The sequence below is a fragment of the Streptomyces coeruleorubidus genome (genome assembly GCF_008705135.1).
In the GTDB taxonomy this organism is placed as follows: Bacteria; Actinomycetota; Actinomycetes; order Streptomycetales; family Streptomycetaceae; genus Streptomyces; species Streptomyces coeruleofuscus.
The window spans coordinates 113,361-338,033 of record NZ_CP023694.1 but is presented as its reverse complement, the minus strand read 5'-3'; the positions used below and the strand labels follow the sequence as shown (position 1 = coordinate 338,033).

At 71.1% G+C, this 224,673-nt stretch carries 208 protein-coding genes and 12 pseudogenes (2 of these 220 running past the window's edge); 116 read left to right on the top strand and 104 right to left on the bottom strand.

Features of this window, described 5'->3' with window-relative positions; translation table 11 throughout:
• The 4 genes from CP976_RS01660 to CP976_RS01645 all read right to left on the bottom strand — a co-directional run.
• Nucleotides 1-955, bottom strand: the 5' portion of a protein-coding gene (locus CP976_RS01660) for a LacI family DNA-binding transcriptional regulator (RefSeq protein WP_150478662.1). It extends 113 nt beyond the left edge of the window; 955 of the gene's 1,068 nt are visible here — the first part of the coding sequence; the start codon lies at nucleotides 953-955; the stop codon falls past the left edge of the window.
• A gap of 87 nt (nucleotides 956-1,042) precedes the next feature.
• Nucleotides 1,043-3,427, bottom strand: a complete 2,385-nt coding sequence (locus CP976_RS01655) for a beta-galactosidase (protein WP_150478661.1) — start codon at nucleotides 3,425-3,427, stop codon at nucleotides 1,043-1,045.
• Complete coding sequence (locus CP976_RS01650; protein ID WP_150478660.1) at nucleotides 3,421-5,187, bottom strand: beta-galactosidase; 1,767 nt, start codon at nucleotides 5,185-5,187, stop codon at nucleotides 3,421-3,423. Before CP976_RS01650 ends, CP976_RS01655 begins: the two co-directional genes overlap by 7 nt.
• Nucleotides 5,188-5,241: 54 nt before the next feature.
• Nucleotides 5,242-6,435 carry an MFS transporter gene (locus CP976_RS01645; RefSeq protein WP_190146953.1) on the bottom strand — a complete coding sequence of 398 codons (1,194 nt, stop codon included), beginning with the start codon at nucleotides 6,433-6,435 and terminating at the stop codon, nucleotides 5,242-5,244.
• Nucleotides 6,436-6,606: 171 nt separating this feature from the next.
• Between CP976_RS01645 and CP976_RS01640 the strand changes: the two genes are divergently transcribed.
• From CP976_RS01640 to CP976_RS01625, 4 genes are all read left to right on the top strand, one after another.
• The gene (locus tag CP976_RS01640) at nucleotides 6,607-7,560 is read left to right on the top strand and encodes an aminoglycoside phosphotransferase family protein (RefSeq protein WP_229875903.1); all 954 of its coding nucleotides are present in this window, start codon (nucleotides 6,607-6,609) and stop codon (nucleotides 7,558-7,560) included.
• 18 nt (nucleotides 7,561-7,578) lie between these two features.
• Nucleotides 7,579-8,238, top strand: a complete 660-nt coding sequence (locus tag CP976_RS01635; RefSeq protein WP_150478659.1) for a maltokinase N-terminal cap-like domain-containing protein — start codon at nucleotides 7,579-7,581, stop codon at nucleotides 8,236-8,238.
• A gap of 12 nt (nucleotides 8,239-8,250) precedes the next feature.
• A complete protein-coding gene (locus CP976_RS01630; RefSeq protein WP_150478658.1) occupies nucleotides 8,251-9,012 on the top strand; it encodes a Type 1 glutamine amidotransferase-like domain-containing protein in 762 nt (253 codons plus the stop codon).
• Nucleotides 9,013-9,136: 124 nt separating this feature from the next.
• Nucleotides 9,137-9,538 (top strand): SseB family protein, encoded by a 402-nt coding sequence (locus CP976_RS01625; protein WP_150478657.1) that lies wholly within the window; start codon nucleotides 9,137-9,139, stop codon nucleotides 9,536-9,538.
• Nucleotides 9,539-9,571: 33 nt separating this feature from the next.
• On the opposite strand, the gene CP976_RS01620 is transcribed toward CP976_RS01625, so the two are convergent.
• The 5 genes from CP976_RS01620 to CP976_RS01600 all read right to left on the bottom strand — a co-directional run bounded on the left by CP976_RS01620 (nucleotide 9,572) and on the right by CP976_RS01600 (nucleotide 14,231).
• On the bottom strand, nucleotides 9,572-9,961 hold the full coding sequence (locus CP976_RS01620; RefSeq protein ID WP_150478656.1) for a MarR family winged helix-turn-helix transcriptional regulator: 390 nt from the start codon (nucleotides 9,959-9,961) through the stop codon (nucleotides 9,572-9,574).
• Between the two features lie 94 nt (nucleotides 9,962-10,055).
• Complete coding sequence (locus tag CP976_RS01615; protein ID WP_150478655.1) at nucleotides 10,056-11,087, bottom strand: LacI family DNA-binding transcriptional regulator; 1,032 nt, start codon at nucleotides 11,085-11,087, stop codon at nucleotides 10,056-10,058.
• Complete coding sequence (locus CP976_RS01610) at nucleotides 11,084-11,992, bottom strand: carbohydrate ABC transporter permease (RefSeq protein WP_150478654.1); 909 nt, start codon at nucleotides 11,990-11,992, stop codon at nucleotides 11,084-11,086. The genes CP976_RS01615 and CP976_RS01610 overlap by 4 nt, the downstream gene beginning before the upstream one ends.
• Nucleotides 11,989-12,915 (bottom strand): carbohydrate ABC transporter permease, encoded by a 927-nt coding sequence (locus CP976_RS01605; RefSeq protein ID WP_150478653.1) that lies wholly within the window; start codon nucleotides 12,913-12,915, stop codon nucleotides 11,989-11,991. The genes CP976_RS01610 and CP976_RS01605 overlap by 4 nt, the downstream gene beginning before the upstream one ends.
• On the bottom strand, nucleotides 12,912-14,231 hold the full coding sequence (locus tag CP976_RS01600; RefSeq protein ID WP_150478652.1) for an ABC transporter substrate-binding protein: 1,320 nt from the start codon (nucleotides 14,229-14,231) through the stop codon (nucleotides 12,912-12,914). Before CP976_RS01600 ends, CP976_RS01605 begins: the two co-directional genes overlap by 4 nt.
• 184 nt (nucleotides 14,232-14,415) lie before the next feature.
• Between CP976_RS01600 and CP976_RS01595 the strand changes: the two genes are divergently transcribed.
• The 15 genes from CP976_RS01595 to CP976_RS44440 all read left to right on the top strand — a co-directional run bounded on the left by CP976_RS01595 (nucleotide 14,416) and on the right by CP976_RS44440 (nucleotide 30,549).
• A complete protein-coding gene (locus CP976_RS01595) occupies nucleotides 14,416-16,437 on the top strand; it encodes a beta-galactosidase (protein WP_150478651.1) in 2,022 nt (673 codons plus the stop codon).
• A 115-nt stretch (nucleotides 16,438-16,552) separates the two neighbouring features.
• Nucleotides 16,553-18,112 (top strand): glycoside hydrolase family 53 protein, encoded by a 1,560-nt coding sequence (locus tag CP976_RS01590; protein WP_150478650.1) that lies wholly within the window; start codon nucleotides 16,553-16,555, stop codon nucleotides 18,110-18,112.
• Nucleotides 18,113-18,296: 184 nt separating this feature from the next.
• On the top strand, nucleotides 18,297-18,554 hold the full coding sequence (locus tag CP976_RS01585) for an ArsR/SmtB family transcription factor (RefSeq protein WP_150478649.1): 258 nt from the start codon (nucleotides 18,297-18,299) through the stop codon (nucleotides 18,552-18,554).
• A 60-nt stretch (nucleotides 18,555-18,614) separates the two neighbouring features.
• Complete coding sequence (locus tag CP976_RS01580) at nucleotides 18,615-19,574, top strand: SMP-30/gluconolactonase/LRE family protein (RefSeq protein WP_150478648.1); 960 nt, start codon at nucleotides 18,615-18,617, stop codon at nucleotides 19,572-19,574.
• Between the two features lie 168 nt (nucleotides 19,575-19,742).
• Nucleotides 19,743-20,204, top strand: coding sequence for a fluoride efflux transporter CrcB (gene crcB, locus CP976_RS01575; protein ID WP_150478647.1), 462 nt, complete (start codon nucleotides 19,743-19,745; stop codon nucleotides 20,202-20,204).
• The gene (locus CP976_RS01570; protein ID WP_150478646.1) at nucleotides 20,201-20,581 is read left to right on the top strand and encodes a DUF190 domain-containing protein; all 381 of its coding nucleotides are present in this window, start codon (nucleotides 20,201-20,203) and stop codon (nucleotides 20,579-20,581) included. Before crcB (CP976_RS01575) ends, CP976_RS01570 begins: the two co-directional genes overlap by 4 nt.
• Nucleotides 20,578-20,925 (top strand): fluoride efflux transporter CrcB, encoded by a 348-nt coding sequence (gene crcB / locus CP976_RS01565; protein ID WP_150478645.1) that lies wholly within the window; start codon nucleotides 20,578-20,580, stop codon nucleotides 20,923-20,925. The genes CP976_RS01570 and crcB (CP976_RS01565) overlap by 4 nt, the downstream gene beginning before the upstream one ends.
• A gap of 72 nt (nucleotides 20,926-20,997) precedes the next feature.
• The gene (locus tag CP976_RS01560; RefSeq protein ID WP_150478644.1) at nucleotides 20,998-21,834 is read left to right on the top strand and encodes an undecaprenyl-diphosphate phosphatase; all 837 of its coding nucleotides are present in this window, start codon (nucleotides 20,998-21,000) and stop codon (nucleotides 21,832-21,834) included.
• A 162-nt stretch (nucleotides 21,835-21,996) separates the two neighbouring features.
• Nucleotides 21,997-22,674 carry a FadR/GntR family transcriptional regulator gene (locus CP976_RS01555; protein ID WP_086847753.1) on the top strand — a complete coding sequence of 226 codons (678 nt, stop codon included), beginning with the start codon at nucleotides 21,997-21,999 and terminating at the stop codon, nucleotides 22,672-22,674.
• Nucleotides 22,671-24,113 carry an amino acid permease gene (locus tag CP976_RS01550; RefSeq protein WP_150478643.1) on the top strand — a complete coding sequence of 481 codons (1,443 nt, stop codon included), beginning with the start codon at nucleotides 22,671-22,673 and terminating at the stop codon, nucleotides 24,111-24,113. The genes CP976_RS01555 and CP976_RS01550 overlap by 4 nt, the downstream gene beginning before the upstream one ends.
• A gap of 32 nt (nucleotides 24,114-24,145) precedes the next feature.
• Nucleotides 24,146-25,162: an asparaginase gene (locus tag CP976_RS01545; protein WP_150485165.1), complete on the top strand. Its 1,017-nt coding sequence runs from the start codon at nucleotides 24,146-24,148 to the stop codon at nucleotides 25,160-25,162.
• A 118-nt stretch (nucleotides 25,163-25,280) separates the two neighbouring features.
• A complete protein-coding gene (gene aspA, locus CP976_RS01540; RefSeq protein WP_150478642.1) occupies nucleotides 25,281-26,693 on the top strand; it encodes an aspartate ammonia-lyase in 1,413 nt (470 codons plus the stop codon).
• A 45-nt stretch (nucleotides 26,694-26,738) separates the two neighbouring features.
• Nucleotides 26,739-27,662 carry a glutaminase gene (locus CP976_RS01535; protein ID WP_150478641.1) on the top strand — a complete coding sequence of 308 codons (924 nt, stop codon included), beginning with the start codon at nucleotides 26,739-26,741 and terminating at the stop codon, nucleotides 27,660-27,662.
• Between the two features lie 110 nt (nucleotides 27,663-27,772).
• Nucleotides 27,773-29,167, top strand: coding sequence for a polyprenol phosphomannose-dependent alpha 1,6 mannosyltransferase MptB (gene mptB / locus CP976_RS01530; RefSeq protein ID WP_150478640.1), 1,395 nt, complete (start codon nucleotides 27,773-27,775; stop codon nucleotides 29,165-29,167).
• Nucleotides 29,164-30,549, top strand: coding sequence for a glycosyltransferase 87 family protein (locus CP976_RS44440; RefSeq protein ID WP_150478639.1), 1,386 nt, complete (start codon nucleotides 29,164-29,166; stop codon nucleotides 30,547-30,549). The genes mptB and CP976_RS44440 overlap by 4 nt, the downstream gene beginning before the upstream one ends.
• Before the next feature lie 59 nt (nucleotides 30,550-30,608).
• Here CP976_RS44440 and CP976_RS01520 read toward each other — a convergent pair.
• The 4 genes and pseudogenes from CP976_RS01520 to CP976_RS01505 all read right to left on the bottom strand — a co-directional run.
• A pseudogene (locus CP976_RS01520) lies at nucleotides 30,609-31,373 on the bottom strand (D-alanyl-D-alanine carboxypeptidase family protein); the annotation flags it as partial.
• Nucleotides 31,374-31,621: 248 nt separating this feature from the next.
• The gene (gene rho, locus CP976_RS01515; protein WP_150478637.1) at nucleotides 31,622-32,764 is read right to left on the bottom strand and encodes a transcription termination factor Rho; all 1,143 of its coding nucleotides are present in this window, start codon (nucleotides 32,762-32,764) and stop codon (nucleotides 31,622-31,624) included.
• 248 nt (nucleotides 32,765-33,012) lie between these two features.
• Entirely contained in the window at nucleotides 33,013-33,840 is an 828-nt protein-coding gene (locus CP976_RS01510; RefSeq protein ID WP_150478636.1) for a class I SAM-dependent methyltransferase, read from the bottom strand.
• Nucleotides 33,841-33,910: 70 nt separating this feature from the next.
• On the bottom strand, nucleotides 33,911-34,309 hold the full coding sequence (locus tag CP976_RS01505; protein WP_150478635.1) for a nuclear transport factor 2 family protein: 399 nt from the start codon (nucleotides 34,307-34,309) through the stop codon (nucleotides 33,911-33,913).
• A 69-nt stretch (nucleotides 34,310-34,378) separates the two neighbouring features.
• Here CP976_RS01505 and CP976_RS01500 point away from each other — a divergent pair, with 69 nt between their 5' ends.
• Both CP976_RS01500 and CP976_RS01495 read left to right on the top strand, forming a co-directional pair.
• Nucleotides 34,379-34,942 (top strand): PadR family transcriptional regulator, encoded by a 564-nt coding sequence (locus tag CP976_RS01500; RefSeq protein WP_150478634.1) that lies wholly within the window; start codon nucleotides 34,379-34,381, stop codon nucleotides 34,940-34,942.
• Nucleotides 34,943-34,946: 4 nt separating this feature from the next.
• Complete coding sequence (locus CP976_RS01495; protein WP_150478633.1) at nucleotides 34,947-35,672, top strand: class I SAM-dependent methyltransferase; 726 nt, start codon at nucleotides 34,947-34,949, stop codon at nucleotides 35,670-35,672.
• A 21-nt stretch (nucleotides 35,673-35,693) separates the two neighbouring features.
• Here the strand turns inward: CP976_RS01495 and CP976_RS01490 are convergent, their stop codons facing one another.
• From CP976_RS01490 to CP976_RS01455, 8 genes are all read right to left on the bottom strand, one after another.
• Nucleotides 35,694-36,515, bottom strand: a complete 822-nt coding sequence (locus tag CP976_RS01490) for an alpha/beta fold hydrolase (RefSeq protein WP_150478632.1) — start codon at nucleotides 36,513-36,515, stop codon at nucleotides 35,694-35,696.
• Nucleotides 36,516-36,721: 206 nt separating this feature from the next.
• Nucleotides 36,722-37,483, bottom strand: coding sequence for a GntR family transcriptional regulator (locus tag CP976_RS01485; RefSeq protein WP_150478631.1), 762 nt, complete (start codon nucleotides 37,481-37,483; stop codon nucleotides 36,722-36,724).
• Nucleotides 37,484-37,613: 130 nt separating this feature from the next.
• A complete protein-coding gene (locus CP976_RS01480) occupies nucleotides 37,614-38,777 on the bottom strand; it encodes a serine hydrolase domain-containing protein (protein WP_150478630.1) in 1,164 nt (387 codons plus the stop codon).
• Between the two features lie 132 nt (nucleotides 38,778-38,909).
• Nucleotides 38,910-39,878 carry an acetylxylan esterase gene (locus CP976_RS01475; RefSeq protein ID WP_150478629.1) on the bottom strand — a complete coding sequence of 323 codons (969 nt, stop codon included), beginning with the start codon at nucleotides 39,876-39,878 and terminating at the stop codon, nucleotides 38,910-38,912.
• A gap of 122 nt (nucleotides 39,879-40,000) precedes the next feature.
• A complete protein-coding gene (locus tag CP976_RS01470) occupies nucleotides 40,001-40,585 on the bottom strand; it encodes an Rv1733c family protein (protein ID WP_150478628.1) in 585 nt (194 codons plus the stop codon).
• Between the two features lie 298 nt (nucleotides 40,586-40,883).
• Entirely contained in the window at nucleotides 40,884-41,639 is a 756-nt protein-coding gene (locus CP976_RS01465; protein WP_150478627.1) for a ferredoxin reductase, read from the bottom strand.
• Entirely contained in the window at nucleotides 41,632-42,237 is a 606-nt protein-coding gene (locus CP976_RS01460) for a sulfite oxidase-like oxidoreductase (RefSeq protein ID WP_150478626.1), read from the bottom strand. The genes CP976_RS01465 and CP976_RS01460 overlap by 8 nt, the downstream gene beginning before the upstream one ends.
• Nucleotides 42,238-42,335: 98 nt before the next feature.
• Complete coding sequence (locus tag CP976_RS01455) at nucleotides 42,336-42,788, bottom strand: MarR family winged helix-turn-helix transcriptional regulator (protein WP_150478625.1); 453 nt, start codon at nucleotides 42,786-42,788, stop codon at nucleotides 42,336-42,338.
• A gap of 274 nt (nucleotides 42,789-43,062) precedes the next feature.
• Between CP976_RS01455 and CP976_RS01450 the strand changes: the two genes are divergently transcribed.
• On the top strand, nucleotides 43,063-43,857 hold the full coding sequence (locus CP976_RS01450; RefSeq protein WP_150478624.1) for a putative protein N(5)-glutamine methyltransferase: 795 nt from the start codon (nucleotides 43,063-43,065) through the stop codon (nucleotides 43,855-43,857).
• Between the two features lie 36 nt (nucleotides 43,858-43,893).
• Here CP976_RS01450 and CP976_RS01445 read toward each other — a convergent pair whose 3' ends face one another.
• Nucleotides 43,894-45,972, bottom strand: a complete 2,079-nt coding sequence (locus CP976_RS01445; protein ID WP_150478623.1) for a SpoIIE family protein phosphatase — start codon at nucleotides 45,970-45,972, stop codon at nucleotides 43,894-43,896.
• Nucleotides 45,973-46,207: 235 nt separating this feature from the next.
• On the opposite strand from CP976_RS01445, the gene CP976_RS01440 reads away from it, so the two are divergent.
• Complete coding sequence (locus CP976_RS01440) at nucleotides 46,208-46,576, top strand: RNA polymerase II subunit A C-terminal domain phosphatase SSU72 (protein ID WP_150478622.1); 369 nt, start codon at nucleotides 46,208-46,210, stop codon at nucleotides 46,574-46,576.
• 49 nt (nucleotides 46,577-46,625) lie between these two features.
• On the opposite strand, the gene CP976_RS01435 is transcribed toward CP976_RS01440, so the two are convergent.
• The gene (locus tag CP976_RS01435; RefSeq protein WP_150478621.1) at nucleotides 46,626-47,795 is read right to left on the bottom strand and encodes a M20 family metallopeptidase; all 1,170 of its coding nucleotides are present in this window, start codon (nucleotides 47,793-47,795) and stop codon (nucleotides 46,626-46,628) included.
• Between the two features lie 97 nt (nucleotides 47,796-47,892).
• Between CP976_RS01435 and CP976_RS01430 the strand changes: the two genes are divergently transcribed.
• Nucleotides 47,893-49,908: an FAD-dependent oxidoreductase gene (locus CP976_RS01430; RefSeq protein WP_150478620.1), complete on the top strand. Its 2,016-nt coding sequence runs from the start codon at nucleotides 47,893-47,895 to the stop codon at nucleotides 49,906-49,908.
• Between the two features lie 28 nt (nucleotides 49,909-49,936).
• Entirely contained in the window at nucleotides 49,937-50,497 is a 561-nt protein-coding gene (locus tag CP976_RS01425; protein WP_150478619.1) for a PadR family transcriptional regulator, read from the top strand.
• A 66-nt stretch (nucleotides 50,498-50,563) separates the two neighbouring features.
• On the opposite strand, the gene CP976_RS01420 is transcribed toward CP976_RS01425, so the two are convergent.
• Together CP976_RS01420 and CP976_RS01415 are read right to left on the bottom strand one after the other, a co-directional pair.
• Entirely contained in the window at nucleotides 50,564-51,106 is a 543-nt protein-coding gene (locus CP976_RS01420; protein WP_150478618.1) for a hypothetical protein, read from the bottom strand.
• Between the two features lie 170 nt (nucleotides 51,107-51,276).
• Nucleotides 51,277-52,263: a fibronectin type III domain-containing protein gene (locus CP976_RS01415; protein WP_150478617.1), complete on the bottom strand. Its 987-nt coding sequence runs from the start codon at nucleotides 52,261-52,263 to the stop codon at nucleotides 51,277-51,279.
• A gap of 419 nt (nucleotides 52,264-52,682) precedes the next feature.
• On the opposite strand from CP976_RS01415, the gene CP976_RS01410 reads away from it, so the two are divergent.
• Nucleotides 52,683-53,366 (top strand): glycoside hydrolase family 75 protein, encoded by a 684-nt coding sequence (locus CP976_RS01410; RefSeq protein WP_150478616.1) that lies wholly within the window; start codon nucleotides 52,683-52,685, stop codon nucleotides 53,364-53,366.
• Nucleotides 53,367-53,453: 87 nt separating this feature from the next.
• Here the strand turns inward: CP976_RS01410 and CP976_RS01405 are convergent, their stop codons facing one another.
• From CP976_RS01405 to CP976_RS43475, 4 genes are all read right to left on the bottom strand, one after another.
• Nucleotides 53,454-53,864 (bottom strand): PTS-dependent dihydroxyacetone kinase phosphotransferase subunit DhaM, encoded by a 411-nt coding sequence (locus tag CP976_RS01405; protein WP_150478615.1) that lies wholly within the window; start codon nucleotides 53,862-53,864, stop codon nucleotides 53,454-53,456.
• The gene (gene dhaL / locus CP976_RS01400) at nucleotides 53,857-54,456 is read right to left on the bottom strand and encodes a dihydroxyacetone kinase subunit DhaL (RefSeq protein WP_150478614.1); all 600 of its coding nucleotides are present in this window, start codon (nucleotides 54,454-54,456) and stop codon (nucleotides 53,857-53,859) included. The genes CP976_RS01405 and dhaL overlap by 8 nt, the downstream gene beginning before the upstream one ends.
• Before the next feature lie 49 nt (nucleotides 54,457-54,505).
• A complete protein-coding gene (gene dhaK, locus CP976_RS01395) occupies nucleotides 54,506-55,498 on the bottom strand; it encodes a dihydroxyacetone kinase subunit DhaK (RefSeq protein ID WP_086844816.1) in 993 nt (330 codons plus the stop codon).
• Between the two features lie 312 nt (nucleotides 55,499-55,810).
• Nucleotides 55,811-56,254 carry a hypothetical protein gene (locus tag CP976_RS43475; RefSeq protein ID WP_229875907.1) on the bottom strand — a complete coding sequence of 148 codons (444 nt, stop codon included), beginning with the start codon at nucleotides 56,252-56,254 and terminating at the stop codon, nucleotides 55,811-55,813.
• Nucleotides 56,255-56,373: 119 nt separating this feature from the next.
• On the opposite strand from CP976_RS43475, the gene CP976_RS01385 reads away from it, so the two are divergent.
• Nucleotides 56,374-56,805, top strand: coding sequence for an NfeD family protein (locus tag CP976_RS01385; protein WP_150478613.1), 432 nt, complete (start codon nucleotides 56,374-56,376; stop codon nucleotides 56,803-56,805).
• A 5-nt stretch (nucleotides 56,806-56,810) separates the two neighbouring features.
• Complete coding sequence (locus tag CP976_RS01380) at nucleotides 56,811-57,848, top strand: SPFH domain-containing protein (protein WP_167537525.1); 1,038 nt, start codon at nucleotides 56,811-56,813, stop codon at nucleotides 57,846-57,848.
• Between the two features lie 74 nt (nucleotides 57,849-57,922).
• Here CP976_RS01380 and CP976_RS01375 read toward each other — a convergent pair whose 3' ends face one another.
• Nucleotides 57,923-59,017, bottom strand: a complete 1,095-nt coding sequence (locus CP976_RS01375) for a glutamate--cysteine ligase (RefSeq protein ID WP_150478611.1) — start codon at nucleotides 59,015-59,017, stop codon at nucleotides 57,923-57,925.
• Nucleotides 59,018-59,236: 219 nt separating this feature from the next.
• On the opposite strand from CP976_RS01375, the gene CP976_RS01370 reads away from it, so the two are divergent.
• Nucleotides 59,237-60,226, top strand: coding sequence for an SDR family oxidoreductase (locus CP976_RS01370; RefSeq protein ID WP_150478610.1), 990 nt, complete (start codon nucleotides 59,237-59,239; stop codon nucleotides 60,224-60,226).
• Between the two features lie 210 nt (nucleotides 60,227-60,436).
• Here the strand turns inward: CP976_RS01370 and CP976_RS01365 are convergent, their stop codons facing one another.
• Both CP976_RS01365 and CP976_RS01360 read right to left on the bottom strand, forming a co-directional pair.
• A complete protein-coding gene (locus CP976_RS01365; protein ID WP_150478609.1) occupies nucleotides 60,437-60,745 on the bottom strand; it encodes a hypothetical protein in 309 nt (102 codons plus the stop codon).
• A 16-nt stretch (nucleotides 60,746-60,761) separates the two neighbouring features.
• Nucleotides 60,762-61,175 carry an SRPBCC family protein gene (locus tag CP976_RS01360; RefSeq protein ID WP_150478608.1) on the bottom strand — a complete coding sequence of 138 codons (414 nt, stop codon included), beginning with the start codon at nucleotides 61,173-61,175 and terminating at the stop codon, nucleotides 60,762-60,764.
• Nucleotides 61,176-61,285: 110 nt separating this feature from the next.
• On the opposite strand from CP976_RS01360, the gene CP976_RS01355 reads away from it, so the two are divergent.
• The 4 genes from CP976_RS01355 to CP976_RS01340 all read left to right on the top strand — a co-directional run bounded on the left by CP976_RS01355 (nucleotide 61,286) and on the right by CP976_RS01340 (nucleotide 65,304).
• Nucleotides 61,286-62,266: a Rieske (2Fe-2S) protein gene (locus CP976_RS01355; protein ID WP_190146954.1), complete on the top strand. Its 981-nt coding sequence runs from the start codon at nucleotides 61,286-61,288 to the stop codon at nucleotides 62,264-62,266.
• 76 nt (nucleotides 62,267-62,342) lie between these two features.
• Entirely contained in the window at nucleotides 62,343-62,792 is a 450-nt protein-coding gene (locus CP976_RS01350; RefSeq protein WP_373304888.1) for a DUF1360 domain-containing protein, read from the top strand.
• A 47-nt stretch (nucleotides 62,793-62,839) separates the two neighbouring features.
• Nucleotides 62,840-63,544 carry a TetR/AcrR family transcriptional regulator gene (locus CP976_RS01345; protein WP_150478606.1) on the top strand — a complete coding sequence of 235 codons (705 nt, stop codon included), beginning with the start codon at nucleotides 62,840-62,842 and terminating at the stop codon, nucleotides 63,542-63,544.
• A 179-nt stretch (nucleotides 63,545-63,723) separates the two neighbouring features.
• Entirely contained in the window at nucleotides 63,724-65,304 is a 1,581-nt protein-coding gene (locus CP976_RS01340; protein ID WP_190146956.1) for an MDR family MFS transporter, read from the top strand.
• 68 nt (nucleotides 65,305-65,372) lie between these two features.
• Here CP976_RS01340 and CP976_RS01335 read toward each other — a convergent pair.
• Nucleotides 65,373-66,260, bottom strand: a pseudogene (locus CP976_RS01335) (TauD/TfdA dioxygenase family protein); the annotation flags it as partial.
• Between the two features lie 652 nt (nucleotides 66,261-66,912).
• On the opposite strand from CP976_RS01335, the pseudogene CP976_RS01330 reads away from it, so the two are divergent.
• Nucleotides 66,913-67,933: pseudogene (locus CP976_RS01330) on the top strand (winged helix DNA-binding domain-containing protein).
• A 76-nt stretch (nucleotides 67,934-68,009) separates the two neighbouring features.
• Nucleotides 68,010-68,591 (top strand): Rv1733c family protein, encoded by a 582-nt coding sequence (locus tag CP976_RS01325; RefSeq protein ID WP_167537253.1) that lies wholly within the window; start codon nucleotides 68,010-68,012, stop codon nucleotides 68,589-68,591.
• A gap of 364 nt (nucleotides 68,592-68,955) precedes the next feature.
• Here CP976_RS01325 and CP976_RS01320 read toward each other — a convergent pair whose 3' ends face one another.
• The 10 genes from CP976_RS01320 to CP976_RS01275 form a co-directional block, all read right to left on the bottom strand.
• Nucleotides 68,956-70,209: a cation:proton antiporter gene (locus CP976_RS01320; protein WP_150478604.1), complete on the bottom strand. Its 1,254-nt coding sequence runs from the start codon at nucleotides 70,207-70,209 to the stop codon at nucleotides 68,956-68,958.
• Between the two features lie 6 nt (nucleotides 70,210-70,215).
• Complete coding sequence (locus CP976_RS01315) at nucleotides 70,216-70,701, bottom strand: cation:proton antiporter regulatory subunit (protein WP_150478603.1); 486 nt, start codon at nucleotides 70,699-70,701, stop codon at nucleotides 70,216-70,218.
• 130 nt (nucleotides 70,702-70,831) lie between these two features.
• Nucleotides 70,832-71,290, bottom strand: a complete 459-nt coding sequence (locus tag CP976_RS01310) for a hypothetical protein (protein WP_150478602.1) — start codon at nucleotides 71,288-71,290, stop codon at nucleotides 70,832-70,834.
• Nucleotides 71,291-71,430: 140 nt separating this feature from the next.
• Complete coding sequence (locus tag CP976_RS01305; protein WP_150478601.1) at nucleotides 71,431-72,711, bottom strand: glycosyltransferase family 39 protein; 1,281 nt, start codon at nucleotides 72,709-72,711, stop codon at nucleotides 71,431-71,433.
• Nucleotides 72,708-73,997 carry a bifunctional glycosyltransferase family 2/GtrA family protein gene (locus tag CP976_RS01300; RefSeq protein WP_150478600.1) on the bottom strand — a complete coding sequence of 430 codons (1,290 nt, stop codon included), beginning with the start codon at nucleotides 73,995-73,997 and terminating at the stop codon, nucleotides 72,708-72,710. The genes CP976_RS01305 and CP976_RS01300 overlap by 4 nt, the downstream gene beginning before the upstream one ends.
• 201 nt (nucleotides 73,998-74,198) lie before the next feature.
• Complete coding sequence (locus CP976_RS01295) at nucleotides 74,199-74,717, bottom strand: RodZ family helix-turn-helix domain-containing protein (protein ID WP_150478599.1); 519 nt, start codon at nucleotides 74,715-74,717, stop codon at nucleotides 74,199-74,201.
• An 11-nt stretch (nucleotides 74,718-74,728) separates the two neighbouring features.
• Nucleotides 74,729-75,235, bottom strand: a complete 507-nt coding sequence (locus tag CP976_RS01290) for a SigE family RNA polymerase sigma factor (RefSeq protein WP_150478598.1) — start codon at nucleotides 75,233-75,235, stop codon at nucleotides 74,729-74,731.
• Between the two features lie 206 nt (nucleotides 75,236-75,441).
• The gene (locus tag CP976_RS01285) at nucleotides 75,442-75,792 is read right to left on the bottom strand and encodes a DUF8129 domain-containing protein (RefSeq protein WP_010044117.1); all 351 of its coding nucleotides are present in this window, start codon (nucleotides 75,790-75,792) and stop codon (nucleotides 75,442-75,444) included.
• Between the two features lie 96 nt (nucleotides 75,793-75,888).
• Nucleotides 75,889-76,248: a DUF6479 family protein gene (locus CP976_RS01280; RefSeq protein WP_150478597.1), complete on the bottom strand. Its 360-nt coding sequence runs from the start codon at nucleotides 76,246-76,248 to the stop codon at nucleotides 75,889-75,891.
• Between the two features lie 37 nt (nucleotides 76,249-76,285).
• Complete coding sequence (locus CP976_RS01275) at nucleotides 76,286-76,690, bottom strand: ChaB family protein (RefSeq protein ID WP_150478596.1); 405 nt, start codon at nucleotides 76,688-76,690, stop codon at nucleotides 76,286-76,288.
• Between the two features lie 125 nt (nucleotides 76,691-76,815).
• Between CP976_RS01275 and CP976_RS01270 the strand changes: the two genes are divergently transcribed.
• Together CP976_RS01270 and CP976_RS01265 are read left to right on the top strand one after the other, a co-directional pair.
• Nucleotides 76,816-77,184: a four-helix bundle copper-binding protein gene (locus CP976_RS01270; protein WP_059423021.1), complete on the top strand. Its 369-nt coding sequence runs from the start codon at nucleotides 76,816-76,818 to the stop codon at nucleotides 77,182-77,184.
• Nucleotides 77,185-77,295: 111 nt separating this feature from the next.
• Nucleotides 77,296-78,474 (top strand): acyl-CoA dehydrogenase family protein, encoded by a 1,179-nt coding sequence (locus tag CP976_RS01265; protein WP_150478595.1) that lies wholly within the window; start codon nucleotides 77,296-77,298, stop codon nucleotides 78,472-78,474.
• Nucleotides 78,475-78,484: 10 nt separating this feature from the next.
• Here the strand turns inward: CP976_RS01265 and CP976_RS01260 are convergent, their stop codons facing one another.
• Together CP976_RS01260 and CP976_RS01255 are read right to left on the bottom strand one after the other, a co-directional pair.
• Nucleotides 78,485-78,856 (bottom strand): antibiotic biosynthesis monooxygenase family protein, encoded by a 372-nt coding sequence (locus tag CP976_RS01260; protein ID WP_150478594.1) that lies wholly within the window; start codon nucleotides 78,854-78,856, stop codon nucleotides 78,485-78,487.
• 16 nt (nucleotides 78,857-78,872) lie between these two features.
• On the bottom strand, nucleotides 78,873-79,667 hold the full coding sequence (locus CP976_RS01255; RefSeq protein WP_150478593.1) for an alpha/beta fold hydrolase: 795 nt from the start codon (nucleotides 79,665-79,667) through the stop codon (nucleotides 78,873-78,875).
• A 141-nt stretch (nucleotides 79,668-79,808) separates the two neighbouring features.
• On the opposite strand from CP976_RS01255, the gene CP976_RS01250 reads away from it, so the two are divergent.
• From CP976_RS01250 to CP976_RS01220, 6 genes are all read left to right on the top strand, one after another.
• Complete coding sequence (locus CP976_RS01250) at nucleotides 79,809-80,408, top strand: TetR/AcrR family transcriptional regulator (protein ID WP_150478592.1); 600 nt, start codon at nucleotides 79,809-79,811, stop codon at nucleotides 80,406-80,408.
• A 325-nt stretch (nucleotides 80,409-80,733) separates the two neighbouring features.
• The gene (locus CP976_RS01245) at nucleotides 80,734-81,885 is read left to right on the top strand and encodes an amidohydrolase family protein (RefSeq protein WP_167537252.1); all 1,152 of its coding nucleotides are present in this window, start codon (nucleotides 80,734-80,736) and stop codon (nucleotides 81,883-81,885) included.
• A gap of 215 nt (nucleotides 81,886-82,100) precedes the next feature.
• On the top strand, nucleotides 82,101-82,406 hold the full coding sequence (locus CP976_RS43220) for a hypothetical protein (protein WP_190147071.1): 306 nt from the start codon (nucleotides 82,101-82,103) through the stop codon (nucleotides 82,404-82,406).
• Nucleotides 82,403-83,107, top strand: a complete 705-nt coding sequence (locus CP976_RS01230; RefSeq protein WP_150478590.1) for a response regulator transcription factor — start codon at nucleotides 82,403-82,405, stop codon at nucleotides 83,105-83,107. Before CP976_RS43220 ends, CP976_RS01230 begins: the two co-directional genes overlap by 4 nt.
• A 22-nt stretch (nucleotides 83,108-83,129) precedes the next feature.
• The gene (locus tag CP976_RS01225) at nucleotides 83,130-84,266 is read left to right on the top strand and encodes a sensor histidine kinase (RefSeq protein WP_229876663.1); all 1,137 of its coding nucleotides are present in this window, start codon (nucleotides 83,130-83,132) and stop codon (nucleotides 84,264-84,266) included.
• A 116-nt stretch (nucleotides 84,267-84,382) separates the two neighbouring features.
• Nucleotides 84,383-85,447: a quinone oxidoreductase family protein gene (locus tag CP976_RS01220; RefSeq protein WP_150478589.1), complete on the top strand. Its 1,065-nt coding sequence runs from the start codon at nucleotides 84,383-84,385 to the stop codon at nucleotides 85,445-85,447.
• 71 nt (nucleotides 85,448-85,518) lie between these two features.
• Here CP976_RS01220 and aztA read toward each other — a convergent pair whose 3' ends face one another.
• Nucleotides 85,519-86,259: a zinc ABC transporter ATP-binding protein AztA gene (gene aztA, locus CP976_RS01215; RefSeq protein WP_150478588.1), complete on the bottom strand. Its 741-nt coding sequence runs from the start codon at nucleotides 86,257-86,259 to the stop codon at nucleotides 85,519-85,521.
• Between the two features lie 15 nt (nucleotides 86,260-86,274).
• Here aztA and aztB point away from each other — a divergent pair, with 15 nt between their 5' ends.
• The 4 genes from aztB to aztD all read left to right on the top strand — a co-directional run bounded on the left by aztB (nucleotide 86,275) and on the right by aztD (nucleotide 90,633).
• A complete protein-coding gene (aztB, locus tag CP976_RS01210; protein WP_150478587.1) occupies nucleotides 86,275-87,132 on the top strand; it encodes a zinc ABC transporter permease AztB in 858 nt (285 codons plus the stop codon).
• 21 nt (nucleotides 87,133-87,153) lie between these two features.
• Entirely contained in the window at nucleotides 87,154-88,383 is a 1,230-nt protein-coding gene (locus CP976_RS01205) for a PQQ-binding-like beta-propeller repeat protein (RefSeq protein WP_150478586.1), read from the top strand.
• A complete protein-coding gene (gene aztC, locus CP976_RS01200; RefSeq protein ID WP_150478585.1) occupies nucleotides 88,380-89,339 on the top strand; it encodes a zinc ABC transporter substrate-binding protein AztC in 960 nt (319 codons plus the stop codon). The genes CP976_RS01205 and aztC overlap by 4 nt, the downstream gene beginning before the upstream one ends.
• 94 nt (nucleotides 89,340-89,433) lie before the next feature.
• Nucleotides 89,434-90,633, top strand: coding sequence for a zinc metallochaperone AztD (gene aztD, locus CP976_RS01195; RefSeq protein ID WP_150478584.1), 1,200 nt, complete (start codon nucleotides 89,434-89,436; stop codon nucleotides 90,631-90,633).
• A gap of 9 nt (nucleotides 90,634-90,642) precedes the next feature.
• Here aztD and CP976_RS01190 read toward each other — a convergent pair whose 3' ends face one another.
• From CP976_RS01190 to CP976_RS01175, 4 genes are all read right to left on the bottom strand, one after another.
• Nucleotides 90,643-93,417, bottom strand: coding sequence for a SpoIIE family protein phosphatase (locus CP976_RS01190; protein WP_150478583.1), 2,775 nt, complete (start codon nucleotides 93,415-93,417; stop codon nucleotides 90,643-90,645).
• Between the two features lie 40 nt (nucleotides 93,418-93,457).
• Nucleotides 93,458-94,546, bottom strand: coding sequence for an ABC transporter substrate-binding protein (locus CP976_RS01185; protein WP_150478582.1), 1,089 nt, complete (start codon nucleotides 94,544-94,546; stop codon nucleotides 93,458-93,460).
• A 155-nt stretch (nucleotides 94,547-94,701) separates the two neighbouring features.
• Nucleotides 94,702-94,884: a hypothetical protein gene (locus CP976_RS43470; protein WP_229876661.1), complete on the bottom strand. Its 183-nt coding sequence runs from the start codon at nucleotides 94,882-94,884 to the stop codon at nucleotides 94,702-94,704.
• A 142-nt stretch (nucleotides 94,885-95,026) separates the two neighbouring features.
• A complete protein-coding gene (locus CP976_RS01175) occupies nucleotides 95,027-96,646 on the bottom strand; it encodes a PucR family transcriptional regulator (protein ID WP_208838920.1) in 1,620 nt (539 codons plus the stop codon).
• Between the two features lie 281 nt (nucleotides 96,647-96,927).
• Here CP976_RS01175 and solA point away from each other — a divergent pair, with 281 nt between their 5' ends.
• The 9 genes from solA (at nucleotide 96,928) to CP976_RS01130 (ending at nucleotide 107,095) form a co-directional block, all read left to right on the top strand.
• Entirely contained in the window at nucleotides 96,928-98,067 is a 1,140-nt protein-coding gene (gene solA / locus CP976_RS01170) for an N-methyl-L-tryptophan oxidase (RefSeq protein ID WP_150478581.1), read from the top strand.
• A gap of 113 nt (nucleotides 98,068-98,180) precedes the next feature.
• Nucleotides 98,181-98,861: a haloacid dehalogenase type II gene (locus CP976_RS01165; RefSeq protein WP_150478580.1), complete on the top strand. Its 681-nt coding sequence runs from the start codon at nucleotides 98,181-98,183 to the stop codon at nucleotides 98,859-98,861.
• 320 nt (nucleotides 98,862-99,181) lie between these two features.
• Nucleotides 99,182-100,291, top strand: a complete 1,110-nt coding sequence (locus CP976_RS01160) for an ABC transporter substrate-binding protein (protein ID WP_150478579.1) — start codon at nucleotides 99,182-99,184, stop codon at nucleotides 100,289-100,291.
• The gene (locus CP976_RS01155) at nucleotides 100,284-101,423 is read left to right on the top strand and encodes an ABC transporter ATP-binding protein (RefSeq protein WP_150478578.1); all 1,140 of its coding nucleotides are present in this window, start codon (nucleotides 100,284-100,286) and stop codon (nucleotides 101,421-101,423) included. Before CP976_RS01160 ends, CP976_RS01155 begins: the two co-directional genes overlap by 8 nt.
• 3 nt (nucleotides 101,424-101,426) lie before the next feature.
• Complete coding sequence (locus CP976_RS01150) at nucleotides 101,427-102,320, top strand: ABC transporter permease (protein WP_150478577.1); 894 nt, start codon at nucleotides 101,427-101,429, stop codon at nucleotides 102,318-102,320.
• On the top strand, nucleotides 102,317-103,183 hold the full coding sequence (locus tag CP976_RS01145; RefSeq protein ID WP_150478576.1) for an ABC transporter permease: 867 nt from the start codon (nucleotides 102,317-102,319) through the stop codon (nucleotides 103,181-103,183). The genes CP976_RS01150 and CP976_RS01145 overlap by 4 nt, the downstream gene beginning before the upstream one ends.
• A gap of 152 nt (nucleotides 103,184-103,335) precedes the next feature.
• Nucleotides 103,336-104,616, top strand: a complete 1,281-nt coding sequence (locus CP976_RS01140) for an NAD(P)/FAD-dependent oxidoreductase (RefSeq protein ID WP_150478575.1) — start codon at nucleotides 103,336-103,338, stop codon at nucleotides 104,614-104,616.
• A gap of 42 nt (nucleotides 104,617-104,658) precedes the next feature.
• Nucleotides 104,659-106,110 (top strand): NAD-dependent succinate-semialdehyde dehydrogenase, encoded by a 1,452-nt coding sequence (locus CP976_RS01135; RefSeq protein ID WP_150478574.1) that lies wholly within the window; start codon nucleotides 104,659-104,661, stop codon nucleotides 106,108-106,110.
• Nucleotide 106,111: 1 nt separating this feature from the next.
• Nucleotides 106,112-107,095, top strand: coding sequence for a D-2-hydroxyacid dehydrogenase (locus CP976_RS01130; RefSeq protein ID WP_150478573.1), 984 nt, complete (start codon nucleotides 106,112-106,114; stop codon nucleotides 107,093-107,095).
• Nucleotides 107,096-107,147: 52 nt separating this feature from the next.
• On the opposite strand, the gene CP976_RS01125 is transcribed toward CP976_RS01130, so the two are convergent.
• Together CP976_RS01125 and CP976_RS01120 are read right to left on the bottom strand one after the other, a co-directional pair.
• Complete coding sequence (locus CP976_RS01125) at nucleotides 107,148-108,902, bottom strand: ABC transporter permease subunit (protein WP_150478572.1); 1,755 nt, start codon at nucleotides 108,900-108,902, stop codon at nucleotides 107,148-107,150.
• Nucleotides 108,903-108,905: 3 nt separating this feature from the next.
• A complete protein-coding gene (locus CP976_RS01120) occupies nucleotides 108,906-110,429 on the bottom strand; it encodes an ABC transporter substrate-binding protein (RefSeq protein ID WP_150478571.1) in 1,524 nt (507 codons plus the stop codon).
• 225 nt (nucleotides 110,430-110,654) lie between these two features.
• On the opposite strand from CP976_RS01120, the gene CP976_RS01115 reads away from it, so the two are divergent.
• The 4 genes from CP976_RS01115 to CP976_RS01100 all read left to right on the top strand — a co-directional run bounded on the left by CP976_RS01115 (nucleotide 110,655) and on the right by CP976_RS01100 (nucleotide 115,747).
• Nucleotides 110,655-111,503: an oxygenase MpaB family protein gene (locus CP976_RS01115; RefSeq protein WP_150478570.1), complete on the top strand. Its 849-nt coding sequence runs from the start codon at nucleotides 110,655-110,657 to the stop codon at nucleotides 111,501-111,503.
• A gap of 65 nt (nucleotides 111,504-111,568) precedes the next feature.
• The gene (locus CP976_RS01110; RefSeq protein ID WP_150478569.1) at nucleotides 111,569-113,797 is read left to right on the top strand and encodes a serine/threonine-protein kinase; all 2,229 of its coding nucleotides are present in this window, start codon (nucleotides 111,569-111,571) and stop codon (nucleotides 113,795-113,797) included.
• 84 nt (nucleotides 113,798-113,881) lie between these two features.
• Nucleotides 113,882-115,459, top strand: coding sequence for a phytoene desaturase family protein (locus CP976_RS01105; protein ID WP_190147069.1), 1,578 nt, complete (start codon nucleotides 113,882-113,884; stop codon nucleotides 115,457-115,459).
• Nucleotides 115,460-115,555: 96 nt separating this feature from the next.
• A complete protein-coding gene (locus CP976_RS01100) occupies nucleotides 115,556-115,747 on the top strand; it encodes a DUF2795 domain-containing protein (protein ID WP_150478567.1) in 192 nt (63 codons plus the stop codon).
• A 10-nt stretch (nucleotides 115,748-115,757) separates the two neighbouring features.
• On the opposite strand, the gene CP976_RS01095 is transcribed toward CP976_RS01100, so the two are convergent.
• Nucleotides 115,758-117,527 carry a serine hydrolase domain-containing protein gene (locus CP976_RS01095; RefSeq protein ID WP_167537251.1) on the bottom strand — a complete coding sequence of 590 codons (1,770 nt, stop codon included), beginning with the start codon at nucleotides 117,525-117,527 and terminating at the stop codon, nucleotides 115,758-115,760.
• Between the two features lie 125 nt (nucleotides 117,528-117,652).
• Between CP976_RS01095 and CP976_RS01090 the strand changes: the two genes are divergently transcribed.
• From CP976_RS01090 to CP976_RS01080, 3 genes are all read left to right on the top strand, one after another.
• Nucleotides 117,653-118,762, top strand: a complete 1,110-nt coding sequence (locus tag CP976_RS01090; protein WP_150478565.1) for an NAD(P)H-dependent flavin oxidoreductase — start codon at nucleotides 117,653-117,655, stop codon at nucleotides 118,760-118,762.
• On the top strand, nucleotides 118,759-120,312 hold the full coding sequence (locus CP976_RS01085) for an acyl-CoA synthetase (protein WP_150478564.1): 1,554 nt from the start codon (nucleotides 118,759-118,761) through the stop codon (nucleotides 120,310-120,312). The genes CP976_RS01090 and CP976_RS01085 overlap by 4 nt, the downstream gene beginning before the upstream one ends.
• Nucleotides 120,313-120,424: 112 nt before the next feature.
• Nucleotides 120,425-121,690, top strand: coding sequence for a DUF418 domain-containing protein (locus CP976_RS01080; protein ID WP_150478563.1), 1,266 nt, complete (start codon nucleotides 120,425-120,427; stop codon nucleotides 121,688-121,690).
• 49 nt (nucleotides 121,691-121,739) lie between these two features.
• Here the strand turns inward: CP976_RS01080 and CP976_RS01075 are convergent, their stop codons facing one another.
• Nucleotides 121,740-124,178 carry a penicillin acylase family protein gene (locus CP976_RS01075; RefSeq protein ID WP_150478562.1) on the bottom strand — a complete coding sequence of 813 codons (2,439 nt, stop codon included), beginning with the start codon at nucleotides 124,176-124,178 and terminating at the stop codon, nucleotides 121,740-121,742.
• A gap of 155 nt (nucleotides 124,179-124,333) precedes the next feature.
• Between CP976_RS01075 and CP976_RS01070 the strand changes: the two genes are divergently transcribed.
• From CP976_RS01070 to CP976_RS01060, 3 genes are all read left to right on the top strand, one after another.
• Nucleotides 124,334-125,860: an acyl-CoA synthetase gene (locus tag CP976_RS01070; RefSeq protein WP_150478561.1), complete on the top strand. Its 1,527-nt coding sequence runs from the start codon at nucleotides 124,334-124,336 to the stop codon at nucleotides 125,858-125,860.
• Nucleotides 125,861-125,927: 67 nt separating this feature from the next.
• Nucleotides 125,928-126,770 carry an alpha/beta fold hydrolase gene (locus CP976_RS01065; protein WP_150478560.1) on the top strand — a complete coding sequence of 281 codons (843 nt, stop codon included), beginning with the start codon at nucleotides 125,928-125,930 and terminating at the stop codon, nucleotides 126,768-126,770.
• 62 nt (nucleotides 126,771-126,832) lie between these two features.
• A complete protein-coding gene (locus CP976_RS01060; RefSeq protein ID WP_150478559.1) occupies nucleotides 126,833-127,546 on the top strand; it encodes an alpha/beta fold hydrolase in 714 nt (237 codons plus the stop codon).
• Here CP976_RS01060 and CP976_RS01055 read toward each other — a convergent pair.
• The gene (locus CP976_RS01055) at nucleotides 127,518-129,449 is read right to left on the bottom strand and encodes a sulfatase (RefSeq protein ID WP_373304945.1); all 1,932 of its coding nucleotides are present in this window, start codon (nucleotides 129,447-129,449) and stop codon (nucleotides 127,518-127,520) included. The genes CP976_RS01060 and CP976_RS01055 overlap by 29 nt on opposite strands.
• Before the next feature lie 642 nt (nucleotides 129,450-130,091).
• Nucleotides 130,092-131,711: an acyl-CoA synthetase gene (locus CP976_RS01050; protein WP_150478558.1), complete on the bottom strand. Its 1,620-nt coding sequence runs from the start codon at nucleotides 131,709-131,711 to the stop codon at nucleotides 130,092-130,094.
• A gap of 176 nt (nucleotides 131,712-131,887) precedes the next feature.
• Here CP976_RS01050 and CP976_RS01045 point away from each other — a divergent pair, with 176 nt between their 5' ends.
• The 8 genes from CP976_RS01045 (at nucleotide 131,888) to CP976_RS01010 (ending at nucleotide 138,479) form a co-directional block, all read left to right on the top strand.
• A complete protein-coding gene (locus tag CP976_RS01045; RefSeq protein WP_150478557.1) occupies nucleotides 131,888-132,688 on the top strand; it encodes a crotonase/enoyl-CoA hydratase family protein in 801 nt (266 codons plus the stop codon).
• 18 nt (nucleotides 132,689-132,706) lie between these two features.
• Nucleotides 132,707-133,648 carry a Zn-ribbon domain-containing OB-fold protein gene (locus CP976_RS01040; protein ID WP_150478556.1) on the top strand — a complete coding sequence of 314 codons (942 nt, stop codon included), beginning with the start codon at nucleotides 132,707-132,709 and terminating at the stop codon, nucleotides 133,646-133,648.
• Nucleotides 133,645-134,709: a thiolase domain-containing protein gene (locus CP976_RS01035; protein WP_150478555.1), complete on the top strand. Its 1,065-nt coding sequence runs from the start codon at nucleotides 133,645-133,647 to the stop codon at nucleotides 134,707-134,709. Before CP976_RS01040 ends, CP976_RS01035 begins: the two co-directional genes overlap by 4 nt.
• Complete coding sequence (locus tag CP976_RS01030) at nucleotides 134,706-135,872, top strand: thiolase domain-containing protein (protein WP_150478554.1); 1,167 nt, start codon at nucleotides 134,706-134,708, stop codon at nucleotides 135,870-135,872. Before CP976_RS01035 ends, CP976_RS01030 begins: the two co-directional genes overlap by 4 nt.
• Before the next feature lie 82 nt (nucleotides 135,873-135,954).
• Nucleotides 135,955-136,197 carry a DUF397 domain-containing protein gene (locus CP976_RS01025; protein WP_010033039.1) on the top strand — a complete coding sequence of 81 codons (243 nt, stop codon included), beginning with the start codon at nucleotides 135,955-135,957 and terminating at the stop codon, nucleotides 136,195-136,197.
• Nucleotides 136,198-136,380: 183 nt separating this feature from the next.
• Nucleotides 136,381-137,283: a universal stress protein gene (locus tag CP976_RS01020; RefSeq protein ID WP_150478553.1), complete on the top strand. Its 903-nt coding sequence runs from the start codon at nucleotides 136,381-136,383 to the stop codon at nucleotides 137,281-137,283.
• A 40-nt stretch (nucleotides 137,284-137,323) separates the two neighbouring features.
• A complete protein-coding gene (locus CP976_RS01015; protein ID WP_150478552.1) occupies nucleotides 137,324-137,923 on the top strand; it encodes a CGNR zinc finger domain-containing protein in 600 nt (199 codons plus the stop codon).
• Between the two features lie 58 nt (nucleotides 137,924-137,981).
• The gene (locus tag CP976_RS01010) at nucleotides 137,982-138,479 is read left to right on the top strand and encodes a glycosyltransferase family protein (protein ID WP_150478551.1); all 498 of its coding nucleotides are present in this window, start codon (nucleotides 137,982-137,984) and stop codon (nucleotides 138,477-138,479) included.
• Between the two features lie 72 nt (nucleotides 138,480-138,551).
• On the opposite strand, the gene CP976_RS01005 is transcribed toward CP976_RS01010, so the two are convergent.
• Nucleotides 138,552-139,691: an aminoglycoside phosphotransferase family protein gene (locus CP976_RS01005; RefSeq protein WP_150478550.1), complete on the bottom strand. Its 1,140-nt coding sequence runs from the start codon at nucleotides 139,689-139,691 to the stop codon at nucleotides 138,552-138,554.
• Between the two features lie 233 nt (nucleotides 139,692-139,924).
• Between CP976_RS01005 and CP976_RS01000 the strand changes: the two genes are divergently transcribed.
• The gene (locus CP976_RS01000; protein WP_150478549.1) at nucleotides 139,925-141,418 is read left to right on the top strand and encodes a DNA-binding protein NsdB; all 1,494 of its coding nucleotides are present in this window, start codon (nucleotides 139,925-139,927) and stop codon (nucleotides 141,416-141,418) included.
• A gap of 5 nt (nucleotides 141,419-141,423) precedes the next feature.
• On the opposite strand, the gene CP976_RS00995 is transcribed toward CP976_RS01000, so the two are convergent.
• Both CP976_RS00995 and CP976_RS00990 read right to left on the bottom strand, forming a co-directional pair.
• Entirely contained in the window at nucleotides 141,424-142,830 is a 1,407-nt protein-coding gene (locus tag CP976_RS00995; protein WP_150478548.1) for a PP2C family protein-serine/threonine phosphatase, read from the bottom strand.
• Nucleotides 142,831-143,101: 271 nt separating this feature from the next.
• A complete protein-coding gene (locus CP976_RS00990) occupies nucleotides 143,102-144,196 on the bottom strand; it encodes a baeRF3 domain-containing protein (protein ID WP_150478547.1) in 1,095 nt (364 codons plus the stop codon).
• Between the two features lie 301 nt (nucleotides 144,197-144,497).
• On the opposite strand from CP976_RS00990, the pseudogene CP976_RS00985 reads away from it, so the two are divergent.
• Nucleotides 144,498-144,774, top strand: a pseudogene (locus CP976_RS00985) (asparagine synthase (glutamine-hydrolyzing)); the annotation flags it as partial.
• Nucleotides 144,775-144,799: 25 nt separating this feature from the next.
• Here CP976_RS00985 and CP976_RS00980 read toward each other — a convergent pair.
• A complete protein-coding gene (locus tag CP976_RS00980; RefSeq protein ID WP_150478546.1) occupies nucleotides 144,800-146,371 on the bottom strand; it encodes an alpha/beta hydrolase in 1,572 nt (523 codons plus the stop codon).
• Between the two features lie 275 nt (nucleotides 146,372-146,646).
• Between CP976_RS00980 and CP976_RS00975 the strand changes: the two genes are divergently transcribed.
• A complete protein-coding gene (locus CP976_RS00975) occupies nucleotides 146,647-147,309 on the top strand; it encodes a chaplin (RefSeq protein WP_150478545.1) in 663 nt (220 codons plus the stop codon).
• A gap of 491 nt (nucleotides 147,310-147,800) precedes the next feature.
• A pseudogene (locus CP976_RS43465) lies at nucleotides 147,801-148,142 on the top strand (ABC transporter ATP-binding protein); the annotation flags it as partial.
• 36 nt (nucleotides 148,143-148,178) lie between these two features.
• Here CP976_RS43465 and CP976_RS00965 read toward each other — a convergent pair.
• From CP976_RS00965 to CP976_RS00955, 3 genes are all read right to left on the bottom strand, one after another.
• The gene (locus tag CP976_RS00965; RefSeq protein ID WP_150478544.1) at nucleotides 148,179-148,913 is read right to left on the bottom strand and encodes a class I SAM-dependent methyltransferase; all 735 of its coding nucleotides are present in this window, start codon (nucleotides 148,911-148,913) and stop codon (nucleotides 148,179-148,181) included.
• A 6-nt stretch (nucleotides 148,914-148,919) separates the two neighbouring features.
• Entirely contained in the window at nucleotides 148,920-149,354 is a 435-nt protein-coding gene (locus CP976_RS43215; RefSeq protein WP_190147070.1) for a hypothetical protein, read from the bottom strand.
• A gap of 178 nt (nucleotides 149,355-149,532) precedes the next feature.
• Complete coding sequence (locus CP976_RS00955; protein WP_150478543.1) at nucleotides 149,533-150,018, bottom strand: nucleoside deaminase; 486 nt, start codon at nucleotides 150,016-150,018, stop codon at nucleotides 149,533-149,535.
• A 125-nt stretch (nucleotides 150,019-150,143) separates the two neighbouring features.
• Between CP976_RS00955 and CP976_RS00950 the strand changes: the two genes are divergently transcribed.
• Nucleotides 150,144-150,920: a GNAT family N-acetyltransferase gene (locus CP976_RS00950; protein ID WP_150485159.1), complete on the top strand. Its 777-nt coding sequence runs from the start codon at nucleotides 150,144-150,146 to the stop codon at nucleotides 150,918-150,920.
• A gap of 60 nt (nucleotides 150,921-150,980) precedes the next feature.
• A complete protein-coding gene (locus tag CP976_RS00945) occupies nucleotides 150,981-151,904 on the top strand; it encodes an NAD-dependent epimerase/dehydratase family protein (RefSeq protein WP_150478542.1) in 924 nt (307 codons plus the stop codon).
• Nucleotides 151,905-152,032: 128 nt separating this feature from the next.
• Here CP976_RS00945 and CP976_RS00940 read toward each other — a convergent pair whose 3' ends face one another.
• Nucleotides 152,033-152,296: a GlsB/YeaQ/YmgE family stress response membrane protein gene (locus CP976_RS00940; RefSeq protein WP_086848919.1), complete on the bottom strand. Its 264-nt coding sequence runs from the start codon at nucleotides 152,294-152,296 to the stop codon at nucleotides 152,033-152,035.
• Between the two features lie 126 nt (nucleotides 152,297-152,422).
• The gene (locus CP976_RS00935) at nucleotides 152,423-152,863 is read right to left on the bottom strand and encodes an SPW repeat protein (RefSeq protein ID WP_150478541.1); all 441 of its coding nucleotides are present in this window, start codon (nucleotides 152,861-152,863) and stop codon (nucleotides 152,423-152,425) included.
• Between the two features lie 226 nt (nucleotides 152,864-153,089).
• Between CP976_RS00935 and CP976_RS42735 the strand changes: the two genes are divergently transcribed.
• The 5 genes from CP976_RS42735 (at nucleotide 153,090) to CP976_RS00920 (ending at nucleotide 155,766) form a co-directional block, all read left to right on the top strand.
• Entirely contained in the window at nucleotides 153,090-153,266 is a 177-nt protein-coding gene (locus CP976_RS42735; RefSeq protein ID WP_167537249.1) for a hypothetical protein, read from the top strand.
• Between the two features lie 105 nt (nucleotides 153,267-153,371).
• Nucleotides 153,372-153,455, top strand: a complete 84-nt coding sequence (locus CP976_RS44600; protein WP_356032329.1) for a putative leader peptide — start codon at nucleotides 153,372-153,374, stop codon at nucleotides 153,453-153,455.
• 190 nt (nucleotides 153,456-153,645) lie between these two features.
• On the top strand, nucleotides 153,646-154,200 hold the full coding sequence (gene ssuE / locus CP976_RS00930; protein ID WP_150478540.1) for an NADPH-dependent FMN reductase: 555 nt from the start codon (nucleotides 153,646-153,648) through the stop codon (nucleotides 154,198-154,200).
• 51 nt (nucleotides 154,201-154,251) lie between these two features.
• Nucleotides 154,252-155,415, top strand: a complete 1,164-nt coding sequence (locus CP976_RS00925) for an LLM class flavin-dependent oxidoreductase (RefSeq protein WP_150478539.1) — start codon at nucleotides 154,252-154,254, stop codon at nucleotides 155,413-155,415.
• Nucleotides 155,416-155,457: 42 nt separating this feature from the next.
• Nucleotides 155,458-155,766, top strand: coding sequence for a hypothetical protein (locus CP976_RS00920; RefSeq protein ID WP_483025172.1), 309 nt, complete (start codon nucleotides 155,458-155,460; stop codon nucleotides 155,764-155,766).
• Between the two features lie 100 nt (nucleotides 155,767-155,866).
• Here CP976_RS00920 and CP976_RS00915 read toward each other — a convergent pair whose 3' ends face one another.
• Nucleotides 155,867-156,931: an acyl-CoA dehydrogenase family protein gene (locus CP976_RS00915; RefSeq protein WP_150478538.1), complete on the bottom strand. Its 1,065-nt coding sequence runs from the start codon at nucleotides 156,929-156,931 to the stop codon at nucleotides 155,867-155,869.
• Between the two features lie 719 nt (nucleotides 156,932-157,650).
• On the opposite strand from CP976_RS00915, the pseudogene CP976_RS00905 reads away from it, so the two are divergent.
• Nucleotides 157,651-158,540, top strand: a pseudogene (locus CP976_RS00905) (glycoside hydrolase family 19 protein).
• Between the two features lie 27 nt (nucleotides 158,541-158,567).
• Nucleotides 158,568-159,476: an oxidoreductase gene (locus tag CP976_RS00900; RefSeq protein WP_167537248.1), complete on the top strand. Its 909-nt coding sequence runs from the start codon at nucleotides 158,568-158,570 to the stop codon at nucleotides 159,474-159,476.
• 4 nt (nucleotides 159,477-159,480) lie between these two features.
• On the opposite strand, the gene CP976_RS00895 is transcribed toward CP976_RS00900, so the two are convergent.
• Nucleotides 159,481-159,939 carry a pyridoxamine 5'-phosphate oxidase family protein gene (locus CP976_RS00895; protein WP_150478536.1) on the bottom strand — a complete coding sequence of 153 codons (459 nt, stop codon included), beginning with the start codon at nucleotides 159,937-159,939 and terminating at the stop codon, nucleotides 159,481-159,483.
• 61 nt (nucleotides 159,940-160,000) lie between these two features.
• Nucleotides 160,001-160,150 carry a tautomerase family protein gene (locus CP976_RS00890; RefSeq protein WP_208838919.1) on the bottom strand — a complete coding sequence of 50 codons (150 nt, stop codon included), beginning with the start codon at nucleotides 160,148-160,150 and terminating at the stop codon, nucleotides 160,001-160,003.
• 50 nt (nucleotides 160,151-160,200) lie between these two features.
• On the opposite strand from CP976_RS00890, the gene CP976_RS00885 reads away from it, so the two are divergent.
• Together CP976_RS00885 and CP976_RS00880 are read left to right on the top strand one after the other, a co-directional pair.
• Complete coding sequence (locus CP976_RS00885) at nucleotides 160,201-160,596, top strand: VOC family protein (RefSeq protein WP_150478535.1); 396 nt, start codon at nucleotides 160,201-160,203, stop codon at nucleotides 160,594-160,596.
• Between the two features lie 43 nt (nucleotides 160,597-160,639).
• The gene (locus CP976_RS00880) at nucleotides 160,640-161,719 is read left to right on the top strand and encodes an adenosine deaminase (RefSeq protein ID WP_150478534.1); all 1,080 of its coding nucleotides are present in this window, start codon (nucleotides 160,640-160,642) and stop codon (nucleotides 161,717-161,719) included.
• Here CP976_RS00880 and CP976_RS00875 read toward each other — a convergent pair.
• Together CP976_RS00875 and CP976_RS00870 are read right to left on the bottom strand one after the other, a co-directional pair.
• Nucleotides 161,701-162,216 (bottom strand): mycothiol transferase, encoded by a 516-nt coding sequence (locus CP976_RS00875; RefSeq protein WP_059415566.1) that lies wholly within the window; start codon nucleotides 162,214-162,216, stop codon nucleotides 161,701-161,703. The two genes, CP976_RS00880 and CP976_RS00875, sit on opposite strands and share 19 nt — an antisense overlap.
• A 41-nt stretch (nucleotides 162,217-162,257) precedes the next feature.
• Nucleotides 162,258-163,250 (bottom strand): LysR family transcriptional regulator, encoded by a 993-nt coding sequence (locus CP976_RS00870; RefSeq protein ID WP_229876657.1) that lies wholly within the window; start codon nucleotides 163,248-163,250, stop codon nucleotides 162,258-162,260.
• A 117-nt stretch (nucleotides 163,251-163,367) separates the two neighbouring features.
• Here CP976_RS00870 and mgrA point away from each other — a divergent pair, with 117 nt between their 5' ends.
• Nucleotides 163,368-164,360, top strand: coding sequence for an L-glyceraldehyde 3-phosphate reductase (mgrA, locus tag CP976_RS00865; protein ID WP_150478533.1), 993 nt, complete (start codon nucleotides 163,368-163,370; stop codon nucleotides 164,358-164,360).
• A 45-nt stretch (nucleotides 164,361-164,405) separates the two neighbouring features.
• On the opposite strand, the gene CP976_RS00860 is transcribed toward mgrA, so the two are convergent.
• A complete protein-coding gene (locus CP976_RS00860) occupies nucleotides 164,406-164,693 on the bottom strand; it encodes a DUF1905 domain-containing protein (protein ID WP_150478532.1) in 288 nt (95 codons plus the stop codon).
• 69 nt (nucleotides 164,694-164,762) lie between these two features.
• Nucleotides 164,763-165,148: pseudogene (locus CP976_RS00855) on the bottom strand (nuclear transport factor 2 family protein).
• Nucleotides 165,149-165,479: 331 nt separating this feature from the next.
• On the opposite strand from CP976_RS00855, the gene CP976_RS00850 reads away from it, so the two are divergent.
• Both CP976_RS00850 and CP976_RS00845 read left to right on the top strand, forming a co-directional pair.
• Nucleotides 165,480-165,890, top strand: coding sequence for a hypothetical protein (locus CP976_RS00850; protein WP_150478530.1), 411 nt, complete (start codon nucleotides 165,480-165,482; stop codon nucleotides 165,888-165,890).
• Nucleotides 165,891-165,905: 15 nt separating this feature from the next.
• Nucleotides 165,906-166,349, top strand: a pseudogene (locus CP976_RS00845) (FHA domain-containing protein); the annotation flags it as partial.
• A 50-nt stretch (nucleotides 166,350-166,399) separates the two neighbouring features.
• Here the strand turns inward: CP976_RS00845 and CP976_RS00840 are convergent.
• The 4 genes from CP976_RS00840 to CP976_RS42730 form a co-directional block, all read right to left on the bottom strand.
• Nucleotides 166,400-167,698, bottom strand: coding sequence for a streptophobe family protein (locus CP976_RS00840; protein ID WP_150478529.1), 1,299 nt, complete (start codon nucleotides 167,696-167,698; stop codon nucleotides 166,400-166,402).
• Between the two features lie 330 nt (nucleotides 167,699-168,028).
• On the bottom strand, nucleotides 168,029-168,445 hold the full coding sequence (locus CP976_RS00835; protein WP_150478528.1) for a PRC-barrel domain-containing protein: 417 nt from the start codon (nucleotides 168,443-168,445) through the stop codon (nucleotides 168,029-168,031).
• The gene (locus CP976_RS00830; protein ID WP_086854998.1) at nucleotides 168,442-169,026 is read right to left on the bottom strand and encodes a PRC-barrel domain-containing protein; all 585 of its coding nucleotides are present in this window, start codon (nucleotides 169,024-169,026) and stop codon (nucleotides 168,442-168,444) included. Before CP976_RS00830 ends, CP976_RS00835 begins: the two co-directional genes overlap by 4 nt.
• The gene (locus tag CP976_RS42730) at nucleotides 169,023-169,163 is read right to left on the bottom strand and encodes a hypothetical protein (RefSeq protein WP_167537247.1); all 141 of its coding nucleotides are present in this window, start codon (nucleotides 169,161-169,163) and stop codon (nucleotides 169,023-169,025) included. The genes CP976_RS00830 and CP976_RS42730 overlap by 4 nt, the downstream gene beginning before the upstream one ends.
• Nucleotides 169,164-169,349: 186 nt before the next feature.
• On the opposite strand from CP976_RS42730, the gene CP976_RS00825 reads away from it, so the two are divergent.
• Entirely contained in the window at nucleotides 169,350-169,814 is a 465-nt protein-coding gene (locus CP976_RS00825; RefSeq protein WP_150478527.1) for an ATP-binding protein, read from the top strand.
• 118 nt (nucleotides 169,815-169,932) lie between these two features.
• On the opposite strand, the gene CP976_RS00820 is transcribed toward CP976_RS00825, so the two are convergent.
• A complete protein-coding gene (locus CP976_RS00820) occupies nucleotides 169,933-170,820 on the bottom strand; it encodes an RNA polymerase sigma factor SigF (RefSeq protein ID WP_150478526.1) in 888 nt (295 codons plus the stop codon).
• Nucleotides 170,821-171,081: 261 nt separating this feature from the next.
• On the opposite strand from CP976_RS00820, the gene CP976_RS00815 reads away from it, so the two are divergent.
• Nucleotides 171,082-171,513, top strand: coding sequence for a helix-turn-helix domain-containing protein (locus CP976_RS00815; RefSeq protein WP_150478525.1), 432 nt, complete (start codon nucleotides 171,082-171,084; stop codon nucleotides 171,511-171,513).
• A gap of 21 nt (nucleotides 171,514-171,534) precedes the next feature.
• Here the strand turns inward: CP976_RS00815 and CP976_RS00810 are convergent, their stop codons facing one another.
• Nucleotides 171,535-172,137 carry a ClpP family protease gene (locus CP976_RS00810; RefSeq protein ID WP_150478524.1) on the bottom strand — a complete coding sequence of 201 codons (603 nt, stop codon included), beginning with the start codon at nucleotides 172,135-172,137 and terminating at the stop codon, nucleotides 171,535-171,537.
• Complete coding sequence (locus tag CP976_RS00805; protein WP_150478523.1) at nucleotides 172,137-172,778, bottom strand: ATP-dependent Clp protease proteolytic subunit; 642 nt, start codon at nucleotides 172,776-172,778, stop codon at nucleotides 172,137-172,139. Before CP976_RS00805 ends, CP976_RS00810 begins: the two co-directional genes overlap by 1 nt.
• 341 nt (nucleotides 172,779-173,119) lie before the next feature.
• Here CP976_RS00805 and CP976_RS00800 point away from each other — a divergent pair, with 341 nt between their 5' ends.
• Nucleotides 173,120-173,602 (top strand): VOC family protein, encoded by a 483-nt coding sequence (locus CP976_RS00800; protein ID WP_150478522.1) that lies wholly within the window; start codon nucleotides 173,120-173,122, stop codon nucleotides 173,600-173,602.
• A gap of 34 nt (nucleotides 173,603-173,636) precedes the next feature.
• On the opposite strand, the gene CP976_RS00795 is transcribed toward CP976_RS00800, so the two are convergent.
• From CP976_RS00795 to CP976_RS43455, 3 genes are all read right to left on the bottom strand, one after another.
• Nucleotides 173,637-174,512, bottom strand: a complete 876-nt coding sequence (locus CP976_RS00795) for an aminoglycoside phosphotransferase family protein (RefSeq protein WP_229876655.1) — start codon at nucleotides 174,510-174,512, stop codon at nucleotides 173,637-173,639.
• 31 nt (nucleotides 174,513-174,543) lie between these two features.
• On the bottom strand, nucleotides 174,544-175,449 hold the full coding sequence (locus CP976_RS00790; RefSeq protein ID WP_150478520.1) for an SGNH/GDSL hydrolase family protein: 906 nt from the start codon (nucleotides 175,447-175,449) through the stop codon (nucleotides 174,544-174,546).
• A gap of 188 nt (nucleotides 175,450-175,637) precedes the next feature.
• Nucleotides 175,638-176,000: a hypothetical protein gene (locus tag CP976_RS43455; RefSeq protein WP_229876653.1), complete on the bottom strand. Its 363-nt coding sequence runs from the start codon at nucleotides 175,998-176,000 to the stop codon at nucleotides 175,638-175,640.
• Nucleotides 176,001-176,324: 324 nt separating this feature from the next.
• Between CP976_RS43455 and CP976_RS00780 the strand changes: the two genes are divergently transcribed.
• Both CP976_RS00780 and CP976_RS00775 read left to right on the top strand, forming a co-directional pair.
• On the top strand, nucleotides 176,325-177,122 hold the full coding sequence (locus CP976_RS00780) for a VOC family protein (protein ID WP_150478519.1): 798 nt from the start codon (nucleotides 176,325-176,327) through the stop codon (nucleotides 177,120-177,122).
• Nucleotides 177,123-177,157: 35 nt separating this feature from the next.
• Nucleotides 177,158-177,859: a ribonuclease H family protein gene (locus CP976_RS00775; RefSeq protein ID WP_150478518.1), complete on the top strand. Its 702-nt coding sequence runs from the start codon at nucleotides 177,158-177,160 to the stop codon at nucleotides 177,857-177,859.
• 58 nt (nucleotides 177,860-177,917) lie between these two features.
• Here CP976_RS00775 and CP976_RS00770 read toward each other — a convergent pair whose 3' ends face one another.
• The gene (locus CP976_RS00770) at nucleotides 177,918-178,721 is read right to left on the bottom strand and encodes an MBL fold metallo-hydrolase (protein WP_150478517.1); all 804 of its coding nucleotides are present in this window, start codon (nucleotides 178,719-178,721) and stop codon (nucleotides 177,918-177,920) included.
• 103 nt (nucleotides 178,722-178,824) lie between these two features.
• Nucleotides 178,825-179,421, bottom strand: coding sequence for a TetR/AcrR family transcriptional regulator (locus CP976_RS00765; protein WP_150478516.1), 597 nt, complete (start codon nucleotides 179,419-179,421; stop codon nucleotides 178,825-178,827).
• Between the two features lie 82 nt (nucleotides 179,422-179,503).
• Here CP976_RS00765 and CP976_RS00760 point away from each other — a divergent pair, with 82 nt between their 5' ends.
• The 6 genes from CP976_RS00760 to CP976_RS00730 all read left to right on the top strand — a co-directional run bounded on the left by CP976_RS00760 (nucleotide 179,504) and on the right by CP976_RS00730 (nucleotide 185,599).
• Nucleotides 179,504-179,953: a DUF1707 SHOCT-like domain-containing protein gene (locus tag CP976_RS00760; protein WP_229876651.1), complete on the top strand. Its 450-nt coding sequence runs from the start codon at nucleotides 179,504-179,506 to the stop codon at nucleotides 179,951-179,953.
• Nucleotides 179,954-180,341: 388 nt separating this feature from the next.
• Nucleotides 180,342-180,581, top strand: a complete 240-nt coding sequence (locus CP976_RS00750) for a DUF4287 domain-containing protein (protein ID WP_150478515.1) — start codon at nucleotides 180,342-180,344, stop codon at nucleotides 180,579-180,581.
• Nucleotides 180,578-181,243: a maleylpyruvate isomerase family mycothiol-dependent enzyme gene (locus CP976_RS00745; protein WP_150478514.1), complete on the top strand. Its 666-nt coding sequence runs from the start codon at nucleotides 180,578-180,580 to the stop codon at nucleotides 181,241-181,243. Before CP976_RS00750 ends, CP976_RS00745 begins: the two co-directional genes overlap by 4 nt.
• Before the next feature lie 250 nt (nucleotides 181,244-181,493).
• Nucleotides 181,494-184,100 carry a rifamycin-inactivating phosphotransferase gene (rph, locus tag CP976_RS00740; protein WP_150478513.1) on the top strand — a complete coding sequence of 869 codons (2,607 nt, stop codon included), beginning with the start codon at nucleotides 181,494-181,496 and terminating at the stop codon, nucleotides 184,098-184,100.
• Nucleotides 184,101-184,181: 81 nt separating this feature from the next.
• Nucleotides 184,182-184,688: a WapI family immunity protein gene (locus CP976_RS00735; RefSeq protein ID WP_150478512.1), complete on the top strand. Its 507-nt coding sequence runs from the start codon at nucleotides 184,182-184,184 to the stop codon at nucleotides 184,686-184,688.
• 140 nt (nucleotides 184,689-184,828) lie between these two features.
• A complete protein-coding gene (locus CP976_RS00730) occupies nucleotides 184,829-185,599 on the top strand; it encodes a transposase (protein ID WP_150478511.1) in 771 nt (256 codons plus the stop codon).
• A 57-nt stretch (nucleotides 185,600-185,656) separates the two neighbouring features.
• Here the strand turns inward: CP976_RS00730 and CP976_RS00725 are convergent, their stop codons facing one another.
• The 4 genes from CP976_RS00725 to CP976_RS00710 all read right to left on the bottom strand — a co-directional run bounded on the left by CP976_RS00725 (nucleotide 185,657) and on the right by CP976_RS00710 (nucleotide 193,445).
• A complete protein-coding gene (locus CP976_RS00725) occupies nucleotides 185,657-188,095 on the bottom strand; it encodes a SpoIIE family protein phosphatase (RefSeq protein ID WP_150478510.1) in 2,439 nt (812 codons plus the stop codon).
• Between the two features lie 393 nt (nucleotides 188,096-188,488).
• Nucleotides 188,489-189,454, bottom strand: coding sequence for a glycoside hydrolase family 6 protein (locus CP976_RS00720; protein ID WP_150478509.1), 966 nt, complete (start codon nucleotides 189,452-189,454; stop codon nucleotides 188,489-188,491).
• 225 nt (nucleotides 189,455-189,679) lie between these two features.
• On the bottom strand, nucleotides 189,680-191,749 hold the full coding sequence (locus tag CP976_RS00715) for a glycoside hydrolase (RefSeq protein ID WP_150478508.1): 2,070 nt from the start codon (nucleotides 191,747-191,749) through the stop codon (nucleotides 189,680-189,682).
• A 46-nt stretch (nucleotides 191,750-191,795) separates the two neighbouring features.
• The gene (locus CP976_RS00710) at nucleotides 191,796-193,445 is read right to left on the bottom strand and encodes a glycoside hydrolase family 43 protein (RefSeq protein WP_190147047.1); all 1,650 of its coding nucleotides are present in this window, start codon (nucleotides 193,443-193,445) and stop codon (nucleotides 191,796-191,798) included.
• 360 nt (nucleotides 193,446-193,805) lie between these two features.
• Here CP976_RS00710 and CP976_RS00705 point away from each other — a divergent pair, with 360 nt between their 5' ends.
• On the top strand, nucleotides 193,806-195,452 hold the full coding sequence (locus CP976_RS00705; RefSeq protein WP_150478506.1) for a glycoside hydrolase family 27 protein: 1,647 nt from the start codon (nucleotides 193,806-193,808) through the stop codon (nucleotides 195,450-195,452).
• A gap of 500 nt (nucleotides 195,453-195,952) precedes the next feature.
• On the opposite strand, the gene CP976_RS00700 is transcribed toward CP976_RS00705, so the two are convergent.
• The 6 genes and pseudogenes from CP976_RS00700 to CP976_RS00675 form a co-directional block, all read right to left on the bottom strand.
• Nucleotides 195,953-197,725, bottom strand: coding sequence for a cellulase family glycosylhydrolase (locus tag CP976_RS00700; protein ID WP_150478505.1), 1,773 nt, complete (start codon nucleotides 197,723-197,725; stop codon nucleotides 195,953-195,955).
• 48 nt (nucleotides 197,726-197,773) lie between these two features.
• Nucleotides 197,774-199,288 carry a glycoside hydrolase family 43 protein gene (locus tag CP976_RS00695; RefSeq protein ID WP_150478504.1) on the bottom strand — a complete coding sequence of 505 codons (1,515 nt, stop codon included), beginning with the start codon at nucleotides 199,286-199,288 and terminating at the stop codon, nucleotides 197,774-197,776.
• A gap of 43 nt (nucleotides 199,289-199,331) precedes the next feature.
• Nucleotides 199,332-201,467, bottom strand: coding sequence for an alpha-galactosidase (locus CP976_RS00690; protein WP_150478503.1), 2,136 nt, complete (start codon nucleotides 201,465-201,467; stop codon nucleotides 199,332-199,334).
• Between the two features lie 245 nt (nucleotides 201,468-201,712).
• A pseudogene (locus CP976_RS00685) lies at nucleotides 201,713-202,245 on the bottom strand (GDSL-type esterase/lipase family protein); the annotation flags it as partial.
• A gap of 107 nt (nucleotides 202,246-202,352) precedes the next feature.
• A complete protein-coding gene (locus CP976_RS00680) occupies nucleotides 202,353-202,520 on the bottom strand; it encodes a hypothetical protein (RefSeq protein WP_229876507.1) in 168 nt (55 codons plus the stop codon).
• Nucleotides 202,521-202,569: 49 nt separating this feature from the next.
• Nucleotides 202,570-204,801 (bottom strand): alpha-L-fucosidase, encoded by a 2,232-nt coding sequence (locus CP976_RS00675; RefSeq protein WP_150478502.1) that lies wholly within the window; start codon nucleotides 204,799-204,801, stop codon nucleotides 202,570-202,572.
• 246 nt (nucleotides 204,802-205,047) lie between these two features.
• Here CP976_RS00675 and CP976_RS43450 point away from each other — a divergent pair.
• Nucleotides 205,048-205,227: pseudogene (locus tag CP976_RS43450) on the top strand (aldo/keto reductase); the annotation flags it as partial.
• Nucleotides 205,218-205,940 (top strand): FadR/GntR family transcriptional regulator, encoded by a 723-nt coding sequence (locus CP976_RS00665; protein WP_150478501.1) that lies wholly within the window; start codon nucleotides 205,218-205,220, stop codon nucleotides 205,938-205,940. The pseudogene CP976_RS43450 and the gene CP976_RS00665, both read left to right, overlap by 10 nt.
• A gap of 218 nt (nucleotides 205,941-206,158) precedes the next feature.
• Here the strand turns inward: CP976_RS00665 and CP976_RS43445 are convergent, their stop codons facing one another.
• Nucleotides 206,159-206,320, bottom strand: a complete 162-nt coding sequence (locus CP976_RS43445) for a hypothetical protein (RefSeq protein WP_229876499.1) — start codon at nucleotides 206,318-206,320, stop codon at nucleotides 206,159-206,161.
• Nucleotides 206,321-206,337: 17 nt separating this feature from the next.
• A pseudogene (locus CP976_RS44595) lies at nucleotides 206,338-206,583 on the bottom strand (beta-L-arabinofuranosidase domain-containing protein); the annotation flags it as partial.
• Between the two features lie 266 nt (nucleotides 206,584-206,849).
• On the opposite strand from CP976_RS44595, the gene CP976_RS00655 reads away from it, so the two are divergent.
• Nucleotides 206,850-207,059 carry a DUF2180 family protein gene (locus tag CP976_RS00655; protein ID WP_063888921.1) on the top strand — a complete coding sequence of 70 codons (210 nt, stop codon included), beginning with the start codon at nucleotides 206,850-206,852 and terminating at the stop codon, nucleotides 207,057-207,059.
• A 346-nt stretch (nucleotides 207,060-207,405) separates the two neighbouring features.
• Here the strand turns inward: CP976_RS00655 and CP976_RS00650 are convergent, their stop codons facing one another.
• From CP976_RS00650 to CP976_RS00640, 3 genes are all read right to left on the bottom strand, one after another.
• A complete protein-coding gene (locus CP976_RS00650) occupies nucleotides 207,406-207,969 on the bottom strand; it encodes a dihydrofolate reductase family protein (RefSeq protein WP_150478500.1) in 564 nt (187 codons plus the stop codon).
• 101 nt (nucleotides 207,970-208,070) lie between these two features.
• Nucleotides 208,071-209,402 carry a poly(ethylene terephthalate) hydrolase family protein gene (locus CP976_RS44435; RefSeq protein WP_308430097.1) on the bottom strand — a complete coding sequence of 444 codons (1,332 nt, stop codon included), beginning with the start codon at nucleotides 209,400-209,402 and terminating at the stop codon, nucleotides 208,071-208,073.
• Nucleotides 209,403-209,503: 101 nt separating this feature from the next.
• Nucleotides 209,504-210,898: a prolyl oligopeptidase family serine peptidase gene (locus tag CP976_RS00640; RefSeq protein ID WP_150478499.1), complete on the bottom strand. Its 1,395-nt coding sequence runs from the start codon at nucleotides 210,896-210,898 to the stop codon at nucleotides 209,504-209,506.
• 425 nt (nucleotides 210,899-211,323) lie between these two features.
• On the opposite strand from CP976_RS00640, the gene CP976_RS00635 reads away from it, so the two are divergent.
• Together CP976_RS00635 and gap are read left to right on the top strand one after the other, a co-directional pair.
• Nucleotides 211,324-212,280: a GlxA family transcriptional regulator gene (locus CP976_RS00635; RefSeq protein WP_150478498.1), complete on the top strand. Its 957-nt coding sequence runs from the start codon at nucleotides 211,324-211,326 to the stop codon at nucleotides 212,278-212,280.
• A gap of 108 nt (nucleotides 212,281-212,388) precedes the next feature.
• Nucleotides 212,389-213,387 carry a type I glyceraldehyde-3-phosphate dehydrogenase gene (gene gap, locus CP976_RS00630; RefSeq protein ID WP_150478497.1) on the top strand — a complete coding sequence of 333 codons (999 nt, stop codon included), beginning with the start codon at nucleotides 212,389-212,391 and terminating at the stop codon, nucleotides 213,385-213,387.
• A 208-nt stretch (nucleotides 213,388-213,595) separates the two neighbouring features.
• Here the strand turns inward: gap and CP976_RS00625 are convergent, their stop codons facing one another.
• Nucleotides 213,596-215,911 (bottom strand): hypothetical protein, encoded by a 2,316-nt coding sequence (locus tag CP976_RS00625; RefSeq protein ID WP_150478496.1) that lies wholly within the window; start codon nucleotides 215,909-215,911, stop codon nucleotides 213,596-213,598.
• A 242-nt stretch (nucleotides 215,912-216,153) separates the two neighbouring features.
• Here CP976_RS00625 and CP976_RS00620 point away from each other — a divergent pair, with 242 nt between their 5' ends.
• A complete protein-coding gene (locus tag CP976_RS00620) occupies nucleotides 216,154-216,456 on the top strand; it encodes a hypothetical protein (RefSeq protein WP_150478495.1) in 303 nt (100 codons plus the stop codon).
• Nucleotides 216,457-216,590: 134 nt separating this feature from the next.
• On the opposite strand, the pseudogene CP976_RS00615 reads toward CP976_RS00620, so the two are convergent.
• From CP976_RS00615 to CP976_RS00600, 4 genes and pseudogenes are all read right to left on the bottom strand, one after another.
• Nucleotides 216,591-216,828: pseudogene (locus tag CP976_RS00615) on the bottom strand (LysR family transcriptional regulator); the annotation flags it as partial.
• A 316-nt stretch (nucleotides 216,829-217,144) separates the two neighbouring features.
• Nucleotides 217,145-218,128: an ADP-ribosylglycohydrolase family protein gene (locus CP976_RS00610; RefSeq protein ID WP_150478494.1), complete on the bottom strand. Its 984-nt coding sequence runs from the start codon at nucleotides 218,126-218,128 to the stop codon at nucleotides 217,145-217,147.
• A 264-nt stretch (nucleotides 218,129-218,392) separates the two neighbouring features.
• Nucleotides 218,393-218,944 (bottom strand): aldehyde dehydrogenase family protein, encoded by a 552-nt coding sequence (locus CP976_RS00605; RefSeq protein WP_167537246.1) that lies wholly within the window; start codon nucleotides 218,942-218,944, stop codon nucleotides 218,393-218,395.
• A 204-nt stretch (nucleotides 218,945-219,148) separates the two neighbouring features.
• Entirely contained in the window at nucleotides 219,149-219,937 is a 789-nt protein-coding gene (locus CP976_RS00600; RefSeq protein WP_150478493.1) for an SDR family NAD(P)-dependent oxidoreductase, read from the bottom strand.
• A gap of 73 nt (nucleotides 219,938-220,010) precedes the next feature.
• On the opposite strand from CP976_RS00600, the gene CP976_RS00595 reads away from it, so the two are divergent.
• The 6 genes from CP976_RS00595 to CP976_RS00570 all read left to right on the top strand — a co-directional run.
• Entirely contained in the window at nucleotides 220,011-220,625 is a 615-nt protein-coding gene (locus CP976_RS00595; RefSeq protein ID WP_167537245.1) for a TetR/AcrR family transcriptional regulator, read from the top strand.
• The gene (locus CP976_RS00590) at nucleotides 220,622-221,425 is read left to right on the top strand and encodes a maleylpyruvate isomerase N-terminal domain-containing protein (RefSeq protein WP_208838916.1); all 804 of its coding nucleotides are present in this window, start codon (nucleotides 220,622-220,624) and stop codon (nucleotides 221,423-221,425) included. The genes CP976_RS00595 and CP976_RS00590 overlap by 4 nt, the downstream gene beginning before the upstream one ends.
• A 57-nt stretch (nucleotides 221,426-221,482) precedes the next feature.
• Nucleotides 221,483-221,785: an ArsR/SmtB family transcription factor gene (locus CP976_RS00585; RefSeq protein ID WP_150478491.1), complete on the top strand. Its 303-nt coding sequence runs from the start codon at nucleotides 221,483-221,485 to the stop codon at nucleotides 221,783-221,785.
• The gene (locus tag CP976_RS00580) at nucleotides 221,782-222,174 is read left to right on the top strand and encodes a VOC family protein (RefSeq protein ID WP_086854146.1); all 393 of its coding nucleotides are present in this window, start codon (nucleotides 221,782-221,784) and stop codon (nucleotides 222,172-222,174) included. The genes CP976_RS00585 and CP976_RS00580 overlap by 4 nt, the downstream gene beginning before the upstream one ends.
• Nucleotides 222,175-222,333: 159 nt before the next feature.
• Nucleotides 222,334-223,014, top strand: coding sequence for a class I SAM-dependent methyltransferase (locus tag CP976_RS00575; protein ID WP_150478490.1), 681 nt, complete (start codon nucleotides 222,334-222,336; stop codon nucleotides 223,012-223,014).
• Nucleotides 223,015-223,334: 320 nt separating this feature from the next.
• Nucleotides 223,335-224,673, top strand: partial view of an MFS transporter gene (locus CP976_RS00570; protein WP_150485155.1) — the 5' portion only. Its footprint extends 59 nt past the window's final position; 1,339 of the gene's 1,398 nt are visible here — the first part of the coding sequence; the start codon lies at nucleotides 223,335-223,337; its stop codon lies beyond the right edge, outside the window.

Genomic DNA, 224,673 nt, shown 5'->3' with positions numbered 1-224,673 from the left:
GGGAACGGGTGCCGATCTCGGCGAAGTCGGTGCGGACGGTGGTCAGCGGCGGCAGGAGATGCGCGGCCTCGGGGATGTCGTCGTAGCCGACGACACTGACGTCCCCGGGGACGGACCGCCCGGACTCGTGCAGGGCGTGCAGCAGGCCCAGGGCCATCTGGTCGTTCGAGGCGAACACCGCCGTCACGTCCGGGCGCCGGGCCAGCCGACGGCCGAGGTCGTACCCGGAGTCGGCGCTCCAGTCCCCGGCGAGCGGGGCCGGGATGTCGGCGCCGGCCGCCTGGAGCGTCGACTGCCAGCTCGCCAGGCGGTGGTCGGCGGAGGTCCAGCCCGCGGGGCCCGCGATGTGCCAGACCGTGGCGTGCCCGAGGCCGAGGAGGTGCTCGGTTGCCTTGCGGGCCCCGGTGCGGGAGTCGCCGGTGACCAGGGGTGTGCTGTCGTCGAGGGCGCTCTCCAGCACCACCAGGGGAGTCCCGAGGTCGGTCTCCGCCAGGGCCCGGCCCACCCACTGCTGCGGGGCGATCGCGATGACGCCGTCCGCGCCCTCGGCCGACAGCCGGTTCACGGCCTCCACGACGGTGTCGCGGTCGGCCGTGTCGAGCGCGATCGAGCTCACCAGGTAACCGGCCTCCTGGGCCGCGGTGTTGATGGCCGTCAGGATGGAGGCGGGCCCGTACCGGGCGGCGTCGAAGGAGATGACCCCCAGCATCCGGGTCCGGCCGCTGGCCAGCGACCGCGCGCTGCGGCTGGGCCGGTAGCCGAGCGTGCGCATGGCGTCCAGGACCGCCTCCCGCGTCTCCGGGCGGACGGCCGGATGGTCGTTGAGCACCCGGGAGACGGTCTGCTTGGAGACGCCGGCCAGCCGGGCCACGTCGGCCATCACCGGCCGCGCCCCCGCGAAGTTGCGCCTGCTGCGGCCCTTGGGCACAGGGCTGTCGGTGGCGCTCGGTGTCATGACGGGTGATTCCTCGGCGTCGGTTACGGCGGTCCTGACCCCGCCCGGCAGGAGCACAGCATAGGCCGGGCGGGGCCCGCGGAGTTCTCAGCCGGCCCGCACCGTCCACGAGCGCGTGACCACCCACTCGGCGTGCCGCACCCCGGCCGCCCGCCAGTCGTCACCCGCCTGCCCCGGCACATGCACCGGAGCGTCCGCGGCCAGCGGCAGCACTCTCAGCCGCAGGCCCCGCGCCCGTACCTCGTCCACCGGCAGCCGGTCCAGGCCGATGTCCCAGACCCGGCCCGAGTAGAACTGGTCGGCGACCAGGACGTCCCCCACGTAGGCCCGGGCCAGGTCGCCCGTCCAGCGCAGCCGCAGCAGGACACCGGCAGGTGCCCGAAGCAGGTCCTCCGGTACGTCGATGTGGTACTCGGCGGCCACCGTCTCCACGTACTTGTCCGCCGGCACGCTCGCCCTCCCCTGCACGCCGGTCACCGGCTCGGGCGCCGGACCGGCAGGCCTGACCCGGGTGACGGGCACCGCGGTGTCCGCGAGGGACGCGGCATCGATCGTGTAGCGGGTGAACACGCCGTCGGCTGCCGATCGCACCCGTGCCCCGGCTACCACGGGGACGGCGTCCGGCGCGGGCAGCACCGCGAACGACGGCTCGGCGGCCGGGCTGTGCAGCCGTACCTCGTCACCGTCGAAGACGACCCCGTCCCCGCACAGCACCAGCCGCTCGGATCCCCAGGCGTCACCCCGGTAGACGGTACGGGCCGTCGCCGCGTCCAGGACCAGCAACCCGACGCGTGAACCGTCGGCGGCGTCCACCTCGACCAGGGCGTCGGTGCCGGGCCGCACTCCGCTGACCAGGATCCGGCCGGCGACCGGCGTGACCACCCCGGACGGTGTCGCGACGGACGCCACGGTGTCCGCGTCCAGGACGAGTTCGGGCGCGATGCCGTCGGTCGCGGCCAATACAAGGACCGTACGCCCGCCCGCCTCGACGGTGCACACCGGCTGAGCGGTCGCCCACTCCAGCCGCAGCCCGGCCACGTCCAGCCGCAGCGGCCAGCAGAAGCAGGCGCCGGAGGGCACGGTGACGGGAGCGCTCGGCAGCGTCAGCGGCGGTGCGTCCGGGAAGCCGACCGTGAAGGCCGTGTCCGGGTGGTCGGGCAGCGGCTCGTGCGGCTGGTGGTTGGTCACGAACAGGAACCCCGAGGTGCCGTCGGTGCGGACGGCCCAGCGCAGCGTCTCCCGGTCGTGCTGCCCGGCCGGCAGCCGCTCGGGCAGGACGGAGTCCATGGGCGCGATCCGGTGCCCGAAGTCGGCCAGCAGCAGGTGCTGGAGCCGCAGTTCGTGGTACGAGGGCCGCACCTGGCCGTACTCGCCGAGCGGGGCCTGGAAGTCGTAGGACAGGACGGGCAGGTCGTTGGGGTAGCCGGTGGCGTGCGACTCCTGAAGGGACGTCAGCTCACCGGGCGGGTTCGTGCCGCCGTGGAACATGTAGTAGCCCTGCCACACCGAACCGCAGCCGATCTTGGTGAGCCCCAGGGCACCCACGTCGGCGGCCTCGACCCGGGGCCGCCGGTGGTAGGCCACCGCCATGCCGCCGCCCAACTCGCAGGTGGCCCATGGGAAGCGGTCCGCCGGAACCGGTTCGGCGCCGCGCACGGTCGTGGGCCGCAGGTCGGCGCCGATGCCCTCGTCGTCGCGCTCATGGGTGAAGAAGAAGTGCTTGCGGCAGGTGTCGGGCCAGCCGCCGTCCGCCTCCGTCCAGAACGCCTCCGGATAGCCGCCGAACAGCGGAAGCAGTTCCTCACCCGGGAGCTGGACCCCGCCCCAGGCGGTCGACGTCCACAGCGGCGCGCTCAGTCCGGCTTCCTGAGCCAGGCGCTTCAGCGTGCGCAGATGGCCGGGCTGGTCGTAGAGCTCGTTCTCGATCTGGATCGCGACGATCGGGCCGCCGTGCGCCCGGTCCAGGCCGCGCAACTGCCCGGCGATCTCCGGGAACCAGGCGCGCACGGGCTCCAGATACGCCGGATCGTCGGTGCGCGGCGTGCCGGCGCGGGCGAGCAGCCAGTCGGGCAGGCCGCCGTTGCGCACCTCGGCGTGGCACCAGGGGCCGATGCGCGGGATGAAGTCCAGGCCGTGCCGGGCGCACAGCTCGGCGAAGCGACGCAGGTCGCGGTCGCCGTCGAAGCGGATCCGTCCCTCGATCTCCTCGTGGTGGATCCAGATGACGTAGGACGCGACGGCGGTCACCCCGCCCGCCTTCATCTTCAGCAGCTCCTCCTCCCACTCCCGGGCCGGGTAGCGGGAGTAGTGGAACTCGCCGGAGACCGGGAACCAGGGGCGGCCGCCCCGGGTGAGCCAGCGGCCGGTGACCCCGATCGGGTCGGGTACGCCCGGAGCGTCCGCGAAGGGCAGGTGGCCGGTCAGCGGGGGAGCGGAGGGCTTGGGAACGCGCAGCCGGTGCGGGGTCACCACGTGTTCTCCGGGCCGAGGTCCGGCGTGTCGGTGAGCTGGGCGCTGGTGGCGGTGGTGCCGTGCAGTTCCAGCAGGACCAGCTCGTTGCCGCCCGGCCGCAGCACCGGCGCGGGGACGTACAGCGTGTGCTGCGGGCCGCGGTTCCAGTAGCGGCCCATATGGAAGCCGTTGACCCAGGCCTGCCCCTTCGTCCAGCCGGGCAGGGAGAGGAAGGCGTCGGCGGGCGTGTCCACCTCGAAAGTGCCGCGGTGCAAGGCGGGCACGGTGACCGCCGTCCCGTCGCCCGGGGTGAACGGCACCGCGTCCAGGTCGTCCAGCGGCAGCGCGTGGCAGTCCCAGCCGCGCAGGACGGTGCCGTTGAAGGAAACGGGCCCGAGCAGGCCCTTCGGGGCGCCGATACGGGGCCCGTAGTTGACGCCGCCCATGTTCTCGACGAGCACCTCCAGCCCGGCTCCCGCGTGCGGGACGCGCACCGGCAGCGTCTCGTCGTGGCGCTCGCGCTCCAGGACACCGACGGGTGCGCCGTCGACGAAGACCTGGGCACGGTCGCCGACACCGCCGGCGAAGTGCAGCAGGCCGTCACCGGAGGCGGGAAGGACGGTGCGGTAGAGCGCGTAGCCGGTGTGCTGCCCGAGCTCGCCCATGGTCACCGGGTCGTCGGTGCGGACGGGAGCGGCGAGCGCGCCCGCGAGGGGAAGCAGGGGTGCCCGGCCGTCCAACTCGACCTCGACCGGTGGCAGTTTGGGCCCGGGAGCCGGGGCGGGCTCGTCGGGGACGCCGGCATGGCGGGCGATGACCTCGCGGAAGGCGTGGTACTTCGGGCCCGGGTCACCGTACTCGGTGAGCGCGGCGTCGTAGTCGTACGACGTGACGGTGGGTTCGTAGGCGTGCTTGTGGTTGGCGCCGTTGGTGAAGCCGAAGTTGGTGCCGCCGTGGAACATGTAGATGTTGACGGACGCCCCGGCGGACAGCAGCCGGTCCAGATCGGCGGCGGCGTCGGCCGCGTCCCGTACGTGGTGCGGCCCGCCCCAGTGGTCGAACCAGCCGATCCAGAACTCCGCGCAGAACAGCGGGCCTTCGCTCCGGTGCTCGCGCAGCCGCCCGAGGTTCTGCTCGACGCGGCTGCCGAAGGTACCGGCGGTCAGCACGCCCGGCAGGCTTCCGGCGGCCAGGTGTTCGGGGTCGGCCTGGTCGCAGGTGAACAGCAGCTCCTCGACGCCCCGGGAGCGGAACGCGTCGGCCAGGTGCTTCAGATAGGCGCTGTCGTCGCCGTAGGCGCCGTACTCGTTCTCCACCTGCACGGCGATGACCGGACCTCCGGCCCTGGCCAGGTGCGGCCGGAGCGCGGGCAGCAGCAGGTCGAGGTAGCCGTCGACGGCCCCGGTGAAACGCGGATCGCTGGACCGCAGCCGGATGTCCGGGTCCGACGTCAGCCAGTCGGGCAGGCCGCCGCCGTCCCACTCGGCACAGATGAACGGACCCGGACGCAGCAGCACGTGCAGCCCCTCGTCCTGGGCGAGCCGGAGGAACCGGGGCAGGTCGAGGAGGCCGTCGAGCACGAGAGGCCCGTCGGGATCGGGCTGGTGGTGGTTCCACGGGATGTACGTCTCCACCGTGTTGAGGCCCATCAGCCGGGCCTTGCGCAGCCGGTCGGACCACAGGCCGGGGTGGACACGGAAGTAGTGCAACGCACCGGAGATGATCCGGAACGGCTCGCCGTGCAGCAGGAATCCGTCGGACGTCGTCGTCAGGGCGGGCATGAGGGGGCTTCCCTTCGGGATGCGGGTGGAAGTCAAGGGACGTCGATGGGCGTTTCAGTGGGAGCGGGTGACGCGGATCAGCCAGAGCGTCGCGGCCAGGCACAGCGCCGAGACACCGCACAGCAACAGGGGCACCGCGCGGACATCCGACCACTCGATGGCCTTGCCCAGCGCCGGACCCGCCACGACACCGCCGACCATGGACGCGGCGATGACGAGGGCACCGGCTCTGCGGGCCCGCGGGGCGGCCCGGTTCAGCCAGGGCAGCCCGGTGGGGAAGATCGGCGCGATGAACAGACCGACACCGGCGTAGGCGTACGGCGCCAGCGCCGGCACGGACGCGGCCAGCAGACACACCGTCATGCCCGCGCAGGAGACGGTGATGATCGCCTGGGCGGAGAAGCGCAGCGCGAGCGGCGCCACCAGGAAGCGGCCCACGGTCATCATCAGCCAGTACACGGAGGTGGCGGTGGCGGCGACGCCCGCGCCGTAGCCGACGGTCTCCAGGTGCGTGGGTTCCCAGCCGCCGACACCGGCCTCGATGCCCACGTGCAGGACGTAGAGCGCGACGAAGACGGCGAGCACCGAGGCGAGGCTCCGCCGGAGGACCGCCCCACCGCTCGCCTCGTCACCGGCCGGAACGGGCGCGTCGTTCCGTACGCCCCTCAGACACAGCAGCAACGGCAGATTGACGAGGGCGAAACCGAGAAAGACGGCCGGGTAGTGCTCGGAACCGACCACGCCGATCAGGGCGGGACTGAGGATGGCGCCGATGCCGAAGTGGGCGTGGAGGATGTTCAGCATCGCGGTCGAACGGTGGCCGAAGCCCACGGCGAACAGCTGGTTGAGCCCGTAGTCGATGCCGCCGAAACCGAGCCCGGCGAGCAGGGCCGCCGCCAGGGCGGTGGGCCAGCCGGGCGCCAGCGCGAAACCCGCCGCGCCGACCGCCATCAGCAGGTAGGAACTGCCGAGGAGGTGCCGGTTGCCGACCCGCCCGTAGAGCCGGTCGAACAACAGGACACCGGCGACGCCGCCGACGAAGTGGGCACTGAGCCCCAGCCCGGCGGCGGACGGCGAGAGCCCGAACTCCGCACGGAAGCCGGGGATCGCGGGCCCGTACAGGGCCTGCAACGCACCCATGAGCACGAAGCCCACGCAGGAGGCGACCGCGGCGGACCGGCTGAAGACCGGGGTGGACGGAGCGGGGGAGAGGGGGGTTGCGCGCTGTGCGGCGGGCTGGTCGGTCACGCGGACTCCGGGGTACGGCCGACGGCAGGGCATGGTGATGTTACCGGTAACATCAGGCCCGCCGACACCCTTTGGCGGCACGAATGAGACGCACCGCGCAAGTTCCCGGCTGCTGTGACCACTCCTGTAATCGCGTGGTCAAGCTGGTGCGACGGCTGATCTAATGCGCGCGTGGAGATCTCCAGGAGCGTCGAAACGCGTCACGTCGCCGACCCCTGGCCCGGATACTTCGCCGGCCGCGGACACCCCGAGGCCCGCCGTATCGGCGCCGGCGTCGAGGGTGTCGTCTACGGGCTGGGCGCCGGCCGGGTCGCCAAGGTGTGGACCGGCAGGCCGCCGACCGAGCTCACCCGCCGGGTCTACGCGGACATCGCGGCACACGGCCTGCCCTTCGCCACCCCCGAGATCCTCGACGTCCAAGAGCACCAGGGCACCGTGGTGACGTACGAACGTGAGCTGCCCGGTCTTCCGATGCGGGGCGACTCCGCCCATGAGGAGTACGAGCGCGAACTGCCCGTCCGGCACAAGAACACGCTGCTCGCCGTCCTGCGCGCTCTAACCTCGGTGCCGGGCACGGACGCGATGCGCCGGCTGACCGTCCAGGGCGACGACCGGCCCCTCTGGCAGGGCCACGACCGCTTTCAGGACGCGCTCGCGGCCCTGGTCGCCCGGGCCGCGGCCCGGCACGGCGCCGCCCTCGCCGCGCGGGTGCCCGGCTTCGACGCCGGGGTCGAGCGCACGCTGAACGCGCTGCGGTCGCTGCCCGACGCCCCGGTCACCGCGATCCACGGCGATCTCGTGCCGCCCAACATCCACGTCGACGCGACCGGCCGACCCGTCGCCGTACTCGACTTCGGCTTCTACACGACCGCGGGCGACCCGGCCTTCGAGGCGGCCGTCACCGCCGCCGTCTGCGACATGTACGGCCCGCACGCCCAGGAGCACACCGCGGAACTCACCCGGCTCTTCGCGCAGGAGCTCGGCTACTCGCCCGCGGCCCTCACCACCTATCAAGCCGCCTACGCACTCACCACCTACGACCTGTTCGGCCTGGACGACAGCGACGGACACTTCCGGTGGTGTGCCGGGCAGTTGCGTCGCAACCCCGTGTTCGGGCCGGCGTGACGGAAGGGAACCCTCGTCATGGCCGTCATCCACCGCACCTCCCTCCGTCCGAACAAACTGGAACTGCTCACCTCCTGGCTGCCCTCCCGCCCGTGGTACCGCGGTGGCGATGGCGAACCGAAGCTGACCAAGGCCGGCGGGTTCCGGCTGGACGACCCGCAGGGCGAGGTCGGGATCGAGTTCATCGTCGTCACCGACGCCTCCGGCGCTGACCCGATCACCTACCTGGTGCCGCTCACCTATCGCGGCGCCCCGCTCGACGGGGCGGAGCACGCCCTCGTGGGCACCATGGAACACGGCGTCCTCGGGAAGCGCTGGGCCTACGACGGCTGCCACGACCCCGTGCTGCTCGCCCAGTCGGCGGCCTTGATCGAGGGGCGGGTGCAGGCCCAGAAGCAGAGCATCAGCGATGCCCCCGACCGGGAGGTCGTCGCGTCCCACACCGGCGAAGGCCCGATCCCCACGGACTTCGTCACCACCGACGACCAGGACGGCACCCGTCTGACCACCCCGGACGGCACGACCCTCCGCTTGCACAGGGTGCTGCGACCTGCCCCGGACGGCCCTTTTACGCCCTCCCGGGGAGTGACCGGCCAGGTCACCGGTTCCTGGCAACTCCCGGACGGCACCCGCGCCCGCGGTGTCTTCGCCGTTCTGCTCACCGGCCCTGGCGCCTAGAGGGTGACCGCCATGGCCGTCGGACCCCCGCAGCGCCTCGCCCTCCTCGGCGGCGGCTTCTCCACCGACGACGACGGCCTCCTGGACGACTGGGTACTGGCCCGGGCACGCTCCTCCCGCCCCAAGGTGTGCTTCGTGCCCACGGCCAGCGGGGACGCGCCGGCCTACATCGAACAGTTCCGCACGGCGTTCGGGGACCGCCCCGCCTGCGAACCCTCCGTCCTGCACCTGTTCCGCCGTGACCTGGACGACGACGCACTGCGCTCCTTCCTGCTCGCCCAGGACGTCGTCTACGTGGGCGGTGGCAACACGGCCAACCTCCTCGCGGTATGGCGGACCCACGGCGTGGACCGGCTGCTGCGGGAGGCCTACGACCACGGCACGCTGCTGTGCGGCATCAGCGCCGGCGCCAACTGCTGGGCCGAGGGCTCGCACACCGACTCCTTCGGGCCGTTGAGGTGTCTCCCCGACGGCCTGCGGCTGCTGCCGGGTTCCGTCTGCCCGCACTACGACAGTGAACCGGGTCGTCGGCCCTCCTACCGCGCGGCCGTGGCAGCGGGACGGCTGCCGTCGGGCTGGGCGGTGGAGGACGGGGCCGGAGTGCTCTTCACGGACGGTGTGCCGACGGAAGCCGTCACCCGGGCGCGGGGCGCCGGGGTGTACCGGGTGGAACCGGTCGGGGGTGGCGGCGTGAGCGAGCGTGCGCTGCCGTGCCGGTTGCTCGGGCCCTCCATGGAGGCGAGGCGTCCTGAGCCTCCGGCCACATCACGCTGATCCCCTGAACCTCGGAAGATCAACAGGATTGCTTCGGGCGCGATCGGGTACGCGAGCAGGACCGCGCCCGGGGCGGATCTTGTCCCGGGTGGGCCGCACGACCGCCGCTACCAGGGAATCTGCCATGGAGACACCCGCAAACGACCCCACGCCCACGCCCGCCCAGCGGGCTCTGGACGTCCTCGCCGACAACACCGAGGACGCGGCGGCTCTGGACGCGCTCGCCAACAGCGACGTGCTCATCCCCGTGCCCGACGACGCGAACGACGCCGACACCGCCAACCCCTCGGCGGTGGCACTGCCGGTGCTGGAGCAGCCGGGCGGCGAGCCGGTGGTGCCCGTGTTCACCTCCGAGGTGGAGATGGCCGGGCTGCTGCCGTTCGTCTCCCGCTACCGCCTGGTGCCGCTCGGCGCCCTGGCCGCCCAATGGCCGGCCGACGACCTGTCGCTCACCATAGACGGCAGTTCGGAGCACCGCCTGACGCTCACCTCGGAGGGAGTACGCACCCTGCTGGCCCGCCCGTAGGACCGAGTGGGCCGGAGCCCGGGCCCGGGCGGTCTACGCGCCCAGGGTCCGGGCCAGTGCGGCCCGCTGCAGCGGCAGTGCCTCCGCGTGCAGGTCACGGCCCTTGGAGGTGAGGGCCACCCACACGCCGCGCCGGTCCTCCACGCACACCGAACGCGTCACCAGCCCGTCCTTCTCCAGCCGGGCGATGAGCCGGGACAGCGCGCTCTGGCTGAGGTGGACCCGCCCGGCCAGGTTCTGCACCCGGCACTGCTCGCCCTCCTCGGGCGCCGCGGTCGCGAGGATGTCCAGGACCTCGAAGTCGGACGCGCCGAGACCGTGCGGATGCAGCGCCCGGTCGATCTCGCACATCGTGCGCGCGTGCGCCGACAGGATGTCCCGCCACCGTTCCTCAAGCCGCGCACCAGCCGTTTTCGACGCCATATGTGAACGGTAACACCGGCGCGGCGTTACATGACCGTGCATGCAGTGCGCGTCCCTCGCCGGGAGCGGGGCCCTGCGTCGCCGGGAGCGGGACCTACGTCGACTCCCGTTTGACCAGCTCCGTCGGCAGGATCACCGCCGCCGGATCCTCGCCCCCGATCTGCGCGAGCAGCACCCGTACCATCTCGGCGCTGATCCGGTCCCACGGCTGCCGGATGGTCGTGAGCTCGGGGCTGGAGGCCAGGGCGGCCGGGGAGTCGTCGAAGCCGCCCACCGCGACGTCCTGCGGTACGCGCCGCCCCGCGCGCTGGAGGGCTGCCAGCACGCCCTGCGCCATGAGGTCCGAGGCGACGAACACCGCGTCCAGGTCCGGGGCCTGCGCCAGCAGCCGCTCGGCGCCCGCCTCGCCGCTGGCCCGGCCCCAGTCGCCCGAGACGATGAGCCGCTCGTCGATCTCGAGGCCCGCTTCCGTGAGCACCTCCTTGTAACCGGCGAGGCGATCGACCCCGCCCGGGGTGTCCACCGGGCCGTTCACCATGCCGATACGGCGGCGGCCCAGCGACAGCAGGTGGCGCATCATGTCGCGGGCGCCGTCCCGGTCGTCCGCCGCCACGTAGCTCACCTTGGTGCCGCGCCCCATGGGCTTGCCGCACTGCACGAGGGGCACCCCCGCCTCGTGCAGTTGCTCGGCGACCGGGTCGGCGGAGTGGCTGGAGACGAGCAGCACGCCGTCGACGTGGCCCGCGGTGATGTACCGCATGATCCGCCGCCGCTCGTCCTGCGTGCCGGCCAGCATCAGCAGCAGGGGGATGTCGTGCGCGGCCAGCGCCTGGGTGCAGCAGCGCAGCAGGACGTTGAAGTTGGGGTCCTCGAACAGCTTCTCCTGCGGTTCGGTCAGCAGGAAGCCGATCGAGTCGGACCGCCCGGTGATCAGCGAGCGGGCGTGCCGGTTGACGACGTAACCCGTCCTGCGGATGGCCGCGTTGACCGCTTCCTGGGCGGCCGGGCTGACGTAGTGGCCGCCGTTGAGTACACGCGAGACCGTGCCGCGCGAGACCCCCGCCTCGCGCGCCACGTCGTGGATCGTGGGCGGCCTGCGCCTGCCCCCCGCAGCGTTCATGGTCATGACTTTACGGCTCCGGAGAGCAGATCCAGACTCCAGAACCGCTGGATGACCAGGAAGAGAGCGACCAGCGGGAGCACTGCCAGGAACGCGCCCGTGATCACCAGGGTGTACAGCGCCGGGGTGTTGGCTCCCTGCTCCAGCAAGGTGAACAGGCCGAGGGTGATCGGGAACTTCTCGTCGTCGCTGATCATGATGTACGGCAGCAGGAAGTTGTTCCAGATCGCCACGAACTGGAACAGGAACACCGTCACCATGCCCGGGATCATCATCGGCAGCGCGATCCGCGTGAAGATCCGCCACTCGCTCGCCCCGTCCATACGGCCGGCCTCGACCACGTCGGCCGGCACCGCGGCGGCGGCGTAGATCCGGGCGAGGTAGACGCCGTACGGCGACAGGATCTGCGGCAGCAGGACGGACAGGTAGGAGTCCGTGAGGTCGGCCTTCGCCAGCAGCAGGTACTGCGGGATGGCCAGGATCACCGGCGGCATCAGCACACCCGCGAGCAGCACGTTGAAGATCGTCTCGCGGCCCCGGAAGCGGTAGGTCGCCAGCGCGAAGCCGCTGAACGCCGACACGCACGTCGACAGCAGGGCGCCGAGCCCCGCGTACAGGGCGGAGTTGCCCATCCACGACCAGTAGACGCCGTCGCGATAGGCGTTCAGATCCCGGAAGTTGTCGGCGAAGCCCGTGCCCGGCAGGAACGTGAACGTGGAGAACAGCTCACTGCCGGACTTCGTGGCCGCGATGACCACCCAGGCCACCGGCAGCAGGCAGTAGACCGCCCCCAGGAACAGCGTGACCGTCGGGATCAGGGCGATCCGGCGGCGCAGCGGCGGGCGGCTCTGGGCGGTACCGGGCGCGGTACCCGCCACCGGCTCGGCCTGGGAAACGGCAAGGGAGCTCATCGGGCTGCCTCCTGCTTCTGACGACGGTTCGCGGCCCGCAGGAAGCCGAAGGACAGCAGGAGCGTGACGAACGCGATGATCACGGCCTGCGCCGCGGCGCCGTAGATGTCACCCTCGCCGAACGCGTCCCGGTGCACGTTCATCAGCGGACTCCAGGTCGTGGAAACCGAGTTGGTGAGCGGCTTGAGGGTGGTCGGTTCGCTGAACACCTGGAGCGTCGCGATGATCGAGAAGAAGAAGGTCAGCACCAGCGAGGGAGCCACCATCGGGATCTTGATCCGCAGCGCGATCTGCACCGGGGTGGCGCCGTCCAGCTTCGCCGCCTCGTAGACCTCCGCCGGGATCGCCTGGAGCGAGGTGTAGATGACGATCATGTTGAAGCCGGTGCCGCCCCAGACCGCGATGTTCGACAGGGCCAGATACAGCGGCCCGCCGTCCAGCAGGTCCGGCTGCGGCAGGCCCAGCTTGTCGAGCACGAAGTAGAAGGGGCTGACGTCCGGCAGGTACAGGAAGCCCCACAGCAGCGCCGCCACGACGCCGGGGATGGCGTACGGCAGGAAGATCGCGAGCCGGGTGAAGGGGGCCAGCCGTACCTTCTCGGAGTCCAGCATCAGCGCGAAGAGCAGGGCGAGGCCGAGCATGACGGGGACGACGATGCAGCCGTAGCCCAGCACGCGCAACGCCCCGTTCACCAGCTCGCTGTCGGTGAGGGCGTCGGTGTAGTTCTCCAGACCGGCCCAGACCTCCCTGCGGGCGCCGGACCCCAGACCCAGGCCCGAGACCTTCACCTTGCGGAGGCTGAGCCAGATCGCGTAGCCGATAGGCAGGGCGAAGAACAGCGCGAACAGGATCGTCGCGGGAACAAGGAAGGCGTACGGGGCCCCCTTGACCCCGTACGACTGCCGGTGTGCCGTGCTTTTCACTCCGCGACCTCGAAGCCCTGCTTCTTCATGTCGGCGACGGTGTCGTCCTGCATCTCCTCCAGCGCGGCGCCGAAGTCCGACTTGTTCTTCGCGGCGGCGCCGAAGGCGTCCTTGAAGGTGGTGTAGGCGACGTTCACGTTGGGGCCCCAGGCGGACGGCGCGGTCGTCTCCGCGATGTCGGCGGCCTTGGAGTAGAAGTCGGCCTGGTTGGAGAAGTAGGCCGGCGGCTTGAGGAAGGCGCCGCTGGTCTGGGCGTTCTTGGCGGCCGGGTAGATGCCGCTCTCCTTGGCCAGCGCGTTCAGGGCGTCCCTGTCGGTGTTCAGCCAGGAGGCGAACTTGGCGGCGGCCTCCTGGTGCTTGGAGTCCGTGGTGACGGCCGTGGAGGAGCCGCCCCAGCTGCCCGTGCTGTTCTCGCTCGCGGACCACTGGGGGAGCGGGGCCATGGCCCACTTGCCCTTGGTGGCGGGGGCGGCCGTGGTCAGCGTGCCCGGCGCCCACACGGCGCTGACCCAGGCGATCTGCTTGCCGGTGTTGAGCGCCTTGTTCCAGGACGGGGTGTACATCGGCTGGTTGTCGATGGCGCCCTCCTTGACCAGGCCACCCCAGAACTTCGCGACCTTCTGCGTCGCCGCGTCGTCGATGGCGACCTTCCACTGGTCGCCGGAGGTCGTCCACCACTTGGCGCCCGCCTGCTGGGCGAGTCCCGCGAACAGGCCGGAGTCGTTGGCGGAGAAGGTGGTCAGGTCCTTGTCGGGCGCCGCCTTCTTCAGCTTGCGGGCCGTCTCGGCGAACTCCTCCCAGGTCGTCGGCACCGTCAGGCCGTACTCCTTGAACAGGTCCTCGCGGTAGTAGAACATCATCGGCCCGATGTCCTGCGGGACCGCGTAGACGGCGTCGGTGCCCAACGTCGTCTGCTGCCAGACACCGTCGGCGAACCTGTCCTTCGCGTCGCCCACGTTCTTCGATATGTCCGCCAGGGCGTCGTTGCTGACCAGCGTGGGCAGCGCCTGGTACTCCGCCTGCACCAGGTCGGGCGCCTTGCCCGCCTTGTGCGCGGTGAGGATCTTGGTGATGAGCGTGTCGCCGGACGCCTGCTTCTTCACCGTGACGGTGATCTGGTCCTTCTTGCCCGGCCCCTTGTTCCACAGGTCCACGACCTTGTCCATGCCGGGCGTCCAGGTCCAGTACGTCAGCGAGACCGGCCCCGACTCGGTCTCGCTGTCCCCGGACTCCGAGCCGCAGGCGGCGAGGGCGGTGGCGCCGAGCGCTACGGCGACGGCGGATGTCACGAGGCGGCGGCGCTTCGTGTACGGCATGGATCTCTCCCCTGACCTGGGGTCCTCGCCTGCTGCGAGGACCTGCCATGCTTCTGTGAGCGTTCACAGTAGAGAAACATCCCGGACACTTGTCAATGGTTGTTGCTGTGCGGTTATGTTGGGCTCCGCACCGCGCCGCTGTGTGTGCACGTTCCCATTTGATCGACCGACCGGGAGACCATCCATGCCGGAGACCACCCCCAGGGGCCTCACCAGGCTCGCCTTCGGTGGGGACTACAACCCCGAGCAGTGGCCGGAGAGCGTCTGGCAGGAGGACGTCCGGCTGATGCGCGAGGCCGGCGTCACCATGGTGAGCGTCGGGATCTTCTCCTGGGCGCTGCTGGAGCCCTCACCCGGCCGTCACGACTTCGGCTGGCTCGACCGCCTATTGGACCTGCTGCACGAGAACGGCGTCCGCGTCGACCTCGGCACCCCCACCGTCGTACCGCCCGCCTGGTTCTACCGGGCCCACCCCGACGCCCTGCCCGTGACCGCCGAGGGCGTGCGCTACGAGTTCGGCTCCCGCGCCGCGATCTGCCACAGCAACGCGGACTACCGTGCGGCCGCCGCCGCCATCACCACGAAGCTCGCCGAACGCTACGGCGACCACCCCGCCCTGGCGATGTGGCACGTGCACAACGAGTACGGCGTCCCCGTCTCGGCGTGCTACTGCGACTCGTGCGCCGCACACTTCCGCCGCTGGCTGGCGACGACGTACGGCACGGTCGACGCGGTCAACGAGGCCTGGGGCACGGCCTTCTGGGGCCAGCGCTACGCGGACCTCGACCAGATCAACCCGCCCCGGCTCACCCCCGCGGCCGTCAACCCGGGCCAGGCGCTGGACTACAAGCAGTTCGCCGACGCCACCATGCGCGAGAACTTCGTGACGGAGCGGGACATCCTGCACCGCCTGTCCCCGGGCGTCCCGGTCACCACCAACTTCATGACGGCGCTGAGCCAGTGCGACTCCGTCGACTACTGGGCCTGGGGCCGCGAGGTCGACATCGTCACCAACGACCACTACCTGATCACCGACGGGCGCCGCACCCACGTGAACCTGGCGATGGCCGCCGACCTCACCCGCTCCGTCGCGGGCGGCGCCCCCTGGCTGCTGCTGGAACACTCCACCTCGGGCGTCAACTGGCAGCCCCGCAACCCGGCCAAGGCCCCCGGCCAGATGGCCCGCAACTCCCTCACCCACGTGGCCCGTGGCTCCGACGGCGCCATGTTCTTCCAGTGGCGCCAGTCCCGGCGCGGCGCCGAGAAGTTCCACTCGGCGATGCTCCCGCACGGCGGCACCGACACCCGTGTGTGGCGCGAGGTCGTCGAACTGGGTGCCTCCGTCGCGGCGTTGAGCGAGATCCGCGGCACCCGCACCGAGGCCGACGTGGCCGTGCTGTGGGACTGGCACTCCTGGTGGGCGCAGAACCTCGACTGGCGCCCCAGCGTCGACCACGACGCCCGCGAGCGCGCCGACGCATTCTACGAGGCCCTCTACGACCGCCACCTCACCGTCGACTTCGCCCATCCGGAAGCCGACTTGTCGAGGTATCCCCTTGTCGTCGTACCGGCGCTGTACCTGATGACGGAGGCGGCCGGGAACAACCTCACGGCCTACGTCGAGAACGGCGGCACGCTGGTCGTCTCGTACTTCTCCGGCATCGTCGACGAGCACGACGCCGTCCACGAGGGCGCCTACCCGGGCCCGCTGCGGGACGTCCTCGGCCTCACCGTCGAGGAGTTCTCACCGCTGCTGCCCGGTGAGCGCGTCAGCGTCACCGGCCCCGACGGATCCGAGCTGGGCGCCGACGTGTGGACGGAGTTCGTGGTGCCGCGCGGTGCCGAGACCGTCCTGACGTACGCCGACGGGCTGACCGCCGGGCGCCCCGCCGTCACCCGGCACCGCCTCGGCGAGGGCACCGCCTGGTACGTCTCCACCCGGCTCGGCGCCGACGGACTCGACGCGCTGCTCGGCTGGGCGGTCGAGGACGCCCGGCTCGCCCCGCGCGCCGACCTGCCCCGGGACGTCGAAGTGGTGCGCCGCACCGGCGAGTCGGGCACCTACCTGTTCGCCGTCAACCACACCGGCTCGGACGCCAAGGTGCCGCTGGAGGCCGACGGCACCGAACTGCTGACCGGTGAACGCGCCGCGGGCCGGCTGGCCGTCCCGGCCGGAGGCGTCCGGGTCGTCCGGCTCGACGGCTGAACCGACTCCCCTCCGCCCGTGCGAGCCGCATGAGCCGCGGGCGGAGGGGCTCTCTCGCCTCACCTCCGGGCGAGGGGCACCCCCAACCCCCACGTCGAAGGGACGACGGACGACGATGTTCCATCCCAGACGCACGCTCAGAACCCTGCTGCTCCCGCTCGCGGCCGGGCTCGCCCTCACGGCCCTGCCCGCCACCTCCGCCCACGCCGCGAGCACGCTGACCAACGGCGGCTTCGAGGCCGACGGCGCGGGCGCGGCCACGCCGGGCGGCTGGTCCGAGTACGGCGACACCGGCGCCTCGTTCACCGAGTCCGGCGGTCACGGCGGCAGCTACCGCCTCAGCCACTGGGCCTCCACCGCCTACAAGGTGGAGACGTACCAGTACCTGTCCGGACTCACCAACGGCAATTACAAGCTCACCGCCTGGGTGCGCTCCAGCGGCGGACAGAAGTCCGCGTACATGGCGCTCAAGAACTGCGGCGGCGCCGAGCAGCGCACCGACCTGCCGGTCTCGGCCAGTGGGTGGATCCGGATCGTCGTGCCGGTCAATGTGACCAACAACCAGTGCACCATCAGCGTCAACAGTGACGCGAACGCCGGCAACTGGATCAATGTCGACGACCTGACCTTCACGTCGGGCACGTCCGGTACATCGATCAAGGGTGCCGACATCTCGTCCCTGCCCAAGAGCGAGGCCAAGGGCGGCCTCTACCGGAACAGCTCCGGCACGTCCGGCGACGCCCTCGCGATCCTCAAGTCGTCCGGCATGAACTACGCGCGCCTCAAGGTCTGGGTGAACCCGGCCGACGGCTACAACAACAAGGCGCACGTCCTGGCCCTGGCCAAGCGCGTCAAGGCGCAGGGCATGAAGCTGCTGGTCGACTTCCACTACTCGGACTTCTGGGCCGACCCGGGCCGCCAGGACAAGCCCGCGGCCTGGGCCGGACACTCGTACGGTCAGCTCAGGACCGACGTGTACAACCACACCTACGACGTGTTGAACGCCTTGAAGGCGCAGGGCACCACCGCCGACATGGTCCAGGTCGGCAACGAGATCAACGGCGGCATGCTGTGGAACGAGGGATCGACCTCCAACTGGTCACAGCTGGCCGGTCTGCTCAACTCCGGCTACGACGCGGTCAAGGCGGTCAACTCGAACACGACCGTCGCCCTGCACCTCGCCAAGGGCGGTGACCTGGCCGGAACCCGCTGGTGGTTCGACAGCGCGCGGTCCAACGGCGTCAAGTTCGACGCGATCGGCCTGTCGTACTACGGCTACTGGCACGGCACACTGGCCGACTTCCAGACGACCCTCGACGACGCGGCCTCCCGCTACGGCAAGCCGGTCTTCGTCGCCGAGACCGCCTACCCGTTCCGCCTCGACAGCGAGGACTCCCACGAGAACATCATCGACACCAGTGCCGAACTGGTCTCCGGCTATCCGGCGAGCGTGGCCGGCCAGACCCGGTGGATGAACGACGTGGCGAGCATCGTGGAGGCCGTCCCGAACGGCCGTGGCCTCGGCATCTTCTACTGGGAGGCGACCTGGACCGCGGTGAACGGCAACGGCTGGGACCCGACCGACCCGTCCTCCGGCAACGCCTGGGAGAACCAGGCGCTGTTCGGCTACGACGACCGGGCACTCTCGTCGATGTCCTGGTTCCGCCACCGCTGACCTCGCGGGGAAGGGGGCCCGGCCGCACGCACGCGGCCGGGCCCTCGTCCATATCCGAACTCGCCTGCGAACTACGGCAGTTCGGTATCGGTCAACGATGCCGAGTCCCGGACGCGGCGGCTTCGACTGCGCGACAGTGGGAAGACGCGGTATGAGGACGAGAGCCGCGAGGCAGGGGCACGACATGCTGAGGACTCCCACGGACGAGACGCGCCTGCGCATCCTGGCCTGGCTGAAGGAACCCGGCCCCGCCGCGGACGGCGTCACCGCGGACGCCGTCGCCGAGAGGTTCTCGATGCCCCACCCGGTCGCCGTCACCCATCTCCGGCTGCTCCAGGCCACCGGCATGCTGCGCACCAGCCGGTCCGAGGGCCGCGTGCACTACCACCGCGACGAGATGCGCATCGCCGAGGTCGCCCGGATGTTTGAAAAGGGCTGGTAGGCCACCCGGTACCACCCGGTACAGCGGAATCTCCCCCAAACAGTGAAGGACATGCGCGCGATGGACCGTCCCACGGCACTCGTCCCACGCCACTACGTCGCGGTGGGCCACGGCCCCGAGGACGTGGTCGCCGACCCGCGCGGCCGGGTGCTGACCGGCCTGGCGGACGGCCGCATCCTGCGCCTGGACGGCCTGGGGGACCCGGTGACGGCCCGTACCGAGGTCATCGCCGAGACCGGCGGCAGGCCGCTCGGGCTCGAACTCCTCCCGGACGGCGACCTGCTGGTGTGCGACGCCGAACGCGGACTGCTGCGCGTCGACACCGGCGACGGCACGGTCCGCATCCTCGCCGACGCGGTGGCGGGGGAGCGGCTGCGGTTCGCCAGCAACGTCGTGTCCCTCTCCGACGGCAGCGTGTACTTCACCGTCTCCAGCCGCCGCCACCCCCTGGACCACTGGATCGGCGACATCGTCGAACACACCGGAACGGGACGGCTGCTGCGCCTCGCCCCCGGCGCGGACACCCCCGAGGTGGTGCTGGACGGCCTCCAGTTCGCCAACGGGCTCGCCGCCGGAGCCGACGAGTCGTACCTCGTCGTCGCCGAGACCGGCGCCCGCCGGCTCACCCGCTACCGGCTCATTGGGCCCGAGGCCGGCCGCAGCGAGCCCTTCGCCGAGAACCTCCCGGGCATGCCCGACAACCTCTGGCGCGGCACCCCGGACGGACCGATCTGGGTCGCGCTGGCCGGACCCCGCGTCCCCGCTCTCGACCTGCTCCACCGCGGCACACCCGCGGTCCGGCGCGCCGCCGCCCGCGTGGCCGTGCGCGCCCCCTTCCGCCCCACCGGCACGATCGCCGTCCTGGCCTTCGACGACGAGGGCCGCGTCGTCCACCACCTCGCCCGCCGCCACTCCGGCTACCGGATGGTCACCAGCGTGTGCGAAACGGGCGGACACCTCGTGCTGGGCAGCCTCTGGGAGCCGGGCGTGGCGGTCTGCGAGCCGCCCGCCTCGAAGTGACGCGGGTTCGCCACCGGGGTTAACCTGAACCCCGGCCGCGACACTCTCGCGGCGCGGCGGTGGGGCCCGCCGTACCCGAACCGCGGCACGGACGCCGCCAACGGTCCCTACTTGCGACGGCACGCGCCCGCACGACCCCGGGCCCCGGCGAGTAGGAGACGTACGACCATGACGGCCCCCGAGGCGGAAAGCCTCCGCATCCAGCCCTCCGCCCCGCACCCGCCCGCCTGGCGCGCCCAAGCGCCGGTCGTCGCGGTGGTGGCGCTCGGCGGGGGAGTGGGGGCCGCCGCACGGTACGCGGCGTCCCTGTGGTGGCCCTCGCCCACGGGCGGCTTCCCCTGGACGACCTTCTGGGTCAACGTCACCGGCTGTGCCGTGATCGGCGTGTTCATGGTGGTCATCACCGAGTTCCGGCCCGCCCACCGTCTGGTCCGCCCCTTCTTCGGCACCGGCGTCCTCGGGGGGTTCACGACCTTCTCGACCTACGCCGTCGACATCCAGAAGCTGGCCGACGGCGGCCACCTCCGCGCCGGCCTGGCCTACCTCGCCGCTACCCCGCTCGCGGCGCTCACGGCGGTGTGGCTCGCGGCCTGGTCGACCCGCCGTGCCCTCAAGCGGAGGCAGCCATGACACGGTTGACCGGCAGGGCCCTGCGCCTGACCGTCTTCGTCGGCGAGAACGACACCTGGCACCACAAGCCGCTCTACTCGGAGATCGTCCACCGGGCCCACGCGGCGGGCCTCGCGGGCGCCAGCGTCTTCCGGGGCGTCGAGGGTTTCGGCGCCTCCTCGCTGATCCACACCTCGCGGCTGCTGTCCCTGAGCGAGGACCTGCCGGTCGCCGTCGTGATCGTCGACACCGAGCCACGCGTCCGGGCCTTCCTGCCCCAGCTCGACGAACTCGTCACCGAGGGCCTGGTCACTCTCGACGACTGCGAGGTCATCCGGTACACGGACCGGACGGATATATCTGGCGAAACGGACGTGAAGGGTAAGAGGTCGTTGTGAACTGGCTGCTGGTCGTCGGGGGCGCGATGGTCGGCGCGCCGCTGCGCTACCTCACCGACCGCGCGGTGCAGTCCCGGCACGACTCCGTCTTCCCCTGGGGTACCTTCGCGGTGAACGTCGCCGGCTGCCTGATCCTCGGCCTGCTCACCGGCGTCGCCGGACACGTCCAACTGCTGCTCGGCACGGGTTTGTGCGGAGCCCTGACGACGTACTCGACGTTCTCCTACGAGACGCTGCGGCTGGTGGAGACGGGGGCCCGCGGCTACGCCGTCCTCAATGTGGCGGCGAGCCTGGCGGCCGGTCTCGGGGCGGCGTTCGCGGGGGTGGCGCTCGCGCGTCTGTGAGATCCGTTCTCGCCCGCGTGTAGTAGGACGGTCCTCTCCACGCCCGTCCCACCCCGCACAGAACTGGATCCCATGAGCGTCATCAGCGTCGGTCAGGCCGTCGTCCTCGGAGCCGTCGAGGGGGTGACCGAGTTCCTGCCCGTCTCCTCCACCGGCCATCTGAAGATCGTCGAAGGGCTCATGGGCATCCCCGTCGACGACAACGCCGTGATCGGGTTCTCGGCCGTCATCCAGGTCGGCGCGATCGCCGCGGTGCTCGTGTACTTCTTCAAGGACATCGTGCGGATCGTCTCCGCGTGGGGGAGGGGCCTGCGCGACCGCGAGGAGCGCTACCACCACGACTACAAGTTCGCCTGGTGGGTCATCTGCGCGACCGTCCCGATCGTCGCCGTCGGACTCGCCGCCAAGCCGCTCATCGAGGGCCCGCTCGCCTCGCTGTGGGTGGTGGCCGGCTCGCTGATCGTCGGCAGCGGGGTGATGTGGGCGGCGGACCAGATGGGCCGGCACAAGCGCGGCGAGGACGACACCTCGTTCAAGGACGCCATGCTCGTCGGCAGCTCCCAGATCCTCGCCCTGCTCTTCCCCGGCTTCTCCCGCTCCGGCGCCACCATGTCCACGGCCTTGATCCTCGACCTGGACCGCGTCGCCGCCACCCGGCTCTCCTTCTTCCTCGGCATCCCCGCCCTGACGGGCGCCGGCCTCTACGAGCTCAAGGACGCCCTGGGCACCGGCGTGGGGGCGGCGCCGCTCGCCGTCGGCACGCTCGTGTCCTTCGTGGTGGCCTACGGCTCCATCGCCTGGCTGCTGAGGTTCGTCGCCAAGCACTCCTTCAACGCCTTCGTGATCTACCGGATCGTCGTGGGAGTGCTGCTGTTCGGCCTGCTCGGAGGCGGTGTGCTGCACAGCTGACCGGTCGCGAGGGGCCGGGCCGAGAGAGTGAACGACGGCTTCCGGCCCTCTGAACCTTTCCTTTCGGGCCCTTGACAGGTGCCTCGCATGCCCCGGAGGATCACCCCCGTGAACCTGTCAGACAGCCGGACAGCCGGACAGCCCGTACGTCGCATCAGCGCCATGGAAGCGGTGCTGGCGCATCTGCGCGACGCCATCGAGCGTGGCGACTACGCGATCGGCGACAAGCTCCCCTCCGAGGCGGAGCTGTGCCGCACTCTGGAGGTCTCCCGGCCCGTGCTGCGCGAGGCGCTGCGGGCGCTGCAGACCATGGGCCTGACCGTGTCCCGGACCGGCAAGGGCACTTTCGTCGTCGCCAGTACCGTCGAGGACCCCACCTTCGGCGACTACTCGGCCAGCGACCTGCTGGAGGTGCGCCGCCACGTCGAGATCCCGGTCGCCGGGTACGCGGCCCGGCGCCGCACGCCGGAGAACCTCGACCACCTGGCCCATCTCCTGGACCGGATGGAACGGGAGACGGACACCACGGCGTGGGTCGCGATGGACACGCTGTTCCACCTCGCCGTGGCCGAGGCCGCCCAGAACCCGGTCTTCCGCCGGGTCATCGAGGAGATCCGGGACGCGCTGGCCCGCCAGTCCGCCTTCCTCAACGAGCTGGGCGGCCGCCGCGAGCAGTCCAACCGCGAGCACCGGGCGATCGTCGAGGCGCTGACCGACGGTTCCGAGAACGACGCGGTGGAGGCCATGGCCCACCACCTCGACCGGGTCGAGACGACCCTCACCGACATCGTGCGTTCCCCGCGCACGGACACCCCCACGGAAGGCGGACCCGAGGCGTGAGCGAGCAGTCCCTGCACGAAGGCGTGCAGAAACGTTCCGGCCATGTCGATGCCGGAGACGCCGGCTACAGCAAGTCCCTGAAGTCCCGGCACGTCAACATGATCGCCATCGGCGGTGCCATCGGCACCGGCCTCTTCCTCGGCGCCGGCGGCCGCCTCGCCGACGCGGGCCCCTCCCTCTTCATCGCCTACGCGGTCTGCGGTCTCTTCGCCTTCCTCGTCGTGCGCGCCCTCGGTGAACTCGTGCTGTACCGCCCCTCTTCCGGCGCGTTCGTGTCGTACGCCCGTGAGTTCATGGGGGAGAAGGGCGCCTACACCGCGGGCTGGATGTACTTCCTCAACTGGGCGACCACCGGTATCGCCGACATCACCGCCGTCGCGACCTACACCCACTACTGGGGCATGTTCTCCGACATCCCGCAGTGGGTGATCGCGCTCATCGCGCTGGCGGTCGTGCTCACCGTGAACCTGATCTCGGTGAAGATCTTCGGCGAGCTCGAGTTCTGGTTCGCGATCATCAAGGTCGGCGCGCTCGTCGTCTTCATGTGCATAGGCATCTTCCTGCTGGTCACCCAGCACTCCGTGGACGGCCACAGCCCCGGCCCGTCCCTCATCAGCGACAGCGGCGGCGTCTTCCCGCACGGCCTGCTGCCGATGCTGCTGATCATCCAGGGCGTCGTCTTCGCCTACGCCTCCGTCGAGCTGGTCGGCGTCGCGGCAGGTGAGACCGAGAACCCCGAGAAGATCATGCCGAAGGCGATCAACTCGATCATGTGGCGCGTGGGTGTGTTCTACGTCGGCTCGGTCGTCCTGCTGTCGATGCTGCTGCCGTGGAACAAGTACACCGCCGGCGAGAGCCCCTTCGTGACCGTGCTGTCCAACATCGGCATCCCGGCGGCCGGCGACGTGATGAACCTCGTCGTCCTCACCGCCGCGATGTCCTCCCTCAACTCCGGCCTGTACTCCACCGGCCGCATCCTGCGCTCCATGGCCATGGCCGGATCCGCGCCCCGGTTCACCTCCGTGATGAGCCGCAGCCAGGTCCCCTACGGTGGCATCCTGCTCACCAGCGGCATCTGCGTCCTGGGCGTCGGCCTCAACTTCGTCGTGCCCGCCGAGGCGTTCGAGATCGTGCTGAACTTCGCCGCGATCGGTATCCTCGCCACCTGGGGCCTGATCATGATCTGTCACCTCCTCTTCTGGCAGAAGACCCAGAAGGGCGAGCTGACCCGCCCGGGCTACCGGCTGCCGGGCTCCCCCTGGACCGAGATCGTGACGCTGGCGTTCCTCGCCTCCGTCCTGGTCCTCATGTACGCCGACGGCGGCGCGGGACGCACCACCGTGCTGTGCCTGCCGCTGATCGTCGGGGCACTGGTCGCCGGATGGTTCGCCGTCCGCGGCCGTGTCGCGCGCAAGTCCACGACCGGAGCCGACGCGTGACAGACGCGTCCCTCCACGAGAAGCAGGCAGTGATGTACAGCAGTTCCCTCGCGGACGCACCCCTGGTCCGTGAACCCGTCCACGCCCCCGTCGCCCACCTCATACGCGGCGGAATCGTCGAAGGCATCCACTACGGCTCCGTCGTCGTCCTCGGCGCCGACGGAGAGGTCCGGCTCCAGATCGGAGACATCGAGGCCGCCTTCTATCCCCGCTCCGCGCTCAAGCCCGTCCAGGCCGTGGCCATGGCACGGGCCGGGCTCCCCCTCGACGGCGAGCTGCTGTCACTGACCGCGGCCAGCCACTCCGGCGAGGAACGCCACCTCGCCGGTGCCCGGCGCATCCTCGACCTCGCCGGGCTCACCGAGGACCACCTGCGCAACGTCCCGGACCTGCCGTTCGACCCGGTCGTCCGGGACGCCTGGGTGCGCGAGGGCCGGCTGCCCTCCCGGCTCGCGCAGAATTGCTCCGGCAAGCACGCGGCCATGCTCTACACCTGCATGCTCAACGGCTGGTCGCTGGAGGACTATCTCGACCCCGGCCACCCGCTCCAGCAGGCCATCGCCGAGATCCTCGAGGACCTCACCGGGCAGCGCATCGCCGGGGTGACCGTCGACGGCTGCGGCGCGCCCCTGTTCTCCATCTCCCTGCACGGCCTCGCCCGGGCCACGGCGCGGATCGCCACGGCAGCGCCGGGGACGCCCGAGGCCCGCGTCGCCGACGCGATGCGGGAACACGCCGAGATGGCTTCCGGCTCCGGCCGGGACGTCGCCACGATGATGCGGGCGGTGCCGGGGCTGTTGTCCAAGGACGGCTTCGAGGGCGTGCAGGTGGCTGCCCTGGCCGATGGGCGGGCCGTTGCTGTGAAGATCGCCGACGGTGCGAATCGGGCGCGTGTGCCGGTTGCTGCCGCGGCGTTGGCGCGTGCGGGCGTCGACCCGGAGCTGCTTTCCGAGTTCGCGGGTGAGCCGCTGCTCGGGGGTGGCCGGGAGGTCGGGCGTGTGCGGCCCGTTCGCTCGCTGGAGCCCGTTGTCGGATCGGCTCGCGCCTGACAGCGTGCCAGGTCTCGCCGTGTGCGACTGCGGGCCCCCTGTGGCTGGTCGCGCAGTTCCCCGCGCCCCTTCAGGGCGCACATCCACCCTCACTCCTCAGCAAAGGGACGTCACCCTCATGACCGCCGCCACCCGTTCCGAACACGATCTGCTCGGGGACCGTGACGTTCCTGCCGAGGCCTACTGGGGTGTGCACACCCTTCGGGCCACGGAGAACTTCCCCATCTCGGGTATGCCGATCTCCTCCTACCCGCATCTGATCGATGCCTTGGCCGCGGTGAAGGAGGCCGCGGCCCTCGCCAACGAGGAACTCGGGCTGCTGGACCCGAAGAAGACCGCCGCCATCGTCGAGGCCTGCCGGGAGATCCGCGACGGCAAGCTGCACGACCAGTTCGTGGTCGACGTCGTCCAGGGCGGCGCGGGCACGTCCACCAACATGAACGCCAACGAGGTCGTGGCGAACCGGGCGCTGGAACTGCTGGGTCACGCCAAGGGCGAGTACCGGTACCTGCACCCGAACGAGGACGTCAACCTCGGCCAGTCGACCAACGACGTCTACCCGACCGCCGTCAAGATCGCGACGGTGTTCGCGGTGCGCGGGTTGCTCGGCGCGATGTCCGTCCTCCAAGACGCCTTCGCCCGCAAGGCCGTCGAGTTCCACGACGTGCTCAAGATGGGCCGTACACAGTTGCAGGACGCGGTACCCATGACGCTGGGTCAAGAGTTCTCCGCGTACGCCGTCATGATTGACGAGGACCGGTCCCGTCTCGCCGAGGCCGTCCAGTTGATCCATGAGATCAACCTCGGCGCCACGGCGATCGGCACCGGCCTCAACGCCCCCGCCGGATACGCCGAGTCGGCCCGCCGCCACCTCGCGGCCATCACCGGCCTGCCCCTGGTGACGGCGGCCAACCTGGTCGAGGCGACCCAGGACTGCGGCGCCTTCGTCCAGATGTCCGGTGTGCTCAAGCGCATCGCGGTCAAGCTCTCCAAGAGCTGCAACGACCTGCGGCTGCTGTCCTCCGGCCCGCGCGCCGGGCTCGGCGAGATCAACCTGCCGCCGGTGCAGGCCGGTTCGTCCATCATGCCCGGCAAGGTCAACCCGGTGATCCCCGAGGTCGTCAACCAGGTCGCCTTCGAGGTGATCGGCAACGACGTCACCATCACCATGGCCGCCGAGGCCGGACAGCTCCAGCTCAACGCCTTCGAACCGATCATCCTGCACTCCCTGTCGGAGAGCATCACGCACCTGCGCGCGGCCTGTCTCACCCTCGCCGAACGCTGCGTGGCCGGCATCACCGCCAACACCGAGGCGCTGCGCGCGACCGTCGAGAACTCCATCGGCCTCGTCACCGCCCTCAACCCGCACATCGGCTACACGGCCGCCACCGACATCGCCAAGGAGGCCCTCGCCACCGGCCGGGGCGTGGCCGAACTCGTGCTGGAGAAGGGCCTGCTGCCCGCCGAGACACTCGCCGGCCTGCTGCGCCCGGAGGTCCTGGCCGGCAGCGGCCCGGCTCCGGTGGCCTGACCCACGCGAGCGGGCCGGGACCGGCACGGAGGGACAATCGAGATCATGACGTCGTCAACCACCTTCCGGCCGGTCCTGGAGCGCATCGCCGAGGAGATCGAACGGACCCCGGGCCGTGGCCGGCCCGCCGACTACATCCCGGCGCTCGCCGCCTGCGACCCGCGCAGCTTCGGCATGGCCGTCGCCGAGCCGGACGGCACGGTGTACGGCGTGGGGGAGTGGCGGCGGCCGTTCTCCGCACAGTCCATCACCAAGGTCTTCACCCTCGCCCTCGTCCTGGCCCGCGAGGGCGACGCCCTGTGGGAACACGTGGGCCGCGAGCCCTCCGGCAACCCCTTCAACTCCCTGGTCCAGCTCGAGTACGAGAACGGCATCCCGCGCAACCCGTTCATCAACGCGGGCGCCCTCGTCGTCACCGACCGGCTGCACACCCGTACCGGCGACGCGTCGGGCGAACTGCTGTCGTTCCTGCGGGCGGAGAGCGGCAACCAGGACCTCACCTTCGACAAGGAGGTCGCGGCCTCCGAGTCCGCGCACGGCGACCGCAACGCCGCGCTCGGGCACTTCATGGCGTCCTACGGCAACATCGACAACCCCGTGCCGGTCCTGCTCGACCAGTACTTCCGGCAGTGCTCGATCGCGGCGTCCTGCGCCGACCTCGCCCTCGCCACCGCCTTCCTCGCCCGGCACGGCATCCGCGCCGACGGCACCCGCCTGCTCACCCTCAGCCAGGCCAAGCAGATCAACGCGATCATGCTGACCTGCGGCACGTACGACGCGGCGGGCGATTTCGCCTACCGCGTGGGCCTGCCCGGCAAGAGCGGCGTGGGCGGCGGCATCATCGCGGTCGTCCCGGGCCGCTGCACGCTGTGCGTGTGGAGCCCCGGCCTGGACGAACGGGGCAACTCGGTGGCGGGCGTGGCGGCCCTGGACAGATTCACGACGCTGACCGGACTGTCAGTGTTCTGAACCTCTTGGCCCGCACCTGATCACCGGCCGGTCACACTCCCGCTCCCCTCCGGAGGGCTCCACGTCGCCGCGAAGCCACCCCGCGTTGACACGCTGCCCGAGTGTTGGCCATGGCTTTCCCCGTCGATCTCCGCCGCTGCCAGATACTCGGTCTGGCCGGTACCGCCTTCCTCGCGGCAGGCGGTGAGACGGCCGGAGCCCTGCCCGTACGGGACCTCCTCCACCCGGCCTCCGCGCGCGCCGCCCTCGGCCTGGTGGGGGTGTACTTCGGACTCGTCCTGCTGATCGCGGCCTGGGCGCTGCTGGGCCGGCTGGTCCGAGGGCCGAGACCCCCCGCTCCCCGCGCCCTGCTGACCGTCCTCGCCGTCTGGGCCGCCCCGCTGTTGCTCGCCCCGCCGCTGTTCAGCCGGGACGTGTACAGCTACCTCGCCCAGGGGGCGATGGTCGACGCGCACATGGACGTGTACGCGCACGGACCGTCCCGCCTCGGCGGCCCGCTCGCCGACGAGGTCGCCCCGCTCTGGCGGCACACCGGCGCCCCGTACGGCCCGGTGTTCCTCGCCGTCGCGGCGGCCCTGTCGGCGCTGACGCGAGATGAGGTGCCGGCCGGACTGTTCGGGATGCGCCTCGTCGCGCTCGCCGGCGTGGCCCTGATGGCGGCCGCGCTGCCCCGCCTCGCCCGCCACAGCGGCGCCGACCCGGCCGCCGCGCTGTGGCTGGGCGCCCTCAACCCGCTCGTCCTGCTGCACCTGGTCGCGGGCGCGCACAACGACGCCGTCATGCTGGGCCTGCTCGGCATCGGCCTGGTGGCGGCGCTCGGCCGGTGGCCGTACCTCGGCGCCGTCCTCGTCACGCTCGCCGCGCTGGTCAAGGCGCCCGCCGTGCTCGGTCTCGCCGCGGTCGTCGTCCTCCAGGTCCGCGCGGGCCGCGGTACGGCGAAGGCTCTCGTGACGACCGCCGCCGCGGCCGCGGGGACGACCGCCGCGGCCACGGCCGCGGCGGGCACCGGATACGGCTGGATCGGCGCCCTGAACACCCCCGTCTCGCCCCAGAACTGGGCCCTGACCACCCTGCTCGGCCGCGCCACCCGGGCCCTGCTGGAACATCTCGGCAGCGATCTCGCGCCCCTGGCCATCCCCGCCTGGCACGCGCTGGGCGTCGTGGCGGCCGGGGCCGCGATCGTCCTGATCTGGCTTCGGCTGCGCCCGCGACCGGTGTACGCGCTGGGCCTGAGCCTGGCGGCGGTGGCCGCGCTCGGCCCGGCGATCCGCCCCTGGTACGCCCTGTGGGGCCTGTTCCTCATCGCCGCCGCCGCGCCCAGCACCTCCGTACGCCACCGCATGGCGGCCGTGACATGCGTGCTCGCGCTCTGCGTGCTGCCCAGCGGCGGCCCGGCCGACACCGGGCAACTCGTGCTGGCCGTCTCCGGCGGCGCACTCGCGGTCGTCGTGCTGTGGCAGGCCCACCAGGCCGAGCTGGCCCCGGCACTGGGACGTGCGGCATGACCCCGGCCCCGCCGCGCACCGACCGCGGACGACTGCTGCTCGTGCTCGCCCTCGCCACGCTGGTGACGGTCTTCACGGCGACCGTGCCCCTCCTGCGCGACTGGTTCGACCTGCGCGTCTACTACGGAAGCATCGACAACTGGGTCCACCACGGCGGCCGGATCTACGACTACCGGGTCCCCGGCACGACGTACGGCTTCACCTACCCGCCGTTCGCCGCCGTCGTCATGCTGCCGATGGCCCTGCTGGACCTCCACACCGCGATCGCCGCCGCCCTGTTGCTCAACCTGGCGGCCCTGGTGCTGGTCCTGCGGCTGCTCGCAGGGCCCGCCTGGCGGCGCCACGGCTGGTACGGCTGGGCACTGACCGCCTGCGCGCTCGCACTGTTCGAACCGCTCCGCGACACCCTCAGCTTCGGGCAGGTGAACCTGCTGCTGCTGGCTCTCGTGCTCACCGACGCGGCGCTGCTCGCCACCGGACGCACACGCTGGGCGGGTGTCGGCATCGGGCTGGCGGCCGCGATCAAGCTGACGCCGGCGTTGTTCATCGGTCTGCTGCTGGTGGCCAGGAGGTGGCGCGCTGCGGCGGTCGCCACGGTCGTCGCGCTCGGTGCCACGGCCCTCGCGGCATCGGCGGACCCCGAGGCCTCACGCTTCTACTGGACCGAGGCGCTGTGGGACACCAGCCGGGTGGGCCGCCTCGGCTACGTCTCGAACCAGTCGCTGCAGGGCATCCTGGCCCGCTTGGGCGAACCGGACCGGGCGGTGTGGGCGGCGGCGGTCCTGCTGGTCCTCGGCGTGTGGGCGCTGCGGGCCCGCCGGGCCGTCGCCGCGGGGGACTGGACGGCGGCGTTCGCCCTGACCGGCCTCGCCGCCTGTCTCGTCAGCCCGATCACCTGGGTGCACCATCTGGTGTGGCTGCTGCCGTCCTTCGCCGTGCTGATCCGCACCGGGCACGCCCGGATCGCGGGTGCCCTGTACGTGGTGCTGTGCACCAGCGTGGTGTGGCTGTGGTTCGACGACGCGTCCGGCGTCGACGGGTTCCTGGGCAGCAACACCTACGCCTGGATCACCCTGGGCCTGCTGCTGTGGCTGCCGGCCGGTCAGCAGCCTCCGGACCGGCGGACCGGCAGCCGCAGCACGAGTACCACGACCGCCGCGCCCAGCCCGGTGGCTCCCACGATCAGCCCCGCTTCCGTCCAGCCGGAGTCGGCCTCTTCCGGCACGGCGGCGGCGACGGCCGGCGGAGTCTTCGCCGCCGGTGGCGCGGCAGCCCTCGACGCGTCGAGCGAACCCACCGGATCGACCCGTCTGCCCGCCTTGAACCCCCAGTCGAGCAGTGAGCGGGCCTCCTCGTACACCGCGGACCCCCCGCCCTCCTGAGGGTTCATCACCGTCACGACTAGGGTGCGCCCGTCGCGCCGCGCCGCCGCGACGAGCGTGCTGCCCGCCTTGCTGGTGTAGCCGTTCTTGATACCGATCAGCCCCCGGTACGGCCTCACACCACGGGCGCCGCTCAGCAGTCGGTTGGTGTTGCGGATCGGGTACGACCAGCCTCCGCCGCCCGGGAACCGGGCCTCGACGGTGGCGCAGTACCGCGCGAAGTCGGGGTTGCGCAGCCCGACCCGGCCGAAGACCGCCAGATCGAACGCCGACGACACCTGGCCCGGCGCGTCGTAGCCGTCCGGGGAGACCACGCGCGTGTCGCGGGCGCCGAGGGACCGGGCCTCGGCCTGCATGCGATCGGCCGTGGCCCGCCAGCCGCCGTTGAGTTCGGCCAGGACGCGCACGGCGTCGTTGCCGGAGTTGAGGAAGACACCCCGCCACAGGTCGGCGACCCGGTAGGTACGGCCCTCGGTGATCCCGACCAGGCTGCTGCCGGCTCCGACGCCCCGGAGTTCCTCCTCGCGGACCGTGTGCCGGATGCCTGCCGGCAACGAGGGCAGCACCGTGAGGGCGAAAAGGGTCTTCAGGGTGCTGGCCGGGGGCAGCCTGCGGTGCGCGTTGTGGGCGGCGAGCACCTCGCCGGTGCGGGCGTCGGCCACCAGCCAGGACAGCGCCGATGTCTCTGGGAGACGGGGCGCCCCGGCGCGAGGGCGGACGTGCGTGCCGGGGCGGTACAGCAGCGAGGGGTGCGGGGCCGCCGCCCTCGGTCCGGCCGGCGGACTGGGTTCCGCCCGGCCGGAACTGGCCGCCGCGGCGGGCATCAGGGCCAGAAGCCCCGCCGCACAGAGCGCGCAGGCGGACACGGCCACCCGGGAAGAGAATCCGATGATCATATGATCAACGTAGAAACGGATGTGCTCCGCGCCGTGACGACCGGGCCGGACACCACGCGCGAGCACCCGTATGCCGCACGTGGGGCCGGCGGTGGCGGTGATGAGCGCGATGCCGGCGCAGGCGGAGAAGAACGTCCGGACGGGCGCAGGCCGAGCCGGCCGGCGACGGCCGCGCCTCAGTCCGAGGGCAGCGTCGGCTGGATGCGCCGCAGGAACGTCGCGTTGTCCGGGGTGTCGCGCATGCGTTCCAGGAGGGTCTCCAGGGCGCCCTGCCCGTCCCGGTTCTGGAGCACGCGCCGCAGCCCGTGTACGGCCGCCAACTCGGCCGGGGGCAGCAGGAGTTCCTCGCGACGGGTGCCGGAGGGGATGATGTCGACGGCCGGGAACACACGGCGGGACGCCGGCTCGCGGCTCAGGCGGAGCTCCATGTTGCCCGTGCTCTTCAGCTCCTCGAAGTAGAAGTCGTCCGCCCGGGAACCGGTCTCCACCAGTGCCGTCGCGAGGATCGTGAGCGAACCGCCCTCCTCGGCCGACCGGGCGGCTCCGAAGAAGCGCTTGGGGCCGGTCAGCGCGGACGCGTCGACTCCGCCGGTGAGGATGCGGCCTCCGGAGGCGGCCGCGTTGTTGTGCGCCCGGCACAGCCGGGTGAGGGAATCAAGGAGGATCACGACGTCCTCGCCGGCCTCGACGAGCCGCTTGGCCCTCTCGATCACGAGCTCGGCGAGCGCGATGTGCTGTTTGGCGCTCCGGTCGAAGGTCGAGGCGTACACCTCGCCCCGCACGCTGCGCCGCATGTCGGTGACCTCCTCGGGCCGCTCGTCGAGCAGCAGCACCATCAGCCGGCACTCGGGATGGTTGCCGGTGACGGCGGCCGCGAGCTGCTGGAGGATGACGGTCTTGCCGGTCTTGGGCGGGGCCACGAGAAGCCCGCGCTGGCCCTTGCCGACCGGCGTGATCAGGTCGACGACCCGACCGGCCAGGCCGGCGGCCGGGTTTTCGAGGCGGAGGCGCTCGTGCGGATGCAGGGGCGTCAGGTCCCGGAAGTGCCGGCGGCCGCGCAGGTCCGCTGGTGTACGGCCGTCGACCCGTGCGACGTCGGTGAGGCCGCGCCGGTCGCCCAGGGTGCCTTCGACGAGGTCGCCCTTGCGCAGGCCGTGGCGGCGGATCAGGGCGGGGGAGACCGCGGGGTCGGTGGGCGCGGGCAGGCAGTTCTCGCCGCGCAGGTGACCCTTCCCGCTCGCGTCGATGTCGAGGACGCCGAGGGCGGTCCGGGGCTCGGTCTGCTGCTGGGCGGGAGGGGTGTCGAGTGTGGTGGTCATGGTGATGTGTCCTTTCACGGACGGCAGGCATGGGACATGCGAAGGGAAGGGGGGAGAGGGCCGCGAGGGGAGGGCCTGGGGCACGCCTCCGGCGGCGGGGAACAGCGCCTGGGATACGACAGAGCACGTCAGGTGCTGGAAATGATGGAGAGAAAGGGAGAACCGCACCGGCGCCCACAGAAGGGGGCGTGCACGAGTGCTGTTTGCAGGCTACCACCCGACGGGGCGCCGGGGGAGGGAGATGCGCGTCAGCGTGTGGCCAGCAGGCCGTACAGCAGTGGGATCCGCGGCGCGGTCAGCCGCCACCAGCCGGACTCCGTGCGGACCATCTGCGGCCAGCGCGGCCAGGGAAGTTCGTCACTTTCCCGCAGCCGCCGGACGGTCAGTCCCGCTCCCGACAACGCGTTGACGACCTCGCCTATTCCGTGCATCCACTCGTAACTGTCCGTGGCGCCCTCGACGGCCGGGCCGTCCGTGTAGGTGTGGGTCGCGTCCCGGTGCACGGGACCGTCGGCGCCCAGGTAGTCGTGGCGCAGGAGCAGCTCGGGGCCCTCGCCCGGAGCGGGTTTCGGGCCGAGCGAGTTGAGCAGCGGATGGAACTCGACGACGTACAGCCGCCCGCCGGGACGCAGGAGCCGGCCGACGACCTCCGCCCACCGGTCGAGGTCCGGCAGATAGCACAGGGCACCCTTGCCGGTGTAGACGATGTCGAACTGCCGTCCGTCCAGTGCCGCTTCGGCGTCGTACACGTTCGCCCGCACGTAGGTCACGTCCGCGCCGGCCTTCGCGGCGATGCCGGTAGCGGCAGCCACGGACGCTTCGGAGAAGTCGAGGCCGACGGCCCGGGCGCCGCGCCGCGCGAAGGCGATCGTCTCCGTGCCGAGGTGACACTGGAGGTGCACCACGTCACGGCCGGTCAGCGTGCCGAGGTCGTCCCACTCCCAGGGAGCGAACCAGCGCTCGGGATCGGGGTCCTGGTCGAGACCGTAGAACCGGCTGGCGAGATGGACGGGCGTGCGGGCGTCCCAGTTCGCCTGGTTGGCCCGCATCAGCCGGTCGTGCTCGGCGGACGTCATGGGGGACATCCAACCGCAACGGCCCGCGGGATGCTGCACATCGGGGGGAACGGACCGCCGGACGTGTCGCTCACACCGAGCGCGCCCGCGCCTCCTCGGCGATCCGCTCGAACTGCGCGCCCATGGCCGCCGCCAGCGCCTGCGCCGCCGACAACGGGCGTACCATCACGGTCAGTTCGTCGATGAGCCCGTCCTCGTCGACGTGGATGAAGTCGCAGCCGTTGATCTCCCGGTCACCCACCCGCGCGGTGAAGACCAGGGCGTGGTCGCGGCCGCTCGCGTCGTTGATCTCCCGCACGTAGCGGAAGTCCTCGAAGACACCAGAGACGGCGCGCAGGATCGCCGCCGTGATCGGCTTTCCGGTGTACGGCTTGAACACGACCGGGCTGGTGAAAACGACGTCCTGCGCCAGCAGCGCCTCGGCGGCGTCGAGGTCGAGTGCCTCGACCGCCTCACGGAATGCACGCATCGAACCCGCCTTCGTCAATTAATTGAGTAGGTGCGGAGTAGATTAATCAACCGTTGATATCGTGTCCATATGTCTCTCAAGTACGCCGTGCTGGCCGCTCTCCTGGAGGGCGAGGCCTCGGGCTACGAGCTGTCCAAGGTGTTCGACGTGTCGCTCGCGAACTTCTGGGCCGCGACCCCGCAGCAGCTCTACCGGGAGCTGGAGCGCCTCGCGCAGGACGGGCTGATCGAGGCCAGGGTGGTTCGCCAGGAACGGCGGCCCGACAAGCGGATGTTCACGCTCACCGAGGCGGGTCGCCGGGACCTGCGCGCCTTCGCCGTCACACCGCCCCGCCGGCCCACCACCATCCGCGACGAACTCCTCATCAAGATCCAGGCCATGGACGGTGCGGACCCCGAGGCCACCCGTGCGCTGGTCGAGGAGCGGGAGGCGTGGTCGCGCGGCAAGCTCGCACGCTACGAGCGTGTCCGCGCACGCCTCCTGGCGGGCCGCAGCGAGGAGGAGTACCTGCGGGAGGCCGACCGCATCGGCCCGTACCTCACGCTCATGGGAGGCATCGCCTTCGAGGAGGAGAACCTCCGCTGGTGCGCGCGCGTACTGACGATCCTCAAACAGCGAGCTCCCCTAGGCTGAGCCGATGTTCAGCCCCGAAGGCCCCAGCCTGCGTGAGCTCGCCGTCCAGGCGCTGTCGTCCGTCGAGCGCGGCTACGACCTCCTCGCGCCGAAGTTCGACCACACCCCGTTCCGGACGCCCGACGCTGTCCTCGACGCCGTCGAGTCGGCGCTGCGACGGACGGGACCCTTCGACGCCGGGCTCGACCTGTGCTGCGGCACCGGCGCGGGTGTCGGTGTGCTGGCAGGGGTGTGCCGGGAGCGGGTGGTCGGTGTCGACTTCAGCGCGGGGATGCTCGACGTGGCCCGGGAGCGGGGCCGGCCGGCGGGGCCGCCGGTGTCCTTCGTCCGTGCGGATGCCCGCGCACTGCCCTTCGGGGACGCCTTCGACCTGGTGGTGAGCTTCGGGGCCTTCGGGCACTTCCTGCCGCGCGAGCTGCCCGGACTCTTCGCGCAGGTCCGCTCCGTCCTGCGGCCGGGCGGCTGCTTCGCGTTTCCGCTGGTGGCCCCGCCCCGCCCGGGCTCGCTCGGCTACTGGATGCTGCTCGGCTTCGACACGGTGATGCGGGTGCGCAACGCGCTGTGGCGGCCTCCGTTCGTCATGTATTACCGCGCGTTCCGCTTCGGGGACGTACGGCGTGAGCTCGCCCGGGCCGGCTTCCGGGTGGAACTCCACGCGCTGCCGGAGTTCGGGCGGCGACGGGACGGCAGCCCCCGGGTGCGCCTGGTCGTCGCCCGGACGCCGGGCTAGTCGGTCCGGACGCCGGGCTGGTCAGTCGCGCAGGAAATTCAGCAGATCGTCGTTGAACGCCTTCTCGAAGTCGCCCACAAGGCCGTGCGGCGCGCCCGGGTACACCTTCAGCGTCGCGTCCTTGACGAGCTGGGCGGTCCGCTGGGCCGAGGCGCCGATCGGCACGATCTGGTCGTCGTCGCCGTGCGCGACCAGCGTCGGCACGTCGATCCGCCCCAGGTCCTCGGTGAAGTCGGTTTCCGAGAACTGTGCGACGCAGTCGTAGGCGCCCTTCAGCCCGGCCTGCATGCTCCACATCCAGAACGCCCGCCGCACACCCTCCGACACGGCGGCCCCGGGCCGGTTGAAGCCGTAGAAGCTCTCGCTCAGCTCCCAGTAGAACTGCGAGCGGTCCGCCGCCACGGCCGCGCGGATACCGTCGAAAACCTCCTTCGGCGTGCCCTCCGGATTGGCCTCCGTCCGCAGCATCAGCGGCGGCACCGCGCCCAGCAGCACGGCCTTGGCGACCCGCGCGGTCCCGTGCCGCCCGATGTACCGGGCCACCTCGCCGCCGCCGGTCGAATGGCCCACCAGGACCGCGTCGTTGAGGTTCAGCGCCTCGATCAGTTCGGCCAGGTCGTCGGCGTACCGGTCCATGTGGTTGCCCTGCCACGGCTGACCCGAGCGGCCGTGCCCGCGGCGGTCGTGCGCGATCGCCCGGAACCCGTGCTCGGCGACCAGACGCGCCTGCCCGTCCCAGGCGTCCGCGTTGAGGGGCCAGCCGTGGCTGAACACCACGGGCTGACCCTCGCCCCAGTCCTTGTAGTAGATCTCGGTTCCGTCGGACGTGGTGAACGTGCTCATGAAGCATCCTCTCGGTGGGGCATCAGGGTGTGATCCTGAGCTTCCTCTCGATGATCTCCGTGATCCACGGTTCGCGCCGCCGGTGCCGGTAGGGGACCGGCTCCGCCCGGCGGGAATCCGCGTGAACGGTCCGCCGAACGAGTGACCGATGCGCTTCGGCGATGCCGGGGCGTAACCGGCCCGGTGTCTGAGCGACCCCGGACGCTTCACGTGCCGCTCGGCGTCGGCGTCCGTCCCGGCAGGGTGAACTCGTAGACCAGCGCGTCCTGTTGGGCGTCCACGACGAGGTCGGTGATCTCCAGCGGGCGCGCGTACTGGTCGTGCACGCGCCGCGTGACCCGCACCGACGGCGTGCTCGTGTGGCGGGTGATGGCGTCGCGGTGGTGCAGGGTCAGGCCGGCCCGGCGCATCCAGTCGTAGGCCCGCCGCAGGTGCGCGGCGGCGGTGCCGTCGGCGCGGTCGCGGTAGCGGGCCAGCTCCTGCACCTCCGCGAGCGCCACGGCCGAGAAGGACGTCACGGCGGTGCGCAGACCGCGTCCGTCGGCCGTCGCGTACCGGTAGCGGTGGATCAGGGTCGGCCGGCCCGGGGCCAGCCCCAGGGCCTCGGCGTGGTCCGGCGGCGGCGGCTCCCAGGCCACGGTGGCGCGGGCGACCGTGCCCGGGGTCGCGGCACGGGCGCCGACCGGGAAGGTGAGCGAGGCCGGGGTCTCGACCGGCAGGCCGGGCAGCGTGGCGTGGCTGCCGCGCCGGTCGGTGGCGACGAGGCCATCGCGGCGCAGCAGCTCCAAGGCCTGCCGTACGGTCTCCCGGCTGACCCCGAAATGCCCGGCCAGCCGCCGTTCGCCGGGGAGCCGTTCGCCGGGCGGCACGGTGCCGTCGCGCAGTTCGCCGAGCAACTCCGTGGCGATCCGCCGGTACAGGGGCTCTCCTTCGGCCGACGGGTGGGCGTGCGGGGTGGTGCGGGCCATGCCGCGCCTCCTGTTGGTGACGTTCGGTAGCCGTGCGGGCTCGGTGCGCCACCAGATCTAGCATTGGTCTAAACCAGCAGGGAAGTGCGGCCGGGCGGTTCGGCCGAAACCGGCCCGCCCGCGCCGGCCGTCAGAGCGCGCTGTACAGAGCGTCGATCAGCGCCATCTTCCGCGGGTCGTCCGCGATATGAGGCCCCATACGGTTCATCACGTACCCCAGCGACACCTCCGCCTCCGGGTCCGCGAGCCCGCAGGAGCCACCGAAGCCGTCGTGACCGAAAGCGCGCGGGTTGGGTCCGTAGGAACCGCTGGAACCGCTGAGCCACAGCCCGAGCCCCGCCTCCGTCTCGCCCAGCCCGGCGCCGAGCACCAGATCCCGGCAACTGCCCTGTCCCTCGCGCACCCGCTCGGCCGCCTCGGGGGACAGCAGGCGGTGGCCCCCGTACGAGCCGCGCCCCGCGAAGACGCCGTAGAGCTCGGCGACCGCACGCGCGGTGCCGTGCCCGTTCGCCGCGGGTACCTCGGCGGCCCGCCACCCGGGCGTGCCGGCCCCGGCGGCGGACACCGGGGGATTGGTCAGCGCGGCGATCGCCGCGGGCGCCAACTGGGCGAAGACGGCGGCCTGTTCACTGCTCGTCGCGACCGGCGGCTGGTCCAGCTCCGCCGCCCGCCCGTAGTCCTTCTCCGGCAGGCCGAGGCGGAAGTCGATGCCGAGCGGCCCGGTCACCTCCCGCTCCAGGAACGTCCCCGGCATCAGCCCCGACACCCGCCGTACGACCTCGCCGACCAGATGGCCGTAGGTCAGCGCGTGATAGCCGGACGTGGTTCCCGGCTCCCACCAGGGCTGCGTCGCCGCGAGCCGCTGTGTGGTCAGCTCCCAGTCGCAGAGCTGCTCGAGCGAGTGCGGTTCACGCAGCCCGGCCAGACCGGCGCGGTGGGACAGCAGGTGCCGGACGACGACCTTCTCCTTGCCCGCCGCGGCGAACTCCGGCCAGTACGCGGCCACCGGCGCGTCGAGGTCAAGCAGCCCCCGGTCGGCGAGGATGTGCGCGCACAGTGCCACCGGTCCCTTGGTCGTGGACCACACGTTGACCAGCGTGTCCTGTTCCCACGGCCGGGTGCGTGCCGCGTCGGCCCAGCCGCCCCACAGGTCCACCACCGTCCTGCCGCCGACGGTGACGGCCACCGCCGCACCCAGCTCGCCCCGTCCCCGGAAGTTCTCCTCGAACGCCCTGCGTACCGCCGTGAAACGCGCGTCGCAGTGACCGTGCACCTGTGCCTCGTCCTCGGACATGGCCCCTCCACCACCTCGCCGGGCCGGGCCGCCGATGAGCGGCCCGGGCGCGAAGAACGTACCGACTGGTCGGACTTGGTGAAAGGCTGCGCCGGTGAAAACGGCCGGATCAGTCGCCGGGGGGCGGCGGGATCAGATGTACGTACGCATCCAGCGGAGCTGGGCCGCCTCCTGGAAGGGACCGCCGCCCTCGTGGTCGTTGAAGTCGTACACCTCGATCGTCTTGTCCTCGTGGTTCCAGGCGTTGAAGGCCGCGAAGACGGTCGAGGGCGGGCAGGTCTGGTCCTCCAGGGCGGCCGAGAAGAGCGCGGGAGCGCTGCCGCGGGGGGCGAAGTGGACACCGTCGAAGTAGGAGAGCGTGCGCAGCGCCTGCTCGGAACGGCCGCGGTGCGTCTTGAGGTACAGGCCGATCTCCCGGTACGGGTGACGGTCCGTGAGCGTCGCCGCGCGCGGGTAGTCGCACAGGAACGGCACGTCCGGGGCGATGCCCGCCAGGTCCGGTATCAGGCCGCCCACCGCGATCGTGATGCCGCCGCCCTGGCTGCTGCCGACGGCGACCGTGCGCCCCGGGTCGGTGAGGGGGTGCGAGCGGGCCGCCTCCACGGCACGCACGGCGTCCGTGAACACCCGGCGGTAGTAGTAGTTCTCCGGCGCGTCGATGCCGCGCGTCATGAAACCGGGGTACGCGGGCGCGCCGCCCACCGGGTCCGCCGTGCCGCCGCCCCCGCCCCAGGCGCTGCCCTGCCCGCGGGTGTCCATCACGAAGTGCGCCCGGCCCGTGGACGCCCACAGCAGATGCTCGTGCGGCAGCCCGCGGCCTCCGCCGTAGCCGATGAACTCCACGACCAGCGGCATCGGGCCGTCCGCCCCCGCCGGCAGGGTCAGCCAGCCCTTGACCGGGTGACCGCCGAACCCGGCGAACGTCACGTCGAACACCTGCACAGTGGACAGTCCCGTGTCGACCGGTTCGAAGCGGGCGTCCAGGTCGTACTCCCGCGCCTCCTGGAGCGTCTTGGACCAGAACGCGTCGAAGTCCTCGGGCTCGGTCGACGAGCTGCGGTACTCGCGGAGTTCGTCGAGAGGAAGGTCGAACTGGGCCATGTAGGACCGCCTTGGGTGAGGAACGGCTGCGGAGACAGTGCGGATGATCACACTACGTGAGTGGTCGGAGGACTCGCCAGGACTTTTGCCGTAGCCCGCCCACCTGCCGTTCGTCGGTCGCGTCACGCGTCTCGACGCGTCCACTCCGGCTCCGTACGGGCCCACTCCCTCTCCCACTCGGTCAGCCGGCGGCGCAGGGCGACCCGGCGCACGGCGGAGTGGCCGAGGAGCACTACGAGCACCTCGCCGACCGCGGCGCACGTGCCCATGGTGAGGGTGTGCTGCCAGACGCCGGTGCCGTCCACCGGCGGGGTCACACTCCGCCCCCGGGAGTCGAACCACACGTCCACGACCTCACCCGGCCGGGTGTCCCCGGGGACCCGCGCCGTCGTGGTGCGCGTGCCCTCGCCCGGCTCGGTCCAGCGCACGGTGGCCCGGTAGGCGTGCTGCCCGCCGGCCTGCACCGACGGCAGCGACTCGCCCTTCCTGCCGACGACCTCGGCACGGACGCGGTGACGCTCGGCCTGTTGCTCCGCCGAGACGGACCGTGCCTCGCCGTGGGCCCACCAGGCGGCGGCCGCCCCCGCCAGAGGCGCGCCCACGAGTATCAGGACGGCGACCACCAGGACCGTCCACGCCTCGACGACATCCGACCGGCGCCGCAGCGGACTGCGCCGCCAGCGCCAGCCGCGCACCCGGGTTCGCATGTCGACCTCCTCGCCGTCACCGCGGCCGGAGGGCCCGACCGGCCGTGCGGTGGCGGCGTCGCCGCTCCCTGCGCGTCAGGTCACGCGTGCGAGTGCCCACACGGGTCAGGTACCCCTCCGACACACATCGATCGCTCGGCACGGCCCGGGTTGCCGCATGCCGGAGCCCTCCGGCCGGAGTGCCCGGGCCGGCCGGGGCGAAACACCGGCCCGCGCACACGACGGACCGCGTCCGGCACCCCGCCGGCGAGCCACACGCCACCCCTGTGACACCACCGGAGGAGGGCCGCCGGCGAGATCAGCCGAACCGCTCGATCCGGATGCGCTCCACCGGCTGACCGGCCGTCACGAGCAGCCGGGAGGCATGCTCGGCGAAGGAGTTGGAGCCGCACACATAGGCCTCCCACCCACCGGAAGGCTGCTCGGCCAGGAGTGGCGCCACATGTGCGGCCGCCATACGTCCCACCGGCACACCCTCCGGCGCGCTCCGCGTGAACACGGGCGTCGTCTCGGCGCCGAACTCCCGGGCGTAGACGAGCTCCTCCGGACTGCGCGCGGACACCAGCAGCCGCAGCGGCACGGTCAGGTTCCGCGCCCGGTGGTGCCGGACCATCGACATCAGCGGCACGACGCCGGAACCCGCGCCGATCAGCAGCGCGGGCCGGTCGCCGGGCCAGGCGAAGAAGCCGCTCACCGGGCCCCGCACCTCGACCTGGTCGCCGGGCCGGGCGACGGTGTGGAACCAGCCCGAGACCTCGCCGCCCTCGACGTGGTCGAGGGTCAGCTCGACGTGCCCGGAGTCGTCCGGCGCGGACGCGATCGAGTAATGGCGCTGGGCCGCATAGCCGTCCTCGGCGGTCAGCCGCACCATCAGGTGCTGGCCGGGCTGGTGCCCCGGCCAGCCGGGCACGGCGAACCGGAAGGTGGTGGCACGCGCGGTCTCGCGGCGGATCCCGGTCAGTGTGGCGGTCTGCCACACGGAGGCGGCCTGCTCGCTCACGGCGATGCGCCCGGGCACGGCGAACCGCGTGGGAGGCACGAAGGTCTCAGTCACCGGAGTACCTCTGCTCCTGCCAGGGGTTGCCCCGCTCGTGGTAGCCGTTCCGCTCCCAGAACCCCGGCTCGTCGTGGTCGAGGATCCGCAGGCCCGCTATCCACTTGGCGCTCTTCCAGAAGTACAGGTGCGGCACCAGCAGCCGTGCCGGGCCGCCGTGTTCGGGGGCGAGCGGCCTGCCGTCGTACTCCCACGCGATCCAGGCGCGCCCGCCCGTCAGGTCGGCGAGCGGGAGGTTCGTGGTGTAGCCGGTGTGCGAGTAGGCGACGGCATGGGTCGCCGATCCACGGGGCCGGACCACATCCCAGAACGCGTCCAGGGACACCCCCGCGAACCGCACCCCGAACTTCGACCAGCTCGTCACACAGTGGATGGCGCCCTCGTACGCCGACGGCGGCAGCCGGTGTGCCTCCTCCCAGTCCCAGGTGCGGGGCTCGTCCACCAGACCGTCGATACGGAACGTCCAGTCGGCGGGTGCGAGGTCGGGAGTGACCTCGGCGGACAGCACGGGCCAGTCGTCGCCCGCGTCGTACTGGCCGGGCGGCAGACCGGGGTCGGCCGCACGTGGGCGCCCGGTGAAGCCTCGGGTGATGTGCATGCGGTGTGCCTCCGGACCGGGCCGACGGTGCCCCGCCGGGCCGGCGTGATCAGTGATTGCGTATTCAACCGTACGTGGGGCGCAGCACCTGGTCGGGCCTAGGTGCTGCGCCCCTGGTCGTGCCGACCGGCACCAGGGCCCGCGTTGTAGCGCACGAGGTAGTCGGCGAATCGCGCCAGGTCCTCGGCCGGCCAGTCCGCCAGCCGCTCCCGGAAGGCCGCCCGGCGGCTCTCGGTGACCTGGGCCAGGATGCGCCGCCCGGCCGCCGTCAGGTGCAGCACCTGGACGCGCTGGTCGTCCGCGTCGGGGCGGCGTCCGATGAGACCGGCGCGTTCCAGCGCGGCCACCTGCCGGCTGACGGTGGACTTGTCCAGGGCGTAGTGGGCGGCCAGGTCGGTGGCACGGCACCCGCCGCTCTCCTCCAGGTGCCCGAGCAGCGTGTACGAGACCAGCGACAGCTCCGGGTGCATCCGCCCCGCCGCGGCACGGGCCCGGCGGGCGAAGACCGTCATCTCGCGCTGGATGGTCTCCACGGCATCGGCGGGCTTCATCCGGCCTCCCTCACCACGTCGCCCTCCGGTCACTCCATGGTTGCATAACCCAACCACACGTCGACGGGGCGGCGGATCAGGTGCCGTACCGGTCGGCAGACCCGTCGGGTAGTGTTGCCGCCGGCTGTGGACGGACCCAGCCGTCGCCGAACCGAGGGGGTGAGACCCATTACCGCTGTGTCAGCCTGGGTGCTCTCTCCTCGATGTCGCGCGGATCGCCGGCCGTAGGCGACCGCAGGAGCGCCCTTCGAATCTCGAAAGGCTCCTGGCTTCCATGCCCTCCGTGTCTCCCGTCCCACCGTCGTCCCTCGACTCCGTCGTCGTCGCCCTGCGCGCCGCGGGCTGCGTCTTCGCCGAGGACGAGGCCGAGTTGATCCTCGCCACCGCCCGCACGCCGGCTGAAGTCGCCGCCATGGTCGAACGCCGCGTCGCGGGTCTGCCCCTCGAACTCGTCGTCGGCTGGGCCGAGTTCCGGGGTCTGCGCATCACCGTCGACCCGGGCGTCTTCGTGCCGCGCCGACGCACCGAGTTCCTGGTCGAGCAGGCCCTGGCCCGGGCGCCCGGCGCCGGCGTCGTCGTCGACCTGTGCTGCGGCTCGGGCGCCGTCGGCGCGGCACTGGCCGCCGGACTCGGCCGCGTCGAACTGCACGCCGCCGACATCGACCCCGCCGCGGTGCGTTGTGCCCGCGGCAATGTCGCCGCCGGCGGCGGTCACGTGCACCAGGGCGACCTGTTCGATGCGCTGCCCGGTGACCTGCGGGGCCGCGTCGGCATCCTCGCGGCCAACGTGCCGTACGTACCGAGCGACGAGATAGGTCTGCTGCCGCTGGAGGCCCGCGCCCACGAGCCGCTGGTCGCCCTCGACGGCGGTGCGGACGGCCTCGGCGTCCTGCGCCGGGTCGCGGCCGAGGCGCCCCGCTGGCTCGCGCCCGGCGGCTGCGTCCTGGTGGAGACGAGCCGCCACCAGGCCCCGGCCGCCCTCGACGCCTTCGAACGCAACGGCCTGACGGCACATCTGGCCGTCTCGGAGGAGCTGTACGCCCATGTGGTGATCGGCGTCGCATCCTGACGCCCGACCCCCCCCCGCTGTGCCGGCGGCGGCACCTCAGTCCGGTGCCGTCGCCCGCGCGATGAGCAGCGCCACGTCGTCGAAGTTGTCCGGCTCGTGCAGCGTGCGCAGCAGCAGGTCGCAGACCTCCTCCAGCGGGCGGTCGGGCCCTTCGAGCAGGGACAGCAGCGTGTCGAGCCGGTCGTCGAGCGAGTCGCGCCGGGTCTCGACGAGACCGTCGGTGTAGAACACCAGCCGGTCGCCCGGCTCCAGGTCGACGGTCGTCGTGGAGAAGGCGACGCCGCCGACGCCGAGCGGCACCCCGGTCGGCAGGTCGAGCAGCTCGGGAGGCCGCCCGGCCCGGAGGCGCACCGGCGGCAGATGCCCGGCGTTGGCGACCCGGCACTGCCGCAGACGCGGGTCGTGGACGGCGTAGACGCAGGTGGCGATGGCCTGTTCCAGCCCTGCGGTGATCTTGTCGAGGTGTTCCAGGAGCACGGCCGGATCGAGGTCGAGGGAGGCCAGCGTGTTGGTCGCCGTACGCAGCCGGCCCATGGCCGCCGCCGCGGGGATGCCACTGCCCATCACGTCACCCACCACGAGCGCGGTCTTGCCGCCGTCCAGACCGATCACGTCGAACCAGTCGCCGCCCACCTCACTCGTGGCCCCGGCCGGCTGGTAGCGGGAGGCCACCTCCAGCCCGCCCGTCACGGGCGGATGGCTGGGCAGCAGGCTGCGCTGGAGGGTGAGCGCGGTTTCGCGGGCGCTCTGGTACCAGCGGGCGTTGTCGATCTGCACGGCGGCCCGCGCGGCCAGCTCACGGGCCAGCAGCAGGTCGTCCTCCGTGAAGGGCAGCGGGTTGCGGGTGCGTTTGAGGTCCAGGGCGCCCAGCACCTCGCCGCGCGCGATCAGCGGCACCGCCAGGTACGAGTGCACCCCGGCCCGGCCCAGCAGCTCGGCCGCCTCCGCGGACCGGGCGATGCGCGGCAGGTCCTCGTCCGCGACCTCCGGCAGCATCACGGCGCTGGCCGAGCGCACGCACTCGGTGACCAGCCGGTCGGGCGCGTACCGGGCCACCTGCCCGGGCGGGTCGGCCGCCTCCAGCGCCTCGGCCGAGTCGTACCCCTGGACCGCCAGCGCGCGGATCACGGCCGCCTCGGCCGGGCCGAGACGGGTGCTCCGGCCCTGCACCACCGCGTCCAGCAGGTCGACGGCCGCGACGTCGGCGAGTTCGGGCACGGCCACGTCGGCGAGTTCCCGGGCCGTGCGGTCCAGGTCCAGCGTGGTGCCGATACGGCCGGAGGCGTCGGCGATCATGGCCAGCCGGCGCCGCGCGGCCTCGGCCTCGATGCCCGCGCGGTACTGCTCGGTGACGTCCACGATAGAGACGGCCACGCCCAGCACGGTCCCGAAGGCGTTCTCCAGCCGGTACAGCGAGATCGACCAGGCGTGGTCCTGGTGCGGGTCGGCCGGGGTACGGCCGATCGTGGACTGGTCGACCACCGGCTGCCCGGTCTCCAGGACCCGGCGGGCCGCGGTCTCCAGGGCGTCGACGTCCATCCGCGGCACCACCTCGCGGACCGTCCGGCCCAGGTGCTCCTCGGCCGGCACGCCGTTGAGCTCCTCCAGCGCCGGGTTGACCGAGACGTACCGCAGTTCGGTGTCCAGCACTGCCAGCCCGATCGGGGACTGGGCGATCATCCGCGTCGACAGCGCCACATCGCGCTCCAACCGGTGCACGGTCGACTGGTCGGCGCACAGACCGAGCGCGTAGACCTCCCCCTGGTCGTCCAGCAGCCGCATGTTGCGGAACTCCACGAGCCGCGTGGTGCCGTCCTTGCGGCGGACGGGGAAGGCCCCGGCCCAGCTCTGCCCGGTGCCCATGACGTCGGCGAACAGCTTGACCACGAGGTCGACGTGCTGCTCGTGGACCATGATCCGGGCGGCGTACTCGCCCAGCGCGTCCTGCGCCGAGTACCCGAACAGCTCCTCGGCCTGGGGGCTCCACAGCACGATGCGGCCCTCGCTGTCCAGGACCACCGAGGCCACGCGCAGGACGTCGAGCAGCCCGCTCGGCCGCGCCGACGCGGGCACCGGCCCGTCGCCCTCGGCCATGGGGGACCCGCCTGCACTCATCCCACGCCCCGCCTTCGCCGATCTCGCGGCACGCCGTCACGGTGCCGACACCCCATGTTCTACCGCGCGGAGCCGCTCGTTCCGAGGCCCCGTCCGTCACCCTCCACCATCTCCCAACACGGAGCCGCTCGCTCCGTAAACCCGTCATCACGGCACGGGTAGCGCCGGTAGTGCTCGGCAGAAGGTGGTGCTTTGCTGGGGTAGGGGCGGATACGCCACGAGAGGAGCGATCACGATGGACCGTGAGCAACCGCATCCCCACAACGTCTCGGTGGAGATCAGCGGGTGCAGCAAGCAGGACGCCCGGATCGTGTTCGACACGCTGTGCGCCTGCTTCGAGTCCGACCGGTGCGCGGACGACGTACCGGAGGATCTGCACGAGACCCGCCCGACCGTGTGGCTCGGCACGTTCGACGTCGCCGACACGCACGAGGGCGCGCGACCGGGCCGGCTGTCGTCCTCCGTCGACGCCGACCTGCACGGCGGTTACTGGGCGATCGAGCAGTTCCGCAGGAGGCTGGACTCGCTGTTCGCCGTGCGGGACGTGAGCACGGTCTCCGGTGACCAGGAGAAGGAACTGCACGTGCGCCTCGAAAGCCGATGAACGTCCCTCGTGAGCTGGTGACTGCCCCGCACGAGCTGGTGAGCGCCCCTCACGCCCCCAGCAGGCGGAGGACGGCCCGCCGGTAGACGGCGTGCACCACGGGCAGGTCCGCGAGGTGCACGCGTTCGTCCACGCCGTGGAGTCCCTCGTACGGCAGGCCGAACCCGGCCGTGGCCGGGATGCCCTCGCCCGCCAGCAGATTGCCGATGTTCGACGGGCCCGCCGTCTTGGCCCGCACCCGCAGCCCCTCGCCCGCCGCCGCACCCAGGAGGGCGGCGGCGGGCTGCTGGTCCTCGGCCAGCCGGTACGGCGGCCAGGCCGCGACCGCCGTGACCTCCGTCGGGCGCGGCGCGGGCGACCGCTCGTCCAGCTCGCTCACCGCCGCCCGGACCAGGGCCTCGGCTGCTCGGGCGCCGAAGCCGGGCGTCGTGCGGACGTCGACGCCGACCTCGCACAGGTCCGGGACGACGGAGAAGCCCTCGCCGCCGTGGCAGAAGGTCACCGTCAGCTTCGGCGGCAGCGGGAACTCCCCGCTCGCCCCGGGCAGCGGGGCCTCGTCCAGCAGTCGTACGAGATGTGCCGCGCGCGACACCGCACCGACCGCCGCACGGCTCGACCCGGAGTGCCCTGACGTCGCGTGCACGGCGATCGTGGCCCGCCACAGCCCACGGCCGCCGACCACGACCTCCTCCAACCCGGGGTAGCCGATCATCACCCCGGCCGGGCGGGCCGCTGCCGGGTCGGCGAGATACGCCCGGGCGCCTCCGAAGCCGCCCGTGTGCTCGTCGGCGTCCAGCAGCACCGCGAGCCCGCCGCGCAGCTCACCGGCCCGGCCGTGCAGCTCGGCCGCGATGTGGCAGAACAGGGCCGCGGCGAGTTTCGAGTCGGCCGCGCCCCTGCCCCGCAGCCGGCCGTCGACGACGTCCCCGGCGTCGGGCGGAAAGGACCAGGCCGACTCGTCGCCGTACGGCGCGGTGTCCACGCAGGCGTCCAGCGCCCACCAGGGCCCGGGCCGGCCGCCCGCGATCTCCACCAGCAGGGCGACCGGGCGGCGGGTGTCGTCGTGGAGACGCCGGTGCCGCAGGCCCCGGCCGGCGAGCCAGTCCTCCAGGACGGCCAGGACGGGCTCGTGGTCGTCGATGCCAGCGCGGCTCGGGTGGCGAATCAGCTCGCCGGCGAGCTCCACCACGGAGGAGGAAAGGCCAAGATCCCTGGTCATGGACCTACTGTGCCCTCCATCACCTTGTGCAACTAGTTGCATAAACAGTCGGCGGTCCTCTACAACTACAGACACGACACCGCGCACGGAGGGCCCGATGAGCCGTTACCCGCACCTGCTGACCCCCCTCGACCTGGGCTTCACGACCCTGCCCAACCGGGTCCTCATGGGCTCCATGCACGTCGGCCTGGAGGAGGCCGAGGGCGGTTTCGCCCGCATGGCCGCCTTCTACGCCGCCCGCGCCCGCGGGGGAGTGGGCCTGATCGTCACCGGCGGCATCGCGCCCAACGACGAGGGACGCCCCTACGAGGGCGGCGCGAAGCTCACCACCGAGGCGGAGGCCGAGCAGCACCGGGTCATCACCGACGCCGTGCACCGCGAGGGCGGGCGGATCGCCATGCAGATCCTGCACTTCGGCCGGTACGCCTATCACAAGGACCTGGTCGCGCCCAGCCCGCTCCAGGCGCCGATCAGCCCCTTCCCGCCCCGCGAGCTCACCGACGCCGACATCGAGCGGACCATCGACGACTACGCCCGCGCCGCCCGCCTCGCCCGGCAGGCCGGCTACGACGGGGTCGAGATCATGGGCTCCGAGGGCTACCTCATCAACGAGTTCATCGCGTTGCAGACCAACCAGCGCACCGACCGCTGGGGCGGCTCGTACGAGAACCGCACGCGCTTCCCCCTGGAGATCGTGCGGCGGGTGCGCGAGGCGGTCGGCGAGGACTTCATCGTCATCTACCGGCTGTCCATGCTCGACCTCGTCCCGGGCGGTTCGACGCTCGACGAGGTCATCACCCTCGCCAAGGCCGTCGAGGCCGCCGGGGCGACGATCATCAACACCGGCATCGGCTGGCACGAGGCCCGCATCCCCACCATCGCGACCTCCGTGCCGCGCGGCGCGTACACGTGGGTCACCAAGCGGCTCATGGGCGAGGTGTCCGTCCCGCTCGTCACCACCAACCGCATCAACACCCCCGAACTCGCCGAGGAACTGCTCGCCGAGGGCGTGGCCGACATGGTGTCGATGGCCCGCCCGATGCTCGCCGACCCGGACTTCGTCACCAAGGCCGCGGCCGGCCGGCCCGAGGCGATCAACACCTGCATCGGCTGCAACCAGGCCTGCCTCGACCACACCTTCAGCGGCCTGATCACCTCATGCCTGGTCAACCCGCGCGCCTGCCACGAGACCGAACTGGTGCTCTCCCCGACCAGGCTGCGCAAGCGCGTCGCGGTCGTCGGCGCCGGTCCGGCCGGGCTGGCCTGCGCGGTCTCGGCCGCCGAGCGCGGGCACGACGTGACGCTGTTCGACGCGGCGAGCGAGATCGGCGGCCAGCTCAACGTCGCCCGCAAGGTCCCCGGCAAGCAGGAGTTCGACGAGACACTCCGCTACTTCCGCACCCAGCTCGACTGGCACGGCGTCGACATACGGCTGAACACCTCCGTCGGGGCCGGCGACGTCGACGATTTCGACGAGGTCGTCGTCGCCACCGGCGTCACGCCGCGCACCCCCGACATCCCCGGCGTGGACCACCCGAGTGTCGTGGGCTACCTCGACGTCCTGCGCGACGGCGTCCCCGTGGGCGACCGGGTCGCGATCCTCGGCGCGGGGGGCATCGGCTTCGACGTCGCCGAGTACCTCACGGACAGCGGCGACAAGGCGCACGAGAACCCGCAGACGTACTTCCGCCAGTGGGGCGTCGACCTGGACTACCGCGCCCCCGGCGGCCTCGCCGCGCCCGAGCGGCCCGCCCCGCCGCGCACCGTCCACCTGCTCCAGCGCAAGACCTCCAAGGTCGGCGCCGGCCTCGGCAAGACCACCGGCTGGATCCACCGCACCGAACTCAAGCACCGCGGCGTCACCATGGTCCCGGGCGTCGGCTACGACCGGATCGACGACGCCGGTCTGCACATCACGATCGACGGCGAGAGCACCGTGCTGGAGGTCGACACGATCGTGCTGTGCACCGGCCAGGAGCCGCGCCGCGGCCTGTACGAGGAACTGATCGCGGCCGGGCGCAGCGCGCACCTCATCGGCGGCGCCGACGTGGCCGCGGAACTGGACGCCAAGCGCGCCATCAAGCAGGGCACCGAGCTGGCGGCCGCCCTGTAGTGCGGGAACGCGTCCCTAGGATGAGGCCATGTCACTCCCGCACGCGATCCTCACCGCCCTGCTCGAGAAGCCGTCGTCCGGGCTGGAGCTGACCCGCCGGTTCGACCGGTCGTTCGGGTACTTCTGGTCGGCGACGCACCAGCAGATCTATCGCGAGCTGGGAAGGCTGGAGACCGACGGCCTCATCCGCGCCCTGCCCGCCGAGCAGCCGACCCGCGGGCAGAAGAAGAGCTACGAGGTCCTGCCGGCGGGCCGCGCCGAACTGGCCCGCTGGACGGCCGCTTCCCAGGACCCCAAGCCGCACCGCGACGCGCTGCTGCTGCGGCTGAGGGCGGCGGCCGTGGTCGGCACCGCGGGTCTGGAGGCCGATCTGCGGCGCCACCTGGAGCTGCACGAGCGGCAACTGGCGGAGTACCAGGAGATCGAGAAGCGGGACTTCCCGCCCGGCCGGGACGGCACCGAGGACCGGCTGCGGCATCTGGTGCTCCAGGCCGGCATCGACCTGGAGACGTTCTGGACCCAGTGGCTCAGGCGCGCCCTGGCCGACGTCGCCGAACTCCCGGACGGCGAGGCGACCCGCCCGGCCTGACCCGGACATGACGGCGGCCCGCCCGACCGGAGCGCTTCGGGAGGGCGGGCCGCCATGCGTACCGGATCAGAGCCGGTACGGCCTGTTGCGCCGGCGCAGGTACCAGGCCGTCGCGAGGAGGCCGGTCCCGACCAGCGTGCCGCCCGCCACGAGCGTGACGGTGCCGTAGTCCGTGGCGCTCCCGCCGGCCCCGCCCATGACACCGCGGGACGGCGAGGGAGAGGGGGACGGCGACCTCGTGGGGGAGGGAACGGGGGAGACGACGACGGACTGTGTGCCCGCCGTGGTGCCGTCGGAGCAGATGACGATGACGGTGTACGTCCCCGAGGTGACGTTCGACCAGGCAGCGGACTGACTGGTCGACGTCCCCGACAGGGTCACCTGGCGCCCCTGGGCGAAGCTGCCCTGACTGCTGGTGAGAAGTGAGGCGGTGCCCCAGCTGCCGTTGATCTGGGTGCACGTGCTGGTGGTGACCGACACCGTGGAACCCGTGGTGCTCACGGAGATGCCCGGGCCCGCCGAAGCGGGCACCGAGGCCAGGGCGAGGGGCAGCGCGGCGGCGGCTGCCACGGTCAGGCCGGAGCGGAGAACTGGCGATGAGTTGCGCATGTGGACTGCCCTCCGGCGGCACGGTTGGCGGTACATCCCTTGCGCCGCCGAGGATCGGGGAACGCCCGTGCTGCCTCAGGGGTCAGCCAAAGCGCCACAGACCCCGGCCGCACGCCGGGTGCCGCCGGGCAGGTGACGGGTTCCCACGGCCGGACCTGCCGTGGAGCGCGTCAGCGGCCCGGGCCCGTCGTCACCGTCCGTTCCGCCGAGAAGCCTCCCCAGGTGCCGTCCGGCAGCATCGCCCGTATCCGGACCCGGTGGCTGACACCGGCGTCCCGTCCCGCGTAGAAGCTGTACGTGGCCCGGTCGCGCGGCGCGTCCCCGCCGTACACCAGAGAGGTGGCGGGCCGGCCGTCCAGATGGATCTGGTACTCGGTGACCTCACCGTCGACCTGCGGCGGCACCCAGCTCAGGTCGACGTGGTACGCCCCGTCCGCGCGGTGGCTCGTCGCCCGGAAGCCGGTGGGGGCCGTCGCACGGCCGTCGTCCGTGCCCGGCGTGGTGACACGGACGGCAGGTGTGGCGGGAGAGACGTTCCCGGCCGCGTCCCTGGCCCGGACGGTGAACGAGTAGGCCGTGCCGGGCCGCAGCCCCGTGACCACGGCGGCCGTCTGGGACCCGCCCACGCTGTGGATCTTCGCGTCTCCCTGATGGATGTCGTACGACGCCACGCCCCGGTCGTCCGTGGCGGGGGCCCAGGACAGCTGGACCGCCCGGCTGCCGGCCGCCCGGCCGTGCGGCGCCGACGGACGGGAGGGTGCGGAGCGGTCGTCCGCGACGGCCGCGGGTGTCCTCGCCCGGACCGCCTGGCTGTGCGGCCCCGGCTGCCCCTCGGCGTTCCGCGCCCGCACGGTGAAGACATACAGGGTGGAGGGCCGGAGCTTGGTGACGTCCACCATGTGCTTAGAGCCCGGCACTTCCCTGACCTTCGTGGTGCCGCGATACACCTCGTAGGCATCGGCCCGGGCGGTCGTGTTCCACATGACGTGCACGCTCGTCGCCGTGCCCGCTGCCGCGGTGACGCCCGTCGGCGCGCCGGGCGGAGCGCCGCCGTCCCCCTCGCCCGGGCCGGTCCAGTCGCAGGAGGCGACCAGGACGAGAGCCGCGCACAACGCGAGGCGACGGAGGTGGAAGGGGAGAGCGGAAAGGCCTCGCACGACACTGCCTCCCGGGGCGGCACTCGGGAATGGTCCGGACCAATATGGCGCGGCGGGCGCGCTCACATCAAGAGGGCGGGGTGCGGGGATCCCTCTGTGAGGAGCCCTGTGTGGGGGCGCGTCACCTCCCACCGTTCGTGACCACCCGGGAGAGTTACGTATGCTGAAGCACCTCACGGCCGAACTCCTGGCATACACCAGGGAGTTCGAGCCTGTCGCGCGGACCGCTGTCGTCGCAGATCCCGCGCCGGCGCGGGTGGCCGGGCAGGCCTGGGTCCTTACGCGGACTCAGGCTCCCGGCCCCTGTCGGAGGTTGGGGCCGTGCACCGTCCGGCCCTCCAGCGGTGGACGGGTGATCGCCCCCGGGGACAGATTGTGCTGAGTGCCCGTCAGGTTCCCTCAGGAGAGGCTCCTCTATCGTGCGTGTCCAGTCACTCACACTGGCCGCGGCCAGCGCCGCCCTGCTCGCCCCGACGACGCCCCCCGCCGGCACGCCCCAGCCCATCGCGTGGCGCGGGAACCCCGTCAGCGCCGCCGACCTGCTGGCCAAGGTGCGCAACTGCGTTCCGGTCTCCCGCGGCCGGTACCGCAGCGACAGCGGCGCACCCGCGAACATCCCGGTCTGCGGCACCCGCGACGCCGTGTTCTGGAAAGCCGACATGGACATCGACTGCGACGGCCGACCCGGGCCCCGCTGCAACCGCCGCACGGACCCGTACTTCTCCGACAGCACCGCCTACGCGCAGTCCGACGGCCGCCCCCTGAGCGCCGAACGCCTCCCCTTCATCGTCGTGCCCGCCCCGAGCCGCATCTGGGACTACCGGGAGCACGGCGTGGGCGGCGGTTCGGTCGTGGCCGTCGTCCACCGGAATCGTGTGCAGTACGCGGTCGTCGGCGACACGGGCCCGCAGGACATCATCGGAGAGGCCTCCTACGCGACCGCCAAGGCCCTCGGCATCCGCACCGACCCGCAGGGCGGCGGCACACCGTCCGGCGTCACCTACATCGTCTTCAAGGACGCCCGCGTGTCCCCCATCGAGGACCACGCGGCGGCCGTGACGACGGGGGAGCAGATGGCGAGGGAGTTCGTCGGTACCCCGTAAGCGATTTGACGGAGCGTCAGGGATAACCTGCCCGGTGGCGGGAGGGGCCGCCGGGCACGCCGTTCTCCGGCGCGCCCGGCCCCCGCCTCACACCTTCCGGTACGTGTACGCCTCCGCCGCGGCCGACTCCACCGCCGCCAGGTCGGCCCCGGTGGCCGCCGTGACCACCGCGGCCACGGCTCCCTCCACGAACGGAGCGTCCACCAGCCGCGTGTGCTCCGGGAGTTCGTCGCCCTCCGCGAGCAGCGCCTTCACGGTCAGCACCGCACTGCCCAGATCGGTCAGCACGGCGACGCCGGCGCCCCGGTCGACGGACGCGGCCGCCGCGGCGATCAGTTCGGCGCTGGTGCCGAGCCCGCCGCCCTCGGTGCCGCCCGCCGGGGCGACGGGCACCGCCGGGCCGCCGCCCGCGAGCCCCTTCGCCAGCTCGGCGACCGACGCGGCCACCTCCGCGCTGTGCGACACCAGCACGATTCCCACGAGCCGCTCGTCACTCACCGGCGGCCTCCGCGAGTCCGGCGACGAGCAGTGCCGCCGACGTGGCGCCCGGGTCCTGGTGCCCGATGCTGCGCTCGCCGAGATAGCTGGCCCGGCCCTTGCGCGCCTGCAACGGCGTCGTCGCCACGGCGCCCTCCTCCGCGGCGGTCCGGGCCGCCGCGAACGAGTCGCCCAGCGCGTCCACCGCGGGCACCAGCGCGTCGATCATGGTCTTGTCGCCCGGGGCCGCACCGCCGAGGGTCATGACAGCGTCCACCCCGGCCCGCAGCGCCTCGGCCAGCTGCTCCGCACTGACCTCGGCGGCATCCCCGAGCGCCTTGCCGGTACGGCGCAGCAGCGTCCCGTACAGCGGCCCCGAGGCGCCGCCGACCGTCGAGATCAGCTGGCGCCCGGCCAGGGTCAGGACCCCGCCGGGCGTGCCGGGAGCCTCCTTCTCCAGGGCCGCCGTCACGGCCGTGAACCCTCGATGGAGGTTGCTGCCGTGGTCCGCGTCCCCGATGGGGGAGTCGAGGGCGGTGAGCCGTTCCGCCTCGCGGTCCACGGACGCGGCGGTCACCGTCATCCAACGGCGGAAGAAATCGGCGTCGAGCACTGGGTCTCCTTGCCTGGTAGGTACGTGGTGATCCTCTACCCCTTCCGCGTCACACGCCCCAGCGCAGACCCGGCGTCTTCACCGGCGCGTCCCACAGCCGCAGCATCTCCTCGTCGACCTGGCACAGGGTGAGGGAGGCGCCCGCCATGTCCAGGGAGGTGACGTAGTTGCCCACGAGAACGCGGGCGACGGGGACGCCTCGGGCGGCGAGCACCCGGTGCACCTCGGCGTTGAAGCCGTACAGCTCTAGCAGGGGCGTCGCGCCCATGCCGTTGACGAGGACCAGCACCGGATTGCGCGGCTTCAGGTCCTCCACCACCGCCTCGACGGCGGCCTCGGCGATCTCGCCGGACGTCATCATCGCCCGCCGCTCCCGGCCGGGTTCGCCGTGGATGCCGATGCCCAACTCCAGCTCGCCGGGGGGCAGATCGAAGGTGGGGCTGCCCTTGGCCGGTGTGCTGCACGCGCTCAGCGCGACACCGAAACTGCGGGAGTTCTCGTTGACCTGCCGGGCGATGGCCTCCACCCGCTCCAGCGGCATGCCCTCGTCGGCGGCGGCACCCGCGATCTTCTCCACGAACAGGGTCGCGCCGGTACCGCGCCGCCCCGCCGTGTAAAGACTGTCGGTCACCGCCACGTCGTCGTTGACCAGCACCTTCGCGACCTGGATGCCCTCGTCCTCGGCCAGCTCGGCGGCCATGTCGAAGTTGAGCACGTCACCGGTGTAGTTCTTCACGATGAACAGCACCCCGGCCCCGCTGTCCACGGCGGCGGCCGCGCGCAGCATCTGGTCGGGCACCGGGGAGGTGAACACCTCGCCGGGACAGGCCGCCGACAGCATGCCGGGCCCTACGAACCCCCCGTGCAGCGGCTCGTGCCCCGAACCACCGCCCGAGACCAGCCCCACTTTCCCGGCCACGGGAGCGTCCCGCCGCACGATCACCCGGTTCTCCACGTCCACGGTCAGCTCCGGGTGGGCAGCCGCCAGACCGCGCAGCGCGTCCGCGACCACGGTCTCCGGGACGTTGATCAGCATCTTCACGGGTACCTCCTGGTGAGACTGGTACGTGCGCCTCCGGCCTTCATCCTCGCAGCCCGGCTCAGGCTTGACCAGTTGTCGATCTTGGCGTTTCCCGGCCGTCGACAGCGGGTCGTGGCGCTACTGATGCCGACTCGACGCCGGCCTCGCCGACGGATCGTCAGGTTCCCGATGCACCGGACCGCCTTGACGTCTTCTCGATGGGCCCCGGTGTGCGGACCCCCATGAACACTGCCGGGAACCGGCAATGCGCGGCCCGGGCCGGATCGTGCAGCATGGCGCGCGGGGGCATCGCCGCGGTCTGAGGGCGGGGTGTCAGGGCCTGTTCGCCGGACGGCCCACGAGGAACGCGACGAGCGCGCCGGCCAGCGCTGCCCATGCCAAGGCCACCGGCCCGGCCTGTGACCAGCCCGTCACCGCGACGGCCACGGCCGCCACGAGCCCGGCGGCCAGGGCAGGCCCGCTCGTCGCGCTCGCCCACTGCCGACGGACGCTGCCCGGCCGGCGCAGCTCGCCGATCGCGGCCCTGATCATCAGCGCGGCGACCACGACGACCACGGGCAGCAGCGACCCGGCGCCGTTCATGAGCCGGCGCGGGCCATGTCGGCCGTCGCCCGTGACGCCGGCGAAACCAGGGCCGGTCCGCTGGTAGATGTCGGGGCTCCGGTCGGCGTCGTCATCGCGTGTCTCCTCTTCCCCGCCGGTCAGCGGGGCAACAGTGAAACCGATCCCGGCGAGCACCGCCAGGCCCAGCACCACCCTCAACGGCTCCAGTCCGGCAAGTCTGTGACGTCTGCCTGGGGTAAGGATCTTCGCGTTGTGGGTAAAACGGACGCAAAAGACCCTTCCGGGGCCGTACCGCTGAGAGGGGGCGCGCGATGGATCCCTGGCTGATCTGGTTGATCATCGCGGGCGTATTGGCCGTGGCGGAGATCTTCACCCTGACCGCTGCGCTGGGGATGCTGAGTGCGGCCGCGTTGGTCACGGCGGGTTCCGCCGCGGTCGGACTGCCCTTGCCTTTCCAGTTCCTGGTCTTCACCGCCGTGGCAACAGTCACCCTGCTGTTCCTGCGTCCCGTCGCGCTGCGCCACGTGCTCAAGCCCCAAGCGGCACGGTTCGGCGTGGACGCCCTGGTCGGCAAGGGTGCCTATGTCGTCTCGGAGGTGACGGGCCTGGGCGGCAGGGTTCGTATCGACGGTGAGGAGTGGACGGCCCGCGCCTTGGACGAGACGCTGGTGATTCCCGCCGGAAAGACCGTCGACGTCATAGAGATCAGTGGCGCCACCGCCATCGTCTACCCACGGGACTGATGACCATGGAAGCCTCGGCGTTCTTGATTGCCGGCCTGATCGTCGCGCTGTTCGCGGTTTTCACCGTGGTGCGGGCGGTCCGTATCGTTCCCCAGGCCCGTGCTCGTAATGTCGAGCGACTCGGCCGCTACCACCGGACCCTGAATCCCGGCCTCAGTCTCGTCATTCCGTACATCGACCGGGTTCATCCGGTGATCGACCTCCGGGAACAGGTCGTTTCCTTCAAACCGCAGCCGGTCATCACCGAGGACAATCTGGTCGTCGAGATCGACACCGTCCTCTATTTCCAGGTCACCGATCCGCGAGCGGCCTTCTACGAGATCGCGAATTTCCTTCAGGCGGTCGAGCAGCTGACCGTCACCACGTTGCGCAATGTCGTGGGATCCATGGACCTGGAGAAGACGCTCACTTCGCGCGACACCATCAACAGCCAGCTCCGCGGCGTCCTGGACGAGGCCACCGGCAAGTGGGGGCTGAGGGTCAACCGGGTGGAGATCAAGGCCATCGACCCTCCGCAGTCCATCAAGGACGCGATGCAGAAGCAGATGCGAGCCGAGCGGGACAAGCGAGCCGCGATCCTCGGGGCCGAAGGGCAGCGTCAGTCGCAGATCCTCACCGCCGAAGGCGACAAGCAGGCCGCCGTTCTGCGCGCGGAGGGCAACCGCACTGCCGCGATCCTCCAGGCGGAGGGCCAGTCCCGGGCCATCGACGAGGTGTTCCAGGCAGTGCACCGCAACGACCCCGACCCCAAGCTGCTCGCCTGGCAGTACCTCCAGACGCTGCCCCAACTGGCGCAGGGCGCGGGCAGCACGTTCTGGGTGATCCCCAGTGAGGTCACCTCCGCACTCCAGGGGGTGTCCCGCGCCTTCAGCGAGGCACTGCCCCCGTCGCCGGCCACCCGTGAGAAGCCCACGGACGACATGGATGCCCAGGCCGCCGACGACACGGCGCAGGCAGCGCAGGCCGCTGCCGCGGCCCTCGCCGACGCTGCCAAGGCCGATCGCACCAGCCCCGGAGCTCTCCCCTCCCAGCCCCCTGGCTGACAGCAGTCGGGGGTGTGACCGAAGGGGCAGGGGCCGCCCAGGGGCCACGACCACGGCCCCGGCCGGTCAGGGAATCACGCCATGCTGCTTTCCGTGCTGATCAGGTCGGTGACGGCCCGTATGCCGCCTTCGGCGAGAGCGGCGCGCTGTCTGTCCGCCCCGGTCCCGTTCTGGAGAAGCCGGTGGACCAGGGCCGTCACCTGCCGGGTCGCGCCGGACGCGTCCAGTGCCGGTGCGACGTGCCGCAGGAGCTGGTAGAGCACGTCGCCGGCCCGCCGCGGCCGGCCGCTCGGGCAGATCAAGGTGTCGCTCAGCCCGTGCCGGGCGGCATGCCACAGAGCCACCTGGAGAAGCTCCGGCGCGCAGTCGGGCACCGGCGCCCCGGCGGCCGTTTCCGTGATGGCCGTGTCCACGAGCGCGTGGGTCATGCCCGCGAGCATGACCGCGTCGTCCGCGCGCAGTTGAACGTCCAGGCACCGCACCTCGACGGTGGGGTACCGGGCCGACAGACGGGCCTGCCAGTACAACTGCCCGGTGTCCGAGATCACGTCGGTCTCCAGCAGTCGCGTCACGCGCCGGTCGTAGTCGTCCACGTCACGGAAGAACGGGGGCGCACCGCTGACCGGCCAGCGGCCGAAGATCACGGTGCGCCAGCTGGCGAAGCCGGTGTCGTGGCCGTCCCAGAGCGGGGAGTTCGCCGACATGGCCGTCAGGGTCGGCAGCCAGACCCGGAGCCGATTCAGCACTTGAACGCCCGTCTCGCGGCTGGGCACGGCCACGTGCACGTGCATGCCGTTGACCAGCTGCTCCGCCACCAGTTGGGGCGCCTGCGTGAGCATGGCCCGGTAACGGGCCTGGTCGGTGACGGCCACCGGGTGACGATGGCGCAGCGGAGGCGTCCCGCAGGCGGCGATCCGGCAGCCGTGCGCTTCGGCCGCCGCTCCGATGGCGTGCCGCAGCCGCAGCAGATGTCCCCCCGCCTCCTCCAATGTGCCGCACACCGGCGTGGCCACCTCGACCTGCGCCTGGAGCAGCTCGCACTGCACTTCCTGGTCGGCCACGAGATGCGCCAGACCCGCCGCGGCGCGCACCTTGTCGGCCAGCGGTACCGGCAGCCCGGTAACCGGGTCGAGGAGCAGGTACTCCTCTTCAACACCGATCGTCGTCATCGGTCACCCTCTGTTCTGCCCCGTCACCGGGACCGGATCGCGCGGCGTGGGCCGGACGCGTCGGCTGGACGCTCGCGCGTGCCCCGAGTGCCGCGGCCACGGCAGGACAAACCATGGCATAAAGCAATACTGCGGTGACACGGCCGTGCCGGGTACTCGGTCCGTCGCGGAGGCGGGCAGAAGGGCGCCCGGCTCGGGCAGAACGTGAGGAGGCACGGGATGGGACTGCGCGATCACGTGGTGGTGGTGACCGGAGCGTCCAGCGGGATCGGACGGGCCACGGCGGAGGCGTTCGCGCGCAAGGGCTCCGCCGTGGTGCTGGCCGCGCGCCGCGAAGAGGCGCTGGAGGCGGCGGCCCACGCGTGTGCGAAGCACCGCGGGGCACGGACACTGGTCGTGCCGACCGACATGACGGACGCCAAGGCGGTCGAGGACCTGGCGCGGCGTGCCGTGCAGGAGTTCGGCCGCATCGACGTCTGGGTCAACAACGCGGCCGTCAACGCCTTCGGCCGCTTCGAGGACGTACCGCTGGAGGACTTCCGCAAGGTCCTGGACGTCAACGTCATGGGCTACGTGCACGGGGCCCGGGCGGCTCTGCGGGTGATGCGGGAGCAGGGCACGGGCACGTTGATCAACATCGCGTCCATCGTGGGTGCCGTGGCGCAGCCGTACAGCCACCCGTACGGCATGTCCAAGCACGCGGTCCGCGGGCTCGGCTCCAGCCTTCGGCAGCAGCTCCGGGTGGAGGGTGTGAAGGGCATCGAGGTGTGCACGGTGCTGCCCGCGACCATCGACACGCCGCATTTCCAGCAGGCGGCCAACTACACCGGGCGCAAGGTCGTGGCCATGCCTCCCGTCTACAGCCCCGAGCGCGTCGCCCGGGCCGTCGTACGACTCGTCCGCCGGCCGCGTCGCGAAGTGGTGGTCGGCCCCGCGGGCCGCGCACTGGTCCGCCAGTCCCGGATGGCACCCGGGCTCGCGGAGCGGGCCATGGCACGCCAGACGGACAAGACCCACCTGTCCCACGACGAGGAGGCCCCGGCCACACACGGAACGCTGCACGTACCGGCCGAGGGGGAGGGGGCGGTGCACGGCGGCTGGGGCGGCCGGCGGCGCACCGCGCTGCGCAGGACGGCCGTCGCCGCAGCGCTGGTGGGAGCGGCCGTGGCCGCCGGGCGCCGGGCGACGCACGGCCCGGCGGGCGCCTGACGGCATGGCGGGCGCCTTACGGGTCGGCGCGGGGGCGCCGAGTACGGGCCCCCGCGCCTGTCGTGGCCGGGCGGTACGCCCTGGGGCGCCCGTCCTCAGCCGTGGCTTCCCAGGCGGGCCCTGGTCGTCTCCATGATTGCCGTCCTCGCCAAGCCGTATGTCCGGGCCGCGAGCAGGACCGTCGTGCCGGACGGAATCGGTTCTACCGCGTCACGGCCGCGGGTTCGTGCGCTGCCACCGGGGACGTGCGTCCTGGCCGCGGCGACCGGCGACCGAGGCGCACCGCGGGCACTGGCGCCGGACGCGGTCCGCCGCACCGCCGGACTCCGGGAAGGTGTCCTGCCAGGTGACGTGCGGGAAGCGGACCAGCCGGGAGCGGCTGAGGGACAGGCCGCAGACGGTCTGGTTCAGCCCCGGTTCCCAGGCGTGCACCTCGCCGGACGGCAGGCGGCGCCGGCCTTCCTCCTCGTCGGTCCACTGCCCGGACGCCGCGACGGCGTACTGCTTGACGCGTGCCATGGCAGGCGGTCCCGGATCAGCCGGCCGGGTGGTCGACGCGCAGCCGCACCTGCTCCTCCAGGCGCTGGAGGCTGGTGTCCAGGGCGTCGCGGACCATCGTCTCGCCGGGGTCGTGGCTGTCGTCGAAGAAGGACAGGTGCACCGTCACCTCACTGGCTCCGCCGCCGATCCCGGCGACCTGGAGCCAGCCCGTGTAGCTGCCCTGGTCGCGGGTGCCCCATTCGAGCCGCATCTGGTCGCGCTGGGCACGCAGCAGGGCGGAGGTGTCCTCGTCCGTGCGGTCCTCGTGCACGGTGACCGCGGGCAGCTCCTCGGCCTCGACGTGCAGGGCCTCCGGCAGCCAGGTGTCCAACTGACCGATGTTCGCGGCCTGGTCGAAGACCTGCTCGGGCTGTGCGGGCATCGTGCGGGAACGTTCGTACTCGGTCATCGCGGCACCGGCCTCGCTTCGGGTTGGTTCAGCGCACCGCGTTCCCGGCCTGCCCGGCCGTAATCCTCCGGACCCGTTTGCCGTCGGTGCCGGTGGGGACCCGGCTGACCATGAGCGCAACGCCACGTCGTCGGCCGATCGGGCAGAACCGGGTCCTGTGGCTGCTGGACCGCCTGGAGCGGGAGCCTCGGGCCGACGCGGTGATCGACTTGCTCCGCAGGGGTGTGCGGGCCCTGCCGCTGGGGCGCGGCCGGGATCTGCTGCACGGCAGGTGGCTGGGGCATCCGGTGCATCCGCTGATGGTGCAGGTGCCGATCGGCAGCTGGCTGTCGGCGGCCGTCCTGGACCTGCGGCCCGGCCGCTCCCGCGAGTCGGCGATGCTGGTCGGCGTCGGTCTGGCCGCCGCCGCGCCCACGGCCCTGGCGGGCTGGGTCGACTGGGCGGACCTGCACCGTCAGCAGCAGCGCGTCGGTCTGGCGCACGCGCTGAGCAACCTCACGGCCGTCGGTCTGTACGCCGCCTCGCTCACCTGCCGGGTCAAGGGACGCGAAGCGGCGGGCCGGGCGTACGGCTATCTGGGGCTGACGGCGGTCGGAGCCGGCGGCATGCTGGGCGGTCACCTGGCCTACCGGCAGGCGTCCGGCGCCAACCACGCCGAAGAGGTACCGCACGTCGTCACGGAGGGCTGGCACCGGATCGGCACCGTGGGCGAGTTTCCGGCCGGTCAGCCGGTGCGGCGCAGCGTGGACGACGTGCCGGTGCTGGTGGTACGCGAACCCGGCGGAGCGATCCACGCGCTGGCCGAGCGGTGCAGCCACCTCGCGGGACCGCTCTCCGAGGGAACCGTCGCCGACGGATGCGTCCGGTGCCCGTGGCACGGCAGCGTCTTCCGCCTCGCCGACGGCTGGAACGTACGCGGCCCGGCCACCGCCCCTCAGCCCGCCTTCGAAACCCGGATCACCGACGGCCATGTCGAGGTACGCCTGCGCCACGAGGACGAGGGAGATCATGAGGAGAACGACCGGGAGCTGGTCGGACAGGGGAGCGGAAAGCGACCAGGTGCCGCCCGTGGACACGGCGACAGTGACTGACAGCCGCCTCGCACGGCGGCTCCAGGGGCTCCTCCAGCGCACCCGGCGGACGTATGGGGCAGGGCACGAACGGCCGTTGGGCGGCTATCTCGCGGCAATGGCCGGCTTCACGGCGTACACGGCGGCCTGGACGACGGCGGTACGGCGCCACGGACGCCCGCTGCCCGAGCGGCCCGAGCCGTGGGACGTGGTGCTGACCTCGGTGGCCACGTTCCGGCTCAGCCGGCTGCTGAGCAAGGCATCGGTGACCAGCCCGCTGCGGGCTCCCTTCACGAGGTACGTCGGACCGCAGGGCCCCGCCGAACTGCACGAGGAGGCGCGCCCCGAGCACGGCAAGCACACCGTCGGCGAACTCGCGACCTGTCCGTTCTGCATGAGCGTCTGGGTCGCCACGACCCTGACCGCCGGCCAGTTCCTGTGGCCCCGCCCGACCCGCATCGCCATGGGCACGCTCACGGCCCTGGCCGGCGCGGACGCGCTGCAACTGGGGTACAGCGCACTGGTGACCAGGACGACGGGCGACTGACGTCGCCGGGTTTTTGCAGAGCCTGCATTTTTGCGTACCATGCAACCATGACGGAGGGGAACCCGGCCGGCGTCGGGCTGCGTGAGCGCAAGAAGCGGGCGACCCGGGCCGCCCTGGTGGCGGCCGCGGTGCGTCTGGCGGCGGAGCACGGGGCGGAGAACGTCACCGTCGACGCGATCAGCGAGGCAGCCGGGGTGTCCGCGCGGACGTTCTTCAACTACTTCGACTCCCGTGACGACGTCTTCGTCATGATCGGTGCGGACGCGAGTGCGAGGGTCCGGCACGCCGTACGGGCGGCGCCCACCGAGATGTCCCCGCTGGAGGCCCTGCGCGACGCCATGGCGGCCGAGCTGGCGGAAATCGAGCAGCAGCAGGACCTGTGGCGCCTGCACTCCGAGGTGCTGCGCCGCTCACCGCACCTGCTCGCCCGCAGTCTCGGCGCCCACATGGCCGATGAACTCGCCCTGGCCGAAGCGCTCGCCGAGCGCGTCGGCGCCGGCTCACCGCTCTTCTCCGAGGACCGCGCGGGGCCCGGGTCGCCGGACGACGAACCAAGGAGGCGGGCGCTGGGCCTGTATCCGCGTCTGCTCGCCGCTGTCGGCATCGCGGCCGTCCGGGTCGCCGTCGAGCACTGGTGCGTCCGGCAGGACGAACTCGCCTTCGTGGACGTCTTCCGGGAGACGTTCGAGCATCTCGCAGCGGGGCTTCCGGCCCCGTCACCGGCGGGACCGACCGGTCCGGCCGGCCGGTAGGCAGCCGCCGCTCATCGCTCCGGGACCCAGGTCCGTCCCGGCCCATTCTCCAAGAGCCCCAGGTTTTCGGACCGTTCGCGCGCCCACGGTCGTGTGCCGCGCGAATCGCCCGCCATCAACACCGTGAAAGAGACGATGTGAATTCTTCAGCGGCGCCCGTAGAGGCGTCACCGTCCTCCATGTCCAACCGGCAGATACTCCAGGCGATGTCGGGGCTGATGGCGGGCATGTTCGTCGCCATCCTGGCCGGCACCGTGGTGTCCAACGCGCTGCCCCGGATCATCGCCGACCTCGGGGCCAGCCAGTCCTCCTACACCTGGGTCGTCACCGCCGAGCTGCTGGCCATGACGGCGACCGTGCCGCTGTGGGGCAAGCTGTCCGACCTCTACAACAAGAAGCTGCTGCTCCAGCTCTCGCTGGGCCTGTTCGTCGTCGGCTCGCTGCTGGCGGGCTTCTCCCACGACGTGGAGCTGCTCATCTTCAGCCGTGTGGCCCAGGGCATCGGTGCCGGTGGTCTCACGGCACTGGCGCAGGTCGTGATGGCGGCGATCATCCCGCCGCGCAGGCTGGGCAAGTACGCGGGAATCTTCGGCGCCGTGTTCGCCGTGGGCACCGTGGCCGGACCGCTGATCGGCGGCGTCCTGGTGGACACCTCGTGGCTCGGCTGGCGCTGGTGCTTCTTCATCGGAGTGCCCTTCGCCCTGCTCGCCATCGCCCTGCTCCAGCGCACGCTGCACCTGCCCACCGTCCGCCGCGAGGCGAAGATCGACTACCTGGGCGCCTTCCTGATCGTCGCGGGTGTCTGCGCGCTGCTGATCTGGGTCACCCTCGCCGGGAACGAGTTCGACTGGGCGTCGTGGCAGACCGCCGCGCTGACCGGCGGGGGAGCGGTGCTGCTGGTCCTCGCGGTCCTCGTCGAGGCGAAGGTCGCCGAGCCGGTCATTCCGCTCGGCATCTTCCGCAACCGCACCGTGGCACTGACCACCGTCGCCAGCCTCCTCGTCGGTGTGGCCATGTTCGGCGGCACGGTCTTCCTGTCGCAGTACTTCCAGGTCTCCCTCGGCAAGTCCCCGACGATCGCGGGCCTGATGAGCCTGCCCATGATCCTGGGCCTGCTGGTCTCCTCCACCGTCGCGGGGCAGATCATCAGCGCGACCGGCCGGTGGAAGGTGTACCTCGTCGTGGGCGCCGTCACGATGACCGTCGGTCTCGGGCTGCTCTCCACGATCGGGACGGACACCCACTTCGGTCTCCTCAGCGTCTACATGGCGGTCATGGGCATCGGTGTCGGCATGTTGATGCAGAACCTGGTGCTGGCCGCGCAGAACGACGTGCCTGCGGCCGAACTGGGCGCCGCCACCTCGGTGTTGTCCTTCTTCCGCAGCATGGGCGGCACCATCGGGACCAGCGTGCTCGGCGCGATCCTGGCCAACCGTGTCACCTCCGAGATGACCAAGAGCCTGAAGGACGCGGGCGGTGCCGTCGAGGGCGGAGGCCAGGCCGGGCACGGGGGAGTGCCCGACATGACCGCCCTGCCGGCGCCGATGCGGGAGATCGTGGAGCACGCCTACGGGATCGCGACCGCCGAACTCTTCCTCGTCGCCACCCCGTTCGCGGCGCTCGCGCTGATCGCCGTGCTGTTCATCAAGGAGAAGCCGCTGAAGCACACCAGCGGCATGGAGCGGCTCACCGAAGAGTCGGCGGACGCCGGCCGGAAGGTCGCGGGCGGCTCCCTCCCGCGCGTCGACGCGGACGCCTGACGAGAGCCAGGGCCGCCGGCAGGGGCACGAGTTCCCTTCCGGCGGCCCTGTCGCGACTCAGGCCACGGCGGGGTGTAGTGGGAGGCGTCGTCGCCTTCGAGGACGTGGCTGGGGGTGCCGTCGATCCCGGTGGGGACGTCGCCGGCGACGGTCACCCGGTGCAGCAGGCGGGGCAGGTCGCCGTAGTCGTCGGGGGCGTAGTGCTGGGTGATGCGGTTGTCGAAGAGGACGAGGTCGCCCGGCGTCCAGGCCACGCGCGCGATGTTCTCGGGGCGGGTGACGTACGACTGGAAGATGCGCAGCAGGTCACGGGAGTCGGACGGGCCGAGGCCGACGATGCTCTGGGCGAAGCCGCCGATGAACAGGCCTCGCTCGCCGGTCTCGGGGTGGACGCGGACGACCGGGTGGACGGTGCGGTACTTGCGCGAGACGAACCGCTTTCGGTACTCGGCCGCCTTTTCGCTCTTCGGGGCGGCGTAGTCGTAGGCGTTGGTGTGTACGGCCCAGAGTTTGTCGGCCAGCTCGCGCAGCGGCTCGGGCAGATCCCGGTAGGCGGCGGCCGAGTTGGCGATGAGGGTGTTGCCGCCGTAGGGCGGGACCACGATGCTGCGCAGCGTGGACGCCTTCGGGGGCGTTCGGACGAACGTGACGTCGGTGTGCCACACGTTGGAGCGGATGCCCTCGTCGCCGTCGACAGGCAGGATCTGCGGCTGCCCGTCCACGGAGGGGACGGTGGGGTGGGCGGTGGTGAGTTCGCCGAAGAGGGAGGCGAAGCGGAGCTGGCCCGCGTCGTCGAGCTGCTGATCGCGGAAGACGAGCGCTTTGTGTTCCAGAAGCGCGGAGTTGATTTCGGAGACGAGGGCGGGTTCGAGGTCGCCGGAGAGATCCACACCGTGGATCTCGGCGCCGATGCGGCCGCCGATCCTGCGGATGTCGAAGCCGGTGCTGGTGGTCATGTGCGGGGTCCTTTCAGTGCTGCCGACTCACTCCGGAAACGTCTGCGGGGAATTCAGTCGACTACGAGGACGCAGTGCCTGGCACACGGAACAGCCGTGGTGGTCGCCTGCGGAAGAGAGCGGGGAGAACAGCGTTCTCCGAATTGCTCACAGGAATGACAATCACAGCGCGAATCCGCCGGGTCAACGCCGATCGGGAGGGCGACATGAGAGTGAAGCGCGCTGTTCACAATCGCCGCCGGGTCGGCCCGTCGATGGTCAGACGGGGAGTACGAACGGAGGGTGGGTGCCGTTGAGAAAGTCGTCCCCGACCGCCGCTTTAGCCGGGCGGCGGACCACCGCGTACGCCGTGGGCCAGTCCGCTTCGCCGAGCGCGGCCGGTACGAGAAGCGTCAGCAGTCCCGACTCCCGCAGCCGTGACACCTCGCCAGTGCACCCATGTGAACAACCGTGCGCGCTGGTGACGCCGGATGCGGTCACGACCTGACCGCATGCCGTGCCACGGTGATCCGGCAAGCCGCCCGGACCTCTCGAACCGCGGGTCGGCACACGACTCGAAGGCCGAGGTGCTCCGTTGACCGTTCTCGATGCCCGGGCGCTCAACCGCGCGACTCTCGCGCGGCAGTTGCTCCTCGACCGCGCCGACCTGCCGGTGCTCGACGCCGTCGCCCACCTGTGCGGTCTCCAGGCGCAGGAACCGCAGGAACCGTTCATCGGGCTCTGGTCCCGGCTGCGGGCGTTCGAACCGACGGCGCTGTCGGAACTGCTGACCGGGCGGCGTGTGGTTCGGACCCATCTCATGCGCCGCACCGTCCACCTCGTCACCGCCGACGACCTTGTGGCCTGGCGGGCCCGCCATGACGCGATGCTGCGCCAGCGGGTGCTCGGGACGTACCGCCGCGAGCTGGAGGGGGTGGACCTGGGTGAACTCGCGGCGGCGGGGCGGGAGGTCATGGCCGACGGTGAACCCCGCTCGATGGGCGACCTCGCGCGCGGTCGCCGACCGCTGGCCGGCGGCGGGGCACCGGCCACTGGGCGAGATGCTGGTCGCCGGACTGCTCCCCATGGTGCAGCTGCCCCCGCGCGGGCTGTGGCGCACGACGGCGGGAGTGCGCTACGCCCTGGTCTCCTCCTGGCTGGGGCGCGAGATAGACCCGCCGGTCCCGGGCGACTCCGACCCCGTGGGGCAGACGCTGGTACGGCGTTACCTGGCCGCGTTCGGACCCGCCGCCTCGGCCGACCTGCGCGCCTGGTGCGGTCTGGCGGGACTGCCGGCCGCGGTCTCCGCCCTGCGCGAGGAACTCGTCGCCTTCCGCGACGAGCGCGGCCGTGAACTGCTGGACCTCCCCGACGCGCCGCGCCCCGACCCCGACACCCCCGCGCCGGTGCGGTTCCTGCCGGCGTTCGACAACGCGATCCTCGGCTACCACGACCGCGGCCGGATCATCGACGACGCCCACCGCGGGCTGTCGGTCGAAGGCGCCCGCGTCGTCCTGCTCGACGGCCGGGTCGCGGCGACCTGGACCGTCGAGGCGGACACCGTCCTGGTCACCCCGTTGCGCCGCTTCTCCCGGGCCGACCGCGGCTCCGTCGCCGAGGAAGGGCGGGCGCTGGCGTCCTTTCTGTCCGGTGACGAGAGCGACCGGGTGCGGATCTCCGCGTCCTCGGGCTGAGCCATACGCCGACAAGAGCGCGGTTCAGGCGCACACTGGAAGGGTGCTGCCGGTGCTCACGAGGGGGTGTCGGCCGATGGAGATGTCAGAGCGTGTGACCGTGCGGTGGTGGCGGTGGCGCCACAACGCGCTCAAACGGCGTATCGACGTCGTCGAAGCCTGGGTCGTGCTCGCCGGCTGGGTGTTCGCCCTGCTCGGCGGTGTGGGCGCGGGGCTGATGGCGGCGGGCGCCGTCGAGCGGGCCGTCGAACGGCAGCGGGCCGAGTCCCGTCAGGTCTCGGCGGTCACCGTCGAGGACGCGCCGGGCCCGTCACCGGCCCGCGCGGCGAGCGACCACCGGGTGTGGGCCGAGGTGCGGTGGGCCGAGCCGGACGGCTCGACGCACACGGACGATGCGCGGGTGCCGCCCAGGACTCCCGCCCGGAGCACGATCCCTGTGTGGGTGAACAGGAGCGGTGACATCACGACCCCACCGGTGTCCGAGGGCGAGGCCTGGCTGCACACGACCATGGGCGGCGGGCTGGCAGGAGCCCTCGCGGGCGGGGTGGTGCTGGGCGCCGCCTGGCTGACACGACTGACCCTGGACCGCCGGCGCATGGCGCAGTGGGACGCGGAATGGGAACGGATCGACACGCGGCGCGGCTGGAAGACGGGCTGACCTGGCCGTATGCCCGACGGCTTGCCGGGTGTGCCGTGCGCGGGGCCTCTTCCGCACAGCCGGTAGGGGCGCGCGGCCGTATGCCGCCGGCTGGCGGGCCTTTCGCGCCGTGGCATCGGCATGGCGAGCATGGAGCCGAGCCGTGCGCCGTCGGCTGGTGGGGTCTGCCGCGCGCCGCGCTTCCGCACAGAGGGCTGGGGGCCGCCGCGGGATCCGCGCCGGGCTCCGCAGGGCGCGGGCACGGCAGTGTGGCCGTACGCCGTCAGGCCACCGGGTCTGCCGTGTGCCGCACTTCAGGAGGCAGCGGGGGCTGAACTGCCGGGATAGCCCCAGCCGGCGCCCCGGCCCGGCTGGGGCCGGTCGGTCAGGTGCGGCCGACGATGTCCTGGTCGTCGATGGTCTCGTGGGCGCCCGGTGGAGCGGGTGTCGTGCTTCCGCGGGACGTGGCGTTCCGCCGGCGCAGTCGCCCGGTCAGGGCGGTGGCCACGGGCTCGGTGTAGCGGGCGGTCAGGGGGCCGAGGAGGACCAGGATGAGGACGTAGGCCGTGGCCAGGGGGCCGAGGGAGGGCTCGATGCCGGCCGTGACGGCGAGTCCGGCGATGACGATGGAGAACTCGCCGCGGGCCACGAGCGTGCCGCCGGCGCGCCAGCGGCCCTTGGGCCCGATCCCGGCGCGGCGCGCGGCCCAGTAGCCGGTGGCGATCTTCGTCGCGGTGGTGACGGCCGCCAGGGCGAGGGCGGGCAGGAGTACGGGCGGGATGCTGGCGGGGTCGGTGTGCAGGCCGAAGAAGACGAAGAACACCGCGGCGAACAGGTCACGCAGCGGTGCGAGCAGGCTCGTCGCGCCCTCGGCGACCTCACCGGACAGCGCGATGCCCACGAGGAAGGCGCCCACGGCCGCGGACACCTGGAGTTGCTGGGCGAGCCCGGCGACCACCAGGGTCACGCCGAGCACCACCAGCAGCAGCTTCTCGGGGTCGTCGCTGGAGACGAAGCGGGAGACGTGGCGGCCGTAGCGCACCGCGAGAACGAGCACGAGCGTGGCCACGCCCAGGGCGATGGCCAGCGTGACCGCGCCCGCTGCCAGGCCCACCCCGGCCAGCAGGGCCGTGACGATCGGCAGGTAGACCGCCATGGAGAGGTCCTCGAGGACCAGGATGCTCAGGATGGCCGGGGTCTCGCGGTTGCCGAGCCGCCCCAGCTCGCCCAGGACCTTGGCGATGACGCCGGAGGAGGAGACCCAGGTGACGCCCGCCAGCACGACGGCGGCGACCGGTCCCCAGCCGAGCAGCAGCGCGAGTACCGCACCGGGCAGGGCGTTGAGGACGGCGTCGACGACCCCGGCCGGATAGTGGGTCTTGAGGTTGGAGACGAGGTCCGTGGCCGTGTACTCGAGGCCCAGCATGAGCAGCAGCAGGATGACGCCGATCTCGGCACCGATGGCGACGAAGTCCTCGCTGGCGACCAGCGGCAGCAGTCCGCCCTCGCCGAAGGCGAGCCCGGCCAGCAGGTAGAGGGGGATCGGCGAGAAGCTGAAGCGCCCGGCGAGGCGGCCGAGCAGCCCGAGCCCGAGGATGAGGCAGCCGAACTCGATCAGGAAGACCGCTGAGGAGTGCACGGCGGGTCACTCCCGCCCGAGTATCGCGGCGGCCGCCTCCACGCCCTCGCGGGTCCCGATGACGATGAGCGTGTCACCGCCGGCGAGCCGGAAGTCCGGCGCGGGGGAGGGTATCGCCTCGGCCCGGCGCAGCACCGCGACGATGGACGCGCCGGTGTCGGTGCGGATCCGGGACTCGCCCAGCAGCCGGCCGTTCCAGTGCGAGGAGCCGGACAGTTCGATCCGCTCGGCGACGAGCCCCAGGTTGGTGGTGGACAGCAGGTTCGGCGTGTGGTGCGCGGGCATCAGCGCGTCGATCAGCGTCGCCGCCTCCTCCGCCGTCAGACGCACCGACAGGTCGCAGGCGTCCGGGTCGTCCCTGCGGTAGGCGCTGATCGTCCGGTGGCCGTCGCGGTGGGCGACCACGGACAGCCGGCTGCTGTCCCGGGTCGTCAGGTCGTAGCGGACACCGATGCCGGGCAACGGCGTACTGCTGAGGCGTGGCGCGCTCATGTCTGTCCCCCTTCCGTCGGCGTGCGTGTTCCTGAGACTCGCCTGCGGGGGCCGCGCCCGGACGAGCGCCCAGATCCGGCCTGGTGGGCTCATCCTAGGCGGCCGGGCGGGACCGTACCCGTCGTGTGTGCTACCTGGACGGCACCGGGACAGCGGATCCGGACGGGAAGGGAGTGGCCGTGGACTGCCTCGCGGTCGCCCCCTCCACCTGCCGCACGGTGCCCGTCCCCGGCCGGGTGCCCGCGCCCGCGCCGGCGGACAACTGGGACCAGGCTCCCACCGCGAGAGCCACGGCGGCGGCGGTGGCGACGACACGTCCCACGCGCCGGACCCTGGCACGGCGGTCCAGGTCGCGCCAGGCCACGCGGACCCGCAGGTCCTCCGGCTGCCACAGGTCACCGACGGTGTGCGGGGGTTGGAGCCGCCGTCCCGCCGCCCGCTCCCTCGCGGAAGGCTCCCTGGGGGCGGAGGCGCGTATGGCGTGCTCGCTGTCCGTGAGGAACCTCAGCCACACGTCGTCCGGGACCGGGGGAGTGCCGTCCGGCTCGTCGGGAGTCCCCCGCCTGCCGCCCGGTCCTTCGGTGGTCACGTCCCGTCATCTCCTCTCCGGCCATCGGCCTGGTCACTGCGCAAGCCGAGATCAGTATGCCGCCCGGTGCACGAGGCAGCCCCTCCACGGGGGCTCGCGCAGCACCTCCGAGAGGTCGTGCGTCCGGCAGGCGGCCACGGCTACGGCACCCCGAGTTCGAAGAGCACGTAGCCCGCGTACGACCCGGAGGCCAGCGCGGCCGTGCCCAGGACGGCGGCGAGGGACGGCCAGTTGAGCCGGCGCATGGCCAGGGCGAGCGGGATGAACAACGGGAAGAGCGGGAGCAGGTAGCGCGAGACGTTGCCGAAGTACTGCTGTGTCGTCATCACCATGAGGTACGAGAGGAGCGTGTAGACGACGAGCACGGCGGGCGGTCTCAGACGCAGCAGCAGCACGGTCAGCACGGGCACCATCAGCACCACGCAGACACCGATGACGTCCAGGAAGGGCATCGCGAAGAGGTAGTCGAAGTGCCCGACCGGGATGGACGTCAGCACGTTGAACGAGTGGACTCCCCAGTCGAACTTGTGGGCCCAGGCGCCGTCCTGGAGCTTGGAGTAGCCGTTGATGTCGCCCATGCGGTAGTTGACCCAGGCGAGGTAGCAGAACAGGCCCAGCGGGGCAATCACCACGGCGGCCAGCGGACGCCGGATCCTGTCCGCAAGCCGCACTCCGTCCGCCGGCCGGCGCAGGGACAGCAGCGCGGCGACGGCGAGGGCGGCGACCAGCGTGACGGCGGTGGGCCGGCAGAGCCCGGCCGCGCAGGTCAGCAGCCCGGCGGTGAGCCAGCGGCGGGACATGACGGCATGGCAGGTCCATGCGGCGAGGGCCGTGTAGAGGGACTCCGAGTAGCCCGACCACTCCGTGCCCGAACCGGGCCACACGGCCCACAGCCCGGCCGCGACCAGCCCGGCCCGGTGACCGCCGAGCTGTTTCGTCACGGCGTAGATGCCGAGCGCGGCGACGAACGACGCGATGACGGAGACCGTCATGCCGGCGCCGTACAGGCCGAGTCCGGTGCACTCGGAGACCAGCCGCATCAGCGTCGGGTACAGCGGGAAGAACGCCGCCGAGTTGCCCTCCAGGGTGATCAGGCCCGTCGCCCCGGGGACCGGTTCCAGGGCCGGGTCGTATCCGTGCCGGGCGATCTGCTGGTACCACCAGCCGTCCCAGCTGGCCAGGACGTCCCAGGCATGCTCGCCGCCGCCGAATCGCGGGTTCTTCTTCCGGAAGTCGCCCGCGGAGTCCAGCAGGTACATGAAGACGGCGAAGCCGGCCAGCTTCAGCACGCCGTACGTCAGCAGCACGGGTCCGTAGCGCACGGCGGCCCCGCGCAGCCGCGGGCCGAACTCCCGCCGTCCGCGGGGAACTTCGGGGGAGCCGAGGCCGGAGGGCGGTCGACGCAGCTCGACGGTGCTCATGAGGATCCTGTCGTACGGCGAGGGGAGCGGGCGTCGTGGCGGGCGGGGAAGACCCAGGCCCGGAAGAGGAGGAAGCGCAGCAGCGTCGCGGCCAGGTTGGCGGCGACGAGCGTCACGAGTTCGAGCCGGTGGCCGGCCTCGGGGACCGCGTGGTGGAGGGCGGCCAGTGAACCGCTGGTGAGTGCCAGCCCGACCAGGAAGGCCGCGAGCCCCTTGAGGTGGTGACGCAGCGCGCCGCCACGGCCCCGCACCCCGAAGGTGAGCCGCCGGTTCGCGGCGGTGTTGGCGACCGCGCTGGCCAGCAGGGCGAGCGCGTTGGCGGCCTGCGCTCCCGTGAGCGGCCGGAGCGCGGTGTAGAGCAGGAGGTAGCACAGGGTGCTGGCGATCCCGACGGCGGCGAAGCGCACCACCTGCCGGGCCAGGCCCGCCGGCAGCTCCCCGGCGAGGTCGCCGCCGCTGCGGCGCAGCGCGGACAGCGGCAGCCGGCCGCAGGCCAGGGCCCGGCCGAGCCTGGCCATGCCGCGCAGGTCGGCCAGCGCCGTGGACAGGATGTGCACCCGGCTGTCCGGGTCGTCCACCCAGTCCACCGGCACCTCGTGGATCCGCAGTCCCGCCCGCTCGGCGATGACCAGCAACTCGGTGTCGAAGAACCACTCGCGGTCCTCCACCAGCGGCAGCAGCCGCTCGGCGACGTCCCGCCGCACCGCCTTGAAGCCGCACTGCGCGTCGGAGAAACCCACGGCGAGCGTGGAACGCAGCAGACCGTTGTAGCAGCGGGAGATGATCTCCCGCTTCGGCCCGCGCACCACCCGCGAACCGCGCGCCAGCCGGGTGCCGATGGCGATGTCCGAGTGGCCGGAGATCAGCGGCGCGACCAGGGGCAGCAGCGCCGCGAGGTCCGTGGACAGGTCCACGTCGAGATACGCCAGCACCGGGGCGCCCGAGCGTGACCAGGCAGCGTGCAGCGCACGGCCGCGCCCCTTCTCGGCCAGCCGGAGCCAGTCCGTGCCGGGCAGCTCCGAGGCCAGCCGGGCCGCGATGCACGGGGTCCGGTCGGTGCTGGCGTTGTCGGCGATGGTGATCCGGAAGGGGTAGGGAAAGGTCTCGGTGAGGTGCGCGTGCAGGCGCCGGACGCAGGGCTCCAGGTCGTTCTCCTCGTTGAACACGGGGACGACGACGTCGAGGACGGGGTCCGGGTGGTGCGCGGGCAGCGGGGCCCGGCGCGGCAGGGCGGACAGCTCGGTTGTCGGGCGGTCGACCAGGGCCGGCCGCCGTGCGGTTCTCATGGCTGCTTCACGGTCTCTTTCTGGCGCCGGACGTACGCGAGCGCCGGTTCCGGGCATGCCGAAGGCGCCCGTGGCGGTGGTGCGGTGACGGGGTGGCGGGGCGTTGACGCCCCTGACGGAAGGGCCGCGGTCAGGCGGCCGCCCCCGACGGGTAGGGCCGCTCAGGCGGCCGCCACCCCTGACGTATGGCCGCTCAGGCGGCTACTCGGTGGCCGATGCGGAAGGCTCCTGCGTCTCCTCCAGTGGGGACGGCGGAGCCGTCGTGGGCGTCGGGGAAGGGGGCGGCGTGGGAGGTGCCGACGTGGTCCGGCTCTCGGAGGCCGTGGCGGTCGGCGTGGGGCTGATCGTCGTGCTCGGGCCCCCGGGCGGCGTGCTGCCGCCGGTCGTGGTCGCCGGCGCGGACGACTCCGGCCGGGTCGGAGTCGTGCTGGGATCCGGGGAGTCGGATGTGGGCTCGCTGTCCTGCGAGGGGGTCGAGCTCGTCGCGGGCTGAGGCCGGTGATCGGCGGGCTGGGCCCGGGTGAGCATGTTCGGCAGCAGGGCGAGCCCGACGCTGAGCCCGGCCACCGCCACGGCGGAGCCGCCCGCCTTCCACAGCAGCCGCGACCGGCGGCGGGAGCGGATGCCCGCGTGCAGCCGCTGCCGGTGTTCGGGCTCGTAGGGGGTGTGCTGCTGGGTGTCGCGCAGCAGCCGCGACAGGTCCCGCTCGAAGTCGTCCATCGCTTCTCCCTTCACCCCACAGGCCTGACGGCGTCGGACAGGATCTGGCGGAGCCGTGCGACTCCGCGTGACGCGTGGGACCGTGCCGTGCCCACCGGGCAGCCCAGCGCCTGGGCGACCTGGGCCTCGGGCAGGTCCTCGTAGTAGCGCAGCACCACCGCGGCCCGCTGCTTGGCGGACAGCAGGGCCAACGCGGCCTCCAGCCGCGAGCGTTCCGCCACGGTGGACGACACGTCCCCCGGATCGGCCCGGTCGGGCAGTTGCTCCACCGGGCGCTCACCCCACCAGCGCCGCTTCGCCGAGCGCGCCGCCATCCGCACCAGCACCGTGCGGACGTACGCCTCCGGAGCCTGCTCGGCGACCTTCGGCCAGGCGAACCACAGCTTCACCAGCGCTTCCTGCACCAGGTCCTCGGCCCGCTGCCGGTCGCCGCCCGTCAGCAGCCGCGCGACATGGAGCAGCGCCGACCAACGGGCGGCCACGAACTCGTCGAAGCCGTCCGCCCGAACCTGCTCCATCCCCACCGTCCCGCGTCTCAGTGACCCCCTACACCCCTGGAAAGACGCTGGGCCCCACATCACGCTGCACTTACCGGCTGTGATCCACCTCACTCCGAGTAGTGCGAGCGTGGGCGCGCGTGCCGGGCGTGCGTGCCGGGTCCGCCGGGCGCGTACGTGAAAAGGGCCCGTGCACAGGCACGGGCCCTTCTGAACGGCGGTGACGCCTACGTGCGGTCGCCCTTCGGCTTGCCCCGCTGGTCGGGGGTGCCGTGCGGCGGCGGGCTGAACGGCTGCGGGGACGTGGCGGGCGACACCGGAGAGCCTCCGTGCCCCTCGCCCGACTCGGGACGCAGGGCACCCGGGTCACCGGACGTCGGCTCCGCGCCCTCGCGCAGCTGCTCGAGACGGGACCCCAGCAGCTCGGTCACCGGCAGCCGGTCGGCGTGCGACCGCTCGTACGCCAGCAGTTCCTCCACCTCGTCCGCGGACAGCGACCGCACCCGGCTCTCCAGGCCGCCGATCGGCAGGTGGTCGTAGTCCGGCAGCGGCAGGGTGTTGCGGGCGGGATCGGCCATGGTTCTCACTTCCCTGTGTACGGCGTGTACGACGTGCACGTATGACGGTTCACGTACGACGTGGGGTACGGAGCGGAGTGCCGCGGGGAGCGGGGATCAGCGGCCGCCCGGGCCGCCGCTGCCGAACGAGCCGCTGCTGCCCTCGTTCCAGCGGGGACGCTCCTGGGTCGCGCTCCTGCGGTCGCTCTGGTTGCCGTGTGCCTTCAGCTCGTGCGGCGTCAGGCGACCCTGGCCCCGGGGCACCTCGTCGGGCTCCCTTCGCTCCCTCGTCTCCCGGACGGGACCCCCGTCGGGCAGCCTGGGCTGCTCTTCGGGCCGCGGCGGGCGCCGGTGCTTGTGCCGGAGGCCCAGGATGAAGGCACCCAGCAGCAGGGCCACGACCGCCAGACCCGTCACGACGAACCCGAAGCCGGGGGCGTCCCCGCCCGCGGCCATCTCCATCCATGCGGTATTCATGGCTCGCGAGTACCCCTGGTCGTCTCCATGAACCTGCTCACCCCGACCGTGCGGCCCGGGTCTTCGACCGGTTCTCCTTGCGGACGGCGTCCAGCAGCTCCGCCTTCGACATCCGCGACCGCCCCTCGACACCCAGCCGCTTGGCGAGGTCGTACAGGTGCTCCTTCGAGGCCCGCTCGTCGACGCCCTCGCCGCTGCGTCCGCCCTGCTGCCGCGGCCGGGCCGACCGCGGGTCCGACGGGGCCTTGCGGCCGCCCTCCTTGCGCTCCCAGTGGTCGCCGACCTTCTCATGGGTGTGCTTCAGTGCCCCGAAGGCCACGCGGTGCGCGCGCTCGCCCTCGCCGTACTGTTCCACGGCCGAGTCGTGGGCCTTGATCCAGGTGCGCTGTGCCTCCTCGGCGGAGCGCTCCAGGGTCGACGGAAGTTCCTCTCGCCCGGGCATGTGACTCACCTCCGTGCGTCGTCGTTCCCGGCCCTGCCGGGTGCCCGGCAGGCGGAGCCGAAAAACCGTACGGAACCCTTGGCGGCACCGGGTTTGACCGGCATCGGCGGGGCTACCCGCGCGGTGTGACGACATCCCAGCAGGAGCTGTTCCGGTTCCTGGAGGACCGCTTCGCCTGTGCCCAGGCGTGCACCGAGTGCGCCCGGGCGTGCGCGTTGCGCGCGAGCCTCGTGGATCCCGACGGCACCGAGAACCAGGAACTCGTACGACGCAAGGGCATCATGTGCGCGGAGGTCTGCGACGCGACCTGCCGTGTGCTGTCCGAACAGAACCAGGTGGACGAGACCAGCATCCGCGTCCAGGTGGAGTGGTGCCGGACCGTGTGCCTGGAGGCCGCGCACGTCTTCGACCGGCAGCCGGGGGCGGAGGACTCGGCGGCGGCGTGCCGTGCCTGCGCACGGGCGTGCACGGACTTCCTCGCCACGCTGAACTGAGGAGCCGACACTGAACTGAGGAGCCGTTCCCCATCCCTCGCCATTCCCAATTTCTGTAACACGTTCTACGGTGTGCGCCGACAGGACCGGCCTTGGGAGCCTGGAGGCGCCGTGCACCTCGAATACACGCCCGAGCAGCAGCGTCTGCGCGCCGAACTGCGCGCCTACTTCGCCGAACTGGTCCCGGACCACGCGTACGCCCGGCACGGCGACCCGGCCGCCCAGAAGCGGTTCTACCGCGAGACCATCCGGCGGCTCGGCGCGGACGGCTGGCTGGGCGTGGGCTGGCCGAAGGAGTACGGCGGGCGCGGCCTGAGCGCGATGGAGCAGTTCATCTTCTTCGACGAGGCCGCGCAGGCCGGCGTCCCGCTGCCGCTCATGGCGCTCAATACCGTCGGCCCGACGATCATGCGGTACGGCACCGAGGAGCAGAAGGCCTCCTTCCTGCCGAGGATCCTCTCCGGCGAGATCGACTTCGCCATCGGCTACAGCGAGCCCGGCGCGGGCACCGACCTCGCGTCACTGCGGACCCGTGCGGTGCTGAACGGCGACGAGTACGTCGTCAACGGCCAGAAGATCTGGACGACCAACGGCGACACGGCGGACTGGGTGTGGCTGGCGGTCCGTACGGATCCGGCCGCACCGCCGCACAAGGGCATCACCATGCTCCTGGTGCCGACCACCGCCCCCGGCTACTCCTGCACCCTCATCAACACCCTCGCCTCGCACGACACCACGGCCAGCTACTACGAGAACGTCCGCGTCCCCGTCTCCCACCGGGTCGGCGCCGAGAACCAGGGCTGGCGGCTGATCACCAACCAGCTCAACCACGAACGCGTGACCCTGGCCGCCCACGGCACCATGGCGATCCGCGCCCTGCACGACGTGCAGCGCTGGGCGATGGAGACCAAGCTCGCCGACGGCCGCCGCGTCGCCGACCTGCCCTGGGTCCGCCGCCTCCTGGCCCGGACCCACGCCCGGCTGGACGCGCTGAAGCTGCTCAACTGGCGGATGGTGGGTGCCGTCCAGGACGGCACCCTCACCCCGCAGGACGCCTCCGCCGTCAAGGTGTACGGCTCCGAGGCCCGACGCGACGCCTACGCCTGGCTCATGGAGATCGTCGCCGCCCCCGGTGCGCTGAAGGAGGGGTCGGCCGGTGCCGTCCTGCACGGCGAACTGGAACGCGGCTACCGTTCGGCGGTCATCTTCACCTTCGGCGGCGGCAACAACGAGATCCAGCGGGAGATCATCTCGTGGATCGGTCTGGGGATGCCGCGGGTGCGGCGCTGACCGAATTTCGTCATTCCCCTTCGCAGACGCCTTCGACGGCGAACTTCTGGTACAGGTGCGGGTAGGCGAGGGTGCCGGCAGGGTAGCGCTCCAGGTGCGAGGCGAACTCCGGTGTGCCGAGCGCTGCACGGAGGTGCTCGGTGGATTTCCAGACCGCGACGTTGGTGAAGAGCCGGCTGCCGCCGATGCCCCGGTACAGCTGCACCGAGAGAAGGCTCCCCGACTTCTTCATGTACTCGGCGTCGTCCGTCCACGCGGCCACCACCTCGTCCTCCTTGCCTTCCGGGGCGACAAAGGTGTTGATGATGGTGACCGGGCCGGCCTTCTCCTTCTGCTGGTCGCGGAAGGGGGTGGACTCGTCGAGGTTGCCGAACTTGAGCATGGTTCCTCCTGTGCTTTCAGGCGTTGTGCTTGCCGAGGAAGTCGGTGAGGAGCCGCAGCCACTCGTCGGTCCGTTCCAGCATCGGCAAGTGGCCGGTGGCGATCTCTGCGAGTTGGGCGCCGGGGATGGTCTCGGCGAGGTGGCGGTGCAGGGCGGTGGAGCTGAGCCGGTCGTCGGTGGTCGAGATGACCAGGGTGGGGACCGTGATGCCGGCGAGGTCGTCTCGTACGTCGACCTGGCCGACGAGGTCGGTCTGCTCGGAGCTGCCGGCGGCCGCGGTGGCGGCGGTGTAGCCGAGGGTCTGGCGCAGTTGCTCGGCCGGCATGGACTCCAGCGCCTGGGTGCCGAGGGCCATCAGGAGCAGGAATTCGGCGAGCAGCTCGCGGTCGCCGGACGCGGCGATCTTGCTCCAGACCGAGGAGGCGAGAGCGAGCCGGTTGTCACGGTGCGGGAAGGCGGCGGTCAGGACGAGTGCGGTGACGCGCTCGGGGTGGCGGGCGGCGGCTCGGATGGCGACCGGGCCGCCGAGGGAGAAGCCGGACACGGCGAAGCGGTCGAGGCCCTCCGCGTCGGCGGCGGCGATGAGCTGGTCGGCGAGGTCGTCGACGGACAGCGGGGCGGTGGAGCGGGGGGTGTCGCCGCTGCCGGGGTAGTCGATGCCGACGACGGTGTGGCGGGCGGCGAGAGCTTCCAGGACGGGGCCGTAGGTGCCGGCCAGGCTGCTGCCGGCGCCGTGGGCGAGGAGCAGACCGGGGCCGGAGCCGAGGCGAGTGCGGGAGAACGTGGGTGTGAGCAGGTTGTGAGGTGACATGGCCGTCTGCCTTTCGAATGCGCCGTCACGCAAGAATCATCCAGTGCGTGTGATTGCTCTCTCAGGTTTATCACACGAAGCGTATGATTAGTGGCTGTGGCGTCAATCACACTCGCCGTATGATGCCGGTAGGGTGGCGGCATGAAGCAGCCGCTCCATCGCCGTCAGCCGACCCCGGGCAACCCGCGCGTGCAGCGCACCCGCAACCGCGTGCTGGCCGTCGCCCGAGAACTGCTGCCTCAGGTCGGACCGGCCGGGCTGACCTATGCCCTGCTGGCCGAGCGTGCGGAGGTCACCCGCCAGACCCTCTACCGGCACTGGCCCACCCGAGCCGCACTGCTCTTCGACCTCGTCCTCGAAGGCCCCGATCTCGGCACCTATCCCGAACCGGGCAGCGACGTGGGTGCCGTGGCCACCGCGTGGCTGAAGAGCCTGCGCGCCGGGGTCAGCGTGCCGGCCGTGCGCACCGCGGCCCTGGCCGTCACCGCCCAGGCTGACCACGATCCCGACAGTGCCCGGGCACTCGTCCGCATCGGCGAAGACCGCTACGCCGGCTTCAACAGGCTGCTGGAGCCTTCAGGCGTCCAGATCAGCGAAGACGAGTTCACCCTGCTGTACGGGCCCGTCCTCGCCCGGCTCTTCCTCGACCGCGGCCAGGTCACCGACGCCTTCATCGACGCCGTCGTGGCCCAGTGGCTCACCATGCTGCGGCGCGCCGACGCACCGCAGGACTCCCAGTAGTAGTCGCTGCGACCTCTTGACAGAGGCCAACCGGAACACGCATTTCCGCAGCGGCGATTGGCTTCATGGAAGCTTCATGCGTTCAGTCGTACGTGCTTTATGAGGCGGCTGTTGTCTGGTGGTCATGCACGCACTCCTCGTCCCGCCGGTGGACAGATGGGCAGGCGGTCGGCGATGACGCGCTGGCGGGGACCATCGCCGTCCTGTGCAGGCCCTTCCCGGTCCGGCGACGGCGCCGTGACGCACGCACATACCACCTGACTCGCACTCAGCATGAAGAGGGGAACTGGAAATGAACCTGCGACGGAACATCTCGCGTCGAAGGATGATCGAAGGGGCATCGGCCGCGGCGCTCGTCACGGCGGCGGCGGCCACGGTGCCGGCTGCCATGGCCACTCCGGAGGCGGCGCCGTCCGGTCCGGGGCTGCCGAAGGGCAACTGGCGTATCGATACCCACGCGCACTACGCCCCCGACGTGTACAACGACTACCTGAAGCGCTATGGCCTGCTCGGCGCCATCACCGGGGCGTACGGTCCGTGGTCGGTCGACCGGCACCTGGCCTTCATGGACCAGTACCGGATCCAGGCCAGCGTCCTGTCGTTCGGTGACCTCCAGGTCACCGTCGGCCCGGTCGACGACCGGCGCGCCACCGCCCGCGCGGTCAACGACTGGGCCCGCGACCTCGTGCAGACCCGGGGTGACCGGTTCGGCATCTTCGCGGTCACCCCGATGCCCGACATCGAGGGCTCGGTGGCCGAGGTGGACCGCGCGCTCGGCGAACTGGATCTCGACGGCATCTGCCTGCTCACCAACTACAAGGGCACCTACCTGGGGGACCCTTCCTTCAAGCCTCTCTACGAGATCCTCAACGACCGCGGCGCCTACGTCTACGTCCACCCGACGGGTCCGGAGAACAACCCGGCACCCAAGCTCTGCTTCGGGCCCGACATCCCGGCCGGGAACAACGTCTTCGAGTACACCTTCGACGCGACCCGTGCGATGACGAGCCTGATCTACAACGGTGTCCTGCGGGACTACCCGAACATCCGCTGGCACTTCACGCACTGCGGCGGGGCACTGCCGTTCCTGGCCTACCGGCTCGCGACACGGCACTCGGCCTTCCCGCCGTTCAACGAGGTGCTGCCGGAAGGCCCCCTCACCTACCTCAAGCGGATGTACTTCGACGACGCACAGGCGTTCACCGCCGCGCAGTTGCAGCCGCTGTCGTCGCTGGTGCCCGACAGCCACATCATGTTCGGCAGCGACTGGCCGGCGACCCGCCACCTCTATGCGGCCGACAACGTCGAGACGATGCCCTTCCTCAAGGGCAGCCTGCCGGTCCTCAAGGCAGGCGACCCCGAACCGACCGTCGACGAGGTCTACAACCGGCGCCAGCGGATCGCTCTGGAGCGGACCAACGCCCTCGAGCAGTTCCCGAAGCTGCGGGCACGTATACGCCGCGCCGACTCGCGCTGAGCCGGGCTGCGCAGGTCCGTTTCGCACGAGGTACCGCAGGTGGAGCGGCGCGGCGGCACGTTCACCGGTGACGGGGATCCGTGCGGTGAGGTGTTCGAGCAGCAGCGGGATGTCGGCGGAGGTGAAGTCGGCACGCAGTAGGCCTGCTTGTCGCGTGCGCCGCCAGGTCGTCGAGGGCCGCACACAGCCGGCCGGCAGCGGCCATGATGCCGTCCGTGGTCGGCAGCCGGCCGCCGACCGGTACGAGCGGCGGATGTGGTGCGGCTGTCGATGCAGGGATCGCGTTCGGCTACCTCATCCCGCCCGGTGACGTGCGTGCCCTCGCCGACCGCCTCATGGAGCTGCTCGACGACCCGGCGGCCCGGCGCCGGATGGGCGAGGCCGGCCGGGAGATCGTCACCGGCCACGACACCCACCGTACGCTGGCCGCATTCGAGGCCTTCCCCCTCCCTGCCGCCGGCCACCCAGCGGCCACGACGCCTCCCCCTTCCCACTGCGGCGATGGAAAGCGAGCACGATGAGTACGCAGCGCGTTCTGGTCGTCGATGACGAACCCAAGATCCGTATGACCGTGCGCGGCTACCTGGAGGCGGACGGGTTCCACGTCATCGAAGCCGCGGACGGACCGTCCGCCCTTCAGGCCGTCACCCGCGACCGGCCGGACCTCGTGGTGCTCGATGTGATGCTCCCTGGGCTGGACGGATTCCAGGTCCTGCGCCGCGTCCGGGAGGCGAGCCAGGTCCCGGTGATCATGCTCACCGCCCGGGACGAGGAGGTCGACCGGCTGATCGGCTTCACGACCGGCAGCGACGACTACGTCACCAAGCCGTTCAGCCCCCGCGAACTGGCCCTACGGGTGCGCGCCATCCTGCGGCGCACCGACAACCGCCCCGGGGCTGCCCACGAGGACGACATGCTGCGCTTCGACGGACTGACTGTCGATCCCGAGACGCGAACCGTCCTCGTCGACGCCGACCGCACGGTGGAGCTGTCGGCCCTCGACTTCGACCTGCTGCTCGCGCTGGCCCGGGCCCCTGGGCGGGTCTTCACCCGGCGCGGACTGCTGACCCAGGTATGGGGCGAGGACTTCTTCGGCGACGAGCGCGTCGTGGACGTACACATCCGCACGCTGCGGCGCGCGCTGGGCGACGACGCGAACGCACCCCGGTTCGTGGGCACCGTCCGCACCATCGGCTACCGGTTCGTCGGGCGCCCCGCCTAGCGGCCAGGAAGGACACCCGCCCATGTTTCCCTCCGGCTTCCCGGTCTACCACAGGTGCCGTGCGCGGCTGCGCCGAATCCAGGAGCGGCTGTCGCTCCGCAACCGGCTGGTGCTCTCGCACGTCATGGTGCTCCTCCTGGCGCTGCTGGCCATGGCGGCGATCAGTGCGCTGATCGAGGTGTGGCTCGGGTTTGCCGATGTCGAAGGTGACGTGGTCCTTCAGATCGGCCTCTTGTTCGGAGTGGCCGCGGCCTTCCCGGCGTCCATCGCCCTGTCCCGGTTTCTGCTGCGACCGCTCGACCGGGTGCGCGCCGCCACGCGCCGGCTCGCCGAGGGCCACTACGACGACATCCTCGAACTCCCCAGCGAGCCGGGCCTGGCAGCGCTGGTCGAAGACGTCAACACACTGGCGGCAGCCCTCGCCGACACCCAACGCCGCCGCGCCCGCCTCATCTCCGAGGTCGCCCACGAGATGCGCACCCCCATCACCCTCCTACGCGGCCAGATCGAGGGCATGGCCGACGGCATCTTCATCCCCGACGAGGCGATGTTCGCCTCCCTCGCCGACGACCTTCACCGGTTGCAGCGCCTGGCGGGCGACCTCTCCAGCCTGTCCCGGTCGGAGGAGGCCGCCTTCGATCTTCACCGCAAGCCCACCGACGTGGCCACGCTGGCGCGGGCGACGGCCGAGCGATTGCGCCCCCAGTACGACGACCAGATGGTGACCCTCGTCGTGGACGCAGGCGCACCCGTCGGCGCTTTCTGCGACCCGGACCGGATCACCCAGGTCCTGGTGAACCTGCTCGGCAACGCACTGGCCGCATGCGATCGGCACGGGCATGTGGCGCTGTCCGTGTACACCGAACCGTCTCCCGGGCACCACGTGATCGCCCGTGTCATGGACGACGGCATCGGCATCGCCGAACACGACCTCGAACGCATCTTCCACCGCTTCGAACGCCTTGATCATCCCGGCCGACCCGCTGCCGCCGGCGGCAGCGGCATCGGGCTGACCATCGCCCGGGGCATCGCCCGAGCCCATGGCGGAGACATCACCGCGCAATCCGCCGGGCTGGGCAAGGGAGCAACGTTCACCTTGCGTCTACCGCAGGAACCCGCGCCCGAGGGCGGCATGTCCGGGAACCAGGTCTCCCGCTGACTCCGTCGTGCGCGGCTCCGAGGTCCGCTCGCACACGTTCTGAGTGGGGTGGGCGAAGCGCAGGCGGCTCCATGAAGTCCTAGATGAACCACGTAATGATCTGAAGGAACGTGAGAGTGGAACAGACCATGATGGCGGTCCGCCTGTTCGAACATGGCGGGCCCGAGGTGCTCAAGTACATAGAAGCGCCGATTCCCGAGGTCGGTCCCGACGACGTCTTGATGCGCGTGCACGCCACGGCCGTCAACAGCTGGGACCTGCGCTACCGCGCGGGCAATCTGCCGCAGCCCCTGCCGGGACGGCCGCCGTGGCCCCTGCCGTTCCAGCTCGGCCGGGACGCGGCCGGTGAAATCGTCGCCACCGGCGAGAACGTCACCCGGTGGCATCCCGGCGACAGGGCGGTGCAGCTTCCGCACCCGCCGTGCCGTAACTGTGCCCTGTGCGTACGCGGCCTGGAAAACCTGTGCGTCGACACCGCCTACCCCGGACATCAAGTCTTCGGCGGATACGCCCAGTACGTCGTGCGCCGCGAGGACGCGATCCTGCCCATCCCCGACGGCGTCGACTTCGAGACGGCCGTAGCCACCATGTGGACCTACACCACCCCGCTCAACTGTGCGCGGCAAGCACCCGTCGGTCCCGGCGACACCGTGGTCGTCACCGGCGCCAGCGGCGGGATGGCCATCGCCTGCGCACAACTGGCGAAGCTGAGCGGAGCCACCGTCATCGGCACCACCACCAAGCCCGACCGCGACGAAGCCCTCAGCAGGCTCGGCTACGACCACATCCTGCACTCCACCGATCCCCGACTGCCGGCACAGGTCAGGGAGCTGACGCACGGTCTGGGCGCCGACGCCGTCTGGGACTGTGTCGGCGGCAACGACTTCTTCCAGCTCTCCCTTTCCTGCATACGGCTCGGCGGCACGGTCATCGTCCTGGGCACACCGACCGACCAGGGATCCCGGCTCGAACTGGACGCACTCGCCCTCATCGGCGGGGAGGTGAAAATCGCCAGTGTGCGCGGCGCCACCCTGCGCGACCAGCAACTCTGCCTGGAACTGCTGGCAGACGGAAAGATCAACCCCATCATCGACCGGGCCTATCCCCTGGCAGAGGCGGCCGAGGCCCACGCTTATCTGGAAAGCCACCGGCAGACCGGCAAAGTCCTCCTCCTGCCCTGACGCCCCGGCGGCCATACGCGACGGGACGCCCGGGTTCCCCGGGTGTCCGAGCCGACGGAGGGGCTGTCGCGTCACGCCGGTTGCCAGATCCGGGCGAGGGTAGAGGCCGTGAGCAACTGCTCGGGGTCCCCCTGTCCTGCCAGGTGACCGTCGCGGAGCAGGAGGCAGGCGTCCGCCGAGCGTGCGGCTTCCAGGTCGTGCGTGGCCTGGACGACCGTCACTCCGTCGGCGACCAGCTCCGTCAGCAGCGCCCCGATCCGCTCCCTCGCTTCGGGGTCCAGGCCTGTGGTCGGTTCGTCCAGCAGCAACAGGTCCGACTCCTGGGCGAGCCCTTGGGCGATCAGGGCGCGCTGTCTCTGCCCGCCGGACAGCTCCCCGAGTTGACGCGTGGCGAGGTCGGCGATGCCCAGTCGTTCCAGGGCCGTGTCCACGCTGGCGCGGTCCTGCCGGGTCAGCCGGCGCCACGGTCCGCGTTCGCCCCAGCGCCCCATCTCCACCGTCTGTCTGACCGTCAGCGGCAGTGCGTCACCGACGGCGCCGCGTTGCGGGACGAACGCCGGTGGCCGGTTGCCGGCGTGGTGGAGCTCGCCTGATGTGGGTCGGATCACTCCGGCCAGTACTCCGAGCAGGGTGGACTTCCCGCTTCCATTCGGGCCGACGAGGGCTGTAGTGGCCAACGCGGCTATCTCCGCGTCCAGTTGATGCAGGACGGGACGGCCCGGGTATCCGGCGGAGAGCTTGGCGAGGCGAACGCGGGACGTCCTGTCCTCGGCTTGGGCGAGAGAGGGGGATTTTTTGAACATGATTTTCATTGTAATGTCCACCGCATGGAGTGGTTGACGGGTCCCTTCGAGGTGACCTTTGTGCAACGGGCCCTGTGGGGCGGAATGCTGGTGTCGGTGATCTGCGCACTGGCCGGTACCTGGGTCGTGCTCAGGGGGATGGCCTTTCTGGGCGACGCCATGTCCCACGGGCTGCTGCCCGGGGTCGCGCTCGCCGCGCTGCTCGGTGGCAACCTGCTGGTCGGGGCGGTGGTGAGCGCGGTCGTCATGACCGCCGGCGTCACCGTCCTCGGCCGCACCCCGAGGCTGTCCCAGGACACCGGTATCGGTCTGCTGTTCGTGGGGATGCTGTCCCTCGGCGTCATCATCGTGTCGCGCTCGCAGTCCTTCGCGGTCGACCTGACCGGGTTCCTGTTCGGTGACGTCCTCGCCGTCCGTGCGCAGGATCTGGTGTTGCTGGGTGTGGCGCTGCTGCTGGCACTGGTCGTCTCGGTCCTCGGCCACCGGGCTTTCCTCGCCCTGGCCTTCGACCCGCGCAAGGCCCGGACGCTCGGCCTACGCCCCCGCCTCGCTCACGCCGTGCTGCTCGGCCTGCTGGCGCTGGCCATCGTCGCCTCGTTCCACATCGTGGGAACGCTGCTGGTGCTGGGCCTGCTCATCGCCCCGTCGGCGGCCGCGCTGCCCTGGGCGCGCAGTGTACGAGGTGTCATGGCCCTCGCGGCGCTGCTCGGCATCACCGCCACCTTCTGCGGTCTGCTGTTGTCCTGGCATCTGAGCACCGCGGCCGGGGCGACCGTCTCGGCCCTCGCGGTGAGCCTGTTCTTCCTCTCCCACCTGGCATCCGGTCTTCGCCGCCACCAGCGTGCGCGCTTCGTCGGCGTTCACGCCACGGCAACCGACTGAAAAGAACCTGAGGCGATCCCCTTGCTCGTCCGAAGAAACGTCATTCCCTGGGCGCCTGCCGCGCTCGTGGCCGTCTCCCTGATCACCACGAGTTGCGCCGGCCAGAACGACGACGTGTCCACCCCGAAGTCCACCGCCTCCGCATCCGCTCCGCACGGATATGTCGAGGGGGCACAGGAGAAGGCCGAGCAGCAGTCGCGGCTGCTGCTCAACGACCCGGGGACAGGAGACACCCGGGTACTCGACCTGATCACCGGAAAGGCGCAGGAGGTGTCCCGGAGGACAGGCACCGCCGAACTCACCACGGACGGCCGGTTCGGCTACTTCCACACCTCAGGCGGCACACACGTCCTCGACGGCGGCGCCTGGACGGTGGATCACGGCGACCACGTCCACTACTACCGCGCGGCCATACGCGACGTGGGCCGGCTGCCCGGAGGCCTGGGCACCCGCGTCCGCAGCGACGCCGCGGTGACCGCGGTGACCGACGAGGACGGCCGCGCCAGGATCTACCGCCGGGCCGGTCTGGAGAAGGGCAAGGCCGGCTCGCCCCGCACGCTTCCCGGAACGCACCCGGGAGCTGTCGTGCCCCACGAAGAGCACCTGCTCGGCGTCACGGAGGACGGGAAGGTCCTGGTGTACGACCGCGAGGGCAAGCGGGCCGCGTCGCCGGACGCCCGGTGCGAGGACCCACGGGGCGATGCCGTCACCCGGCGCGGAGTCGTCCTGGGCTGCGCGGACGGTGCCCTGCTCGTCCGTGAGGCCGACGGCACCTTCACCGCCGAGAAGATCCCGTATGGCAGCGACGTATCCGAAGCGGAACGGGCCACGGCTTTCCGGCACCGGCCCGGCAGCGACACGCTCACGGCGCCGGCCGGTGACCGGGCCGTGTGGGTCCTGGACGTCACCGAACGCACGTGGACACGGGTGAGGACCGGTCCGGTGGTCTCGGCCAACACAGCGGGCGAGGGTTCGGTCCTGATCGTCCTCGAGACCGACGGATCGCTCCACGGCTACGACATCTCCACCGGCAAGCAGGTCACCTGGACGAAGCCGCTCCTGGCGGGCGCCTCCGCCGCCGGCACCGATGGGAACGCGGGACCGGTCATCGAGGTCGACCGCAGCCGCGCCTACCTCAACGACCCCAAGGGCAGACGCGTGTACGAGATCGACTACAACGACAACCTGCGCGTCGCGCGCACCTTCGACCTGGACATCGAGCCGGCCCTGATGGTGGAGACCGGACGATGACGAGACAGACGCAAGAGGCGCGTCGGCTGCCCACCTTCCTGCTGGCCCTGCTCACCCTCGCCCTGGCCGGTGCCGGCACCGGCTGTACGAGCGGCGACGACCGGCCCCGGGTGGTCGTGACGACCAACATCCTGGGTGACGTCACCCAGGAGATCGTCGGCGACGAGGCCGACGTCACCGTGCTGATGAAGCCGAACGCCGACCCGCACTCCTTCGGCCTGTCGGCCGTGCAGGCCGCCGAACTGGAGCGTGCGGACCTCGTGGTCTTCAACGGGCTGGGCCTGGAGGAGAACGTGCTCCGGCACGTGGAGGCGGCCCGCGAGTCCGGGGTGGCCACCTTCGAGGCCGGCAAGGCGGTGGACCCCCTCACCTTCCAGGCGCAGGACGACGGGGGGCCCGAGGAGGAGGCCGGGCAGCCGGATCCGCACTTCTGGACCGACCCCGACCGCGTGCGCAAGGCCGTCGGCCTGATCGCCGACCAGGTGGTCGAGCACGTGGACGGCGTCGACGAGAAGGCGATCCGCGACAACGCCGACCGCTACGACGGCCAACTCGCCGACCTCACCACCTGGATGGAGAGGTCCTTCGGCAGCATCCCCGAACAACGGCGTGCGTTGGTGACCAACCACCACGTCTTCGGCTACCTCTCCGAACGCTTCGGCTTCCGGGTGGTCGGTGCGGTGATCCCGAGCGGTACCACGCTGGCCTCGCCCAGCTCCTCCGACCTGCGCTCGCTCACCGAGGCCATGCGCAAGGCGGGCGTACGCACGGTCTTCGCCGACTCCTCCCAGCCCAAGCGGCTGGCCGAGGTCCTGCACACGGAGCTGGGCGGCCGGACGCGTGTCGTCGAGCTCTACTCCGAATCCCTGACCGAAGAGGGCAAGGGCGCCGGCACCTACCTGCAGATGATGCGCGCCAACACCACCGCCATGACCGACGGACTGACCGGCGCCTGAATCCGCCCCCTCACATGGCGCCCGGCCGATCGGCCGTCCAGCAGCAGCACCCACACCCGACGCCGCGCCCGCGCGGCCGGAAAGGAACACCCCGGTGAACAAGTCGATGCGCAACAGAGCCTTCACGGGCGCAGCCCTCGCCCTGGCGGCCTCCGCCGTCCTGACCGCCTGCGGAGGAGAGGACAGCTCCTCCACCGACACGAAGGCCAAGAACGCCCCGGGTACCAAGGCCGTCGCGGTCAAGGACCCGTTGGTCGCCACGTTCGACGGCGGGCTGTACGTCCTGGACGGCGAGAGCCTGAAGCTGGCCGACACGATCGAACTGCCGGGCTTCAACCGCCTCAACCGCGCCGGCGACGACGACCACGTCATCATCTCCACCGACTCGGGTTTCCGCGTCCTGAACGCCGCCCAACAGGCCTTCACCGGCGTCGAGTACAAGGGCGCCAAGCCCGGCCACGTCGTACGGCACGCCGGCAAGACGGTTCTGTTCACCGATGGCACCGGCGAGGTCGACGTCTTCGACCCCGACGACCTCTCGGGCGGCAAGAAGCCGCAAGGCCGCAGCTACAGCTCCGCCGAGCCGCACCACGGCGTCGCCATCGAACTGAGCAACGGCGAACTCCTCAGCATCCTCGGCACCGAGGAGAAGCGCACCGGCGCCCTCGTCCTGGACAAGAACAACAAGGAGATCAAGCGCAACGAGAACTGCCCCGGCGTCCACGGCGAGGCCGCGGCCAAGGGCGAGGCCGTCGGCATCGGCTGCGAGGACGGCATCCTGATCTACAAGGACGGCACGTTCACCAAGGTCGACGCTCCCGACGACTACGGCCGCATCGGCAACCAGAGCGGCAGCGACGCGTCGCCCGTTCTCCTGGGCGACTACAAGACCGACCCGGAGGCCGAACTGGAGCGGCCGACCCGCATCTCCCTCATCGACACCGAGACCGCGAGACTGCGCCTGGTCGACCTGGGCACCAGCTACTCCTTCCGCTCGCTCGGCCGCGGACCCCAGGGCGAGGCACTCCTCCTGGGCACGAACGGCAGCCTCCACGTCATCGACCCGGAAACGGGCAAGGTGGAGAAGAAGATCCCCGTCGTGGACGAGTGGCAGGAGCCGCTGGACTGGCAGCAGCCCCGGCCCACCCTCTTCGTCCGCGACCACACCGCGTACGTCTCCGAGCCGGGCAAGCGCAAGCTGCACGCCATCGACATCGAAACGGGCAAGAAGGTCACGTCCGTGACCCTGCCGAAGAGCACGAACGAACTGTCCGGTGTCGTCACCGGCCACTGAACCCCGTCCTCAGGTCGACCAGGCCTCGTCCCACTGGTCCAGCAAGGTGTCGGCCGTAGCTCCGTCGGCGTCGGGTGCCGGGCCGTGGAGCGACTGCTCCGTCCAGATCACCTTTCCGCGGGCCATGTAGCGGGTGCCCCACCGCTGAGAGAACTGGGCGACGAGGAACAGCCCTCGTCCGCCCTCGTCGGTGGTGGCGGCCCGACGCAGGTGGGGTGAGGTGCTGCTGCCGTCGGTGACCTCGCAGATCAGGCTGTCGCGGTCGTGCAGCACCCGCAGCCGAATCGGCTCGGTGCCGTAGCGGATGGCGTTGGTGACCAGCTCGCTGATCACCAACTCGGTGGTGAAGGCCATCTCGTCCAGCCCCCAGGCCCCGAGCCGACGGGTGACGTCCGCCCGGATCCCGGCGACGACCGCGGGATCGCCGGGCACGTTCCATTCGGCGACCCGGGAGGGATCGAGCCGGTGGGTGCGGGCGACGAGCAGGGCGATGTCGTCGCCCGGGTGGGCCGGAAGCAGGGTGCCGAAGACGTCCCCGCAGGTCTCCTCCGGAGTCCGGCCGGGCCGCGCCAGGGCATCGCGCAGCGCTTCCAGGCCGATGTCGATGCCGCTTTCCCGGTCCTCGATCAGCCCGTCGGTGTACAGGACCAGCCTGGACCCCTCGGGCAAGGTGAACTCGGCGGTTTCGAAGGGCTCCCCGCCGCCCAGCCCGAGCGGCGGGGAGCCCGGCACCCGCAGGAACTCCACGGTGCCGTCGGGGTGCACCAGGGCCGGCTCCGGATGCCCGGACCGGGCCAGCGAGCACTGCCCGGAGGACGGGTCGTAGACCGCGTAGAGGCAGGTGGCTCCCGTGACGCCCTTGTCGTCCCGCTCGGCGCTCTCCTCGCCGTCGATCCGGGCGACCAGCTCGTCCAGGTGGCCGAGGAGCTCGTCCGGGGACAGGTCCAGGGCGGAGAAGGTGTGCACCGCCGCGCGCAACTGGCCCATGGTGGCCGCGGCGTGGAGGCCGTGCCCGACCACGTCGCCGACGACCAGTGCGACCCGGGCGCCGGGCAGGGGGATGACGTCGAACCAGTCGCCGCCGACTCCGTCCAGAGCCGGCAGGTAGCGGTGGGCGACCTCCACGGCCGAGTGGTCGGGCAGGGAGCCGGGCAGCAGACTGCGCTGGAGTGTCTCGGCCAGGGCGTGCTCGCGGGTGTAGCGACGGGCGTTGTCGATGGCCACCGCGGCCCGGGCGACGAGCTCCTCGGCGAAGGCCAGATCCTCCTCCTCGAAGGGAGGGGCCTCCGAGCGCCAGAAACTCGCCATGCCCAGCACGACGCCGCGGGCCTGGAGCGGCACGGTGATCAGCGAGTGGAAGCCGTGGTCCAGCACGCGCCGGGCGCGGTCGGGGTCCTGGGCGGCCATCCAGTCCCCGGAGGCGGCCAAGTCGGCCTCCAGAACGGCGTGGCCGCGCTCGACGCCGACGGCCATGGGCGAGGTGGGGACAAAGCGGATCAGCTCCCCGACGTGGTGAAGCGTCCGTGCCCCCTCGACGCCGAACACCGCCGCGCGGCGCATCTCGGAGCCGAGCCCGGCCGGCTCCTCACCCCGCAGGACCGGGTCCAGCAGGTCGACGGTGGCGGCGTCCGCGAACCGGGGGACCGAGACCTCGGTCAGCTCCTGCGCGGTGCTCGTCACCTCCAGCGTGGTGCCGATCCGCACCCCCGCGTCGTACAGCAGCCGCAGCCGCTCCCGGGCCACCTCCGCCCGGCCCGCCAAGGCCCGCAGCTCCGTCGTGTCGCGCAGCGTGACCACGCTGCCCGCCGGGCCGCCGTCGGGGCCGACCGGCCGCATGTTGACCGCCAGCAGCCGGTCGCCGGCCAGGTGCACCTCGTCGGTGGCCACCCGGCCCGATCCCAGCAGCCGGGCGGTGCCCGCCTCCAGGCCCAGGTCGGTGACACGGCGTTCCTCGGCATCCGGGGGCAGCGCCAGCAGCCGCCGCGCCTCGTCGTTGGCCAGCAGGAGCCGTCCGTCACCCCCGATGATCAGCACCCCTTCCCGCACCGCGTGCAGCACCGCGTCGTGGTGCTCGTACATGCGGGTCATCTCGGACGGGTCCAGGCCGTGGGTCTGCCGCCGCAAGCGCCGGGAGACCAGGGCCGTCCCACCGGCCGAGACCACCAGCGCGCCGCCGGCGAAGCCGAGCAGCTGCGGCAGTTGGCCCTGCACCACCTCGTCCACGCTGTCGACCGTGATGCCGGCCGCCACAAAGCCGACGATGGTCTTCCCGCCGGTGTCGTAGACGGGGACCGTCGAGTCCACGGAGAGCCCGAGACTGCCCTCGAAGGTTTGGGTGAAGGGTCTGTCGGCCGCGGCGCCTTCGCGCAGCGCGAAGATGTGCTTCCCGATCAGTGCCGGGTCCGGATGGGTCCAGCGGAAGCCGTTCGGATCGAACGCGACGACGTAGTCGACCCCGGACTCCTCACGGGCTTCCTCCGCACGCGGTTGCATCAGCGCACGGGGGTTGTCGGACTTCATGGCCTCCAGCGTCCCCGGGGCGTGCGCGAAGGCCTGGGCGACTCCGAAGGCCAGTTGCCGGGCCTCCTGCATGCTCGCGTTCCGGGCCTGGAACACGAGGGCCACGCCCGCGGCCGCGGCGAACAGCACCATGATCGCCAGCTGGAGCAGGAACACCTGGCCCGCGACGCTGCGTACCCGGGGCAGGGCGGTCGAGCGCGGCCCGCTGTACCCGCTGTACGGACGGAACCGAGACACCCGGAGCCGACCAGAACGAGTGGCCATATCCCTTTTCCTGTCTTTCATCGCTCCCTGTGCCTCGGGCTCAGGTGCGTGCCCACGCCTGCCAGCGCTCGGTCAGGGCATCTCCGTTCTCGACCCACCACTCGACGTCCAGGTCGAAACCGGACCGCAGGTGCCCCGGAGAGCTCGCCAGGTGCGCGGCGGCGGTCTCGGAGAGGTGTGCGTAGGCGGCCGGCACGACAGGCCCCTCGGGGTGGATCCGTGCGAAGTGGGCCTGTACATCGGGCCGCAGGGCGAAGTCGATGAGCCGGTAGGCGGCCTCCGGGTTCGCTGCGCCTTTGGGGATGCCGTAGCCGTTGCTCTGCCTGCGAGCACCGTTCCACGCGTACGCGAGCGGGGAACCGTCCCTGATCAGACTCTGGACGCGGCCGTTCCAGACGCTGGAGGCCACGACTTCCTTACGGTCCAGCAGTTCACCCGGTACGGCGCCGCTCTCCCAGAACGCCGGCACGGAGTCCTTGATGGCGTCGAGGGCCGCGAAGGCACGGTCCACGTCGAGGGGATACAGCTCGTCGAGCGGCACGCCGTCGGCGAGGAGGGCGAACTCCAGCTCCGGCCAGTCCACCGAGCCCTGCAACGCGCGCCTGCCCGGGAATTGCCCGGTGCTCCAGAAGTCCGCCCAGGACTCGGGCTTTTTCCGGCCGAAGGCGTCGGCACGGTATGCCAGGACGCTGGCCCAATAGTTCTTTCCCACGCCGTGAGAGGTCAACAGGGACTCGGCGATGCCGGCATTCGTCGCGTTCTTCAGCCGGTCGTAGTCGAGCTCCTCCGAAAGTCCCTCCTGCTTGAAGAGTGCCAAGTGGGTCATGTTGATGTCCATGACATCGAACCGGGGGCGGCCTTCCTCGATCTGGGCGATCATCCGCTCGTGCAGGATGTTCACCACTTTGATCTGGATTCCGGTCTCCCTGGTGAACGGGTCGTAGACGGCCTTTCGATTCGCTGCTCCGTACGTGCCGCCGATGTCGCGGACGACGAGCGGTCCACTGCTCTTGGTCCTGGTGGTGCCCTGGTCGGAGCGGGGCCGGCACGCGGTGAGCGCGAGGGTGGCGACGCCTGCCGCGGCTCCGCCCCCCAGGAATGCTCTGCGATCGATTCCGTGTTCGCTCACCCTCTTCCTCCTGTGGATCTGGGCGCGGGGCCGGTAGGGGAGGGCGGATTCACGCGGAATGCGCTTCCCTGCTTCGTGTCCCGTCCATTTGCTACGGGATCGTCATTTCGGCAGAGATCTTCCTCCGTGAGGGTTGTGCAAGTATGCAGGCAATATCATTCCTTTGCCAGGGCCCGGGTGAGCCTTTCGACCCGGTCGTGGAGGCGCTCCACATACAGCTCGGACCCCGGCTTCATCAGGACGCTGCGGAGAATGCGCGCGCCCTCGGCGTCCGCGGTGACCTTCGGGTGGCGGGCGGTGAAGGACTCGCGGTCGGCCTTGAGGGTGCTGGGGAACACCGGATCGGGGGCCGGACATGCCGTCGGCCAGGACGCGGGCCGACGCCGCGTCCACGGCGGTGAGGGTGGCCGGGTCCACCGCGGGGAAGTAGGTGACGATGTCCAGCTCTGGTTGCTGGTACAGCTCAAGGGCGTCGCCTCGTCACGTGCCGGGCGCCGCCGCTCCCCGCGCGTCCAGCACCAGCACCGCGACGTGCAGGGACGTGCACTGAAGGCCCGACTCCAGATCGCAGCCGAGGAGCCGCTCGATGGTGTGGAGCCGCTGGTAGTACGCCTGCCGGGACATGCCGGCCTGTTTCGCCGCGACCGACTTGTTCCCGGCCGCCGTCAGATAGGCGCGCAATGCCGGGAGCAGGTCGCCGCCGTTGCGGTCGTCGTGCTCGATGAGACGCGTGAGCTGCCGTTCCGCGTACCGCTGGAGGCGGATGTCCTCCCGCAGCACGCCCAGCAGCTCCGGCAGCCGGACGTCGGCGGGGACGTAGAACCAGCGGTCGGGTGAGGCGGGCGTGATGGCCTCGGCCGTCTGCTCGGCCTCCTGCCACGACCGGGCGATCCCGGAGAGGTCGGTCACGCCGGGGCCGACGGCGACGACGCATTCCGGGCCGAGCTCCTCGCGGCAGAGACGGCCCATCCGCTCGGCGACCGGCTGCCAGGCGCTGGCCTGTGCCAGGGCGAGGAGCACGCCGATCCGGCCCGGGGCCGTCTCGCCGACCAGGGCGCGGATGCCGGTCTGCGCCATCGCCTTCGCGATCCGTTCGTCGAGGTGCTCCCCGGTACCGGTGTGCGTGTGGCGGATGACCACGGCGAAGAGGCGGTGCCCGAGGGTCGGCAGTCCCAGGGCCTCGGCGCGTGCGCGGGCGTCCGCGGGAGAGCGGAAACGCCGTTCGTACAGGTCACGCAGCACCGAGCGGTGGGCCCGGCGCTCCCACCAGGCCGGTCCGGCCAGCCGCGCCATGCTCAGGGCGACTGCCGCGCGCTCCAGCACCAGGACGTGTTCCGGGTCGGGCTCCGGGTTCAGCCGGCCCTCCAGCAGGACCAGCCGCCCCCACGGCCCCTGGTGGTCCTGCACGGGCGCGATCAGCCACCCCTCCGGGCCGCTCGGCGTGATCTTCTCCGGGGTCGGGGCGGCCCGGGAACGCCGGGACCAGGCCGACACCACCGGCTCGTACGGCCGGCCGAGCAGTTCGCACATCAGGACCCGGTGGGTGAGGTCCTCCAGCACCACGGGGGCCCCGGTGAGCTCGGCGGTGGTGTGCACCAGTTCCTCGGGGCTCGCCCCCCGCAGCGTCAGGGCGGTGAAGATGTCCTGGACGGCCCTGCCGCGGCGCAGCAGCGCCCCCTGGGCGTCGAGGATGAGCGCGTGCACCGTCTGCGTGACGTCGATGAACCGGACGCCGCGGGCCAGCTCGACCAGCGGCACCTCACGGGCACGGCAGGCCGCCACCAGCTCGTCGGGCACCTTCCGGTACCGGTAGCCGAGCTCCACGATCAGGCCTGCCGCGCCGACATCGGCGAGCTGGCCGACGTAGCCACGCAGCTCGGAGGCGTCCTCGGGATAGGGCATGCCGGTCGTCAGGACCAGCTCGCCGCCTTCGAGGAAATCGGCGGGGTTGAGCAGTTCGGTGACGTGCACCCAGCGCACCGCACGGTCCAGCTGCGACTCACCGGCCAGCACGCGCGGCATCCCCTCGGCCAGCACGGGGAGGCTCAGAACCTCCGTGATGGTCGGGAAGCGCCCGGTTGCGGGCCGTCTGGGCGGCATAAGGACTGCTTTCGTCCGAGGGATCGGGGTCACCTTCGCACCGGCACATCACCGTGACAAGAGGGGCAGGGTTACTTTCCGTGGCCGGCCTGCTCGCCATGACACTTCGTCTCGATAAGGTCCCGAGGCGGAACAGAGTGTGGGTTGACCTGCGTATTCGCCGGGGTCGAGAGTGAACGCCATCCCCAAAGGGCCCGAATCGGAAGGGTCCGCACGGTGTCCCCACCGTGCCGGGGCACCACTGAGACACCCAGGCCGCACCCGGCGAAAGGAGCGACCTCATGCGCATCCCGAAGCGCGTTGCCGTGATCGGTGCCGGCAGTATGGGCAGCCAGGTCATGTGGCGGCTGGCCGCTCGCGGAGCCGAGGTCATCGGCTACGACCGGTACGCCCCGGGGCACGATCGCGGCGCGGCCGGGGGTGAGACCCGCATCTTCCGCGCAGTGCACCTCGGGGACCCCGGGTACATTCCGCTGCTGGGGCTCGCCGACCGGATGTGGGACCGGCTCCAGCGCGAAACCGGCTCCTCACTGCGACGCCGCAGCGGATGCCTGGTGATGGGCGAGACCGCCTCGCCGTCGATGCGTCTCCTCCTCTCCGCCAGCTCCACCCACCGGCTGGACCACGAGGTACTGGACCGGGAAGAACTCGCCCGCCGCTACCCCCAGCACCGCCTCCCGGACGGGCACACCGCCGTCCTCGACCGGCTGGGCGCCATCATCAGGCCCGAGGCGTCGATCCAGGCCGCCGCCGCCCGCGCCGAGCAACTCGGCGCCAGGCTGCACCGTTACACCCCGGTGCGGGAGATCGCCCCCGCGGCGGGCGGTGGGGTGCACATCGTCACCGACCAGGGCACGGACCACGTCGACACCGCCGTGGTGACGGTGGGCCCCTGGATCAACACCCTGCTCCCGGACCTGCCGAAGACCGTCGACATCCGCCGGCTGATCAGCTCCTGGCACATTCCCACCCGCCACGACTGGTTCGCGGGCGGCGCCCCCGCCTTCGTACGCAGCGCACCCCATGACTGCTACGGGCTCCCGTCACCCGACGGCATCTCCGTCAAGCTGGGCCTCTCCTTCGCCCGTTATCTGCCGGTACCCGACCCCGAGCGGCTCGACCGCACGGTCCGCCCGGAGGAACTCGCCACCTTCCGCGAGCTCATCGGCGAACTGATGCCCGATCTGAACCCCGACCCCATCAGGCTGTCGGTCTACATGGAGGGCTACACGGAGTCCGGGAACCCGCTCGTGGGTCATCTCCCCGGCGAGGACGACATCATCGTCATGGCCGGATTCTCCGGCAGCGGCTTCAAACTCTCGCCCGCCATGGGCGAGATCGCCGCCGACCTGGCACTCGACGGCACCACGGACCATCCCGTCGGCTTCCTCGCCCCGGCCGGAGCCGGCACCGCCGCCTGATCCCGGCGATGCCGACGGCATCGCCCCCCACCCCCGACATCTCTGTCATGGGAATGCCCGAAAGGGCATGCGCCGGCCGTAACCAGTTCCCCAAGCCAAGACAGGAGACCCTCATGCCCATTCCCTCGCTTCAATTCCGCCCGAAGTACGTCTCGTTCGACTGCTACGGCACGTTGATCGAGTACCCGATCACCCCCATCACGCGTGAGCTCGTCGGTGACCAGATCCCCGCCGAACACTGGGACCAGTTCGTCCGGGAGTTCCGCGGCTACCGCTACGACCAGGTCCGCGGCGAGTACTACTCCTACGAGCAGGTGCTGCACGACTCCTTCGAGCGGGTCTGCCGCAAGTGGGGTGTGAAGGCGGCCCCGGACGCGGGCAAGCGGTTCGCCGACGGCGTCCGCAGCTGGGGCCCGCACGCCGATGTGCCGGAGCCGCTGAAGAAGATGAGCGAGAACTACAAGCTGGTCATCTTCTCCAACGCCGACGACGCCTTCCTGGAGGAGAGCGTGCCCCGGCTCGGTGCGGACTTCCACGCGGTCTACACCGCGGAGCAGGCCGGCTTCTACAAGCCCCGCTACGCCGCGTTCGAGTACATGCTCGACCAGCTCGACGCCTCCCCCGAGGACTTCGTGCACGTCTCCTCGCACACCCGCTACGACCTGATGCCGATGCACGACATGGGCTTCCGCAACCTGATCCTGCTGGATCGCGGCTATGACCCGGTGACCCACGGCTACGACTACGTGCCGGTGAAGTCCCTGGACGACCTCAACACCATGCTCGGCATCTGACGCGCGACGCACATCGTCCCCGCACGGACATCCCCGAAGAACCCCGCTGAGCTGGTCGTCGACGCCCGCGTAGAACTCGAAGTACCGGGCCGAGGGGGTGATGTCCGCCGCCGCATCATCGACCCGGTCGGCGGCGGGTAGCACACGGTCCCCGCCCCGCCCGACGGTCGGATCTTCTACGGCATGAACGGCCTCACCATCGTCCCCGGCGCAGCCCGACCCCCGGCGCGGGCCTCGGATCCGACGAAGCGGACCCCCACTCGTAGCCCCATCCCCAGCCGTCCCTGTTTCCCCTTAGCACCACCCCCAGGAGGCAAACCATGAGAGACGCCCGTATAGACCGCAGACTCTTCCTGCGCGGCGTCGGCGGAGCCACGGCGGGTCTCGCCGCTGCGACCGCCCTCAGCGCCTGCGGCACCGGCACCAGCCGCAGCGCTTCCACCGGCACCGGTGGGAAGGGCGGCAAGACGGTGGTCGTCCGCGACAGCGGCGGTTCCTACGGCGCGGCCCTGCAGAAGGCGATCTACACGCCGTTCACGCAGGAGACGGGGATCGGCGTCAAGGTGCTGAACCTGGACGACGCTCCGCTGCTGGCCCAGATCAAGCAGGGCCGCCCGCAGTGCGACCTCATCAACAACTCGATGATGTCTCACCTGAAGTATGTGAAGCAGGGTGCCCTGGAGACGCTGGACCCCGGCCGGCTCAAGAGCCTGAAGAGCGCGAAGGTCCCCGAGAACCAGATCACCGAGCACGCCATCGGGCACAGCTTCTACGGCCAGTGCATCGCGTATCGCACGGATGCCTTCGATGGCCGCAAGCCGGAGTCATGGGCGGACTTCTGGGACACCAAGGCGTTCAAGGGCGGCCGCGCGATGGTCAGCCCGGACGGTGACCTGCCGGAGCTGGAGTTCGCGCTGCTGGCCGATGGTGTGCCGATGGACAAGCTGTACCCGCTGGATGTGGACCGCGCCTTCAAGGTGCTGACCCGGCTGCGGGGTGACATCAAGAAGTTCTGGGACAGCGGTCCGCTGCCCGGCGTGCTCCTGAGCCGCCAGGAGGTGACGATGTCCACGGTCTGGGACGGCCGGATCGCCGATCTCCAGAAGCAGGGCGTCCCGGTCGAGCGGCAGCTCAACGGCATGCGCCGCCAGTTCTCGGGCTATGCCATCGCCAAGGGCGCGGCCAACGTGGATGGCGCCTACCAGCTCATGGACTTCGCGTTGCGTGCCGAGAGCCAGGCCGCTCTGGCCAAGGCCTTCCCGTCGAACCCGTCGTCTCCGGTGGCCTACGCCAAGCTCACCGAGGACGAGCGCAACGCACTCGCGGGTGCGCCGAAGTACTACGACGAGGGCTTCGACGCGGACATCGACTGGTGGCTGAAGAACGAATCGGCCGTCACCAAGCGCTGGTTGGAGTGGGCTCGTGGCTGAATTCGATGTGGTCACACCGTCTGTGACGGTGGCCGGCGGCACCCTGCCCACCGCGACGGGCAAAGCGTTGTCGGTGGTGGCGCTGCGCAAGACCTACGGGGACGTCGTCGCGGTCGACGAGGCGTCCATGGAGATCGCGGCCGGGGAGTTCGTCACCTTCCTCGGCGCCTCCGGATCGGGCAAAACCACGACCCTGATGATGATCGCCGGTTTCTGCGAACCCGACTCCGGCACCATCACCGTCGGCGGCCGTGACGTCACGAAGCTCGCCCCGCAGAAACGCAACCTCGGCTTCGTGTTCCAGCAGTACCTGCTCTTCCCGCACATGACCGTGAGCGAGAACGTCGCCTTCCCGCTCACGCTACGCGGAGTGCCGAAGGACGAGATCCGCAGGCGGGTCGGGGAGACGCTGGAGATCGCGGGTCTGTCCGGGTTCGGCAACCGTAAGCCGCGTGAGCTGTCCGGCGGGCAGCAGCAGCGTGTCGCCCTGTGCCGCGCACTCGTCTACCGCCCGCCGGTCATCCTCATGGACGAGCCGCTGGGCGCGCTGGACAAGAAGCTGCGTGACCAGCTCCAGGTCGAGATCAAGGCCATCCAGCAGGAACTGGGCCTGACCGTCATCTATGTGACGCACGACCAGGAGGAAGCGCTGGTCATGTCGGACCGCATCGCGGTGATGCGCAACGGTCTGATCGAGCAGTTCGACACTCCCCGCGAGCTGTTCGAACGGCCCAGGACCCCGTTCGTGGCGGACTTCCTCGGCGCGGCCAACTTCCTGCCCGGCCGCATCGAGCAGCACACCGACGAGCACACCCTGGTCCGTCTCGATGCGTCCGGCGGCCTGCTCAAGGCACGCCGCCACCAGCTGGCCTCCGGCACGCCGGTCAAGGCCGCCGTCCAGCCGGGCCGGCTGCGGGCCTGCGCCCCCGACGACGGCTTCTGTACCGGCACTGTCGAGACCGCCACCTACGTCGGCACCCTGGTCCGCGCGGGCGTGCGGATCGACGGTGGTGACGCGCCGCTGCTGCGCCTGGAGGTACCGGCCGGCCGCGGCCCCGTCACCGGCGAACGGATCGGGATCACCGTCGACCCGGACGACGTCAACCTCTTCGCCGTCGAACAGGGAGGGTGAGCCATGGCTGCCCTCACCGCCACCGCCCCCGCCCGTCCGCGCAAGCTCCTGGCCTCGCGCAAGACCCGCGTCGGGATCCTCTACGCACTGCCGGTCGTCGTCTATCTGCTGGTGCTGTTCGTCTACCCGATCTTCACCACGCTGTTCCTCAGCCTGAAGAACGCCGACGGATCACTCACCCTGCACTGGTACGCCGAGGCCCTGACCGGGGTCAATCTGTCGGTGCTGTTCACGACGTTGCGGATCTCCGCGGAGACGGCGCTGTTGAGCCTCGTCTTCGGGTTTCTCCTGGCCAACGCGATCTCCCGGCTCAAGCCCGTGTGGGCGGCCCTGGCGATGCTGATCGTGGTCGTTCCGCACTTCATCAGCGCCCTGGTGCGCACCTACGGCTGGATCATCCTGCTCGGTGACAAGGGCCTGGTGAACGAGACCCTCACCAGCCTGTCGGTACCAGGAGCGCCGTTCCAACTGCTCTACAACGAACTCGGCGTGGTCATCGGCACCACCTCGATGATGCTGCCCTACACCGTGCTGCTGCTCTACGGCGTGATGCGCGGCGTGGATCGCCGTCTGCTGGCCGCCGCGTCCAGCATGGGCGCCGGACGCGTGACCATCTTCCGCCGCATCTACCTGCCGCTGGTCGCCCCCGGACTGGCCAGTGCCGGACTGCTCAGCTTCATCCTCTCGCTGGGCTACTACATCACCCCCGCCCTGATGGGCGGACCCAACCAGACGATGATCGCCACCCTCATCAACCAGCAGGTCACCAAGGAAAACCAGTGGAACGGGGCGGCCGCCCAGGGCGTCATCCTGCTGCTGCTCACCTTCGCCGGGCTGCTGCTGGTCAAGCTCGTCAGCTCCCTGGGCGCCAGCCGTAAGAAGAGGAGCGCGTCATGATGGAGCTGCGCAAGACCCTCGCCGGGCGCATCGCCCTGACCGCCATCGCCACCGTGATCCTGCTGTTCCTCGCGCTGCCGATCGTCGTCATCCTCGTCACCTCCTTCAGCAACAACGCCTTCGCCGCCTTCCCCCCGGACTCCTGGACGCTGGGCTGGTACAAGGCACTGTTCGCCGACGGCAGCAAATGGCCCGCCGCCCTGACACTGAGCGCCTTCGTCGCCTGCTTGAGCACCGTGTTCTCGCTGATCATCGGCGTGACCGCGGCGACCGCCCTGACCCGCAGCGAACTCCCGCTGCGCTCCGCGGTCTACGCCCTGGTCCTCGGCCCCCTGCTCATCCCGCAGATCGTCACCGCCCTCGGGCTGTTCCTGCTCTTCGAACCCGCCGCGATGCTGGGCAGCCCCATCGCCATCGCCCTCGGCCACACCGTGCTCGCCTCACCCATCGCGGTGCTCATCCTGATCGCCACCCTGCGCGGCATCGACGAACGCCTCGAGGACGCAGCCGCCAGCATGGGCGCCAGCCGGCTGACCATCGCCCGCAGGATCACCTTCCCCCTCGCCGCACCCGGCATGATCGCCGCCGCGATCTTCTCCTTCATCACCAGCTTCGACGAGTTCTACATCTCCCAGTTCCTCTCCTCCGTCGACACCGTCACCCTGCCGGTGCAGGTCTACAACTCCCTCACCTTCGACATCGACCCCAGCGTGACCGCGATCAGCGCCATCCTCATCGCCTTCGCGATCCTCGCCCTCGCCCTGGTCGCCCTCGTGCGCTGGCTCGGCTCCGGACGCCAGAACTCCCTGCTCTCCGTCGAGAACACAGCAGGCATCGCCGCACCCGGAGGCGAGACCGTATGACCACCGCCGCCACTCAGCCGCACCTGCTGCTGTCCCTCGCCTGTGCCTTGCGCCGGCACGGGCCGCGCTACCGCTGACAGCGCCGTCGGCCGGGCCCCCGAGTGGGTGCCCGGCCCGGATTCCCCCCGAAACTTCCCCGCAGGAGACCCGCAATGAAGACGATCCCGTACTGGATAGAAACCGCCGGGGGATTCCCCGACCGGTCCGGCAAGCCCCTGACCGAGGACACCGACCTGGTGGTCGTCGGTGCGGGCCTGACGGGTCTGTCCACCGCCCTGCACGCCGCCCGCAAGGGCGCCCGTGTCACCCTCGTCGAGAAGGGCCAGATCGGTTCCGGGGCCTCGGCGCGCAACGGCGGCATGGCGAATCTGGGCTTTACGATCGGCGTGAGCCAGGCCATCCGCCGGTACGGACTCGAGCGGGCCCGCGAGATCTACAACTCCTACGGCGAGGCCGTGGACACCGTCGAGCGGCTCGTGAACGAGGAGTCCATCGACTGTCAGTTCAACCGCGTCGGACGCCTGGGCGTCGCGTCCCGCCCCGCGCACTTCGAGAGCAAGAAGGCCCAGCAGCGCGACCTGGCCAAGTACTTCGGCCACGAGACCACACTGGTCAGCAAGTCCGAGCTGCGTTCCGAGATCGGATCCGACGCCTACCACGGCGGCCTGCTGGACCCGCTCAGCGCGGCACTGCACGTGGGCCGCTTCGTGCGCGGCATGGCCGAGGCGTGCGAGCGCACCGGTGTCGAGATCCACGAGCGCAACGCGGCCATCGGCGTGCGGCGCACCGCCGCCGGCCGTTTCGAGGTGAGCACCGAGCGCGGTGTGATCCGCGCCGGGCAGGTCATGATGGCCACCGACGCCTACACCGACAAGAACTTCCCGTGGCTGCGCCGCCAGCAGGTCTGCCTGGGCAGCTTCATCATCGTGACCGAGCCGCTCGGCGAGCAGCTCGCCCGGGACATCATCCCGAAGGCCCGCCTCATCGTCGACTCCAACCAGGTCTGTCACTATTTCCGGCTCACTCCGGACAACCGTCTGCTGTTCGGCGGACGCGCCCGCTTCGCACCGTCCGACCCCACCTCGGACAAGAAGAGCGGAGCGGTCCTATTCCGTGAGATGTGCGAGATCTTCCCCCAACTCGCCCGGACGAAGGTCGAGTACGTGTGGGGCGGCTCGGTCGGCTTCGCGATGGACCGCATCGTGCACGCCGGGCAGACCGAGGACGGCGTGTACTACTCCATGGGATACGCGGGCCACGGCGTGCAGATGGCCACGCACATGGGGCAGGTCATGGCGGAGGTGATGGACGGCCACCCCGAGGTCAGCCCGGTCCGCGACCTGGCCCCGCCCCGCATTCCCCTCTACAACGGCACCGCCTGGTTCCTGCCCTTCGCGGGCGCCTACTACAAGACGCTGGACCGCATCCGCTGACCGTGCGGCAGCGCACCTCTACGCATACAAGGAGACCCCGAGATGACTGTCGTCCACGATGTTCCCAAGCAGCTCTTCATCGGCGGCGGTTGGCAGGACGCGGAGTCCGGCCGGACCCTGTCCGTCGACAACCCGGCCACCGGTGAGGAACTGTGCCGGGTCGCCGACGCCTCCCCGGCCGACGGCCGGCGTGCCGTCGAAGCGGCGGTCGCCGCGCAGACGGCCTGGGCCGCCACCCCGCCCCGGGTGCGCAGCGAGATCCTGCGCCGCGCCTACGACATCATCATCGCGCGCACCGAGGACCTCGCGCTGCTGATGACGCTGGAGATGGGCAAGCCCCTGGCAGAGGCGCGTGCCGAAGTCGCCTACGGCGCCGAGTTCTTCCGCTGGTTCTCCGAGGAAGCCGTCCGCATCGACGGCGGCCTGATGACCGCCCCGGACGGCAGGAACCGCCTCCTGGTCACCCGCCAGCCCGTCGGCCCCTGCCTGCTCATCACCCCGTGGAACTTCCCCCTGGCCATGGGCACCCGCAAGATCGGCCCCGCCATCGCCGCCGGCTGCACCATCGTCCTCAAACCCGCCCCCCAGACCCCTCTGACCAGCCTCGCCCTCGCCGCGATCCTCAAAGAAGCCGGCCTGCCCGACGGCGTCCTCAACATCGTCGTCACCACCGACGCCGCCGGAGTCGTCGAGCCCCTGCTGCGCGGCGGGCAGATCCGCAAACTCTCCTTCACCGGCTCCACCCAGGTCGGCCGGATCCTGCTGGCCCAGTGCGCCGACACCGTCATCCGCACCTCCATGGAACTGGGCGGCAACGCCCCCCTCATCGTCTTCGACGACGCCGACCTCGACGTCGCGGTCGAAGGCACCATGGTCGCCAAGATGCGCAACATGGGCGAATCCTGCTGCGCCGCCAACCGCATCTACGTCCACACCTCCGTCGCCGAGGAGTTCGCCACCCGCCTCGCCGCCCGCATGGCCGCCCTCAAGGTCGGCGACGGCACCGAACCCGGCACCGACGTCGGCCCCCTCATCGACATCGCCGGCCGCAGCAAGGCCCACGACGTCGTCCGCGACGCCGTCAAGCGCGGCGCGAAGGTGCTCACCGGCGGTGAACTCCCCGAAGGGCCCGGGTGCTTCTACCCGCCCACCGTCCTCACCGACGTCTCCGCCGACGCCGCCATCAACGACACCGAAGTCTTCGGCCCCGTCGCCGCCCTCCTCACCTTCGACGACGAGGACGAGGCCATCACCGCCGCGAACGACACCGAGTTCGGCCTCGCCGCCTACCTGTTCACCCAGAACCTCGACCGCGCCCTGCGCGTCGCCGAACGCCTCGAAAGCGGCATGATCGGCCTCAACACCGGCCTCGTCTCCAACCCCGCCGCCCCCTTCGGCGGCGTCAAGCAGTCCGGCCTGGGCCGCGAAGGCGGACGCGTCGGCATCGACGAGTTCCTCGAGTACAAGTACATCGCAGTCCCCGTCGGAGGCTGACATGCCCGACCGACTCGTCGTCCTCTACCGGGGCAACCGGCCACCCGCCACCGGGCTCATCGAACGCCTCGCGGACACCGTCTACGCCACCGAGGAGGAGCTGCCCTACCTCCTCCCCGGTGCCGACGCCCTCCTGGCCTGGGTCACCATCACACCGGCCATCCGCGAAGCCTGGCCCGACAACCCCGAGAAGGCGCCTCGGTGGGTGCACGCTTCCTCCGCGGGCGTCGACTCCCTGCTCTTCCCCGCCCTGGTGGACGATCCGGGTGTCGTTCTCACCAACGCCCGCGGGGTCTACGACCAGCCGACCGCCGAGTACGTGCTCGGCCTGATCCTCGCCCTCGCCAAGGACTTCCCCGGCACCTGGGAGCACCAGCGGCGTCGCGAGTGGCGTCCGCGCCCCAGTGACGGCATCACCGGACGCACGGTGCTGGTCTGGGGCACGGGGCCCATCGGCCGGGCCACCGCCCGGCTGCTGCGGGCCGCCGGGATGCGGGTCTGCGGAGCCGGCCGCAAGGCCCGCACGGACGACCCCGACTTCGGCACGGTCCACGGTGCGACGACTCTGCCCGCCGCCCTGACGGAGGCGGACTACGTCGTCCTGGCCGCGCCCCTCACCAAGGACACCCGGGGGATGGTCGACGCCTCCGTGCTGGCGGCCATGAAGCCGGGAGCCCGGCTGATCAACGTCGGCCGGGGCGGACTCGTCGACGAGGAGGCGCTCATCGACCACCTCGCCGCCGGCCGGCTCGCAGGCGCCGCCCTGGACGTCTTCGGCCAGGAGCCGCTGCCGGCCCGGTCGCCGCTGTGGGACATGCCCGGTGTCATGATCTCCCCGCACACGGCGGGCGAGACCACCAGCGAGCGGGAGGCGCTCGTCGAGGTGTTCCTCGACAACCTCACCCGGCACATCGAAGGCCGCCCTCTGCGCAACGTCGTGGACAAGCGGCGGGGCTACGTGGTCGACGGGACGCGCCCTGTCTGAAGGCGTGTAGCAGGTTGCCCCGGCCGTGGACTGCACGGGCCGGGGCAACCTGCTACACGCCTTTCTCGCGTCCCAGCGCGCTGCCCGTCACCGCCAGCACGGAGAGCACCACCAGCGCGGCGGCCGGGCCGAGCACCGTCCAGGGGGCGAGTTCGGCGTACGGCTGGTTCTCCGACAGGAGCCGGCCCCACTCGGGGGTGGGCGGCTGTTCGCCCAGGCCGAGGAAGCCGAGCGAGGCCAGTACCAGGACGGCGGTCGGCAGCCGCAGCAGGGCGTTGCGGAGGAGGGCCGGCAGCACCGCGGGGAGCAGGTGACGGCGCAGCAGGTGCGTCCGCCCCGCGCCGAGTGCGACGGACGCGGCGATGTGACCGCTCGCGCGTTCCTGTTCGAGCAGCGCGGCGGTCTGGGCGGCGTACGGGCTCCAGCCGACCACGCAGACCGCGATCGCCGCGCCCCACACCGACGGCCCGGTCACGCCCGCGATCAGCAGTCCGGAGAGGACCGCGGGCAGGGTCGACACGACCTCCGTCGGACCGGCGCTCGCCCGCGGCGCCATGCCCAGCAGGAGCCCGGTGACCGCGCTGACCACCGTCACGGCGAGGGCGACACCGGCCGTGCGCAGCGCCCCGTGGCCCAGCCGGGCCAGCAGATCCCGGCCCAGCGCGTCCGTGCCCAGGGGGTGTTCGAGGGAGGGAGCCACCAGCCGCGCCGCCGTGTCGACCTGCAAGGGGTCGCGCAGGAGGCCCGCCGTGACGAGGGCGATCAGGACCACCGAACAAGCCGCGGTGATCCAGCGCAGGGAACGCGGCGGGACGAGCGGGGGCCGGTGCAGGGTCGGCAGGGCGCCGTCGCGCAGGGGGCGGCCGAGGAGCGCGTGGCGCAGTGCCCGGATCAGGATCCCGGCGCTCACGCCGAGCAGGACCAGCGCCAGGGTCGCGGTCTGGAGCACCGGGAGGTCCTGCGCGACGGCCGCCTCCAGGGCGAGCCGGCCGAGCCCCGGAATATTGAAGATCTTCTCCACCGCGACCGCACCGCCGACCAGGGCCACGACGGTCGGCAGCAACTGCGGCAGCATGCCGGGCAGGGTGCGGCGCAGCGCGTTGCGGGCGATGTTGCCGGGCGGGAGCCCGACGGCGTACGCCGTGCGCGCCCACGGTTCGTGGAAGGCGGCGGGCAGCGCCTGGTCGAGCAGCCCGCCGAGCATCGCGCCCGACGGGATGCCGAGGGCGAGCGAGGGCAGCACCATCGACTGCGGCCCCTCCCAGCCGCTGGACGGGAACCACCCCCACCAGACCCCGCACACGGTGGCCAGCACAGAGGCGAGCAGGAACTTCGGCAGGGCGGCCAGCACGGCCGCCGTCGTGCCCGCCCGGTCCTGCCGCAGCCGTCGCCGGGAGCCGAGGAACACGGTGCGGGCACACACCAGCGCGGCGACCAGGGCGGTCACCACGAACGCGCCCAGCACCAGCGTCAGGGAGACCGACAGGGCGGTCCCCACCTGCGGCATGACCGGTTCGCCGGAGACCCACGAGACGCCCGCGTCCCCGCGCGGCAGGCCGCCCAGCCAGTGCGCGAGATGCGCGAACGGCCCCTCGTCCAGCCCCAGCTGCTTCCGTACGGCGGCCAGTTCCGCGGCTGTGGGGTTCTGGTCGGCGGAGCGGGCCCGCAGCACCGTGCGGGCCGGGTCCGCGCCGGTCAGCCACGGCAGCAGGGCCACCGCACCGAGCAGCGCGGCTCCGGCGAGCACACGGCCGGCCGCCGCCGGCCAGAGGGACAGGCGGGCGGCGGGGGCGTGCACGACGCTCATGCGTTACCCGGCGTGCGTGTCGACGTCGACGAGAGAGCGCTCGCGCGGGTCGAGGATCACGCCCTCGACACCGGTGGCGATGCCCTGCACCGCCTGCTCGTGGACCAGTGGAACGACGGCGTCGGTGCGCAGGATCTCCGCCTCCGCACGCATGATCTTCTCCTGGCGGCGCTTCGTGTCGCGCTCCGCGGCGGCGGCCCGGATGGCCTTGTCCACCGCGCCGTCCTTCAGCCCGGGGATGTTGTAGACGCCCTCGCTGGTGAAGTCGCTGGCGAGGTAGTCGACCGCGTCACCGGTGTCGAGGAGCGTGACCCGGGAGAAGACGAGGGCGTCGTACTTCCCGGCGAGGAGGTCGGCCTCCATCTGCGTGTACTCACGCACGTCCTGCTTCACGGTGAACCCGGCCTTCTCCAGCTGCTGCTGGAGCACGGTCGCGGCCTCGGGCAGCTCGGCCCGGTTGGTGTAGGTGGCCAGCCGCAGCGTCCTGCCCTTGGTCCCGGCCTTCACCTGGGCGGTCGTGTCGGCCTTGGCGCGGCCGGTCACGTCCACCCGCTTGTCGGCGGCCCACGGCACGGCGGGCCCGAACAGGCCCTGCGCGGGGTCGGCGTACCCGCCGAAGACGGAGTCGACCAGGGCGGAACCGTCGACTGCCTCCCGGGCGGCGGCGCGCAGACCGGCGTCGGTGAACAGGCCGCTGCCGGTGTTGAGGATCAGGCTGTCGGTGCGCACGGAGGGCACCTCGTGCCGCGTGTCCTTGTCGAGCAGCTTCGCCTGAGCGGTGGGGATCCACTCGGCGATGTCGGCCTCGCCGCCGCGCAGCGCGTTGGCGCGGGCCGTGCCGTCCGCGATCCAGCTCACGTCGATGCCGGGCGCCTTCGCCTTGCCGCCCCAGTAGCCGTCGAAGCGGTCGAGCTTCGCTTTGGCCTTGCCGCTGAGCCGGGTGATCTCGAACGGGCCGGTGCCGGTACCGGCCGGGCTGACGGCGCCGTCCTTGCCGTACGCCTTCGCCGACAGGATCGCCAGCGCGGGGCTGGCCAGCCGCAGCGGCAGCACGGGGTCGGGTGTCTTGGTGGTGAGGGTGACGGTGTCGGCGTCCTCGGCCTTGGCGGTGAGGGCCACGTCGCTCAGCACGCGGGGCTTGGGCTTGGCCGCGCTCGCGTGGTCGAGCGCGTTGACGACGGACTGGGCGGTGAACTCGGTGCCGTCCTGGAACTCGGCCTTGCGCAGTTCGAAGGTCCAGGTGGTGTCGTCGTCCTGCTTCCACGACTTCGCCAGCCCGGGCTTGGCCGTGCCGTTCCGGTCGAGGGCGGTGAGACCCTCGGCGACGGACAGCTTGCTCAGCACGGTGGCGTCGTTGCTGTACGGGGAGAGCGCCTGCACCGGGGGCACGGCCAGCGCGACCCGCAGCCGCCCGCCCGATCCCGCTCCGGCCCCCGTGCCGTCGCCGCTGTCGCTCGGCGCGAAGCAGCCGGCCAGCAGAGGGGGGAGAACGAGCGCCGCTATGAGACCGCGGGAGGTGGTGCGCATGTGAGTCCTGTCGTGCGGAAGTGGGGCATGCCGCAGCGGCCCGGCGGGGAGCTTGATCGGCGGCATCAGCATATAAGGGGAGCCTTACCAAAGCTTGAACCGGGTCGGTTAAATCTCAACAATCGGACGGCAAGGGGGCGAACGGCAGGGGGAGGCGGCGAACCCGGCGGCATCGACCGATTGTTCGAACTGTGTCATCGTGGGCGCCGGGCGGAGGTGAGCGGCATGACCGGCGCGGACCCCGGGCTGTTCGGACCCGGTTCGGTGACCTGGCAGACGCACGGCGACCCCATGATGTGGATCGCCGGCGTCCGGGCGCTCTACCTCCAGGCCCTGCACCCCCGCGCGGTACGCGGCGTCATGCAGAACTCCGACTTCCGGCGTGACGCCTGGGGACGCCTGATGCGCACCGCGAACTTCGTCGGCACGACGACGTACGGCACCACCGAGGCCGCCGAGCGGGCGGGTGCCCGAGTCCGCAAGATCCACAGCATGCTGACGGCGACCGATCCGGACACCGGCGAGCGCTACGGCGTCGACGAACCCGGTCTGCTCCTCTGGGTGCACTGCGCCGAAATCGACTCCTATCTGGACGTCCTGCGCAGGTCCGGGTTCCGGCTCACCGACGCCGAGGCCGACCGCTACGTCGCCGAACACCGGGAGAGCGCACGCCTGGTGGGCCTCGACCCCGGCACCGTACCCGCCGACAGGGCCCAACTCGTGGCGTACTTCGAGAAGGTGCGCCCCGAACTGGCCGCCGGACCCGAGGCGCGCGAGGTGGACGACTTCCTGCTCCGCCCGCCGACGCATCCCCTTCTCGTACCGTTGCGCGAGGTGCTGTGGCGGCGCGTGGCACAACTGGCGTACGCCTCCCTGCCTCCGTACGCCCACGAGTTGTACGGCAGACCGGCCCCCGCACCCGCCACCGTCACCCGGCAACTGCGTCTCACCGGCCTCCTGCTGCGCCGCGTTCCCGCACGTGTGCGGTGGCAACTCCCGCCCAAACACATCCTGCGCGCCATGGTGAGGCTCGGCCCGGACGCGCGCCCGGCACCGTACAAACTCGGACGATAGCCCGCCATACTGGGTGGGCCAGGGGAGGGGCGGGCGAACAGCTACCGGGGGGAGCGTCGCGCGAGATGGGGGAGACCAGGCTCATCCACGGCCGATACCGGCTGCTCGACCGGATCGGGCGCGGCGGCATGGGCGAGGTGTGGCGGGCACGGGACGAGTCCCTGGGCCGGCACGTCGCCGTCAAGTGCCTCAAACCGCTGGGCCCGAACCACGACCACGCGTTCACCCGCGTGCTGCGGGAACGGTTCCGGCGTGAGGCCCGGGTGGCCGCCGCGCTCCAGCACCGCGGCATCACCGTCGTGCACGACTTCGGCGAGTCCGACGGCGTCCTCTACCTCGTCATGGAACTGCTGGACGGCCGCAATCTCAGCCAGCTCCTGGAGGACAACAAGCAGCACCCGCTGCCGGTCGCGGACGTCGTGGAGATCGCCGAGCAGGTCGCCGCCGCCCTCGCCTACTGCCACGAACAAGGCATTGTCCACCGCGATCTGAAGCCCGCCAACATCGTGCGGATCGGCGACGGCACGGTGAAGATCTGCGACTTCGGCATCGCCCGTCTCGGCCACGACATCGGCTTCACCTCCCGGCTGACCGGCACCGGTATCGCCATGGGCACCCCGCACTACATGTCCCCGGAGCAGATCGGCGGAACCGAGGTCGACCAGCGCAGCGACCTGTACTCGTTCGGCTGCGTGCTGTACGAGATCGCCACCGGCGTACCGCCGTTCGACCTCGACGACGCCTGGGCGATCCTCGTCGGCCACCGCGACACCCCGCCCCGCCCGCCGCGCGAGCACCGACCCGAACTGCCCGCGTACCTGGAGCGGGTCATCCTGGACCTGCTCGCCAAGGAACCCGGTGAACGCCCCGGTGACGCCCGCGAGCTGGCCCGCCGGATCAGCGCGCACCGGGCGGCGCCCGCCTACGTGCCGACCGTCGTGGCGGCCCGGCCCGCTCCCGACGCGCTGGCGCACGCGGGCCGGCTGCCGTCCTGGACGCACGGCATGACCACCGGCCACAAGGCGGCCGGCGCCGGACTGCGCAGCACGCCGCCCGACCCGGCGTCCGGCCTGTCCGGCGAGTGGATCGCGAGGCCCGCCACCGGCCCCGTCGGGGAACCCGCCCCCGAGCAGCGGCCCGCCCCGTCCCCGGAGGTGCTCACCGCCCTGGCCGGCCGGCACAACGCGGGCTTGAGCCTCGGCCGGCTCGGCCGCTGGGCGGAGGCCGGGGAGGTGCACCGGGCCGTCGCCGCCGAACGCGAGCACCTGCTCGGCCCGGACCACCCGGACACCCTCGCCAGCCGCTACGAGGTCGCCTTCACCCTCAGCCGCACCGGCCGCGCCCCGGACGCGCTGCGCGAGTACAAGCGCGTCACCGAGGCCAGGATCCGCACGCTCGGCGCCGACCACCCCGACACGCTCGCCGCCCGCCAGGAGATGGCCTACGTGCTCGGCCAGCTCGGCCGCCCCTTCGACGCCCACCGGGTGTACACGTCGGTGCTCACCGCCAGGGAGCGCACGATGGGGCCCGACCACCCGGACACCCTGCGCTGCCGGCACAACCTCGCCTTCAACCTCAGCCGTCTCGGCCGCCTGGAGGACTCCTACCGGATGGCCCGCGAGGTGGCCGCCGCCCGCGCCCGGGTGCTCGGCCCCGACCATCCCGACACCCTGGTCACCCGCTACGAGGTCGCCTACGCGCTCGGCCAGCTCGGCCGCTGGGCCGAGGCCCTGGAGACGTACCGCGAGGTCGCCGAGGCCCGCGGCCGTGCCCTCGGCCCCGACCACCCCGACACGCTCGCCGCGCGCCACGAGATAGGCATCAGCCTGGGCCGCCTCGGCCGCAGCGCGGAGGCCCTCGACCTCTACAGCGTCTTGTCCGAGGACCGCACCCGCGCCCAGGGCCCCACCCACCCCGAGACCCTGCGCGCCCGCCACGGCCGCTGCGTCAACCTCGGCCGGCTCGGCCGCTGGGAGGAGGCCCTCACCGAGTCCCGCGACGTGAGCGCCGTCCGCGAGCGGGTCCTCGGCCCCGACCACCCGGACACCCTGGTCAGCCGCCGCGAGGTCGCCGTCGGCCTGGGCTGGCTGGGCCGCTGGTCCGAGGCGCTCACCGAGTACCGCCGGGTGGCCGCCGCCCGCGAACGCGTCCTCGGCCCGGACCACCCCGACACCCTCGCCAGCCGCAACGACGAAGCGCACTGCCTCCAGCAGCTGGGCCGGAGCGACGAGGCCGTGGCGCTGTACCGGAGGGTGGCGGCCCTGCGCGGGCAGCGGGCGTCGGCCGGGGGGTGACGGGGGCGGCGTCGTGCGACAAGCAGATCGCACCCTGTCGCCGTTCGTCTGGCCGACCTGGATCACCCCGTGTTACGAAGAACCATGACCGCACCCCTGGGACCCCGCGCACACCGGACGTACGACGCCGTCATCGTCGGCGGCGGCCACAACGGCCTGGTCGCCGCCGCCTACCTGGCCCGGGCCGGCCGTTCGGTGCTGGTGCTGGAGCGGCTGGACCACACCGGCGGCGCCGCGGTGTCCACCCGGCCGTTCGCCGGGGTCGACGCCCGGCTGTCACGCTACTCGTACCTGGTCAGCCTGCTGCCGAAGAAGATCGTGCGGGACCTCGGCCTGGACTTCCGGGTGCGCACCCGGACCATCTCCTCCTACACGCCCGCCGAACGCGACGGCCGCCCCACCGGACTCCTCGTCGGCGGCGGCGAACGGCGGACCAGGGAGGCGTTCGCCCGGCTCACCGGCTCCGACCGCGAGTACCGGGCCTGGCAGGAGTTCTACGGCATGACCGGCCGCGTCGCCCAGCGGATCTTCCCGACCCTCACCGAGCCGCTGCCCACCCGCGAGGAACTGCGCCGCCGGCTCGACGACGAGGAGGCCTGGCGGATGCTGTTCGAGGAGCCGCTCGGCGTCGCCGTCGAGGAGCACTTCGCGGACGACCTGGTGCGCGGCGTGGTCCTCACCGACGCGCTCATCGGCACCTTCGCCGACGCCCACGACCCGTCGCTGAAGCAGAACCGTTGCTTCCTCTACCACGTGATCGGCGGCGGCACCGGGGACTGGGACGTGCCGGTCGGCGGCATGGGCGCCCTCACCGACGCACTGGCCGACGCGGCCCGCGCCGCGGGCGCCGTCCTCGCCACCGGCCACGAGGCGCTGCGCATCACCACGGACGGCCAGGAGGCCGAGGTCACCTACCGCACCGCCGACGGCGAGGGCACCGTCGCCGCCCGGCACGTCCTGGTGAACGCCTCGCCGCAAGCCCTGGCCGAACTGACCGGCGACACACCCCCGGCCCCCGCCGAGGGCGCCCAGCTCAAGGTGAACATGCTGCTCACGCGGCTGCCGCGGCTGCGTGACAACGCCGTCGACCCGCACGAGGCGTTCGCCGGCACCTTCCACATCGCGGAGGGCTACGAGCAGCTGGCCGCCGCCCACGCCCAGGCCGCCGCCGGTGACCTGCCGGCCGCGCCGCCCTCCGAGATCTACTGCCACTCGCTCACCGACCCGAGCATCCTCGGCCCGGACCTGGCCGACCGGGGCTACCAGACGCTCACCCTCTTCGGCCTGCACACCCCGGCCCGCCTGTTCGAGCGGGACAACGACGCCGTACGGGAGGAGCTGCTGAAGTCGACACTCGCCCAGCTCGACGCCCACCTGGCCGAACCGCTCACCGACTGTCTGGCCACCGACGCGGACGGACGGCCCTGCATCGAGGCCCGGACCCCCCTCGACCTGGAGCGGGACCTCGGGCTGCCCGGCGGCAACATCTTCCACCGCGAGCTGAGCTGGCCCCACGCCCAGGACGGCACCGGCCGCTGGGGCGTGGCGACCGGGCACGCGAACGTGCTGCTGTGCGGGGCCGGCGCGGTACGCGGGGGCGGGGTCAGCGGGGTGCCGGGGCACAACGCGGCGATGGCGGTGCTGGAAATCGGGAACGACTGAATCACTGCCGTCCTGCGGGGCACTCCGACAGCACGAAGGTATCCGTACCAGCCGGCCGCCCCGCGCGGACGGTCGCACCACCCACGGGAGGCTCTCATGGCCGACCTCAGCCCGACCGATCTGCAGAAGGCCCTGAAGGGCATGGACTACCCGACGGACAAGCAGCACCTGGTGGAACGTGCCCGCAGCAACCACGCCGACGACAAGGTCGTCAGCACCCTCGACGGCCTGAAGGAGGACCGCTTCGACGGCCCGAACGAGGTGCAGAAGGCCGTCTTCAACCAGTGACCGGACCGGCTCAGTCGGCCGACGGCGACCACCCCGCCGCTTCGACGCGCGCAGCGTCCGCCGGGCGCGCCTCGTCGAAGAGGACGCCGTCGGCCGCGTCCACGCGCAGCCCGTCCACGTAGGCCCCACGGCCGACGTACCGCCGGTCCGTCGCGTACCGCCACCGCAGGGCCAGCGTGCGCGCGGCGGGGAGGTCGGCGGTGAGCCGATGCCAGACACGGCCGGACCAGCCCGTGACCGAGCCCGAAGGGTGCTCGCGGGGACCCTCGCCCCGGCGGGACGTCGTGAACGGAACCGGCTGCCAAGTCGTGCCTTCGTCGGCCGTCGCCTCCAGGACCAGCATGTCGGCTCCGGGCTCGGTGTCCCACCACAGCGCGCAGCGCAGCCGCACCCGGCCGGACGACGTGTCGAGCGCGGGGAGGGTGAGCGTCGCGGTGGCGGAGACCGCCATCCCGGAGAACCAGGCCCTGCGTCCCGACACCGGCCGGACCGGGACGGCCCGCGCCAGATGGTTCGCGGCGGCCACCCGGGGAGCCGACCCGGACCGCCAACTGCGCACCGGATGCACCGAGTTGCCCAGGACGACCAGGAAGGAGTCGGTCGTCGGGTCGAGCACCAGCGAGGTGCCCGTGAAGCCGGTGTGCCCGGCACTGCGCGGTGTGGCCATCGCGCCCATGTACCAGTGCTGGTAAAGCTCGAAGCCGAGGCCGTGCTCGTCCCCGGGGAACGCTGTGTTGAAGTCGGTGAACATCAGCTCCACCGACTCCGGTTTCAGGATCCGCGCCCGTCCGTACACGCCGCCGTTGAGCAGCGTACGGCCGAGGACCGCGAGGTCCCACGCGTCGGAGAACACGCCCGCGTGTCCCGCGACCCCGCCGAGGCTGAAGGCGTTCTCGTCGTGCACCTCGCCCCACACCAGGCCCCGGTCCAGCCCGGACCACGGAGGGCGCGCGTCCTCCGTGGCCGCGATCTTCGGCCGCCAGGAGGCGGGCGGGTTGTAGCGGGTGCGGCGCAGGCCGAGCGGCGCGGTGATCTCGTCGCGGAGGAGGACGTCCAGGGAGCGGCCCGTGATCCGTTCCAGCACGAGCTGGAGCGAGATGAGGTTCAGGTCCGAGTACAGATACGCCGTGCCCGGCGCGCTGACCGGAGCCTCGTTCCAGAGGAGCTGGAGCTTCTCCTCGTACGTCGGCGCGCTGTACAGCGGGATCCAGGAGCGGAAGCCCGAGGTGTGCGTCAGCAGCTGACGGATCGTGATGTCCTGCTTGCCCGCGCCTGCGAAGTCGGGAAGGTACGAGGCGACCTTCCCCTCCAGCTCCAGCGCGCCCCGCTCCATCTGCTGCACGGCCAGGATCGAGGTGAACAGCTTGGACACCGACGCCAGGTCGAAGACGGTGTCCTCGGCCATGGGGATCTGCTCACCGGCCGGGAACTCGACGCCGGTGTCGGTCTTCTCGTCGTAGGCCCGGTAGCGCACCGCCATGCCGATGGGCCGGTGCAGGGCGACGGTGCCGCCCCGTCCGGCGAGCAGGACGGCGCCCGCGTACCAGGGGTGCTCGGGGGAGGGGCCGAGGAACGCCTCGGCGTCGGTGACGAGTTGGCGCAGATGGGAGGGGAGCAGCCCGGCGCGGGCGGCCGGGCCGTGCCGCAGGGTGGGACGCCCCCTGACCGGGGCGGCCTCGGCGGGTAAGGGGGCGAGGGCCAGGGCGCCACCCAGGACCAGGGCACGCCTGCGCGTCAGCCCGCCGTTCGTCGTCGCTCTGTCTGCCGTGCCTTCGGTCACCGTGCATCCTCCCGCCGAACCGCCCTGGACGTCCCGGACAGTATGTCCCCGGGCACCGTCCATAAATCTGACGGAGCATCAGAAAACCCCTTCCGTCCTCCGGAGGAGTCCGGCATCCTGCGCCCATGCAGACGGAGCTGAGCCAGAAACTGGGAGTCGAGCACGCCGTCTTCGGCTTCACGCCGTTCCCCGCCGTCGCCGCGGCCATCAGCCGGGCCGGCGGCTTCGGCGTGCTCGGCGCGGTCCGTTACACCGCCCCCGACGAGCTCAAACGCGACCTGGACTGGATCGAGGCGCACGTGGACGGCCGGCCGTACGGCCTGGACGTCGTGATGCCGGCGAAGAAGGTCGAGGGCGTCACCGAGGCGGATGTCGAGGCGATGATCCCCGAGGCGCACCGGCAGTTCGTCCGGGACACCCTCGCCAAACACGGCGTGCCCGAGCTCGCCGAGGGTGAGGCGTCCGGCTGGCGCATCACCGGCTGGATGGAGCAGGTCGCCCGCAGCCAGCTCGACGTCGCCTTCGACTACCCGATCCGGCTCCTCGCCAACGCCCTCGGCTCCCCGCCCGCCGATGTCGTGGCCCGCGCCCACGACCAGGACGTCCTCGTCGCGGCTCTCGCGGGCAGCGCCCGGCACGCCCGCAAGCACAAGGACGCCGGAATCGACATCGTCGTGGCGCAGGGCTACGAGGCAGGCGGCCACACCGGCGAGATCGCCTCCATGGTGCTCACCCCCGAGGTCGTCGAGGCCGTCGCCCCGCTGCCCGTGCTGGCCGCCGGCGGCATCGGCAGCGGACAGCAGGTGGCTGCCGCACTCGCTCTCGGCGCTCAAGGTGTGTGGCTGGGCTCCCTATGGCTGACCACCACAGAGGCGGATCTGCACTCGCCCGCCCTCACCCGCAAGCTGCTCGCGGCCGGCTCCGGGGACACCGTCCGCTCCCGCGCACTGACCGGGAAGCCGGCACGCCAGTTGCGCACCGAGTGGACCGACGCCTGGGAGGACCCGGACGGCCCGGGCACGCTGCCCATGCCGTTGCAGGGCCTGCTGGTCGCCGAGGCCGTCTCGCGGATCCAGAAGTACGAGGTCGACCCCCTGCTCGGGACCCCCGTCGGGCAGATCGTCGGCCGGATGAACAGTGAACGCAGCGTCCAGGCCGTCTTCGACGACCTCACCCGCGGCTTCGAACAGGCCGTGGACCGCATCAACCGCATCGCCGGAAGGAGCGGCCAGTGACCAGCAGTGCTCCCGCGGGCTTCTGGGCCCAGGCCACCGCCGACCCCGACCGCGCGGTCCTGGTCGCCCCCGACGGCGAGGAGTGGACCGCCGGCCGCCTGCACGCCGCCGCCAACCGGCTCGTCCACGGCCTGCGCGCGGCCGGGCTGGAACGCGGCGACACCTTCGCGGTCGTCCTGCCAAACGGCGTCCAGTTCCTCACCGCGTACCTCGCCGCCAGCCAGGCCGGGTTCTACCTCGTCCCCGTCAACCACCACCTGGTCGGACCGGAGATCGCCTGGATCGTCTCCGACTCCGGCGCCAAGGTCCTCCTCGCCCACGAGCGCTACGGGGAAGCGGCCCGCCACGCCGCCGACGAGGCGGGCCTCCCGGCCACCCATCGGTACGCCGTCGGCCCGGTCGAGGGCTTCCGTTCCTACGCCGAACTCCTCGACGGCCAGCCGGAGTCGGCGCCGGCCGAGCGCACCCTCGGCTGGGTCATGAACTACACCTCCGGCACCACAGGCCGCCCGCGCGGCATCCGCCGCCCGCTCCCCGGCAAACCACCCGAGGAGGCCTTCCTCGGCGGCTTCCTCGGCATCTTCGGCATCCGGCCGTTCGACGACAACGTCCACCTGGTGTGCTCGCCGCTGTACCACACGGCCGTCCTCCAGTTCGCGGGCGCGTCCCTGCACATCGGCCACCGGCTGGTCCTGATGGACAAGTGGACGCCCGAGGAGATGCTCCGCCTCATCGACGCCCACCGCTGCACCCACACCCATATGGTCCCCACCCAGTTCCACCGCCTGCTGGCCCTGCCCGACGAGGTGAAGGACCGCTACGACGTCTCCTCCATGCGGCACGCCATCCACGGCGCCGCGCCCTGCCCCGACCACGTGAAACGGGCCATGCTCGACTGGTGGGGCCCCTGTGTGGAGGAGTACTACGCGGCCAGCGAGGGCGGCGGCGCCTTCGCCACCGCCGAGGACTGGCTGAAGAAGCCCGGCACCGTCGGCAAGGCCTGGCCCATCAGCGAACTCGCGATCTTCGACGACGACGGCAACCGGCTGCCGCCCGGCGAACTCGGCACCGTCTACATGAAGATGAACACCGGCGGCTTCTCCTACCACAAGGACGAGGCCAAGACCCGCAAGAACCGCATCGGCGACTTCTTCACCGTCGGCGACCTCGGCCACCTCGACGAGGACGGCTACCTCTTCCTGCGCGACCGGAAGATCGACCTGATCATCTCCGGGGGCGTCAACATCTACCCGGCCGAGATCGAGTCGGCCCTGCTCGCCCACCCCGCCGTCGCGGACGCCGCCGTCTTCGGCATCCCGCACGACGACTGGGGCGAGGAGGTCAAGGCCGTCGTCGAACCGGCCCCCGGACACCGGCCGGGGCGCGCCCTCGCGGCCGACCTCCTCGACCACTGCGCGCACCGGCTCGCCGGCTACAAGCGGCCCAGGAGCGTCGACTTCATCACCGAGATGCCCCGCGACCCCAACGGCAAGCTGTACAAGCGGCGGTTGCGGGAGCCGTACTGGGAGGGCCGGACCCGACCGGTGTGAGGCGGTGGTGCGGCTTTGGTCGCACCGGAGGGCACGGGCGTCATCCTTTGGTCGGCGCCCGCTCGCCCTCCGGCCGATGTCCGGCCGGGCCCCGCCTTCCTAGCGTGAGGCCATGACGATCGCGACCGAACAGGGAACGCTGCGGCGTGGGGGCGTACGGCCGGGCGAACGGGCACTCGCCCCCGATCTCGCCCGCGGGATCATGCTGCTGTGCATCGTGCTGTCCAACACGGCCTTCCATCTGTGGGCGGCCCGGCGCGGGCCCTCCGGATGGCAGCCTGTGGACGGCTCGTGGCTGGACCACGCCGTGCAGTTCACCATGATCATGGTGCTCGACCTGCGGATCTACCCGCTCTTCGCCTTCCTCTTCGGCTACGGCATGATGCAGCTCTACCTCCGGCAGACCGCCGCCGGCACCGACGGGCGCGACGCCGCGAAAATCCTGCGCAGGCGCAGCCTCTGGCTGATCGTCATCGGCCTCGCCCACGCCACCCTGCTGATGGCCGGGGACATCATCGGCTTCTACGGAGTCCTGAGCCTCGTCCTGGGCCTGGCCTTCCTGCGGCGCGGGGAACGTGCCCTGACGTGGTGGATCTGGATCGGAGTCGCCCTGATGGCGCTCGTCACGGCCGGGCCCGTCATCGCCGCGCTCCTCCAGGGCGACCTCGGCACGCTGGGTGACGCCGACGCCGAGGCCGGCTTCAAGGCGTACGCGTCGGACGAGGAGAACTGGCTCACCGCGGCGGGCACCCGGCTCGAGACCGGCCTGTTCGTCACCTTCGCCGCCGCCCCGCTGACCCTCGTCGGCGGCGGGTACATCCTCTTCCTGCTCGGCTTCTGGGCCGCACGCCGCCGCATCCTGGAGGAACCGGGCCGTCACCGCACACTGCTGCGCATCACGGCTGTCATCGGCATCGCGACCGGCTGGCTCGGCGCGCTGCCCGCCGCCCTCGCCCACATCGGCGTCCTGCGCGTGCCGGACGACATGCAGAGCGAATCCGGGGCGCTCACGGCCCTGCGCGACATCACCGGCAACGCCGCGGGCCTCGGCTATGTCGCGGCCGTCGCCCTCTTCGCACACTGGTGGACCACCCGCGGGCCCCGCCGCGGCACGACGGCGGTGACGGCGGTGGCCTCCGTCGGCAAACGGTCCCTGTCCTGCTACCTCGCCCACTCGCTGCTCTTCGCCCCGGTGCTGGCCGCCTGGGGACTCGGCCTCGGTGCGCACCTCGGCAGCACGACCATGGCGCTCTTCGCGTTCGCCGTCTGGCTGGTCACCGTGGCCGGGGCGTACGCGCTGGAACGGGCCGGCCGCCGGGGCCCCGCCGAAGCGGTGCTGCGCAGGCTGATGTACGGGCCCCGGGTCGACCGGGGGTGACGAGATGAACGGGTGCCGCCCCACCGGGAGCGGCACCCCTCAGCCACGGTCAGCGGCGCTCGTGCACCCGGACGACCTTCAGCTTCGGCGAGGACAGGATGTCCTTCTCGCAGAAGCGCGACGTCACCCACTTCTCATCGGAGAACAGCCGGGTCTGGTCCGCGTAGTGCGGCGACTCGGGGTTCGACGACTGGGAGTACGTCAGCAGGGTGCGGGCCACCGGGCAGCGGCTGCCGTCCCAGCCCACCGCCTGGAGGTGACTGCTGCCGAACGGCACCTCCGTGTAGCCGCCCCCGGCCGCGTTCCACTGCGGTTCGAGCACGTTCCACACACCGAGCCGCCCCGAGCCGCCGGGCATCGGAAGGTGCTCACCACCGCGGACGACGAACTGGTGCGCGCCGAGCGGCGCGTCGAGCGCGATACCCGCAGCGCGCAGTTCCGCCACCGCGTCGGCGAGGGCGACGCCGAAGCCGGGCGCGTCCGTGTTCAGCGTGTTCGGCGTACGCACCGGGTCCGCCGCCGAGAACGGCACCTTCCACGCCTCGGCGGCCGGCACCGCCTGTTCCAGCTTCCGCCAGAACCGGTCGAACAGCAGCGCGCCCCGGCTCCCCGCGTTCATGGTGCGGTCCCAGGCCGCCAGCACCCCGCAGGCCTCCGACACGTCGACGGCCTTGCCGTCGCTGCCCGTCGCCGTGCCGCCGGGCAGCGCGGCGCACGCCCGTGCCACGTCCGTCGCGGTGAGATCACCTGCGGGCACCCGGTTGGCGAACTGCTGCCGTTGCAGGTCGCGTACGGTCAGGTGGCCCCGGTCCGCCATCGCCGCCACGTCCTCGATCCCGCCGCGCGTACGCAGGCCGAGCTCCGTCCCCACCGTGCCGAAGACCCGCTCGTATCCGGTGATCGGCCGGTCGGCGTTGGTCATCCACGCGGTGCCGTTGGAGTTCTCCACGTACGGCGCGTCCTTGAGCGTCGGCATCCGCGCCGGCCCGAAGATGCCCGGCGCCACCGCGTCGGGATCGCTGCCCAGGGCGCAGTCCCCGCGCGAGCCGTCGAGGATCGCGATGCCGGACGCCGGATACGTGGTCCTGCCCAGCGCCGTCGAGCAGCGCTGCGCCAACTCGTCGGTGATGCGCGGAAGTACCTGGGACTGGGTGAAGAGGGAATGCCCCGCGCGGTCGGCGGCGATCGTGTTCACCCAGGGGAGGCCCTGGTGCCGGGCGAGGGACCCGAGGACGTCGCCCGTGCTGCGCGCCTTGCTGAAGCCGAGCGAGGTGTCGGCGAAGCGGAGGTTCGCGGCGTTCGGGTCGTGCAGGGCGTAGGCCGTCGCATCCGTCCACGGCAGCGGGACCTGGGAGTTCAGGGAGGTGACGACAGGGCCGTACCGGGTCCACCACTGGGTGCGGGTCACCGGCGCGCCGTCCTTCACCGCGACCGTCACCGTCCGCTTCTTCATACGCTCCGGCTCGCCGTCCACCAGGTATGTCGTGGGATCGGCCGGATCCAGCGTCAGCTGGTGGAAGTTGGCCGGAATGCCGGTCGAGACGGTGTGGCTCCACGCCACATGTGCGTTGAACCCGATGGAGATCGCCGGGGTGCCGAGCAGAGAGCCACCGGAGACGTTCAGCTCGCCGGGGATCGTCTGCTGCGACTGCCAGAACCGGCGCCCGCCCTGCCACGGGTAGTGCGGGTTGCCCAGCAGCAGACCGCTGCCGTTCGCCGTGGTGTCGCCGCGGAAGGCGACCGCGTTGGAGCCCATGCCGGGATCGCCCCACAGCTCGTCGGCCGCCTTCGCCACGGCCTTCGCGTCCGGCGTGCGGGTGGCGGGCCGGGAGGACGGGGTACCGGAGGCGGTGCCGGCTCCGGTCGGTGGCTGCGCGGCCGTGATCGTGTCCACGAAGCGCCCCTCGCCGGAGATCGAGGCGATGGCGAGGCCACGGGCCGCCACGTCCAGCTCGGTGACCGGACGGACCCAGGACGCGCCCGCACAGCCGGGATCCGTGATCTTCTTCTGCTTCAGCCAGGCGTTGTAACCGGCCGCCCAGCCGCGCATCATGTCCCGGACCTCACGGCTGGGGCCCACGGGCGCCGGCTCGGCGAGCAGCTTCTCCACCGTGCGGGTCTCACGGACCCCGCGGAAGTACAGGTCACTGGCGAGATTCGTCCTGGCCCCGGAGAGGGCGCCGCCGGCGGCCGCGCCGGCGCCGAAGTACCGGGAGCGCTCGCCCCGCAGGGTCACGAACCCGTCGGCGAGCGTGCAGACCTCGTCGGCCGCCTGCGCCCAGCCCGTACCGAAGCCCAGGTCGGCGTAGTTCTTCGCGAGGATGTGCGGGATGCCGTACTCGGTGTAGCGGATCACGGCGGACAGGCCGTCGCGGGACGGGTGCTGCTCCGCCCGTCCCTGGCCGGAGGCGGCGGCCGCGGGTAACGCGGACGCGGCCGTGAACAGGGCCGTGGCCCCGAGAACGAGTCGTCTCAGGCGGCTGCGCATCGTGCCCTCCAACATCATTGAGGGAAAGGAGACTTGAGCGTACGGATGTGCCGCATGCGCACGTCGGTACCATCACATCGGACGTCGCTGGCGGCGGCAGGGTTGAGCCGGTCGGTTCTTGACCTCGCCCGGCGGTGAACCGAGGATCAGGTGTCATGACGACGCCCGGACACGGCAGCACGGTCGACGGAATCCTGCGGCGCAGCGCCCGGCGGACCCCGGCGCGCACCGCGGTGGAGTACGGCGACCGCACCTGGACGTACGACGAACTGGACACCGCCGTCTCCCGCGCGGCGAGCGTCCTCCTCGGCCAGGGGCTGTCCCCGGGCGACCGGGTGGGCGCGTACGGCCACAACTCCGACGCCTACCTGATCGCCTTCCTGGCCTGCGCCCGCGCCGGCCTGGTGCACGTACCGGTCAACCAGAACCTGACCGGCGACGACCTCGCCTACATCGTCGGCCAGTCCGGCAGCTCCCTGGTTCTCGCCGACCCGGACCTCGCCGGACGACTCCCCGACGGCGTACGGTCGTTCCCCCTGCGCGACGCCGACGACTCATTCCTCGCACGGCTCACCGAGGCGACCCCGTACGACGGCCCTGAGCCGCGCACCGAGGACCTCGTGCAGCTGCTGTACACGTCCGGGACGACCGCCCTGCCCAAGGGCGCGATGATGACGCACCGGGCCCTGGTCCACGAGTACCTGAGCGCGATCACCGCCCTCGACCTCAGTGCGGGCGACCGGCCCGTACACGCGCTGCCCCTCTACCACTCGGCGCAGATGCACGTCTTCCTGCTGCCCTACCTCGCGGTCGGCGCGACGAACATCATCCTCGACGCACCCGACGGTGAGCGGCTCTTCGACCTGGTCGAAGCGGGCCGCGTGGACAGCCTGTTCGCCCCGCCCACCGTCTGGATCGCCCTGTCCAACCGCCCCGACTTCGCCACCCGCGACCTGAGCGGCCTGCGCAAGGCGTACTACGGCGCGTCGATCATGCCGGTCCCCGTCCTGGAACGGCTGAAGGAACGCCTGCCGGAGCTGGCGTTCTACAACTGCTTCGGGCAGAGCGAGATCGGCCCCCTGGCCACGGTCCTCGCCCCCGAGGAACACAAGGGGCGCATGGACTCCTGCGGCCGACCGGTGCTGTTCGTCGACGCGCGTGTGGTCGACGAGGACGGCAAGGACGTACCGGACGGCACCCCCGGCGAGATCGTCTACCGCTCTCCGCAACTGTGCGAGGGCTACTGGGACAAGCCGGAGGAGACAGCCGAGGCCTTCCGCGACGGCTGGTTCCGCTCCGGCGACCTCGCGGTACGGGACGCGCACGGCTACTACACGATCGTCGACCGGGTGAAGGACGTCATCAACTCCGGTGGCGTACTGGTCGCTTCCCGCCAGGTCGAGGACGCCCTGTACAGCCATCCCCAGGTCGCCGAGGCCGCGGTCGTGGGCCTGCCCGACGAGCGCTGGATCGAGGCCGTCACGGCTGTCGTCGTCCCACGCGGCGAGGTCACCGAGGCGGAGCTCATCGCCCACACTCGCGAGAAGCTCGCCCCCTTCAAGGCACCGAAGCGGGTGGTGTTCGTGGAGGGCCTCCCGCGCAACGCCAGCGGGAAGATCCTCAAGCGGGAGCTCAGGCAGAGCCTGGGAGACGAGCCCGGACTCGCGGCCTCGGACGGCTGATGTCGCGCCGCCCCTCCCTACGAAACCCCGTTGTGCGGAACACCCCGAGGGCGTGAGGATCAACGCCATGCCGATCTTCAGCGCGCCGGACGGGACCCGGCTCGCCTGTCACGTACGGGGTGCGGGCGAGCCGCTGGTCGTGTTGCCCGGCGGACCCATGCGCGCCTCCGCGTACCTCGGGAACCTGGGCGGACTGGACGCCCACCGACAGCTGGTGTTCCTCGACCTGCGCGGCACAGGACAGTCGGCGGCCCCCGAGGACCCGGCGACCTACCGCTGCGACCGGCTCGTGGACGACGTCGACGCGCTGCGCCGCCACCTGGGCCTGGAGCGGATGGACGTGCTCGCGCACTCGGCGGGCGGCAGTCTCGCCATGCTGTACGCGGCCCGGTATCCCGACCGGGTGGCACGGCTGGCGCTCGTCACCGCCACCCCGTGGGCGCTGGGCCTGCCGGCGACGGCCGAGGACCGGCTGGCGGCGGCCCGGCTGCGCCTGTCGGAACCCTGGTTCGGCGACGCGTTCCCGGCTTTCGAGGCCTGGCTCTCCGGCACCGGTGACTTCGACCCCGTGTTCCTCCCGTTCTTCTACGGCCGTTGGGACGACACCGCCCGGGCCCACGCCGACCGCGAGGAGGACGAGACCAACGACGACGCGGCCGACCGCTACGGGGCGGACGGTGCCTACGACCCGGACGCGACCCGGACCGCGCTCGCCCGCCTCACCGTCCCGGTGCTCGTCCTCGCCGGTGAGGTCGACGGCGGCCCGCGTCCCGGCCTGGCCCGGCGTACGGCCGGGGTGTTCCCGGCGGCCGAGTTCGCGGTACAGCCGGGGGCCGGCCACTACCCGTGGCTGGACGACCCGGAGTGGTTCGTACGACGGGTCGTGCGCTTCCTCCACGAACGGGACTGAGCTCCTCTGCTGTCCGCAGAGCGAGCCCGGTCCGCACTCGTCACCCCGCTACCGTGCCAGGCATGGACACCGAACCGCGCACCGTACGGGCGAACGGCATCACCCTGGCCTACCGCGTCTGGGGGCCGGAGGACGCGCCGCCCGTCGTACTCCTGCACGCCCGCGGGACCGACGGTGCCGACTGGGCGGAGATCGCCCCCGCGCTGGCCGCCGGGCCACGCCGGGTGTACGCACCCGACCTGCGCGGGCACGGCCGCAGCGACTGGCCCGGCGGATACGCCTACGAGGCCATGCGCGACGACGTGCTCGCCTTCCTCCGCGCGCTCGGCATCGCCCGCGCCGACGTCGTGGGTCACTCGCTCGGCGGTGCCGTCGCCTACTTGCTCGCCCAGTACAGCCCGCGGCTCGTCCGACGGCTCGTTCTGGAGGACGTACCCGCACCCTTCCCGCTGGACCCGCCGCGCCCGTCCGCCGAACGGCCTGACGGAGACCTGCCGTACGACTGGGCGATGGTCCTCGCCACCGACGAGCAGCGCAACGCCCCGGATCCCTTGTGGTGGGACCACATGGGGCGGCTCACCATGCCCACGCTGCTGATCGGTGGCGGGCCGACGAGCCTGATCCCCCAGGAGCAGATCGCCGCCTTCGCCGAGGTGCTTCCCGATGCCCGGCGCGTCACCATCGACGCCGGGCATCTCGTGCACGAGACACGGCCCGAGGACTTCCTCGCGGCCGTGGGGGAGTTCCTCAGCCCTGCGGACCGTACGCCGTCATGAAACGGTCGCGGAACTTGTCCATGCCCCACCGGGGCGCGTCCGGCGCCGGCTTGAGGCCGTCGGTCCAGCCCCAGTCGGCGACCCGGTCCAGCACCTTCTTGTCGCGGGCGACGATCGTGATCGGCACGTCCTTGCCGGTGTCCCCGGCGGTGACCGTCGGCACCGGCTGGTGGTCGCCGAGGAAGACCAGCACCGTGTCCTCGTCGCCGTAGCGCTCGACCCACTCGGTGAGGCTGCGGATCGAGTACTCGATGGCGCGCCGGTACTCGGTGCGCACCTTCTCCGGGTCCTTCCAGACCTCCGTGGGGTTGGTGCCCTCCTTCTTGATCCGGTGGAACACCGAACCGTCGCCGAGGTCCTCCCAGTCGATCATCCGGGCGATGGGCGACCACGGGTTGTGGCTGGAGGCCAGGATGATCTCCGCCATGATCGGTTCACGGTCCTTCTTGCCGTGCTCCAGGCGCTGGAAGGCCTCCATGCTGAACTGGTCGGGCACGGGCGTCCAGCTGAAGTACGGGCCGTGGTAGCCGAGGTGCTCGGAGTCGTAGATGTGGTCCAGGCCGAAGTACTTCCCCTCCGGCCAGGCACGGCGCACGCCGGGGACGATGCCGACGGTCCGCCAGGCGCCGGTCTTGCCGAAGTAGTTGGTCAGCGTCATGCGGTCGCTGGTGGTCAGGCTGCGGTACCGCTGCTGGTTCTTGATCCACAGACCGGACAGGAAGGTCGAGTGGGCGAGCCAGCTGCCCGCGCCGGTCACCGGCGACTGCAACCAGCCGCTGCGCGACTCGAACCCGGCCGCCTTGAGCGAAGACGTGCCCTCCTTCAGCACCGCGTCGGTCTGCTCGGCCATCGCCGGGTCGTCGATCGCGACCCTGCCGTAGCTCTCGATGAAGGTGAACAGGACGTCCTTGCCGCGCAGCCCCGTGAGCAACTGGTCCGGCGGCGTCTTCGCGAAGGCGTCCACGGCGGCCTGCTTCTCGAAGACCCGCGCGTCCTTCAGACCGGCCCGCACCTGCTCCACCCGGTTGCCGAGGAACTCCGCGTTGCCCTTGGTGGCGATCGGCACGGTGCCGATCTGCACGCCCAGCGTCATGCAGGTGATCCACGCCGTGCCGAGGATCAGCGTCGTACGGGCGGCGACGGGACGGTGCCGGACCATCAGGTTCGTCAGCCGCACCACGGCGAGTGTCGTGAGGACCAGCACCGCGACGAGCAGCACGATCACCCCGATCACGGCCAGCACCTGCCCGGTCCGGCCGAACGTCTCCCGGAGGAAGTCCGTGGCGTGCTCGATGAGAATCCAGTCCAGGACCAGGTCGAAGGGCCGGGCCAGCACCTGGTAGAAGCCCATGTCGAGGAACTTCAGGACCGTGACCAGCCCGAGGAACACGCCCGCGACGACCGCCATGATGCGCCGGGGCCTCGGCGGCAGTGCGAGCAGCAGTCCCGCGAGCAGCACGCCCTCGGCGGGGATACGGACGAACGAGGCGAACTCGATCCGCTCGATCCGGTTCGGCAGGAGCAGCGCGAAGACCACCAGCAGGCCGGCCAGCACGGTCGTCCCCACACTGACACCGCGCGCCGCACGGGGATGGCGACGCCGCCATCCGAACCAGCCGGGCTTCGCCGTGTCCGGCTCTTCTTCGGCGTCTGCTTCCCGAGCGCCAGCGCCTTCTTCTCGTGCGGCAGGGGCATGGTCTGGGTGCGTAGCGACGGCGCCACGGCCGGGTTCCGCCGCGGCGGTTCCACTGTCCGCGTGCGCCGCGGCCGTGCCGTCGTCCGTGGCCCCCGGGGTCGTGACGCTGTCTGGCTCCCGCGTGCCGACGCCACCGTCCGGCTCTGCCGCGACTGTGTCGTCCGCGTTCGCCGGGGCCGTGTTGCCGTCCGATTCCTTCGTGTCCACCTTGCCGTCCGGGCCTGCCGCGGCTGTGTCGCTGCTCGGTTCCGTCGTGCCGGCAAGACTGTCCGGGCCTGGCGCGGCTGTGTCACTGTCCGCGCCCGCTGTGACGGTGTCGCCGTCCGTGTCCGCCGGGGCTGCGTCGCTGTCCGACTCCACCGCATCTGTCTCGCTGTCCGCGTCCGTCCGGGCCGCGCTGCTGTCCGGTTCCGTCGTGTCGACGTCGCCTTCCGGGCCTGCGGTGCCCGCGTCGCCCAGCGGCTCCGCCGGGGCCGTGCCGCCGCCCCGTTCCGCCGCGCTGACGTCCTCGTCGTACTCCGCCGCGCCGGCGTCCCCGTCGGACCCCGCCGCAGCCGTAGCGCCGTCGGAATCCACCCCGGCCGTCTCGCCGTCCCGCCCCGCCCCGGGAGTGCCACCGTCGGAAGCCACCGCAGCCCTGCCACCGCCCGGCCCCGCCGCCCCGCTGTCGTCATCCGGTTCCGCCCCGCTCCCGGTCGTGCCCGATTGCTGTTGGGAGCGAGTGAAGAGCGACACCCGGTGGTCCTTCCGTGCGGTCTTGCTGGGCATGGCAAACAGAGCCCGGAGACCGAGCCTGCCACCACCAGTACGTCCGCACGTCACCTTAGGTTCAATCGACCGGCCGGAGAATCACCCGTCCGCCGCCACGGCCACCTCCCGCGCCCAGCGATAGTCCGCCTTGCCGCTCGGAGACCGCTGGACCGACTCCGTGATCACCAGCTGGCGCGGGATCTTGTAACCGGCGAGCCGGTCACGGCAGTGTGTCTGGATGTCCTCCAGCGATGGCCGCGCCGCACCGTCCCGCAACTGCACCACGGCGGCCACATGGTGGCCCCACTGGGGGTCCGGCACCCCGGCCACCAGCGCGTCGTAGACGTCCGGGTGGGACTTGAGGGCCTGCTCGACCTCCTCCGGGTACACTTTCTCACCGCCGGTGTTGATGCACTGCGAGCCGCGGCCCAGGACAGTGACCACGCCCTCCTCGTCGACGGTGGCCATGTCGCCGAGCAGGACCCATCGCCGGCCGTCCTTCTCGAAGAAGGTGGCGGCGGTCTTGGCCGGGTCGTTGTAGTAGCCGAGAGGTACGTGTCCGCACTGGGCGACCCTGCCCACCTCACCGGGCGACACGGGCTCGTACGTGGCCGGGTCCACCACCTGCGTGCGCGCGTGGACCCGGACCCTGAAGCCCCGCTCGGGACCAGAGTCCTCGGTCGCCGTCCCGTTGAAACCGGACTCCGACGAGCCGAAGTTGTTCAGCAGCATGGCGTTCGGCACCAGCTCCCGGAACTGCCGGCGCACCGTGTCCGACATGATCGCGCCGGACGACGACACGCTGAACAGCGAAGAACGGTCGATGTCCCGCAGCGGACCCCTCAGCGCGTCGATGAGCGGCCGCAGCATCGCGTCCCCCACCAGCGAGATGCTGCTGACCTTCTCCTTCTCCACGGTCCGCAGCACCTCCTCGGGTACGAACTTGCGGTGGATCACCACCCGTTGCCCGAAGTTGAAGCCGATGAACGCCGTGAGCGTGGAGGTGCCGTGCATCAGCGGGGCCGTGGGGAAGAAGGTGATCCCCGCGCCACCGGCCGCGACCCGCTCGGCCAGCTCCTCCGGCTTCTTCACCGGTTCACCGGTCGGCGCGCCCCCGCCGAGCCCCGCGAAGAACAGATCCTCCTGCCGCCACATCACGCCCTTGGGCATCCCGGTCGTGCCACCGGTGTAGATGATGAACTGGTCATCGCCCGAGCGGTCCGGGAAGCCGCGCTCGGGCGACCCCGCGGCCTCCACCTGGGCGAACTCCACACAGGGCACCGCGGCTGCTCCCGGCGTCGGCGCACCCACCCGGATCAGGTGCCGCAGTTTCTCCGCCCGGGGCCGCGCAGCCGCCACCCGGTCCGTGAACTCCGCGTCGAAGACCAGCCCCACCAGATCCGCGTCCCGGTAGAGGTAGACCAACTCCTCTTCCACATAACGGTAGTTGACGTTGACCGGGACGATCCGCGCCTTCAGGCAGCCCAGCACCGTCTGGAGGTACTCCACGCCGTTGTAGAGGTGGAGCCCGAGGTGCTCGCCGGGGCGTATCCCGCTGTCGAGCAGATGGTGGCCGACGCGGTTGGCCGCGGCGTCCAGCTCCGCGTACGTCAGACGGCGCTCCGCGCCCGTGCCCGGATGGTCGACGTACACCAGCGCCTCACGGTCGGGAACCACGTCGACGACCGACTCGAACAGGTCGGCAAGGTTGTACTCCACCGCTCCTCCTGACCCCGGGACGTGCCTGGCATCGGACGGTTCGCCGGTCATCAGAGCAAAGGGCGGTCCAACTGTGAAGGGCTCGCGCGAAGAAATCTGACTGTCTGTCAGAAAACCCTTGAAGTGCCTCCCGCCCTACTGCAACCTGTTCTCGTTCCACGAGAGGGGAGTTGGCCATGGGTGGGACGGAACACCTCACCGTGCGGCGCGAAGGCGCCACACTGGTGCTCACGCTCAACAGGCCCGAAGCCAGGAACGCGCTCTCGCTTCCGATGCTCGTCGGCCTCCACGACGGCTGGCTGGAGGCCGACGCGGACGACTCGGTCCGCTCGATCGTGTTCACCGGCGCGGGCGGCTCGTTCTGCTCGGGCATGGATCTCAAGGCCCTCGCCGGCAACGGCATGGCCGGCGAGGAGTACCGCGACCGGCTCAAGGCCGACCCCGACCTGCACTGGAAGGCGATGCTGCGCCACCACCGCCCGCGCAAGCCGGTGATCGCCGCCGTCGAGGGGTACTGCGTCGCGGGCGGCACCGAGATGCTCCAGGGCACCGACATCCGCGTCGCCGGCGAGTCCGCGACCTTCGGCCTGTTCGAGGTGAAGCGCGGCCTGTTCCCCATCGGCGGCTCCACGGTCCGGCTGCAACGCCAGATCCCGCGCACCCACGCCCTGGAGATGCTCCTCACCGGCCGCCCCTACAGTGCCCGCGAGGCCGCCGCCATCGGCTTGATCGGACACGTCGTCCCGGACGGCACCGCGCTCGCGAAGGCGCTGGAGATCGCCGAACTGATCAACTCCTGCGGCCCGCTGGCCGTCGAGGCCGTCAAGGCCTGCGTCTACGAGACCGCCGAGATGACCGAATCCGACGGCCTCGCGGCCGAACTCACCCGGGGCTGGCCGGTCTTCGACACCGCCGACGCCAAGGAGGGCGCCCGCGCCTTCGCGGAGAAACGACCGCCCGTCTACAAGCGCGCCTGACCGAAGGAGCCCTCCGGCATGCCCGAAGTCCTCAAAGCCCCCCTCGTCGTCGAGTTCCCCTTCACCCGCTCCCTCGGCCCCGTCCAGAGCGCCTTCCTGACCGGCCTGCGCGAACGCGTCGTCCTCGGCGTGCGCACCGCCGACGGCCGCACCCTGGTCCCGCCCGTCGAGTACGACCCCGTCACCGCCGAGGACATCCGCGACCTCGTCGAGGTCGCCCCGACCGGCACGGTCACCACCTGGGCCTGGAACCACGCCCCCCGCCGCGGCCAGCCCCTCACCACCCCCTTCGCCTGGGTCCTTGTCCGTCTCGACGGCGCCGACACCGCCCTCCTGCACGCCCTCGACGCCCCCGGCCCCGACGCCGTGCACACCGGCATGCGCGTCCGCATCCGCTGGGCGGCGGAACGCACCGGCGCCATCACGGACATCGCCTGCTTCGAGCCGTACGACGGCGACCGGGCCCAACCGGCCGGGCACACGGGCGAGTTCGAGGACCCGGTCACCGGCATCGTCGCTGCCGCTCGCCTCGACTACACCTACTCGCCCGGGCGCGCGCAGACCGCCTACATCAACGCCCTCTCCGGCCGGCGGACCGTCGGCGAGCGCTGCCCGTCCTGCCGGAAGGTGTACGTCCCGCCGAGGGGTGCGTGCCCCACATGTGGGGTGGCCACATCCGAACAGGTCGAGGTGGGCCCGCGCGGCACGGTGACCACGTTCTGCATCGTCAACATCAAGGCGAAGAACCTCGACATCGAGGTGCCCTACGTCTACGCCCACATCGCCCTCGACGGCGCCGACCTCGCGCTGCACGGCCGTATCGGCGGCATCCCGTACGACGAGGTCCGCATGGGGCTGCGCGTCGAACCGGTGTGGACGGAAGGCTCCCGCTACCCCGACCACTACCGGCCGACGGGCGAACCGGACGCGGACTACGACACCTACAAGGAGCTGCTGTGACGAGCGCACCGGGGGACCGCCAGATCGCCGTCGTCGCCTTCGCCCAGACCGATCACCGGCGCACCAGCGAGGATCTCTCCGAGGTGGAGATGCTCATGCCGGTACTGCACGAGGTCCTCGACCGGACCGGCCTGAAGACCGCCGACATCGACTTCACCTGCTCCGGCTCCAGCGACTACCTCGCCGGCCGCGCCTTCTCCTTCACCCTCGCCCTCGACGGCGTCGGCGCCTGGCCCCCGATCTCCGAGTCGCACGTCGAGATGGACGGCGCCTGGGCCCTGTACGAGGCCTGGACCAAACTCCTCACCGGCGACGCCGGCACCGCCCTGGTCTACTCGTACGGCAAGTCCTCGCCCGGCTCGGTCCGCGATGTCCTCACCCGCCAGCTCGACCCCTACTACCTGGCCCCCCTGTGGCCCGACTCCGTGGCACTCGCCGCCCTCCAGGCGCAGGCCCTCATCGACGCCGGCGACACCGACGAACCCGCCCTCGCGGCCGTCGCCGCCCGCAACCGCGAGGCGGCGACGGAAAACCCTCATGCGCAGCTCAAGGAGCCCGCCCCGCAGGGCGACTACCTCGTACGGCCCCTGCGCACCGGCGACTGCCCGCCCATCGGCGACGGGGCCGCCGCCGTCGTCCTCGCGGCGGGCGACCGGGCCCGTGAACTGTGCCCGCGCCCCGCCTGGATCCGCGGCATCGACCACCGCATCGAGGCACACGGCCTCGGCGTGCGCGACCTGACCGACTCTCCGTCCACCCGCCTGGCCGCCGAACGGGCGGGTGCCTTCGAACGGCCCGTCGACACCGCCGAGCTGCACGCGCCCTTCACCGCCCAGGAGATCGTCCTGCGCAAGGCCCTCCGCCTCGACGACGGGGTCGTCGTCAATCCCTCCGGCGGTGCCCTCGCCGCCCACCCGATCATGGCCGCCGGTCTCATCCGCATCGGAGAGGCCGCCGCCCGCATCCACCGCGGCGAGTCCGACCGCGCCCTCGCCCACGCCACGTCCGGCCCCTGCCTCCAGCAGAACCTGGTCGCCGTACTCGAAGGGGAACCCCGATGAGCAAGGAGCCCGTGGCCGTCGTCGGCATCGGCCAGACCAAGCACGTCGCGGCACGCCGGGACGTGTCCATCGCGGGACTCGTCCGGGAGGCGGCCCGACGGGCTCTGGACGACGCCGAGCTGACGTGGGCCGACATCGACGCCGTCGTGATCGGCAAGGCGCCCGACTTCTTCGAGGGCGTCATGATGCCGGAGCTCTACCTCGCCGACGCCCTCGGCGCCGTCGGCAAGCCCATGCTCCGCGTGCACACCGCGGGCTCGGTCGGCGGATCCACCGCGCTCGTCGCCGCCAACCTCGTCGCGGCCCGCGTCCACGGCACCGTCCTCACCCTCGCCTTCGAAAAACAGTCCGAGTCGAACGCCATGTGGGGCCTGTCGCTGCCCATTCCCTTTCAGCAGCCCCTGCTCGCCGGAGCCGGCGGGTTCTTCGCCCCGCACATCCGCGCGTACATGCGACGCAGCGGCGCACCCGAGACCGTCGGCGCCCTGGTCGCCTACAAGGACCGGCGCAACGCGCTGAAGAACCCCTACGCCCACCTGCACGAACACGACATCACCCTCGACAAGGTCATGGCCTCGCCCATGCTGTGGGACCCGATCCGCTACTCGGAGACCTGCCCCTCCTCCGACGGTGCCTGCGCCATGGTCCTCACCGACCGCGCCGGAGCCGCCCGGGCACCGCGACCCCCCGCCTGGATGCTCGGCGGCGCGATGCGCAGCGAACCGACCCTCTTCGCCGGCAAGGACTTCGTCTCCCCGCAGGCCGGCCAGGACTGCGCGGCCGACGTCTACCGGCAGGCCGGCATCACCGACCCGCGCCGTGAGATCGACGGCGCCGAAATCTACGTCCCGTTCTCCTGGTACGAGCCGATGTGGCTGGAGAACCTCGGCTTCGCAGGCGAGGGCGAGGGGTGGAAGCTCACCGAGGCGGGCGTGACCGAACTCGACGGGGACCTGCCCGTCAACATGTCGGGCGGCGTGCTGTCCACCAACCCCATCGGCGCCTCCGGCATGATCCGCTTCGCGGAGGCGGCGCTCCAGGTGCGCGGACAGGCCGGGGAGCACCAGGTGGACGGCGCCCGCCGGGTCCTCGGCCACGCCTACGGCGGCGGCTCGCAGTTCTTCTCCATGTGGCTCGTGGGAGCCGAACCGCCGGACTCCTGAAAGGTCCCCCTCACGTGCCCTGTTGGCCATGGGGCGCGATCGCTAGGCTGGCCGCGGACGACGAATCGGGAGGAGCACGGACGTGGCCGAGACCACCACCCAGCAGCGCCCGCTCACGGGCTGGGACAAGCCGGAGCTGGACCTCACCAACGCACAGTGGCAGTCCAGCAGCCGGGGGCGGGGGGATGTCCAGATCGCCTTCGTGGAAGGCTTCATCGCCATGCGGAACAGTGCCCGCCCGGAGAGCCCCTCCCTGATCTTCACGCCCGCCGAGTGGGGCGCGTTCGTGTCGGGAGCGCGGGAGGGGGAGTTCGACCTCACCTGACGCGACGCCGTGCGATCTCGATCGCGGCACCACGCGAACCGTCCCGGACGGCCGTGACCCCACGGCCGATCCGGGCGTGTTCCGCCCGCATTTCCGGACACGCGACGTGAGACGTCCTCCGGGGCCCGCGCCTGAGCCAGGCTGGCCCGGAGGCACGGTCGTATTCCGGAAGGCGAGGAACCCATGAGCACCCTGCCGGTCATCGCGGCGGTCGACGGCTCGGACCACAGCATGCGCGCCCTGGAGTGGGCCCTCGACGCGGCCCGCAGGCGTTCGGCGCCCCTGCGTGTGGTGCACGTACGCCAGTACGCCCACTGGGCGCAGCCCGAGGTCCTCGCTGCCGCACCGCCGGACCCGCAGGACGACCCGGTGCTCGACCGGGTCCGGGCCGATCTGGAGGAACTCGGCGGCCTGCCGGACACGGAGTACCTCGGCCTGGAGGGTGCGCCCGGTGCCGTCCTGCCCGAACAGAGCGCCTCCGCCCAGCTGCTGGTCCTGGGTTCCCGGGGCCGCGGCGGCTTCGCCAGCCTGCTGCTCGGCTCCAACGGCATCGCCGCCGCCCGCGACGCCGAATGCCCCGTCGTGGTGGTGCCCCGGCCCGGGCGCGAGGACCGGGGCGGGGGCCCGGCCGGGCCCGGCTCGCGCGTGGTCGTCGGCCTGAAGGTGGACGGCCCCGACGAGGCCACGCTCGAGTTCGCCTTCGCCGAGGCCGCCCGGCGCGGCGCCCGGCTCCAGGCGGTCGCCGCCTATCCGTGGCCCGCGCAGCCCTGGATGACGCCCGGCGAACTGCCCCCGCCGATCGTCGACCAGGACGTCATCGAGGACGAGACCCGCATCCTCGCCGAGGGCTTCCTCACCCCGTACCGTGAACGGCACCCCGACGTCCAGGTCGAGCCCCTGCCGGCGGCGGGTGACGCCGCCGGACACCTGGTGGCGGCCTCCCCGGGCGCCGACCTCGTCGTCGTGGGCCGCCACCGGCGGCACCTGCTGGCGCCCGCCCGCATGCTGGGCTCGGTCACCCACGCCGTCCTGCTGCACGCCGCGAGCCCCGTCGCGGTGGTCCCGCCGGCACCGCCGGAGGACTGACCCCGCTGTAATGGATACCGGCAGGCCTATCATTAGGCCCATGCGGGAACCGATCAGCAGGGACGCCCGGCTCGCCCTGGACCTGGCCCTCACCGTCCGGCACGACGGCAACGGCGGTGTCGCCGACGACCTGACCGAACCGGCAGGCCTGACCGCCTGGGTCCGGGCGCACCCCGAGGTCCTGCCGGACGCCGGCCGTTTCACCGCCGACGCCGCGCAGCTCGCCGCCGTCCGAGACCTGCGGGCCGCCGTCCGCGCGCTCTTCGCCCGCGCCGTGCGCCCCGGCGAGCCGAGCCCCGCCGACGCGACCCGCCTCCTGCCCCTACCCGAGGCCGTACGGCGCCTCAACGAGGCCGCCGCCCGCACCCCCACCGTGCCCGTCCTGGACTGGCCCGAGGGGGCCGGACCCGACGTCCGGCCGCAGCCCGTGCGCCGCGGCGACGACCTGACGGCCGCCCTGGCACACGCCGTGATCACGTTCCTCGCGAGCCCCGACCGCGACCGGCTGCGGGCCTGCCACGCGCCCCGCTGCGTGCGGTACTTCCTCAAGGACCACCCGCGCCAGGAGTGGTGCACACCGTCCTGCGGCAACCGCGCCCGAGTGGCCCGCCACCACCGACGGCACCGTACGACAACGTAGGACCGATCGGTCGCCGCCCTCCCGACACTTCGCAGGCCGGGCCACGTACCATGGCGGCATGTCGTTCCTCCGCCGCCGCAGCGCCACGCCCGCCGGGCCCGACTTCGACGTACTGGCCATGGACCCGGGCGACTGGCCCGGCAACCTCGGTGCGGGACTGCTGCCCGCACCCGACGGCACCTGCCAGGGCGTCTTCCTGCGTTACGACCTCTTCGGCGGCCGTGGCCCCGCGATGATCATCGGCAATCTGCCGGAAGGCTCACCGGCCCGGGACGTCCCCGAGGGCCAGGTCCCCTTCGAGGTGGCCCAGCTGCTGCTGGCGCTGGAGAACGACGAGGAGATCACCGTCGTCAGCACCGAGGACATGCCGGTGATGCAGGGCGACAACCTCCTGATCGTGCGCCGCGTCAAGCTCTCCGAGAGCCGCATCTCCTGCGTGCAGTTCGACCGCAGCGACAACGTCCTGGTGACCATCGCAGCCTGGGACCGCCCCATCACGGACGACCTGTACGCCCTCCTCAAACCGCTGCCCGCGGAGCTCTTCCAGCAGGGCTGAACCCGGCGGCAGCCCGCACACGAAAGGGCCGCTGTGCGCCTGACCAGGCACACAGCGGCCTCTTCGTCCCCGTCAGCGAGTCCCGACCGCCGCGCGCACGGCCCGCCGGGCCATCTGGCAGTCGTCATGCAGCCGCCGCAGCAGCAGCCGCTGCTCCTCGCCGGACGGCGCAGCACCAGGGTGGGCCGTACCCGGTGCCGCCGGGGTCGTGTCGTGCATGGAACGCTGCACGGCCGTCTCGTACGTACGGATCTCCCGGGTCAGCACCAGCATCAGGTTCACCAGGAAGGCGTCCCTGGACGCCGGACCCGCCGACTGGGCGATCTGGCTGATCTGCCGACGCGCGACCGGTGCGTCCCCGAGCACCGACCACAGCGTCGCCAGGTCGTACCCCGGCAGATACCAGCCCGCGTGCTCCCAGTCCACCAGCACTGGACCGGCCGGTGACAGGAGGATGTTCGACAACAGTGCGTCGCCGTGGCAGAACTGGCCCATGCCCTGCCGCCCGGCCGCCTGAGCGATGCCGTGCAGCAGTTTCTGGAGGTCACCCAGGTCCCGGTCGGTGAGCAGGCCCAGCTCGTGGTACCGCGAGATCCGGGCCGCGTAGTCCAGCGGGGCGTCGAACGTGCCCGCCGGCGGCCGCCAGGCGTTCAGCCGGCAGATCGCGCCGAGTGCCGCCCTGATGTCCGCCCGCGGCGGCGCCTCGGCCGGGTGCCGCTGGAGCGCCGCCACCCGCCCCGGCATCCGCTCGATCACCAGTGTGCAGTTGTCCGGGTCCGCCGCGATCAGTCTCGGCACCCGCACCGGAGGGCGATGCCGGACGAACGAGCGGTACGCCGCTATCTCGTGGCGGATCCGCTCGGACCAGGCGGGGGAGTGGTCCAGTAAACACTTGGCGACGGCCGAGCTGCGACCGGTCGTACCGACCAGGAGCACGGCCCGTCCGTTGCGGCGCAGGACCTGCACCGGGGCGAACTCCGGGCAGATGCGGTGCACCGACGCGATCGCCGTGCGCAGCTGCGCGCCCTGGGGGCCGGACAAGTCGAGTCTCCCGCTGAGCGGTTGGGTGCCGAGTACCGCGCCGCGCCGTGCCCTGCCCGCACCGAGCACGGGGGCCGCCGGCCGCGCGGGGGCGAGATAGGGGCCGCTGTCCGTGGGACGGGGGTGCAGCGACCGGGGCGGTGCGGACACGGAGGACGATGCTGTGTACATGGGCTGAACAGATCCCTTCGTGTGCCTGCGAGACAACGCACCACCCGGCCCGGGCTCCCGGGAGCACCCTGGGGAATGTCCCTGCGGCGACCGGGTCGGGGTGGCGCGTTCCTACCTGACACCCGATGACCAGTGGCACACCATCTGGCGCACCCTGGCGAACCCTGGCGAATAGTCGCCCGGCAAGTCTCCCCGGGCTACTGTCAACTCAGCCGAGAACCTGGGGGCTTGACGTGAGCGGACAACCCAACACCCGGCTCGCGGACCTGTTCGGCCTGGCCGGCTGGTCCAAGGGCGAACTCGCGAGGCTGGTCAACCGGCAGGCGGCGGCCATGGGCCATCCCCAGCTGGCGACCGACACCTCCCGGGTGCGGCGTTGGATCGACATGGGAGAGATCCCTCGCGATCCGGTACCGCGGGTGCTGGCGGCTCTGTTCACCGAGCGTCTCGGCCGTGTCGTGACCATTGAGGACCTCGGTCTGGTCCGGCACGGGCGTGCGGGGAAACGGCAGGGCGGCGGGAGTGCGGAGTCTCCCGACGGAGTGCCGTGGGCGCCCGAGCGGACCGCCGCGGTCCTCACCGAATTCACGGGAATGGACCTCATGCTCAACCGACGCGGCTTGGTGGGCGCGGGCGCCGCGCTCGCCGCGGGATCCGCACTCAGCAGCGCCATGCACGACTGGCTGCACACCGACCCTGCCCTGACCGCCGACGCTCCCGACCTCGACCATCCCCTGCACGCCGACCCCGCTGGGTTCGACCGCTACGAGGCCGCCCCCATCGGGTCGCAGGAGATCGAGGAACTGGAGCGCTCGGTCGAGGTGTTCCGCGCCTGGGACGCGGCCCGCGGCGGCGGGCTCCAGCGCAAGGCCGTGGTGGGCCAGCTCAACGAGGTGGGCGGCATGCTCGCCTACCGTCACCCACCCCATCTCCAGCGGCGCCTGTGGGGCGTCGCGGCCAACCTGGCCGTCCTCGCGGGCTGGATGTCGCACGACGTCGGCCTGGAGCCCACGGCCCAGAAGTACTTCATCATCGCCGCGCACGCGGCCAGAGAGGGCGGGGACCGGCCCCGCGCGGGCGAGGCACTCTCCCGCGCGGCCCGCCAGATGGTGCACCTGGGCCGGCCGGACGACGCCCTGGACCTGATGAAGCTGGCCCAGTCCGGCTCCGGCGAGGAGGTGCTGCCGCGCACCAAGGCCATGCTGTGCACCGTGGAGGCCTGGGCCCAGGCCTCCATGGGCAAAGGCCAGGCGATGCGACGCACCCTGGGGCAGGCGGAGGACCTCTTCGTCTCCGACAAGGGCGACGTCCCGGCGCCGAGCTGGATGCAGCTGTTCGACGAGGCCGACTTGTACGGAATGCAGGCCCTGTCCTACCGCGCGCTGGCGGAGTTCGAGCCGGACGCGGCCGTGCACGCGCAGTACTACGCGGACAGGGCCCTCGCCCTGCGGATCGACGGGCGGCAGCGGTCGAAGATCTTCGACTACCTGTCCATGGCCTCGGCCTGCTTCATCGCCGACGACCCCGAACAGGCGGACCGGTACGCGCGACTGGCCCTGGTGTCGATGGGCTCCAACTCCTCCCACCGCACCTGGGACCGGCTGCGCCAGATGTACCGGCTCACCGCCCAGTACTCCGGTTACCCGAAGATCCAGGAGCTGAGGGAGGAAATCAAGCTCGCCCTGCCGAAGACGAAGGGCAGGGGCGGCGCCAACGCACAGGCCTGAGTTTCCTATGCCGTGACCTTGGCGACGAGCACGCAGGCGTTGTCCGCGCGCTCGCTCTCGCCGAACTCCTGGACCACCGTCCACAGGCAGTCCTGCGCGGTGGAGGTCCCGGCCAGACGCGGCGCCAGGTCGAGAAGGAGGTTCGCGGCAGCCGTTCCGGTGTGCCCGGGCACCAGCCCGTCGGTGTGCAGGAGCAGCAGGTCTCCCACCTCCAGGGTCTCTTCTGCCTGCCCGTAGACGGCGCCCGAGGTGGCGCCGAGCAGGACGCCGTCAGGTGCGTTCAGCACACGCCCCGTCCCGTCGCGGAACAGCAGCGGGGCGGGGTGTCCGGCCTGCGCCCAGACCAGGGTGCGTGTCCCGGGGCGGTAGCGGCAGCAGACGGCGCTGCCGAGGGCGGGTTGCACGGTGGCGTCGAGTAACTGGTTCAGCCAGGCCATCAGCCGGCCGGGCGGGGCGCCGGCCATGGCCATGCCGCGTACGGCGCCGAGCAGCATCGTCATGTTCGACGTGACGCCGACGCCGTGTCCGGTGAGGTCGCCGACGCTGAGGAGGGTCTCGCCGTCGGTCAGTTCGAGCGCGTCGTACCAGTCGCCGCCGATCAGCGTGTTCGTGGACGCCGGCAGGTGCCGGGCCGCGAGGTCGAGGGTCCTGGGATCCCGGTGCGGGAGCCGCAGGGAGCCGCGCCACTGCGGCAGCACGGCCTCCTGCAACTCGACCGCGATCCGGTGCTCGGTCTGCGCCTCCTGGCGCCGGTCGGTGAGCGAGTCACGGGTCTCGCTCACCGCCCGCTGGCTGCGGCGCAGTTCACTGACGTCCCGCAGCACGGCCCACATCGAGGCGGTGCTTCCGTCGGTGTCGAGGACCGGTTCGCCCATCATGTGCACGGTCCGTACGTCGCCGTCCCGGCGTGCGATGCGGAACTCGCCGTCGATGGGCCGGGCGTCGACGAGGCAGTTCGTGACCATCGCCGTCAGCTTCGGCCGGTCCTCGTCGAGCACCAGGGACGGCAGCTCGTCGAGGGTGAGCGGGGGAGCGGCGGGGTCGCGGCCCAGGATCTGGTAGAGCTCCCCGGACCAACTGGCCTCGTCCGTCAGCAGGTTCCACTCGGCGCTGCCGACCCGGCTGAGCAGTGAGCCGGGTGCGGGCGGGGCGGGTTCCGGGGCCACCGTGGGCAGGGGACCGTCCCGAAGCTGGGCCAGGTGCTCGTCGAGGTCGTTGAGCTGGTGCAGGGCCAGGTCGTACAGGGCGCGCTGCCAGCGTCCCCGGGGGTGGTCCGATCCGTCATCCTCGGCGTCGCGCCGAACGGCGTCCACGTCGCCCTTGAGCCGCCGCGTCTGCGATATCAGCGACTCGACCGAGCCGCGTCCGGGCGGCTGGGCGGCTGGGCGGTCCGCGGAGAGGTGGGACGGCATGACGCACTCCGATGCGGGGACGGTTCGACCAGGGCGGACGGAGGGACCGTTACGACTGTTGCACAGCCCGCGACGCCCTGTAAGGGATTCGGCAACACACGATACGGTGGTGCTTCTGGCATATGCCACAGTCTCACGGAGTTACTCCGAGGTAGGTGCGGAGCATGCTCTCCTGAGGCTCAAGTCGTAGATTACACAGGGGGTTTGATGACCCGTCGGTAAAGCGGCGCCCGGTTGACGCGGGTGTTCGACGACCGCGTGTTCGATGGTTTCAGTACCGCAGAACGCCGGCGATACCGTCCGCCTCGCCGAGTGCGCCGTCCGGTACGAAGCGGACGTCGGCTCCGGTCTCCAGACACTGTTCGACGATTTCGTCCACGATGTCCTCGCGGCCCTCGAGGTCGCCGCTCTCGGCGAGGATCAGATGGTCCCCGGCGTCGCGGACCGTCACCCGGTAGTTCTCCTCGACGGCCAGCAGCCGGACGCGGCCGTCCCGGGCGCTCTGCCACAGCTCGTCGACACCGGCAGCGAACTCCCGTCGCCCGCGGGCCGTTTCGAGGGCGCGGGTCACGGCTTCCGTCTTCCTGCGGGCCTCCTCCTCGATCACCGGCCGGATGGCCTGCCACACGGACTCGGGTGTCCCGTGCGCGAGTCCGCCGTGCGGGACGTGTACCGCCCCCTTGGTGGCGCTGCCGACCTCGTCCAGCAGGGCGAGGGCGGCGGGCGGGCCGGTGACGTACAGCGGTCGCGGGTGCTCCCGCAGGACGGTGCTCATCGCGGTGTCGGTCTCGCGCAGGAACTGGCGGGTGCGCTCCTCCCGGAAGGCGCTCGGCAGGTCGCCGATCCGCTCCTGCCGTTCCGGGTCGAAGTTCTCCACGCGGCGGGTCAGCGGGAAGCCGTCGGCGCGTTGCTCGGCGACGCGGTCGACACCGCCGTTCCACAGGGTCGCGCGGTCGGCGGCGAGCGACAGCACCCAGAACGGCCGCTCCGCCGTCTGGGCGGAGACGAGGTTGCGGGTGAGGAAGGTGTCGGAGAGCACCACGCGTTCGGGTACGGACCGGGCGAGTGACCAGACCTGGTGCTCGCCGGAAGCGGCGAAGATCGCCAGGCCGTCCTCGGCGTGGGTCAGATCGACCTCTGACAGGGCCTGGTCGAGGTGCCGCACGACCTCGGCCCGTCGCTCGCGGCTGATCGCCGGATCGGCCTCCAGCTGCCGCTTGGCCTCGGTCACCGCGTTGCGCAGCCGGACCTGGTCCTGGGTCTTGTGGGGATCGCGCCGGTGGGTCGGCGTCAGCACGGAGACCGCGGGGTAGGGGCGCGGGCGCCGCAGCTCGGCAAGGGTCGCGGGACTCATAACGTGCTCCATGACAGAACGATAGAACCGATTCCCCATTGGGGCATTTGGGGCAACCGTCCCACCGGTTCGGGTGGGCGGGGATCAGGCCGCGCCGTCTCGGAAGCCGGCGAGGTTTTGCCGCTGGCCGATTTCCTGCGGAGCCCGCCCCGGCAGGGAGCGGATCCCTGCTCGAAATATAGATGGCCATGACAACTGATGTGCGGGGGGTATGCGTATGTGGGCGTCACCGGCTGGGTCTCCTTCGACCGTGACCTGAGTGCCGAGCAGCGACCTTGGACGCTTTGGCCGAGACGTGGCCTGCCGCGGCCCGGTCCGGGTGCCGTTCTGCGACCACCGGCTCGTCGAGTACAGACAGGGTCAAGAGCCCCTACCCGTCCACGTACGCGGTTGCCCTCCGTAACTAGGCCAAGGACCTCCTGGCACGGCCGGACCACCCGGTCTTCGACCTCGTCGACCCCGAACGGCTCCGGCAGGCTGCGCACCGCGACACGCCCGTGAGCAGCCAGGCCGCGCGCCGGGGCCTGGAGCGGGCCCTCGACCTGGCGATGTGGCTGGACCTCTACGCACCCGAGGTCTCCCTCGGCTGACCACGGGGCCCGTGCCCACACCGGCTCACTCGGAGTCGTGGTCGGAGCCGCAGGAACTGCCGTCCGGCGGGAGAGTGCCGTACAGCAGGAACGCGTCGACCTTGCGGTGGACGCACTTGGAGGAGCCGTAGCCGGTGTGGCCCTCGCCCCGGTTGTCGAGCACCACGGCCGACGACCCGATCCGCTCGGCCGTCTCCACCGTCCAGCGGTACGGCGTGGCCGGGTCGCCCCGGGTGCCGACGAGCAGCATCCTCGGGGTGTCGAGGTCCTTGACCTCGTCACGGATGAAGTCGGTGCCCTTGGGGCGGCCGTAGCACATCAGCACCTGGGTGAGCCGGTACCGGCCGAAGACCGGTGACGCCCGCTCGTACCGGGCGCGCAGCCGGCCGAGGTCCCTGCGAACCTGCTCGGCGGAGGGGCGGTCGGGATCGTCCGCGCAATTGATCGCCATCAGCGCCGCCGACGGGTTGTCCAGGGGTACGTCCTCGGGGTCGACGAGCCCGCCGTGGGCCGCCCGCCACGGGGGGCGGCCGACACCCCCGGACGCGAAGGCCTCCAGACGGCTGGTGTCGCCGTCCTCGAGCAGTTGCGCGACGGCCCGCTGGAGCGAGGGCCACAGCTCCCTGCTGTACAGGCCCTGCGCGAGCGCGCCCACGAAGTCCTGGCCCGAGAACGCCTCGCCGAAGTCGGTCGGCACCGGGTCCTTGTCGAGCGACTCGACCACCTGGACGACGTGTTTCCTGGCCTCCCGCGGATTCTGCCCGAACGGGCAGGCGATGTCCTCCGTGCACCAGGCGAGGAAGTTGTCCAGCGCGGTCTGCTGCCCCCGGGCGCCCGCCACACCCTGCTCGGCCAGCGGCTCGGTGAGTGTGTCGACGCCGTCCAGCACCATCCTGCCGACCTTGTCGGGGAACCGGGCCGCGTACACCGCGCCGAGCCTGCTGCCGTAGGAGAAGCCCAGGTAGTTGAGCTTGCCGTCGCCGAGCGCGTCGCGCATGACGTCCAGGTCGCGGGCGACGTTCACCGTGCCGATGTGAGGCAGGACAGGACCCGAGTGCTCGATGCACTCGGCCGCCGCGTCGCGCAGCTTTTCGAGCACGGCCTGCGGATCGGCCACGGCGGCGTCGTCGTTCGTCGGGTCCAGTGGGTCCTCCGAGGCGTTGCCGCAGCTCACCGGCGAGGAGCGGCCGACGCCCCGGGGGTCGAAGCCGACCACGTCGTAGCCGTTCGTCAGGCCCATGAAGTCCTTGCCGGCCATCGCGAGTTGGCCCACGCCCTGACCGCCCGGGCCGCCGAAGTTCAGCAGCAGCGAGCCCCGCGACTTGCCCGTGGCCCGGTAGCGGGCCACGGCCAGATCGAGGGTCGCCTTTCCGGGTTCGGCGTAGTCCAGGGGGACGGTGACCTTGCCGCACTGGAGGCCTTTCGGCATGTCCTCGCCCTCGCACGCCGACCACTTGACCTTCTGGTCGTAGAAGCGCCCCAGGCCGGGCCCGGGGCCGTCCGCGGCCGGCAGCCCCGCACCCAGCAGGGCCAGCCCGGCCGCACAGGGGATCGCGCAGCGCCTCACCGAGGGGCGCGTGGACAGCTTGGCCAGCATCGATGCCTCCAGGGGGGCGCCCAGCAGCGGACCGGGGACCGGCGCCCTCGATCACCATATGCGGGCACCGGAAGCCGCGCCTCCGGACGAGCGGGCGGGGGCGGAGTGCCCTATCCTGCGCGGCCGGGTCGCGTATACGAAGGGCTTTACCGCTAGTTCGACAACCGGGCCGCTCGATGGAGTGAAAGGCGGATAAGCCATAACTCGGACCGGCCGTCCGCGTTCTATCTCGTGCGGGTGAGTGCCCGCGACGATGTCTGGAAGGCAGGGAACCTATGAAACGGGTTACCCAAAACGGAGTGATCGCCGTCGCCGCCGCCTCTGGCGCGATGGCCCTGACCGTCCCCGCGTACGCCGGCTCCGGGGCGGACGGCTCGGCGTCCGGTTCACCCGGGGTGGTCTCCGGCAACACCGTCCAGCTGCCGGTGCACGTTCCGGTGAACGTGTGCGGGAACACCGTGAACGTGGTGGGGCTCCTCAATCCCGCCGCGGGCAACAGCTGCGCGAACAAGGACGACGGGCGGACCGGCCGGCCCGGCAGGACCGGCGGCGCGGTTGCGGAAGGCAGCGGAAAGGATTCACCGGGCGTGGTCTCCGGCAACGGCGTGCAACTGCCCGTCGACCTGCCGGTCAACGTCACCGGCAACACCGTGAACGTGGTCGGCATCGGCAACCCGTCGACCGGCAACGAGTCCTCGAACACCCCGGGCGACCGTCCGGTCCGTCCTCACCACCCACCGGAGCCGGCCTCGAAGCCGCCCACCCCACCCCGGCCTCACCCCGCCCCCGAACCGGCCCCGCACGCCGCCCCCCGTGCCACCGGCGCCTTGGCCCACACAGGCACGGATCACACCCTCCAGGCCGTCGCGGCGAGCGCGGCGCTGGTGGCCGGGGGAGTCGTCCTGCGCCGACGGTTCCGCCCGGGGGCGGACGACTGAGGGGCGACCCCCACGAGAGGCGGCCACGGCCGGGGCACCGACGGTCCTGCGGGCCGGGGCTCGACGGTCTTGCCGCCGGACTTCCGCAGGGCTCCGCCGCCGAGGTCCTGCTCCCGAGTGTCGAGGGGCGGAGCCCTCGCGGTCCCACTTGACGGACACGCCACGACGTCCGGGCCGCCGCTGGTGCAGCGGAGCCTTCGTGTCCCACCGGGCGTCCCACACGTGCCGCGGCTCCCACGCCTGGAAGCGCGTCGTCCCTCCGGCGGTCGCGCCGGACGGCGACGCCGGTGGTGGCGCGGTCGGGCGGGTCATCAACCCGGTGCCCCTCAGAGGTGCCGGACCGCGAGGACGTGGGCGGCGCACCGGGTCCGCGCCCGGGCAGCCGCCGTGGGCGCCAGAGCATCGGCCCGCTCGGCGCGCGGCCATGGTCGACGGCGACACCCCGCCCGGCCGGCCCGCAGGCTGCGGCCGCCGCAGGCCCCAGTGGGGTCCGCCGGCTGACCGGACATGTCCTGGGCATCGGCCCGCGGGCCGCCGACCGCTTCGGCTCGGGTGACCTCGTCGCGCGCCTGGTCGGCAACGCCGCCGAGGCGGGGACCACTCCGGCGGCCCGTGCGGCGCTGCTCGCCGCCCTCGCCGGTCCTCTCGAGGGTGTGGTCGCGCTCGGCCTGATCGGCTGGCGGCTCGTGGCCGTCTTCCTCGCCGGGGCGCCCGTTCTGACGTTCGTGCTGCGTGCCGTGGCCCGTGACACCACTCAGAGCGCGACGCGTTACCAGCGGGTTCAGGGCCGGATCGCTGCCGCGCCGGCCGAGGCCGTCGAGGGTTTCCGCACCGCCGGGTGGCCGTCGGTGCGGCCCGGACCGGTGTCGTCAGACTGCCTCCGCCACCCCCGTCAGCAGCACCATCCCGGAGTCGCCGTAGTCCGGCAGGGTCGGGTCCGTGTCGATGTGGGTCACGTCCAGGTCGCGCGTCAGGGGGGTGAAGACCTCGGTCACGGTTGCCGGGCCGACCGGGCAACCGGGCCAGCGGGAGGCCGGGCCGATGCGGTGTGTCGGCATGTTCTCCATGAACGCGGCGACCAGGTGGCCGCCCGGCTCGACGGCGCGGACGAAGGTGCGGCAGAAGTCGGCGAACTCGGCGAAGTCCTCCGTCGCGCCCTCGGCGACGAAGTGCATGGAGGCGAGTTCGTACGAGCCGGGGGGCAGGGACCGGACGTCGGCGTGGACGACGTTCACATGCGCCAGCGCCCCGGCCAGGGTCGCCGGTACGTCCGGGTTGAGCCGCCGGCACAGCGCGTGGAAGGGGAGCCAGCTCGCGTCGAGGCGGTGACAGATCTGGTCCTGGAGATAGGCGACGTTGCTCGCGCCCGCCTCCACGGCGTCGATCCTGCGGCTCGCGCCGGACGCGAGGATCAGCGGGTAGAGGTTGGGACCCGCGCCGAACTCCACCGAGCGGGCGATGGCGCCGGGCGGGAAGCGGCGGTAGAACGCGCTGTGGTGCGCGATGACCGCCGCGTCCGAGGGGTGCACCTCGCGGTAGTTCTCGCGCAGGTAGTCGGCGACCGGCCAGCGGTCCCAGTCCACGTCGTCGTTGTGCGTCGTCATGGCCGTCTAGCCCTTCAGCCGCAGCGGGAAACGCTCGGACAGCCGGGTCAGGGTCCCGTTCAGGCGGGCGATGCCGTCGTCGGAGTTGAGCGCCGTGAGCTGGATGCGGAAGCCCACCCGGTCACGGGGCGCGAGCGGATAGGCGGCGACCAGCAGGACACCCGGGACGGTCCCGGGTGGACGGTCGGGCTGGGTCATGGGGCAGACCAGGACGGTGGGCAGGCCGTCCAGTGCGGTGGCGAGGCCGGGGTCGAGGGCGGCCGGGCTCGCCAGGCGGGTGCCGCGGGCGTGGAGACGGATGCCGATCAGCACGGCGACGACGCCGGAGAGTCCGATGGCTGCGCACAAGGCCGGAGCCGACGCCTGGACGGTCATGCAGACGATGGTGGCAACCGTGACGAAGGCGATGTGGGCGGCCATCAGCCGACGTGCTGACAGCAAGGACATGCGCCTCCCCCCGTCGGGGAGACCGAGGCGTAGGCCTGGTCTGTTGAATTCGATCGTAAGTTCGCCCACAGCGCCCTGCATCTCGGGCGGCCGGCCCCTGCATCTCGGGCGGCCCGCCCCGCGGTCCCGGTGGCGGAAGCCTGCCGGGCAGGCCGGGGCCGGCCGGGATGCCTCAGCCGCGTCCCCGATGGAACCGCACGTGCAACGCCCTCACCCGCTCCGTCAGTTCGGGCACGGGGCCGTCCACGACTACGCCCGGTGCGACTTCACGGACGGGGAGTGTCCGCACCGGCGGCGCGGGAACTCCCAGCTCACTCAGCCAGGACGCCAGTTGCTCGGACGAGGCGACGTAGACGATGCGTCCCAGACCGACCCAGGCGTGCGCGGCGGCGCACATCGGGCAGTGCTCGCCGGAGGTGTACACCGTGGCCGCCGCCCGCTCGCCGGGCGTGAGACGGGCCGCCGACCAGCGCGCCAGTTCGAACTCGGGGTGCCGCGTGCGATCGCCCGAGGCCACCCGGTTGTGGTCCTCGCCGAGGACCGTGCCGTCCCCGCCGACCAGGACGGAACCGAACGGCTCGTCCCCGGCCTCGAGCGCCTCGGCCGCGAGCTCCACGCAGCGGCGGAGGTACGGCAGTTCCGTGTCCTTCACGACCATGGTGCCGGGGTCCTCTCTGGCGACGACGTGATCGACAGGACTGTACGGCCGCCGGGGCGTACGGCCGCACCGAAAAACGCGTTGCCCGGCCGCCAGGCGCCTGCTGAGGTGTGCCCATGGCTCATATGGATCACACCGCGCTGCTCGCCCTGTTCGACCGTGAGCTGCGCGAGGGGGCGCGGCCCGACGGCCCCGGCGTCCGCGTCGAACGGACCGGCGGCGTGGTGCGCCGGGTCGCCACCGAGCAGGGCTGGAACGGCGTCGTGTGGTCCGCCCTCGACGAGGCTGCGGCGGACGCGGCGATCGCCGAGCAGATCGCCCACTACACCGGGCTCGGCGCCGAATTCGAGTGGAAGCTGTACGGGCACGACCGGCCGGCGGATCTCGGGCAGCGGCTGCGTGCGGCCGGGTTCAGGGCCGAACCCGAGGAGACGCTGATGATCGGCGAGATCGGCGAACTGGTTCTCGACGCCGAACCGCCGCCGGGCGTCCGTCTGGAGCCGGTCACCGGCCCGACCGGCGTGGACCTCGTGGCCGACGTCCACGAGAAGGCGTTCGGCACGGACAGCTCCCGGCTGCGCGACCAGCTCCTCGCCCACCTATCGGCCGACCCGGACACCGTCGTCGCCGTCGTGGCGATGGCCGGCGACGAGCCGGTCAGCGCGGCCCGCATGGAACTGGTGCCCGGCACGCGGTTCGCCGGCCTGTGGGGCGGCGGCACCGTCGAGAGCTGGCGGGGTCGCGGTATCTACCGCGCCCTGGTGGCCCACCGCGCCCACGTCGCTGCGGCACGCGGCTACCGCTATCTCCAGGTCGACGCCTCCAGCCAGAGCCGCCCCATCCTGGAACGCCTGGGCTTCACGCCGCTGACCACGACGACGCCGTACATGTACACGCCGTAGCCGGCCGCCCGCTCCCCGCCCGGATGTCACATCCACGCCCGCCCGATCCGTCGCATGGTCATGACGACGATCCAGAAGAACCAGAGCATCCTCCTCGCCGGCGCGAGCGGCGTCCTCGGCCGGCACGTCACCCGCGCCCTGACCGAGGCCGGCCACAAGGTCACCGGACTCGGCAGGAGCCCCGGCAACGGCATCCGCGCCGACCTCATGGACCGCGACACGCTGCTGCGCGCCGTCGACGGACACCACTTCGACACCGTGATCCATGCCGCGACCGCGCTGCGCAAGCCCCCCATGCGCGACCGGGACATGTTCGCCACCGACGCGCTGCGCACGGAGGGCACGGCCCACCTCCTCGAAGCCGCCCGGGTCACCGGTGCCCGCCGCTTCGTCGTGGAGTCCATGGTCTTCGGCTACGGCTACGGGGATCACGGTGACCGCCCGGTCACCGAAGACGACCCCTTCGGCCCGCGCGGCAGGACGCCGCACCTGGAGCGGCACATCGCGGCCATGCGGACCAAGGAGCGGCTCGCCTTCGAGACCGAGGCGCTGGAGGGCATCGCGCTCCGCTTCGGCCTGTTCTACGGCCCCGGCGGCACCGACGCCCTGCTGCCCCTGCTGCGCAGGCGGCAACTGCCCGTGCCCGCCGACCGCGGCCGGGTGCTGCCGTGGGTGGAACTCACCGACGCGGCCCGCGCGGTGGTCGCCGCCGTGGAACGGGGCAGGCCCGGGCAGGCGTACAACATCGCCGACCGCACCCCGCTCGGCCTTCGCGCCCATGTCGAGAGCGTGGCCGGGGTGTTCGGGCTACCGAAGCCGCTGACCGTACCGCTGTGGCTGGTGAAACCCATGTCGTACATGCACACGGTGATGTCGTCGCGGCTGGTGGTGTCCTGCGCCAAGGCGGAACGCGAGCTGGGCTGGACGCCGCTGTACCCGTCCAGCCGCGAGGGGCTCGCCGCGATGCGGTCGGCGGGCCGCTGATGCCGGCGGGCACACGGGTCCGGCGTGCCGGGCCGCCAGGTCACGGCACGCCGGGTGCCAGGTGCCTTTCTCGTGTCACGTACGTGCTGTCGCTGTCGCTGTCGTGACGCCGTCGCCGGCATACGCGGTCAGCGGCGTGCCTTCGAGCGGTCCAGTGCGGCCACGCCGAGCGCGGCCAGGCCGATCTGGATGAGCCACTCGACCCAGTCGACGCCGTTGGTGTCGGCGACGTCGAACGCGGCGGCGATCGCGGAGCCGACCAACGCGGCGATGATGCCGACGAGGATCGTCCACAGGATTCCGATCCGCTGACGGCCCGGGACCACGAGCCGGCCCAGGACGCCGATGACGATGCCGATCACGATGGCACTGATGATGCCGTCGATCTCCATCTCCGCCCCTTCTCCTCAGGACCCCGCTGTAGTGCTTGTGCCCTTGGCCGGCCGGGACACTCCGCTGCGGACATGGAGCGGCCGGTCCGGGGCGCGGACCGGCCTTCGGCATCGTTTCCGCTGGGTCTAGGACCTCGAGGAGGCCTTCGCCGCCGTGCCGGCGCACACCAACCCCAGGATCACGGCCAGTGCACCGATGATGATGTTGTTCCACACGACGCCGGCGTCCGGGCTCTCGCCGACGACCCACGGCGAAATGATCATCCACACCCCGAGTGCGCACATGGCCCAGCTCAGGCCGTACATACGCTCCGGAGCGCGAGTGAACCCGAGCGCCAGGAGGCCGATCGCGATGCCCATGATCAGGTTGTGTGTCACGAGCGGCGGCTGGCTGGTCGTGTAGTGGACTATCCACGGGGAGGCCGCGCAGTACAGACCGAGCAGGAACACCGGTCCGTCCACGAGCGCCACATCGCGACCGCCGAGCACGCGGGCGTACCGATCCCGCATCTCGGAGGCATCAGGGTGGCTGGTGATGTCACCTCTGGTGGGCGAGACGTTGGCCATGATTCGTCTCCTTCGTCTTGCAGGGCGACCGCGTCTGGTGGGGTGTGCGGTAAGCGCCGCGTATGTTCATTCTGCGCTTACTTTTCCTTTATGTGTAGAGGTTGGTGGAGGCGCGAACTTCTACCGGGCGGTACATGTCCAGGCGGATCGGGGGCAACCGGATGTGTACGACAGTGACCGATCGACGTCGCCGGGCGGCGGCGCGGGACAGGGGAGGGCAGCGGACGTGTCTGCGGCCATCGGCGCGAAGGTGTTGGAGCGGTTCCCGGCGGGAGCTCCGCGCGGATCATGGCCGGCGGAGGAGTACGCGGCGCGCCGCCGCGCCGAGGGCGAGCCGGCCACCGTCGTGATGGACCTGGAGTCGGACGCCTTCCTCGTAGTGGTCCCGTCGGACGACGACTGAATTCCAGGGTCCTGAAATCCAAGGTCCCGAAATCCAGGGTCCGGGATACGAGACGAGCCGCGATCTCCTTGACGGCCGTCGTCTTCCACTGCCACGATCCATGGCATGACCATGCGACTGGACCTCACGCGGCGACGCCATGTCGACCTCGCGCGCGTCTCCAGCGCTTCCTGTTGCGCCGCAGCCTGAGTCTCCCGGCTCGCCGCTTCTCCTCACCGCCGTAATCGCCGTCGGCTGATCAACGTCGCGCCGACGGCACGTCATCCGCGGTGCCTTTTCCTCACGCCTGAATTCCGCACTCAGTCACGCCCGTTGAATGCGGCGTCCCTGAATTCGGCGTTCCCACGCGCAGTCGCGCCCTCTCCCGGAAAGAGACCCCATGGCCACCGTCCTGTCCGTCTCCGGCAGCCCCTCCGCATCCTCCCGCACCGGCCGACTTCTGCGTCACCTGGACGAGCGGCTGTCCGCGCAGGGCCATGACGTGATCCCCCTCGACGTCCGCGCCATCCCCGCCGAGGCGCTGCTGGGCGCGGACTTCCGGCACCCCGCGATCGTCGAGGCCACAGACCTGTTCGCACGTGCCGACGGCGTCGTCGTCGGCACCCCCGTCTACAAGGCCTCCTACTCCGGTGTCCTCAAGGCACTGCTGGACCTGCTCCCGCAGTACGCACTCACCGGCAAGACCGTGCTGCCGCTGGCCACCGGCGGCAGCATCGCCCATGTCCTCGCCATCGACTACGCCCTGCGCCCGGTGCTCACCTCCATGGGCGCGGCCCACATAGTGCAGGGCTGGTTCACCCTCGACAAGGACATCACCGTGCACGACGACGGATTCCTGTCCGTCGCGCCGGCCGCCACCGAGGCGCTCGCCCAGGTCGTCGACCAGTTCTCCGCGGCGCTCGACCGCACCCCGCTCCTGGCCGTGGCGGGCTGACACCCGCCGGCCGCCGCGCCGACGAACGTTCCACATCGATCGGAGATCCCCGTGTCCCTCACCTTCCACTGGTTCCTGCCCACCAACGGCGACAGCCGCCATGTCGTCGGCGGCGGCCACGGCACCCCGGCCACCGCATCCGGCCGGGACCGGCCGCCGACGGTCGCCTACCTGAGCCAGATCGCCCGCGCCGCCGAGGAGGTGGGCTTCGCCGGGGCCCTCACACCCACCGGCGCCTGGTGCGAGGACGCGTGGCTCACCACGGCGATGGTCAGCCAGCACACCGAACGCCTGAAGTTCCTCGTAGCCTTCCGGCCCGGACTGATCTCGCCCACCCTGGCCGCGCAGATGGCTTCCACCTTCCAGCGGCAGACCGGCGGACGGCTGCTGCTCAACGTCGTCACCGGCGGCGAGAACCAGGAACAACGCGCCTTCGGCGACTTCCTGGACAAGGACAGCCGGTACCGCAGGACCGGTGAATTCCTGCATGTAGTAAGGGAGTTGTGGCGGGGCCGGTCCGTCGACCTGGACGGTGAGCACCTCCAGGTGCAGGGCGCGAAACTCTCCCGCGTGCCCGACCCCGTTCCCCAGGTGTACTTCGGCGGCTCCTCGCCCATCGCCGGTGAGATCGCCGCCCGGCACGCCGACGTCTATCTCACCTGGGGTGAGCCGCCCGCCCAGGTCGCCGAGAAGCTCGACCGGATCCGTTCGCTGGCCGCCGCCGAGGGTCGCACCCTCCGTTTCGGCATCCGGCTGCACGTCATCACCCGCGACACCGCCGAGCAGGCCTGGGCAGAGGCGAACCGGCTGCTGGACGGATTCGACCCGGAGACCGTGGCGTCGGTGCAGGCCGGGCTAGCCCGCAGCGAGTCCGAGGGCCAGCGGCGCATGCTCGCCCTGCACGGCGGCGGCAGCCGCGAGCGCCTGGAGATCCACCCCAACCTGTGGGCCGGCATCGGCCTGGTGCGCGGCGGCGCGGGCACTGCCCTGGTCGGCAGCCACGACGAGGTCGCGGAGCGGATCAAGGAGTACCAGGCCCTCGGTATCGACGAGTTCATCCTCTCCGGCTACCCCCACCTGGAGGAGGCGTACTGGTTCGGCGAGGGCGTGCTCCCGCGCCTCGCCGCGCAAGGGCTGTGGCGGCACCCCGCGGACAAGGACGCCGCGCCCACCGCACCCACCGAACCCGCCGTGCTCGCACCCTTCGCCAGCTAGGACCTCGGCCTCCCGCCCCAACGATCAACCCAGAAGCCCGTGTTGGGCGTCATCCGCACCGAGGGGCTAGCCCTGCCCCTCGGTGAACGGGAGGCACACACCCATGAAGCAGCGGGCTTCACGCACTGTCTCATTCGGCCTGGCCGTGGCGCTGCGGCCGGAACGGCGGCACTCGCCCCGTCCGCGCACGCGGCACAGCCGCAACGCGACCACGAGGCGACCCGCACGGCACTGCGCGACCTGATCGGCAAGGGCGTGCTCCAACTGGAGGCCGAAGGCAGACTGAGCCTGGACGACACGGTCGAGCGGTGGCTGCCGGGGCCTGGTGCGGGGCAACGGCTACGACGGTGACGAGATCGTCCTGCGGCAGCTCCTCGACCACGCCGGCGGCATCGCCAACTACACCAACGACCCCGCCTTCGTCCAAGCCGTCGGTGCTGCCCCGCCTCGGCTAGCCGGACGCCAGCGCGCCGAGGTGCGTCCGGCGTGCCTCGGCCGTCTGGGCCTGCACGAGCAGGAACATCCCCTCGCGTGCCAGCCGCTGCGCCCGGCTGTCCAGGGCCATGGACCGGCCGCCCCCGGCCACGATCGCGGCGGTCGTGGCCGCCCTCAGCACGTCGTACGCCCGTGTCTTCAGCGCCAGGCGTTCCGGCACGCACTCGTGCGGGACGGGGTGGTCGGCCAGGGCGTAGGCCTCCCGCCGGACCTCGTCGAGCCGGGCCCGCAGTGCCCGGGCCGGCTCCCGGCCGTCCGGGGTGTCCGCCACCAGGTCGAGCGCCGCGCTCGCCACTCCGAACACGGCCGGACTGGTGTTGGCGGCCCTGGGCAGATCGACCAGGGCGAACTGCTCCTGCGGGGTGCGCAGCACGACCGCGTCCTCCGGCGCCCACAGGCCGTCCAGCTCCAGGGAGACCGTACGGGCGGCGGTGAGCGCCGCGAGCCGCATCGGCGCCGACGGACGCATCCCTGGTTGTTCGCGGGCCTCGGCGCCGACGAACACCACCTCGGCCGTGTCCGTCACACCCGCCAGCAGCATCACGTCGTTCAGACCCCAGCCCGTGTACCAGGGCACCCTGCCCTCGAAGCGCCAGCCGCCCCGCTCGGGCACTGCCCGCACGGGCACGTGGGGAAAGGCACGGACGTGCGCGTACGCGATACCGGCCAGCGACTCGCCGGTCGCCAGCGGGCGCAGCAGCTTCTCCCGGACCGGCGAGTCGTATGTGGCGAGCAGCTTCACCGGAGTGTGGTGCTGTGTCTGCACGAACCATGTGGAACAGCACGCCCCGGCCAGGATCTCCGCGACCTCCCGCGCCACGGCGGCGGGCGCGTCCGCCCCGCCGTACTCCTTCGGCGCGCCCAGCCCGAGCAGACCCGACCGCCGCACCGCCTCGATGTGGCTCGCCGGCACCCCCTCCTGGTCGACGCGTTCGGCCTGCGGGACGAGGAGATCGTGCGCCAGCCGCTGTGCGCGGGTGACGAGGGGATGGGGCGGGGAGGCGAGGGATGCGGAGCTCATGGGAGGAATTCTCGCGCTCCCGCGGCGCGGGGTGTCGATCCCGGGGTGTGTCGTCCGACCGACCCCGTCGAGGACGCGCGCCGCGCAGGTCCAGTTCCGTCAGCACGTCGAAGTCGAGCCCGTCGGCGCAGGCCGGTTAGATGCGCTGCGGACATGGCTGTCCCCCAGGTGCAACAGTCCGCGCGGGCCCTCGTACGACACCGCGCCCGCCGCCGTGCCGATCGCCGATCCGTGCAGCGTCCCGGCCAGCTTCAGCGGCGCGGCCTGCAAAAGCACACCCTCGTAAGGACTCGCCGAGGCTGCCGAGGGCGGGTGCCTCGATGCCGTGGCGGGCCGCGTTGAGCGGGAGACAGACCTCGCCGGCGACAGCCCCGTCGGACCGGTGCGCGTACCCGCAGGCCGCCCGTGCCGTACGCCGCGGCCAGACAAAGTCGTTGCCCGCCCGTGCCTGGCGCACCGAGGTGATGCGCCAGCCCGTGACGCCCTGCACGACGCCCAAGCCCGCCGGCGACCTCCCCGGGCGCGGCCGAGCCGTCCGGTGCACAGATGACTGGTCTACACCCTTGACTGGTACAGACCAACGCGGTTGAGTGTGCCTCCGACACCCCCCACCACGGCCGCGCCCACGCCGTGACCGGTCCTCCCGGTGCGTGCGGCGAAGGCTCTGCTCCGCCCTGCCCGCGACGGGTGCGGCCGTGTCCCGCAAAGGAGTTGATCCCGTGTCGAGACGCCGTGTCTCCGCCGTCCTGGCCGCCCTCGCCCTCGCGGGCACCGCGCCGGTGCTCCTGCCCGCCACCAACGCCTCCGCCGCCGCGTGCTCCAGCTATCCCAACTGGGTCGCCGGGAAGTCGTACGCCGCCGGCGACATCGTCCGCTACACCGACGGCAAGGCGTACAGAGCCGAGCACGCCAACCCGGGCTACGACCCGACCATCAGCACCTGGTACTGGGAGCCCTACGCCTGCGACAGCGGTCCGGGCACGCCCAACGCGCGCTTCGTCGTGACCGAGGCGAGTTCAAGCAGATGTTCCCGAACCGGAATCCCTTCTACACCTACAGCGGTCTCACCGCCGCCCTGAGCGCCTACCCCGGTTTCGCCAACACCGGCAGCGACACGGTGAAGAAGCAGGAAGCCGCCGCCTTCCTCGCCAACGTCAGCCACGAGACCGGCGGTTTGGTCCACGTGGTGGAGCAGAACACGGCCAACTACCCGCACTACTGCGACTGGAGCCGCCCCTACGGCTGTCCGGCCGGCCAGGCCGCCTACTACGGGCGCGGCCCGATCCAGCTCAGCTGGAACTTCAACTACAAGGCCGCGGGCGACGCGCTCGGCATCGACCTGCTGAACAACCCCTGGCTGGTCCAGAACGACGCGGCCGTCGCCTGGAAGACGGCCCTGTGGTACTGGAACACCCAGACCGGCCCCGGCACCATGACCCCGCACAACGCCATGGTGAACGGCGCCGGATTCGGCCAGACCATCCGCAGCATCAACGGCTCCCTGGAGTGCGACGGCAAGAACCCGGCGCAGGTGCAGAGCCGTGTGAACAACTACCAGCGGTTCACGCAGATCCTCGGGACGTCACCCGGCGGAAACCTGTACTGCTGACGGCGAGGCCTGTGTGAGACTCCACCGATGAGCTCACAGACGATCACCGCGGACGCCGCGGGAACCTGGAAACTCGGCGACCTGCCCGTCCACCGCCTCGGCTTCGGCGCGATGCGGCTGACGGGCAGCGCCGCCTTCCATCTCGGCACTCCGAGTGACCGCGACCGGTCGATCGCCGTTCTGCGCGAGGCAATCGAGCTGGGCGTGAACCACATCGACACGGCTGCCTTCTACTTCTCGTCGCTGCGCTCCGCCAACGAACTCATCAACACCGCGCTGGCGCCGTACCCCGACGACCTGGTCATCGTCACCAAGGTGGGCCCGTACCGGACCTGGTCGGGGGAGTGGGGCACCTCGGCCCGTCCCGAGGACCTGCGCGCCCACGTAGAGGAGAACCTGCGCCAGCTCGGCCGCGACCACCTGGACGTGGTCAACCTGCGCCGGATGCCTTCCTACGACTCGATCGCCGAGCACTTCGGCGCCCTCGCCGAACTGCGCGAGGCGGGCCTGATACGCCACCTGGGAATCTCCAACGTCGAGCCCCGCCACCTCGCCGAGGCGCAGGCCATCGCGCCGGTGGTCTGCGTGCAGAACCGGTACGCCCTCGACCGCCCCGATCCCGCCTCCGACGAACTGCTGCGGATCTGCGGCGAACAGGGCATCGCCTTCGTGCCGTTCTACGCCGTCGCCGGCGAGGGCGGCGAGCGCGGCGCCACCACCGCCCATGACGAGGAGGTGCGGGCCGTGGCCCGCGCCCACGGCGCGAGCCACGCGCAGATCCGCATCGCCTGGACCCTGCACCAGGGCCCGCATGTGCTCGCCATCCCCGGCACCGGCAACCCCGACCACCTCGTGGAGAACGTGGCGGCGAGTGCGATCCGCCTCACGGACGGGGAACTGGACCGGCTGAACGCGCCGCGCCGAAAGGCCGGTTGACCGGTCAGACCACCCAGACCCCGTCCCGCATGAGATGCCGCCGCGGCAGCTCGTGCTCCTCGCACCACGCCTGGACCGCGCGCGGCCGCACCCGGAAGAACGCGTACGACGCGTGGTCCTCGCGCGGATCCCAGCCGGTCTTCGCGCGGAACGCCTCGGCCGCCTTCGACGGCACCTCCTGGGTCGTGAACGTCTCCACGTCACCGTCGACGAGGACGACGTCCCGGGTGTCCCCGAAGGCCAGCCGGGCCCGTCGGCCGTCCCGCAGATTGCGGCCCGTCGGATTGGTCAGCCGTGTGCACAGCCACACGGCCTGGTCGTGCCACACGAACCAGAGCGGAACCAGGCACGGCATGCCTTCGGTGTCCGCCGTGGCGACCCAGATGTCGATCTTCCGCTCCAGACGGTGCAGGAGGTCCGCCTTGCGCTGCTCGGGCGGGCGGGGTGGCTCGGTGATCTTCATGCCCGCGACGCTAGCGAGTGGCCGGGCGGACCGCCTCGGGCTGAGGGTGTAGGCCGTGGACCTAGGTCCTCGGGGTGTCGAAATACTGCGCCCGCCCCTCTCCGAGCGCCCAGTCGGTCGGTCCGTTCTCCGCCAGGACGACGAACACGTTCCGCGGCTCCGTCCCCGCGCAGGCGTGCGCGAGGGTCGCGGCGGGCTGTTTGCGTCCCATGCGTGTTACGTATAACCTCACCCGTCAACCACACGCTCCGAAAGGCCCTGATGCGCCGTATCGCCCTGGTCACCCTCGTCGTCGACGACTACGACGAGGCGATCCGCTTCTACACCGAGGCCCTCGGGTTCCGGCTCGCCGAGGACGCTCCCCGGCCCGGCGGGTCGCGCTGGGTCGTCGTCGAACCCGGGAATCCGGGCACGGGCACCGGCCTGCTGCTCGCCCGTGCCGAGGGGGAGGCGCAGGCCGGCCGGGTCGGGGACCAGACCGGCGGGCGGGTCGGGTTCTTCCTGCACACCGACGACTTCGCCCGGGACCACGCCCGGATGACCGCCGCGGGCGTCACGTTCCTGGAGGAGCCCCGGCACGAGCCGTACGGAACCGTCGCCGTCTTCCAGGACCTGTACGGCAACCGATGGGACCTGCTCCAGCCCGCCACCGACTAGAACTCCGACTCCCACCGAGTACGCACTGCCGAGGAACACGCACATGACCGCGCCCCGCATCGACACCGACACCCTCCGCCGGCTGCCCAAGGCCGTGCTGCACGACCACCTGGACGGCGGCCTGCGCCCCGCCACCGTGGTGGAGCTCGCGGACGCGGTCGGCCACACCCTGCCCACCACCGACCCCGCCGAACTCGCCGCCTGGTACTACGAGGCCGCGAACTCCGGCGACCTGGTGCGCTACATAGCCACCTTCGAGCACACCCTCGCCGTGATGCAGACCCGCGAAGGCCTGCTGCGCACCGCCGAGGAGTACGTGCTCGACCTCGCCGCGGACGGTGTCGTCTACGGCGAGGTGCGCTATGCCCCGGAGCTGATGGTGAAGGGCGGGCTGGCCCTGCCCGAGGTCGTCGAGACCGTGCAGGAGGGGCTCGCGGCCGGTATGGCCAAGGCGGCGGCCGCGGGCTCGCCGGTGCGGGTCGGGACGCTGCTGTGCGGGATGCGGATGTTCGACCGCAGCCGGGAGATCGCCGACCTGGTCGTGGCGTTCCGGGACGCCGGTGTCGTCGGCTTCGACATCGCCGGGGCCGAGGACGGCTTCCCGCCCGCCGACCACCTCGCGGCCTTCGAGCACCTGCGCCGCGAGAACGTGCCGTTCACCATCCACGCCGGGGAGGCGCACGGCCTGCCCAGCATCCACCAGGCCCTTCAGGTGTGCGGCGCCCAGCGCATCGGGCACGGCGTGCGCATCACCGACGACATCCCCGACCTCGCCGGCGGCAAGCTGGGCCGTCTCGCGGGCTGGGTGCGCGACCGGCGTGTCGCCCTGGAAATGTGCCCCACCTCCAACCTCCAGACCGGCGCCGCGACCTCCATGGCCGAGCATCCGATCACCGCGCTGAAGGACCTCGGCTTCCGCGTCACCGTGAACACCGACAACCGGCTCGTGTCGGGCACCACGATGACCCGCGAGATGTCCCTGCTGGTCGAGCAGGCGGGCTGGACCGTCGAGGACCTGCGCACGGTCACGGTGAACGCCCTGAAGAGCGCGTTCCTCCCGTTCGACGAGCGGAACGCGCTCATCCGGGACGTGGTCCTGCCCGGCTACGAGGCGGCGCTCTGAAGGAGTCCTCGCAGGTAGGCGGCCTGTCCGATGTGCTGGAGATCGTCGGACAGGACGCTGACCAGCCGTACGCCCAGGGTGACGGGCGGGTCCCAGCGCTCGTCGACGACGCGCTCCAGATCCTTGGCCGCCAGGCCGCGCAGGGCGTCGAGGGTCTGCGCGTGCACCGCGTCGTAGTAGCCGGTCAGCAGGTCACCGGAGTCGACCCGGACCTTGGCGACCTTGGCGGGGCTGTGGCCGTAGCCCGTGTCATGGCGGGGCAGACCGAGGCCGAAGCGCTTCTCCCAGTCCTGGGACAGCCACACCTGGTCGAGGTCGAAGGCGTCGGCGACGTGGTCGTCCTGGACGCGGGTGAGGTGCCAGACCAGCCAGGCGATGGAGTTGGTGTCGGGGGAGGGGCGGGCGCTCAGTTCGTCGGGCCCGAGGCCCTCCACGGTGGCGTGGACTTCTTCCCGGATGCGGTTGTAGCCGTCGATGAGGATGTCCTTCGCATGCATGGCTCCACCATCGCGCATCACCGCGTCTCGTGCGTCCCGATTCACACGCCGCTGGTCTCCGTTTGCACGCCTGCGGTCCCCGGCGACGCGGCCGTGGTACCCGGCGACGCGCTTGCGGTCCCCGGTGACGTGCCAGTGGTGGTTCCGGGGGACGCCCCCGAGGCCTCCAGCAGCGCCATCAGCGCCCTGGCCGCCGGGCTGGTGGCCTGCCGGGGCGGCAGCAGGGCCACCGTCTCGTAGACCGCCTCGCCGGTGCCCTTCACCGGCAGCGCGGTGAGGGAGGCCCGTTTGTGCGCGAAGTGCCGCGGCACGACGGCGACGCCGAGGTTCTCGTCGACCAGGTCGAGCAGGGTGTGCACGTCGTTCACCTCCAGGGCCACGGTCCGCCGTACGCCCGCGGCGGCGAACACCGTGTCGGTGGTGCGGCGCGGACCCCAGTCCGGGTGGAAGTCGACGAACACCTCCCCGCCCAGCTCCTCCGGCGTGACGGCCGCACCGGCCGCGGCGAGCCGGTGACTGGCGTGGCACAGCAGTGTCATCGGCTCGCTGGTCAGCGGCACCGACCGCAGTTGGTCGCTGTCCGCCTGCGTCCGCACGGCGAACGCCAGGTCGAGCCGCCCGGCCGCGACCTCCTCCGCCAGGGCGCCCGACCCGGCCTGCCGCAGACAGATCTCCACGTCCGGATGCTGATGCCGGAAGGTGGCGAGCAGCCCCGCGACATGCACCCCGGCGATGCACTGCTCGCTGCCGAGTGCGAGCATGCCGCGCAGTACGCCCTGCACCGCCGCCACCGCCTCGTGGGCGGCGCGCACCTGCGCCAGGATCCGCTCGGCCTCGCCGAGGAGCGCCCGACCGGCCGGGGTGAGCGTCACCCGGCGGGTCGTGCGCACGAACAGCGGCGTCTGGAGCTCCCGCTCCAGCGCCCGGATCGAGGCCGACAGGCCGGACTGGGACACCAGGAGTCGTTCCGCCGCCCGGGTGAAGTGCTGGTCCTCGGCGACCGCGACGAAGTGCTGCAAGTGGCGCAGTTCCATGACTGAGAAGCGTAGCCGCTGAATTCCATCGGATTCTTCTGTTGGACGCATGGGCGCAGGTCACGACAGAGTGGACACCGGTTTCCTCCCGACCGAGCCAACCCCTCTGGAGTCGCGTTGTACACCGCACACCCCGACCGCTACGCGGACATGCCCTACCGGCGCACCGGACGCAGCGGGCTGAAGCTCCCCGCGCTCTCGCTCGGCCTGTGGCACAACTTCGGCCCGGACCGTCCGGTCGAGACGCAGCGCGCCATCCTGCGCCGCGCCTTCGACCTCGGCGTCACCCACTTCGACCTCGCCAACAACTACGGCCCGCCGCCCGGCGCGGCCGAGTCCGCGCTGGGCGAGTTCCTGAAGTCGGACTTCGCGGCCTACCGCGACGAGCTGGTCATCTCCACCAAGGCCGGATATCTGATGTGGCCGGGCCCGTACGGCGAATGGGGATCGCGCAAGTACGTGCTGTCCTCGCTGGACCAGAGCCTGAAGCGGATGGGCCTGGACTACGTCGACATCTTCTACTCGCACCGCCCCGACCCGGAGACTCCGCTGGAGGAGACGATGGGCGCCCTGCACTCGGCGGTGCAGCAGGGCAAGGCGCTGTACGTCGGCATCTCCAACTACTCCGCGGAGCAGACCCGCGAGGCCGCCCGCATCCTGGGCGAGCTGGGCACCCCGCTCCTCATCCACCAGCCGCGCTACTCGATGCTGGACCGCCGCCCCGAGGACGAGGGCCTGCTGGACGCCCTCGACGAGCTCCAGGTCGGCTCCATCGTCTTCTCCCCGCTGGAGCAGGGCCTGCTCTCCGCCCGTTACCTCGACGGCATCCCGGAGGGCTCCCGGGCCGCGAGCGACAGCCCCTTCCTGAACTCCGACGCGGTCACCGAGGAGCTGGTGGGGCGGCTGCGCGACCTGAACGACATCGCCAAAACCCGTGGCCAGACCCTGGCCCAGATGGCGCTGGCCTGGGTGCTGCGCGGCGGCCGGGTCACCTCCGCGCTGGTCGGCGCGAGCAGCCCGCAGCAGTTGGAGGACAGCGTCGGAGCCATCGGCAACCTGGACTTCGACGCGGACGAGCTGGCCCGTATCGACGCGATCGTCAAGCAGTAGCCGCCCCCGGCCTTCCCGGGGGCAGCCGCCGCCCCCGGGAAGCCTCTATGAACTGATCCGCTCCTCCAGGCGCACCGTCACCGTGTCGCCCTCCTCCTTGCCGATGGCCTTGCGGACGTCGGCCTTCACGGGCAGCTTGTGCGTGCCGTCGCCCAGTGCCATGAACGAGCTGCGGAAGGGGTGCCCGTCGATCGTCCCGCGGACCTTGACCAGGCCGCGGGTGCCGAAGAACTCGACGGACCGGGGCCAGACCAGATAGGTCCAGCCGCCCTCGGCGGGGCTCCTGCGCAGGACCGCGGTGAATTCCGCGTCCAGTTTTCCGGTCGTGGCCATGGTGTCCTCCGGTGTTCGGTCGCTTCTCACACAGCAGACCGCCGGACACCGGGAAACTCATCGCCGGTCTCAGGCGGCCCCGGCGGGCACCCGGTCGAGAAAGCCGAGCACGGCCCTGATCCGGCCCTGCTCGTCCAGCGTGATCACGTCCGACCCGGCCACGGGCGCCGAGCCGTCGGTCTCGCTCACCAGCTCCCACGAGAAGCGCGCGATGTGGTGGTGCCCGTCGACGGCGCCGGCGAGCCGGAACACCAACCCCGGGAACTGCTCACGGGCCGCCGCGATCAACGCGACGATCTGCTCATGGCCGCGGACGTCGGCCAGGGGGTCGGTGTAGCCGCCGTCCTCGGTCCAGGCGGCGGCGACCGCCTTCGCCCGTGCCGCGGGATCCTCGGCGTTCCAGGCCTCGAAGTAGCGGGCGACGGCGTCCCGTAGCGGTGGGCGGGTGCGGACATGGGCGATCAGCCTCCGAAAGGTCGTCTCTGCTGGTCAGTGCCTGGATCACCGTTCGCGGCGAACCGGCACGGACCACCCTGCCCGCACCCGGCGGGACCGTCGATTACCTCCGGAGTCATGCCCCCGGGCGACCGCCCGCAGCGTTTCGGCCAACTCGGGGTGTGAATATGCCAGGAGAGTGGCCGGAAAGACATGGTGACAGTGTTTCAGTAGTGAACATACTGACCAGCGAGAGCGCTTCACATCGAGCGACGGCGCCCTCACGCACAGCACGCGAGCCGCAGGGCAGGAAAAACCGGGCAGGCGGGCAGGGCAACGGGGGAGGGTCACGTGCATGACGAGTTTCTGTGCCATGTAACGGCGTACGGAGTCTGCGACGGCCGCCGCATCGGTGTCCCGCTGGGCACCTACCGGGCGCCGACCCTCGCCCTCGCCCTGTGGTGGCTGCGCGACCGCGCCTCATGGATCGCCCAGCGTCTCGACCCCCAGCCCGACGCCGAGCACTTACCGCCGGGCGCGCTCGTGCCGGTCGCCGAGACCGTGCCCGACGTGCCCACCCTGCTGCGCGCCTGGTGCGCCGATCCCGGTCAGCAGGAGCGGGTCGCCGAGGAGTTGGCGGCCGGACGGCTGGTGCGCATCGCCACCAGCGACGACACCACCGAGTACGAACTGCTCGCCGAGTCCGTGGACGCCCTGCGGATGCAGCGTACGGCTCCCTCCCTGGGCGTTCCCGTGGCCTGAGCGGCTCGCCGAGTCATGCATCAGGCAAATCGGCAGTCGTCGGTAACACCAGAGCTCGTCCTGGAGACCGAGACGGGCTCCACAGTGATGATTCCGGGCCGCGATTACCACGTCGGGCGCGACCCGTTGAGCGACATCGTCATCGACGACGACCAGGTCTCCTGGCACCACGCGGTATTGAGACCCGACGACGGGCACTGGACCATCGAGGACGAGAACAGCCCCAACGGCACCTACGCCGACGGCCGCCGCATCCACGACTGGGACGTCGGACCCGGCAGCGTCATCCGCCTCGGCGATCCGGCCGACGGACCGCGCGTGGTCCTGCCGGGCCGCCCCGCACCGGCCCCGGAACGCCCCTCGTCCGTCTCGATGCCGGCCATGACGGGCACCTACCGGCGGAGGAGCGCCCGAAGCCGCCCCCGCGCTGGGCCGAACCGGTCTTCCTCGAACGGACGTAGAGCAGCGGGCGCAGCGCAGCGGCCGCAGGGCAGTCGGTGTGCCCGGTGTCAGCCCGCCCGCTCGGCGCGCACCTCGCCCCGCCGCCGTACGCGCCGTGCCAGCAGCGCCCCCGCGAACCCGGTCAGCAGCCCCCACGGGACGGCCAGGCCCACGGCTCCCCACAGCCGGGGTCTGAGGAACAACTCGCCCGCGAGGCCGCCGCCCAGGTCGCCGATGCCGAGCACGGACAGACCGAAGTGCGCGGAGATGCGCCCGACCAGGCAGATCATGAACACCGTGAGCACGAGCGCGAGCGCCATGTGCACGGCGTGCTGCCAGGCCCGGACCCGGGCCGGTGACCGGGCCGCCATCACGAACGCGGCGGCGATCAGCAGCACCACGTCGACGACCAGCAGCCACCACACCCTGCCGTCGTGCTCGGAGAGCGTCCGCAGGTTCAGTTCGGCGATGTCCGGGGTGCGCAGCACCTCGTCGAGCACATGCGGCATGGGCAGCCCGAACGGCCCCTCCACCCGGCCGTTCCAGGTGGCGCCGAGGCCGATCGTCAGCGCCAGCCAGACCAGGTTGGGCATGCCGAGCAGGATCACGGCGAACGTCTCCGCCGCGTGCCCCTTGGTCACCGCGACGACCAGGCCGACGACCACGCCGATGACGACGTAGGCGAGCAGCAGCGCGACCATCGCGTACGCGGCCGGCCGCACCGACGTCTGGAAGCGCAGCAGCCGGGCCGGCAACGGGGCGCCGCGCGACACCAGCAGGGCCAGCACCAGCACACCGGCCAGCCACACCACGCCGACGAACACGGACAGCGGAACGTCGGTGGTGAAGCCGATCTCCGGGGAGGCGCCGAACAGATCGCCGAGTTCGCCCAGCGCGTCGTTGCCGAGGGAGATGTCGAACGTGTGGCGGGCGGCCAGCGTCAGGCCGATCAGCGCGAGCAGCCACAGGACGGCGATCCTGGCGGCCCAGCCGGCCAGCTCCGAGGCACCGGCGACCGCACGGTGCCGTAGGGGCCGCAGGAAGCCCCAGGCGATCACCAGCGCCCCGGTGAGCGTGACGGACAGCGGGATGACGGTCAGGCCCGCCTGCGTTTCGGCGAGGTCTCCGGCGCTCCCGGAGAGCTTCACGGCGCCCCCGACGGCGGTGACCACGGTCGCCATGACGACCGGTGCGAACGCGCCGTCCGGGAGATCCGCCGCCCCGGCCGCCCACAGACCCAGAGCGGACACCGCCGCCATGGCGAGGAGCCCGCCGAACACGGTGAGGAGGGCATGCGCCCAGCCGTGGCGGGCGACGGCCCGCTCGCCGGAGGTACGTGCCCGGCCGGAGGAGGAGCGCGAACTCACGGTGTCACGCTAAGCAGCACCCGCGCCGGACGCCCGTCGGGAGGTCCGTCCGCGTCGGCTTGCGAGCCGCACGGGACCGGAGCACACAATGAACTCGTAGTGGAAATTCCGACCCGACCTCGTCGGAGCCTCCCACGAGCGAACCGCCGACTTCGGATCCGGGGACGTCGTCGGAGCCGCCGACGAGCGAGCCGCCGACGTCGGAACCGCCGCAGCCTCCGCCCGGGAACGACACGGGGAACGATACGGGGAACGGCACTGGGAGCAACACCGGGAACGGCACGACGGACCAGCCCCCGGCCCCCTGAACCGGCCCGACCACGTCCCGGCTCACCCGGCACGGACCACCAGGGCGTAGTCGCCGAGGCCGAGCAGGCGATCGGACGGCAGGTCGCCGTGTGCGGTGCGGACCGCCTCGATGCGGCCGGTCTCCGGCTCGAACACGACGTCCTGGACCGTGCCGAGCTCGTCGCCCGTCTCGGCGAGGATCCTCAGGCCCGGCAGCTCGTGGTGCGGCGGCACCTCGGACGGGGCGGCGGCCGAGCGGACGAGCACGGCGTCCGGACCGATGGCGTGCAGGGCGCCCCAGGCCAGCACGGACTCCTTGCGGGAGTGCCTGCCGCGCACCCGGACGTGGGTGACGACACCCGACGGGGCGTCGACCGTCAGGGACTTCAGCACGCCGATCTCGTCCGCATCGGTCAGCGTCAGGACCGGCAGCCCCCGCGCCTGCGAGAACAGCATCATGGCGGTGTCCCCTCCCGCCCCTCGTGGAAGGCGCCGACCCGGGCGGCGAAGGACGGCAGGTCGTCGGCCACGTAGCGGGTGGCGTCCGCCGGGATCACCAGCGCCCGGCCGGAGACCGCGAGCGTCTCGCCACGCGGCACGTACACCCGGTGCCGACGCCGCCTGGAGCCCTGCACCAGCGCTTTGCCCGCGGCGATCCGGAAGCCCACGACCCGGCCGCTCGTGCCGCCCTCGACGACCACGTCGAGCACCGTCCCGACCTCGGCGCCCTCGTCGGTGAGCACCTTCGCGTGCAGCACCCGGCCCTGCTGGGCCTCGCGGCGTGCCACCACGACGGGCGTGTCCGCCAGGGCACCGGCGTCGACGATCATGACCGCGTCATGGCCCAGCGAGTGCACGGCCGCCCAGGGCAGGCTCAGCTTCAACGGGCCCGACAGCAGTCCCCGGCCGCTGAGCGTGAAGCCGGTGACACGCCCGGCGGCGGCGTCGAAGACGGTGTCCTTGACCTGCGCGACGGCCTCGCCGCCCAGGGTGACCACCGGCAGGGTGGTCAGGCTCCGTGCCGCCATGAGCTCGTTCATCGCTCGCCCTTCCCGCCGGGCCGGCGCCGCACCGCGATGACCGTCCCCGAGCGCCGGCCGGCCTGCACGGCGAGCGTCACCACGGTGACGGCGGCGAGCGCCGCGACCACCACGACCAGCCACATCCACCAGACCACCGCGCACCTCCGGCGATCGGACCGGCCGCCCTCGGCCGGTCCCGATTCCTACCGGGTGCCCCGCGGACGGGGGACAATGCCCAGGGCACCGGACGGGCCGAAGGCCTGTCAGGACTGTGAAGCCCGGCTCGGGGTACGAGCACTGTGCAGAGCGTCCGGCCAGTCCGGCTTCCCAGAGAGAAACGTATGATCGACCACCTGGACGGGGCAGTGATACCGACTGGTTTCGACGTGCCCGTGGAACCGCTGAGGCGGGCGGCACACTACACCGGCGAGCAGGGCTGCATCGCCGAGGCGCGGTCCTTCGCCGCGCTCTTCCTCGACCAGCTCAGGACCGAGTGGTGCGCGCCCATCGACGACCGGACCGACGGCGCGGTGCAGCTCGTCGTGAGCGAGCTCGTCACCAACGCGGACCGGCACAGCAACGGGCCGTACATCCTGGAGCTCGTCGGCACGGACACCGCGGTGACGGTGTCGGTCTACGACAGCAGCTCCGCACTGCCCCGCATCTTCCCGCGCAACCCCGAGCGCGTCGGGCGGCACGGCCTGGAGATCGTCCACGCGCTCGCGGAGCAGGTCAGCGTGGAGCGGGTGCCGGTGGGCAAACGGGTACGCGCCGTGCTGCCGCTCACCGACGAAACCGATGACTGAGCCGTCCATCGACGCCGCTTGAAGCGCCCGGAGCCCCCCGAATCCCGGAGCCGGCACGGTGGCGGGTGCCGTCCCACTCCCGCGTGTGGGGACGGCACCCGCTGGTCCGCCGGCCGCGTCAGGCGCAGCCCAGCTCGCCCAGCATGCCCTCGCGCAGTCGCGTGATGATCCGCTTGATCAGGCGGGAGACGTGCATCTGCGAGCAGCCCAGCCGCTCCCCGATCTCCGCCTGGGTGGCCTCCTCCACGAACCGCATGTGGAGGATCTGCCGGTCGCGCTCGCTGAGCTCCGCCATCAGCGGGGCGAGCGAGTGGAAGTCCTCGACGAGCCGCAGCCCGTCCTCCTCCACGCCGATGAAGTCGGCCAGGACCGCTTCGCCGCCCTCCGGGCCGTCGCCGGTGAGCGCGGCGTCCAGCGACGACGAGTTGTACCCGTTCGCGGCGATCTGGCCCTCGACGACCTCCTTCTCGGAGATGTTCATCAGCGTGGCCAGCTCGGTGACGGTGGGCTCGCGGTCCAGCCGGCTGGCGAGTTCCTCGCGGGCCTTGGCCAGCTCCACGCGCAGTTCCTGAAGCCGCCGCGGCACGTGCACCGCCCACGTCGTGTCCCGGAAGAACCGCTTGATCTCGCCGACGATGTACGGCAGCGCGAAGGAGGTGAACTCGACCTCGCGCGACAGCTCGAACCGGTCGATGGCCTTGATCAGGCCGATCATGCCGGTCTGGACGATGTCCTCCATGTCGTCGCCGCGGCCACGGAACCGGCCGGCCGCGAACCGCACGAGCGACATGTTCATCTCGATCAGCGTGTTGCGCGCGTACTGGTACTCGTGCGTGCCCTCTTCGAGTTCCGTCAGGCGCTGGAAGAACTGGCGGGACAACTGCCTGGCGTCCCGCGGGGCCACGGACCGCGGGTCCACAACTCCCGGCAGTGCTCCGTCACCCGTGCCGGCCTCCGCGTTCTCTTCGACGACCTGTGCCTGCGACCGGATCACGGCGGTCTCCATTACCTCTCCCATGAGCGTCGGGGCGGACATCTGCCTAGGTCCCTCCGGGTGGCGGGTACCCGGTTATCCGCTGCACATGCCCGGCGATCCGCCGAACCGCGGAAAATTCGGTGGCGTGCGGCGGCCGGGGCGGTCGAGCACCCCTGGTGCAGCGGAGTCAGGATCTCCCAACGCCGCCTGCCCGCCGTCCCGTTCGGCGATTCCACCCAGGGCGGAATGCCTGCCCCTTCCCCTGACGACCACGCCTCCTAGGCTGGAGAAGTGAGCAACCACGTGCCGAACGAAGCCCGCGTCATCCCCCTTCGCCCGCCCGGCGCGCGCCCCCAGGCCGCCCGTCCGGCCACCGCTCCGCCACGCCAGGGGCCACCGGCTCCCGCCGTGAAGGAGCCCTTGTGGCGTGACCTGGTCGGTGACGTCCTGCGGCGGGAACGCCTCGCGCAGGAGCGGACCTTGAAGGACGTCGCGGACGAGGCACGGATCTCCATGCCGTACCTCTCGGAGGTGGAGCGCGGCCGCAAGGAAGCCTCCTCGGAGGTCCTCGCGGCCGCCGCCCACGCCCTCGGACTGAGCCTCGGCGACCTGCTGTCGAGGGCGCAGGGCGAACTGATCCGCGTCACCTCGCGGTACTCGGGCGGCGGCCGCCGTACTGTGTCGTCCCCCTCGTCGTCCGAGGGACTGTGCATGGCCGCCTGAGCCCGTGGGCCGGCCGGCGCCTCAGACCCGCACGGGGCGCCGGCTGAGCACCTCGTCGGCCAGTCCGTAGCCCACCGCCTCCTGCGCGGTGAACACCTTGTCGCGGTCCATGTCGGCCCGCAGGGTCGCCACGTCGTGGTGGGTGTGCCGGGACAGCACCTCCTCCACCTGCGAGCGGATCCGCACCATCTCCTTGGCCTGGAGCGACAGGTCGGACGCCGCACCGCGCGCTCCGCCCGTGGCCGGCTGCCCCAGCAGCACGCGCGCGTGCTCCAGCACGAACCGCCGCCCGGCATCCCCGCCGGCCAGCAGCACCGCCGCCGTGGAGGCCGCCTGCCCGACGCAGAACGTCGAGATCGGCGCCTGCACGTACGTCATGGTGTCGTAGATGGCCATGAGTGAAGTGAACGAGCCGCCGGGGGAGTTGAGGTAGATCGAGATCTCGCTCTCCGGTGACGACGACTCCAGATGGAGCAGTTGCGCGATGACGACGTTGGCGACGCCGTCGTCGATCTCGGTGCCGAGGAAGATGATCCGCTCGGACAGCAGCCGGCTGAACACGTCGTAGGACCGCTCGCCCTGCGGGGTGCGCTCGACGACGTTCGGAATCGTGTACGTACCCATCACTGAAGCCCCATCCTGCGCCGGGTGGCCGCCGGGCGGATGTCCGCGAGGGACTCCAGAACCCGGTCCACCATGCCGTACTCCCTGGCCTCCTCGGCCGTGAACCAGCGGTCCCGGTCGCCGTCCCGGGAGATGGTCTCCGGGGTCTGTCCGGTGTGCTCGGCGGTGATCCGCTCGATGGTCCGCTTGGTGAACTCCAGGTTCTCCGCCTGGATCTCGATGTCGGCGGTGGTGCCGCCGATGCCCCCCGACGGCTGGTGCATCATGACGCGCGCGTTCGGCAGGGAATAGCGCTTGCCAGGGGCGCCGACGCAGAGCAGGAACTGGCCCATGCTGGCGGCGAAGCCCATGGCCAGGGTGGAGACGTCGTTGGGGATCAGCCGCATCGTGTCGTAGATGGCCAGGCCCGCGTGCACCGAGCCGCCGGGGCTGTTGATGTACAGGCTGATGTCGGTGCGCGGGTCCTCCGCGGACAGGATCAGCAACTGGGCGCAGACCCGGTTCGCGGAGACCTCGTCCACCTGCGTGCCCAGCAGCACGATGCGCTGCGCGAGCAGCTGGGCGGCCAGATGGTCGTCGAACCGGGTCGGAGGGGTGTCGCCCTCCTCCGCCCGCGGGGCGAGTGTCGTGAAGGGAGCCATCGGTTCTCCTCGTCGTGGCAGAAGGGTCGCGGACGTACCGCGGATGTGCCGTCGACTCCACTCTTGACCTCGGACGATGCCCGCAGACCGTTTCTCTGCCCTCGGCAGATCCGCTCCCGGCAGAGCGCCCCGCGTACGGCCGGTCCCAGCTCCTCTCGCGCAACTCCCGGAAGAACGCCCGCACATCACCGACCAGCGGGTCGGGCCCCTCCATCGCCGCGAAGCGCCCGCCGCGGGCCGTGACGCCGCCCCGGCGAAATGATCACCCGCCCGGCCGATGAGTTTCCCCGCGCGGACCGGTCGACACAGATGACAGCGATCCACCGCCCCAGGAGGTACTCATGGCATCCGACGGTTTCACCACGTGTCTCTGGTTCGACGGCCAGGCCGAGGAGGCCGCCCACTTCTACGTCTCGGTCTTCAAGAACTCCAGCGTCGGAAAGATCGCCCGCTACCCCGAGGGAGCGCCCCAGCCCGCCGGTGGCGTGATGACCGTCGAGTTCACGGCCAACGGCCACAAGTTCCTCGGACTCAACGGCGGCCCCCAGTTCAAGTTCACCGAGGCGGTCTCCTTCGTGATCACCTGCGAGAACCAGGAGGAGATCGACTACTACTGGGCCAGGCTCACCGAGAACGGCGGCGAGCCCGGCCCGTGCGGCTGGCTCAAGGACCGGTACGGCGTGTCCTGGCAGGTCGTCCCCGACCGGCTCGACGACATGATCACCGACCCGGACCCGGCGAAGGCGGCCCGGGTGACCGAGGCGTTCATGGCGATGAGCAAGTTCGACATCGCGACCCTGGAGAAGGCGTACGCCGAAGAGTGACGCGCCCCCCGGACAGGGGCGGGAATCCCTGCCCCTACCGGGACTCGGCCAGGATCTCGCTGATCACATGCCGCGAGTTCTCCGCGACCGGCGGATTGGTCTCCCAGTAGTACGGCAGTGCGATGACCGCGATCCGCAGGGCCCAGCCCCGGCCTCGCGCCCACTCGGCCTCGTCAGCGCCCACGGCCTCGCGGAAGACGCCGCGCGCATCGGCGGGCAGCAGACACCAGGCGCTGATGAGGTCGACGGCGGGATCGCCCACCCCCACCGTGCCGTAGTCGATCACGGCGGTCAGCCGGCCGCCGCTGACCAGCAGGTTCCCGGCCATCAGATCGCCGTGCGCCCACACCGGTGGTCCGGTGTACTCCGGGGCGCGCAGGGCCTGCTCCCACAGGTCCGTCACCGCCGCGGTGTCGATCCGCCCCGCCAACTGCGCGAGCGCCTCACGCACGAAGCGGTCCTGCGTCGCCAGAGGCACACCCCGGGAGCCGGCCGGGCCCTCCGCCGCGTCGGTCCGGCGCAGGGCCGTGACGTACGCCCCCAGGTCCTCGGCGAGCAGTCCGGGTTGCTCCAGCGCGCCGGGCACCGGGTTGCGGCCGTCCAGCCAGCCGTACACCGCCCAGGGCCACGGGAAGTCGTCGCCGGGCTCACCCCACCCGAGAGGCTCGGGTGCGGCGGCGGGCAGCCCCGGTGCCAGCCGGGGCAGCCAGCGCAGTTCGTGCGTGATGGCCTCGACGGCGCGGGGATGCCGGGGGAGCCGTACGACCTTGTCCGCGCCGAGGCGGAACATGGCGTTCTCCGTCCCGGAGGACTCCAGACGCCGCAGGGGCAGCCCTGCCCAGCGCGGGAACCGTCCCGCGATCAGCCGGCCGACGACCGAGACGTCGATGTCCACTTCGTCCTCATGCATTCGCACCGCGCACATGCCGCCATTCGAGCGGTCAACTCGCCGACTGTCGAATGGTTTTCGTGATCTCCCGGGCGATGCGCAGGATGCCGGGGGAGCGGACCGGGCAGGGCTTCGGCGTGGACGTCGTGGGCGCCAGGCAGAAGTGCAGGTAGTCGTCGTCCCGGTGCAGGGCCGTCCGGCCGCGCGACGGCTGAGTGCAGTAGTCCGGATGGGCACGCTCGTAGGCGGTGCACGGGAGGTACTGCGTCCAGGCGTAGCGGTCCGCGCCCGGGCTCACCGCTTTCCCGGCGTCGGCGACGATGCCGCCCGTCGTGGCGGCCAGCCGCTCGTACAGTCCGTTCACCCGGCGCACCCGGTCGGGCGTGATGGGATCCGGTCCCTGGAGCACCCACACGATCCGAGGACGGTGGGACCCGCCGGCGGTCGCGATCTGCTCGACCAGCCTGCGCGCGTCGGCTTTGTATCGCTTGAAGTACCGCTCCCGCGCACCGTCGTACGTGATCCTGTCCATGCACCAGGTGAAGTCCCAGGCGTTGCCCCAGAACTGCAAGACCACGAAGTCCGGACGCAGCGACCGCACCAGGGCGGCCGCCTTGTCCCGGGCGGGTACGAGGGACCGCTCGGCCGTGCCCTCCAGGTAGTCGCACAGTGTGGTGCCCGAGTAGGGGGCGCTCGTGTACTTCGCCCGCAGGTCCCGGCGCAGCTCCTGGCCGAGGACCTTCTGGTTCTCCATGGCGAGCGAGTCCCCGAGGTACAGCACGGTGGGCGCCTTCACGGGGGCCCGGACGCCGGGGGAGGAGGCCGGGGCACGCTGGTGCGTGGTCGCGGACACCTCCGGAGCGGACGGCGGGGGAGTCTCGGGCCCGGACGACGGATCGCCGCACGCACCGAGCAGCAACCCCGCCACCAGCACACCCACGAACCACGGTCTGCGCATACGGCAACTCCCGCCCCGGGCCGGTGAAACGGCTCCCCAGGCAAGCACAGCCGGACCCTTGGGGGAAGACACGCGTCGGCCACGGAACGCGGCCCGCGGCCGATGACGTGACGGCGGGTCAGGCCCACTTATGGAGCTTCACGACAAGTCGTTCACCAGCACCGCCGCCCCGTCGAACCCCCCTGCCTTCAGATCGGTAGCGCCTCCACGGCCCGCGACAGCGGATACGCCAGGACACCACCGCGGTCCAGGGCGCGCAGCGCGACCGGAACCAGCTCGCCCACGGGGGCGAACAGGATCGCGCTGTCCAGCGGCTCCGGCGGCCGCGCGTACGCGTCCTGCGCGGAGGCCGCGCCCAGCTCCAGCCGCCAGGCGGCCGCCCCGCGCGTCATGACGTGCACGGTGGTGCCCTCGGCGAGCGCCACCTGCGCGCACAGATGAGCGCTGCCCCCGAAGCCGTACAGCCCGAGCCGTCCGCCGTGCGGCAGCCCGGCTCGCCGCAGCGCCCGGTGGCCGATGATGCCCGCGCACAGCAGGGGAGCCAGGTCCACGTCCGCCACACCGTCCGGCAGGGAAGGCGAACGCCGCCGGCACCGTCGTGTACTCCGCGTAACCGCCGCCGGCTCCCAGCCCGTGCACTCGGAGCGGGGCACAGAAGCTCCGCGCCGCGCACGCAGTACGCGCAGCCACCGTCGGTACGGCGCCGCGAGGCCGCAGGCGCGCACACGCACCAGCAGTTCGTCGTCCGCGGGCACCGGCACACCGAGGGCCCCCGCCCAGTCTGCGACGGAACCACCCGTTCGGCGCGCGGGCCCGTCCGCAGGTGATTAGCGTGAGGAAACGGACTATCCACCCATTCGGAGAGGGCCGCAGTCATGGCCGTGCAACCTGAAGGAAGCCCGTGCTGGGCCGACGCGATGTTCAGCGACCTCGAAGGGGCCAAGAGCTTCTACGGAGACGTCCTCGGCTGGACCTTCGCCGAGGCGTCGACGGAGTTCGGCAACTACACCCAGGCCTATGCGAACGGCAAGGCGGTCGCCGCCGTCGTCCCGCCCATGCCCGGCCAGGAGGGCCAGTCGCAGTGGTGCCTGTACTTCGCGGCCCGGGACGCCGTCGCCACCGCCGCCCGGATCCGTGACCACGGCGGCGAGGTGCTGATGGAGCCGATGCAGGTCGGCGACTTCGGCACCATGTGCCTGGCCCGCGACCCCGGCGGTGTCGTCTTCGGCGTTTGGCAGGCCGGCACCCATGAGGGCTTCGACACGATGGCCGAACCGGGTGCCTACACATGGGCGGAGGTCTTCACCCGCGAGCCCGAGAAGTCCGACGCGTTCTTCCCCGCCGTCTTCTCCTACAAGCAGAAGGACATGGAGCACGAGGAGATGGACTTCCGGATCTACGACCTCGGCGAGCGCAGCGTGCTGGGCCGGATGAAGATGACGGACGACTTCCCGCCCGAGGTGCCGCCGTACATCAATGTCTACTTCGCCGTCGAGGACTGCGACGACGCCGTCGCGAAGGCCACCAAGCTCGGCGGCGTCCTGCGGTTCGGGCCCATGGACACCCCGTTCGGCCGGTTCGCGTCCCTCAGCGACCCCCAGGGCGCCAACTTCTCGGTCATCGACATCACCAGGACCGAGGGCGAGATGCCGAAGACGACCGACCTGAGCTGAGGGGCCTGAGGCCGGACGGCGCACCCGGCCATGGCATGATCGGGGCCATGCGTGAACGTGTTGTGGCCGCGTGTGACGGGGCTTCGAAGGGAAATCCCGGGCCCGCGGGCTGGGCCTGGGTCGTCGCCGACGCTTCCGAGAGTCCGGTGCGCTGGGAGGCGGGGCCGCTCGGAAAGGCCACCAACAATGTCGCGGAACTCACCGCGCTGGAGCGCCTGCTGACGGCCACCGACCCGGACGTGCCGCTCGAGATCCGCATGGACTCGCAGTACGCGATGAAGGCCGTCACCACCTGGCTGCCCGGCTGGAAGCGCAACGGCTGGAAGACGTCCGGCGGAAAGCCGGTCGCCAACCAGGACCTCGTCGTGCGCATCGACGAGCTCCTGGACGGCCGCTCGGTCGAGTTCCGCTACGTGCCCGCCCACCAGGTCGACGGCGACCGGCTCAACGACTTCGCCGACCGCGCCGCCAGCCAGGCCGCCACCGTCCAGGAGCCCGCGGGCAGCGGCCTCGGATCCCCCGAGCCGCCGCCCGCCCCGGACACCCCGGCCAAGGCGCCGCGCTCCCGATCACGCGGCGGCGCGGCCTCCCGCACCACGAAGGCCTCCTCGCGCACCATCAAGGCCAAGTTCCCCGGCCGTTGCCAGTGCGGTCGCTCCTATGCGGCCGGTGAGTCCATCGCCAAGAACGACGGCGGCTGGGGCCACCCGGAGTGCCGCACGGCCGAGACCGTCTGACCGGTTCCTCGGCCCGCCTCGTTGCTCTCGTCCGATACAAAGCCGTGTTCGAACGCGGTCAGCTCGTCGGGGCCACCGAGGCGGTCGTGGCCTGACCGATCGTGAAGGTGGCACCGGGGCTGGCGTAGTCGACAGGACCGTCGAACCGGGCCGAGGCACGTGCCACCGCCTGCTGCGGTGTGAGGAAGCGGCCGACATGCGTGACGATCAGTCGGCCCGCCCGGGCCGCGCGGGCGGTGTCACCGGCGTCCTCGGGCGTGTGGTGCACCTGGTCACCCTCGGCCGGCGCCTGCGCGCTCTCGGCCTCGCACAGCAGCACGTCGCATCCCTCGGCCAGCTCTGTGAGGCTCTGGCACGGCGCGGTGTCCCCGGAGTACACCAGCGACCTGCCGACCGTCTCGATGCGCACGGCGAACGCCGGAATGCCGTGCGCCACCGCCCGGCTGGTCAGCCGCAGCGAGCCGATGGTCACCTGATGGCCGTCGTGCAACTCGGTGACGGCGAAGGCCGATTCGATGGGGCTTCGGGCCGGTGTGTTGGTGAGGAACCCGGCCAGCCGGTCGGCGATTCCCGGTGGGCCATAGAGGGGAATCGGCGCTGTCAGACTGATGTCTGCGTACAGGGCGCCGTAGTACGCGGTGAGCAGGTCCGCACTGTGATCGGCGTGCAGGTGCGAGATCCAGATCGCGTCGAGCTCCTCCAGCCGCACGTGCCGCTGGAGCGGGCCGAGCGTGCCGCTCCCCGCATCCACCCAGATCCGGGTGTCGCCGCTCGACACCAGATAGCCCGAGCACGGGTTGTCCACGCTCGGGTACGGTGTCGCGCACCCGAGGACCGTAAGGCGAAGAAGCTCATCACTCATCCCGGGATCTTAGATCGCCCTATCCACAGGTTTTCAGAATTTCTCCCTCGGAAGATGACCGCCGTGTCAGAACCCAGTGGCACTGTGATGGGGCGCGCGGATCCTACTCGCGGAGATGCCGGTCTGTTCCAGGGTCCGGGATCAGCGTGTCCAGCGCCCGGTCCAGGACTGTGAGCAGGTGCTCGTGCTCCTGTGGGGTGTACAGCATGCGCAGTGCCAGACCGTCGGACAGTGCGATGACGGCATCGGCGAGGGCCGCCGCATGGGTTTCGTGCCCGGCCGACTCCAGCCAGGTGGCCAGTGCCTGCCGGATGTCCTGGTCCACCTGCCGCCGGATCGCGGCAAGGCGGGGGTGGTGTGCCGCGTGGACGGCGAAGGCTAGTTGCGCGGTGGCCTCTGCACGTCGCTCGGCGTCCACGGGGAGCGTGGTCCGGATCAGGTCACGCAGCGCCTGGCGCAGCGGCAGTGCGGTGTTCACCTCGGCCATCCGGCGCTCGATGCGCTCACCGGCCAGCTCGGCGGCGAACGTGAGCATCTCGTCCTTGGTGCGGAAGTACTTCTGAACGGCGCCGGGGGAACGGCCCGTCGCAGCGGCCACGGTGCGCACGCTGACCTCGTCGAGGCCGCGTTCGGCGACCAGTTGGAGGAGGGCCGCACCGATCTGCCGACGCTGTGCCTCCCTGTCGACGGACTTGGGCATCGGTCGCTCCCATCTTTGAGATACAGTCGTATTCTAACCTTGCGTCAGGTGAGGTGCTGCACGGAGCCGAAAGGAGACAGTGGTGGATGACCGGCGTGAGCCTGCCGTGCCCGCTATGCGGGTCTCGGACCGCGACCGCGATGAGGCGCTCGGTGTGCTGGCAGCGGCGCTGGCCGAGGGGCGACTCGATCCGCACGAGCACGAGATCCGCTCCCGGCGCGCTCTGCTGGCGCGCACGGCCGATGAACTCGCAGTGCTGACAGCCGATTTACCCGCCTCGGCGCCGACGCGCTCGGAACAGGACCGCAAAGACCTCAGGGAGTGGCTGGCCGAGTGGCGCTATTGGCTCGGTGGTGCGGTGATCATGTCCGGGATCTGGGGCGCACGTTGTGCGCAGAAGGGAGAACTGACCTACTACTGGCCGGTCACGCCGCTGGGCGTGTGGGCGGCTGTGCTGATCGCCATCGCCATCTGGCCGCGCGACGCGGACGGCAGCGGTGAAGGAGAGGGTGGTCGCGCTGTGGCCCGCTGAGGCAGTTGAGCAGGAACTCGATCTGACCGTCCCCGCGGGCTTACGGGCCTTCTACCGTCTTCATAACGGCAGGGGGCACCCCGCCGACTTCGGCTGGACGCCTGAGCCGGAGACCGGGCTCGCGCCGCAAGGAGAGGGAACAGCCTGGCTGCTGCCGAGGAAGCGAGGAAGCATGGGATCCTTCCGGTGCAGCATCTGCCGTACTGGCGCATAGCACTGCGCTCGGGGACACCACGGGTTTCGGTAGGCAGTCCCCATGTGCCTCCGGCCATCAGCCATCAGGAGATGTGACGCAGCACACCTTCATCGATCGATGACTCCGTTCGTGCCCCTCGGTCATACCAGCGACGAAACCGAAGGAACGCAACGGACAGACAGGATGACTGCCATGACCGCCACCGTGAAGGGCCCTGCCAGCTACTTCCCTTCCATCGAGAAGAAGTACGGTCGGCCGATCGCCGAGTGGAAGGACATGATCCGCTCCTCGCCTCTGAGCAAGCACATGGAGCTCGTGAACTGGCTCAAGGCCGAGCACGGCCTGGGCCACGGTCACGCCAATGCCCTCGTCGCACACACCCTCGCCGAGCGGTCCGGCAACTCAGCTGTGACAGGAGATGCTCCCGCGTGACTGATCGGGAACTAACAACAGACCGCAGCCGTGGGGCCGGAACCTGGCCCCTGATCCACGCTGAGCGTACGGCGCTGGCCGCTGATCTCGCAGACCTGACTGACGAGCAGTGGGCAACGTCGTCGCTGTGCACCGAATTGACGGTGCGCGAGGTGCTGGCGCACCTCACCGCGGCAGCGAGCCTCAACTCCCTGCGGTGGCTGGCGGGTGTGCTGCGCTGCGGGTTCGACTTCGACAAACAGGTGGCCATGCGGCTGGCGGAGCAGTTGGGCGCCACCCCAGCCGAGACGCTGGAGAGATTCCGGCGCGCGGCCTTGAACACGATCAAGCCACCCCTCCCTGCCATCGCCATACTGGGCGAGACCATCGTGCACGGGGAAGACATCCGACGTCCGCTGGGCATCAGTCGTGAGTACCCGATCGAGGTGGTCACGCTGGTGGCTGAGTACTACCGCGGCTCGGACCTCGTGGTCGTTGCCAAGGGACGTATCGGCGGCCTGACGCTCGTAGCGGATGACGGCCCTTTCACGACGGGTTCTGGGCCACTCGTCTCCGGTACGACCTTGGCCCTGGTGATGGCGATGACCGGGCGCTCGACGTACTGCGACGATCTCGAAGGAGAGGGAGTGGAGCTCCTCCGCAGACGCTGCGGGATGGCGTGACCGCGCTGAGCAGGAACGCGGCGCGCGCCATCGCTTCGCGGGGAGCTTCTCAGTTCCGGCGGACGGCAAAGGCAAAGGCAAGAGGAAAAGACAAAAGGCAAGGAGAGCTCTCTCCTTGCCACTCTCAACGTATAGCGCACCGGGGGGCTTGCGGCAAGACCCGGGTCGTCGCGCAGAATCCTCCGCCGAGGCCACAGTGTCGCCGGATGGGTGCGGTGCGGCCGAGTACGGCCGCCACAGAGGGAGCGCAATGATCGAGCAGTATGTGTTGGACCTTCAGGAGATTGACGGGGGTCAGGTCGCGGTCGTCGGCGGCAAGGGCGCGCACCTGGGCGAGCTGTCGCGGATCGAAGGCATCGGCGTGCCGGGTGGCTTTTGCGTGACGACGGATGCCTTCCGGCGGATCATGGCGGAAGCGCCGTCGATCGACGATCGGCTCGACCAGTTGTCGCGCGTGAAGCCGGATGACCGGGAGGCGATCCGCACGCTCAGCGCGGAGATTCGCCGGACCATTGAAGGGATCGCCATCCCGGACGATCTCGCGGCGGCGATCACCCGCGCGCTCGCACAGCGCGGCGAGCAGGCTGCCTACGCCGTCCGGTCCAGCGCGACGGCAGAGGACCTGCCGACGGCCTCCTTCGCCGGCCAGCAGGACACGTACCTGAACGTCGTGGGGCCGACCGCGGTCCTCCAGCACGTCAGCCGGTGCTGGGCCTCGTTGTTCACCGAGCGGGCCGTGACCTACCGCCAGCGCGGCGGCATCGACCACCGTACGGTCCGCATGGCCGTGGTCGTGCAGCGGATGGTCTTCCCGCGTGCGGCCGGCATCCTGTTCACGGCCGACCCCGTCACGGGCAACCGGAAGGTCGCCACCGTGGACGCCGGATTCGGTCTCGGCGAGGCCCTGGTCTCCGGCCTGGTGAACCCGGACGTCTTCAAGGTGCGAGAAGGCGAAGTCGTCGCCAAGGCGATCGCCGCCAAACAGCGTGCCGTCCATGCCCTGCCGGCGGGCGGTACGCAGGAGGTGGCGATCGACTCGCGGTGGCAGGAGGAGCCGGCGCTGACGGATGAGCAGGTTGTGCGGCTCGTGCAGCTCGGGCGCAGGATCGAAGCGCACTTCGGCGGCCCGCAGGACATCGAATGGTGCCTCGTCGACGATGACTTCCAGATCGTTCAGAGCCGGCCGATCACGACGCTGTTCCCCATCCCCGAGACCGATGACCAGGAAAATCACGTCTACGTCTCTGTCGGTCATCAGCAGATGATGACCGACCCCATGAGGCCCCTGGGGCTCTCCATGTGGCAGCTGACGGCCATGGCACCGATGCAAGAGGCCGGCGGGAGGCTGTTCGTCGATGTCACCCGGCCCCTGGCCTCGCCCGCGAGCCGCGCCGGCCTCCTGGACATCATAGGGAGAGGCGATCCACTGGTCAGGGACGCGCTGCAGACGGTCCTCGACCGCGGCGATTTCGTCCCCGCACTGCCGGACGCGGGACCCGGCGGGCCGCCGGGCGCCGGCGGCGCGTCCGCCACGATCGAGACCGATCCGGCCATCGTCACCGAGCTGATCGAGCGCAGCCAGGTGTCCATCGCCGCTCTGGAGCGCGACATCCGGACGAAGACCGGACCGGCGCTGTTCGACTTCCTGTCGGAGGCCTTCGAGGAGCACAAGCGAGTCCTCAGTGATCCGCTGAGCATGCAGGCGATCATGGCGGGGATGGAGGCCACGTGGTGGCTCAACGACAAGCTGCGGGAGTGGCTGGGGGAGAAGAACGCGGCTGACACGCTCACGCTGTCCGCCCCCAACAACGTCACGTCGGAGATGGGACTGGCGTTGCTCGACGTCGCGGACGTGATCCGCCCGCGCCCGGAGGTGGTGGCGTTCCTGCAAGGCGTGGGCATCGAGGACGAGGGTTTCCTGGACGACCTGGTGAAGCTCGCGGGCGGGACCGAGGCGCGCGACGCCATCGAGGCCTATCTCGACCGGTACGGCATGCGCTGCGTCGGCGAGATCGACATCACGAGGCCTCGCTGGCGCGAGCGCCCCACCACGCTGGTGCCCGTGATCCTCGACAACGTCAGGAACTTCGAACCGGGAGCCGCCGAGCGGCGCTTCGAGCAGGGGCGGCAGAAGGCGCAGGAGAAGGAACAGGACGTGCTGTCCCGCTTGCGGGCCCTGCCGGACGGGGACCGGAAAGCCGACGAGGCCAAGCGGATGATCGACCGGGTCAGAACCTTCATCGGGTACCGGGAGTACCCGAAGTACGGCATCGTCAGCCGCTACTTCGTCTACAAGCAGGCCCTGCTGGCGGAGGCCGAGCGCCTCGTGCAGGCAGGCGTGCTTCCTGAGAAGGAGGACATCTTCTACCTCACGTTCCAGGAACTCCACGACGTCGTGCGCTCGCAACAGGTGGACGACCGGCTCATCCAGCGGCGCAAGGACGCGTTCCGGTCGTACCACGCGCTCACACCGCCCCGGGTCCTCACATCGGACGGTGAGGCCGTCACCGGGGCGTACCGGCGCGACGACGTGCCGGCCGGCGCCCTGATCGGCCTGCCGGTTTCCGCCGGGACCATCGAGGGACGGGCCCGGGTCATCCTCGACCTGGCGGAGGCCGACCTCGAACCGGGCGACATCCTGGTCACGACGTTCACAGACCCCAGTTGGTCGCCCTTGTTCGTCGGAATCACGGGCCTGGTGACGGAGGTGGGCGGCCTGATGACCCATGGCGCGGTCATCGCCCGGGAGTACGGCTTGCCGGCCGTCGTGGGCGTGGAGCAGGCCACCCGGCAGATCCGGGACGGGCAGCGGATCCGCGTGCACGGCACCGACGGGTACGTCGAGATCCTGCCTTGACCGACCGCACCGGAGGGAGGCAGGCCGGCCATCTCCGGATAGACACAGGGCGGGTCCTGCGGGACGTGGCATGCTTCGGCAGTGCGACTTATCGATCGGGCAGGCGGCATCGTTCTCCAGCCGCTCCGTTACCAGTTTCCCGTGGCCAGTGGTGACCGCTGGGACGACAACTGGCTCGTCATCGGGGCCGAAGTCACCACTCCGGCGGCCGGCTGGTCCTTCACGGACTCGTGTCTGCTGGTCGACGAGGCTCATGAGTTGTCCGCGTGGTTGCGGGCCGTCGCGGACGGGCGGAGGCCGGACGCGAAGCAGGACTTGGAAGGGCACCTCGTCCCGGACCTTTCCTTCCTCGAACCGGTCCTCGCCTTCAGTCAGGTCCGGTGGCACGACGGCAAGGGAGTGCTGCGGGTCCACCTCTCGCTGGAGGCCGCGCCTCCGCGGCGGCGGCATGAGGAGAACTTGGGTCTCTTTCCATACGTGGTCGAGGTCGAGACGGACCGAGCCAAGCTGATGCGGGCAGCGGAGGAATGGGACCAGCGCCTCGCACAGTTTCCTCTGCGCGTGCCGACCGGGTCCGGGCCGACGTAGCGCGCGTCGGCCGGAGCCAAGTGCGGCTCAGCCTAGGGCGTGTCCGTAAAGTCCCGTCGTTCGCCCGGAGGGCGGGCGGGACTTTGCGGACACGCCCTAAAGGGTGTTGCAGAAGGCTTGGTGGCGGGCATTTTGCCTGTATGGGTGGGGTGTTGAGGGCTGAGTTGGTGTGGGTGGAGACGTTCACCGGGTTGCCGATGGGGCGCTTTGAAAAGCTGCTGCGGGTGGTGCGGGAGCGAGGCGGCAATGGCCCCGGTGGTGGCCGGCCGTGGTGTCTTCCGCTGGCCGAGCGGGTGCTGCTGGTCGCCGTGTACTACCGCACGAACCTCACGATGCGGCAGCTCGCGCCGCTGTTCGGCTGCTCGCCTGCCACTGTCTGCCGGGTCATCCAGCGGCTGGGACCCTTGCTTGCGCTGGAGCCGGCGCCCAGGCCGGTGCCGGGCACCGACCGGTTATGGATCGTGGACGGCACCCTGGTCCCGGTCCGTGACCGGCAGGTCGCAGCCTCCTCGCGCAACTACCGGTTCTCGGCGAATGTGCAGGTCATCATCGATGCCGACACCCGCCTGGTGGTGGCATCGGCCCGGCCGGCACCCGGCAACAAGGCGGATGCGCATGTCTGGCGCGAGTCGGTCCTGCCGGACGTGGCGGCGGGCACGACGGTGATCGCGGACGGCGCCTACCTGGGCACCGGGCTGATCGTCCCGCACCGCAGACGAGCCGGACGTCCACTCCTGCGCGGCCAGGAGGAAGACAACACCGAACACCGGCGCGTGCGGGCCCGCGTCGAGCACACCTTCGCCCGCATGAAAAATTGGAAGATCCTGCGCGACTGCCGCCAGAGGGGCGACGGCCTCCACCACGCCGTCCAGGCCGTAGCCACCATGCACAACCTCGCCATGGCAGGGTGAAACAGCAGGCCAGCCATCACCCAGACATGCCCACCACCAAGCCTTCTGCAACACCCTTTAGGGGAGGGTCTGTGCGCACCAGATCGTCTTGCCGCTGGTGGTGTGCCGGGTGCCCCACCCCTGGGTGAGCTGGGCGACGAGCAACAGTCCCCGGCCGCCCTCGTCGAAGGCGCGGGCCCGGCGTAGGTGCGGGGCGGTGTTGCTGGCGTCGGAGACCTCGCAGATCAGGGACGTATCGCGAATCAGTCGCAGTCTGATCGGTGGCTCGCCGTATCTGATGGCGTTGGTGACCAGCTCGCTGACGACCAGTTCGGTGACGAAGGCCGCCTCCTCCAGGCCCCAGGCGTCCACCTGGTCGACGGCGAACTTCCTGGCGTGCGGCACCTGCGCGGGGTCGGGTTCGATGTCCCAGTCGGCGATGTGCTGGGGATCCAGCGCGTGCGTGCGAGCGAGCAGCAGGGCGGCGTCGTCGGTGCGGCGTTCGGGGAGCATGGCGTCCATCACCGTGTCGCACAGGGCCTCCAGTGAGGTGGCCGAGTGGTTCAGGATCCGCTGGAGTTCGGCGATCCTCTGGTCGACGTCGCGCTTGCGGCTTTGCACCAGTCCGTCGGTGTAGAGGGCAAGCAGGCTGCCCTCGGGCAGCTCGGTATCGGTGGCCTCGAAAGGCAGCCCACCGATACCGAGCGGCGGTCCCGGCTGTGCGCGGACCGGTGTCCTGGTGCCGTCCGCGGAGATGATCAGGGGCAGGGGATGGCCGGCGCTCGCCAGCGTGACGCGCCGGGAGACGGGGTCGTAGACGGTGTACAGGCAGGTGGCCCCGGACTCGCCGGTCTGCTGGAAGTGGCCGGCGGGCTGGAGGTCGCTGGCGAGGTGGAGGACCAGGTCGTCCAGGTGGGTGAGCAGCTCGTCCGGCGGGAGGTCGACGTCGGCGAGGGTGCGGACCGCCGTGCGCAGCCGGCCCATGCTGGCCGAGGCGTGCAGGCCGTGGCCGACGACATCGCCGACGACCAGGGCGACCCGGGCGCCGGACAGCGGAATGACGTCGAACCAGTCACCGCCCACTTCGACGCCGGTCCCGCCGGGCAGGTAGCGGGACGCCACCTCGACCGCCTCCTGCTTCGGCGGCCCCTGCGGCAGCAGGCTGCGTTGCAGGGTCAGCGCGGTCGTGCGTTCGCGCGAGTACCGGCGGGCGTTGTCGATGGCGACGGCTGCCTTGGCGGTCAGTTCTTCGGCGAGGATCAGATCGTCGGCGGTGAAGGCCTCGGGCCGGTCGGTTCGGGAGAAGGCGACGATGCCGAGCAGTGCGCCGCGCGCCCGGAGCGGCACGGTGATCCGGCCGGTCAGCCCGTCCGCGGCGATGGACCCGTCGATCAACGGGTTGCCCCGTGGCCAGTGGGCCGGGTCGGAGGCGAGCCCGGGCCCGAAGGCCCATTCGCCGCCCTCGCCGGGGTCGGCGGCGAGCTCGACCGTGGGCCTGCCGGTGGCCACGCAGCGGGCGGCGACGGAACCGGGAGGGTGGCTGACCGGCATCGGGAGCCCGGGAGCCCGGCCGGTGTCCTCCTTCGCGCTGTGCTGGGCGGCACGGCTGAGCCTGATGGTCTCGCCGGGGATGAACGCGGACGCGGAGGGCGGTTCCTCTCCGTGCAGCACCTCGTCGAAGAGATCCACGCTGACGAGGTCGGCGAATCCCGGCACCGGGGCCATGGCCAGTTCCTGGGCGGTGCCGATCACGTCGAGTGTCCGGCCGATGCCGCCGCTGGCCTCGTTCAGGATGAGCAGGCGCTGCCGAGCCCAGTACTCGGCGCTCATGTCGAATCCCCAGTTGGCGACCGCGCGGACCCTGCCCTCGGCGTCCCGGACGGGCCATATGCTGGTGGCCCAGGCGTTGGCGTAGTTACTGCCGAGCGGGCGGAAGACGGTGATGAGACGCGCGGGCTCGCCCGTCCTCGCCACTTCGGCGAGCTTGTCGGTGTAGGGCTTGTCGTCCCTTTCGGGAAACAGCTCGCGGTCGAATTCGGGCAGCACCTCGCGGTACTTCTTCCCGAGCACTTGCTCTTCGGAGTGCGCTATCACCCGGGCAGAGGAGGCGTTGATCCACAGGAAGCGCAGGTCAGGGTCGTAGGCGCCCAGAGCGAAGGGACACTGCTCGAAGGCCCGGTCGGCGATCACCGGGCGGCGTCCCCAGCGCTGGATGGTCACCACGTGACCCAGTGCCCGCCCGTCGGGGCCGGACAACGGGTGAGCCGCCACCACGGCGTCCACCGTGGAACCGTCCCGGTGGCGCAGGGGGATGAACCCCGTGGGGTCGGGGCCGGCGCCGTAGTCCTCGGGAAAGCCGTCGGGTGGGGGATCGACCAGCAGGTCGGCCACGGGACGCCCGACGGTGTCCTCCGCCGTCCAGCCCAGCAGCAGCCGCCCTCCCTCGCTCCAGCCGCTCACCACGCCGTCCGGGTCCACAACGACTGCGGCAGTGGGGGCGTCCCTAGTGCCGGCCATTTCCACGCGTCACGCCTCCGTCCGGACAGCCGTCCTGCCAGGGCTGGTTTCCAGCGGCTGCTTCCAGCCTAGATCCGCCCCCGCTCCACGGCGCTCCGGCCTGTTCGCCGTGCGACTGGCACACCCGCGGCCGCTTCCGCGCAGCGGCCGCTCCGGGGCCGCGATCGGCGCTTGGGGCGTTCCTGCCACGCACGTCAGGCGCACCGCATGTTCATGACCTTCCCGAGTCCTGCGCCGGCGTCGCGGTGAGGGCCGCGGATACGGTCCGTGCGACGGCGCCGTGGCAGGAGCCGTACGCATACGACGGTGAGCGGCGGACTAGGCCGGGGCGTGGCGGACGGCGCCGTGGCCCGGTCGTGGGACAGGGCCACGGCCGGGCCACGGGAGTCCGGGTCAGTAGCCGTAGATCATCTTGTAGGCGACCTCGGGGAGGAACTGCCCGGCCGAGGAACCGCCTCCGACACCGCAGTTGCCGTCGGACTCGCCCGGAACCTTGATCCACAAGAGCATTTCGGCGCCTCCGCCCAGCTGGGTCGGGGTGCCGATGCGGCGGCCTGCGGGGTTGCACCACTGGCCGTTGGAGCCGTTGCCGTTGCGGCTGGTGTCCACGACGAACGGCTTGGTGTAGCCGTAGCGGGAGCTCAGTTCACGGTTGACGGCGTTGCCGTAGGCGGTGTTCTCGGCGGTGGGGATGTAGTTGGAGATGTTGAGCGAGAAGCCGTGGGCCTGTCGGAGGCCGGCTTCGTGGAGGCGCCGCGCCATGGTCGCCGCGTCGGCCCAGCGCGGATTGCCGGCGTCCATGTAGACCCAGGTGTTGGGGGCCTGACGGCTGAACTGGGCGAGGGCGCCGCTGAGCATGGCCTCGCGTTCGTCGATCTGCGCCTGGGTCATGCAGCCGTAGTCCCCGAGGGAGTCCGGTTCGAGGATGACGACGGCGGGACGGTTGGCGATCCCGCCGGCGAACTGGGCGATCCAGTCGGCGTAGGCGGACGGCGAGGCGGCTCCGCCAGCGGAGTGCCCGCCGCAGTAGTCGCGGTTGTAGATGTTGTACGCGACGAGGAGGGGCAGCTTGTCGACGCGGTCCGCTGCTCCCGCGTAGGCCCCCGTGGCGGTGCCGATGGTGCCGCTCCAGGAGCCGAACCAGCGGGCCATCGGGGTGTTGGCGATGGAGGCGTTGATGGCGGCGGCCCGGCCGTCGCCGGGGTTGGCGGCCACCCACCTCTTCGCGCTGGAGTCGGGGTCCACGTAGAAACCACTGGTCATGGTGGTCGGGTCAGCGGCGTGGGCGGACGGTGCGGCGGCGAACGCCAGCGGCAGAGCGAAGAACGCTGCGGCCAAGGCGCGGAGTCTGCGGCGCATGACTGAACCTCGATTTCCTGGCAGGGATGCGTGACACGCTCTGGTCCCGAGCGTGCGACCTGAGCAAGAGCGGTGTGAGGACCTGGTGGTGGGAGCGCTCCCACTAGAGGTGAACCCAGCGCCTCCAGCGCGGAGCGCCATCGCTCTGACCGGCACGGTGCAATGCGGGCTGACCGGCACGGCAGATGGGGGCGTGGGCCCCGCCCGAGCGGCGGGGCCACGCTGTCAGCAGGTGGAGTTGGTCTGGGTGAGCAGGCCCAGCCGCCAGGGGAGGAGGTTGTAGTCACCGCCCGCGCTGGGGTTCATGCCTTGGTAGAGGTACTGGAGCCGACACGAGGGGATGGTGAGTGTCTGGTCGTAACCGGCACGGATCATCTCACCGTGGCTGATGTCCCTGGTCCAGGCTCCCGAGGGGAAGGCGACGTTGTTCGACCTGGCGAAGGGGTTGCTCTCGGATGCGGCCAGTTGCGTCCAGGAGCCGGCGAGGTTGTTCGTCGTCCAGGAGCGGAAGTAGCGTCGTCCGTCCGATCCGATGGCCTCGACCAGGAGCAGGTACTGGTTGGAGCCCTGCACCTTGTACACGTTGCTCGCCTCGAAGAGGGCGAATTTGGAGTCCCGGGCCGCGATGACGGTGTTGGTGAAGCCGTTCGGGAACTGGCCGACGGTCGTCTGGGAGCGGTACAGGTGCCCGTTGTCGTCGGAGGAGAACAGGTAGCAGTTGGCGCTGTCGCAGATCACCCACATGTCGACCCAGTGGCCGTTGCCGATGTTCTGCCTGATGATGTCCGGCATCGACGAGTAGAAGTTGCGCGGTGCGCTCCACCCGTTCGGATTGCTGATGTCGGGGTTGGTGGAGTAGGACGCGTTGCCCGTCTGGTAGACGAGGTACCACAGGCGTTGCGGCGCGTAGTAGAAGACCTGCGGCGCGGCCCGGTACCCCTTCCCGATGGCGCTGCGGTCCAGGTAGTGGTGCGTGGCCGAGCCGGCCTGCGACCAGTCGCTGAAGTTCAGGTACACCAGGTTGTATCCGGAGGAGCTCGCCGTACTGGCGAACACGTGGTACTTGCCGTTGTAGCGGACGACCGTCGGATCCTTGATCCCGGCGATGTTGTGCGTGGCGTCCGACTTCGGTGAGATCAGCTGGCCGCTGGAGTTCCAGGAGAACCGGGACGGCAGCGCGGCGGCGGACCGGGCCGAACGGGTGCCGGCCTTCTGCGCCGCGGGAGTGCCGCTGTCGGCCTTCCGCGCCGCGGGGGTGCCGCCCATTGCGGTGAGCGTTGACGCGTAGGCCGGCTTCTTGTTGCCGTTGCGGTCGAACAGCAGGGGGTTCTCCCCACTGCGCCAGGAGTCGCTGTCGCGGATGCCCCACACGGTGATGCCGGTGCAGCGCGCCACATTCATACAGGCCCGCATCGTGTTGGCGTACGCATTCGGCGGCGCCTGCGCGATGTCGAGTTCGGTGATCTGGACGTCCACACCGAGGGCCGCGAAGCTCGACAGCGTCGTCTGGAAACTGGCGGGCGGGCCGCCGGCGCCGAAGTGGGCCTGGAGGCCGACGCAGTCGATGGGCACGCCGCGCGCCTTGAAGTCGCGCACCATGCGGTAGACGCCCTGGGTCTTGGCGTCGCTCCAGTTCTCGATGTTGTAGTCGTTGTAGCAGAGCTTGGCCGCCGGGTCGGCCGACCGCGCGGTGCGGAACGCCTGCTCGATGAAGCCGTTGCCCAGCACGTCCCGGAACACCGAGCTGCGAAGCTGGCCGCTGCCGCCGTCGGCGAAGGCCTCGTTGACCACGTCCCAGGAGTGGATCCTGCCCTTGTAGCGGTTCGCCACGGTGGTGATGTGGTTGTTCATCACGCCCCGCAGCGTGTTCGCGTCCCTGATGGCCTTGACCCAGTCGGGCAGCTGGGAGTGCCACACCAGCGTGTGGCCCCGCACGCGCTGGCCTCGGGCCGCCGCGCGGTTCACGATCTGGTCGGCGGCGCCGAAGGTGAACTGTCCGCGGGACCGCTCGGTCGCGTCCCACTTCATCTCGTTCTCGGCTGTGACCGAGTTGAACTCGCGGTCCAGGATGCGGGTGTACGTTCCGTCGCCGAGCCGTCCGGCGGCCACGGCGGTCCCGAAGTACCGTCCGGACTGGGCCGCTTGGGCGCCCAGGGTGCTGGCCCGGGTCCCCGGGGTGCCGGCCTGGGCCGTGTCGGGTGCGCCGGCCGCGGTGCCGGGCGTGATCAGCGCGGCCATGGCCAGCAGGCCTAAGACGGAGGCTCGGCGACGGCCGAGCCGTTTCAGCGGGTTCATGGTTCTCCTGGGGTTGGGGGGTTGGGTGGTGCGATCCAGGCCGTCGTCAGGGCGTGGACAGTTCGAACCGCGTGACGCGGACCGCGCCGCCGAGCGCCTGCGTGGCGTGGTTGAAGAGGGCGAATCGGTAGCCCATGAAGAACCGCCAGTCGTTGCCCATGGAGAAGGCGGGCCCGAGGCGGGTGAAGGCGGTGCCGCCGGTGCTGTAGGAAAAGGTGCCGGGCCGGGGCGCTCCGGGACGGATGTCCGCGCTCGCGCGCAGCCGGATGCGGCCGCCGGTGACCGGGGTGCTCGCGACCTCGGTGCCGGTGCCGGTGCCGGTGGTGTTCCAGTTGCTGTCCATGGTCAGCCCGTTGACCATCACCACCCGCGTCGTGCCACCGTCGCGTTTGACCCCGATCCAGGCCGAGGAGTCACGCAGCAGCGCGAGCCCGGCCCGGTCGCCGTCCCGCATCGCCGAGATGTCGAGATCGACCGTGGCCGTGGAGGCGGGACCCTGGATGCGGTGGGTGAGCGTGTTGCGGGCCCAGTACAGGTCGTTGGTGACGGTCGCGGTCCGCAGGGTCAGTCCGTTGCCGACCGACCACTTGGTGTTGTCCGGGTTGTGGTTCCACTCCCACCTCGGTTCGAGGGTCGTGCCGTCGAAGGTGTCGACCCCGATCATGGGGGTGACCTGGCGGGGTGGAGTGGGCACGGCCGGGCTCGGATAGGACGTGCCCCACGCGCCGTTGACGAGTTGCACGACGGGCCAGCCGTCCGGGGTCCAGGTGACGGGTGCCAGGGCGGGCATCCGGCCGCCGGGGTACGCGTCGACGAAGGCCAGGTAGTACCAGGCGCCGCTCTGCGTCTCCACCAGCCCGCCCTGGTGGGGGACGCCCCCGCCGGGGATCGGCCCGCGCAGGTCGAGGAGCACCTGCCGCATCGTGTACGGACCGAAGGGGCCGCTCGACGACTTCAGGATGTACTGGCCGTTGGCCGGACGAGTCAGGAAGATGTAGTACTGCCCGTTGATCTTGTAGAAGCGGGCCCCTTCCAGCGTGCCGACACTCGACGGCGTGGTGAACACCTGCTGCGTGCGGACCTGGCTGCGGCCGTCGCGCGAGAGCTGGGCCACGCTGATGGTGGTGTTGCCGTACGCCACGTACAGGGTGTCGTCGCTGTCCACGAGCAGCCCCGCGTCGTAGTACGGCGTGCTGATCGTCGTGAGCCTGCTCCAGGGCCCTTCGGCGGCGGTGGCGGTGTAGACGTACGTCCTGGCGAAGTCGATCTGGCCGAGCCAGTAGAAGGTCCTGTTGCTCGGACGGTAGGCCAGCGACGACGCCCAGATGCCCCGGATGTAGCCCCGGCCGCCGTTCAGGTCGTACTTGGCGCCGAAGTCGAGGGTCGGCACCGAGTGGCCGGCGATCTCCCAGTTCACCAGGTCGTACGAGCGCAGGACGGGTGCGCCCGGCGAATAGTGCATCGTCGAGGCGGAGGCGTAGTAGGTGGCGCCGACGCGGATGACGTCGATGTCCGCGAAGTCCTGCCAGATGACCGGGTTCGTGTACGCCGGGGCGGCCGCGAGGGGTGACTCCCGGGTGGGAGCGGCCGCGGCGGTCCGGGAGGCTCCGGCAAGAGGCAGGAAGGCACCGGTGACCAGGCCGGTGCCGGCGGCCAGCGCCCGGCGGCGGCCCACGGATTGACGCGAGCATGACATATCCACGTGTCGCTCCCTCTGCGGGTGATGCGCTTCGGAGGGTGGATCCCATGGGTGTTCGGGATGCGAACGGTAATCGACTGCTGAGCATTCTGGATGGTAGGTGGTTGAGAGCTCCCGTCAATACGTCTCGCATGATTCGTCGAGAGAGTCGAAATGTTTCGCTACTCAGTGGCCCGCAGGTTCCGATGACGGAAATCTTGAACGGCCGACGGAGTTGACAAGCGCGGGAAGCTCCTTAGTATCCGTGCCGTCAGCGATCCGAAAGTAGTTCGAAATTTCCAAGATCCAGGTATGTCATGGTCCTGTCATAGTCCAGCGATGGTGCAGCAGTCATCCCCTGTCTGAGAGGAACCCACAGTGCCCAGACGATCAGTCAGACGACTGCTCCGTCTCATCGCGGCCGCCGCGCTGACGTTCACCGCGTCCGTGACGGCCTCCGCTCACTCCACCGCCTCGGCCGCGCCCGGCAGCCCGGCGCTCACCCCACCGTTGGGGTGGAACAGCTGGAACAGCTTCGGATGCGGGATCACCGAGGCCCAGGTACGCCAGGCCGCCGACGCGATGGTGTCCTCGGGCATGCGGGACGCCGGCTACCGGTACGTGGTGGTCGACGACTGCTGGTTCGACCCGCAGCGCGACGCGGCAGGCAACCTGCGGGCCAATCCGGCCAAGTTTCCCAGCGGGATGAAGGCGCTCGGGGACTACATCCACAGCAAGGGCCTGAAGTTCGGCATCTACCAGGTGCCGGGCGAGCGCACCTGCGCGCAGACCGTGGGGACCTATCCGGGGTCCACGGGCAGCAAGGGACACGAGGCCCAGGACGCCGCCACGTTCGCCTCGTGGGGCGTCGACTACCTCAAGTACGACTGGTGTTCCTCGAGCGGCACCCGTGACGAGCAGGTCGCGCGATTCACGCTGATGCGCGACGCCCTGCGCGCCACCGGGCGGCCGATCGTCTACAGCATCAACCCCAACAGCTTCCACGCCCCCACCGGCGCCACATACAACTGGGGCCAGGTCGCCGACCTGTGGCGGACGACCGAGGACCTGCTCGACATCTGGCAGAACGGCAACACCAACAGCTATCCGATGGGCGTCGGCAACGTCCTGGACGTCACCGCGCCGCTGGCGGCGCAGTCGGGCCCGGGGCACTGGAACGACCCCGACATGCTGGTCGTCGGCCGTCCCGGACTTTCACTGACCGAGTCCCGCTCGCACTTCGCGCTGTGGGCGCTGCTGAGTGCCCCGCTCATGGCCGGCAATGACATCCGCACCATGTCCGCCGACGTGAGCGCGATCCTGCGCAATCCTCGCCTGCTGGCGGTGAACCAGGACCCGCTGGGAGCGGGCGGGCGCAGGGTGCGCGACGACGGCAGCACCGAGGTGTTCGCCAAGCCCCTGTCCGACGGCTCGGTCGCGGTGGGCCTGTTCAACCGGGGAGGCGGCACGGCGACGATCACCACCACGGCCGCGCAAGCCGGCTTGTCCGGCGGTTCGTTCGCCCTCACGGACCTGTGGACCGGCGGCACGTCGAGCACGTCCGGGCAGATCTCGGCGAGCGTCCCCGCGCACGGCGTGGCCGTGTTCCGGGTGAGCGGGGGCAGCCCGCTGGCCGCGACCACCTCTCGGCTGCGCGGCAACGCGTCCGGCCGCTGCCTGGACGTGGACAACGCCTCCACCGCTGCCGGGGCGACGGTATTGATCTGGGACTGCCATACGGCCGCCAACCAGCTCTGGACCGCGTGGGCCGGCGGCGAGATCCGCGTCTTCGGTGACAAGTGCCTGGACGCCTCCAACCGGGGCACCAGCAACGGCACCCGTGTCGTCACGTGGCCCTGCAACGGCCAGAACAACCAGAAGTGGACCGTCGGCTCCGACGGGTCGATCCGCAACGTCCACGCCGGGCTGTGCCTCGACGTCGACCGGGCCGGCACCGCCAACGGAACGCCGCTGGTCCTGTGGACCTGTAACGGCCAGGCCAACCAGAGGTGGACCCGCGCGTGACACCCCGCTCCGGCCGGCCGAGGCGATGCGGGTGACGGCGAGGAACGTCCCCCACACCGCCACCATCGCACCCGGCGCGACCGTGGACATCGGTTGCGTTGTCAGGTGAAGCGTTTCGACGATCCTGGAGGCCACCCCGGACGTCCGGCACCGCTCCCGACGGCCGGCGCGTCCATGTCGTCCACAACTGGCGCTGGCAGCCGGCCACCGCCCAGGTCACGGTGGACCTGACCGACGCCCTGGACGGCGGCCTTGTCCCGGCCGTACGCCCGTGAGGCTCGGTGCCTGGGACGTCCGCGTCCTCACCGCTGTATCCGAGGCCGCCGCCGAGGAGCGGTGACATCCACGGCCGGGTCTGCCTCGCCACCAACGGGCGCGGCGTGCAGTACGGGGAGCTCTCCTGATGCCGGACCGGTCCGCGAAGGTGACGAGTCCCCGTTGGAGCCGAGCCAGGGCCCTGGCTGCCCGGGAGGTGGGCAACCAGGGCGAGCGCCGGTCGGTCAGGATCCCTTGACGGCCGTACCGGTGACCGTGTCTCCGGACTTCGTGACCTTGTACTTCAGTTTGGCCCCGCTGTAGAAGTGGAAGGTCAGCGTCGCCGCTTCGCCGTCACGCAGTGACTTGAGTGTTTCGGTGGTCAGGATGATCGTGCCGTTCGGGTAGTCCGGCCGGAAGGCCTTGTTGAACTCCTGGTACGGAGTCCAGTCGGTCGGGCCGGCGTTGGTGCCGTCCGCGTACGTGGCCTCCATGGTCGCCAGCAGGTCACCCTGGTACTTCGTGGGAATGGTGAACTTCTCGGCCGTGCCGGTGGCGTTCGACAGCTCCGGCGTGTCGTAGGTGACCACGTCGATCTCCCAGGGCAGGCCACGGGAGAACCGGGCCTGGAGCGTCGCGTTGACCCCGTACTCGCGGTCGCCGGTCAGCCGGGTCAGCGTGCGGGCGGTGAGGGTGAGCCGCTTCTTGTCGAAGAGGGTGTAGTCCCGTCCCTCGACGAGCTTGGTCTTGCCGTGCCACAGGCCCCAAAACTTGGTGCCGTTCGGATTCAGGGTGAGCCCCTTGGCCGTGATCGCGCTCGACTTCGCCACGAAGACCTTGTCGAAGGAGGCGGTGCCCGACCGGGTGGTCCAGCTGGACTTGATCCAGGCGAACAGGGCGGGGTCCGTCCACTTCTGGGTCTCCCGGTTCAGGTAGGCCCAAGCTCCGGGGTCCCACAGCGCGGTGGTGACTCCGGCGAGGCGCGCCGCGTGTCCGAGGTGCTCGTAGTACTTCAGCGCCTCGCCCCGCTCGACACGGGAGGGATGGTTGTGGTCCGGCCAGCCGAGCAGGCCGTACTCACCGAGGTAGACGGGGATGCCCCGGGCGACGAAGGTGTCGCGCATGCGCGCGAAGGCGTCATCGAGGTCGTTCTGGGCGGCGTCGTCGTAGTGGGTGCCGCCCGCGATGTTCACGCTGAACGGATACCAGCTGTAGTAGTGCACGGTGGCGATCAGATTGCGGTCGTTCCGCGACTTGATCGTGGTGTACAGGTCGTCCATCAGGTTCTGGGAGGGCGTGCCCGCCTCCGTGGACATCATGAGAAGGCGGTCGGTGTTCCCGCCGCCCGAGGAACGGACGATCTCGTGGAAGGAGGTGTTCAGCTCCCGCAGGAGCTTGGTCTTCTGTTCGGCCGTGGTCTTCTCGAAGACCGGCTCATTGACGCTCTCGAAGATCAGGGTGCGCGGCTCGTCGCGGAACGCCTTGGAGATCTGGGTCCAGGTGGAGTTGAAGCGGGCCAGTACTCCGTCGTGGTCGGCGGGCATGTCGTCGATCCACTGCCACGAGTCGTGGTGGACGTTGAGCACGACGTACAGATTCTCGGCGAGCGCCCAGTCGACCACCTGCTTGACGCGGCTCATGTACGCGGCGTCGATGGTGTAGGGCGCGGTGATGGCCTGGTATGCGCTCCAGGTCACCGGGATGCGGACGCTGCGGAAGCCCTCCGCCCGTATGGTCTTGAACAGCTCCCTGGTGGCCTTGGGATTGCCCCAGGACGTCTCCTCCGGAATCGCGTCCAGGGTGTTGCCCAGGTTCCAGCTGGGCTGCATCCCGGCGACGGCGTCCATGGCACGGGCCGGGACTCTGACCGTGGAGGCTGCCTGCCGTGCCGTGCCGTCGGGCGCGGCGATCGCGGTGCTGCCGGACAGTCCCAGGACGACGAGCAGCGCCATCAGCAGGCCGGGCAGGCGTCCGGGGCCGCGGCTGCGGTGGTGGGAGGGTCTCCGTATGTCCTTCACGCGTCGTGTCTTTCAGTCAGTAGTACGGGGGCAGGGGAATGCCTTGGTTCAGCCGTCGAGGGGCTCGTAGTCGAACCAGTCGAAATGGACGGTGCCTGCCGCGGCGTACATGCCGATGACCCGACCGGTGAAGCCGCCGGCGACCTCGGTCGACAGGTAGCGGCCGTCGAGGGTCGCGAGCTCGGTGAACGTGCCGTCGGGCTGCTCGACGCCGAGGGAGACGACGTCGGGTCCGGTGCACGGTCCGTGCGGAGACGGCGGTTCCGTGATCGTGACGCCGAGGACGACCGGCCCGGCGGGCACGGACTGTGCGGCCACGACCGTGCGCAGGTCCCCGACGCGCGCGACCACCCGCACCCGCGCGTCCGACACCTCGATTTCGTAGTGGTGCCGCTCGTCGAGCCGTACGGCGAGGCCACCGCTGCCCTCCGCGGCATCGACCAGAGTGCGCGCCCGGCACGACAGATGCTGTTGACGCCGGCCGGTGAACACCACGTCGGGCTCGTCCAGGGAGCCGCCCCGCGCGCGGAGCGTCAGCCATCCGGGGCGCTCCTTGGTGGTGCAGTGTTCGGCGGGCCGGTCGCGCAGCGAGATCCAGTGCGGTCGCAGTTCGGCGAGCTCGAAGTCGTCCCGGTGCTCCTCGACAGGGCCGGGGGAGAGCGGCCACGGGAGCTCGGGCAGGTCCAGGGCGACCTCGCCGACGACCGGCCAGTCGTCCACCCAGGTCACGGGGGCCAGAAAGGTCTCCCGGCCGAGCACGTGCCAGCCCGGGGTGCCGCCGCCCGGCCGTACGCCGAGCAGCACCATCCACCAGGAGCCGTCGGGGGCCTGTACGAGATCGGCGTGCCCGGTGTTCTGGACGGGGTGGTCGGTGCCGCGATGGGTCAGGATCGGGTTGGCCGGGCACGGCTCGAACGGGCCGGCGGGCGTACGGCCGCGGGCGATCGAGACACCGTGGCCGCGCTCGGTGCCGCCCTCGGCGATGAGCAGGTACCAGTAGTCGCCGACCCGGTACAGGTGCGGCGCCTCCGGGGCCTTGGCGCCGGGCCCGCCGGACCAGAGCTTGTGCGGGGTTCCGTAGGTCTGCCCGGTGGACGGGTCGAGACGGACCTGTGAGACCCCGGCGACCGTGCACCAGCAGGTGCCGTCCTCGTCCCAGACCAGGTCGGGATCGATGCCGGGGACACCCGGCGCCCAGATGGGGTCCGACCAGGGTCCGGCGGGGTCGGTGGCCGTGACGATCAGGTTGCCGCCGCCTTCGCTGCAGTTGGTGACGATCAGCCAGAAGCGGCCGTCGTGGTGGCGCAGGGTGGGGGCGTAGATCCCGCCGGAGGACGGCATGGAGGCGGGCAGACGCAGTTGCTCAGGCCGGTCCAGGGCGTTGCCGATCTGCGTCCAGCGCACCAGGTCACGGCTGTGGAAGAGCGGTACTCCGGGGAAGTACTCGAAGCTGGAGCACGCGAGGTAGTAGTCGTCGCCGACGCGGCAGACGCTGGGGTCGGGGTGGAAGCCGGGGATCACGGGGTTGGCGAAGCGTCCGTCCGGCTGGCGCAGAGGGGGCACCCGATAGGTCCTCTCGTCGATTCGTGATGCGGGCGTGGGTGGTTCAGGGCGCGCCGGGGTCCGTGGCGGTGATGCGGAGCAGGACGGCGGACGGCGCGGTCGGCAGGGTCAGGCTCAGCTCGGCCGTGTCGGGCCTCCAGGCGGAAACGGCCCGGCTGACCGAGGGGTAGAGCAGGTCGACACGGGCGGCGGTGTCCCGCAGGTGGGGCAGGTGAAGCGCCGCCGTGGCGTCGGTTCCGGGGCGGCGCCAGGCGGTGAGGTAGGTGATGGCGGGAGTGCGCAGGGCCAGGGCGATCCAGGGGGCGCCCCAGGCAGGAAGACCCAGGGGCCAGGACGGCACAGCCTGCGGCAGGTCGGCGCGGATGGCCTTGTACGCCGATACCGCCTCGTGGACCAGGGCGCGGGCCTCCGGCCCGAGTTCGGGAATGCGGCCGGAGAGATGGATCCGGCCGAGGAGCGCGTTGGCCATGGTGAAGGCCACCTCGTCGAGGGAGTCCTCCGGCTGGGGGTACGCCCAGACGGCACCCTGTTCGGGGGTGACGGCGGTGGGCGCGGACGCCGCGATGGGTGCGTAGAGGTGGAGGTTCTGCTGATCGCTCGTGGACTGCAACTGCATCCGGGACAGCAGGGCGTCGTCCCAGCGCATGCCGCCGGAGGCGCAGTTCTCCACCACCAGGTGCGGGTAGCGGTCCAGGATGCCGTCGAGCCAGGCGAGGTGCGCCCGGTTGTGGCCGAGCAGGCCGGCGCCCGGGGTCTCGCCGGGGTGGGCGCTGGTGCCGGAGCCGGGGTCGATGTTGTGGTCGAGTTTGAGGTAGCCGACGCCCCACTCGCCGACCAGGCGGTCCACGACCTGGTCCAGGTGGGCACGGGCGGCCGGGTGGCGCAGGTCCAGGTGGTGCCGGCCGGCCTCCGTGACACGGGCGCCGTCGCGGCGGAAGAACGCCTCGTCGGGCAGGGACTTGGCCATGGTGCTGCGTACGCCGATCACCTCCGGCTCCAGCCACAGGCCGGGGACCATGCCGCGCTCCCGGACGCGGTCCAGCACCTCGTGGATCCCACGTTCCCCGGGGAACCGGGAGGCGGCGGGCTCCCAGGCGCCGACGCTGTCCCACCAGCCGCCGCTGTCGCCGTCGTACCAGCCGGCGTCGATCACGAAGTACTCCGCGCCCGCGTCGGCCGCCGCGTCGATGAGCGGCAGCAGCTTCACTGTCGTGGGGTCGCCCATCAGGCAGTTCATGTAGTCGTTGAAGATGACGGGCAGGCGCTGGTGGTCGGCATGCGGGCGGCGCTGCGCGCGGCGGTAGCGGGTCAGCGCGGCGAACGCGGCGTCGGGGCCGCCGTCGGCGCTGAAGGACAGGGCGGCGGGTACGGTGCGAAAGACGGTGCCGGGTTCCAGGGAATGCCGCCAGCCGTGGTGGGTGTCGGTGGGTCCGAACAGCGCCGCGTAGGCCGCCTTGTCCCGCTGGCCGCACTCCCAGCGCCAGCCCCCGCCGTTGTGCTCGACCTGCCATACCCAGGTGCGGCCGGTGCGCCGGTCCGTCAGGCCGCCCATGGGGAGGCGTCCGCAACTGGACCAGGTCCCCTGTCCGTTGAGGGCGAAGCCGGCTCTGCCGTGCCCGTAGCTCACGCGTCCGCTGAGGGACGGTGTGGTCAGGCGCATCGGCCGTCGCTGCCAGCGGCATTCGGCGAGCCAGTCGTTCTCGGCCCACAGCAGGTCCGCGGCGTCGATGGCCGCCGGGTCCTGCGGGGTGAGGCAGCCCACCGCGAGCGAGCTGACCGACTCCAGGTGCAGAGGGAACTGCCCTTCGTTGCGCAGGGTCACCTCGCTGCGGAGCACGGGGATGCCGTCCGGTGACCGGTAGGTCACCTCCGCGACCAGCCCGGTTTCCGGATCGTGGAGGTGCACGGTCAGTGTGTGCCAGTCGCCGTCGCGGGTGGCGCGGTGGGTCCGGTGGCGCAGACGCCCGCCGAGATCTGAGCCCACGAGGTGGTTGCCCGACCAGCCACGGCCGTGACCCGCGGCCGTCACCTCCACGAGGGGCAGGGAGGCACCGGGGCTTCTCTGCGCTTCGCCGGGCAGTCCGAGGTGCGTGAGGCGGGGGCTGCCGTCGTCAGCGAGGATGATCTCGAGGTGAAGGGCCTCATGTCCCCAGTGGAAGGTCCGTTGTTCTTCGGTCATGTCGGCGGCCTTCCTGCGGCGACTGTCGAAGCGCTTCACTGCCAGGCGCAAAGCTAACGGACAATTTTCCTGACAAACAAGGGTCTGGCTTCGTCGAAGCGCTTCGACGCACAGACTGCCCCGGGGCAGGCTGTGTTAGCTGTCGGCGTCCTGGAGGCAGGCGTGTGTCAGCCGGCGGCCAGAGCGGTCCACTTCTGCTGGGAGCCGCCGTTGCAGTCCCACAACTGGAGCTGCGTGCCATCGGGTTGAGGAATGGCCTGGTTGTACGCGGCACGGTACTGCTCCTCCGAGCCGCTGGTGGACACGACCAGGGAGGCCACAAGGACGGTGGCGTCGGGGGCGGCGCCGGTGATCTGGGCGACCAGTGACCTCAACCGGGCGGTGGCGGTGGAGGCCTGGTAGCTCTGGTTGAGGTCGTTGGTGCCGATCATCAGCGTCACGACGTTGGGCCGGTAACGGGTCAGCGAGGCGTCGGCGAGTGCTGCGATCTGGTGGATCTTGTATCCGGAGTGTCCTTCGTTGTCGGGGTCGGACATCGAACCGCCCCGCACCGTGCCGACGAAGTCCAGCGGATGACCGTCCGCCGCGAGCTTCTCCCGCAACGGCCCCCGGTAGCCGTTGCCCGAACTGCTTCCCCCACCCCAGGTGACCGAGTCGCCCACCGGCATTGCACGCAGGGGGTGTTCGAGGCGGCGGAGGCAGGGGCCACCCCGGCCGCCGTCACCCCGAGCGCGGCAGCGACAAGCATGATCAGGGGGAGAAGCCGAGGCTTTCTCATGCAGGCGTCCTCTTGTGCGAGTGATTGCTCGATCAACGGGGCTGGACGCCGTCCACCTGGCGATCCGGCCGTAGCGCCTTCTGGGAGTCCCTGGGCGGTCGGTGCCGTCACCAGCTCATCGGCAGACCGGCGACGAACGAGGTGAGCCGCTCGGAGACGACTCGGTCGTCGTGGGCCGAGTAGCGCCAGTGGCAGCCGAGGAAGTCCAGGTCCGGTCTGTCGAGGAACCAGTAGCGGATCCTGCTGTCGCCGGCGGCGTTGCGCGTCTTGACCACCTGCTGCCATCCCGTTGCATTCGTGTTCTTCTCGCGCGGGCTGCGCCGCCTACAGCGCGGTGAAGGTCCACAGCAGGTTGGTGCTGTTGCCGTAGGTCCACTGCTTGGCGATGGAGCCCGAGGCGACGTTGCCGCCGCCGTCGAGAACCAGGCCGGTGGTGCGGTTGGCGATCGAATAGCGGTCGCCGCCCCGGTGGGTGATGGTCCACTGCTGGTTGGGGCCGCCGTTCCAGGCGGCCTGCCTGGCGGTGGAGCCGTCGGCGGTGGCGCCCCAGCCGTCGGCGACCATGCCGTTCGTGCGGTTGACCAGCCTGTAGTAGCCGCCTCCGACAGCCTCCGCATGCCACTGCAGGTTCGGACTGCCGTCCCAGGTCCACTGCTTCAGCTCGGAGCCGGAGGAGACGGTGCCGCCACTGTCCAGGGCGAGGCCGTTGGTGGCGTTGGTGATCCGGAAGTACGTCGCCGGGTTGAACCGAACCTTCAGTGAGGTGATCCGGTCGTTGTTGCCGGTGGCCCTGAGGTCGGGGTTGTCGGCGGTGAAGGTCCAGGAGGCACCGGTGAAGTCGTCTCCGGAGTAGCCGATCACTTGATAGCCGGGGGCCGGCCGGAGGGAGGAAAGGGTGCGTGGGCCCGCTCCGGCCGCGGACAGGTCCGCCGCGGTGTAGTCGCCGACGGTGAGGACAGCCGAGGCGCCGGTGTAGTTGACGTCCGTGAAGGCGACGGCGCCGGCGAGCGGCCGCAGGCCGGGGATCGTGCCGGAGAAGTCGAGCTTCAGGACGTAGGCGTTGGCGCTGTACGGCGCGGAGGACGGCAGGGTGATCGTGAGGCCGGAGGCGTTCTGGGTCGGCGTGGGCAGGTCGATGTAGCTGCCGGCGGTGGTGCCGAGGAGCTTCACCGAGGTCAGCGAGGAGAGGTTGATCCGGTCCGAGCCGAGGGTCTTGATCGTGAGCGAGCTGCCGGGCCAGCCGAGGGCGGTGGCGTACAGGACGTTGTTGGCCTTGTTGCGGGTGAAGCGGATGTCCTGGGGCGTACCGGCGTGCGGGGTGGTGAACGAACCGCCGCCCATCTTCGTCGGGCCTTCGCCGTACGCGGTCCAGGCGCGGGTCGCGTACACCGACTCGCCGAAGCGCTTCAGGTGGTCTCCGATACCGAGCAGGATGTCCTTCTGCGCCTGGGGAATGGTGCCGTCGGCCATCGGCGCGATGTTCAGCAGCACGTTGCCGTTCTTGCTGACCCGGTCGATGAACGAATGCAGCATCTGCTGGATGGTGTAGTAGCCGATGCCCTGGGTGTAGCACCAGCTGCTGCTGGAGATGCTGTCGTCGGTCAGCCAGTACGGGGTGGTGAGATCGGCCGGGCCGCCGCGTTCGTAGTCGAAGACCTCGCCCTTGCCGTTCATACCGTCCTTGTAGGTGGCGACGACTTCACGGCCCCAGCCGAGGGCCTGGTTGTAGTAGTACGCCAGGAAGTTCAGGCGCTGTCGCTCGTCGACGGCGTCCAGGTTGAAGTCCTGCCACAGGATGTCGGGCCGGGCGCGGTCGACGACCTCTTTCAGCTTGTCGAACCAGAGCTGGTTCGCCGCGGTCGAGTCCAGTTGCCCGTAGAGCTTCTTGAGGCTGCTGTCCGTCTGCGCGGGGACGAACTCGTAGAAGCCGGTGAAGTTGTAGGCGTGGTGCATGGCCACCAGCAGCTTCAGGCCCTTGGCGCGGATGGCCGTGGAGAACAGCCGCAGCAGGTCGAGACCAGGGCCCTTGTCCACCGAGTTCCACTCGTTGACCCGGCTCTCCCACATGGAGAAGCCGTCATGGTGCTCGGCGACCGGGCCCGCGAACCTGGCGCCGGCGTCGACGAAGAGCTGCACCCACTCGTCGGGGTCGAACTTCCCCCCGGCCGACTTCAGCTTCGGGGCGAACTTCACGGTGTTGCCCGCCAAGTCCTTCGCTCCGTCGATGAAGTTGTGGTACGGCCACGCCGAGGGCTGACCGTAGGTCGCGATGTGGTGCTTGTTGGGGGAGCTCCCGGCCTGGTACATGGCGCGGGGGTACCACTCGTTGTCGAAGGCGGGGACGCTGAAGGCGCCCCAGTGGAAGTAGATTCCGAACTTCGCGTCCTGGAACCACTCCGGAGCCGGCGGGTGCTGGTCGACCGAGTCCCAGTCGGGCGTGTACGTGCGGGGCGCCGCTTCGGCGGCACCGGCACTGAATACATCTCCGGCAACGGCCGCCGCGGCCACGAAAGTTGCGGAGGCCACGAACTGACGTCTGTTGATCGAGCTCGACATGGACACATCCCTGATGCGGAAGGGGCAGGGGGAATGCAGGGCCACGCATGAAGGTCCGTCATGTCGCCATGGGATGTCAACAGTGTGCAGGGATGAAAGTGTCAATTAAGCTGGTCAGGCTGCCTGATTTATCGCCATCTATCATGTATTTGGGCCAGGCAAACATCGCATGTATTGCACTGCGCCATCTGCACGGGGTGCTGAACAGATGGTTGGACGAAGCTGAGCCGGAATGCCCTCTGTAAGCACCTCAGTATCATCAACGTCACCCTCGGCATGCGGACCCCGGAACAGGTCGGACGAAACGTGGAACTCCATGATCAGCAAATCCCGGACGGCCTCTGGGACGACCTCCGCACTCAGGAACTGATCAGGTCGGACGTGCTCACGGGGCACGGTGGGGGGAGGGACGAGCGGTGTCTCTGACGGACAAGGCGATCGAGCAGATCCGTGAGCTGATCCGGACCGGTGCCCTGCCGCCGGGCTCGAAGCTCCCACCGGAGCCGGACCTGGCCGTTCAGCTGGGCCTGTCCCGCAACCTCGCCCGGGAAGCGGTCAAGGCGCTGGCCGTCGCACGGGTTCTGGAGGTCCGGCGGGGCGACGGTACGTATGTGACCAGCCTCCAGCCGAGCTTGCTGCTGGAGGGTCTCGGCGGCGCGGTGGAACTGCTGCAGGGCGACTCGGTCGCCCTGCAAGACCTCATGGAGGTACGGCGGCTCCTCGAACCGATGGCCACGGCGCTGGCCGCCACCCGGATCTCCGACGCCCAACTGGCCGAAGTGAAGCGGCACCTGGACGCGATGCGCGAGGCCCGCGACGACGTCGAACAACTCAACGCCCACGACGCCGCCTTCCACCGTGCCGTAGTCACGGCCACCGGCAACGAAAGCCTCCTCACCCTCCTGGAAGGGATCTCCGGCCGCACCCTGCGCGCTCGCATCTGGCGCGGTCTGGTCGACGACAAGGCCGCGGGCCGCACGCTCGCCGAGCACGAGGCGATCTTCAACGCGCTGTCCACCCGTGACGCCGCCCTCAGCCAGGCCGCCGCACTGCTCCACGTGAGCAACACCGAGCAGTGGCTGAGGGAACACCTGCGCGCCGGCGACACCCATCCCTTCGGGACGACGGCGCGGAACTGACCAGGGGGACGCTGTCCGCCTCGACGCCTCGCCACGCCGCCCACCCGGCGCCGGGCTTCGCCGCCGCCCACACCGCGGGCTCGACGCGCTCGAGATGACGGCGGTCGCGTCAGCGCACCAGGCGTACTTCGCGCAGCCGGAAGGTGGTCCCGGAGCCAACCGCTTCGAACCGGATCTCGGCGGTCCCGGCATGACGGTCCGGGTCCAGTGGGGGGTACCTACCACCGCACCCAGGCACCACCGAGCTCGAACGAGCCCCGCTCCACCTGGCCCGCGGCCACTCGCTGCCACAGCCGCGCGCCGTCGGGAATGCCCCCGACGTCACCGGTGCCCAGAGCCTCCTGGCACTCGACGACGCCCTCAACCAGACGTTCGACCATGGCTTTTGGCCGGGGTCGTCCGTCACCGCGCTCATGAGAGCGGCACCCGACAGCGCGTGCCCGAGGGTGTGGCCGTCGAGCCCCGAGTTCTCCCAGTTGCCGTAGGACTCGGCGACCGGCGGCAGGCCGGCCTCGCGCCGCAAGGGTGCGAGGAGCCGGTCGGTGTCGAGGGACAGCAGGTAGCCGAGGGCGGTGGCCTGCGCGTCCAGGAACGGGCCGGGGGGAAGGCGTACCGCGCTGCGGGGAAGTGCCTCAACATACATGGGATGTATTAGCGGGTGGAGGTGGCGATCTTGTCAGAGCCGATGACGAGTACATCAGCTTGCCCTGGTGGATGGGCCTGTCCCTGGCCGACTGCCTCGCAGCACCGTGCACCGCCGTACGATTGACCTCGTCCTAGAATTGACAAAGTCTAATCTAGAGGTTTACGTTTCAAGCTCCTTGAGCGGGTGTGCGCGGCCTGGGTGGGTTTGGTTTGTTCGTGCTGGTTGGCCGCCATGCCTGACCCCTACTGAAATCGGAGTTGGACATGAGGTGCTACGACTGCCTCCAGGAGGCGCGCAGCGACACCGCCGGCATCGGCGTCTGCTCGCGCTGCGGCTTGGCCACCTGCGAGAACCACGCCCGCGTACGTCAGGTACACGTCACCCGCCAGATCGGTATGGGCTCTTCGCACGGCCGTGTGCCGGCACGCAGGGTGGTGTGCCACACCTGCGACATGGCAGAGACGGCGCAGTGACCCCGCAGGGTGCGTTAGCCACACCACATCACCGGTCGCAGAATGCGCGCTGTCCGTCCGAGCACGCACTCTCGGCCTCCCCGGACGCCGTCCCCGATCACCGGCGCGGCGTCCGGGCTTCAGCCTCGCGGCGGGTGATGATCTAGAGGCCCGGCCCGCCTGCGCATGTAACAGCCTCCCGTCGATATGTCATCGACATCGATACGTTGTCGCCGCACAGCCGACGAACAGTTGGCCTCCGCGTACACGCCTACGATCTCGGCCCACAACTGGGGTCCCGCGAGGTAGTGAGACGTATTCCGGCCCAAGCTGACAAGCTGAGGCGGCAGTGTTCCGAGACCCGGCCTCAGCGTGCCACGCGGTAGCGGAGGTAGACGACTCTCGAGCTGAAGGTGCGGGTCTCGACGAGTTCGAGATCCACCCGGCGCTCTTGCTGAGGAAAGAACGAAACGCCACCGCCGAGCAACACCGGGTAGACCATGGCCCGGTACTCGTCGATCAGACCCGACGCGGCCGCCTCGGAGGCGAGAGTCGCGCCGCCGATCGCGATGTCGCCTTCCCCCGGCTCGGCTCGCAACCGCTCGATCTCCTCTGCCAGGCCGCCGGAGGCCAGGCGGGCGTTGCCCTGCACCTCCGACAGCGTGGTGGAGAACACCACCTTGGGGAGCGGATTCCAGAGCGCGGCCCACTCGAGTTCGGAGTCGTCGAGCGACGGATTCTGGTCGGCGGTCTCCCAGTAGAGCATCGTCTCGTACAGCCGTCGCCCCAGCAGGTGGACCCCGACCTCTCGGATCTCGTCGATCCAGAAGCGAAAGACCTCCTTGTCGGGCGCCGTCCAGTCGAAGCCGCCGTCCGGCCCGACGATGTAGCCGTCCAGTGAGACGCTCATCGAATAGGTCACGCTGCGCATCAGACGTCCTCCTCGGTGACGGGTTCGACAGTACGACTCCGACGCCGCAAGGGCTCGTCGCGGCTCGCGGGATTCCCCGGGACAGGAGGGCTCTCTGCCGGTCAGAACTGGCAGGTGTCCATCCAGCGGGTGACCAGGGACGTGTTGTTCTTGTCGGCGTCACGAGCGGGACCGCACAGGAACGGGCTGAAGCGGGTGTCGGCACGCAGCCAGAGGCTGAAGAACGACACCATCCACTTGCCCTGCTTGGCCTTGTCGCCGTAGCCCGTCATCGGGCACAGATGGTCGCCCGGAACTTCGATGTAGAGCTTCTCGGCCTGGGACATGGAGTTGTACCAGGGCACCGCGTAACTGTTGCCGTGGGCGACGGAGTCGCTTTGGCAGGTCATGAAGAAGGTGGGCTCGGTGACTCCGGAGAAGTTCCCGTTCGGGTGGTACGGCGCAGTCGGCACGCCCGCCCGGAACCGCGGGTCGTCCCGGAGGGCCGCCATGACGCCACCGCCGCCCATGGAGTGACCGGTCGCGCCCAGGGTGCCGTTGAGCTTCCCCGACAGCGGGTTGCCGGGGGCGCTGCCGAGCGCGAGCAACTGGGTGCCGGCGGCGGTGATCTGGCGGCCGCGCGACTCGGGATCGTCGGTGAGTGTGTTCGTTCCGACGTTGATGACGACGAAGCCCCAGGAAGCGAGGCGGGGTGCGAGCCACTGAAGGTTCTGCTGTGTGCCCTGATAGCCCGGCATCAGCACGATGCCCGGGTACGAGCCGCCGGCCGTCGGGTACGTGACCGTGCCCGAGCCGTACCCGCTCGGGCGGGGGACGGTGTAGGTGGCGGTGGTCAGCGGCCCGTTGGCGGCTTCCAGGGCAGCGGTCGTGGGGTCCGGGATTCCGTTGCCCGGAGGGGTGCCCTCACCGGAGCCGTACACCTGGAACTCCCATAGGGAGTAGCCGTAGGCGGTGTCGCGCTGGGTGGCGTAGAGGCGGACGTACCGGCCGTTGCCGTCCACGTCGAGGGTCTGCGCGCCGCCGGTGCCTGCGGTGGTCGAGTAGATGGTGGTCCAGGCGGTGCCGTCGTCGGAGGTCTGGATCCGGAAGGTGCGGGCGTATGCGGCTTCCCAGCGCAGCACCACTTGGCTGATGGTGGCGGTGGCGCCCAGATCCACCGTCAGCCACTGCGGATCACTGAACCTGCTCGACCAGCGCGTCGCGGTGTTGCCGTCCACCGCCGCCGACGCGGGGGTGGACGCGTTCTCGCTGGACGAGGAGGTCACGGGTTTGCCCTGGGACAGCAGGTCGGCGGCGGCTGCCGGCGCGGCGGCGGCTGTCAGCAGGGTCAGCGCCAGGCCGATGGTGGTCGCCAGTGCGATCAGTGCCGTCAGGGGACGGGAGCGGGTCCGTAACGGCGCGGTGGTGTGGGTTGAACGACTGCATGGACGCATTGCTTTACCTCCGGAGAGCGATGAGAGCGCGGCAACCGGACAGCGTCGGCCCGGCCCTGCCGGCCACGGTGGTGGACCGGGCGACCGCCGCGAGGGGCCGACTACCGGGACTGTGCGAAGAGCCAGTCGATGACCACGTCGTTCTCGTACGTCTGGGCCCATGAAAGGTGTGGGTTCACCGGTGTCGTTCCGGCCGTGTAGCTGGTGAACAGTACGTGACTGCGCGTGGCCCGGGCCTGCCGTAGGAGAGCCCGTGACCGGGCCTCGAACTCTGCCTTCGGCAGGTCGTTGGCCCACTCCCCGCGGCTCACCCGTGCACCGGCGGTCTCCAGCGCGTTCATCAGGGTCCAGGTGCCGGGATTGCCGAACCGGCCCTCCCGGTAGGGGACGACCGGGTCGTCGACCGAGTGGTCGGCCCACATCGGGATGTGCGTGATCCTGTCCATCGTGGCCGCGTCGCCCCAGCCGGCCGTGGGCAGGGCGGCCGCGAACACTTCGGGTCGCTTGGCCAGCAGACTGTAGATGCCGCGGCCCCCTGAGGACAGGCCGACCAGATAGAGCCGGTCGGTGTCGACATTGCGCGAGTGCTCGCGCACGAAGGTGTCGATGAGTTCGATGAGCGCGGCCTGGACCTTCGCGTCGGTCCAGTCCGTGCCGTCGGGTCCGTCCATGGGACGGGGGAGGGGGATCTGCGGAGAGAGGACGAACGCGGGGTCGCGGCGCTGCCGTTCCGGTTTGGCGAACGTGACCGCGATCCGGTTGGACGTGAGCTGGGTCATGTTGTTGTCCGCGACTTCGCCACCGCCGTGCAGGGTGATGACGAGCGGGTACCGCGTGCGGGTCTCCGGGTTCCGTATGAATCCCGCAGGCTGGTACAGCCGGAAGTCCAGTTCGAAGCCTGCGGAGTCGGTGAAGGAGCGGGCGGCGAAGTCGTCTACCACGGGAGTGATGACGTCGTCGTTCCGGTGCGCGAACGGACCGGCCTTGAGCACCGGTTCACCTTCCGGCGTACGCACGTCCGCCACCTGCCTGACGGAGTAGGCGCGGTCCAGCGGAAGGGGATCGGTGCCGGACGCCCGCGCGTTGGAGTCGTTCGGATCGAGCTCGACGATCAGGTGGTCCCCCGGCCGTCCGGGGTGAGAGCGGTCGTCCACTTCGGCGGAGGTGTTGGAGTAGACCCGGGTCACCGTGCGAGCCGCTGTCTGTCCGCCCACGGTGGCCCGCACCTGGAAGGCGGTGGGCGGGACCGTCCCGCCGCGCAGGTCGATGCGATGCGCGTACTGGATGGCGACCGCTGTCACCAGCCAGTTGTTCCTCGGCGTCACCCGCGTGAGGAGGACCGTCCGCAGGACCGGATTGAGGCCGGAGGCCGCTTGCCGTCCTGCGGACGGGGCTGTCGTGGCGTCGGCGGCCGCCGCGGTCGCCGTGCTCACCGTCGGCGCCGCGACCGCACCTGCGGTGGCGGCGAGCACCGTACGTCTGGAGATCGATCTCATGGGTCCTCGTCTCGCTCGGCGGGGCACCCGGACCGGGTGCCGTGGTGTGGGGATCCGGTCGTCCTGCTCTGAACTCACGGACGGCTGCGGCACGTTGGAGACCATGGCGCGGCATGAGCGGTGACGATCCGCGAAGGTCATCGTGGTGACTTCCCGCTGAGACGGCGATCGTGGCGGATCCCGGGGCTGCCGGCATGCGGCGCTCGCTTTCTCGGGGACGGCCCTCTGCGGCGGTGGAGGGCGGAAGCTGGGCGGGGACACCGAGGTGTTACGCGAGAGTTTCGGAGCACCACCGGATCCCTGTCCAGCATCAAACCGGGATCTGTCCATGCGATTGACGCATCAATGCAAGGAGGCGCGCCCTGTGCTCGCGTGCCGGTCCGCGCAGTGGGCGTACCGAAGTCACGCCCACGTAACCTCTTCCTGTGCCAGCTTCCCGCCTGCATCGCGTCGCCGTCCTTGTGCTCGAGGGTGCGAAGCCGCTCGATGTCGGAATTCCCGCGCAGGTCTTCACGACCCGAGCGAGCATGCCGTACGAGGTGCGGGTGTGCGGGGCGACACCCGGTCTCGTGACCGGCGGCGATGGCCTCGCGTACCACGTCGCCCACGGCCTCGACGCGCTTGCGTGGGCCGACATCGTCTTCGTCCCCGGCTACCGGTTCCCGGACCGCGACGACCCGCCGCAGGCCGTCGTCGAGGCACTGATCGCCGCCCACGACCGGGGCGCCCGGCTCGCCGCCATCTCGACGGGCGCCTTCGCGCTCGCCGCCACGGGCCTGCTCGACGGCAGGCGTGCCACGACGCACTGGCACTACACGCGGGCACTCATGGCAAGGCACCCGCTCGTCCAGGTGGACGAGAACGTGCTGTTCGTCGACGAGGGCAGCGTGCTCACCTCGGCCGGCGCCGCCTCCGGCATCGACCTGTGCCTGCACATCCTGCGCGGCGACCTCGGAGTGGCCGCGTCCAACCACGCGGCCCGGCGTCTGGTCGCCGCCCCCTACCGCAGCGGCGGCCAGGCCCAGTACGTGCCGCGCAGCGTTCCCGAACCGCTCGGCGAGCGGTTCGCCGCCACCCGCGAGTGGGCGCTGCACCGGCTCGGCGAGCCGCTCACCCTCGACATACTGGCGCGGCAGGCGGGGGTCTCGCCGCGCACGTTCTCCCGGCGCTTCGTCGAGGAGACCGGCTACACGCCGATGCAGTGGGTGATGCGCGCCCGCATCGACCTGGCCCGCGAACTGCTCGAGTGCTCGGAGCGCAGCGTCGAACAGATCGCCGCCGACGTCGGGCTCGGTACGGGCGCGAACCTGCGCCTGCACTTCCAGCGCATCCTCGGCACCACACCGAGCGACTACCGGCGCACCTTCACCCGGGGCGAGTAACACGCCCGGGCAGCGCGTGGCGAGATCCTTTTGAACCGTGGCGATACCGCCACTGTCAGCGGTGCGAGCCGCGGGCGAGCCTGGTGTGGAAGGGAAGGGACATCACTCATGACTCGCATCGCCATCAACGGATTCGGCCGCATCGGACGCAATGTGCTGCGCGCCCTGCTGGAACGCGACAGCACGTTGGAGATCGTCGCTGTCAACGACCTCACCGAGCCCGCCACACTCGCCCGGCTGCTCGCCTACGACAGCACGGCCGGCCGGCTCGGGCGCCCGGTGACCGCCGACGGGGACGCCCTCGTCGTCGACGGCCGTCGGATCACGGTGCTGGCCGAGCGCGAACCGGCGCAGCTGCCGTGGGCCGAACTCGGCGTCGACATCGTCCTGGAAGCCACCGGCCGCTTCACCTCGGCCAAGGCGGCCCGGGCCCACCTCGACGCCGGCGCGAACAAGGTGCTCGTCAGCGCGCCGTCGGACGGCGCCGACGTCACGCTCGCGTTCGGGGTCAACACCGACGCCTACGACCCGGCGCTGCACACGATCGTCTCGAACGCCTCCTGCACCACCAACGCGCTCGCGCCGCTGGCCAAGGTGCTCGACGACCTCGCAGGCATCGAGCACGGGTTCATGACGACGGTGCACGCCTACACGCAGGAGCAGAACCTGCAGGACGGGCCGCACCGCGACGCCCGTCGCGCCCGCGCCGCCGGCGTCAACATCGTGCCGACCACGACCGGTGCCGCCAAGGCGATCGGCCTGGTGCTGCCGAACCTCGACGGCAAGCTGTCGGGCGACTCGATCCGCGTACCGGTGCCGGTGGGCTCGATCGTCGAACTCAACACGACCGTCGCGCGCGACGTGACGCGCGACGACGTGCTGGCGGCGTACCGCGCTGCGGCGGAGGGGCCGCTCGCCGGCATCCTCGAGTACTCGGAGGACCCGCTGGTGTCGTCCGACATCGTGGGCAATCCCGCCTCGTCGATCTTCGACTCGGCCCTCACCCGCGTCGACGGCCGCCACGTCAAGGTGGTCGCGTGGTACGACAACGAGTGGGGCTTCTCGAACCGTGTGATCGACACGCTCGAGCTCCTCACCACCCGCTGACCGGACTCCGGGGTCGGGACCCCGCCTCCGGCGACCGCGCCGGCCGGGGCGCTTCCCTTGGGCGCTCTGGTTGACCAGCCGGGCCAACCAGAGCGCTCAGTCACACAAGCGGGCCGCGCTGAGTGCTGCGGTGTCTCGGCATCGCTCCCGATCACCTGCCCTCGTCAAAGATCGTTTGCCTCGCCGGGCGGCTGACGGGCTTGTGCGGTCAGATGCTTGAGATGAGTCTGTTGATGGTTCGGCGGGCCGTCCACCGCAGCTGCTGCGTTGGTCCGAGGACGACCGCCTTGCCGGTGAACTGCATCGCGTACAGGCTCAGTTCGACGCGTCGGGTGCCCCAGATCGAACACATGCGGTCCTCCAGTTGGTCTGCGATCTCGTTGAGCGATGTCCTGTCCAGCATGCCGATCAGAGCGAGCTGGTAGTCGAGCGGCTGAGAGCGCACGACGTGATCCAGGAGCCGCATTGCGACCCGGGTGGACTGGCCCTTGCTGGGCTCGTGAAGGCGTTGGAAGTTTTTGAGCAGCACAGCTGCATGCCCGGCTGACTGCTGGGGGCCGGCGGCTTCGAGTACGGCATCGAGGTGCGTATCGAGGCGGGCCGTGTGTAGGGCGAGGCTGAGGTTGACCACGCTTGAGGCGGTGCCCCCGCGGGCCTGGATTGCCAGGCCGGCGGGGGTCAGGTACTTGGGGCGGGTGGTGTGCAATCTCAGCAGTGCGGCGCTGACGTGCCCTGTGGGGCGGTCTTGTGTGGTGCAGGTGTAGATGGCGTTGGCGTGTTCGTGCAGGTCGCCGTCGAGGAGGGCGATGAGCATGTCCGCCGCGTGTTCGGGACTGCAGAGGGTGGCCGCCTCGGCCAGCAGGGAGAGGGAGTCCATGCCAGGATGCATCTGATCCAGGCAGTGCATCAGGACGCGGGTGTCGGCCTGTGTGCGTGAGCGCACGCAGGCTGTCAGGGCGTCGGAGGCGTCCTTGTGACGGCCTGCGACATTGAGGTCGATGATCAGCTGGGCGAGCTCGGCTGCCGGGCGCATCTTGAGCGCATGCGAGAGCACGTCTGACGCGGCGTCGTGCAGGTTCGCGGTGTGCAGGGCTGACACGAGCGCCACGAGGTGGCCGGTGGTGCGCTGCTGGGTCTGCGAGAAGACGTCGGCCGCAGCCGTGGAAAGTCCCGCCCTGCGCAAGGCGCCGATCAGTTCCGCCACGTCGGTGGCCACACGGCTGCGTGCCATCGCGCTCTGCAGCGCGTCGGCGAGGGACCCGAAGCCGGACGCGTGTAAAGCGATGACCAGTTCGGCGAGTTCGCCGCACACGCGGTCCTGCGCGGGGCAGGCCACGGCCTGCACCAGGGCGTCACCGAAGGAGGGGTCCGTCAACAGGCCGCAGACGGCCAGGACCTCCGGCACACTGCGGTGAGCCACCGTGGCACTGAGCAGGACCAGCACCGCGTCGCGATGACCGCGACGGTGCAGGATCCTGGCCAGTTCGGCGAGACCCTCAGGGCTGTGCAGTTCCACGGACGCCTGCAAAAGCGCGGCCGCAGGTTCCTGCAGACCGGCCCTCAGCAGTTCCCCGATGAGATCCGCCATGTCACCGACCGGCCGCATGGCCACCATGGCCGGCAGCGCCGCTTCGGCATGCTTGTGCAGTCCCGCTCCATAGAGGGCACCGAGCAAAGCCTGAACCTCCGCCACCGGACGGCACCGGCTCACCGACGTGACGAGTTCGCTGGCAATGACCCCACGCGGGCCCGTGGCAAGCCCGCCGACCAGCTGGACCAGTTCGGGCACGGAAGCTGTCCGGTCCGCCGCTTCGAGGGCCTCCATGAGGGACGCCCCCGAAACGCCCTCGTTGAGCAGCCCTTCGGCGGCATCGAGCTGCTCCTCCAGGAGATGGCAGCGCTCCTCGGCCATCCGAAGCTCCACCCTGGTGTCCTCCAGTTGCCGCCGCAGATCGGCCACCTCGTCCCGCAGAGCCCTGCCGGCCCGCGTCAGGGTGCCGCAGCGCTCCCGCCACACTTCGAGGGCCGCCGTGTACGTATGCCGCTGCTCGTTGAACTTCGCCTGTAGTCCCGACTGTTCGACAGACTGTCGTGCCAACTGCTGCTGGCGTTCGTCGATGGCCTCCAGCAGGGCCCGTTCCCGTAGCCGGAGCCGGCGCACTTCTTCATCCTGCTCGAGAAAGCGGTCCTGCAGACGCTGCAGGTCTGCACCCGGTTGACGGCACTCACTGACCGCGTCGTGCAGCCTTCGCAGTCCCGCCATCGCGTCCGCAGTGACCGGCGCCCCACAGTGCTCCGCCACGTCAGCGAGCAGGGTGGTGACGAAGGACCAGGGCGTGCGCCGGCTGCCGTTGAGATACCGGCTCACCGTCCCCGGGTCCATGTGCCGACGCCCCGCGTACGCACGGACGCTGACGTCCAGCCGGGCGAAGTACGTACGCAGATCAGTGACGAACGCTTCCACCGTAGGCGGCAGGTCGGGGCTGAGCGCAGCCAGCCCCGTGGTCCTCGCTTTGGCGTCCATGGTTCCCGTCCCGTTGTTCCGTGAGCGCTGCCACCAACAGGACAACTATGGCGAGCCGGAGGGGAGTCCGGTCGCTTTCAGGGTGTTTCCAGGCTCATCGGCAACAGTCTGTCCGTTGCCATGACAGCTGGCTGCTGATGCAGCCTGCCCGGCAACACCCCGCGCCCAGCAGGATCGGACACAGCCGGCCAGCAGGCCTGTGCCGGCTGATCGTCCATGGCAAGCGCACAGCAGGAGAAGCCGTGTTCCTCAGCAACAACTCCGCTCAACCCACCGCACCGTCGGCCATCACGCCCCCACGGGCCGCCCGCAGTGACTTCCCCCGGCAGGAAGGGCCCGGCCGGGTGACCCTCGAAGTACTCGCGCCTCGGCGGGTCAGCGCGACCGGCAGCGCCGCGGTCCTCAGCAACATCCTGCTGGTCACAGGTCTGGTCAGCGGCCAGATCCCGGCCACCCCCGAACTCGTGTGGCCGCTCGTGGCCTTGAGCATCGCCGGCATGGCCTACGACCTCGGGCGCAAGGCGATCACACGCGACCGGCTGTGAAGCCGAGCTCGCCAGTGCGTGCTTCTGAAGCTAGGTTCTGAGTGGCCTGGAGTCTGGAGTCCTACGCCGGCCTGGTGTCCGAGAACGCCGGGTGGGCCGGGCAACGGATCTGCCGATGCTGCGAGACCAGCAAGGGCCCGCGCCGTCTCCAGACTCCGCACGGCCTCCCGGGCAGGCTCGATCAGAGCCCTTCCGGCCTCCGTCAGGACTGCCCTACGCCCGATCCGATGGAACAGCTCGGAGCCGAGATCACGCTCCAGTGCCCGCACGGCCTGCGACAGCGACGGCTGTGACGTACAGAGCCGAGGCCGCACGGTTGAAGCCTCCACGATCAACAATCGCAAGGAAGTACTCCAGCTGCCGGATGTCCATACGCGCCCTCTGCCCTCAAGAAATCAACCGACGGCTCAACTGGTCCTGATCATGGCTGCGTGAAGGAACGCCTCGACGAAGTCGGACCACCGATGGACTGACCGTAATCCTCACTGAAGTGCGGTCACAGCCGACGGAGGCACTCAATGGCTAGCGCCGCCCGCGGCTGAGGCGCTCACCGGCAACTCGGCGTGAAATGCGCGTGCCCGCGGTTGGGACACAACGAGGGACCGGCAGGCGGCGGGCCCCCGCGCTGTGTAGTGCGAAGCCGGACCGTGCCGACCGGCGGGCGAAGCCGAGGGTGGCCTTCGCCGCCTCAACAGCCCCCATCGGTCGGCGGATGACCGGCGTGACTGGTTGCGAGGCGGTGGGCAAGGTGGAGCAGATCTGCCAGGTGCAGTACCCGTCCGTCGAATCCGGGGAGGGGGACATGGAGCGGCAGGGTCCAGTGGGCCGGGATTGCATCCAGCCCGTAGTACGCCCCCGCGAGGCCTCCGGTCACCGCGGCGACGGTGTCCGTGTCACCGCCGAGGTCGATCGCCGCGCGTATCGCGTCTTCGAAGCTGGTGGTGGTGCGCAGGGCCCAGACGGCGGATCCCAGGCAGGGCCAGACGGCGCCGTTGAACTCGGTTGCCTGATCGGGGTGCCAGTCGGGTGCGAGGACGGTGGCGTAGCGGCCGCGGTGGTCGGGGTGGACGAGAGCCAGGATGTCCGGAAGCGCGGTGAGGGGGTCGGTGTCCTCGAGCGTGACGCGGATGAGTTCGTGGAAGATCGCGGTGCCTTCCCAGGCCGCGCGGTCACCATGGGTGAGGGCAGCGATGCGCCGGGCTGCGTCCATGGTGGCTTCCTGGCCGGCGGCCGCGAAGTGGACCGCGGAGGTCGACGCCCTCATCAAGGAGCCGTTTCCCGCTGCTCGTCGGTTGACCTGGAAATGGATCGCGGCGGCGAGGTCCCAGGGCATGCCGTTGGTCAGGACGTCTTCGGTCTGCAAGCCGATGTCCTTGGGTTCTGATGCTGCCCACTGCTGGAAGCGGGCGAAGATGTCCGGCAGGTCCAGTCCGCCCCACTCCAGCAGTGACTCCGCGACCAGGACGGCCATCTGCGTGTCGTCAGTGGCCTCGCCGGGGTCCCAGCCACCGCCTCCGCACATCTCGCCGCCGGCACCGGGCGCACCGGGCGCACCGGGCGCGGAAAACCGCGCGGAGAACGCTCCCTGGGGACCGAACTCGAAAGGGGCGCCCAGAGCATCGCCCACCGCTGAGCCGACGACCGCGCCGGCGGCACGCTGAATCCGCTTCATTCGCGCAGATTAGCTGTGCCGCACCGACGGCTGCGCGGCCCAATTCCTTCTTTCGGCCCATCAGTTGCTTGGCAGTGACGGAGACGAGTGCCCGGAACCCGTCCCATACCGGTTCCGCGACCAGCCGGGCCGCAGATCGACGCGTTCTGGTTCTGCTGGCGGCGCGCCGACATGACGCACGAACACCGACGATCTGTCTCCGGACGAAAGCGAGGTCGACGAGTTCATCTGCCCCTCGGCGACGACGGCGCACACCGCCATCACTCAATGACGACGCTCCGAAGCGACCGCCTTGGTCGCTTGAACCCGTCTGGCCTGCACTTGGCGGCGGAAGCCGCCGGTTATCGAGCCGCGACTGCCCGAGTCCGACCACCGCGCTCTGCAAGCGCACGCGGCGCGGCCGCACGCCGCCTTCATCACGGGCCGTCCGACTTCGGTGCTGCCGGTGAAGACGAGATGGTCGAAGGGCAGGGAGGAGAACGCGGCACCGTCGCCGCTGACGATCGTGACCTGCTCGGGTGGGAAGAGCTCGCTCAGTATCGACGCGAGCACGGTGTTCGTCGCCGGGGTGAACTTCGACGGTTTGAGCATGACGCGGTTGCCGGCGGCGATCGCGGTGACAACCGGCATCAGCGACAGGTTGACGGGATAGTTCCAGGGTGAGATGACCCCGACCACTGCGAGCGGCTGGTACTCGATGCGGTTGGCGCCGGAACGCATGTGCCAGGCGGTGTGGCGGCCGGTCGGGCGCATGAATCTTCGGAGATTGCGCTCCAGGTAGTCGACAACCTGGATGATGCCCCCGAGCTCCATCATCGCGGTCTCGTGTCGCGAGCGATTTCCGAAGTCAGTGAGGGCGCTCCGTCGCGGAGATGGGCAGCGCGCTGAACAGCGAGGATGCGACCGAAGCGCTCCGCGTCCGTGGGCTGTGAGGCGGCTTCTGTGATGGTCACGGTGTTGTTCCTTAGCTGCTGGTGACGGCGACTGCTGCTGGTGGGAGCGACGCAGGAGCAGTGCCGGCTAACGGCGGGCCATCCGGCCCATGAACCGGACGATCAGGCGGCGCGGCAGGAACTTGCTGGCGAGGGCGAGCGGGCGGCCGTTGGTGATCACCGACGGAGGCGCGGAGCGGCGGTCGAGCGTGTCGAGGGCGGTCCTGACGACGTGCTCGGGGGTGACTCGCTTCGCGCCGTAGTCGGCCGTCTCGCTGCCGGCGGCGTCGTAGAACTCGGTCTTCGTGGCGCCGGGGCACACGGCGAGGACGCGCAGGTCGGTGTCGTGGGTCTCCTCCCACAGCGATTCGGTGAAGCTGAGGACGAAGGCCTTGGTGGCGCCGTAGACGCTCAGGTACGGGGTCGGCTGGAAGCCCAGCAGGCTGGCGACGTTGATCAGGATGCCGGTGTCGGCGGAGGTCAGCGGGTCGATGTAGGCGCGGCTGAGGTCGACCAGCGCGCTGATGTTCAGCGCGATCATGCTCTGCAGGCGGTCCGGGTCCTCGTCGGCGAGGGCGGTGTGGCTGCCGAAGCCGGCGTTGTTGACGAGTCCGGTGGCGTAGATGCCGCGGGATTCGAGTTCGGCGCGCAGGGTGCGGCCGGCGTCGGGCTGGCCGAGGTCGCGGGCGACGGTGTGCACCGTGACGCCGTGGGCGCGGGTGAGTTCGTCGGCCAGGTCCTTGAGCCGGTCCGCGCGGCGGGCGACGAGTACGAGGTCCGCGCCGCGACGGGCCAGCTGGCGTGCGAATTCCGCGCCGAGGCCGGAGCTCGCTCCGGTGACGATGACGGTCTGGCGGCGATAGTCGATTTTGCTCATGGCATGCACTCTACGCACTTCTTTGCACTGAGTGCAAGAGAGTGCATCACGTGAAGAGATGTACCATTGGTGCATGGCCCAGAAACCGGCACCTCTTCGGGAGCAGACCCGTTCGGTGGTTCGCTCGCTCCTCGCCCGCACCGCCCTCGAACTGTTCGCCGCCAAGGGGTACGACGACACGACGCTCGAGGAGATCGCCGCCGCAGCGGGTGTCTCCAAGCGGACCCTGTTCAACTACTTCCGCAACAAGGAAGACCTCGCGCTCAACGGCTTGTCCGAGCAGGGGGAGTTGATCGCGGCGCGGCTCGCCGAGCGCCCGGCCGACGAGGACCCGTGGACGTCCCTGCGCGCGGCGTTCCAGGTGCTCGAGGAGATCGACCTCACGGCCGAGCGCCGGCTGGAGATGATCACGCTGCTGTTCGGTAATGAATCCCTGCGCGCCGGCCACGCCGAGAAGCAGGCTCGCTGGCAGGACTTGTTCGCACCGCTGATCGAGCCGCGACTGCCCGAGTCCGACCACCGCGCCCTGCAAGCGCGTGCGGTCGCGGCCGCGGCGATCACCTGCCTCCAGGCAGCAACAGAAGAATGGATGCGCCTGGGTGGACAGGCCGACACCTTCGACCTCTACGACGCGGCCGTGCAGGCGATCCGCCGTCCCGCCTCACAACCGGAGAAGAAGACGACGTGAGCAATCGCCTGCCCGCGGCGGACCTGCCGAACATGGTCGCTGCCCTCCGCGTCGAACGCACCGAGATGCTGAACTTCACCGGCAGCCTCGCCGACGACGAATGGACCGCGCCCAGCGCCGCAGCCGGATGGCGCATCGCCGATGTCGTCGCCCACATCGGTGCGACGGCACGGAGCTTCTACACGCCCGCCGGGTTGCGCACGATCTTCGCCGCAAGCCTCGAACAGGTGAATGAAGACCCTGTCGGTCGACGGCGAGACCGGAGCCGTGCCGATGTGATGGCCGAGTACCGGCGCACCAGCCGGCGAGCCACCGCGCTCCTCGACGCCGTGAGACGCACGCCCGCCGCCCGAGTGCGGGTACGGCTGGCCGAACTCGGTCGCTACCCCATGGGGCTGATGATCGGTGGCGCACTCGTCTTCGACCATCACACGCACTTGCGTCATGACATGGCCCCAGCGCTCGGTCGGCCCGTGCCGCCCACCGAGGCCGACAGGATGCGCGCAGTCCTGACGTGGATGATCGCCGTACTGAGCAATCAGGTCGCGCAGGCGCCCGTCGCCGGGCTCGACGCCCGCGTCGCACTGACTCTCACCGGCCCCGGCGGCGGGACCTGGTGGATCGACGTGGCAGGCGGCCTGGCTCCATCCAGCGGCGCGGTCGCCGCGCACGTCACCGCCCCCGCGCTGACCTTCCCCGACTGGGGCACGCAACGGTCGTCCTGGCGCGACAGCGACGTGACCGTCACCGGCGACACCGAGCTCGCCGCCCGCTTCCTCGACACCGTCAACGTCATCTGACGGGTGGGGGTGCTCGTCGACTTGATATGCAAGTGAACAGTTGCCTATTGTGTGGTCGTGGCCGATGACCTATTCAAAGCCTTGGCCGACCCCACCCGCCGCACCATCCTCGATGAGCTAGCGGAGAAGTCCGGACAGACGCTGTTCGAGATCTGCTCCCGGCTGAGCATGAAGCACCAGCTCGGCATCTCGCGCCAAGCGGTCTCCCAACACCTCGCCGTGCTGGAGGCTGCCGGGCTCGTCGAGACACGGCGGGAGGGCCGCTACAAGTTCCACGAGCTGAACACAGCCCCGCTGCGGCAGATCGCCGAGCGATGGCTGGTGGCCGATACGTCCGGACCAGAGAAGAGCACTCCATGAAGATCCATCTGACCAGCGTTTTCGTCGACGACCAGGCCAAGGCCGAGCACTTCTACACCGAGATCCTCGGCTTCGTGAAGAAGCACGACGTGCCGGTGGGCGAGAAGGACCGGTGGCTGACCGTCGTCTCGCCCGAGGAGCCCGAAGGCACCGAACTCCTTCTGGAGCCCGCGGGCCACCCGGCCGTCAAGACCTTCCGTGACGCACTCGTCCAAGAGGGCATCCCACTCGCCCAGTTCGCCGTCGACGACGTGAAGGCGGAGTACCAGCGCCTGCACGGCCTCGGAGTCCGCTTCACCCAGGAACCCCTGGAGATGGGCCCCGTCACCACCGCCGTCTTCGACGACACCTGCGGCAACCTGATCCAGATCGCGACCAAGCCGCAGTAGGCAGTCGCCCGGGTGCGCGGATCGGCCACTGCGGCGACCGGTCCTCGCCCTGAGAATTCGCCGGCGGCGTAGGCATGACTCCGAGGTTCTTTCGGGCGCCAGTTTGCCGGACCGGCAACAGGAGTGGCAGACCCGGATCCGGTGGGCGACGGTGGGCCCGTGACCGACAACATCGCAGCAACATCGCCCGCGTCCGGAATCCCCTCACCCGCCGACGACTATGTGGGAGACCCCGCGGTGCGGGCGGAGTGGGACAACCGCTACGCCGAGCGACAACAGTTGTGGAGCGGCCGGCCCAACGGCGCGCTCGTGGCAGAGGTCGCCGGGCTCACACCCGGGCGGGTACTCGACGTCGGCTGCGGCGAGGGCGCGGACGCCGTCTGGCTCGCGCGCCGCGGCTGGGACGTGACCGCGCTCGAGGTCTCTGGCGTGGCGCTGTTGCGGGCGGCCGGGCACGCGCGGGACGCCGGCGTCGCCGTTCACTGGGTACACGCCGCACTCACCGAGGCGGTGCTCCCGCCGGCCTCCTTCGACCTGGTTTCCGCGCAGTACCCGGCCTTGCTGCGCACCGCCGACGCCGCGGCCGAGCGAGCACTGCTCGCGGCCGTCGCGCCCGGCGGTGTGCTGCTGGTCGTACACCACGCGGGGGTGGACACCCGGCAGGCGGACGACAGCGGCTTTGATCCGGCTGACTACGTCTGGCCCTCGATGGTCGTCGACGCACTCGACGACGACTGGGAGGTGGAGGTGGACGAGCAACGGCCACGTGTGGCACTCGACGGTGGCGCCGGCGCGCACCATAGCGACGACCTGGTGCTGCGCGTGCGCCGGCTGCGCTGAGAAACTCCTCGGAGTTCAGACGCAGTCCTGCAAGGCCCAAGTCGGCTTGTAGTGCGTAGGCACCAGGACGGGTGAGTGGCTGGTCCGGGTGCACCAGGCCAAGACGGCTGCGGGGGACGATGCCCGCCAGGACACCAAAGGGGAGTGTGGGAATGCGCGAGATCTCGCGCATTCCCCTTCTCTAGTGGTGTCTGGAGTGATCAGCAGGTGGCGACTTTTCTCTACCGGATCGGACGGTGGGCCGTCCGGCGGCTCCGGCTCGTGGGTGGTCTGTGGCTGGGTGCCCTGGTGCTGGACGAGCGCCCGTGAACAGGACGTCCATATCCGAAGCCGTGGTCTCCCCGGTCCGCAACGGGTGGCTGTCGATCGGTGCCCTCGGTATCTTGGCGCTCGCCCTCGGCACTTTGCAGTCAGTGGTGGAGCCCGCTCTCCCGCTGCTGCAACGTGAGTTGGGGGTCAGTCCTGCCGAAGGGGCTTTGATCGGCAACGCATTACTCATCACCGGCGCGGTCATCACGCCCGTCGCGGGCAAACTGGGCGACCGCTACGGCGGAAAGCGGGTGCTGGTCCGGCTGATGGCCGTGGTCTCGGCCGGTGGTCTGATGGCCGGCCTGGCGCCGAACCTGCCGGTGCTGTTGCTCGGTCAGATATTGCAGGGCGTCATGGTGGGCGCGCTGCCCCTCTCCTTCATCCTGGTGCGCAAGCACCTCCCGACAGGAGCGTCACAGGCGGCGATCGGGCTGGTCGTCGCGCTGTTCACGGGCGGCAGCACGGTGGGAATGCTGTGTGCCGGTCCGATCGCGGAAGAACTGTCCTGGCAGTGGATGTTCGCGCTGCCGACGATCGCGATCATGGCGTCGACGTTGGCCGTGGCTCGGCTGATGCCGCATGATCCGCCGATCCCATCGGACGACAGGATCGACTGGCCCGGCACGGTTCTGCTGAGTGGCACGTTGCTCGCGTTCATGCTCGGGCTCGTGACGGTGACGAGGGACGGCGGCGTGCCGCCACTCGCTGTCGGTGCCATCGCGGTGGTCGTGGCCACCCTCGCGACCGGATGGGTCGTCGTCGAGCGCCGGACAGCCTCGCCGTTGGTCGTTCTGCGCATGCTGGCGAAGCCCGCTATGTGGAATGCGTGCGTGCTCACTTTCGTCATCACCACCAGTTTCGGGATGGTGGCCTTTCTGCTCCCGCAACTGTTCGGGGTATCGGCCGACGGGTACGGATTTGGAGCCGGCACCACCGACATCGGACTGTTCCTGCTTCCCGGCGCCATCGCCGGTGCGGTGAGCGACTCGGTGGGCGGGATCGCGGCGCGGCGTTTCGGTCCGCGTGCCGTGGTCATCGTGGGCACCGTCGTCACGGCGTCCACGATGATCGCCCTGGCGTCGCTGCACACCGAGGAGTGGCAGCTCGTCCTCGCGAAGGTGCTGACCGCGTTCGCCGCGGGCGTCGGTACCACGGCGTTGCTTGCCGGCACCGCCACCGCCATCGAGACCAAGGACATCGGCATCGCCACCAGCCTGCTCGTGGTCACTCGCGTGATCGGCGTCGCCCTGGGCGCCCAGGTCGCCGGCGCGATTCTCGACGCCGGGGCCGACCTGACGACGGGTCAGCCGACGGAATCGGCCTTCGTCACAGGCTTAGCCGTCGCCGGCC

Excerpts from the sequence above, each read along its gene's own strand:
- CP976_RS01630 (WP_150478658.1), top strand. The coding sequence starts at position 8,251 with ATGGCCGTCGGACCCCCGCAGCGCCTCGCCCTCCTCGGCGGCGGCTTC.
- CP976_RS01045 (WP_150478557.1), top strand. The coding sequence starts at position 131,888 with ATGGGTGGGACGGAACACCTCACCGTGCGGCGCGAAGGCGCCACACTG.
- solA (WP_150478581.1), top strand. The coding sequence starts at position 96,928 with ATGCGCATCCCGAAGCGCGTTGCCGTGATCGGTGCCGGCAGTATGGGC.
- CP976_RS01150 (WP_150478577.1), top strand. The coding sequence starts at position 101,427 with ATGGCTGCCCTCACCGCCACCGCCCCCGCCCGTCCGCGCAAGCTCCTG.
- CP976_RS01010 (WP_150478551.1), top strand. The coding sequence starts at position 137,982 with ATGTCGTTCCTCCGCCGCCGCAGCGCCACGCCCGCCGGGCCCGACTTC.
- aztA (WP_150478588.1), bottom strand. The coding sequence starts at position 86,259 with ATGAAAATCATGTTCAAAAAATCCCCCTCTCTCGCCCAAGCCGAGGAC.
- CP976_RS00650 (WP_150478500.1), bottom strand. The coding sequence starts at position 207,969 with ATGCGCAGCGTGACCTATTCGATGAGCGTCTCACTGGACGGCTACATC.
- CP976_RS01090 (WP_150478565.1), top strand. The coding sequence starts at position 117,653 with ATGCAGACGGAGCTGAGCCAGAAACTGGGAGTCGAGCACGCCGTCTTC.
- CP976_RS01295 (WP_150478599.1), bottom strand. The coding sequence starts at position 74,717 with ATGGACGACTTCGAGCGGGACCTGTCGCGGCTGCTGCGCGACACCCAG.
- CP976_RS01300 (WP_150478600.1), bottom strand. The coding sequence starts at position 73,997 with ATGAGAACCGCACGGCGGCCGGCCCTGGTCGACCGCCCGACAACCGAG.
- CP976_RS01595 (WP_150478651.1), top strand. The coding sequence starts at position 14,416 with ATGCCGGAGACCACCCCCAGGGGCCTCACCAGGCTCGCCTTCGGTGGG.
- CP976_RS01140 (WP_150478575.1), top strand. The coding sequence starts at position 103,336 with ATGAAGACGATCCCGTACTGGATAGAAACCGCCGGGGGATTCCCCGAC.
- CP976_RS01340 (WP_190146956.1), top strand. The coding sequence starts at position 63,724 with ATGTCCAACCGGCAGATACTCCAGGCGATGTCGGGGCTGATGGCGGGC.
- aspA (WP_150478642.1), top strand. The coding sequence starts at position 25,281 with ATGACCGCCGCCACCCGTTCCGAACACGATCTGCTCGGGGACCGTGAC.
- CP976_RS01430 (WP_150478620.1), top strand. The coding sequence starts at position 47,893 with ATGAGCCGTTACCCGCACCTGCTGACCCCCCTCGACCTGGGCTTCACG.
- CP976_RS00980 (WP_150478546.1), bottom strand. The coding sequence starts at position 146,371 with ATGCTGGCCAAGCTGTCCACGCGCCCCTCGGTGAGGCGCTGCGCGATC.
- CP976_RS00655 (WP_063888921.1), top strand. The coding sequence starts at position 206,850 with ATGAGGTGCTACGACTGCCTCCAGGAGGCGCGCAGCGACACCGCCGGC.
- rho (WP_150478637.1), bottom strand. The coding sequence starts at position 32,764 with ATGACCACCACACTCGACACCCCTCCCGCCCAGCAGCAGACCGAGCCC.
- CP976_RS00935 (WP_150478541.1), bottom strand. The coding sequence starts at position 152,863 with ATGGCCAACGTCTCGCCCACCAGAGGTGACATCACCAGCCACCCTGAT.
- CP976_RS01435 (WP_150478621.1), bottom strand. The coding sequence starts at position 47,795 with ATGACCAGGGATCTTGGCCTTTCCTCCTCCGTGGTGGAGCTCGCCGGC.
- CP976_RS01475 (WP_150478629.1), bottom strand. The coding sequence starts at position 39,878 with ATGGCCCAGTTCGACCTTCCTCTCGACGAACTCCGCGAGTACCGCAGC.
- CP976_RS00885 (WP_150478535.1), top strand. The coding sequence starts at position 160,201 with ATGCGCCGTATCGCCCTGGTCACCCTCGTCGTCGACGACTACGACGAG.
- CP976_RS01015 (WP_150478552.1), top strand. The coding sequence starts at position 137,324 with ATGCGGGAACCGATCAGCAGGGACGCCCGGCTCGCCCTGGACCTGGCC.
- CP976_RS01145 (WP_150478576.1), top strand. The coding sequence starts at position 102,317 with ATGATGGAGCTGCGCAAGACCCTCGCCGGGCGCATCGCCCTGACCGCC.
- CP976_RS01165 (WP_150478580.1), top strand. The coding sequence starts at position 98,181 with ATGCCCATTCCCTCGCTTCAATTCCGCCCGAAGTACGTCTCGTTCGAC.
- CP976_RS01175 (WP_208838920.1), bottom strand. The coding sequence starts at position 96,646 with ATGCCGCCCAGACGGCCCGCAACCGGGCGCTTCCCGACCATCACGGAG.
- CP976_RS00965 (WP_150478544.1), bottom strand. The coding sequence starts at position 148,913 with ATGACGACGCACAACGACGACGTGGACTGGGACCGCTGGCCGGTCGCC.
- CP976_RS44600 (WP_356032329.1), top strand. The coding sequence starts at position 153,372 with ATGACCATGCGACTGGACCTCACGCGGCGACGCCATGTCGACCTCGCG.
- CP976_RS01230 (WP_150478590.1), top strand. The coding sequence starts at position 82,403 with ATGAGTACGCAGCGCGTTCTGGTCGTCGATGACGAACCCAAGATCCGT.
- CP976_RS00765 (WP_150478516.1), bottom strand. The coding sequence starts at position 179,421 with ATGCCCAAGTCCGTCGACAGGGAGGCACAGCGTCGGCAGATCGGTGCG.
- CP976_RS01580 (WP_150478648.1), top strand. The coding sequence starts at position 18,615 with ATGGACCGTCCCACGGCACTCGTCCCACGCCACTACGTCGCGGTGGGC.
- CP976_RS01105 (WP_190147069.1), top strand. The coding sequence starts at position 113,882 with ATGACCGCACCCCTGGGACCCCGCGCACACCGGACGTACGACGCCGTC.
- CP976_RS43445 (WP_229876499.1), bottom strand. The coding sequence starts at position 206,320 with ATGGTCGAACGTCTGGTTGAGGGCGTCGTCGAGTGCCAGGAGGCTCTG.
- CP976_RS01070 (WP_150478561.1), top strand. The coding sequence starts at position 124,334 with ATGACGACGCCCGGACACGGCAGCACGGTCGACGGAATCCTGCGGCGC.
- CP976_RS00955 (WP_150478543.1), bottom strand. The coding sequence starts at position 150,018 with ATGGTCGTGAAGGACACGGAACTGCCGTACCTCCGCCGCTGCGTGGAG.
- CP976_RS00690 (WP_150478503.1), bottom strand. The coding sequence starts at position 201,467 with ATGACCGAAGAACAACGGACCTTCCACTGGGGACATGAGGCCCTTCAC.
- CP976_RS01315 (WP_150478603.1), bottom strand. The coding sequence starts at position 70,701 with ATGAGCGCGCCACGCCTCAGCAGTACGCCGTTGCCCGGCATCGGTGTC.
- CP976_RS00720 (WP_150478509.1), bottom strand. The coding sequence starts at position 189,454 with ATGCGCCGCAGACTCCGCGCCTTGGCCGCAGCGTTCTTCGCTCTGCCG.
- CP976_RS01455 (WP_150478625.1), bottom strand. The coding sequence starts at position 42,788 with ATGAAGCCCGCCGATGCCGTGGAGACCATCCAGCGCGAGATGACGGTC.
- CP976_RS01080 (WP_150478563.1), top strand. The coding sequence starts at position 120,425 with ATGACGATCGCGACCGAACAGGGAACGCTGCGGCGTGGGGGCGTACGG.
- CP976_RS01325 (WP_167537253.1), top strand. The coding sequence starts at position 68,010 with ATGGAGATGTCAGAGCGTGTGACCGTGCGGTGGTGGCGGTGGCGCCAC.
- CP976_RS01385 (WP_150478613.1), top strand. The coding sequence starts at position 56,374 with ATGGATCCCTGGCTGATCTGGTTGATCATCGCGGGCGTATTGGCCGTG.
- CP976_RS00900 (WP_167537248.1), top strand. The coding sequence starts at position 158,568 with ATGAGCTCACAGACGATCACCGCGGACGCCGCGGGAACCTGGAAACTC.
- CP976_RS00610 (WP_150478494.1), bottom strand. The coding sequence starts at position 218,128 with ATGAAGCGGATTCAGCGTGCCGCCGGCGCGGTCGTCGGCTCAGCGGTG.
- CP976_RS01610 (WP_150478654.1), bottom strand. The coding sequence starts at position 11,992 with ATGAGCTCCCTTGCCGTTTCCCAGGCCGAGCCGGTGGCGGGTACCGCG.
- CP976_RS01060 (WP_150478559.1), top strand. The coding sequence starts at position 126,833 with ATGGACACCGAACCGCGCACCGTACGGGCGAACGGCATCACCCTGGCC.
- CP976_RS00580 (WP_086854146.1), top strand. The coding sequence starts at position 221,782 with ATGAAGATCCATCTGACCAGCGTTTTCGTCGACGACCAGGCCAAGGCC.
- CP976_RS01490 (WP_150478632.1), bottom strand. The coding sequence starts at position 36,515 with ATGAGCACGTTCACCACGTCCGACGGAACCGAGATCTACTACAAGGAC.
- CP976_RS00805 (WP_150478523.1), bottom strand. The coding sequence starts at position 172,778 with ATGGCTCCCTTCACGACACTCGCCCCGCGGGCGGAGGAGGGCGACACC.
- CP976_RS01650 (WP_150478660.1), bottom strand. The coding sequence starts at position 5,187 with ATGCCCGCCCTGACGACGACGTCCGACGGATTCCTGCTGCACGGCGAG.
- CP976_RS01425 (WP_150478619.1), top strand. The coding sequence starts at position 49,937 with ATGTCACTCCCGCACGCGATCCTCACCGCCCTGCTCGAGAAGCCGTCG.
- mptB (WP_150478640.1), top strand. The coding sequence starts at position 27,773 with ATGGCTTTCCCCGTCGATCTCCGCCGCTGCCAGATACTCGGTCTGGCC.
- CP976_RS01480 (WP_150478630.1), bottom strand. The coding sequence starts at position 38,777 with ATGTCCGAGGACGAGGCACAGGTGCACGGTCACTGCGACGCGCGTTTC.
- CP976_RS01620 (WP_150478656.1), bottom strand. The coding sequence starts at position 9,961 with ATGGCGTCGAAAACGGCTGGTGCGCGGCTTGAGGAACGGTGGCGGGAC.
- CP976_RS00820 (WP_150478526.1), bottom strand. The coding sequence starts at position 170,820 with ATGGAGACCGCCGTGATCCGGTCGCAGGCACAGGTCGTCGAAGAGAAC.
- CP976_RS01590 (WP_150478650.1), top strand. The coding sequence starts at position 16,553 with ATGTTCCATCCCAGACGCACGCTCAGAACCCTGCTGCTCCCGCTCGCG.
- CP976_RS00870 (WP_229876657.1), bottom strand. The coding sequence starts at position 163,250 with ATGGAACTGCGCCACTTGCAGCACTTCGTCGCGGTCGCCGAGGACCAG.
- CP976_RS01115 (WP_150478570.1), top strand. The coding sequence starts at position 110,655 with ATGACCGGCGCGGACCCCGGGCTGTTCGGACCCGGTTCGGTGACCTGG.
- CP976_RS00860 (WP_150478532.1), bottom strand. The coding sequence starts at position 164,693 with ATGGCCACGACCGGAAAACTGGACGCGGAATTCACCGCGGTCCTGCGC.
- CP976_RS01160 (WP_150478579.1), top strand. The coding sequence starts at position 99,182 with ATGAGAGACGCCCGTATAGACCGCAGACTCTTCCTGCGCGGCGTCGGC.
- CP976_RS00995 (WP_150478548.1), bottom strand. The coding sequence starts at position 142,830 with ATGCCGTCCCACCTCTCCGCGGACCGCCCAGCCGCCCAGCCGCCCGGA.
- aztB (WP_150478587.1), top strand. The coding sequence starts at position 86,275 with ATGGAGTGGTTGACGGGTCCCTTCGAGGTGACCTTTGTGCAACGGGCC.
- CP976_RS01510 (WP_150478636.1), bottom strand. The coding sequence starts at position 33,840 with ATGACGTCCGCCGAGCACGACCGGCTGATGCGGGCCAACCAGGCGAAC.
- CP976_RS00780 (WP_150478519.1), top strand. The coding sequence starts at position 176,325 with ATGGCCGTGCAACCTGAAGGAAGCCCGTGCTGGGCCGACGCGATGTTC.
- CP976_RS01600 (WP_150478652.1), bottom strand. The coding sequence starts at position 14,231 with ATGCCGTACACGAAGCGCCGCCGCCTCGTGACATCCGCCGTCGCCGTA.
- ssuE (WP_150478540.1), top strand. The coding sequence starts at position 153,646 with ATGGCCACCGTCCTGTCCGTCTCCGGCAGCCCCTCCGCATCCTCCCGC.
- CP976_RS00975 (WP_150478545.1), top strand. The coding sequence starts at position 146,647 with ATGAAACGGGTTACCCAAAACGGAGTGATCGCCGTCGCCGCCGCCTCT.
- CP976_RS01585 (WP_150478649.1), top strand. The coding sequence starts at position 18,297 with ATGCTGAGGACTCCCACGGACGAGACGCGCCTGCGCATCCTGGCCTGG.
- CP976_RS00675 (WP_150478502.1), bottom strand. The coding sequence starts at position 204,801 with ATGTCGAGCTCGATCAACAGACGTCAGTTCGTGGCCTCCGCAACTTTC.
- CP976_RS01100 (WP_150478567.1), top strand. The coding sequence starts at position 115,556 with ATGGCCGACCTCAGCCCGACCGATCTGCAGAAGGCCCTGAAGGGCATG.
- CP976_RS01250 (WP_150478592.1), top strand. The coding sequence starts at position 79,809 with ATGAAGCAGCCGCTCCATCGCCGTCAGCCGACCCCGGGCAACCCGCGC.
- CP976_RS01380 (WP_167537525.1), top strand. The coding sequence starts at position 56,811 with ATGGAAGCCTCGGCGTTCTTGATTGCCGGCCTGATCGTCGCGCTGTTC.
- crcB (WP_150478647.1), top strand. The coding sequence starts at position 19,743 with ATGACGGCCCCCGAGGCGGAAAGCCTCCGCATCCAGCCCTCCGCCCCG.
- CP976_RS01460 (WP_150478626.1), bottom strand. The coding sequence starts at position 42,237 with ATGCACATCACCCGAGGCTTCACCGGGCGCCCACGTGCGGCCGACCCC.
- CP976_RS01120 (WP_150478571.1), bottom strand. The coding sequence starts at position 110,429 with ATGCGCACCACCTCCCGCGGTCTCATAGCGGCGCTCGTTCTCCCCCCT.
- CP976_RS01505 (WP_150478635.1), bottom strand. The coding sequence starts at position 34,309 with ATGCGTGCATTCCGTGAGGCGGTCGAGGCACTCGACCTCGACGCCGCC.
- CP976_RS00810 (WP_150478524.1), bottom strand. The coding sequence starts at position 172,137 with ATGGGTACGTACACGATTCCGAACGTCGTCGAGCGCACCCCGCAGGGC.
- CP976_RS01245 (WP_167537252.1), top strand. The coding sequence starts at position 80,734 with ATGATCGAAGGGGCATCGGCCGCGGCGCTCGTCACGGCGGCGGCGGCC.
- CP976_RS00940 (WP_086848919.1), bottom strand. The coding sequence starts at position 152,296 with ATGGAGATCGACGGCATCATCAGTGCCATCGTGATCGGCATCGTCATC.
- CP976_RS01485 (WP_150478631.1), bottom strand. The coding sequence starts at position 37,483 with ATGGCCCGCACCACCCCGCACGCCCACCCGTCGGCCGAAGGAGAGCCC.
- CP976_RS00945 (WP_150478542.1), top strand. The coding sequence starts at position 150,981 with ATGACGACGATCCAGAAGAACCAGAGCATCCTCCTCGCCGGCGCGAGC.
- aztC (WP_150478585.1), top strand. The coding sequence starts at position 88,380 with ATGACGAGACAGACGCAAGAGGCGCGTCGGCTGCCCACCTTCCTGCTG.
- CP976_RS01345 (WP_150478606.1), top strand. The coding sequence starts at position 62,840 with ATGACGGAGGGGAACCCGGCCGGCGTCGGGCTGCGTGAGCGCAAGAAG.
- CP976_RS01450 (WP_150478624.1), top strand. The coding sequence starts at position 43,063 with ATGCCCTCCGTGTCTCCCGTCCCACCGTCGTCCCTCGACTCCGTCGTC.
- CP976_RS01030 (WP_150478554.1), top strand. The coding sequence starts at position 134,706 with ATGAGCAAGGAGCCCGTGGCCGTCGTCGGCATCGGCCAGACCAAGCAC.
- CP976_RS01135 (WP_150478574.1), top strand. The coding sequence starts at position 104,659 with ATGACTGTCGTCCACGATGTTCCCAAGCAGCTCTTCATCGGCGGCGGT.
- CP976_RS01555 (WP_086847753.1), top strand. The coding sequence starts at position 21,997 with ATGGAAGCGGTGCTGGCGCATCTGCGCGACGCCATCGAGCGTGGCGAC.
- CP976_RS01260 (WP_150478594.1), bottom strand. The coding sequence starts at position 78,856 with ATGCTCAAGTTCGGCAACCTCGACGAGTCCACCCCCTTCCGCGACCAG.
- CP976_RS01560 (WP_150478644.1), top strand. The coding sequence starts at position 20,998 with ATGAGCGTCATCAGCGTCGGTCAGGCCGTCGTCCTCGGAGCCGTCGAG.
- CP976_RS01275 (WP_150478596.1), bottom strand. The coding sequence starts at position 76,690 with ATGCCCGGGCGAGAGGAACTTCCGTCGACCCTGGAGCGCTCCGCCGAG.
- CP976_RS00890 (WP_208838919.1), bottom strand. The coding sequence starts at position 160,150 with ATGGGACGCAAACAGCCCGCCGCGACCCTCGCGCACGCCTGCGCGGGG.
- CP976_RS01190 (WP_150478583.1), bottom strand. The coding sequence starts at position 93,417 with ATGGCCACTCGTTCTGGTCGGCTCCGGGTGTCTCGGTTCCGTCCGTAC.
- CP976_RS00835 (WP_150478528.1), bottom strand. The coding sequence starts at position 168,445 with ATGATGCTGTTCTCGCAGGCGCGGGGGCTGCCGGTCCTGACGCTGACC.
- CP976_RS01545 (WP_150485165.1), top strand. The coding sequence starts at position 24,146 with ATGTACAGCAGTTCCCTCGCGGACGCACCCCTGGTCCGTGAACCCGTC.
- CP976_RS01075 (WP_150478562.1), bottom strand. The coding sequence starts at position 124,178 with ATGCGCAGCCGCCTGAGACGACTCGTTCTCGGGGCCACGGCCCTGTTC.
- CP976_RS00875 (WP_059415566.1), bottom strand. The coding sequence starts at position 162,216 with ATGCATGCGAAGGACATCCTCATCGACGGCTACAACCGCATCCGGGAA.
- CP976_RS01535 (WP_150478641.1), top strand. The coding sequence starts at position 26,739 with ATGACGTCGTCAACCACCTTCCGGCCGGTCCTGGAGCGCATCGCCGAG.
- CP976_RS00795 (WP_229876655.1), bottom strand. The coding sequence starts at position 174,512 with ATGCATGAGGACGAAGTGGACATCGACGTCTCGGTCGTCGGCCGGCTG.
- CP976_RS00800 (WP_150478522.1), top strand. The coding sequence starts at position 173,120 with ATGGCATCCGACGGTTTCACCACGTGTCTCTGGTTCGACGGCCAGGCC.
- CP976_RS00950 (WP_150485159.1), top strand. The coding sequence starts at position 150,144 with ATGGATCACACCGCGCTGCTCGCCCTGTTCGACCGTGAGCTGCGCGAG.
- CP976_RS01290 (WP_150478598.1), bottom strand. The coding sequence starts at position 75,235 with ATGGAGCAGGTTCGGGCGGACGGCTTCGACGAGTTCGTGGCCGCCCGT.
- CP976_RS44435 (WP_308430097.1), bottom strand. The coding sequence starts at position 209,402 with ATGCGTCCATGCAGTCGTTCAACCCACACCACCGCGCCGTTACGGACC.
- CP976_RS00790 (WP_150478520.1), bottom strand. The coding sequence starts at position 175,449 with ATGCGCAGACCGTGGTTCGTGGGTGTGCTGGTGGCGGGGTTGCTGCTC.
- CP976_RS01255 (WP_150478593.1), bottom strand. The coding sequence starts at position 79,667 with ATGTCACCTCACAACCTGCTCACACCCACGTTCTCCCGCACTCGCCTC.
- CP976_RS01360 (WP_150478608.1), bottom strand. The coding sequence starts at position 61,175 with ATGACCGAGTACGAACGTTCCCGCACGATGCCCGCACAGCCCGAGCAG.
- CP976_RS01635 (WP_150478659.1), top strand. The coding sequence starts at position 7,579 with ATGGCCGTCATCCACCGCACCTCCCTCCGTCCGAACAAACTGGAACTG.
- CP976_RS00640 (WP_150478499.1), bottom strand. The coding sequence starts at position 210,898 with ATGAGATCGATCTCCAGACGTACGGTGCTCGCCGCCACCGCAGGTGCG.
- CP976_RS01375 (WP_150478611.1), bottom strand. The coding sequence starts at position 59,017 with ATGACGACGATCGGTGTTGAAGAGGAGTACCTGCTCCTCGACCCGGTT.
- CP976_RS01305 (WP_150478601.1), bottom strand. The coding sequence starts at position 72,711 with ATGAGCACCGTCGAGCTGCGTCGACCGCCCTCCGGCCTCGGCTCCCCC.
- CP976_RS01500 (WP_150478634.1), top strand. The coding sequence starts at position 34,379 with ATGTCTCTCAAGTACGCCGTGCTGGCCGCTCTCCTGGAGGGCGAGGCC.
- CP976_RS00775 (WP_150478518.1), top strand. The coding sequence starts at position 177,158 with ATGATCGGGGCCATGCGTGAACGTGTTGTGGCCGCGTGTGACGGGGCT.
- CP976_RS00830 (WP_086854998.1), bottom strand. The coding sequence starts at position 169,026 with ATGAACGAGCTCATGGCGGCACGGAGCCTGACCACCCTGCCGGTGGTC.
- CP976_RS01470 (WP_150478628.1), bottom strand. The coding sequence starts at position 40,585 with ATGCGAACCCGGGTGCGCGGCTGGCGCTGGCGGCGCAGTCCGCTGCGG.
- CP976_RS01225 (WP_229876663.1), top strand. The coding sequence starts at position 83,130 with ATGTTTCCCTCCGGCTTCCCGGTCTACCACAGGTGCCGTGCGCGGCTG.
- CP976_RS01005 (WP_150478550.1), bottom strand. The coding sequence starts at position 139,691 with ATGTACACAGCATCGTCCTCCGTGTCCGCACCGCCCCGGTCGCTGCAC.
- CP976_RS01420 (WP_150478618.1), bottom strand. The coding sequence starts at position 51,106 with ATGCGCAACTCATCGCCAGTTCTCCGCTCCGGCCTGACCGTGGCAGCC.
- CP976_RS01355 (WP_190146954.1), top strand. The coding sequence starts at position 61,286 with ATGAGCGCAACGCCACGTCGTCGGCCGATCGGGCAGAACCGGGTCCTG.
- CP976_RS00730 (WP_150478511.1), top strand. The coding sequence starts at position 184,829 with ATGGGTGGGGTGTTGAGGGCTGAGTTGGTGTGGGTGGAGACGTTCACC.
- CP976_RS00710 (WP_190147047.1), bottom strand. The coding sequence starts at position 193,445 with ATGTCATGCTCGCGTCAATCCGTGGGCCGCCGCCGGGCGCTGGCCGCC.
- CP976_RS00625 (WP_150478496.1), bottom strand. The coding sequence starts at position 215,911 with ATGGACGCCAAAGCGAGGACCACGGGGCTGGCTGCGCTCAGCCCCGAC.
- CP976_RS01065 (WP_150478560.1), top strand. The coding sequence starts at position 125,928 with ATGCCGATCTTCAGCGCGCCGGACGGGACCCGGCTCGCCTGTCACGTA.
- CP976_RS00750 (WP_150478515.1), top strand. The coding sequence starts at position 180,342 with ATGACCGCCACCGTGAAGGGCCCTGCCAGCTACTTCCCTTCCATCGAG.
- CP976_RS00825 (WP_150478527.1), top strand. The coding sequence starts at position 169,350 with ATGATCGACCACCTGGACGGGGCAGTGATACCGACTGGTTTCGACGTG.
- CP976_RS01285 (WP_010044117.1), bottom strand. The coding sequence starts at position 75,792 with ATGGCCGATCCCGCCCGCAACACCCTGCCGCTGCCGGACTACGACCAC.
- CP976_RS44440 (WP_150478639.1), top strand. The coding sequence starts at position 29,164 with ATGACCCCGGCCCCGCCGCGCACCGACCGCGGACGACTGCTGCTCGTG.
- CP976_RS01440 (WP_150478622.1), top strand. The coding sequence starts at position 46,208 with ATGGACCGTGAGCAACCGCATCCCCACAACGTCTCGGTGGAGATCAGC.
- rph (WP_150478513.1), top strand. The coding sequence starts at position 181,494 with ATGATCGAGCAGTATGTGTTGGACCTTCAGGAGATTGACGGGGGTCAG.
- CP976_RS00990 (WP_150478547.1), bottom strand. The coding sequence starts at position 144,196 with ATGGAGCACGTTATGAGTCCCGCGACCCTTGCCGAGCTGCGGCGCCCG.
- CP976_RS01495 (WP_150478633.1), top strand. The coding sequence starts at position 34,947 with ATGTTCAGCCCCGAAGGCCCCAGCCTGCGTGAGCTCGCCGTCCAGGCG.
- CP976_RS00715 (WP_150478508.1), bottom strand. The coding sequence starts at position 191,749 with ATGAACCCGCTGAAACGGCTCGGCCGTCGCCGAGCCTCCGTCTTAGGC.
- CP976_RS01110 (WP_150478569.1), top strand. The coding sequence starts at position 111,569 with ATGGGGGAGACCAGGCTCATCCACGGCCGATACCGGCTGCTCGACCGG.
- CP976_RS01280 (WP_150478597.1), bottom strand. The coding sequence starts at position 76,248 with ATGAATACCGCATGGATGGAGATGGCCGCGGGCGGGGACGCCCCCGGC.
- CP976_RS01130 (WP_150478573.1), top strand. The coding sequence starts at position 106,112 with ATGCCCGACCGACTCGTCGTCCTCTACCGGGGCAACCGGCCACCCGCC.
- CP976_RS00880 (WP_150478534.1), top strand. The coding sequence starts at position 160,640 with ATGACCGCGCCCCGCATCGACACCGACACCCTCCGCCGGCTGCCCAAG.
- CP976_RS01615 (WP_150478655.1), bottom strand. The coding sequence starts at position 11,087 with ATGACCATGAACGCTGCGGGGGGCAGGCGCAGGCCGCCCACGATCCAC.
- CP976_RS01020 (WP_150478553.1), top strand. The coding sequence starts at position 136,381 with ATGAGCACCCTGCCGGTCATCGCGGCGGTCGACGGCTCGGACCACAGC.
- CP976_RS00770 (WP_150478517.1), bottom strand. The coding sequence starts at position 178,721 with ATGAGTGATGAGCTTCTTCGCCTTACGGTCCTCGGGTGCGCGACACCG.
- gap (WP_150478497.1), top strand. The coding sequence starts at position 212,389 with ATGACTCGCATCGCCATCAACGGATTCGGCCGCATCGGACGCAATGTG.
- CP976_RS01370 (WP_150478610.1), top strand. The coding sequence starts at position 59,237 with ATGGGACTGCGCGATCACGTGGTGGTGGTGACCGGAGCGTCCAGCGGG.
- CP976_RS00600 (WP_150478493.1), bottom strand. The coding sequence starts at position 219,937 with ATGAGCAAAATCGACTATCGCCGCCAGACCGTCATCGTCACCGGAGCG.
- CP976_RS00595 (WP_167537245.1), top strand. The coding sequence starts at position 220,011 with ATGGCCCAGAAACCGGCACCTCTTCGGGAGCAGACCCGTTCGGTGGTT.
- CP976_RS01365 (WP_150478609.1), bottom strand. The coding sequence starts at position 60,745 with ATGGCACGCGTCAAGCAGTACGCCGTCGCGGCGTCCGGGCAGTGGACC.
- CP976_RS01040 (WP_150478556.1), top strand. The coding sequence starts at position 132,707 with ATGCCCGAAGTCCTCAAAGCCCCCCTCGTCGTCGAGTTCCCCTTCACC.
- CP976_RS00725 (WP_150478510.1), bottom strand. The coding sequence starts at position 188,095 with ATGGCCGGCACTAGGGACGCCCCCACTGCCGCAGTCGTTGTGGACCCG.
- CP976_RS01445 (WP_150478623.1), bottom strand. The coding sequence starts at position 45,972 with ATGAGTGCAGGCGGGTCCCCCATGGCCGAGGGCGACGGGCCGGTGCCC.
- CP976_RS00895 (WP_150478536.1), bottom strand. The coding sequence starts at position 159,939 with ATGAAGATCACCGAGCCACCCCGCCCGCCCGAGCAGCGCAAGGCGGAC.
- CP976_RS00915 (WP_150478538.1), bottom strand. The coding sequence starts at position 156,931 with ATGAGCTCCGCATCCCTCGCCTCCCCGCCCCATCCCCTCGTCACCCGC.
- CP976_RS01570 (WP_150478646.1), top strand. The coding sequence starts at position 20,201 with ATGACACGGTTGACCGGCAGGGCCCTGCGCCTGACCGTCTTCGTCGGC.
- CP976_RS01125 (WP_150478572.1), bottom strand. The coding sequence starts at position 108,902 with ATGAGCGTCGTGCACGCCCCCGCCGCCCGCCTGTCCCTCTGGCCGGCG.
- CP976_RS00605 (WP_167537246.1), bottom strand. The coding sequence starts at position 218,944 with ATGATGGAGCTCGGGGGCATCATCCAGGTTGTCGACTACCTGGAGCGC.
- CP976_RS01625 (WP_150478657.1), top strand. The coding sequence starts at position 9,137 with ATGGAGACACCCGCAAACGACCCCACGCCCACGCCCGCCCAGCGGGCT.